Annotated in this window: 217 protein-coding genes and 1 other RNA gene (2 of these 218 running past the window's edge); 107 read left to right on the top strand and 111 right to left on the bottom strand. The window is 63.9% G+C overall.

The features are described from left to right. The 3 genes in view from BTHE68_RS09425 to BTHE68_RS09435 are tightly spaced (each overlapping or abutting the next) and all read left to right on the top strand, a layout consistent with a single transcriptional unit that may run on beyond the window. A protein-coding gene (locus tag BTHE68_RS09425) for a M48 family metallopeptidase (RefSeq protein ID WP_162066099.1) crosses the window boundary here: on the top strand, positions 1-392 show its 3' end. It extends 877 nt beyond the left edge of the window; 392 of the gene's 1,269 nt are visible here — the last part of the coding sequence; its start codon lies beyond the left edge, outside the window; the stop codon is at positions 390-392. Next, complete coding sequence (gene rsgA, locus BTHE68_RS09430) at positions 389-1,297, top strand: ribosome small subunit-dependent GTPase A (protein WP_162066100.1); 909 nt, start codon at positions 389-391, stop codon at positions 1,295-1,297. Before BTHE68_RS09425 ends, rsgA begins: the two co-directional genes overlap by 4 nt. Continuing rightward, positions 1,294-1,617, top strand: coding sequence for a putative signal transducing protein (locus BTHE68_RS09435; RefSeq protein ID WP_162066101.1), 324 nt, complete (start codon positions 1,294-1,296; stop codon positions 1,615-1,617). Before rsgA ends, BTHE68_RS09435 begins: the two co-directional genes overlap by 4 nt. A 4-nt stretch (positions 1,618-1,621) precedes the next feature. Here the strand turns inward: BTHE68_RS09435 and BTHE68_RS09440 are convergent, their stop codons facing one another. The 6 genes from BTHE68_RS09440 to rpsP all read right to left on the bottom strand — a co-directional run bounded on the left by BTHE68_RS09440 (position 1,622) and on the right by rpsP (position 5,816). Next, positions 1,622-2,560 carry a CobD/CbiB family protein gene (locus BTHE68_RS09440; protein ID WP_162066102.1) on the bottom strand — a complete coding sequence of 313 codons (939 nt, stop codon included), beginning with the start codon at positions 2,558-2,560 and terminating at the stop codon, positions 1,622-1,624. 120 nt (positions 2,561-2,680) lie between these two features. Next, on the bottom strand, positions 2,681-3,340 hold the full coding sequence (locus BTHE68_RS09445; RefSeq protein WP_162066103.1) for a CoA pyrophosphatase: 660 nt from the start codon (positions 3,338-3,340) through the stop codon (positions 2,681-2,683). A 145-nt stretch (positions 3,341-3,485) separates the two neighbouring features. Continuing rightward, on the bottom strand, positions 3,486-3,872 hold the full coding sequence (gene rplS / locus BTHE68_RS09450) for a 50S ribosomal protein L19 (RefSeq protein WP_061178750.1): 387 nt from the start codon (positions 3,870-3,872) through the stop codon (positions 3,486-3,488). 125 nt (positions 3,873-3,997) lie between these two features. Beyond that, on the bottom strand, positions 3,998-4,768 hold the full coding sequence (trmD, locus tag BTHE68_RS09455; protein ID WP_162066104.1) for a tRNA (guanosine(37)-N1)-methyltransferase TrmD: 771 nt from the start codon (positions 4,766-4,768) through the stop codon (positions 3,998-4,000). A gap of 25 nt (positions 4,769-4,793) precedes the next feature. After that, positions 4,794-5,510 carry a ribosome maturation factor RimM gene (gene rimM, locus BTHE68_RS09460; protein ID WP_162066105.1) on the bottom strand — a complete coding sequence of 239 codons (717 nt, stop codon included), beginning with the start codon at positions 5,508-5,510 and terminating at the stop codon, positions 4,794-4,796. 51 nt (positions 5,511-5,561) lie between these two features. Next, complete coding sequence (rpsP, locus tag BTHE68_RS09465) at positions 5,562-5,816, bottom strand: 30S ribosomal protein S16 (protein ID WP_008342343.1); 255 nt, start codon at positions 5,814-5,816, stop codon at positions 5,562-5,564. 257 nt (positions 5,817-6,073) lie between these two features. Here rpsP and BTHE68_RS09470 point away from each other — a divergent pair, with 257 nt between their 5' ends. Then, positions 6,074-6,577, top strand: coding sequence for a stage II sporulation protein M (locus BTHE68_RS09470; protein ID WP_162066106.1), 504 nt, complete (start codon positions 6,074-6,076; stop codon positions 6,575-6,577). A 4-nt stretch (positions 6,578-6,581) separates the two neighbouring features. Here BTHE68_RS09470 and BTHE68_RS09475 read toward each other — a convergent pair whose 3' ends face one another. Both BTHE68_RS09475 and BTHE68_RS09480 read right to left on the bottom strand, forming a co-directional pair. Next, positions 6,582-7,709, bottom strand: coding sequence for a PA0069 family radical SAM protein (locus tag BTHE68_RS09475; protein ID WP_162066107.1), 1,128 nt, complete (start codon positions 7,707-7,709; stop codon positions 6,582-6,584). Between the two features lie 68 nt (positions 7,710-7,777). Continuing rightward, a complete protein-coding gene (locus BTHE68_RS09480) occupies positions 7,778-8,266 on the bottom strand; it encodes an Lrp/AsnC ligand binding domain-containing protein (RefSeq protein ID WP_061178805.1) in 489 nt (162 codons plus the stop codon). 153 nt (positions 8,267-8,419) lie between these two features. Between BTHE68_RS09480 and BTHE68_RS09485 the strand changes: the two genes are divergently transcribed. Continuing rightward, positions 8,420-9,712 carry a D-amino acid dehydrogenase gene (locus tag BTHE68_RS09485; protein ID WP_162066108.1) on the top strand — a complete coding sequence of 431 codons (1,293 nt, stop codon included), beginning with the start codon at positions 8,420-8,422 and terminating at the stop codon, positions 9,710-9,712. A 50-nt stretch (positions 9,713-9,762) separates the two neighbouring features. On the opposite strand, the gene BTHE68_RS09490 is transcribed toward BTHE68_RS09485, so the two are convergent. The 7 genes from BTHE68_RS09490 to BTHE68_RS09520 all read right to left on the bottom strand — a co-directional run bounded on the left by BTHE68_RS09490 (position 9,763) and on the right by BTHE68_RS09520 (position 17,123). Further along, on the bottom strand, positions 9,763-11,553 hold the full coding sequence (locus BTHE68_RS09490) for an acyl-CoA dehydrogenase (protein WP_162066109.1): 1,791 nt from the start codon (positions 11,551-11,553) through the stop codon (positions 9,763-9,765). A 107-nt stretch (positions 11,554-11,660) separates the two neighbouring features. Beyond that, positions 11,661-12,596 (bottom strand): electron transfer flavoprotein subunit alpha/FixB family protein, encoded by a 936-nt coding sequence (locus BTHE68_RS09495; RefSeq protein ID WP_162066110.1) that lies wholly within the window; start codon positions 12,594-12,596, stop codon positions 11,661-11,663. Positions 12,597-12,618: 22 nt separating this feature from the next. Next, a complete protein-coding gene (locus BTHE68_RS09500) occupies positions 12,619-13,368 on the bottom strand; it encodes an electron transfer flavoprotein subunit beta/FixA family protein (protein WP_061179375.1) in 750 nt (249 codons plus the stop codon). A 176-nt stretch (positions 13,369-13,544) separates the two neighbouring features. Further along, complete coding sequence (locus BTHE68_RS09505; RefSeq protein ID WP_162066111.1) at positions 13,545-14,339, bottom strand: MetQ/NlpA family ABC transporter substrate-binding protein; 795 nt, start codon at positions 14,337-14,339, stop codon at positions 13,545-13,547. Between the two features lie 14 nt (positions 14,340-14,353). Further along, positions 14,354-15,007 carry a methionine ABC transporter permease gene (locus BTHE68_RS09510; protein WP_162066112.1) on the bottom strand — a complete coding sequence of 218 codons (654 nt, stop codon included), beginning with the start codon at positions 15,005-15,007 and terminating at the stop codon, positions 14,354-14,356. After that, positions 14,997-16,031 (bottom strand): methionine ABC transporter ATP-binding protein, encoded by a 1,035-nt coding sequence (locus BTHE68_RS09515; protein WP_162066113.1) that lies wholly within the window; start codon positions 16,029-16,031, stop codon positions 14,997-14,999. Before BTHE68_RS09515 ends, BTHE68_RS09510 begins: the two co-directional genes overlap by 11 nt. 168 nt (positions 16,032-16,199) lie before the next feature. Beyond that, entirely contained in the window at positions 16,200-17,123 is a 924-nt protein-coding gene (locus tag BTHE68_RS09520) for a histone deacetylase family protein (RefSeq protein ID WP_162066114.1), read from the bottom strand. Positions 17,124-17,413: 290 nt separating this feature from the next. On the opposite strand from BTHE68_RS09520, the gene mltB reads away from it, so the two are divergent. Beyond that, positions 17,414-18,586, top strand: coding sequence for a lytic murein transglycosylase B (gene mltB / locus BTHE68_RS09525; RefSeq protein ID WP_162066115.1), 1,173 nt, complete (start codon positions 17,414-17,416; stop codon positions 18,584-18,586). 75 nt (positions 18,587-18,661) lie between these two features. On the opposite strand, the gene cysM is transcribed toward mltB, so the two are convergent. The 16 genes from cysM to gyrA form a co-directional block, all read right to left on the bottom strand. Beyond that, positions 18,662-19,564 carry a cysteine synthase CysM gene (cysM, locus tag BTHE68_RS09530; RefSeq protein ID WP_162066116.1) on the bottom strand — a complete coding sequence of 301 codons (903 nt, stop codon included), beginning with the start codon at positions 19,562-19,564 and terminating at the stop codon, positions 18,662-18,664. A gap of 253 nt (positions 19,565-19,817) precedes the next feature. Then, the gene (locus tag BTHE68_RS09535) at positions 19,818-20,189 is read right to left on the bottom strand and encodes a ComEA family DNA-binding protein (RefSeq protein WP_162066117.1); all 372 of its coding nucleotides are present in this window, start codon (positions 20,187-20,189) and stop codon (positions 19,818-19,820) included. A 75-nt stretch (positions 20,190-20,264) separates the two neighbouring features. Then, on the bottom strand, positions 20,265-21,257 hold the full coding sequence (rfaD, locus tag BTHE68_RS09540; RefSeq protein ID WP_162066118.1) for an ADP-glyceromanno-heptose 6-epimerase: 993 nt from the start codon (positions 21,255-21,257) through the stop codon (positions 20,265-20,267). Between the two features lie 19 nt (positions 21,258-21,276). Next, positions 21,277-22,251 (bottom strand): D-glycero-beta-D-manno-heptose-7-phosphate kinase, encoded by a 975-nt coding sequence (gene rfaE1, locus BTHE68_RS09545; protein ID WP_162066119.1) that lies wholly within the window; start codon positions 22,249-22,251, stop codon positions 21,277-21,279. Beyond that, a complete protein-coding gene (locus BTHE68_RS09550) occupies positions 22,217-23,620 on the bottom strand; it encodes a UDP-glucose dehydrogenase family protein (protein WP_162066120.1) in 1,404 nt (467 codons plus the stop codon). Before BTHE68_RS09550 ends, rfaE1 begins: the two co-directional genes overlap by 35 nt. An 84-nt stretch (positions 23,621-23,704) precedes the next feature. Continuing rightward, the gene (gene lapB, locus BTHE68_RS09555) at positions 23,705-24,880 is read right to left on the bottom strand and encodes a lipopolysaccharide assembly protein LapB (RefSeq protein ID WP_162066121.1); all 1,176 of its coding nucleotides are present in this window, start codon (positions 24,878-24,880) and stop codon (positions 23,705-23,707) included. A 42-nt stretch (positions 24,881-24,922) separates the two neighbouring features. After that, the gene (locus BTHE68_RS09560) at positions 24,923-25,216 is read right to left on the bottom strand and encodes a LapA family protein (RefSeq protein ID WP_061179517.1); all 294 of its coding nucleotides are present in this window, start codon (positions 25,214-25,216) and stop codon (positions 24,923-24,925) included. 289 nt (positions 25,217-25,505) lie between these two features. Beyond that, a complete protein-coding gene (locus BTHE68_RS09565; RefSeq protein ID WP_061179516.1) occupies positions 25,506-25,835 on the bottom strand; it encodes an integration host factor subunit beta in 330 nt (109 codons plus the stop codon). Between the two features lie 22 nt (positions 25,836-25,857). Then, the gene (gene rpsA / locus BTHE68_RS09570) at positions 25,858-27,588 is read right to left on the bottom strand and encodes a 30S ribosomal protein S1 (RefSeq protein ID WP_174258034.1); all 1,731 of its coding nucleotides are present in this window, start codon (positions 27,586-27,588) and stop codon (positions 25,858-25,860) included. Between the two features lie 103 nt (positions 27,589-27,691). Next, positions 27,692-28,372: a (d)CMP kinase gene (gene cmk, locus BTHE68_RS09575; RefSeq protein ID WP_162066123.1), complete on the bottom strand. Its 681-nt coding sequence runs from the start codon at positions 28,370-28,372 to the stop codon at positions 27,692-27,694. Between the two features lie 76 nt (positions 28,373-28,448). After that, positions 28,449-29,753, bottom strand: coding sequence for a 3-phosphoshikimate 1-carboxyvinyltransferase (gene aroA, locus BTHE68_RS36585; RefSeq protein ID WP_174258003.1), 1,305 nt, complete (start codon positions 29,751-29,753; stop codon positions 28,449-28,451). Between the two features lie 45 nt (positions 29,754-29,798). Then, entirely contained in the window at positions 29,799-30,725 is a 927-nt protein-coding gene (locus BTHE68_RS36590) for a prephenate dehydrogenase (RefSeq protein WP_174258004.1), read from the bottom strand. Positions 30,726-30,800: 75 nt separating this feature from the next. Next, positions 30,801-31,883: a prephenate dehydratase gene (gene pheA / locus BTHE68_RS09585; protein WP_162066124.1), complete on the bottom strand. Its 1,083-nt coding sequence runs from the start codon at positions 31,881-31,883 to the stop codon at positions 30,801-30,803. Between the two features lie 39 nt (positions 31,884-31,922). Then, positions 31,923-33,005, bottom strand: coding sequence for a 3-phosphoserine/phosphohydroxythreonine transaminase (gene serC / locus BTHE68_RS09590; RefSeq protein ID WP_162066125.1), 1,083 nt, complete (start codon positions 33,003-33,005; stop codon positions 31,923-31,925). Positions 33,006-33,200: 195 nt separating this feature from the next. Further along, positions 33,201-33,812 (bottom strand): DUF2059 domain-containing protein, encoded by a 612-nt coding sequence (locus BTHE68_RS09595; protein WP_162066847.1) that lies wholly within the window; start codon positions 33,810-33,812, stop codon positions 33,201-33,203. 145 nt (positions 33,813-33,957) lie between these two features. After that, positions 33,958-36,603 carry a DNA gyrase subunit A gene (gene gyrA / locus BTHE68_RS09600; RefSeq protein WP_162066126.1) on the bottom strand — a complete coding sequence of 882 codons (2,646 nt, stop codon included), beginning with the start codon at positions 36,601-36,603 and terminating at the stop codon, positions 33,958-33,960. A gap of 688 nt (positions 36,604-37,291) precedes the next feature. Here gyrA and ompA point away from each other — a divergent pair. The 4 genes from ompA (at position 37,292) to ssrA (ending at position 40,058) form a co-directional block, all read left to right on the top strand. Next, positions 37,292-37,954: an outer membrane protein OmpA gene (ompA, locus tag BTHE68_RS09605; RefSeq protein WP_044041477.1), complete on the top strand. Its 663-nt coding sequence runs from the start codon at positions 37,292-37,294 to the stop codon at positions 37,952-37,954. A gap of 192 nt (positions 37,955-38,146) precedes the next feature. Beyond that, positions 38,147-38,845 (top strand): bifunctional 2-polyprenyl-6-hydroxyphenol methylase/3-demethylubiquinol 3-O-methyltransferase UbiG, encoded by a 699-nt coding sequence (ubiG, locus tag BTHE68_RS09610; RefSeq protein ID WP_162066127.1) that lies wholly within the window; start codon positions 38,147-38,149, stop codon positions 38,843-38,845. 4 nt (positions 38,846-38,849) lie between these two features. Beyond that, positions 38,850-39,614, top strand: a complete 765-nt coding sequence (gene gph, locus BTHE68_RS09615) for a phosphoglycolate phosphatase (protein WP_162066128.1) — start codon at positions 38,850-38,852, stop codon at positions 39,612-39,614. Positions 39,615-39,700: 86 nt separating this feature from the next. After that, positions 39,701-40,058, top strand: a transfer-messenger RNA (tmRNA) gene (ssrA, locus tag BTHE68_RS09620). Positions 40,059-40,316: 258 nt separating this feature from the next. Here ssrA and BTHE68_RS09625 read toward each other — a convergent pair. Beyond that, positions 40,317-40,586, bottom strand: a complete 270-nt coding sequence (locus BTHE68_RS09625) for a hypothetical protein (RefSeq protein ID WP_162066129.1) — start codon at positions 40,584-40,586, stop codon at positions 40,317-40,319. Positions 40,587-40,731: 145 nt separating this feature from the next. Continuing rightward, entirely contained in the window at positions 40,732-41,802 is a 1,071-nt protein-coding gene (locus tag BTHE68_RS09630; protein ID WP_162066130.1) for a substrate-binding domain-containing protein, read from the bottom strand. A 128-nt stretch (positions 41,803-41,930) separates the two neighbouring features. On the opposite strand from BTHE68_RS09630, the gene BTHE68_RS09635 reads away from it, so the two are divergent. Genes BTHE68_RS09635 through BTHE68_RS09650 form a run of 4 tightly spaced genes read left to right on the top strand, consistent with a single transcriptional unit; the run spans position 41,931 to position 47,147 of the window. After that, entirely contained in the window at positions 41,931-42,419 is a 489-nt protein-coding gene (locus BTHE68_RS09635; protein ID WP_162066131.1) for an NAD(P)H-dependent oxidoreductase subunit E, read from the top strand. After that, positions 42,416-43,972, top strand: coding sequence for a formate dehydrogenase beta subunit (locus tag BTHE68_RS09640; protein ID WP_162066132.1), 1,557 nt, complete (start codon positions 42,416-42,418; stop codon positions 43,970-43,972). Before BTHE68_RS09635 ends, BTHE68_RS09640 begins: the two co-directional genes overlap by 4 nt. A 10-nt stretch (positions 43,973-43,982) precedes the next feature. Beyond that, complete coding sequence (gene fdhF, locus BTHE68_RS09645; protein ID WP_162066133.1) at positions 43,983-46,898, top strand: formate dehydrogenase subunit alpha; 2,916 nt, start codon at positions 43,983-43,985, stop codon at positions 46,896-46,898. A gap of 3 nt (positions 46,899-46,901) precedes the next feature. Beyond that, positions 46,902-47,147: a formate dehydrogenase subunit delta gene (locus BTHE68_RS09650; protein WP_162066134.1), complete on the top strand. Its 246-nt coding sequence runs from the start codon at positions 46,902-46,904 to the stop codon at positions 47,145-47,147. Positions 47,148-47,181: 34 nt separating this feature from the next. On the opposite strand, the gene BTHE68_RS09655 is transcribed toward BTHE68_RS09650, so the two are convergent. From BTHE68_RS09655 to BTHE68_RS09665, 3 genes are all read right to left on the bottom strand, one after another. Next, positions 47,182-48,945 carry an FAD-dependent monooxygenase gene (locus tag BTHE68_RS09655; RefSeq protein ID WP_162066135.1) on the bottom strand — a complete coding sequence of 588 codons (1,764 nt, stop codon included), beginning with the start codon at positions 48,943-48,945 and terminating at the stop codon, positions 47,182-47,184. A 69-nt stretch (positions 48,946-49,014) separates the two neighbouring features. Continuing rightward, on the bottom strand, positions 49,015-49,989 hold the full coding sequence (locus BTHE68_RS09660) for a cation diffusion facilitator family transporter (RefSeq protein WP_162066136.1): 975 nt from the start codon (positions 49,987-49,989) through the stop codon (positions 49,015-49,017). 24 nt (positions 49,990-50,013) lie between these two features. Then, positions 50,014-50,358, bottom strand: a complete 345-nt coding sequence (locus BTHE68_RS09665; RefSeq protein ID WP_061179498.1) for an ArsR/SmtB family transcription factor — start codon at positions 50,356-50,358, stop codon at positions 50,014-50,016. Between the two features lie 136 nt (positions 50,359-50,494). Here BTHE68_RS09665 and BTHE68_RS09670 point away from each other — a divergent pair, with 136 nt between their 5' ends. Next, complete coding sequence (locus BTHE68_RS09670; RefSeq protein ID WP_174258005.1) at positions 50,495-52,354, top strand: tetratricopeptide repeat protein; 1,860 nt, start codon at positions 50,495-50,497, stop codon at positions 52,352-52,354. A 51-nt stretch (positions 52,355-52,405) separates the two neighbouring features. Here the strand turns inward: BTHE68_RS09670 and BTHE68_RS09675 are convergent, their stop codons facing one another. Then, the gene (locus BTHE68_RS09675) at positions 52,406-53,701 is read right to left on the bottom strand and encodes an MFS transporter (protein ID WP_162066138.1); all 1,296 of its coding nucleotides are present in this window, start codon (positions 53,699-53,701) and stop codon (positions 52,406-52,408) included. A gap of 118 nt (positions 53,702-53,819) precedes the next feature. On the opposite strand from BTHE68_RS09675, the gene BTHE68_RS09680 reads away from it, so the two are divergent. The 3 genes from BTHE68_RS09680 (at position 53,820) to BTHE68_RS09690 (ending at position 56,367) form a co-directional block, all read left to right on the top strand. Continuing rightward, on the top strand, positions 53,820-54,398 hold the full coding sequence (locus tag BTHE68_RS09680; RefSeq protein ID WP_232077871.1) for a GNAT family N-acetyltransferase: 579 nt from the start codon (positions 53,820-53,822) through the stop codon (positions 54,396-54,398). 183 nt (positions 54,399-54,581) lie between these two features. Then, on the top strand, positions 54,582-55,613 hold the full coding sequence (locus tag BTHE68_RS09685) for a hypothetical protein (protein ID WP_162066139.1): 1,032 nt from the start codon (positions 54,582-54,584) through the stop codon (positions 55,611-55,613). Positions 55,614-55,665: 52 nt separating this feature from the next. Beyond that, the gene (locus BTHE68_RS09690) at positions 55,666-56,367 is read left to right on the top strand and encodes a DUF2968 domain-containing protein (RefSeq protein WP_162066140.1); all 702 of its coding nucleotides are present in this window, start codon (positions 55,666-55,668) and stop codon (positions 56,365-56,367) included. 79 nt (positions 56,368-56,446) lie between these two features. On the opposite strand, the gene BTHE68_RS09695 is transcribed toward BTHE68_RS09690, so the two are convergent. The 5 genes from BTHE68_RS09695 to BTHE68_RS09715 form a co-directional block, all read right to left on the bottom strand. Then, entirely contained in the window at positions 56,447-57,874 is a 1,428-nt protein-coding gene (locus BTHE68_RS09695; protein WP_162066141.1) for a gamma-glutamyl-gamma-aminobutyrate hydrolase family protein, read from the bottom strand. Positions 57,875-58,001: 127 nt separating this feature from the next. After that, on the bottom strand, positions 58,002-59,759 hold the full coding sequence (locus BTHE68_RS09700) for a cation:proton antiporter (protein WP_162066142.1): 1,758 nt from the start codon (positions 59,757-59,759) through the stop codon (positions 58,002-58,004). A gap of 200 nt (positions 59,760-59,959) precedes the next feature. Continuing rightward, entirely contained in the window at positions 59,960-60,298 is a 339-nt protein-coding gene (gene glnK / locus BTHE68_RS09705) for a P-II family nitrogen regulator (RefSeq protein ID WP_061179489.1), read from the bottom strand. 140 nt (positions 60,299-60,438) lie between these two features. Then, positions 60,439-62,493 carry an NAD(+) synthase gene (locus tag BTHE68_RS09710; protein WP_162066849.1) on the bottom strand — a complete coding sequence of 685 codons (2,055 nt, stop codon included), beginning with the start codon at positions 62,491-62,493 and terminating at the stop codon, positions 60,439-60,441. Between the two features lie 80 nt (positions 62,494-62,573). Then, positions 62,574-63,716: a GNAT family N-acetyltransferase gene (locus BTHE68_RS09715; protein ID WP_162066143.1), complete on the bottom strand. Its 1,143-nt coding sequence runs from the start codon at positions 63,714-63,716 to the stop codon at positions 62,574-62,576. 161 nt (positions 63,717-63,877) lie between these two features. On the opposite strand from BTHE68_RS09715, the gene BTHE68_RS09720 reads away from it, so the two are divergent. After that, the gene (locus tag BTHE68_RS09720) at positions 63,878-64,252 is read left to right on the top strand and encodes a GIY-YIG nuclease family protein (protein WP_162066144.1); all 375 of its coding nucleotides are present in this window, start codon (positions 63,878-63,880) and stop codon (positions 64,250-64,252) included. On the opposite strand, the gene ppa is transcribed toward BTHE68_RS09720, so the two are convergent. Continuing rightward, entirely contained in the window at positions 64,221-64,748 is a 528-nt protein-coding gene (gene ppa / locus BTHE68_RS09725) for an inorganic diphosphatase (protein WP_162066145.1), read from the bottom strand. The two genes, BTHE68_RS09720 and ppa, sit on opposite strands and share 32 nt — an antisense overlap. A 218-nt stretch (positions 64,749-64,966) precedes the next feature. Here ppa and BTHE68_RS09730 point away from each other — a divergent pair, with 218 nt between their 5' ends. From BTHE68_RS09730 to ureG, 19 genes are all read left to right on the top strand, one after another. Then, positions 64,967-66,406, top strand: a complete 1,440-nt coding sequence (locus BTHE68_RS09730) for an aldehyde dehydrogenase family protein (protein ID WP_162066146.1) — start codon at positions 64,967-64,969, stop codon at positions 66,404-66,406. Between the two features lie 15 nt (positions 66,407-66,421). After that, positions 66,422-67,198 carry an SDR family oxidoreductase gene (locus BTHE68_RS09735; RefSeq protein ID WP_162066147.1) on the top strand — a complete coding sequence of 259 codons (777 nt, stop codon included), beginning with the start codon at positions 66,422-66,424 and terminating at the stop codon, positions 67,196-67,198. Positions 67,199-67,376: 178 nt separating this feature from the next. Beyond that, on the top strand, positions 67,377-68,693 hold the full coding sequence (locus BTHE68_RS09740; protein WP_162066148.1) for an MFS transporter: 1,317 nt from the start codon (positions 67,377-67,379) through the stop codon (positions 68,691-68,693). A 315-nt stretch (positions 68,694-69,008) separates the two neighbouring features. Continuing rightward, positions 69,009-70,316 (top strand): urea ABC transporter substrate-binding protein, encoded by a 1,308-nt coding sequence (gene urtA, locus BTHE68_RS09745; protein ID WP_162066149.1) that lies wholly within the window; start codon positions 69,009-69,011, stop codon positions 70,314-70,316. A gap of 81 nt (positions 70,317-70,397) precedes the next feature. Then, entirely contained in the window at positions 70,398-72,002 is a 1,605-nt protein-coding gene (urtB, locus tag BTHE68_RS09750; RefSeq protein WP_162066150.1) for an urea ABC transporter permease subunit UrtB, read from the top strand. 3 nt (positions 72,003-72,005) lie between these two features. After that, complete coding sequence (gene urtC, locus BTHE68_RS09755) at positions 72,006-73,199, top strand: urea ABC transporter permease subunit UrtC (RefSeq protein ID WP_162066151.1); 1,194 nt, start codon at positions 72,006-72,008, stop codon at positions 73,197-73,199. A gap of 35 nt (positions 73,200-73,234) precedes the next feature. Beyond that, positions 73,235-74,065 carry an urea ABC transporter ATP-binding protein UrtD gene (gene urtD / locus BTHE68_RS09760; protein WP_162066850.1) on the top strand — a complete coding sequence of 277 codons (831 nt, stop codon included), beginning with the start codon at positions 73,235-73,237 and terminating at the stop codon, positions 74,063-74,065. Positions 74,066-74,740: 675 nt separating this feature from the next. Then, positions 74,741-75,433 (top strand): urea ABC transporter ATP-binding subunit UrtE, encoded by a 693-nt coding sequence (gene urtE / locus BTHE68_RS09765; protein WP_162066152.1) that lies wholly within the window; start codon positions 74,741-74,743, stop codon positions 75,431-75,433. A 29-nt stretch (positions 75,434-75,462) separates the two neighbouring features. Beyond that, on the top strand, positions 75,463-76,323 hold the full coding sequence (locus tag BTHE68_RS09770) for an urease accessory protein UreD (RefSeq protein ID WP_162066153.1): 861 nt from the start codon (positions 75,463-75,465) through the stop codon (positions 76,321-76,323). Positions 76,324-76,495: 172 nt separating this feature from the next. Continuing rightward, a complete protein-coding gene (locus BTHE68_RS09775; RefSeq protein ID WP_162066154.1) occupies positions 76,496-77,284 on the top strand; it encodes a transporter substrate-binding domain-containing protein in 789 nt (262 codons plus the stop codon). A gap of 18 nt (positions 77,285-77,302) precedes the next feature. Then, positions 77,303-77,980 (top strand): amino acid ABC transporter permease, encoded by a 678-nt coding sequence (locus BTHE68_RS09780; RefSeq protein ID WP_162066155.1) that lies wholly within the window; start codon positions 77,303-77,305, stop codon positions 77,978-77,980. After that, on the top strand, positions 77,977-78,627 hold the full coding sequence (locus BTHE68_RS09785; RefSeq protein WP_162066156.1) for an amino acid ABC transporter permease: 651 nt from the start codon (positions 77,977-77,979) through the stop codon (positions 78,625-78,627). The genes BTHE68_RS09780 and BTHE68_RS09785 overlap by 4 nt, the downstream gene beginning before the upstream one ends. Then, complete coding sequence (locus tag BTHE68_RS09790; protein ID WP_162066157.1) at positions 78,614-79,333, top strand: amino acid ABC transporter ATP-binding protein; 720 nt, start codon at positions 78,614-78,616, stop codon at positions 79,331-79,333. The genes BTHE68_RS09785 and BTHE68_RS09790 overlap by 14 nt, the downstream gene beginning before the upstream one ends. Positions 79,334-79,408: 75 nt before the next feature. After that, the gene (locus BTHE68_RS09795) at positions 79,409-79,711 is read left to right on the top strand and encodes an urease subunit gamma (protein WP_008342482.1); all 303 of its coding nucleotides are present in this window, start codon (positions 79,409-79,411) and stop codon (positions 79,709-79,711) included. Between the two features lie 4 nt (positions 79,712-79,715). Continuing rightward, the gene (locus BTHE68_RS09800; protein WP_061176620.1) at positions 79,716-80,021 is read left to right on the top strand and encodes an urease subunit beta; all 306 of its coding nucleotides are present in this window, start codon (positions 79,716-79,718) and stop codon (positions 80,019-80,021) included. A gap of 15 nt (positions 80,022-80,036) precedes the next feature. Further along, positions 80,037-81,743 carry an urease subunit alpha gene (ureC, locus tag BTHE68_RS09805; RefSeq protein ID WP_162066158.1) on the top strand — a complete coding sequence of 569 codons (1,707 nt, stop codon included), beginning with the start codon at positions 80,037-80,039 and terminating at the stop codon, positions 81,741-81,743. 6 nt (positions 81,744-81,749) lie between these two features. After that, a complete protein-coding gene (ureE, locus tag BTHE68_RS09810) occupies positions 81,750-82,358 on the top strand; it encodes an urease accessory protein UreE (RefSeq protein ID WP_162066159.1) in 609 nt (202 codons plus the stop codon). After that, entirely contained in the window at positions 82,345-83,025 is a 681-nt protein-coding gene (locus BTHE68_RS09815; protein ID WP_162066160.1) for an urease accessory protein UreF, read from the top strand. Before ureE ends, BTHE68_RS09815 begins: the two co-directional genes overlap by 14 nt. 11 nt (positions 83,026-83,036) lie before the next feature. Next, positions 83,037-83,687, top strand: a complete 651-nt coding sequence (gene ureG, locus BTHE68_RS09820) for an urease accessory protein UreG (RefSeq protein WP_162066161.1) — start codon at positions 83,037-83,039, stop codon at positions 83,685-83,687. A gap of 9 nt (positions 83,688-83,696) precedes the next feature. Here ureG and waaA read toward each other — a convergent pair whose 3' ends face one another. From waaA to BTHE68_RS09840, 4 genes are all read right to left on the bottom strand, one after another. After that, on the bottom strand, positions 83,697-85,016 hold the full coding sequence (gene waaA / locus BTHE68_RS09825) for a lipid IV(A) 3-deoxy-D-manno-octulosonic acid transferase (protein ID WP_162066162.1): 1,320 nt from the start codon (positions 85,014-85,016) through the stop codon (positions 83,697-83,699). A gap of 32 nt (positions 85,017-85,048) precedes the next feature. Continuing rightward, positions 85,049-85,933 (bottom strand): Kdo hydroxylase KdoO, encoded by an 885-nt coding sequence (kdoO, locus tag BTHE68_RS09830; RefSeq protein ID WP_162066163.1) that lies wholly within the window; start codon positions 85,931-85,933, stop codon positions 85,049-85,051. Positions 85,934-85,985: 52 nt separating this feature from the next. Next, positions 85,986-86,927 carry a lipopolysaccharide heptosyltransferase I gene (gene waaC, locus BTHE68_RS09835; RefSeq protein WP_353622648.1) on the bottom strand — a complete coding sequence of 314 codons (942 nt, stop codon included), beginning with the start codon at positions 86,925-86,927 and terminating at the stop codon, positions 85,986-85,988. A gap of 191 nt (positions 86,928-87,118) precedes the next feature. Beyond that, entirely contained in the window at positions 87,119-88,519 is a 1,401-nt protein-coding gene (locus BTHE68_RS09840) for a phosphomannomutase/phosphoglucomutase (RefSeq protein WP_162066165.1), read from the bottom strand. Between the two features lie 457 nt (positions 88,520-88,976). Between BTHE68_RS09840 and BTHE68_RS09845 the strand changes: the two genes are divergently transcribed. From BTHE68_RS09845 to BTHE68_RS09865, 5 genes are all read left to right on the top strand, one after another. Continuing rightward, entirely contained in the window at positions 88,977-90,239 is a 1,263-nt protein-coding gene (locus BTHE68_RS09845) for an oligosaccharide flippase family protein (RefSeq protein WP_162066166.1), read from the top strand. Next, positions 90,236-91,042, top strand: coding sequence for a glycosyltransferase (locus BTHE68_RS09850; protein WP_162066167.1), 807 nt, complete (start codon positions 90,236-90,238; stop codon positions 91,040-91,042). The genes BTHE68_RS09845 and BTHE68_RS09850 overlap by 4 nt, the downstream gene beginning before the upstream one ends. Positions 91,043-91,070: 28 nt before the next feature. Beyond that, on the top strand, positions 91,071-92,210 hold the full coding sequence (locus BTHE68_RS09855; protein WP_162066168.1) for a glycosyltransferase family 4 protein: 1,140 nt from the start codon (positions 91,071-91,073) through the stop codon (positions 92,208-92,210). Positions 92,211-92,234: 24 nt separating this feature from the next. Continuing rightward, positions 92,235-93,281 (top strand): UDP-glucose 4-epimerase GalE, encoded by a 1,047-nt coding sequence (gene galE / locus BTHE68_RS09860; protein ID WP_162066851.1) that lies wholly within the window; start codon positions 92,235-92,237, stop codon positions 93,279-93,281. A 68-nt stretch (positions 93,282-93,349) separates the two neighbouring features. After that, positions 93,350-94,459 (top strand): MraY family glycosyltransferase, encoded by a 1,110-nt coding sequence (locus BTHE68_RS09865; RefSeq protein WP_162066169.1) that lies wholly within the window; start codon positions 93,350-93,352, stop codon positions 94,457-94,459. Between the two features lie 62 nt (positions 94,460-94,521). Here the strand turns inward: BTHE68_RS09865 and BTHE68_RS09870 are convergent, their stop codons facing one another. From BTHE68_RS09870 to BTHE68_RS09880, 3 genes are read right to left on the bottom strand one after another with little or no spacing between them, the layout of a single operon-like run. Next, the gene (locus BTHE68_RS09870) at positions 94,522-95,217 is read right to left on the bottom strand and encodes a dienelactone hydrolase family protein (RefSeq protein ID WP_162066170.1); all 696 of its coding nucleotides are present in this window, start codon (positions 95,215-95,217) and stop codon (positions 94,522-94,524) included. A gap of 35 nt (positions 95,218-95,252) precedes the next feature. Further along, a complete protein-coding gene (locus BTHE68_RS09875; RefSeq protein ID WP_162066171.1) occupies positions 95,253-95,717 on the bottom strand; it encodes a hypothetical protein in 465 nt (154 codons plus the stop codon). Beyond that, positions 95,714-96,181, bottom strand: coding sequence for an ImmA/IrrE family metallo-endopeptidase (locus tag BTHE68_RS09880; protein WP_162066172.1), 468 nt, complete (start codon positions 96,179-96,181; stop codon positions 95,714-95,716). The genes BTHE68_RS09875 and BTHE68_RS09880 overlap by 4 nt, the downstream gene beginning before the upstream one ends. Before the next feature lie 649 nt (positions 96,182-96,830). Here BTHE68_RS09880 and BTHE68_RS09885 point away from each other — a divergent pair. Beyond that, a complete protein-coding gene (locus tag BTHE68_RS09885; protein WP_232077872.1) occupies positions 96,831-98,153 on the top strand; it encodes a hypothetical protein in 1,323 nt (440 codons plus the stop codon). Here BTHE68_RS09885 and BTHE68_RS09890 read toward each other — a convergent pair. After that, entirely contained in the window at positions 98,147-98,605 is a 459-nt protein-coding gene (locus BTHE68_RS09890; RefSeq protein ID WP_162066173.1) for a hypothetical protein, read from the bottom strand. The genes BTHE68_RS09885 and BTHE68_RS09890 overlap by 7 nt on opposite strands. 203 nt (positions 98,606-98,808) lie before the next feature. Between BTHE68_RS09890 and BTHE68_RS09895 the strand changes: the two genes are divergently transcribed. Then, positions 98,809-99,114, top strand: coding sequence for a hypothetical protein (locus BTHE68_RS09895; RefSeq protein ID WP_162066174.1), 306 nt, complete (start codon positions 98,809-98,811; stop codon positions 99,112-99,114). Positions 99,115-99,148: 34 nt separating this feature from the next. Here the strand turns inward: BTHE68_RS09895 and BTHE68_RS09900 are convergent, their stop codons facing one another. The 5 genes from BTHE68_RS09900 to BTHE68_RS09920 all read right to left on the bottom strand — a co-directional run bounded on the left by BTHE68_RS09900 (position 99,149) and on the right by BTHE68_RS09920 (position 106,856). Next, on the bottom strand, positions 99,149-101,389 hold the full coding sequence (locus BTHE68_RS09900; RefSeq protein WP_162066175.1) for a polysaccharide biosynthesis tyrosine autokinase: 2,241 nt from the start codon (positions 101,387-101,389) through the stop codon (positions 99,149-99,151). 73 nt (positions 101,390-101,462) lie between these two features. Next, the gene (locus BTHE68_RS09905) at positions 101,463-102,617 is read right to left on the bottom strand and encodes a polysaccharide biosynthesis/export family protein (protein WP_162066176.1); all 1,155 of its coding nucleotides are present in this window, start codon (positions 102,615-102,617) and stop codon (positions 101,463-101,465) included. Positions 102,618-102,667: 50 nt separating this feature from the next. After that, the gene (locus tag BTHE68_RS09910) at positions 102,668-104,044 is read right to left on the bottom strand and encodes an undecaprenyl-phosphate glucose phosphotransferase (RefSeq protein WP_162066177.1); all 1,377 of its coding nucleotides are present in this window, start codon (positions 104,042-104,044) and stop codon (positions 102,668-102,670) included. A 137-nt stretch (positions 104,045-104,181) separates the two neighbouring features. Beyond that, on the bottom strand, positions 104,182-105,714 hold the full coding sequence (locus BTHE68_RS09915; RefSeq protein WP_162066178.1) for a mannose-1-phosphate guanylyltransferase/mannose-6-phosphate isomerase: 1,533 nt from the start codon (positions 105,712-105,714) through the stop codon (positions 104,182-104,184). Positions 105,715-105,857: 143 nt separating this feature from the next. Beyond that, entirely contained in the window at positions 105,858-106,856 is a 999-nt protein-coding gene (locus BTHE68_RS09920; RefSeq protein WP_162066179.1) for a GlxA family transcriptional regulator, read from the bottom strand. A 139-nt stretch (positions 106,857-106,995) separates the two neighbouring features. Here BTHE68_RS09920 and BTHE68_RS09925 point away from each other — a divergent pair, with 139 nt between their 5' ends. The 5 genes from BTHE68_RS09925 (at position 106,996) to BTHE68_RS09945 (ending at position 111,469) form a co-directional block, all read left to right on the top strand. Beyond that, on the top strand, positions 106,996-107,304 hold the full coding sequence (locus BTHE68_RS09925; protein ID WP_162066180.1) for a hypothetical protein: 309 nt from the start codon (positions 106,996-106,998) through the stop codon (positions 107,302-107,304). 678 nt (positions 107,305-107,982) lie between these two features. After that, complete coding sequence (locus tag BTHE68_RS09930) at positions 107,983-108,435, top strand: GDP-mannose mannosyl hydrolase (RefSeq protein WP_162066181.1); 453 nt, start codon at positions 107,983-107,985, stop codon at positions 108,433-108,435. A 309-nt stretch (positions 108,436-108,744) separates the two neighbouring features. Further along, the gene (locus BTHE68_RS09935; RefSeq protein ID WP_162066182.1) at positions 108,745-109,815 is read left to right on the top strand and encodes a GlxA family transcriptional regulator; all 1,071 of its coding nucleotides are present in this window, start codon (positions 108,745-108,747) and stop codon (positions 109,813-109,815) included. Positions 109,816-109,857: 42 nt separating this feature from the next. Next, positions 109,858-110,445: a phosphatase PAP2 family protein gene (locus tag BTHE68_RS09940; protein WP_162066183.1), complete on the top strand. Its 588-nt coding sequence runs from the start codon at positions 109,858-109,860 to the stop codon at positions 110,443-110,445. A 106-nt stretch (positions 110,446-110,551) separates the two neighbouring features. After that, positions 110,552-111,469, top strand: coding sequence for a LysR family transcriptional regulator (locus BTHE68_RS09945; protein WP_162066184.1), 918 nt, complete (start codon positions 110,552-110,554; stop codon positions 111,467-111,469). On the opposite strand, the gene BTHE68_RS09950 is transcribed toward BTHE68_RS09945, so the two are convergent. The 5 genes from BTHE68_RS09950 to BTHE68_RS09970 all read right to left on the bottom strand — a co-directional run bounded on the left by BTHE68_RS09950 (position 111,466) and on the right by BTHE68_RS09970 (position 117,426). Then, positions 111,466-112,497: a glycosyltransferase family 9 protein gene (locus BTHE68_RS09950; protein WP_162066185.1), complete on the bottom strand. Its 1,032-nt coding sequence runs from the start codon at positions 112,495-112,497 to the stop codon at positions 111,466-111,468. The genes BTHE68_RS09945 and BTHE68_RS09950 overlap by 4 nt on opposite strands. Before the next feature lie 15 nt (positions 112,498-112,512). Further along, a complete protein-coding gene (locus BTHE68_RS09955) occupies positions 112,513-114,408 on the bottom strand; it encodes a polysaccharide biosynthesis protein (RefSeq protein ID WP_162066186.1) in 1,896 nt (631 codons plus the stop codon). 11 nt (positions 114,409-114,419) lie between these two features. Further along, a complete protein-coding gene (locus tag BTHE68_RS09960) occupies positions 114,420-115,445 on the bottom strand; it encodes an MraY family glycosyltransferase (protein ID WP_162066187.1) in 1,026 nt (341 codons plus the stop codon). A 188-nt stretch (positions 115,446-115,633) separates the two neighbouring features. Continuing rightward, entirely contained in the window at positions 115,634-116,602 is a 969-nt protein-coding gene (locus BTHE68_RS09965) for an NAD-dependent epimerase/dehydratase family protein (protein WP_162066188.1), read from the bottom strand. Beyond that, the gene (locus BTHE68_RS09970) at positions 116,599-117,426 is read right to left on the bottom strand and encodes a glycosyltransferase family 2 protein (RefSeq protein WP_162066189.1); all 828 of its coding nucleotides are present in this window, start codon (positions 117,424-117,426) and stop codon (positions 116,599-116,601) included. The genes BTHE68_RS09965 and BTHE68_RS09970 overlap by 4 nt, the downstream gene beginning before the upstream one ends. 252 nt (positions 117,427-117,678) lie before the next feature. Between BTHE68_RS09970 and BTHE68_RS09975 the strand changes: the two genes are divergently transcribed. Genes BTHE68_RS09975 through BTHE68_RS09985 form a run of 3 tightly spaced genes read left to right on the top strand, consistent with a single transcriptional unit; the run spans position 117,679 to position 121,157 of the window. Continuing rightward, on the top strand, positions 117,679-119,100 hold the full coding sequence (locus BTHE68_RS09975) for a UbiA family prenyltransferase (protein ID WP_162066190.1): 1,422 nt from the start codon (positions 117,679-117,681) through the stop codon (positions 119,098-119,100). 3 nt (positions 119,101-119,103) lie between these two features. Further along, complete coding sequence (locus BTHE68_RS09980; protein ID WP_162066191.1) at positions 119,104-120,420, top strand: FAD-binding oxidoreductase; 1,317 nt, start codon at positions 119,104-119,106, stop codon at positions 120,418-120,420. Continuing rightward, positions 120,417-121,157 (top strand): SDR family oxidoreductase, encoded by a 741-nt coding sequence (locus BTHE68_RS09985; RefSeq protein ID WP_162066192.1) that lies wholly within the window; start codon positions 120,417-120,419, stop codon positions 121,155-121,157. Before BTHE68_RS09980 ends, BTHE68_RS09985 begins: the two co-directional genes overlap by 4 nt. Position 121,158: 1 nt before the next feature. Here the strand turns inward: BTHE68_RS09985 and BTHE68_RS09990 are convergent, their stop codons facing one another. Next, positions 121,159-121,557 (bottom strand): GtrA family protein, encoded by a 399-nt coding sequence (locus BTHE68_RS09990; RefSeq protein ID WP_162066193.1) that lies wholly within the window; start codon positions 121,555-121,557, stop codon positions 121,159-121,161. Positions 121,558-121,815: 258 nt separating this feature from the next. Here BTHE68_RS09990 and BTHE68_RS09995 point away from each other — a divergent pair, with 258 nt between their 5' ends. The 13 genes from BTHE68_RS09995 to BTHE68_RS10055 all read left to right on the top strand — a co-directional run bounded on the left by BTHE68_RS09995 (position 121,816) and on the right by BTHE68_RS10055 (position 138,116). Then, positions 121,816-122,856 carry a hypothetical protein gene (locus tag BTHE68_RS09995; RefSeq protein ID WP_162066194.1) on the top strand — a complete coding sequence of 347 codons (1,041 nt, stop codon included), beginning with the start codon at positions 121,816-121,818 and terminating at the stop codon, positions 122,854-122,856. A gap of 236 nt (positions 122,857-123,092) precedes the next feature. After that, positions 123,093-125,273 (top strand): glycosyltransferase family protein, encoded by a 2,181-nt coding sequence (locus tag BTHE68_RS10000; RefSeq protein WP_197919658.1) that lies wholly within the window; start codon positions 123,093-123,095, stop codon positions 125,271-125,273. 66 nt (positions 125,274-125,339) lie between these two features. Continuing rightward, positions 125,340-126,290 (top strand): glycosyltransferase family 2 protein, encoded by a 951-nt coding sequence (locus BTHE68_RS10005; protein ID WP_162066195.1) that lies wholly within the window; start codon positions 125,340-125,342, stop codon positions 126,288-126,290. Between the two features lies 1 nt (position 126,291). Next, positions 126,292-126,696, top strand: coding sequence for a GtrA family protein (locus tag BTHE68_RS10010; protein ID WP_162066853.1), 405 nt, complete (start codon positions 126,292-126,294; stop codon positions 126,694-126,696). A 156-nt stretch (positions 126,697-126,852) separates the two neighbouring features. Then, positions 126,853-127,695 (top strand): glycosyltransferase family 2 protein, encoded by an 843-nt coding sequence (locus tag BTHE68_RS10015; protein WP_162066196.1) that lies wholly within the window; start codon positions 126,853-126,855, stop codon positions 127,693-127,695. Beyond that, complete coding sequence (locus BTHE68_RS10020) at positions 127,682-128,596, top strand: lysylphosphatidylglycerol synthase domain-containing protein (protein WP_162066197.1); 915 nt, start codon at positions 127,682-127,684, stop codon at positions 128,594-128,596. The genes BTHE68_RS10015 and BTHE68_RS10020 overlap by 14 nt, the downstream gene beginning before the upstream one ends. Continuing rightward, positions 128,593-130,068: an aminoglycoside phosphotransferase family protein gene (locus tag BTHE68_RS10025; protein ID WP_162066198.1), complete on the top strand. Its 1,476-nt coding sequence runs from the start codon at positions 128,593-128,595 to the stop codon at positions 130,066-130,068. Before BTHE68_RS10020 ends, BTHE68_RS10025 begins: the two co-directional genes overlap by 4 nt. 10 nt (positions 130,069-130,078) lie before the next feature. After that, the gene (locus BTHE68_RS10030) at positions 130,079-130,477 is read left to right on the top strand and encodes an HAD family hydrolase (RefSeq protein ID WP_197919659.1); all 399 of its coding nucleotides are present in this window, start codon (positions 130,079-130,081) and stop codon (positions 130,475-130,477) included. A 2-nt stretch (positions 130,478-130,479) separates the two neighbouring features. Next, positions 130,480-131,217, top strand: coding sequence for a glycosyltransferase family 2 protein (locus BTHE68_RS10035; RefSeq protein ID WP_162066199.1), 738 nt, complete (start codon positions 130,480-130,482; stop codon positions 131,215-131,217). Between the two features lie 42 nt (positions 131,218-131,259). Beyond that, on the top strand, positions 131,260-134,193 hold the full coding sequence (locus BTHE68_RS10040) for a hypothetical protein (RefSeq protein ID WP_162066200.1): 2,934 nt from the start codon (positions 131,260-131,262) through the stop codon (positions 134,191-134,193). A gap of 1 nt (position 134,194) precedes the next feature. Further along, the gene (locus tag BTHE68_RS10045; protein WP_162066201.1) at positions 134,195-134,569 is read left to right on the top strand and encodes a GtrA family protein; all 375 of its coding nucleotides are present in this window, start codon (positions 134,195-134,197) and stop codon (positions 134,567-134,569) included. 297 nt (positions 134,570-134,866) lie between these two features. Continuing rightward, entirely contained in the window at positions 134,867-136,111 is a 1,245-nt protein-coding gene (locus BTHE68_RS10050) for a methyltransferase domain-containing protein (protein ID WP_162066202.1), read from the top strand. A gap of 4 nt (positions 136,112-136,115) precedes the next feature. Continuing rightward, a complete protein-coding gene (locus tag BTHE68_RS10055) occupies positions 136,116-138,116 on the top strand; it encodes a glycosyltransferase (protein WP_162066203.1) in 2,001 nt (666 codons plus the stop codon). 61 nt (positions 138,117-138,177) lie between these two features. On the opposite strand, the gene BTHE68_RS10060 is transcribed toward BTHE68_RS10055, so the two are convergent. The 3 genes from BTHE68_RS10060 to BTHE68_RS10070 form a co-directional block, all read right to left on the bottom strand. Beyond that, positions 138,178-140,361, bottom strand: coding sequence for a glycosyltransferase (locus BTHE68_RS10060; protein WP_162066204.1), 2,184 nt, complete (start codon positions 140,359-140,361; stop codon positions 138,178-138,180). Between the two features lie 11 nt (positions 140,362-140,372). Beyond that, on the bottom strand, positions 140,373-142,427 hold the full coding sequence (locus BTHE68_RS10065; protein WP_162066205.1) for a methyltransferase domain-containing protein: 2,055 nt from the start codon (positions 142,425-142,427) through the stop codon (positions 140,373-140,375). Positions 142,428-142,516: 89 nt separating this feature from the next. Then, positions 142,517-144,403, bottom strand: a complete 1,887-nt coding sequence (locus BTHE68_RS10070; protein WP_232077873.1) for a glycosyltransferase — start codon at positions 144,401-144,403, stop codon at positions 142,517-142,519. 18 nt (positions 144,404-144,421) lie between these two features. Here BTHE68_RS10070 and BTHE68_RS36820 point away from each other — a divergent pair, with 18 nt between their 5' ends. Continuing rightward, positions 144,422-144,727: a hypothetical protein gene (locus BTHE68_RS36820; RefSeq protein WP_232077874.1), complete on the top strand. Its 306-nt coding sequence runs from the start codon at positions 144,422-144,424 to the stop codon at positions 144,725-144,727. 19 nt (positions 144,728-144,746) lie between these two features. On the opposite strand, the gene BTHE68_RS10075 is transcribed toward BTHE68_RS36820, so the two are convergent. Next, complete coding sequence (locus BTHE68_RS10075) at positions 144,747-145,460, bottom strand: ABC transporter ATP-binding protein (protein WP_162066207.1); 714 nt, start codon at positions 145,458-145,460, stop codon at positions 144,747-144,749. A gap of 3 nt (positions 145,461-145,463) precedes the next feature. Further along, on the bottom strand, positions 145,464-146,537 hold the full coding sequence (locus BTHE68_RS10080) for an ABC transporter permease (protein ID WP_232077875.1): 1,074 nt from the start codon (positions 146,535-146,537) through the stop codon (positions 145,464-145,466). Positions 146,538-146,692: 155 nt separating this feature from the next. Here BTHE68_RS10080 and BTHE68_RS10085 point away from each other — a divergent pair, with 155 nt between their 5' ends. Then, positions 146,693-148,867, top strand: coding sequence for a glycosyltransferase (locus BTHE68_RS10085; RefSeq protein ID WP_502710557.1), 2,175 nt, complete (start codon positions 146,693-146,695; stop codon positions 148,865-148,867). 16 nt (positions 148,868-148,883) lie between these two features. Here BTHE68_RS10085 and BTHE68_RS10090 read toward each other — a convergent pair whose 3' ends face one another. From BTHE68_RS10090 to rfbB, 5 genes are read right to left on the bottom strand one after another with little or no spacing between them, the layout of a single operon-like run. Continuing rightward, positions 148,884-149,798: a glycosyltransferase family 2 protein gene (locus BTHE68_RS10090; protein ID WP_162066208.1), complete on the bottom strand. Its 915-nt coding sequence runs from the start codon at positions 149,796-149,798 to the stop codon at positions 148,884-148,886. A gap of 2 nt (positions 149,799-149,800) precedes the next feature. Next, a complete protein-coding gene (rfbD, locus tag BTHE68_RS10095) occupies positions 149,801-150,700 on the bottom strand; it encodes a dTDP-4-dehydrorhamnose reductase (protein ID WP_162066209.1) in 900 nt (299 codons plus the stop codon). A 14-nt stretch (positions 150,701-150,714) separates the two neighbouring features. After that, positions 150,715-151,266: a dTDP-4-dehydrorhamnose 3,5-epimerase gene (rfbC, locus tag BTHE68_RS10100; protein WP_162066210.1), complete on the bottom strand. Its 552-nt coding sequence runs from the start codon at positions 151,264-151,266 to the stop codon at positions 150,715-150,717. Continuing rightward, on the bottom strand, positions 151,251-152,144 hold the full coding sequence (gene rfbA / locus BTHE68_RS10105; RefSeq protein WP_162066211.1) for a glucose-1-phosphate thymidylyltransferase RfbA: 894 nt from the start codon (positions 152,142-152,144) through the stop codon (positions 151,251-151,253). The genes rfbC and rfbA overlap by 16 nt, the downstream gene beginning before the upstream one ends. Positions 152,145-152,154: 10 nt before the next feature. Further along, entirely contained in the window at positions 152,155-153,216 is a 1,062-nt protein-coding gene (rfbB, locus tag BTHE68_RS10110) for a dTDP-glucose 4,6-dehydratase (protein ID WP_162066212.1), read from the bottom strand. Between the two features lie 343 nt (positions 153,217-153,559). On the opposite strand from rfbB, the gene BTHE68_RS10115 reads away from it, so the two are divergent. Then, positions 153,560-154,414 carry a symmetrical bis(5'-nucleosyl)-tetraphosphatase gene (locus BTHE68_RS10115; protein WP_162066213.1) on the top strand — a complete coding sequence of 285 codons (855 nt, stop codon included), beginning with the start codon at positions 153,560-153,562 and terminating at the stop codon, positions 154,412-154,414. Here BTHE68_RS10115 and BTHE68_RS10120 read toward each other — a convergent pair. From BTHE68_RS10120 to BTHE68_RS10145, 6 genes are read right to left on the bottom strand one after another with little or no spacing between them, the layout of a single operon-like run. Then, the gene (locus tag BTHE68_RS10120; protein WP_162066214.1) at positions 154,383-155,189 is read right to left on the bottom strand and encodes a lysophospholipid acyltransferase family protein; all 807 of its coding nucleotides are present in this window, start codon (positions 155,187-155,189) and stop codon (positions 154,383-154,385) included. The genes BTHE68_RS10115 and BTHE68_RS10120 overlap by 32 nt on opposite strands. A 2-nt stretch (positions 155,190-155,191) precedes the next feature. Next, positions 155,192-156,469 carry a dihydroorotase gene (locus BTHE68_RS10125; protein WP_162066215.1) on the bottom strand — a complete coding sequence of 426 codons (1,278 nt, stop codon included), beginning with the start codon at positions 156,467-156,469 and terminating at the stop codon, positions 155,192-155,194. A 10-nt stretch (positions 156,470-156,479) separates the two neighbouring features. Beyond that, positions 156,480-157,505, bottom strand: a complete 1,026-nt coding sequence (locus BTHE68_RS10130) for an aspartate carbamoyltransferase catalytic subunit (RefSeq protein ID WP_162066216.1) — start codon at positions 157,503-157,505, stop codon at positions 156,480-156,482. Positions 157,506-157,559: 54 nt separating this feature from the next. Continuing rightward, positions 157,560-158,075 carry a bifunctional pyr operon transcriptional regulator/uracil phosphoribosyltransferase PyrR gene (gene pyrR / locus BTHE68_RS10135; protein ID WP_061176671.1) on the bottom strand — a complete coding sequence of 172 codons (516 nt, stop codon included), beginning with the start codon at positions 158,073-158,075 and terminating at the stop codon, positions 157,560-157,562. Further along, entirely contained in the window at positions 158,062-158,508 is a 447-nt protein-coding gene (ruvX, locus tag BTHE68_RS10140; RefSeq protein ID WP_162066217.1) for a Holliday junction resolvase RuvX, read from the bottom strand. Before ruvX ends, pyrR begins: the two co-directional genes overlap by 14 nt. Next, a complete protein-coding gene (locus BTHE68_RS10145) occupies positions 158,505-159,083 on the bottom strand; it encodes a YqgE/AlgH family protein (RefSeq protein ID WP_061176673.1) in 579 nt (192 codons plus the stop codon). The genes ruvX and BTHE68_RS10145 overlap by 4 nt, the downstream gene beginning before the upstream one ends. Before the next feature lie 30 nt (positions 159,084-159,113). Between BTHE68_RS10145 and BTHE68_RS10150 the strand changes: the two genes are divergently transcribed. After that, positions 159,114-160,604, top strand: a complete 1,491-nt coding sequence (locus tag BTHE68_RS10150) for a cryptochrome/photolyase family protein (protein WP_162066218.1) — start codon at positions 159,114-159,116, stop codon at positions 160,602-160,604. On the opposite strand, the gene BTHE68_RS10155 is transcribed toward BTHE68_RS10150, so the two are convergent. Together BTHE68_RS10155 and BTHE68_RS10160 are read right to left on the bottom strand one after the other, a co-directional pair. Continuing rightward, positions 160,601-161,995: a hypothetical protein gene (locus tag BTHE68_RS10155; protein WP_162066219.1), complete on the bottom strand. Its 1,395-nt coding sequence runs from the start codon at positions 161,993-161,995 to the stop codon at positions 160,601-160,603. The two genes, BTHE68_RS10150 and BTHE68_RS10155, sit on opposite strands and share 4 nt — an antisense overlap. 357 nt (positions 161,996-162,352) lie before the next feature. Continuing rightward, entirely contained in the window at positions 162,353-162,523 is a 171-nt protein-coding gene (locus BTHE68_RS10160) for a rubredoxin (RefSeq protein WP_025527884.1), read from the bottom strand. A gap of 311 nt (positions 162,524-162,834) precedes the next feature. On the opposite strand from BTHE68_RS10160, the gene thiD reads away from it, so the two are divergent. Genes thiD through BTHE68_RS10175 form a run of 3 tightly spaced genes read left to right on the top strand, consistent with a single transcriptional unit; the run spans position 162,835 to position 164,968 of the window. Beyond that, positions 162,835-163,710: a bifunctional hydroxymethylpyrimidine kinase/phosphomethylpyrimidine kinase gene (gene thiD, locus BTHE68_RS10165; protein ID WP_162066857.1), complete on the top strand. Its 876-nt coding sequence runs from the start codon at positions 162,835-162,837 to the stop codon at positions 163,708-163,710. A gap of 27 nt (positions 163,711-163,737) precedes the next feature. Continuing rightward, positions 163,738-164,517, top strand: a complete 780-nt coding sequence (locus BTHE68_RS10170) for a DUF72 domain-containing protein (RefSeq protein WP_162066220.1) — start codon at positions 163,738-163,740, stop codon at positions 164,515-164,517. Between the two features lie 28 nt (positions 164,518-164,545). Then, the gene (locus tag BTHE68_RS10175) at positions 164,546-164,968 is read left to right on the top strand and encodes a hypothetical protein (RefSeq protein WP_502710583.1); all 423 of its coding nucleotides are present in this window, start codon (positions 164,546-164,548) and stop codon (positions 164,966-164,968) included. 100 nt (positions 164,969-165,068) lie between these two features. Here BTHE68_RS10175 and groL read toward each other — a convergent pair whose 3' ends face one another. Beyond that, positions 165,069-166,709 carry a chaperonin GroEL gene (gene groL, locus BTHE68_RS10180; protein WP_162066222.1) on the bottom strand — a complete coding sequence of 547 codons (1,641 nt, stop codon included), beginning with the start codon at positions 166,707-166,709 and terminating at the stop codon, positions 165,069-165,071. 99 nt (positions 166,710-166,808) lie between these two features. Further along, positions 166,809-167,099: a co-chaperone GroES gene (locus tag BTHE68_RS10185; protein WP_035500852.1), complete on the bottom strand. Its 291-nt coding sequence runs from the start codon at positions 167,097-167,099 to the stop codon at positions 166,809-166,811. 372 nt (positions 167,100-167,471) lie between these two features. Here BTHE68_RS10185 and BTHE68_RS10190 point away from each other — a divergent pair, with 372 nt between their 5' ends. Further along, a complete protein-coding gene (locus tag BTHE68_RS10190) occupies positions 167,472-167,777 on the top strand; it encodes a DUF4148 domain-containing protein (RefSeq protein WP_162066223.1) in 306 nt (101 codons plus the stop codon). Between the two features lie 202 nt (positions 167,778-167,979). Then, entirely contained in the window at positions 167,980-168,735 is a 756-nt protein-coding gene (locus tag BTHE68_RS10195; protein WP_061176681.1) for a DUF2242 domain-containing protein, read from the top strand. 13 nt (positions 168,736-168,748) lie between these two features. Here BTHE68_RS10195 and BTHE68_RS10200 read toward each other — a convergent pair whose 3' ends face one another. Both BTHE68_RS10200 and BTHE68_RS10205 read right to left on the bottom strand, forming a co-directional pair. Further along, entirely contained in the window at positions 168,749-170,893 is a 2,145-nt protein-coding gene (locus BTHE68_RS10200; protein WP_286202775.1) for a D-(-)-3-hydroxybutyrate oligomer hydrolase, read from the bottom strand. 208 nt (positions 170,894-171,101) lie between these two features. After that, positions 171,102-171,473, bottom strand: a complete 372-nt coding sequence (locus tag BTHE68_RS10205) for a BON domain-containing protein (protein ID WP_162066224.1) — start codon at positions 171,471-171,473, stop codon at positions 171,102-171,104. Positions 171,474-172,090: 617 nt separating this feature from the next. On the opposite strand from BTHE68_RS10205, the gene BTHE68_RS10210 reads away from it, so the two are divergent. From BTHE68_RS10210 to BTHE68_RS10225, 4 genes are all read left to right on the top strand, one after another. Next, positions 172,091-173,566 carry a TAXI family TRAP transporter solute-binding subunit gene (locus BTHE68_RS10210; RefSeq protein WP_162066225.1) on the top strand — a complete coding sequence of 492 codons (1,476 nt, stop codon included), beginning with the start codon at positions 172,091-172,093 and terminating at the stop codon, positions 173,564-173,566. 142 nt (positions 173,567-173,708) lie between these two features. After that, positions 173,709-174,368: a 2-hydroxychromene-2-carboxylate isomerase gene (locus BTHE68_RS10215; protein WP_162066226.1), complete on the top strand. Its 660-nt coding sequence runs from the start codon at positions 173,709-173,711 to the stop codon at positions 174,366-174,368. A gap of 137 nt (positions 174,369-174,505) precedes the next feature. Beyond that, positions 174,506-175,489, top strand: a complete 984-nt coding sequence (locus tag BTHE68_RS10220) for a LysR family transcriptional regulator (RefSeq protein ID WP_162066227.1) — start codon at positions 174,506-174,508, stop codon at positions 175,487-175,489. 60 nt (positions 175,490-175,549) lie between these two features. Next, positions 175,550-176,473 (top strand): AraC family transcriptional regulator, encoded by a 924-nt coding sequence (locus BTHE68_RS10225; RefSeq protein WP_162066228.1) that lies wholly within the window; start codon positions 175,550-175,552, stop codon positions 176,471-176,473. An 11-nt stretch (positions 176,474-176,484) separates the two neighbouring features. Here BTHE68_RS10225 and xdhC read toward each other — a convergent pair whose 3' ends face one another. Genes xdhC through xdhA form a run of 3 tightly spaced genes read right to left on the bottom strand, consistent with a single transcriptional unit; the run spans position 176,485 to position 180,887 of the window. Next, entirely contained in the window at positions 176,485-176,991 is a 507-nt protein-coding gene (gene xdhC, locus BTHE68_RS10230) for a xanthine dehydrogenase accessory protein XdhC (RefSeq protein ID WP_162066229.1), read from the bottom strand. Next, positions 176,988-179,351 (bottom strand): xanthine dehydrogenase molybdopterin binding subunit, encoded by a 2,364-nt coding sequence (gene xdhB / locus BTHE68_RS10235; RefSeq protein ID WP_162066230.1) that lies wholly within the window; start codon positions 179,349-179,351, stop codon positions 176,988-176,990. Before xdhB ends, xdhC begins: the two co-directional genes overlap by 4 nt. A 12-nt stretch (positions 179,352-179,363) precedes the next feature. Beyond that, complete coding sequence (xdhA, locus tag BTHE68_RS10240; RefSeq protein ID WP_162066859.1) at positions 179,364-180,887, bottom strand: xanthine dehydrogenase small subunit; 1,524 nt, start codon at positions 180,885-180,887, stop codon at positions 179,364-179,366. 352 nt (positions 180,888-181,239) lie between these two features. Here xdhA and BTHE68_RS10245 point away from each other — a divergent pair, with 352 nt between their 5' ends. The 4 genes from BTHE68_RS10245 (at position 181,240) to BTHE68_RS10260 (ending at position 186,252) form a co-directional block, all read left to right on the top strand. Continuing rightward, positions 181,240-182,454, top strand: a complete 1,215-nt coding sequence (locus BTHE68_RS10245; protein WP_162066231.1) for an MFS transporter — start codon at positions 181,240-181,242, stop codon at positions 182,452-182,454. Between the two features lie 99 nt (positions 182,455-182,553). Beyond that, complete coding sequence (locus BTHE68_RS10250; protein WP_162066232.1) at positions 182,554-183,300, top strand: GntR family transcriptional regulator; 747 nt, start codon at positions 182,554-182,556, stop codon at positions 183,298-183,300. A 10-nt stretch (positions 183,301-183,310) separates the two neighbouring features. After that, positions 183,311-184,744, top strand: a complete 1,434-nt coding sequence (gene mdtD / locus BTHE68_RS10255; RefSeq protein ID WP_061176692.1) for a multidrug transporter subunit MdtD — start codon at positions 183,311-183,313, stop codon at positions 184,742-184,744. Positions 184,745-184,980: 236 nt separating this feature from the next. Beyond that, entirely contained in the window at positions 184,981-186,252 is a 1,272-nt protein-coding gene (locus BTHE68_RS10260; RefSeq protein ID WP_162066233.1) for an EAL domain-containing protein, read from the top strand. A 6-nt stretch (positions 186,253-186,258) separates the two neighbouring features. Here BTHE68_RS10260 and BTHE68_RS36595 read toward each other — a convergent pair whose 3' ends face one another. From BTHE68_RS36595 to xseA, 3 genes are all read right to left on the bottom strand, one after another. Beyond that, positions 186,259-186,411, bottom strand: a complete 153-nt coding sequence (locus BTHE68_RS36595) for a hypothetical protein (protein ID WP_174258006.1) — start codon at positions 186,409-186,411, stop codon at positions 186,259-186,261. Positions 186,412-186,534: 123 nt separating this feature from the next. Then, on the bottom strand, positions 186,535-187,116 hold the full coding sequence (gene sodB / locus BTHE68_RS10265; RefSeq protein ID WP_061176694.1) for a superoxide dismutase [Fe]: 582 nt from the start codon (positions 187,114-187,116) through the stop codon (positions 186,535-186,537). Between the two features lie 210 nt (positions 187,117-187,326). Then, positions 187,327-188,694: an exodeoxyribonuclease VII large subunit gene (gene xseA / locus BTHE68_RS10270; RefSeq protein WP_162066234.1), complete on the bottom strand. Its 1,368-nt coding sequence runs from the start codon at positions 188,692-188,694 to the stop codon at positions 187,327-187,329. Positions 188,695-189,123: 429 nt separating this feature from the next. Between xseA and lpxK the strand changes: the two genes are divergently transcribed. From lpxK to BTHE68_RS10295, 5 genes are all read left to right on the top strand, one after another. Continuing rightward, complete coding sequence (gene lpxK / locus BTHE68_RS10275; protein ID WP_162066235.1) at positions 189,124-190,140, top strand: tetraacyldisaccharide 4'-kinase; 1,017 nt, start codon at positions 189,124-189,126, stop codon at positions 190,138-190,140. Then, a complete protein-coding gene (locus tag BTHE68_RS10280; RefSeq protein ID WP_061135290.1) occupies positions 190,121-190,327 on the top strand; it encodes a Trm112 family protein in 207 nt (68 codons plus the stop codon). The genes lpxK and BTHE68_RS10280 overlap by 20 nt, the downstream gene beginning before the upstream one ends. An 11-nt stretch (positions 190,328-190,338) precedes the next feature. After that, positions 190,339-191,130, top strand: a complete 792-nt coding sequence (gene kdsB, locus BTHE68_RS10285; protein ID WP_162066236.1) for a 3-deoxy-manno-octulosonate cytidylyltransferase — start codon at positions 190,339-190,341, stop codon at positions 191,128-191,130. Positions 191,131-191,415: 285 nt separating this feature from the next. Further along, the gene (gene adk / locus BTHE68_RS10290) at positions 191,416-192,081 is read left to right on the top strand and encodes an adenylate kinase (RefSeq protein WP_162066237.1); all 666 of its coding nucleotides are present in this window, start codon (positions 191,416-191,418) and stop codon (positions 192,079-192,081) included. 198 nt (positions 192,082-192,279) lie between these two features. Then, positions 192,280-193,038, top strand: a complete 759-nt coding sequence (locus BTHE68_RS10295) for a 3-hydroxyacyl-CoA dehydrogenase (protein WP_162066238.1) — start codon at positions 192,280-192,282, stop codon at positions 193,036-193,038. A 26-nt stretch (positions 193,039-193,064) separates the two neighbouring features. On the opposite strand, the gene BTHE68_RS10300 is transcribed toward BTHE68_RS10295, so the two are convergent. Both BTHE68_RS10300 and murJ read right to left on the bottom strand, forming a co-directional pair. Then, the gene (locus tag BTHE68_RS10300) at positions 193,065-193,910 is read right to left on the bottom strand and encodes a SirB1 family protein (RefSeq protein WP_162066239.1); all 846 of its coding nucleotides are present in this window, start codon (positions 193,908-193,910) and stop codon (positions 193,065-193,067) included. After that, positions 193,910-195,460: a murein biosynthesis integral membrane protein MurJ gene (gene murJ / locus BTHE68_RS10305; protein WP_162066240.1), complete on the bottom strand. Its 1,551-nt coding sequence runs from the start codon at positions 195,458-195,460 to the stop codon at positions 193,910-193,912. The genes BTHE68_RS10300 and murJ overlap by 1 nt, the downstream gene beginning before the upstream one ends. A 389-nt stretch (positions 195,461-195,849) precedes the next feature. On the opposite strand from murJ, the gene rpsT reads away from it, so the two are divergent. Then, positions 195,850-196,128 carry a 30S ribosomal protein S20 gene (rpsT, locus tag BTHE68_RS10310; protein WP_162066241.1) on the top strand — a complete coding sequence of 93 codons (279 nt, stop codon included), beginning with the start codon at positions 195,850-195,852 and terminating at the stop codon, positions 196,126-196,128. Positions 196,129-196,285: 157 nt separating this feature from the next. Here the strand turns inward: rpsT and BTHE68_RS10315 are convergent, their stop codons facing one another. Beyond that, complete coding sequence (locus BTHE68_RS10315; protein ID WP_162066242.1) at positions 196,286-196,621, bottom strand: DUF3579 domain-containing protein; 336 nt, start codon at positions 196,619-196,621, stop codon at positions 196,286-196,288. 528 nt (positions 196,622-197,149) lie between these two features. Here BTHE68_RS10315 and argF point away from each other — a divergent pair. After that, positions 197,150-198,079, top strand: a complete 930-nt coding sequence (gene argF / locus BTHE68_RS10320) for an ornithine carbamoyltransferase (RefSeq protein WP_162066243.1) — start codon at positions 197,150-197,152, stop codon at positions 198,077-198,079. Between the two features lie 151 nt (positions 198,080-198,230). After that, the gene (locus BTHE68_RS10325) at positions 198,231-199,460 is read left to right on the top strand and encodes an argininosuccinate synthase (protein WP_162066244.1); all 1,230 of its coding nucleotides are present in this window, start codon (positions 198,231-198,233) and stop codon (positions 199,458-199,460) included. Between the two features lie 69 nt (positions 199,461-199,529). On the opposite strand, the gene murB is transcribed toward BTHE68_RS10325, so the two are convergent. Continuing rightward, complete coding sequence (gene murB / locus BTHE68_RS10330) at positions 199,530-200,546, bottom strand: UDP-N-acetylmuramate dehydrogenase (protein WP_162066245.1); 1,017 nt, start codon at positions 200,544-200,546, stop codon at positions 199,530-199,532. Positions 200,547-200,645: 99 nt separating this feature from the next. Here murB and BTHE68_RS10335 point away from each other — a divergent pair, with 99 nt between their 5' ends. Next, positions 200,646-201,131, top strand: a complete 486-nt coding sequence (locus BTHE68_RS10335; protein WP_014192189.1) for a YajQ family cyclic di-GMP-binding protein — start codon at positions 200,646-200,648, stop codon at positions 201,129-201,131. Between the two features lie 60 nt (positions 201,132-201,191). Here the strand turns inward: BTHE68_RS10335 and plsY are convergent, their stop codons facing one another. From plsY to queG, 5 genes are all read right to left on the bottom strand, one after another. Then, positions 201,192-201,827, bottom strand: coding sequence for a glycerol-3-phosphate 1-O-acyltransferase PlsY (plsY, locus tag BTHE68_RS10340; protein WP_162066246.1), 636 nt, complete (start codon positions 201,825-201,827; stop codon positions 201,192-201,194). 36 nt (positions 201,828-201,863) lie between these two features. Further along, a complete protein-coding gene (gene ybaK / locus BTHE68_RS10345; RefSeq protein ID WP_162066247.1) occupies positions 201,864-202,355 on the bottom strand; it encodes a Cys-tRNA(Pro) deacylase in 492 nt (163 codons plus the stop codon). A gap of 76 nt (positions 202,356-202,431) precedes the next feature. Further along, entirely contained in the window at positions 202,432-203,361 is a 930-nt protein-coding gene (xerD, locus tag BTHE68_RS10350) for a site-specific tyrosine recombinase XerD (protein ID WP_162066248.1), read from the bottom strand. Next, positions 203,358-203,840 carry a methylated-DNA--[protein]-cysteine S-methyltransferase gene (locus BTHE68_RS10355; RefSeq protein WP_162066249.1) on the bottom strand — a complete coding sequence of 161 codons (483 nt, stop codon included), beginning with the start codon at positions 203,838-203,840 and terminating at the stop codon, positions 203,358-203,360. The genes xerD and BTHE68_RS10355 overlap by 4 nt, the downstream gene beginning before the upstream one ends. After that, complete coding sequence (gene queG, locus BTHE68_RS10360; protein WP_162066250.1) at positions 203,837-205,069, bottom strand: tRNA epoxyqueuosine(34) reductase QueG; 1,233 nt, start codon at positions 205,067-205,069, stop codon at positions 203,837-203,839. Before queG ends, BTHE68_RS10355 begins: the two co-directional genes overlap by 4 nt. Positions 205,070-205,087: 18 nt before the next feature. Here queG and tsaE point away from each other — a divergent pair, with 18 nt between their 5' ends. Beyond that, positions 205,088-205,675 carry a tRNA (adenosine(37)-N6)-threonylcarbamoyltransferase complex ATPase subunit type 1 TsaE gene (tsaE, locus tag BTHE68_RS10365; RefSeq protein ID WP_162066251.1) on the top strand — a complete coding sequence of 196 codons (588 nt, stop codon included), beginning with the start codon at positions 205,088-205,090 and terminating at the stop codon, positions 205,673-205,675. After that, complete coding sequence (locus BTHE68_RS10370; RefSeq protein ID WP_162066252.1) at positions 205,657-207,180, top strand: N-acetylmuramoyl-L-alanine amidase; 1,524 nt, start codon at positions 205,657-205,659, stop codon at positions 207,178-207,180. Before tsaE ends, BTHE68_RS10370 begins: the two co-directional genes overlap by 19 nt. 22 nt (positions 207,181-207,202) lie before the next feature. On the opposite strand, the gene BTHE68_RS10375 is transcribed toward BTHE68_RS10370, so the two are convergent. Together BTHE68_RS10375 and BTHE68_RS10380 are read right to left on the bottom strand one after the other, a co-directional pair. Further along, on the bottom strand, positions 207,203-208,084 hold the full coding sequence (locus BTHE68_RS10375) for an EamA family transporter (RefSeq protein WP_162066253.1): 882 nt from the start codon (positions 208,082-208,084) through the stop codon (positions 207,203-207,205). A 169-nt stretch (positions 208,085-208,253) separates the two neighbouring features. Next, positions 208,254-208,514 (bottom strand): hypothetical protein, encoded by a 261-nt coding sequence (locus BTHE68_RS10380; RefSeq protein WP_162066254.1) that lies wholly within the window; start codon positions 208,512-208,514, stop codon positions 208,254-208,256. Between the two features lie 177 nt (positions 208,515-208,691). On the opposite strand from BTHE68_RS10380, the gene BTHE68_RS10385 reads away from it, so the two are divergent. Together BTHE68_RS10385 and trxA are read left to right on the top strand one after the other, a co-directional pair. Then, on the top strand, positions 208,692-209,591 hold the full coding sequence (locus BTHE68_RS10385; RefSeq protein ID WP_162066255.1) for a pirin family protein: 900 nt from the start codon (positions 208,692-208,694) through the stop codon (positions 209,589-209,591). A 79-nt stretch (positions 209,592-209,670) separates the two neighbouring features. Then, positions 209,671-210,519 (top strand): thioredoxin, encoded by an 849-nt coding sequence (trxA, locus tag BTHE68_RS10390; protein ID WP_162066256.1) that lies wholly within the window; start codon positions 209,671-209,673, stop codon positions 210,517-210,519. A gap of 28 nt (positions 210,520-210,547) precedes the next feature. Here the strand turns inward: trxA and BTHE68_RS10395 are convergent, their stop codons facing one another. After that, positions 210,548-211,402, bottom strand: coding sequence for a tRNA threonylcarbamoyladenosine dehydratase (locus BTHE68_RS10395; protein WP_162066257.1), 855 nt, complete (start codon positions 211,400-211,402; stop codon positions 210,548-210,550). A 286-nt stretch (positions 211,403-211,688) separates the two neighbouring features. On the opposite strand from BTHE68_RS10395, the gene pdxH reads away from it, so the two are divergent. The 3 genes from pdxH to BTHE68_RS10410 all read left to right on the top strand — a co-directional run bounded on the left by pdxH (position 211,689) and on the right by BTHE68_RS10410 (position 214,694). Further along, a complete protein-coding gene (gene pdxH / locus BTHE68_RS10400) occupies positions 211,689-212,330 on the top strand; it encodes a pyridoxamine 5'-phosphate oxidase (RefSeq protein WP_162066258.1) in 642 nt (213 codons plus the stop codon). Positions 212,331-212,400: 70 nt separating this feature from the next. Further along, complete coding sequence (locus tag BTHE68_RS10405; RefSeq protein WP_162066259.1) at positions 212,401-213,615, top strand: class I SAM-dependent methyltransferase; 1,215 nt, start codon at positions 212,401-212,403, stop codon at positions 213,613-213,615. After that, positions 213,579-214,694 carry a DUF72 domain-containing protein gene (locus BTHE68_RS10410; RefSeq protein ID WP_502710558.1) on the top strand — a complete coding sequence of 372 codons (1,116 nt, stop codon included), beginning with the start codon at positions 213,579-213,581 and terminating at the stop codon, positions 214,692-214,694. Before BTHE68_RS10405 ends, BTHE68_RS10410 begins: the two co-directional genes overlap by 37 nt. Positions 214,695-214,701: 7 nt before the next feature. Here BTHE68_RS10410 and msrA read toward each other — a convergent pair whose 3' ends face one another. Beyond that, the gene (msrA, locus tag BTHE68_RS10415; protein WP_162066260.1) at positions 214,702-215,253 is read right to left on the bottom strand and encodes a peptide-methionine (S)-S-oxide reductase MsrA; all 552 of its coding nucleotides are present in this window, start codon (positions 215,251-215,253) and stop codon (positions 214,702-214,704) included. Between the two features lie 319 nt (positions 215,254-215,572). Between msrA and BTHE68_RS10420 the strand changes: the two genes are divergently transcribed. Next, positions 215,573-216,085, top strand: coding sequence for a flavin reductase family protein (locus tag BTHE68_RS10420; RefSeq protein ID WP_162066261.1), 513 nt, complete (start codon positions 215,573-215,575; stop codon positions 216,083-216,085). A 3-nt stretch (positions 216,086-216,088) separates the two neighbouring features. Here BTHE68_RS10420 and BTHE68_RS10425 read toward each other — a convergent pair whose 3' ends face one another. Continuing rightward, the gene (locus BTHE68_RS10425; protein ID WP_162066262.1) at positions 216,089-216,592 is read right to left on the bottom strand and encodes an Lrp/AsnC family transcriptional regulator; all 504 of its coding nucleotides are present in this window, start codon (positions 216,590-216,592) and stop codon (positions 216,089-216,091) included. A 134-nt stretch (positions 216,593-216,726) separates the two neighbouring features. Here BTHE68_RS10425 and kynB point away from each other — a divergent pair, with 134 nt between their 5' ends. Genes kynB through kynA form a run of 3 tightly spaced genes read left to right on the top strand, consistent with a single transcriptional unit; the run spans position 216,727 to position 219,517 of the window. Beyond that, a complete protein-coding gene (gene kynB, locus BTHE68_RS10430) occupies positions 216,727-217,353 on the top strand; it encodes an arylformamidase (protein WP_162066263.1) in 627 nt (208 codons plus the stop codon). A 26-nt stretch (positions 217,354-217,379) separates the two neighbouring features. Then, on the top strand, positions 217,380-218,630 hold the full coding sequence (gene kynU, locus BTHE68_RS10435) for a kynureninase (protein ID WP_162066264.1): 1,251 nt from the start codon (positions 217,380-217,382) through the stop codon (positions 218,628-218,630). An 11-nt stretch (positions 218,631-218,641) separates the two neighbouring features. Continuing rightward, the gene (kynA, locus tag BTHE68_RS10440) at positions 218,642-219,517 is read left to right on the top strand and encodes a tryptophan 2,3-dioxygenase (RefSeq protein WP_162066265.1); all 876 of its coding nucleotides are present in this window, start codon (positions 218,642-218,644) and stop codon (positions 219,515-219,517) included. A gap of 4 nt (positions 219,518-219,521) precedes the next feature. Here the strand turns inward: kynA and BTHE68_RS10445 are convergent, their stop codons facing one another. Then, positions 219,522-220,322 (bottom strand): IclR family transcriptional regulator, encoded by an 801-nt coding sequence (locus BTHE68_RS10445; protein WP_162066266.1) that lies wholly within the window; start codon positions 220,320-220,322, stop codon positions 219,522-219,524. Positions 220,323-220,445: 123 nt separating this feature from the next. Between BTHE68_RS10445 and BTHE68_RS10450 the strand changes: the two genes are divergently transcribed. The 4 genes from BTHE68_RS10450 (at position 220,446) to BTHE68_RS10465 (ending at position 223,273) form a co-directional block, all read left to right on the top strand. Continuing rightward, entirely contained in the window at positions 220,446-221,636 is a 1,191-nt protein-coding gene (locus BTHE68_RS10450; protein ID WP_162066267.1) for an acyl-CoA dehydrogenase, read from the top strand. A 265-nt stretch (positions 221,637-221,901) separates the two neighbouring features. After that, complete coding sequence (locus tag BTHE68_RS10455) at positions 221,902-222,204, top strand: ElaB/YgaM/YqjD family protein (RefSeq protein WP_162066268.1); 303 nt, start codon at positions 221,902-221,904, stop codon at positions 222,202-222,204. Positions 222,205-222,386: 182 nt separating this feature from the next. After that, positions 222,387-222,764 (top strand): phage holin family protein, encoded by a 378-nt coding sequence (locus tag BTHE68_RS10460; RefSeq protein WP_162066269.1) that lies wholly within the window; start codon positions 222,387-222,389, stop codon positions 222,762-222,764. 20 nt (positions 222,765-222,784) lie between these two features. Next, positions 222,785-223,273, top strand: a complete 489-nt coding sequence (locus BTHE68_RS10465) for a DUF3318 domain-containing protein (RefSeq protein WP_162066270.1) — start codon at positions 222,785-222,787, stop codon at positions 223,271-223,273. An 8-nt stretch (positions 223,274-223,281) separates the two neighbouring features. Here BTHE68_RS10465 and BTHE68_RS10470 read toward each other — a convergent pair whose 3' ends face one another. The 6 genes from BTHE68_RS10470 to nrdR form a co-directional block, all read right to left on the bottom strand. Further along, a complete protein-coding gene (locus BTHE68_RS10470; RefSeq protein WP_162066271.1) occupies positions 223,282-223,734 on the bottom strand; it encodes a type IV pilin protein in 453 nt (150 codons plus the stop codon). A 9-nt stretch (positions 223,735-223,743) separates the two neighbouring features. Further along, positions 223,744-224,229, bottom strand: a complete 486-nt coding sequence (locus tag BTHE68_RS10475) for a pilus assembly PilX family protein (RefSeq protein ID WP_162066272.1) — start codon at positions 224,227-224,229, stop codon at positions 223,744-223,746. Beyond that, the gene (locus tag BTHE68_RS10480) at positions 224,229-225,014 is read right to left on the bottom strand and encodes a PilW family protein (protein WP_162066273.1); all 786 of its coding nucleotides are present in this window, start codon (positions 225,012-225,014) and stop codon (positions 224,229-224,231) included. The genes BTHE68_RS10475 and BTHE68_RS10480 overlap by 1 nt, the downstream gene beginning before the upstream one ends. Next, complete coding sequence (locus BTHE68_RS10485) at positions 225,011-225,394, bottom strand: type IV pilus modification PilV family protein (RefSeq protein WP_162066274.1); 384 nt, start codon at positions 225,392-225,394, stop codon at positions 225,011-225,013. The genes BTHE68_RS10480 and BTHE68_RS10485 overlap by 4 nt, the downstream gene beginning before the upstream one ends. Continuing rightward, positions 225,391-225,939 carry a GspH/FimT family pseudopilin gene (locus tag BTHE68_RS10490; RefSeq protein ID WP_162066275.1) on the bottom strand — a complete coding sequence of 183 codons (549 nt, stop codon included), beginning with the start codon at positions 225,937-225,939 and terminating at the stop codon, positions 225,391-225,393. The genes BTHE68_RS10485 and BTHE68_RS10490 overlap by 4 nt, the downstream gene beginning before the upstream one ends. A gap of 158 nt (positions 225,940-226,097) precedes the next feature. Next, on the bottom strand, positions 226,098-226,436 hold the 3' portion of the coding sequence (gene nrdR / locus BTHE68_RS10495; RefSeq protein ID WP_061148277.1) for a transcriptional regulator NrdR. 144 nt of this gene lie beyond the right edge of the window; 339 of the gene's 483 nt are visible here — the last part of the coding sequence; its start codon lies beyond the right edge, outside the window; its stop codon occupies positions 226,098-226,100.

Consider the following 226,436-nt stretch of genomic DNA (forward strand, 5'->3'; position numbering starts at 1 on the left):
AGCTGATGGTCGTCATGTTCGGCATCAGCCTCGCGATGCTCGCGCTGCTCGGCTGGCTCATTCAGACGACGTGGTTCTACGAGGGCCTCGGCGTGCGGCCGTCGCTCATCGGCAGCAACAACGGGCTCGCGCTCGTGCTCTTCATGCTCGTGCTGCCCGTGTTCATGTTCTTCATCACGCCGCTCGGCAGCCTGACTTCGCGCAAGAACGAGTTCGAAGCCGATGCCTTCGCCGCTAGCCAGACCGATCCGAAGGATCTCGTGAACGCGCTCGTGAAGCTCTACGAGGACAACGCATCGACGCTCACGCCCGATCCCATCTACACCGCGTTTTATTACTCGCATCCACCCGCTTCACAACGCATCGACCGCCTGATGCAGCACGCCGCATGACGCGCGGCTCGATGCGCCTCGAAGGCACGGTTATCGCGGCGCACGGACGTCACTACCTGGTCTCGCCGGCAGACGGCGGACCGATGTTCCAGTGCTTCCCGCGCGGCAAGAAAAGCGAAGTGGCGGTCGGCGATCGCGTGATCTACGAGCAGTCGTCGGCGGATCAGGGCGTGATCGTCGAGATCGGCGAACGGCGCAATCTGCTGTATCGCTCGGATCAGTTCAAGTCGAAGCTCTTTGCCGCGAATCTCGATCAACTGCTGATCGTGCTCGCGACCGAGCCGCACTTCAGTGAGGACTTGCTCGGGCGCGCGCTGATCGCAGCGGAAGCGCATGGGCTGGAGTCGCTGATCGTGCTGAACAAGATCGATGTCGAAGGCGCGCTGCCGCTTGCGCGCGAGCGTCTCGCGCCGTATCGGGCGCTTGGTTATACGGTGATCGAACTGTCCGCGAGGATGGCGCCCGGCGATGTCCATCCACAACTCGACCCCCGCCTGAAAGACCGCTCGACGATCCTGCTCGGCCAGTCGGGCATGGGCAAATCGACGCTCGTGAACCTGCTCATCCCCGATGCCGACGCGGCCACGCGCGAAATTTCATCGGCGCTCAATAGCGGCCGTCACACGACCACGTTCACGCGCCTGTACGACTTGCCAGGCGGCGGCGCGCTCATCGATTCACCGGGTTTTCAGGAGTTCGGCCTGCATCACCTGTCGGAAGGCATGCTGGAGCGTGCGTTCGCGGACTTCCGGCCGTATCTCGGCCACTGCCGCTTCTATAACTGCCATCATCTGCACGAACCGGGGTGCGCGGTGCTCGAAGCCGTCGAAGCCGGCAAGATTCGCCCCGAGCGTCACGCGCTTTACGCGCAGCTTGTCCACGAAGCGAGCCAGATCGTTCGATGAAGCGACTCACGCGCGCGCCCAATCTCATCACCGCGCAGCATTGGGTGAACGTGCTGGCGACGGCGGGCGTGCCGTGCGAGTTGCACAACCGATATCTGAATGGCGCGATGGGGGAGATTCCGGCGGATCAGTGCGCGCCGGAGATATGGATCGTCGATGACCGCGACGAAGCGCTGGCGATGCGGATGATCGAGAGCGCGAGAAAGGGACCGGACGCGAACGCCCGGCCCTGGCGATGCAGGCAGTGCGGCGAATGGCTGGAGCCGCAGTTCACCGTCTGCTGGAAGTGTCAGACGGAGCGTAATCCTCTCGACGACTGACCGATCAGGCCAGCCACACGGCGATGGTCAGCATCAGCAGAAGCAGCATCCACAGGATCACCGCGCGCCACACAAGGCCGACTGCCGATTGCAGCGTACGCGGCGTGCAATCGTCGCCGACGGGCAACGGACTCGCTTCGCCTACGGCGAGCGCCTCGACCGAAAGCGGCTCGGCGAGCGGCCCCGCCAGACGCGCGCCCAGCGCGCCGCTGCCTGCCGCGAGCAACACGCCTTCGTTCGCATCCGGCCATTGGCGCGCGTGATTGCGCCACGCGTAGATCGCATCCTCGAAATTTCCGACGATCGCAAAGCCCAGCGCGGTCAGACGCGCGGGCACCCAATCGATGACGAAAAACGCGCGCTGCGCGAACGACGAAAACTCGGCGGTGCGCTCCGGATCCGGCTTCGACCACGCGCGCGCCAGATACTCGGCGATGCGATAGAGCACCGCGCCGGCCGGTCCGACCGGAATCAGAAACCAGAAGAACACGCCGAACACATGCCGGTGCGACGCCACCACGGCATGCACGAGCGTATGCCGCACGATTTCGCTCACGGGCATGTCGAGCGTGTCCATGCCGGTCCATTCACGCAGCACTTCGCGCGCTCGCGGCACGTCGTCGTTGTTGAGCGCGAGATGGATGTCGGTGAAATAGTGGCTGAACTGCCGGAAGCCGAGCGTGAAATACACGATCACCACGTTCCAGAGAAATGCCAGAACGAAGTTGATCCGGTACAGCACGTAATAGATGAGTCCGACGGCGAGCGTCCAGGGCAGCACGACGACCAGCCACGCGACGATGCCGTGCTTCTCCTTGCCTGCATCGAAACCATGCGCGGTGGATTCCGCATGATAGTGAAGCAACGCCGAAATCGGATTGTGCGGCGATAACGCGCGCATCTGCTCAATGATGAGAGCCAGCAATACGGAGAAAAAAGTCATGCGAAGCGCCGAAACGGTCGGATTAGTTCGAGTTTCGCGTAACGATAGCACAGCGCCTGATGCCTTTAGCGCGCTGAGTATTTGCGCGAGGCGCGGCGGGCGCGCGGGCTTTTTGCGCCGTCACGCGCGAGCCGCGAGGAAGCGGTAGAAATTGCGCAACATGCCGGCCGTTGCGCCCCAGATGAAATAAGGAGCCTTTCTTTCGCCCGGAATATAGGGCATGGCAAAAAAACGACGCTCGCCCCCTTCCCAGCGAAATATGCGCACTTCGTGATTCGCCGGATTCATGAGCCATGCGAGCGGCACTTCGAAGATATCGGCGACTTCGCAGGTATCGGCTTTCAGCGTGAACGGCGGATGCACCAGCGCGACGACCGGCGTCACCTTGAATCCCGTGCCCGTCAGATATTCGGGCAGCGCGCCGATGACTTCGCAATGTTCCGCGCCCAACGCCACTTCTTCCTCCGCCTCGCGCAGCGCGGTGGCGGCGGCATCGGCGTCTTCGGGCTCGCGTCGGCCGCCCGGGAAGCTGATCTGCCCGGCGTGATCCGACAGATGATCGGCGCGCTGCGTCAGCAGCACGGTCAGGCCGCCCTCGCGCACGACGAGCGGAACCAGCACGGAGGCCACGCGCGGATCGCCGCCGATCGCCTTGATGCGCTGCTCGCGCTCTTCCTGCGTCCAGTCGAGATCCATCGCGAAACGCGCACGCAGGCCTTCCGGCGTGAGGCGCTCGGGCGGAACCGGCGGGAGTGTCTCACCCGTCGAGAAGACGGGCATCTTTTCGGGTTCGAGGATGCGGGGAGTCGAAGTCTTTCCGGTGGACACGGGTCGGGAACGGGGCTGTCGAAGACTCAATTTGAACACACCAAAGAAAAAAGCACCCGCAAGGGGTGCTTTTTCCGTACTGCGTCTGGCCAGCGACTTACTCTGCGGAAGCAGACTTGTCCTTGAACACCAGCTTTTCCTTGATTCGAGCCGACTTGCCCGAACGCTCGCGCAGGTAGTAGAGCTTCGCGCGGCGAACATCGCCACGACGCTTCACGACGATGCTCGCGAGCAGCGGCGAGTAGGTCTGGAACGTACGCTCGACGCCTTCGCCCGACGAAATCTTGCGGACGATGAAGTTCGAGTTCAGGCCACGGTTGCGCTTCGCGATGACGACGCCTTCGTAAGCCTGGACACGCTTACGCGTGCCTTCGACCACGTTCACGTTGACGACGACGGTATCGCCCGGCGCGAAGTCGGGGATGCTCTTCTCGCCCAGAACGCGTGCGATCTCTTCCTTCTCGAGTTGCTCAATCAGATTCATTTCTGACTCCTTGTGCCATCTTGCCGGAGTTGTGTGCCCTGGATGAAGGCCCCGGTAGAGGATGGGTTTGCTTCAGACGCCGATATGACTCGACGCCCCCATTTTCCCGCTCGTCCGCCCGAAATCTATGCAGATTTCGACGCGCCCTTTGCGAGTTCTGCGAGCCACGCCTCGTCGGCACGGCTCAACATCTTGCTTCCGCGCGCCCGTGCGATCAGATCGGGCCGCTTGTTGAATGTGTTGCGCAATGCTTCGCGCCTGCGCCAGGCGTCGATTTCCTTGTGATGGCCGCCGAGCAGCACATCGGGAACGCGCACGCCTTCGTACTCTTCCGGCCGCGTGTAGTGCGGACAATCGAGCAGCACGTCGACGAAACTGTCCTGAACCGCCGATTGCGCGTCGTTCAGCACGCCGGGCAACTGACGCACGACAGCGTCCATCAAGGCCATCGCGGGAAGTTCTCCGCCTGACAGAACGAAGTCGCCGAGGCTCACTTCTTCGTCCACTTCGCGGTCGATCAGGCGTTGATCGATCGCTTCGTAACGGCCGCACAGCAACACCAGTCCGGGTTCCTGCGCGAACCGCATCACGCGGTCGTGATCCAGCCGCGTGCCTTGCGGCGACATCATCACCACACGTGTGGACGCGATGCCCTGCTCGCGCTGCGCAGTCTTCGCCGCGTGAATCGCGTCTTCCAGCGGACGCGCCAGCATGACCATGCCGGGGCCGCCGCCGTACGGGCGATCATCGACGGTGCGGTAGTTGTCCGTGGTGAAATCGCGCGGATTCCACGTGCGCAGACCGAACCGCTCCTGCTTCACCGCCCGGCTGGTGATGCCCCAGTCGGTCAGCGCGCGAAACATCTCGGGAAAGAGCGTCACGACATCGAACTGCATCGCTCTCTCCGTAACGTGCCGATGTTCAATAGTCAGCGTCCCAGTCGACGACGATACGCTTCGCCGCCCGGTCCACCGTCTTTACATATACGCCGACGAACGGAATCAGCCGCTCGCCGGTGACGGCCTTGCCATCCTTGTCAGTCTCCGGATACTCGATCCGCAGGATGGAATGCGCGCCGTTGTCGATCAGATCCGCGACGCGGCCGAGGGCCACGCCCGCTTCGTTTTCGACATCCAGGCCGATCAGATCGACCCAGTAGAATTCGTCTTCGCTGTCGAGCTTCGGGAAATCACTGCGCGTGATGTTCACCGTGTGGCCCTTCAGCGCAAGCGCCGTGTCGCGGTCGTCACAGCCAGCGAAGCGCGCGACGATGGTATCGGCATGCACTTTCGACTGCAGACAGCGAACGGACTTGCTTTCGCGGCCCTTGACGAGCCACCAGCGCTTCGCGTTCAGCAGCGCGTCGCCGCCCTGCTTGCCGTTCGCATGCGGGACGACCTTGACCCAGCCTTTGAGTCCGTAGGCATCGGCGATGAAACCGACTTCGACGGCGTCTTCCGGCAAAGCCTCGACCGGCTCGATTGCGCTTTCCGGCGCGCTCGAAACGTCGACCGCCACGCGGCGCGCGCCCGGCTTACGGACGAACGCGCCAAACGTGGCGGCACCTTCATCTTGCCCCGGCTTCGGTCGGCCGACGTTTTCCGACGCGCGGCCGGATTCAGAATCGCGCACGGGCATCGGCGAACCTTTGGGCAGGCTTCGAGCGGTTGTTACAGTTACGCAGCGAGCTTAAGCAGCCGGCTGGGCTTGCTGAGCTTGCTTGACGAGGCGCTCGACGGTCGGCGACAGTTGCGCGCCAACGCCTTGCCAGTACGTCAGGCGATCCTGAGCGATGCGCAGCGATTCGCCTTTGGTCGCGACCGGGTTGTAGAAACCCACGCGCTCGATGAAGCGGCCGTCACGGCGGCTACGCGAGTCAGTTGCAACGATGTTGTAGAACGGGCGCTTCTTCGAGCCGCCACGAGCCAAGCGGATGATGACCATGCTGAAATCCTTGAAAACCGGGGGTTCGGAACAACGAGAACAGGCGATTATAGCTGGAATCAGAAGCTCGAACAAACACTTAACGCTTTTTTTGGATTCGGCGCGCGGTTCGGTGCCGATTCGCTGCGCTTGCCGATACCGGAAATCACGCCGATGCGGCAACGTGGCATTGGTGACGTGGCTGCTCGTCGGCGTAAAATGGCAGACCTGCGTCGGCCTCAAGCGCCGCTCGCCTCTTTCCACCACCGCTTTCGCTGATGACCTCCTCGTCCGTCGCCACGCAATCCGGCCCGAAGCCAGCCGGCAAGCCGGTCCCGCCTTACTTCCGCTCGAAAACGCTGACCGCCGCACTCGCGTTTCTGTTCGGCTCCATCGGCCTGCACCGCTTCTATCTGTATGGAATGCGCGACAAGTATGGCTGGGCGCATATCGTCGGCATCGTGCTGGGCGCGTTCGGTTATCTGATGCTCGCGCAATCGGAGCGCACGTCCCTGCTCGGCTGGGTGCTGGTTTTCCCGGGCGCGATCTCGCTGCTCGCCGCGTTTCTTTCGGCCCTCGTCTACGGTCTGCGTCCGGACGCGAAGTGGGACGCGCAGTTCAACGCGCACACCGGCCGCGAAAGCCGCTCCGGCTGGACGGTCATCTTCGTCGTGATCTTTTCGCTGCTGTTCGGCGCGTTTCTGCTGATGACCGGTCTCGCGCTCACGTTCCAGACGTATTTCGAGAGTCAGGTCGAAGCGGCGAAAACCCTGTCGCAATAAAACGTCAGAACAGATCGAGCTGCAGGCTGGACGGTCCCGCCGCTCGCTTCGCGGGCCGCTGAAACTCTGACATGTCGAGAATGCCGCGCTGCCTCGCGTTCAGACCGAGGCGCTTCGTCGCCTTCTGAAAGCGCTGCTTGAGCATGTCGGCCCACAGGCCCTCGCCTTTCATGCGCGTCGAAAAATTCGAGTCGTAATCCTTGCCGCCGCGCATGTCGCGCACACGGCTCATCACGCGATCCGCGCGATCGGGGAAATGCGCGGCCAGCCAATCCTTGAACAGCGGCGCGACTTCCCAAGGCAGGCGCAGCACGATGTAGCTCGCGCTCGTCGCGCCCGCCTCCGCGCACGCTTCCAGCACACGCTCCATGTCCGGCTCCGTCACGAACGGAATGACCGGCGCGATGCTCACGCCCACCGGAATGCCCGCCTCGGCGAGCGTGCGGATGGTGCGCAGGCGTCGCGAAGGCGTGGCCGCGCGTGGCTCCAGCGTGCGCGCGATATCGGCGTCGAGCGTCGTGACGGTGATCGCCGCCATGACCTGGCCGCGCTCGGCCATCGGCGCCAGCAGGTCGATATCGCGTTCGATCAGCGAACTCTTCGTGATCGCCGCAAACGGATGGCCGCAGTCGTGCAGCACCTGGATCACACGCCGCGTGAGTTGCAGATCGCGCTCGACCGGCTGATAGGCGTCCGTGTTGACGCCGAGCGCGATCGGCTCGGGTTCGTAATTCGGCTTCGCCAGCTCGCGCGCGAGCAATTCGGGCGCGTTGATCTTCGCGTAAATACGGCTTTCGAAATCGAGTCCCGGCGAGAGCCCGAGATAGCTGTGCGTCGGACGCGCGAAGCAATAGATGCAGCCGTGTTCGCAGCCGCGGTAGGGATTCAGTGAAACGGAGAACGGAATGTCCGGCGAACTGTTGCGCGTGAGAATGCTTTTCGCGCGCTCTTCGAAAATCTGCGTGCGCAACGGCGGCGTGCCTTCGTCCTCGGGAGCGGCGGCATGCAGCCAGCCGTCGTCGACGCGTTCGCGCTCGTCTTTCTCATAGCGCCCCTGGATATTCGTGACCGCGCCGCGCCCCTTCAGCGGAGCGGGCGGCGCGACGGGATATTCACGATCGGGCGATGACATTTGCGACAAAATCCAACGATTGATACTGTATAAATATACAGTATCGTCGCATCGCCGCAAGCGGAAAATCACGTCTCGACGAGAATCTTGAGCGTCTCCTTGATCTCCTCCATCACCACGTAACTCTTCGACTGCACCGCGCCCGGCAATTGCAGCAGGATGTCCCCGAGCAGCTTGCGATAATCCGCCATTTCGCCGATGCGCGCCTTGATCAGATAGTCGAAGTCGCCCGAGACGAGGTGACACTCGAGCACTTCCGGGATCTTCTGCACTTCGCGCCGGAATTGCTCGAACATGTTGCCGCTCTTGTGATCGAGCGTGATCTCGACGAATACGAGCAGCGCAGCGCCCAACTCAGTCGGGTTCACGCGCGCGTAGTAACCCATGATGACGCCATCACGCTCCATGCGTTTCACCCGCTCGATGCACGGCGTAACTGACAGCCCGACCCGCTCGGCCAGGTCCTTCATCGCAACGCGGCCGTCCTCCTGAAGAATGTTCAGAATCTTGTGGTCGAGCTTGTCGAGCGTGCGGACCGGATTTCGCTGTGTTCGCATGGGTTTTTCCTGAAAATCGATCAAATACAATAACTAAAACTGCCTCGAACTCCATACCATAGTCGATAACACTATACGAGCTTCAGTTTGCCGCGTCGATCACCTTAACGTACGCGCATTCAGAAGTTTTCATCGAATCTGGATGGAGATCACATGCGAATCGTTATTCTCGGAAGCGGCGTCGTCGGCGTGACCAGCGCGTATTACCTCGCTCGCGCCGGCCACGAAGTCACGGTCATCGACCGCGAAGCGGGCCCCGCCCTCGAAACGAGTTTCGCCAATGCAGGACAGATCTCCCCGGGCTATGCATCGCCGTGGGCCGCGCCGGGCGTTCCGCTCAAGGCCGTGAAGTGGATGTTCGAAAAGCACGCGCCGCTCGCCATCCGCCTCGACGGCACGATGAACCAGCTGCAATGGATGTGGCAGATGCTGCGCAACTGCACGCAGGACCGCTATACGGTGAACAAGGGCCGCATGGTCCGTCTCGCCGAGTACAGCCGCGACTGCCTGCAGGCCCTGCGCGCCGACACCGGCATCCATTACGAAGGCCGCACGGGCGGCACGCTGCAACTGTTCCGCACGCAACAGCAATTCGATGGCGCGGGCAAGGATATCGCCGTGCTCAAGGACGCCAACGTCCCGTTCGAACTGCTCACCGCCGATGAACTCAAGAAGGCCGAGCCCGCGCTCGCTGCCGTGTCGCACAAGCTGACGGGCGGCCTGCGTCTGCCGAACGATGAAACCGGCGACTGCCAGATGTTCACCACGCGCCTCGCCGCGATGGCCGAAGCGCTCGGCGTCAAGTTCCGCTACAACACGCCAATCGACGCGCTCGCCGTCAGCAACGGCCGCATCGCCGGTGTGCAGTGCGGCAAGGAGCTGGTGACGGCGGATTCGTACGTCGTCGCGCTGGGCTCGTATTCGCCGAAGCTGCTCGGCGATCTCGTGAAGATTCCGGTTTATCCGCTGAAGGGCTATTCGATCACCGCGCCTATCGTCGATGCGAACCGCGCGCCGGTCTCGACCGTGCTCGACGAAACCTACAAGATCGCGATCACGCGCTTCGACGATCGCATCCGCGTGGGCGGCATGGCGGAAATCGTCGGTTACGACAGGAAGCTGAAGCAGGCTCGCCGCGAGACGCTCGAAATGTGCGTGAACGATCTGTTCCCCGGCGGCGGCGATACCGCGAGCGCCAAGTTCTGGACCGGCCTGCGTCCGATGACGCCGGACGGCACGCCGATCGTCGGCCGCACTCGCGTGCCGAACCTGTTCCTGAACACCGGCCACGGCACGCTCGGCTGGACGATGTCGTGTGGCTCCGGCCAGTTGCTGGCGGATCTGATGTCGGGCAAGCAGCCCGCGATCCGCTCGGACGATCTGTCGGTGCATCGCTACACTGGCGATGTCGGCGTGGCGACGCGTCCGGGATACGCGAACGCGTGATGACTTCTATCGCTTGAACGACAAAGGCGCCGCGAGGCGCCTTTGTTCTTTTAGAACTGATCTTCGCTCAACGCGAGCACGCCTTCCTTGCCGTTCGCGCTGACGATCGACGCCTCGATCCCCGGCGCCTGAGACAGAATGTGTTCCGCGAAGAACTGCGCCGTCGCGATTTTCGCAACATGGAAACGCTCATCTTCCGCGCGTTTGGCGTGCGCGACGAGCATCGCGCGCGCCATCTGCCAACCCGAGAACACGATGCCCGCGAGCCGCAGATACGGCACGCTGCCCGCGAACACCGCGTTCGGATCGCTCCTGAACTTCGCGACGATGAATTCGATCGCGCGCGCCAGCGACAGGCTTCCTGCGCTCAAATGCCGATGCATCGACTTGAACGGCTGACCGTCCACATCGGCGAGCGCGGCGATGGTCTGGTCGACCTGCGCGAGCAGCGCCTGCGCCGCCGCGCCGCCATCGCGCACGGTCTTGCGGCCGATCAGGTCGTTCGCCTGGATCGCTGTCGTGCCCTCGTAGATCGGCAGGATGCGCGCATCGCGATAATGCTGCGCCGCGCCCGTCTCCTCGATGAAGCCCATGCCGCCGTGCACCTGCACGCCGAGACTCGCGACATCGACGGACATCTCCGTGCTGAAGCCCTTCACGATCGGCACGAGGTATTCGTAGATTGTCTGATGGCTCTTGCGCGCATCCGCGTCCGCATGGCCGTGCGCGAAGTCGCTGTGCGCCGCCGCGACATACGCGAGCGCGCGAGCGCCTTCGGTGTAGGCGCGCATCGTGGAGAGCATGCGGCGCACGTCGGGATGATGGATGATCGTGACCGGCTCCTTCGCGCTGCCGTCGACGGGGCGGCTCTGCACGCGCTCTTTCGCATACGCGACCGCTTGCTGATACGCACGCTCGGCAATCGCGACGCCCTGCATGCCCACGGCGAAGCGCGCCGCGTTCATCATGATGAACATGTATTCGAGCCCGCGATTCTCCTCGCCGATCAGATAGCCGATCGCGCCGCCATGATCGCCGTATTGCAGCACGGCCGTCGGGCTCGCCTTGATGCCGAGCTTGTGCTCGATCGACACGCAGTGCACGTCGTTGCGCGCGCCGAGCGAGCCGTCGTCGTTGACGAGGAACTTTGGCACGAGAAAGAGCGAGATGCCCTTGACGCCTTCGGGCGCGTCAGGCGTGCGCGCGAGCACGAGATGCACGATGTTCTTCGCCATGTCGTGCTCGCCGTACGTGATGAAAATCTTCGTGCCGAACACTTTGTAGCTGCCATCGCCCTGCGGCTCGGCGCGCGTGCGTACGAGCGCGAGATCGGAGCCGGCCTGCGGCTCGGTGAGGTTCATCGTGCCGGTCCACTCGCCGGAAATGAACTTCGGGAGATAGCGCGCCTTCTGCGCGTCGCTGCCGGCGGTGAGGAGCGCCTCGATCGCGCCGTCGGTGAGCAACGGACACAATGCGAAGGAGAGATTCGCCGCGTTGAGCGCTTCGATGCATGGCGTCGCGATGAGTTTCGGCAAGCCCTGACCGCCGAAGTCCGCCGGATGCACGACGCCTTGCCAGCCGCCTTCCGCGAACTGACGGAACGCGTCCTTGAAGCCGGGCGTCGTCGTGACTTCGCCGTTCGCCCACGCGCTCGGATTGCGGTCGCCCGCCACATTCAGCGGCGCGATCACTTCGCCGCAAAAGCGCGCGGCTTCCTCGACGACGGCCTGCGCCGTATCGAAGCCCGCGTCCTCATAACCGGGCAGCGCGGCGATGCTGTCGATATCCGCCAGTTCCTTCACCACGAACAGCATGTCCTTGACCGGGGCGCTGTAGCTCATCGTCCTGTCTCCTCCCTTTTCAGATATTCCGGTGCAAAAAAAGGGCGCAACATCTGTCGCGCCCTTTCTTGTTGTTTGTGGCGAGTGTTCGACTCACACGGCCCGGTTCAACCGAGCTCTTTCACCAGTTCCGGCACGACCGCGAACAGATCGCCGACAAGACCGTAATCCGCGACGCTGAAGATCGGCGCTTCGGGATCCTTGTTGATCGCGACGATGACCTTCGAATCCTTCATGCCCGCCAGATGCTGGATCGCGCCCGAGATGCCGACCGCCACGTACAGTTGCGGCGCGACGATCTTGCCGGTTTGACCGACTTGATAGTCGTTCGGAACGTAACCCGCATCGACCGCCGCACGCGATGCGCCCAGCGCTGCGTTGAGCTTGTCCGCGAGCGGTTCCAGCGTCTTCGTATAGTTCTCGCCGCTGCCCAGACCGCGACCGCCCGACACGATGATGTGCGCGCTCGTCAGTTCCGGACGATCGAGCTTCGTCACTTCGCGGCTCACGAACTGCGAGAGGCCCGCGTCGGCGGCGGCTTCGATCTTTTCGACCGATGCGCTGCCGCCTTCCGCTGCGACCGGATCGAAACCCGTCGAGCGAACCGTAATCACCTTGATCGGATCGCTCGATTGAACCGTCGCGATCGCGTTGCCGGCATAGATCGGGCGCTCGAAGGTGTCGGCGCTATCGACGGCGGTGATGTCGCTGATTTGCGCGACATCGAGATGCGCCGCGATACGCGGCGCGATGTTCTTACCGTAAGCCGTCGCCGGCGCGAGAATGTGCGAGTAATCCTTCGCGATGTTCAGCACCGTCGCATCGATGTTTTCCGCGAGGCCTTCGGCGAGTTGGGGCGCATCGGCGAGCAGCACTTTGCTCACGCCTGCGATCTTCGCTGCCGCATCCGCCGCGCCTTGCGCGTTCGAACCCGCGACCAGCACGTGCACATCGCCGCCGATTTTCGCCGCCGCTGCCACCGTGTTCAGCGTCGATGCCTTGATCGATGCGTTGTCGTGTTCCGCAATTACCAGAATCGTCATGTTGTCTCCGCGTGTGTGGCGATCAAAGCACCTTGGCTTCGGTCTTGAGCTTCTCGACCAGCGTCTTCACGTCCGGCACCGTGATGCCCGCGCTGCGCTTCGGCGGCTCGACCACTTTCAGCGTCTTCAGACGCGGCGCGACATCGACGCCCAGATCGGCGGGCTTCACCGTCGTCAAAGGCTTCTTCTTCGCCTTCATGATGTTCGGCAACGTCACGTAGCGCGGCTCGTTCAGGCGCAGGTCCGTCGTCACGACTGCGGGCAGCTTCAGCGACAGCGTTTCCGCGCCGCCATCGACTTCACGCGATACCGTCGCTTTGCCATCCGCGACCACGACCTTCGATGCGAACGTCGCCTGCGGCAGACCCGCCAGCGCCGCCAGCATCTGGCCGGTCTGATTCGAATCGTCGTCGATGGCCTGCTTGCCAAGGATGACCAGTTCCGGCTTCTCCTGATCGACCAATGCCTTCAGGATCTTCGCCACCGCCAGCGGCTGCAGTTCATCGGCGGATTCGACGAGAATCGCGCGATCCGCGCCGATGGCCAGCGCCGTGCGCAACGTCTCCTGACATTGCGTCACGCCGCACGATACGGCGATCACTTCCGTCGCAACACCTGCTTCCCTCAGACGCACCGCCTCTTCCACGGCGATTTCGTCGAACGGGTTCATCGACATCTTCACGTTGGCGATATCGACACCCGTGTTGTCCGACTTGACTCGGACCTTCACGTTGTAGTCGACCACGCGCTTGACTGGCACCAGAATTTTCATGCACACGCTCCAAAGTTACGATTACGTCAACCCAGCGTCATTATACGAGTGACGCGTCGGCTAGCCCCTCCGCAATCGGGTGGGATGGGTCGTCGTGCAATAGGAATGCGACCATTTTTAACGAACGGTCGTTCTATTTATATCCGCACAAACCCGAGTCCCGCCGCTGAAAACGATTACCAGGCCGTAATCACCGCTCCCGCGTATTTGCCCTCGACGAACTGCTTCACCTCCGGCGAGTGATACGCCGCGATCAGTTTGGCGACCCAAGGCTTGTCCTTGTCGGCCGCGCGGATTGCAATGATGTTCACGTACGGGCCGCGCGGATCCTCGATCGCGATCGCGTCCGACTTCGGCTTCAGGCCCGCTTCCATCGCGAAATTGGTGTTGATGGCGGCGACGTCGACGTCGTCGAGCGAGCGCGGAATCTGCGCGGCGTCGAGTTCGACGATCTTCAGCTTCTTCGGGTTCTCGACGATATCGAGCGGCGTCGCCTTGAGCCCCGCATCCGCGCGCAACTTGATGAGGCCTTGCTTCTGCAACAGCAGCAGCGCGCGGCCGCCGTTGGTCGGATCGTTCGGCACCGCGACGCGCGCGCCGTTGCCGAGCGACGCCAGCGACTTCAGCTTCTTCGAGTAGATGCCCATCGGGAACGTCACCGTATCGGCGACCTTGACGAGCTTGTAGCCGCGATCCTTCACCTGCGCGTCGAGATACGGCAGATGCTGGTAGCTGTTCGCATCGAGATCGCCGGCGGCGAGCGCGGCGTTCGGCTGGACGTAATCCGAGAACTCGACGACCGTGATCTTGAGACCGTTCTTCGCGGCGACCTGCTTCACCACGTCCATGATCTGCGCGTGCGGGCCGCCCGTCACGCCCATCTTGATTGAGTCCTCGGCGTGCGCGACGCCGTTGAACATCGTTGCGGAGAGGAGCGCGGCAGCGAATTTGAGTATGAATCGACGTTGCATGATTTATCGAGTGGTTATTTATGGCTGAGACGACGAACGAGCCAGTCGCCGAATGACTGCACGACCTGCACGAACACAATCAGGATCACGACGACCGTGAGCATCACTTCGGGCAGAAAGCGCTGATAGCCGTAGCGGATGCCGAGATCGCCGAGGCCGCCGCCGCCGATCGCGCCTGCCATCGCCGAATAGCCGACGAGCGACACGAAGGTGATCGTCAGGCCCGCGACGACGCCCGGCAGCGATTCCGGCAGCAGCACCTTGAAGACGATCTGGCGGGTGGTCGCACCCATCGCCTGCGCGGCTTCGATCAGACCGCGATCCACTTCGCGCAGCGCGGTTTCGACGAGCCGCGCGATGAACGGCGCGGCGGCGATGGTCAGCGGCACGACCGCGGCCGCGGTGCCGATCGACGAGCCGACGACGAGCCGCGTGAACGGAATCACCGCGACGAGCAGGATGATGAACGGCGTCGAGCGCACCGCATTGACGATGCCGCCGAGCACGCGATTCACGCCGATGTTCTGCAACACGCCGTCGCGATCGGTGAGATACAGCAGCACGCCGAGCGGCAGGCCAACGGCCGCGCCGACCAGACCCGAGATGCCGACCATGATCAGCGTTTCCCAGAACGACTGCACGAACATGTCGAACATTTCACTCAACATGGGACAACTCCTCCACAACGACGCCTTGCGAACGCAAATACTCGATCGCCTCGGCGATCTTCACCGGCTGGCCGCCCGCGAGCACCGCGAGCGAACCGAACGCCTGCCCCTGGATCTCGTCGATCTGACCGTGCAGGATGTTGAAATCGAGTTCGTAGCGGCGAATCGTCTCCGAGAGAATCGGCTGATCGACGCCCGAGCCCGTGAACGCGAGCCGCAGCAGATGGCCGCTGCCGGTCTTCAGACGCTCGATGACGCGCGCCTTCAACGCGGGCGGCAACTCGTGCGCGATCACGTCGCCGATCAGCGCGCGCGTGACTTCGTGATGCGGCTGCATGAAGACATCGACGACCTTGCCCTCTTCCACCACGCGGCCCGCGTCGAGCACCGCGACGCGATCGCAGACCTGCTTGATGACTTCCATCTGATGCGTGATCAGCACGATCGTGAGTCCGAGCTCGCGATTGATCTTGCGCAGCAGATCGAGAATCGCGCGGGTGGTTTCGGGATCGAGCGCGGACGTGGCTTCGTCGGAGAGCAGCACGGTCGGCTTGCTCGCGAGCGCCCGCGCGATGCCCACGCGCTGCTTCTGCCCGCCGCTGATCTGCGCGGGATATTTGTCCTTGTGCGTCGTCAGGCCGACGAGATCGAGCAGGGGCAGAACGGCCGCCTCGATCTCCGCGCGCTTCTTGCCGGCGAGTTCGAGCGGCAGCGCGACGTTGTCGAACACCGTGCGCGAGCTCAGCAGATTGAAATGCTGAAAGATCATGCCGATATCGCGGCGAGCGGCGCGCAGATCGTCCTTGCCGAGCGTCATGAGATCGCGCCCGTCGACGATCACGTTGCCTTCGCTTGGGCGCGTGAGCAGATTGATCGTGCGTACCAGCGTGCTCTTGCCCGCGCCGCTGCGCCCGATGATGCCGAACACTTCGCCGGCGGGAATCGTCAGATTGACGTTGTGCAGCGCTTCGACCCAGCCGCGCGGGCCGGCGAATCGCTGCGAGAGGTTGCGTATTTCGATCATGGAAAATGCAAACGGCGGAAGGCTCGCCGGGCGAAATGCACCCCGCGCAGCCGGCCGCCGCTCGTTCGTAGCCGTGTAGTACTGTGGTTCGCGATTTTACAGGAGGCTTTACATTCCGTTTAATAATGAATTCAGATCGGCTAATAACGTTGAGATATTTACCGATGCTCAGATCTCGGCCAGCACACGCAAATGCGCAACCACACTGCGCCCAAGCGCCGACAAGTTATATCCACCTTCGAGACAACTCACAATGCGCCCTTGCGCGTGACGCTTCGCCACCGCGCGAACCTGCTCGGTGATCCACGCATAGTCGTCCTCGACGAGACCCATGTTCGCCATGTCGTCTTCGCGATGCGCGTCGAATCCGGCCGAAATGAAGATCATCTGCGGCTTGAATTCCTCGAGCCGCGGCAGCCACATCATGTCGACGACCTCGCGCACCTGCATGCCCTTGGTGCGCGCCGGCAGCGGCACGTTGACCATGTTCGACGCGTGATTCCCAGCGCCGCTGAACGGATAGAACGGATGCTGGAAGAAACTGCACATCAGCACGCGCGAGTCGCCGGAAAACGCGGCCTCGGTGCCGTTGCCGTGATGAACGTCGAAATCGACGATCGCGACGCGTTGCAGGCCGTGCACGTCGAGCGCATGACGCGCGGCAATCGCGACGTTGTTGAAGAGGCAGAAGCCCATCGCGCGCGCGGGCTCCGCGTGATGGCCCGGCGGGCGCACGCTGCAAAACGCGTTGTCATAACGCCCTTCGATGACGGCATCGGTCGCAGCGATCGCCGCGCCCGCCGCGCGTAATGCGGCGCGATAGGACTCGGGGCACATCGACGTATCGGGATCGAGCTCGCTTCGACCCGATTCGGGCGTGCGGCTCTTGATGTAGTCGATATGCGCCTGCGTATGCACGCGCGCGAGGTCGGTTTCCTCGGCGAGCGGCGCTTCCTCGCGCTCGATGAGCGCATCGATCCGGCTCGCGATCAGCTGATCTTCGATCGCCTGCAAGCGCGCCGGGCATTCGGGATGCCATTGACCGTTGTCGTGCCGGAGGCAGTCGGGGTGGGAGTAAAAGCCGGTGGCCATGATGTCTCGCAATGCCGCTTTCGTCGGCTCTCGTCTCGTGTTTTTTCGTCATACGCGACCACGCGTCGCGCGTTTGACGTTAAGTTACCACACCGTTCGGCGTGGCCGCCCTCGCCCCGGCACGCGGGCAGTATGGGCGCGAGGCGTCGGTTATACTGCCCCGACGCCTTGCCGGCCGAGCGGTTGCGCGTTGCGTTCTGTTGAGAATCGTTGCAGATCGTTTCGGATCGATTCAACTTCCGGCGTTTCGTGCATCCGGCATCGCCCCAACCGCCCCAACCACGCACACTATGACTTTCCAGTTTGCTCCGTTCGACCTCACGGCCTGCTTCAAGCCGGCAAAGCGCGCACTCTTCGCCTCCCTCGTCTGCGCGCTCGGCGTTCTCTCCGGCAACAGTGTCTTTGCGCAGTCGCAGCAGCCGCAGGCCGCGACGCCGCAAGGACAGGTGTTCGAAGAAGAGATCGTGCCGCAGCGCTACGCGAACAACCCGAATGTCGAAGCGTTCATCAACGACATGGTCGCGCGCTACGATTTCGATTCGTCCGCGCTGCACGACCTGTTCGCCCGCGTGAGCTATTCGGCGACGGCGGCGAAACTCGTTCTGCCATCGCCCACGCCGCAGGCCAAGAACTGGCGCGCATATCAATCGCGCTTCATCGAGCCGGTGCGAATCAACGCGGGCGTGAAGTTCTGGCGCGCGAATCAGGCCACGCTGCAGCGCGCTTCCGAGCAATTCGGCGTGCCGCCGGAGGTGATCGTCGGGATCATCGGCGTGGAGACGATCTACGGGAAGTACATGGGCAACTTCCGCGCGCTCGACGCGCTGACCACGCTCACCTTCGATTACCCGAACACGCCGAATCGCGCCGAGCGCATGGCGACCTTCCGCAAGAACCTGGAAGACCTGCTCGTGTGGACGCGCGATGCGCAGATCGATCCGACCACCGTGCTCGGTTCGTACACCGGCGCGATCGGCATCCCGCAGTTTCTGCCCAGCAGCATCGTGCAATACGCGGTCGATTACGACGGCAACAGCCGCATCGATCTGCGCACGAGCCCCGCGGACGCCATCGGCAGCGTGGCGAACTATCTGAAGCAGAACGGCTGGGAGCCGGGCCGTCCGGTCGTGTGGCGGATCGCCGGCGACGTCGGCAGCCAGGGCATCGCGCAGGCCGCCGCCGATGGCGCGCCGGAGCCGAAGTGGTCGCTCGCGCAATTGACGAAGGCCGGCATGCTGCTCAACGAGCCGGGACTGAACGTCGAGGCTCAGGCAGCGACGCCGCTCACCGTCGTCGATCTGCCGACGCCCGGCCGCACGACCGAATACACGCTCGGGCTGAAGAACTTCTATGTGCTCACGCGCTACAACCGCAGCTTCTTCTATGCGCTCGCGGTGTATCAACTCGGCGAGGCCGTGAAGGCGCGCATGATCGCGGGCGATACCGGTACGAATCCGCAGTGACGTTTTTGCTGGCTCTGAAAAAGTAAAACCCCGGCATGCCGGGGTTTTTTCATTGCGCGGGCAAAGGTCGCGGCATCACGCCGGAAACACGCCCGTCGACAGATAACGATCGCCGCGATCGCAGACGATGAACACGATCGTCGCGTTCTCCACCTGACGCGCGATGCGCAGCGCGACTTCGCACGCGCCGCCCGACGAGATGCCCGCGAAAATACCTTCGACCGATGCGAGGCGCCGCGCCATCGCCTCGGACGCCGCCTGACTCACGTTCTCCACGCGGTCGACCCGGCTGCGATCGAAGATTTTCGGCAGATACGCTTCCGGCCACTTGCGGATGCCCGGAATGCGCGAGCCCTCTTCCGGCTGCGCACCAATGATTTCGATCTTCTGGTCCTGCTCTTTCAGGTATTTCGACACGCCCATGATCGTGCCGGTCGTGCCCATCGACGAGACGAAGTGCGTGAGGCGCCCTTCGGTCTGACGCCACAGTTCGGGGCCGGTGCCTTCGTAATGCGCGAGCGGATTGTCGGGATTCGCGAACTGGTCGAGGATGATCCCCTTGCCATCGCGCTGCATCTGATCGGCGAGATCGCGTGCGTACTCCATGCCGCCCGTCACCGGCGTCAGCACGATCTCCGCGCCATACGCGGCCATGCTCTGACGGCGCTCGACCGAGAGATCTTCGGGCATCAGCAGCACCATCTTGTAGCCGCGCATCGCGGCTGCCATCGCGAGCGCGATGCCGGTATTGCCGCTCGTCGCTTCGATCAGCGTGTCGCCCGGCTTGATGCGGCCGCGCTCTTCAGCTTTCCTGATCATCGACAAAGCCGGACGGTCCTTCACCGAACCCGCCGGATTGTTGCCTTCCAGCTTGCCCAGCACGACGTTGTTGCGGCTGCGGATTTCGTCGTCCACGATGCGGACGAGCTGCACGAGCGGCGTATTGCCGATCGTGTCTTCGATAGTCATGTAAGCCATATGCGGAGCGGATTCGATTCCCGCGGCAGGACGCGCCCGCCGCGGGATTTTTGATATGAGAATGCTTCGATTGTAGCCCAGCGGTCCCGTCGACGCCGGCGCACCCCTGATGCGCGGATGGAATGCCGCGCGCGGCCGCGCCTGCACATGCAAAAAGCCCCGCAGGCAAACGTCCGCGGGGGAGCCCAACACTTCCGAAGGCTGAAGGAGATCGTTGACACGCCGGGCACGCCGGCGCGCCTTGGCGTCGCCCTTATTTCTTCACGACGACGGGTTTGGACGACGCGGACGCCGAAACCTGCGTCGCGACCGCCGGGTTCGCAGCGCCGGGCGGTGCTGCGGCGGCGGTCTTGGCGGCAGCACCGATCGTCAGCCCTTCCGCTTCGAGACGTTGAACGGTCTTGCCGCCCATGCCTTTCACGCGCGTGCTGAGATCGCTGGCGTCCTTGAAGGGGCCATGCGCCTGACGTTCGTCGAGAATGGCTTTCGCCTTGGCCGGACCGATGCCCTTCACGCCGCGCAGCGCATCGGAGTTGGCGGTGTTGACGTCGACGGCCGCGAACGCGCTACCGATGGAAAAGATGAGCGCGAATGCGGCGATCGACGAGAGTGCTTGCTTGAACATGACTGAGTCTCCGTGAGGAACCGGCTGGCAACGGCGCCAACCGTGAGACCCAGTTTAGAGAGACTCGAAACGCGTTTATAGCTGGCCGAATAGCCAACGCACGTAGCGATCGACGCCTTCCTGAACCGTCAGAAACGGTGCGTCGTAACCCGCCGCGCGCAGGCGCGACTGGTCCGCCTGCGTGAAGCATTGATACTTGCCGCGCAGTGCATCGGGGAACGGAATGTACTCGATGAGCCCGCGCTGCACGAGTTCCGCAAGCGAGAGCGCCGCTTCGCCGTCGAGCGCGCGCAGCGAATTCACCACCGTCGACGCGATATCGTTGAACGGCTGGGCGCGTCCGGTGCCGAGATTGAAGATGCCCGACTTCTCCGGATGATCGAAGAAGAACAGGTTGACCCTCACCACATCTTCGACCGAGATGAAATCGCGCGTCTGCTCGCCCGCGGCATAGCCGTTGTATTCACCGAAGAGCTTGACCTTGCCCTCCGAGCGGAACTGGTTGAAGTTATGGAACGCGACCGACGCCATGCGGCCCTTGTGCGTCTCGCGCGGGCCGTACACGTTGAAGTAGCGAAAGCCGACGATCTGGCTCTGCGCCTTCGGCAACACCTGACGCACGATCTGATCGAACAGGAACTTCGAATAGCCGTAGACGTTGAGCGGCTTCTCGACCTCGCGTTCCTCGACGAAACGGCTCGACCCGCCGTACGTAGCCGCCGACGATGCGTAGAGGAACTGCGCGCCCTGTGCGAGGCACGCGTCCATCACGTCGCGGCTGTAGCGGAAATTGTTGTCCATCATGTAGCGGCCGTCGGTTTCCATCGTGTCCGAACAGGCGCCTTCATGGAACACCGCGCGCACTTTGCCGAAATCGCCGCGCGTGAAGCGCTCGACGAACTCGGTCTTGTCGAGGTAATCGTCGATCTCGCAATCGACGAGATTCTTGAACTTGTCGGCGCGCGTGAGGTTGTCCACCGCGATCACGCGTTGCTCGCCGCGCTCGTTGAGCGCCTTGACGATATTGCTGCCGATGAACCCGGCAGCACCGGTAACGATGATGGTCATGGCGAAGTGTCAGGTAAGGTCAGGCGAAGAGTTCGTTGTAGTCGACGGTCGCCGTGCCGAGCTTGCCCACGACGATGCCCGCCGCGCGATTCGCATAGACGATCGAGTCGACGAGCGGCACACCCGCGCCCAGCATGGTCGCGACCGTTGCGATGACGGTGTCGCCCGCGCCCGAGACATCATACACTTCGCGTGCTTCGGCCGAGGTATGCAGCACCTGGTTCTCGGTGAAGAGCGTCATGCCTTCTTCGGAGCGCGTGAGCAGCAGCGCAGAGATATCGAGTTCGGCGCGCAGCTTCGTCACGCGCTCGTGCAGGTCTTCCTCCGACTTCCACTGACCGACCACTTCGCGCAGTTCGGCGCGATTCGGCGTGATGAGCGTGGCGCCGCGATAGCGATCCCAGTCATCGCCTTTCGGGTCGACGAGCACGGGTTTTCCGGCGCGCTTCGCGTCGGCGATCATCTGCGTGACGTGCGTGAGGCCGCCCTTCGCGTAGTCGGACATGAGGATCACGTCGTGCTGCGGCAGCAGTTCCGCGAAGCGCGCAAGACACGCGTGCAGGACTTCGTGATTCGGCGTGTTCTCGAAATCGACGCGCAGCAGTTGCTGCTGGCGCGAAAGCACGCGCAGCTTGATGGTCGTGAGCAGTTCGGGATCGCGTTCGAGATGCCCCGCGACCTTGCTCTCGCCGAGCAACTCGACGATGCGCTCGCCCGGCTCGTCGTGACCGACGACACAGAGCAAGCCCGCCTGCGCGCCGAGCGCCGCCGCGTTGCGCGCGACGTTCGCAGCGCCTCCGAGCCGGTCTTCCTTCTTCTGCACGTGCACCACCGGCACGGGTGCTTCCGGCGAGATGCGGTTGACGTCGCCGAACCAGTAGCGGTCGAGCATCACGTCGCCGACCACCAGCACGCGCGCGGCCGAGATGCGCGCGCGCGGCACGACGGGAATATCGGCGTTAGCTGCGGCTGCCGTTGCGGTCGAGTTCGACATGGGGACGTCCTATCGCGTAATAGTCGATGCCCATTTCGGCCATCGCTTCCGGTTCATACAGATTGCGGCCATCGAAGATCACCGGCGTCTTCAGCGCGCTCTTCAAGTGCCAGAAATCGGGGCTCTTGAATTCCTTCCATTCGGTCACGATGACGAGCGCGTCTGCGCCCGTCAGCGCGTCCTGCTGCGTCTTCACGAAGTGCAGACGCTTGATGTCCTCGGGTCGATCCGCGAGATCGAGGGCGAACACGCGCTCGGCTTCGTCACGCGCGACGGGATCGTAACCGTGCACCGTGGCGCCGCGCTGCAAGAGCGCCTCGATGATGCGCCGGCTCGACGCCTCGCGCATGTCGTCGGTGTTGGGCTTGAACGCGAGGCCCCACACGGCGAACGTGCGCCCGCGCAGGTCTTCGCCCATGCGCCTGACGATCTTGTTGACGAGCACATCCTTCTGGTCGTGATTGACCGCCTCGACCGCTTCGAGAACGCGGAGCGTGTGGCCGTTTTCGCGCGCGGTCTGCGCGAGCGCCTGCACGTCCTTCGGGAAGCACGAGCCGCCGTAACCGCAGCCCGCGTACAGGAAGTGATAGCCGATGCGCGGGTCCGAGCCGATGCCCCGCCGCACCGATTCGATATCGGCGCCGACGGTGTCCGCCAGATTCGACAGATCGTTCATGAACGAGATGCGCGTCGCGAGCATTGCGTTGGCGGCGTACTTCGTGAATTCGGCGGAGCGCACGTCCATGTAGAGCGTGCGCTCGTGATTGCGGTTGAAGGGCACGTAGAGCCGCTTCATCTTCTCGCGCGCGAGATTGCCTGCGTCGTCGTCGTCGATGCCGATCACGATGCGATCTGGCCGCATGAAGTCGTCGACCGCCGCGCCTTCCTTCAGGAACTCCGGATTCGACACGACCGAGAAGCCATGCTTCGCCGAGCCTTCGAGCCCACGCGCTTTCAGCTCTTCGTCGACGACCTTCTTCACCTGCAGCGCCGTGCCGACCGGCACCGTCGACTTGTCGACGATCACCTTGAAGCCGTTCGAGTATTTGCCGATATTGCGCGCGGCGGCGAGCACGTATTGCAGGTCGGCGGAACCGTCTTCGTCGGGCGGCGTGCCCACCGCGATGAACTGGATGTCGCCATGCTCGACGCTCGCTTTGACATCCGTGGAAAACTGGATGCGGCCCGCCGCGCGCGTGCGCTTCAGCATTTCCTGAAGGCCCGGCTCGTGGATCGGCACGCCGCCGTTGTTGAGAATTTCGATCTTGCGCGGATCCACATCCACGCAAAACACGTCATTGCCGATTTCGGCAAGGCACGCGCCGGTCACAAGACCGACGTAACCCGTGCCGACGATGGTCACTTTCATACGCTTTCCGGTGGTTTCTGAAATGCCGGTGGCGGAAGCGGCGCGTTCGAGCGCCGCCTGATTTCATGCTTGCCGCGCGCGGGTTCAGACCGAGCTGGTGATCGGCTCGACGCGCCGCGGCGCGTACGTTTCCCAGCCGCTGCAGCCGGGACATTGCCAATAGAATAGTCGCGCGCGGAAGCCGCAAGTTTGACACGTATAACGCGGCAGGTTCTTGGTGCGCTGTTTCACGAGATTACGCATCAGTTCGAGCTCGCCGCGACGCGGCTCGTCGGCGGTCGCTTCCTGGGCTTCGAGCAGACGCGTCATGCCGGCCAGATTCGGCGCGCTTTCCATCTGCTTGCGCGCGAGCGCATGCGCCGCGTCCAGGCCGCGCAACTCCTGCACGTGCTTGTACGCGACATCGAGCAGATCGTTCGACGGATAGCGGGTCGCGTAATCGATCAGCAGATCCACGCCCTCATCCTTGCGTCCGAGCGCGCCGTACGCCTTCATCAGCTTTTCGGCGACGAGCGGCAGATACGCTTCATTCTGCGCCTCGACACGCTTCCAGTGCGTGATCGCGGTGTCGACGTTGCCCGCGGCCGCCTCGACGTCGCCGGCGAGAATCGTCGCGCGCACGTTGTCCGGGTTCGATGCCAGCGCGAGCTTCAGTTCGGCGCGCGCGCCTTCGGGATTCTTGCGCTGCAACGCTTCTTGCGCGAGCTCACAATGGAAATGCGCGATCTCCATATGCAGCGACGGCGCGCCCATCTTTTCGATTTGCTCGGCCGTCGTGATGGACTTCGGCCAGTCTTTCTCGATCTCGTAGATGGTGAGCAAGGCGCGCTGCGCGCCGAGCGAATACTCGCCCGCTTCGAGTGAACGGAACGTCTCCTCGGCGCGATCGAGCAGGCCCGCCTTCAGGAAGTCCTGTCCGAGTTCATAGAGCGCGTGATCGCGCTCGGCGACCGGCAAGTCGGCGCGGCTCAGGAGATTCTGATGCACGCGGATCGCGCGGTCGGTTTCGCCGCGCCGGCGGAACAGATTTCCGAGCGCGAAATGCAGTTCGATGGTTTCCGGATCGAGTTTGGCGACTTCGATGAACGCATCGATCGCCTTGTCGTGTTGTTCGTTCAGCAGAAAATTCAGGCCGCGAAAGTACGAGCGCGGCAGGTTCGCATTCTCGGACAGCAGAGTTTTCAGGTCATAGCGGGACGCGATCCACCCCAGCGCGAAGGCGATGGGGATGACGAGTAGCCACCAGAAGTCTAGATCCATGCGATTTGTCGTTGAATGTTAGGTGTCTGCTTTCGCTCGATATCAGATGAGCGGCGGCATCGGCGGTTCTTCCTTTACCACCGGCGTCTCGCGCGCGACGCGCAGTTCGCGCTTCAGCCGTCCGTTTTCCATCCGCAGACGTATCATCGCGGGCACGCCGGACAACAGCCCCGCCAGCAATCCCACGACGAAAAACGCGAGACCGATCAGGATCAGCGGCGCGGTCCAGGCATAGCCTGCAAGGAAGTTCAGCGTCGCGGTCTGGGTGTTGGCGAGCGCCAGCACCAGCAGCAGCACGAAAATCAGAACGCGGATCAGCCAGACGAGGAATCTCATGTAGGGTCTCGCAAGAGCGGTTGCATCAGACGGCCCTTCCGTTGCGGCCGGGCCTGCGCGGTTGAACACCCAGGTCAAAGTGACCGGTATTGTAATTGATGCTTCCGGGCACAGGCAGCCGCCGGCGCTCCGCGTGGATTTTCAGCAAACAACGCACCCGTTGCGCCAGCGCTGCGAGCATGAAACGCCGCATATGAAAAAAGCACCCCGAAGGGTGCTTTCCTGGTCGATTGCCTCGTGGGCGAACGTCGCGAACTGAAGAATGCCTTCAGCCGGGAATGCGCGCCGATCAGAGATCGTCCGCATCATCGTCATTCGACATCTTCAGCGGCTCTCCCGCACGGCCATCTACGCGTTCGCGCAACTCCTTGCCCGGCTTGAAGTGGGGCACGAATTTCTCCGGTACCAGCACCTTCTCACCCGACTTGGGATTGCGCCCGACGCGCGACGGACGACGGTTGAGCCCGAAGCTGCCGAAGCCGCGAATCTCGATGCGGTGACCGTTGGCCAAAGCCTCCGACATCGCATCGAGCATCGTCTTCACCGCGAAATCCGCATCCTTGAGGACAAGTTGCGGAAATCGCGACGCCAACTGGGCGACCAATTCCGATTTGGTCATACTTCAGCTTGCCGTTGAGGGCTTAGCTGTTCTGGCCGTCGAGCTTGGCCTTGAGCAGCGCGCCGAGGTTGGTCGTGCCGGTCGCGGCGGCGTTCGTGTCGCCCTGCAGGCTGCGCATGGCTTCCTGCTGTTCGGCCGAATCCTTCGCCTTGATCGAAAGGTTGATGCCACGCGACTTGCGATCGATGTTGATGATCATCGCGTTGACCTTGTCGCCTTCCTTCAGCACGTTGCGCGCATCTTCCACGCGGTCTTGCGCGATTTCCGAAGCACGCAGGTAGCCTTCGACTTCGCCGGACAGCGTGATGACCGCACCCTTCGGGTCGACCGACTTCACGACGCCGTCAACGATGGCGCCCTTGTCGTTGATCGCGACGAAGTTGTTGAACGGATCGCCTTCGAGCTGCTTGATGCCGAGCGAGATGCGCTCCTTGTCGACGTCGATGCCCAGAACCACGGCTTCGACTTCGTCGCCCTTCTTGTACTTGCGCACGGCTTCTTCGCCGGTTTCCGACCACGACAGGTCCGACAGGTGAACCAGACCGTCGATGCCGCCAGGCAGACCGATGAACACGCCGAAGTCGGTGATCGACTTGATGGCGCCGCTGATCTTGTCGCCCTTCTTGAAGTTGCGGCTGAAGTCATCCCACGGATTCGGCTTGCACTGCTTCATGCCGAGGGAGATACGGCGGCGGTCTTCGTCGATTTCGAGAACCATGACTTCGACTTCGTCACCGAGCTGAACGACCTTCGACGGCGCAACGTTCTTGTTGGTCCAGTCCATTTCCGACACGTGAACCAGGCCTTCGATGCCCGATTCCACTTCGACGAATGCGCCGTAGTCGGTGATGTTCGTGACCTTGCCGAACAGGCGCGTGCCCGACGGGTAACGACGCGAGATGCCTTCCCACGGATCGTCGCCGAGTTGCTTGATGCCGAGCGAGACGCGGTTCTTCTCTTGGTCGAACTTGAGAATCTTGGCGGTGACTTCCTGGCCAACCGACAGCACTTCCGACGGGTGACGCACGCGACGCCATGCGATGTCGGTGATGTGCAGCAGGCCGTCGATGCCGCCGAGGTCCACGAACGCGCCGTAGTCGGTGATGTTCTTGACCACGCCTTCGACGATCGCGCCTTCCTTCAGCGTCTCGAGCAGCTTCGCGCGCTCTTCGCCTTGGGTGGCTTCGATCACCGCGCGGCGCGACAGCACCACGTTGTTACGCTTGCGGTCGAGCTTGATGACGCGGAATTCGAGCGTCTTGCCTTCGTACGGCGTCGTGTCCTTGACCGGACGCGTGTCGACGAGCGAACCCGGCAGGAACGCGCGGATGCCGTTGACCATCACGGTCATGCCGCCCTTGACCTTGCCGGTGATCGTGCCGGTCACGAGCTCGTTGTTGTCGAGCGCCTTTTCCAGCGACAGCCACGAAGCGAGGCGCTTCGCCTTGTCGCGCGACAGGATGGTGTCGCCATAGCCGTTTTCCAGCGCGTCGATCGCGACGGAAACGAAGTCGCCCGCCTGCACTTCCACTTCACCCGCGTCGTTCAGGAATTCTTCGAGCGGAATATAGGCTTCGGACTTGAGACCAGCGTTGACGACCACGAAGTTGTGGTCGACACGCACGACTTCGGCGGAGATCACTTCGCCGGCGCGCATGTCCTGCTTGGTCAGCGACTCTTCGAACAGAGCCGCAAAGGATTCGGTATTCGGGGTGGAGGTTTGCAGGTCGGACATAAAAATCGATATTTGCACAGCCATTCGCGCGGTGGTCCCCAATGGACCGGTGAAGCGCAACGCCGTACGGGGTTAAAGGGTTTAACACACGCTCCATCTGCCGACGGAGCACCTTGCTCTATTACACGCGAACCGCGCTGTACCAGCCGATGATCTGTTCGACCGCTTGATCGATCGACAAACCGGAGGTGTCCAGCGTCTTCGCGTCCGCTGCGGGCTTGAGCGGCGCGGTGCTCCGGTTCATGTCCCGGTCGTCGCGCGCACGCAAATCTCGCAGCAAGTCATCCATATTAGCAGAAAAACCTTTTTGCATCAATTGCTTATACCGTCTCGCCGCGCGCGCCTCGGCGCTCGCCGTCAGAAATACCTTCAGCGTGGCGTCGGGAAAGATGACGGTGCCCATGTCGCGGCCGTCGGCGACGAGGCCGGGGCGCTTGCGAAACGCCCGCTGACGCGCGACCAACGCCTGGCGCACCGCGGGATGCACGGCGATCGCGGAGGCGCGGTTGCCGACCTTTTCCTGCCGGATTTCGCCCGAAACGTCCACGCCGTCGAGTTGCGCGCAACCTTCGCGGAACGTGATGTGGAGCGCTTCGATCAGTTTTGCAAGGCCGGGAGCGTCGTCTTTCTCCACTTCGTAGCGAAGGCTGGCGAGCGCCGCGAGCCGGTAGAGCGCGCCGCTGTCGAGCAGGTGAAAGCCGAGCGTCGCCGCGACGATGGCCGCGACCGTGCCCTTGCCCGAAGCCGTCGGCCCATCGATCGTGATCACGGGAGTGGGGTCGAATGGACGGGTCGGTTTCATCGAGTCTGGCCGTTCCGGCCCGTTGATTCTGTCATTGAAGTCTATGAAATCGCGCTTCACGCTAGCACCGCTGTAGTTACGCCCTGACGAGCGTCGCGAACCGATCGAAATAATCGGGGAAAGTCTTGTTCACGCACTTCGGATCGTTGATGCGAACCGGCACGCCGCCCAGACTGACGAGCGAAAAACACATCGCCATGCGGTGGTCGTCGTAAGTGTCGATCGCGGCATCCGGCGTGAGTTTCGCAGGCGGCGTCACGACGAGATAGTCCGCGCCCTCTTCCACCGTCGCGCCGACCTTGCGCAGTTCGGTCGCCATCGCGGCGATGCGGTCGGTTTCCTTCACGCGCCAGCTCGCGATATTGCGCAGCGTGGTCGTGCCGCTCGCGAAGAGCGCGGCCACGGCGATGGTCATCGCGGCGTCGGGGATCAGATTGAAGTCCATGTCGATGGGCGCGAGCCTGCCGTCGTCCGACTCGACGCCGCGCACTTCGATCCAGTCCTCGCCCATCATGACGTTCGCGCCCATGCGATTGAGCGCGTCGGCGAAACCGACATCGCCCTGGATGCTCGCGCGCCCGACGCCTTCCACGCGCACCGGCCCGTGACCGATCGCGCCCGCCGCCAGAAAATACGACGCCGACGACGCGTCGCCTTCGACCATGATCGCGCCCGGCGACCGGTAGCCTGCGCCGGCGGGAATCGTGAAGCGCGCCCAGCCATCGCGCTCGACGGTCACGCCGAAACGCGCCATCAGGCGAATCGTGATGTCGATGTACGGCTTCGAGATGAGTTCGCCTTCGATCTCGATCGTAACGGGACCGCTGCGGCCCTCGACGACCGGCAGGCTCATCAGGAGCGCGGTCAGAAACTGGCTCGACACATCGCCGCGCACGCGAATCGGCTTGTCGATCGCGATCTTCGCAGCGTGAATCTTCAGCGGCGGAAAACCGTCGTTGAGCTCGTAATCGATCGCAGCGCCGATCTGCCGCAAGCCGTCGACGAGATCGCCGATCGGCCGCTCATGCATGCGCGGCACGCCATGCACGCGATATTCGCCGCCGTTCACCGCGAGCGCCGCGGTCAGCGGACGCACCGCCGTGCCCGCATTGCCCAGAAACAGTTCAGCCGCTTTCGACGGAAACGCGCCGCCCGTCCCGCCGACGATCAGGCGCTCGCCCTCCTCCCGCACCGCGACGCCGAGCGTCTTGAGGGCGGCGATCATCACACGGGTGTCGTCGGAATCGAGCAGATTCGTGATGGCCGTTTCGCCGCTCGCGAGCGCCGCGAGCAGCAACACGCGGTTCGAAATGCTCTTCGAGCCGGGCAAGCGCACCGTGCCGGACGCGCGAGAGAAAGGTCCGAGATCCAGATGTTCCATAGTGTTTCCTTGGGTCACAGCTTGGGTTGCAGCTTGGGGCACAGCTTATTTCGCGGCGACGTCGTTGGAGGGCTTGATGCCGCCGCTCTCCTGCCACTCTTTGCGCGCGACGCGCGAGCGCGCGAACGCGGCTTCGAGCGCAGCGCCGTCCGATGCGTCGATCGCCGCGCGAAAGCGTGCGAGCACGGCAGTGTAATCGTCGAGTTCGGCGAGCAGCGCGGCGCGGTTCGCGAGACAGATATCGCGCCACATTTCCGGGCTCGACGCCGCGATGCGCGTGAAATCGCGGAAACCGCCCGCCGCGAACGAGAATTTCAGCTCGGCGTCGGGCGTAGCGAGAATCTGGTCGACGAGCGCGAACGACAGCACATGCGGCAGATGGCTCACCGACGCGAACACGCGATCGTGCTGCGCCTCGCTCATCTGACGCACGCACGCGCCGGTCGCGCGCCACATCGACGCGACGCGCTCGACGTCGTCGGCTGCGTTTTCGGGCAGCGGACAGAGCACGACATTGCGATCGACATAAAGATCGGGCAGCGCCGCATCGACGCCGCTCGACTCGCGCCCGGCGATCGGATGCCCCGGCACGAACTGGGCGACACGCGCGCCCAGGGTTCGCTTCGCCGCCGCGACGACATCGGTTTTCGTGCTGCCGGCGTCCGTGACGATGGTCCGCGCGCCGAGCAACGGCGCGATGCGCGCGAGCAGCGGCTCGGTCTGCGCGACGGGCGCGGCGAGCAGCACGATATCGGCGTCGCGCAGCGCGTTCGACAGCGCGAGGTCGTCGTCGAGCGCGGCGGCTTCGTCGATCACGCCGAGTTCCAGCGCCCGCGCGACCGACTTCACGGAACGGCCCACGCCCACGACTCGGCCTGCGAGCCCGGCGCGTTCACGCAACGCGCGCGCGAGCGATCCGCCGATCAGGCCGACGCCGAAAATAACCAGTTTGTTGAAAGAGAACGCAGCCACGGGACATCGATAAAAACGCGTCGTCCGACGCAGGAAACCGGACCGCCGCTAACGCGCGGCGGCGACGAGGGAAGCTCAGCGGGCTCGCGGATACGAACCCAGAATCTTCAGGAACGCGGCCTTGCGCCCGAGCTCTTCCAGCGCGGCGGCGACGGCCGGGTTGTCGCGATGGCCTTCGATGTCGATATAGAAGTAGTACTCCCACGTGCCCGAGCGCGCGGGACGCGATTCGAAGCGCGTCATCGAGACGCCGTGTTTCGCGAGCGGCTCCAGCAGCTTGAACACGGCGCCCGCCTCGTTCGACACCGACACGATGAGCGAGGTCTGATCGTGGCCGCTCGAATCGGTGGGCTGCTTGCCGACGATCACGAAGCGCGTGCGATTGTGCGGATCGTCCTGAATCATCGAGAACACGACGCCGAGGCCGTAATGCGTGGCCGCGCGGTCGCCGGCGATGGCCGCGACAGTCGGATCGCTCACCGCGATGCGTGCGGCTTCCGCATTGCTCGACACCGCCTGACGCTCCAGATGCGGCGCGTTCGCGGTGAGCCAGCGCTGGCACTGCGCGAGCGCCTGCGGATGCGCGCACACGCGCGTTACGCCATCGAGCGTGCCGGACGCGGTCAGCAGATTATGATGAATCGGCAACGCGAGTTCGCCGCCGATCAGAAGCGAGGTCTGCAGCAACAGATCCAGCGTGCGCGACACCGCGCCTTCCGCCGAATTCTCGACCGGCACGACGCCGTACTGCGCCGCGCCCGCTTCAACGGCGCGAAACACTTCGTCGATCGACGGGCACGGCACGCCCTGAATCGAATGCCCGAAGTATTCGAACATCGCCTGTTCGCTGTAGGTGCCAACCGGCCCGAGAAACGCGGCGCTGATGGTCTGTTCGAGCGCGCGGCTCGCGGCCATGATCTCGCGCCAGATCGAAGCGATGTGCTCGTCGGCGAGCGGCCCGTCGCTCATGTCCTGCAGACGCGCGATGACCTGCATCTCGCGCTCGGGGCGAAACACCGGCGCGTTGAAATGCTTCTTCACTTCGCCGACTTCGAGCGCGACGGAAGCGCGCTGATTCAACAGCGCGATGAGTTGTGCGTCGAGCACGTCGATGCGTTCACGCAGCGGTTTGAGTCTTGAATTGAGATCGTCGTCCATGCGGTGCTTGAGCGATTGCGGTTAAAGGAGCGAACGCACTTAGGCGCTCGTCCGCTCGAATTCCTTCATGTAGTCGACGAGCGCCTTGACGCCCTCGATCGGCACCGCGTTGTAGATCGATGCCCGCATGCCGCCGACGGACTTGTGGCCCTTCAGTTGCAACAGGCCGCGCGCCTTCGCGCCGGCCAGGAAATCGGTGTTGCGCGATTCGTCGGCAAGGAAGAACGGCACGTTCATGCGCGAACGGTTCTGGCGCTCGACCTTGTTGACGTAGAAATCGCTGGAATCGATGGTGTCGTAGAGCAGCGTGGCCTTTTCCACGTTGCGCGCCTCGATCGCTTCCAGGCCGCCCTGCTGCTTCAGCCATTTGAAGACGAGCCCGGCGATGTAGATCGCGTAGGTGGGCGGCGTGTTGTACATCGAGTTGTTTTCCGCGACGGTCTTCCATTCGAACGCCGACGGACAAATGGGCAGCGCGCGATCGAGCAGGTCTTCGCGCACGATCACGACGGTCACGCCCGCCATGCCGATGTTCTTCTGCGCACCGCCGAAGAGCACGCCGTACTTGGCGATATCCATCGGGCGCGACAGGATGTGCGAGGACGCATCCGCGACGAGCGGAATGTCGCCGAGGTCGGGAATCTCGAAGGCCTCGACGCCATCGATGGTTTCGTTGCTGCACAGATGCACGTAGGCCGGATCGTCCGACAGCTTCCATTCGCTGAAGGCCGGCACGCGCGTGAAGCCCGCTTCGGTCTTGCCGTTGGCCGCGAGATGCGGCGTGCCGTACTTCTGCGCTTCCTTGAACGATTTCGTCGACCAGGAACCGGTCACGACGAAGTCGGCGGTTCGCTTCTTGCCGAGCAGGTTCATCGGGACGATGGCGTTCTCGCCGATGCCCCCGCCCTGCAGAAAGAGAATCCGATGCGATGCGGGCACCTTCAGCAACTCGCGCAAATCGGTCAGCGCCGCCTCGTGAATCGACATGAACTCGGCGCCGCGGTGGCTCATTTCCATCACGCTCATACCGCTGCCTTGCCAGTCGAGCATTTCGTCGGCTGCCTGTTTCAGGACTTCTTCTGGCATGGCGGCTGGGCCGGCGGAGAAATTGAACACGCGCATCTGGGGATCCCGGAGTTCCGAAGGGTCAGGCGCGATCGAACGGCGGATGAAACGAAGACCGCGTTTTCGCGCCCGAAAAAAGAAATGGCTGCTTGCGCTCGCGCGCAAACAGCCATTATCGCACTGTCCTGAAAACCCGCCAATGCACGGGGCGGTGAGCCCCATCAGCGGATTTGCGTCAGGACCTCGCCGTGCTTACTTGCCCGGCTTGACGCTCGCCACTTCCGAGTCGGCTTGCGTGCGCGTCGCCTTGATGGCTTGCGGCATGTACTTCTGCATCAGGCCGTTCACGACGTCGCGGCCAACCTGGTCCTGAACCTGGATGAACTTGCGGCCGGTCGTGCTCTTGTAGAAGTTGGTCAGATCCTTGATTTCGTCGGTCGAGTAGTACTTTGCGTACGCGTCGTACTGAGCCTGCATCGCATCCTTGCGGAATGCGTCGGTCGCGAAAACCTGGCCAGCGGAATCAACCAGCTTCGGCACTGCATTCTTTTGCAGCGACGGAACGGCGGCCTGCTTCTGCTTGTCGTTCAGCGTCTTGTTCTCGGACAGTGCGTCCGAGAGGATCGCCGGCACGAGTTGCTTCGACTGCATCTGCGCGCTGTTACCGATCGCACCGACCAGCTTCTGCGCGTCGATCGCGTCGAGCAGATCCTTGATCGCGGCTTGCTTGGCCGGATCAACCGGGGCTGCTGCGGCCGGCGCCGGCGCCGACTGTGCGGGCGCCTGGTTCTGAAGCGACTGTGCCATCGCGAAAGTCGGTACGAAAGCGGCCAGCAACATCCACTGCTTGAAACGTCCTTGCATCATTACTCCCTGTAAAAAATATCCAGTTCAGCACTGGCGACGAGCTTTTGCACGTTGTCCGACACCGGCAACGAACTCACGTCGCGCAGCTTAACCAATCCGAGCTTTCAAAAGCGACAACGAGAGCCTTACGACACAAAAAATATCAGGCGTTCTCTCCGCCTTCGCCATTTTCCGCGTCGCCGGTGTTGCCAGCAGCATCGTCCGGACCCGAATCGCCTTCGAGTTCGGCCTCGGCTTCCGCCTCGGCAATATGCTGCAGTCCCGACAACTTCGTTCCCTCGTCAAGGCTGATGAGTGTAACACCTTGGGTTGCACGGCCCATTTCGCGGATTTCCGAAACACGCGTGCGGATCAGCACGCCCGCGGTCGTGATCAGCATGATCTCGCTCTCGGGCTCGACGAGCGTCGCAGCGACGACACGGCCGTTACGTTCCGAGGTCTGGATCGCGATCATGCCCTTCGTGCCGCGACCATGGCGCGTGTACTCGTTGATCGGCGTGCGCTTGCCGTAACCGTTCTCGGTCGCCGTGAGCACCGACTGGTTCTCGCCGCCCGCGACCAGCATCGCGATGACCTGCTGCCCGTCTTCCAGCTGCATGCCACGCACGCCGCGTGCCTCGCGGCCCATCGCGCGCACGTCGTTCTCGTCGAAACGCACGGCCTTGCCGGCGTCCGAGAACAGCATGACGTCGTGCTCGCCGTCGGTGATCGCGGCGCCGATGAGGTAATCGCCCTCATCCAGACCGACCGCGATGATGCCCTTTTTCATCGGACGGCTGAACGCTTCGAGTGGCGTCTTCTTGACGGTGCCGAGCGCGGTCGTCATGAACACGTACTTGTCCGCCGAGAATTCCTTGATCGGCAGAACGACGTTGATCTTCTCGCCATCCTGCAGCGGGAACATGTTGACGATCGGACGGCCGCGCGAATTGCGCGAGCCCTGCGGCACTTCGTACACCTTGACCCAGTAGACGCGGCCGCGGTTCGAGAAGCACAGCATGTGATCGTGCGTGTTCGCGATGAAGAGCGTGTCGATCCAGTCGTCTTCCTTCATCTGCGTGGCCTGCTTGCCGCGCCCGCCGCGCTTCTGCGCGCGATACTCGGAAAGCGGCTGCGACTTCACGTAACCCGAGTGCGACATGGTCACGACCATTTCCTGCGGCGTGATCAGGTCTTCGGTGTTGAGTTCCGTCGCGTTCATCTCGATGCGTGAGCGACGCTCGTCGCCGAACTCGGCGCGAATCTGGCCCAGCTCCTCGACGATGATCTGGCGGATACGCTCCGGCCGCGCGAGGATGTCGAGCAGATCGGCGATCTGCGCCATCACCTCGCGATACTCGCTCGTGATCTTGTCCTGCTCGAGGCCGGTCAGGCGTTGCAGGCGCATCTGCAGGATTTCTTGCGACTGGACGTCCGACAGCTTGTACAGCCCGTCTTCCTGGAGACCGTAAGCGGGATTCAGCCCTTCCGGACGATAGGCTGCGCGCCCGCCCGATGCCTCGGATTCGGTGCGCGTCAGCATTTCGCGCACGAGCGACGAATCCCACGGACGCGCCATCAGCTCCTGCTTGGCGATGGGCGGCGTCGGCGCGGCCTTGATGATCGCGATGAATTCGTCGATGTTCGCGAGCGCGACGGCGAGGCCTTCGAGCACGTGCCCGCGATCGCGCGCCTTGCGCAATTCATAGACCGTGCGCCGCGTCAGCACTTCCCGTCGATGCGACAGGAAGCACTCGATCATTTCCTTCAGGTTCAGCAGCTTCGGCTGGCCGTCGACGAGCGCGACCATGTTCATGCCGAAGGTGTCCTGAAGCTGCGTCTGCTTGTACAGATTGTTCAGGATGACTTCCGGCACTTCGCCGCGCTTCAGCTCGATCACGACGCGCATGCCGCTCTTGTCGGATTCGTCGCGGATGTCGGAGATGCCCTCGATCTTCTTCTCGTTGACGAGTTCGGCGATGCGCTCGAGCAGCGTGCGCTTGTTCACCTGATACGGAATCTCGTCGACGATGATCGCCATGCGCTGGCCGCGATCGATCTCTTCGAAGTGCGTGGCCGCGCGCATCACGACGCGCCCGCGCCCCGTGCGATAGCCGTCGCGCACGCCCGCGACGCCGTAGATGATGCCGGCGGTCGGGAAATCCGGCGCGGGCACGATCTCGATGAGTTCGTCGACGGTGGCTTCGGGCGTGTTCAGCAGATGCAGGCAGGCGTCGACGATCTCGCGCAAATTGTGCGGCGGGATGTTGGTCGCCATGCCGACCGCGATACCGGCCGAGCCGTTGATCAGCAGATTGGGGATGCGGGCCGGAAGAACGAGCGGCTCGTTCTCACTGCCGTCGTAGTTCGGACCGAAGTCGACGGTTTCCTTGTCGATGTCGGCCAGCAACTCGTGGCCGATCTTCGCCATGCGAATTTCGGTGTAGCGCATGGCCGCGGCGTTGTCGCCGTCGACCGAACCGAAGTTGCCCTGGCCGTCGACCAGCATGTAGCGCAGCGAAAATGGCTGCGCCATGCGAACGATCGTCTCGTAGACGGACGCGTCGCCGTGAGGATGGTATTTACCGATGACGTCGCCGACGATACGCGCGGACTTCTTGTACGCGCGATTCCAGTCGTTGTTCAGCTCGTGCATCGAGTAGAGCGCCCGACGATGCACCGGCTTCAGGCCATCGCGGACATCGGGAAGCGCGCGCCCGACGATCACGCTCATCGCGTAATCGAGATACGAACGGCGCATTTCCTCCTCGAGGGAGATTGGCAGAGTCTCTTTGGCGAATTGATCCATTATCCGTGTCTTGTACTTTGCAGCGGCGACACGGCAGCGCGCGCGGCGAATTCGCGACCCGCCAGCCGCGCGACGAGCCGGCGTGGCGCGTAGCCGACGTACGCTGCGCGCCGCGTATGCAGCGCATGCCTTTTATGCGCTGCGAACGCAGCACATCAGGAGATTCTACCATGCGCGATATTCGCGCCCGAACGCGCACTGTATACATACAGTTGTATGTCGGTCGGGACACCGGCATGTGCGCGCCGACTTCGCAATGCGCAACGCCGTACCAATTACTTACAAAAACCGGGGAACGAATTCAGTCATTTCGTCACGCGGGCGGGCTATCATGCCGCCTCGTCGTTTTGCCAGACGCATGAGTACCCGCGATAAAAATACGCAGGAAATCGCTTTCGGGCACGCAATGTGCGCGCGTTTCGCGCCTTCCGCGGCCTCGACCGTCTCCTGTCCCCTTCTTGTTGCGCATGCACCACATAAGGTTGCGGGCGTACCGGGGTCGGGGATATTTTTATCGTCGCAAGGGAACGATATGGCAAAATGCCAACGCACAAACTTAGACACTGCTCGAAGTCTATACAGCGCGTTTTGTTCCGTAGGGAATGTTATACTTCGAGCAATGTATGACTTGTCTTCGTCTACAGGCTCGCAGTAAACCTGCGGTAATCTCAATTTCGAGAGGAGAAATATGAATAAACTTTCAAAGCTCGCGTTCATTGCAGCTACCGCAGTTATGGCTGCATCGGCCTCGGCACAGTCCGTGCCGGCCTCGCGACAAGCCGTGAACGATAACTGGGTGAACGGTACGGGCGAGTATGTGTGGATGAACGGCACGAACGAACTGTGCTGGCGCGACGCATTCTGGACCCCGGCTACGGCAAACGCGAAGTGCGATGGCGCGCTGGTCGCGCAAGCACCGACGCCGCCGGCACCGGTCGCTCCGCCGCCCCCGGTCATCCAGAGCCAGAAGGTCACCTATCAGGCTGACGCGCTGTTCGACTTCGACAAGGCAGTTTTGAAGCCGGCCGGTAAGGAAAAGCTTGACGATCTCGCATCGAAGATCGGCGCGCTGAACCTCGAAGTCGTCGTTGCGACGGGTTACACCGACCGCATCGGTTCGGACAAGTACAACGACCGTCTGTCGCTGCGCCGTGCGCAAGCTGTGAAGGCTTACCTGGTCAGCAAGGGCATCGAAGCCAACCGTATCTACACGGAAGGCAAGGGCAAGCGCGACCCGGTCACGAAGGGTACCTGCCAACAGAAGAACCGCAAGCAACTCATCGCCTGCCTCGCACCGGATCGTCGCGTGGAAGTCGAAGTTGTGGGCACGACCCGTCAGCCGCAGCAGTAATCGCGAGTTGGATTGCCGCAGATCAAACCCCCGCTTCGGCGGGGGTTTTTTTATGCCCGAAGCTTTTGGGGCATTCGTTTAATGAATCATCATTTCGGGTAGGCTTCAGCTATTGCCCTTTTTGCCCGCCCATTGCAGCGCCTATATACTCGGTTCTAATCGATTCACGACTCAAACAAGGCATTTCCGAACATGACCAACGTCGATCCCCACGAACTACAAAAATTCAGCGAGCTCGCGCATCGCTGGTGGGACCCGAACGCCGAGTTCAAACCGCTGCATGAACTGAACCCGGTACGGCTCGACTGGATCGACGCGCATGCGCGTTTAAGCGCCAAGCGCGTGCTCGACATCGGCTGCGGCGGCGGCATTCTGTCCGAATCGATGGCCACGCGCGGCGCGAACGTGAAGGGCATCGATCTGTCATCGAGCGCGCTCGGCGTGGCCGATCTGCATAGTCTCGAGAGCGGTGTCGAAGTCGCGTATGAAGAGATTTCGGCGGAGGCGCTCGCCGCGCGCGAGCCCGGTTCCTACGACGTCGTCACCTGCATGGAGATGCTGGAGCACGTGCCGAATCCGGCAGGCACCGTCGCGGCATGCGCCGCGCTCGTGAAGCCCGGCGGCTGGGTGTTCTTTTCCACGCTGAACCGCAACGCGAAGGCCTATCTGTTCGCCGTGATCGGCGCCGAATACATCGCGCGCATGCTGCCGCGCGGCACGCACGATTATTCGCGTTTCATCAAGCCGTCGGAGCTCGCCACGTTCGCGCGCGCCGCCTCGCTGCTGCCCGTCGACATCAAGGGCGTTACCTATCGGCCGATCTCCAGGCACTTCGGCCTGTCGAACGATTCCAGCATCAACTACATGATGGCTTGCCGCCGCGAAGCCTGACGCCATGATCAACGACGATCCCCTGTCCACGGGTACCATCGACACCAAGCCTCTTCCGGAAGAGACCACTCCCCTGCCCCAGCGCCTCGCCGAAGGCGACGGTCTCGGGTTGTGCCAGGCCGTGCTGTTCGACCTCGACGGCACCATCGCCGATACCGCGCCCGATCTCGTCGCCGCGGTGAACAAGATGCGGCACGACCGTGGCCTCGAAATGCGTCCTCTCGAAACGTTGCGGCCGTATGCGTCGGCGGGCGCGCGCGGGCTGCTCGGCGGGGCGTTCGAGATCGGGCCGGAGCATCACGACTTCGCGTCGATGCGCGATGAATTCCTCGCCAACTACGAGGCCGATCTCTGCATCGAAACCACGCTCTTTCCGGGCATCAGCGAGATTCTCGATCAGCTCGATGCGCGCGGCGTGCGCTGGGGCATCGTGACGAACAAGGTGACGCGTTTCGCCGCGCCGCTCGTCGGCTTGCTGGGGCTCGACACGCGCGCCGGGTGCCTCGTCTGCGGCGACACCACGCCGCATTCGAAGCCTCATCCTGCGCCGCTCCTGCACGCGGCCGAGTTGCTGGATGTCGCGCCCGAACGCATCGTCTATGTCGGCGATGATCTGCGCGACGTGCAAGCCGGCTTCGCGGCGGGCATGATCACCGTGGCAGCCGCCTACGGCTATTGCGGCGACGACATTCCGCCGCGCCGCTGGCATGCGAATCACGTGGTCGATTCGCCTGAAGAGTTGCAGAACCTGCTGCGCGACATCGCGTGAGTTGCGCGCGAGCGGCACACGTAATGCCTTGAAAACCGCGCCGTTCGCCTCAGATGACTTTTCGTGGGATAATTTCCGTTCTGCTTGGGGGCGACCTGGTTTCGACAGGGGTTGTGAAGCGGTCAGGGCATACCGAGGACCCGTCACCTCGTTAATCAATGGGAAAAACGTAACTGCAAACGACGATACGTTCGCACTGGCAGCCTAAGGGCCGCCGTCCTCTCACTAATTCGCTGACGGGTTAGGGTAGCAATGCCACGAGAGGTCATATACGTCAGATAAGCTTTTGCGGCGTCACGACGCCAAAGTCGAAAATTTAGTGAATCGCCTTAACGCAGCGTGTTCGTCCGCGTCGTTGGGGCTAAATCAAATGACAGAACTAAGTATGTAGAACTGTTCGTAGAGCGCTTCTGGACGCGGGTTCGATTCCCGCCGCCTCCACCAAAAATACCCCCCGGTTAAAACCCGCGATTGCGCAAGCATCGCGGGTTTTTTCTTTGGCGCGCGACAGACGAAAAAAAGCCCCGCGCGAGGCGGGGCAAACATCCTTGAGAGACGTAGCGAGGACAGAGACCACCTCCACTACGCCCGAGAGAATAGGCTTCCGAAGCCATGGTTCGTATCGGACCGGTCCTAATGCTGCTGCCGTGTGTCAATTATCAACCGTTCGGCGCGCGGGCGACGGCGATCCCGCGAGCGCACTTAGTTCGCGCCGTCTTTCGGACACTTCAGATTGCAGCCGTTCGGATCGCCGTTGTCACCGCGTCGGCGCATGGCGGACTTTCCGTTCTGATACTTCTCAGAAGGCGCGGAGGCCGCGAACTGCATCTGCGGATGCTGGTTGAAGCGGAATTCGTCCTGCAGCACCCCGCCCGGAATGCCCGGTGAATTCTGGGCAAAGGCGACGGGAATCAGGTACATCGCGCCGGCGACGAGCGCGGCGGAAGAACAAGCGAGCAACGAGAGTTTCATGGCGGTATATCGCGCGAACAGAACGCGCTCAGAGCAGTGAAAGTCGACAGCAAACCGTTAGGTTAACCCAATTCGCCGCCGATGACAGTTTTACCTCCGTCATGCTGTCTTACCGCGCGTTTCCGGTTTTCCGCACGCGCTCACTTCAGCCACGCAATCCTTCGTCGATATCGACGAGCGAGCCGCAGCGCGCCGGATCATAGCCTTCGAGATGAGCGACGCTTTCCGTGAAGCCTTCGCTGCGCAGAATGCGCAATACGGAGGCTAGACGCGCCTCGTCGAGCCGCGCGCGCTCGCACGCGAAGAAATAATCCTCGTCGATGATCGGAATGAAATCGAGCGCGAAATGCTGTGCGGCCGGCTGCACGCCGAAGCCGAGATCGGCCATGCCGCTCGCGACGAACGCGGCGATCGCCGAATGCGTGAGTTCCGTGGTCGCATAGCCGTTGATCTGGTCCGGATCGACACCTACACGCCGCAACGACAGATCGAGCAGCATCCGCGTACCTGAGCCCGGCTGGCGGTTGACGAAACGCACGTCGCTGCGCGCGAGATCGCGCAAACCGGAGATCTGCTTCGGATTGCCCTTCGGCAGAAAAAGCCCTTGTGTACGCCGCGTGAGCCGGATCAACTGATGTTTGTTCTGGTCCAGAAAAGGCCGATAGATATCCGCGCACGTCGAACGGAATTCGCCGATCGGCAAATGGAAGCCAGCCAGTTCGCATTCGCCGCGCGCGAGCGCGCTCACGGCTTCGGCGCTCTCGCGATACTTGATGTCGACCGGCACGCGCTGATCGCCGAGCGCGCGCACGAGCGTGGCGACCGCATAGCCGTGCGACGCGTGAATCCGCACTTGCGTCACGCCGCCCGCGAGGCGCCGGTTCAACTCCATCGCGACTTCGTTCGCCACCGCCTGCAACGGTGCTTCGAGCCGGTCGCCGCAGACGCGCTGCGCGCGCAGCACCGACTCGCCCAGCTCCGAGAGCACGGAGCCGCGCCCGCGCGATTTGGTGATGAGCGCGCCGCCGAGACGCGCCTCGATTTCGCGCAACAGACCCCACGCGTGCCGGTAGGACAAACCCTTAGCGCTCGCGGCATTCGCGATGCTGCCCGTCTGTGCGACCAGCTGCAAAAGCGGCACAACCGCGCTGAGACTGGTTTCCCGGCCGTCGGCGTCTCGCAGAACCAGTTCGGCACGGCATTCGACGTCCACCATATGCACTCCTTCTTCCTATTGCCAAGATATATCACGACGCCTATTGTTCTTTTACAGGCTCGGCACCCGTAATTATATCGACTCAAATATGTACCAACAAAACATATGCCGAGTGTTGGAGGAGCCCCATGACACATCCGCAGCTTTCCGCCGCTGCATCCGCTGAACTCGTGCGTCGCCACGCCGTACAAGGTGCGACGTTGATGACCATTCTTCACGCCATCCAGGACGAAGTCGGCTACGTGCCCGAGACGGCCATCGCGCCGCTGGGACAGGCGCTGTCGCTGTCGCGCGCCGAAGTGCACGGCGTGATCACGTACTATCACCACTTCCGTTCCGCGCCGCCCGCGCGCGTGACCGTGCAGGTTTGCCGCGCGGAAGCGTGCCGCAGCATGGGCGTGGAAGCGCTGAAGGATCACATCGAAGGGCACACCGGCTGCCGCTTCGACAGCGGTCATGCCGAGGACACCGAGCTCGAATCGGTGTATTGCCTCGGCCAGTGCGCGCTGTCGCCGTCGATGATGATCAACGGCGAATTGCACGCGAAGGTCACGCCGGCGAAGTTCGACCGCCTGTACGCCGCGGCGCAAACGAAAGTCGCGGAGGTGACGGCATGACGCGCATCTACGTTCCCATCGATTCCGCCGCGCTCGCGCTCGGCGCGGAATCCGTCGCGCAAGCCATCGCGAGCGAAGCGCAAAAGCGCGGCCTCGACGTGCAACTCGTGCGCAACGGCTCGCGCGGCCTCTTCTATCTCGAACCGCTCGTCGAAGTGGAAACGCCCAACGGTCGCATCGGCTATGCGAACGTCGAAGCCGAAGACGTCGCCGCGCTCTTCGACGCCGGCTTTCACGAAGGCGCAGCGCACGAAAAGAACGTCGGCGTGGTCGACGAAATACCGTATCTCAAGAACCAGCAGCGTCTGACGTTCGCGCGCATCGGCATCACGGACCCGCTTTCGATCGACGATTACACCGCGCTCGGCGGCCTGCAGGGATTGCGCAACGTGCTCGACATGAACGGCGACGCCGTCTGCCAGGCGCTGCTCGATTCCGGCCTGCGCGGACGCGGCGGCGCGGCGTTCCCCGCCGGCATCAAGTGGAAGACGGTGCGCGGCGCGTACGCGGATCAGAAGTACATCGTCTGCAACGCGGACGAAGGCGACTCCGGCACGTTCTCCGACCGCCTCGTGATGGAAAGCGATCCGTACATGCTGATCGAAGGCATGATCATCGCGGGCGTGGCGGTGGGCGCGACCGAAGGCTACATCTATGTGCGCAGCGAGTATCCGCATTCGATCGATACGCTGAACCGCGCGATCGAAAAGGCGCGCGACGCCGGCTGGCTCGGCGCGAGCGTGCTCGGCACGTCGCACGCGTTCGAGCTGTATGTGGCGAAGGGCGCGGGCGCGTATGTGTGCGGCGAGGAAACGGCGCTGCTCGAATCGCTCGAAGGCAAGCGCGGCATCGTGCGCGCGAAGCCGCCGGTGCCGGCGCTCACCGGCCTGTACGGAAAGCCGACCGTCATCAACAACGTCATCACGCTCGCGACCGTGCCGATCATCTTCGCGAAGGGCGCGGCGTTCTATCGCGACTTCGGCATGGGCCGTTCGCGCGGCACGCTGCCCTTCCAGATCGCGGGCAATGTGAAGCAAGGCGGACTTGTCGAACTCGCGTTCGGCGTGACGCTGCGCGAGCTGCTCTACACCTACGGCGACGGCACCGCGACCGGACGCCCCGCACGCGCGGTACAGGTGGGCGGCCCGCTCGGCACATATCTGCCGGAAAGCCAGTGGGACATTCCGCTCGACTACGAGGAATACGCGAAGGTCGGCGCGGTGGTCGGTCACGGCGGATTGGTGGTTCACGACGACACCTCGAATCTCGCCGAACTCGCGCAATACGCGATGCACTTCTGCGCGCTCGAATCGTGCGGCAAGTGCACGCCGTGCCGCATTGGCTCGACGCGCGGCGAGGAAGTCATCGCGAAGATCCGTGAGGGCGATACGTCGGTGAAGCAGATCACGCTGTTGCGCGAGCTGTGCGACACGATGGTGTCCGGCTCGCTCTGCGCGATGGGAGGCATGACGCCGTTCCCGGTGATGTCCGCGCTCGATCACTTCCCCGAGGACTTCGGGCTGCCCCGCACGCCCGCACAGAAAGCGGCATAAGGAGACAACAATGTCCAATACCAACAACGGCTGCGGCTCCGGCAATTGCGCGTGCAAGAGCGCGGCATCGGTGCAGCGCCGCGATCCGTTCGACGATACCGATTACGGCACGCCGCTGCGTCATGCCGATATCGACGTGACGCTCGAAATCGACGGTCAGTCCGTCACCGTGCCCGCGGGCACGTCGGTGATGCGCGCGTCGATCGAAGCGGGCGTCAACGTGCCCAAGCTCTGCGCCACCGACTCGCTCGAACCGTGGGGTTCGTGCCGTCTGTGTCTCGTCGAGATCGAAGGCAAGCGCGGCTATCCCGCGTCGTGCACGACGCCCGTAGAAGCGGGCATGAAGGTCCGCACGCAGAGCGACAAGCTGCAATCGCTTCGCAAGAACGTGATGGAGCTTTATATCTCCGATCACCCGCTCGACTGTCTCACCTGCCCCGCCAACGGCGATTGCGAACTGCAGGACATGGCGGGCGTCGTCGGCTTGCGCGAAGTGCGTTATGGCTATGAAGGCGCGAACCATCTGAAGGACAAGAAAGACGAGTCGAATCCGTACTTCACTTACGATCCGTCGAAGTGCATCGTCTGCAATCGATGCGTGCGCGCGTGCGAAGAGACGCAAGGCACGTTCGCCCTGACCATCGCGGGACGTGGTTTCGAATCGCGCGTCGCGGCGAGCGAGAACGTGCCGTTCATGGAATCGGAATGCGTGTCGTGCGGCGCGTGCGTTGCCGCATGCCCGACCGCGACGCTGCAGGAAAAGACCGTCATCATGCTCGGTCAGGCCGAGCATTCGGCGATCACGACGTGCGCGTATTGCGGCGTCGGCTGCTCGCTCAAGGCGGAGATGAAGGGCAATACCGTCGTACGCATGACGCCGAACAAGAACGGCCAGGCGAACGAAGGTCACGCATGCGTGAAGGGCCGCTTCGCGTGGGGCTACGCGACGCACAAGGACCGCATCAAGAAGCCGATGATCCGCGCGAAGATCACCGATCCGTGGCGCGAAGTGTCGTGGGAAGAAGCGCTCAACTATGCGGCGAGCGAATTCCGCCGCATCCAGGACAAGTACGGGCGCGATTCGATCGGCGGCATCACGTCGTCGCGCTGCACGAACGAAGAGACGTATCTCGTGCAGAAGCTCGTGCGCGCCGCGTTCGGCAACAACAACGTCGATACCTGCGCGCGCGTGTGCCACTCGCCGACGGGCTACGGCCTGAAGACGACGCTCGGCGAATCGGCGGGCACGCAGACGTTCGCGTCGGTCGAGCAATCGGATGTGATCATCGTGATGGGCGCGAATCCGACCGACGGCCACCCCGTGTTCGGCTCGCGCCTCAAGCGCCGCATTCGCGAAGGCGCGAAGCTGATCGTGATCGATCCGCGCCGCATCGATATCGTCGATACGCCGCACGTGAAGGCGCAGTATCACCTGCAACTGCGGCCCGGCACGAACGTCGCGATGGTCAACTCGCTCGCGCATGTGATCGTCACGGAAGGCTTGCTGAAGGAAGACTTCATCGCCGAACGCTGCGAAGAGCGTGCCTTCGGCCAGTGGCGTGATTTCGTCGCGAAGGAAGAGAACTCGCCCGAAGCGATGGAAGCCATCACCGGCGTGCCCGCGCAACAGGTCCGCGAAGCCGCGCGCATCTACGCGCTCGGGGGCAATGGCGCGATCTACTACGGCCTCGGCGTGACCGAGCACGCGCAAGGCTCGACCACCGTCATGGGCATCGCGAATCTCGCGATGGCGACGGGCAACATCGGCCGCGAAGGCGTCGGCGTGAATCCGCTGCGCGGGCAGAACAACGTGCAAGGTTCGTGCGACATGGGCTCGTTCCCGCACGAGTTGCCGGGTTATCGGCATATCAGCGATGCGGCCACGCGCGCGCTCTTCGAGGAAGCGTGGGACGTGAAGCTTCAGCCGGAGCCGGGCCTGCGCATCCCGAACATGTTCGATGCCGCGATGCACGGCACCTTCATGGGCCTCTATTGCCAGGGCGAGGACATCGTCCAGTCGGACCCGAACACGCAGCACGTCGCGGATGCGCTGTCGTCGATGGAATGCATCGTCGTGCAGGACATCTTCCTGAACGAAACGGCGAAGTACGCGCACGTTCTGCTGCCCGGCTCGACCTTCCTCGAAAAGGACGGCACCTTCACCAACGCCGAGCGCCGCATCTCGCGCGTGCGCAAGGTGATGCCGCCGCTCCCGGGCTACTCCGACTGGGAAGTGACGATCAAGCTCTCGCGTGCGCTCGGCTACGAGATGAACTACGCGAACCCGTCCGAGATCATGGACGAGATCGCGCGTCTCACGCCGACGTTCCACGGCGTCTCGTATGAACGCCTCGACGAACTCGGCAGCATCCAGTGGCCGTGCAACGAGAAGGCGCCGGACGGCACGCCGACGATGCATATCGACGAATTCGTGCGCGGCAAGGGACGCTTCGTCATCACGAAGTTCATCGCGACGCCGGAGAAGGTCACGCGCAAGTTTCCGCTGCTGCTCACGACCGGGCGCATCCTGTCGCAATACAACGTCGGCGCGCAGACGCGGCGTACCGAGAACTCGCAATGGCACGACGAGGACCGTCTGGAGATTCATCCGGTGGACGCGGAGGATCGCGGCATCAGGGAAGACGACTGGGTCGGCATCGAGTCGCGCGCGGGGCAGACTGTGTTGCGCGCAAAGATCTCGGAGCGCATGCAGCCGGGCGTCGTCTATACGACGTTCCACTTCCCGGAATCGGGCGCGAACGTCATCACGACGGACTCCTCCGACTGGGCGACCAACTGCCCGGAGTACAAGGTGACGGCAGTGCAGGTGATGCCGGTGGAACAGCCGTCGCAATGGCAGAAGGAGTACTCGCGCTTCAATACGCAGCAGCTCGAGCTGATGAACATGGCCACTTCAGGGAAATAGCAAATGGATGTCGATAACCTGATCGAGATGGCGAACCGCATCGGCGAATTCTTCGATTCGATGCCGGACCGTGCCGAAGCCGTCGACAGCATCGCGGAGCATATCCGGCGCTTCTGGGAGCCGCGCATGCGGCTCGCGATTCTCGGCGCGCTCGACGACCCGCAAGCGAGCGCCACGATGGAGCCGATCGTGCTGGAGGCGCTCAAGCTGCACAAGGCGGATTTGATGCCGAAGACAGCTACCGCCTGAACCCGCTCAAAGCCCTGCACCGCAGGGCTTTTTTTCAATCTTCGCGATACTCGCGTTCCGCTTTGCGTTCCGCACTCGTGTCCTGCGCGCCGAACCACGTTTCGCAATGGCGCAGCAGGCCATGCACGTCCGATGGCGCGCGCCCGCGCGCGGCGATGTATCCATCCGGACGCACGAGATAGAACGCGGGCCGCGTGCGGCCGTAGTTGTCCGTCAGCGAATTCGCGCCCTCGCCATGCGTATCGGTGATGCGCCAGACGCGCACCGCGTTCGGCATGATGTTATCGAGCGCTTTCACGAAGCCATCGAGATCCGGATCGCGCATCGCGTGCGCCACGGTGATGGTCGCGGGCGCGAGCGCGATATCGTCCTCGCCGGAGGGATTCACGAGCAGAAAGAGCGAAAAGCAGCCGGGGTCGTGCAGATCGTAGAGACAGCCGACGCCCGGCACGCGTCCGAGCGGTCCGTCCACGACATGCACACGTGCATCGGGCGCACGCTCGCCCGCGCGCGGGCCGCCATCGAGCAGACGCTCCAGCGTGAGCGGACTCTTGCGATAGTTGATCGACAGCTCGCTCACCGTGCGCCGCATCGCGTCGCGCAACGGGCCGATCGCCGCGAGCGCGGGCATCACGTGCTCGCGCATCAGTTTCATCGGGCCGTGCTCGGCGCCGGCCATCTGCGTGAGCATGCTGGACTGACGCAGCACGTCGCGCTCGATCGGATGCCGCTCCGTGTGATAGCTGTCGAGCAGCCGCTCGGGCGCGCCGCCCGCCAGCATGCGCGCGATCTTCCAGCCGAGATTGAACGCTTCCTGAATGCCGGTGTTCATGCCCTGCGCGCCGGCCGGACTATGCACGTGCGCCGAATCGCCCGCGAGGAACACGCGTTCCACGCGCAGCCTGTCGACCATGCGGCTGTTCAAATGAAAGTACGACGACCATGTCAGGTTCGACAGCGCGACCTTGTGATGCACGCGCCGCTCGACCAGCGCACGGCATTCGTCGAGCGTCGGGCCAGTCTTCCCGTCCGCCGCGTTGGCCGCGTTCACTGCGTTCACTGCATTCACCGCGCTCGCAAGCGGCGCGGGCAGATCGGCGATCAGGCGGGCGCGGTCGCCGCCCATCGGAAAGAGCGCGGCGAGCCCTTCGCCGGAAGCGAAGATATGGAACTCGTCGTCGGGCCAGTCGGAGTCCGCTTGCAGATCCGCGAGCAGATAGGTTTGATCGAAGGTCTTGCCATCGAAGCCGATGCCGAGCCGATGCCGCACGAAGCTGTGCGCGCCGTCGGCGGCGATCAGATAAGAAGGCCGCAACAGTTCATCGCGTCCGTTCGGATGACGCAGCGTCGCCTGCAAGCCCGCTGAACCTTGCGAGAAATCGACCACTTCGACACCACGCTCCACCATGACGCGATGACCCGCGAGATGCTCGGCGAGCAGGCGTTCGGTCTGCGATTGTTCGAGAAAGAGCAGATACGGATAACGCGTCTGCAGGGGATCGAAGTCGAGGCGCGCGAGGCGCTGGCCATTGGAATAGAGATTCGCGACGCGCGCGCGATGGCCGAGTTCGAGAAACGGTTTGACGACACGATGCTGCTCGAAAAGCTCCAGCGTGCGGGCCTGAATGCCGATCGCGCGTGAATGCGGCGACGGCTCGCGCGCACGGTCGACGAGCCTGACCGGAATGTGCGCACGCGCGAGGCTCATCGCGGCGGCGAGGCCCGTCGGACCGGCGCCGACGATCAGAACGGGCGCCACGTCCAGCTTGTCGTTCGGATTCAGCTTTGGCGCAAACATGCGGTCCTCCCTGAAACGTCACGATGCCTAGTGTACGCCCGCGCCTCCCGCTTTCGGCACGCCGGAACCTCAGTGGGCGTGCCCGCGCTCGTTGAGCACGCACGCCTGACACGATTCGCCGAACTCCACCTGCACGGTCGCGTGATGCATCGAATACTCGCCGCGCAGCGTCTTCACGACGTCCTGCACGAACGCATCGCCGGGATGGCCTTGCGGCATCACGAGATGCACGGTGAGCGCGTTTTCGGTCGTCGAAAGCGCCCAGACGTGCAGGTCGTGCACGTCGCGTACGCCGGGAAGCTGCTGCAGATACCGCTCGATACGCGACAGGTCGACGGAAGGCGGCACCGCGGCCATCGCGAGGCGCATCGCGTCGCGCCCGAGTCCCCAGGTGCCGTAGACGATCACCGACACGACGATCAGGCTCATCAGCGGATCGAGCCAGCTCGCGCCCGTGAACAGGATGATGAGACCGCTCACCGCGACGGCCGCGGAGATCGCGGCATCGGCGGCCATGTGCAGGAACGCGCCGCGCACGTTGAGGTCGTCCTTGCTGCCGCGCATGAAGAGCCACGCGGAAAAACCGTTCACGACCATGCCGAGCGTCGCGACGATGAACACGTCGAGCCCCGCGACCGGCGCCGGATTGATGAGCCGCTGGATCGCTTCGAGGACGATCGCGCCGCACGCGAACAGCAGCAGCGCGGCATTGGCGAGCGACGCGAGAATCGACGAACTGCCGAGACCGAACGTATAGCGTGCGCTCGGCTGACGCCTGCCGAGCCACACGGCGGCCCACGCGAGCAGCAGGCCGAGCACGTCGGAGAGATTGTGGCCGGCATCGGCGAGCAGCGCGGTCGAATGCGCGAGAAAGCCGTAGATCGCCTGCACGACCACGATCACCACGTTCAGGGCGACCGCGAGCGCGAACGTGCGGCCCTGCCCCGCCTGCGGCGCGTGATGGTGATGATGGCCGTGCCCGTGCTCGTGGCCGTGCGCGTGCCCGTCGTGATGTTCGTGTTCTTCGTGTTGATGCGTGCTCATGGCGTGCTCATCGTTCGGTGCGTTTCATTCGATATCGCTGGCGTCGGCCTGCGGCTCCGCGATGTGCTCCAGCAACTCCCCCAGCATCGCGCTGATGTGGCGGTCGGCGGCCACGTAGAAGACCTGTTTGCCCTGGCGTTCGGCCCGCACGATGCGCGCCGCGCGCAACAGACGCAAGTGATGGCTCACGAGCGACGCCGACAGCCCGAGCAACTCCGCGATCGCCCCGACCGCGCGCCTCTGCTCGACGCACGCGAGGACGATGCGCAAGCGCGTCGGGTCGCCTAGCAGGCGGAACAGGTCGGCGAGCGGCACGACGCGGTCATCGGAGGTGATCGGGCTGGCGGCGGGAGGCGAATCGGCAGACACGGATATCGACAACGTATGAATAGCTGTTCAGATGTTAAGTGCCATCGCCGCAACATGTCAATCGCGCTTTCCGGAGCGGCGGCGCGGGTGTGGGAAAATGCGGGGTTTGCTTTTTCCCGGCCAGAAGTTTCCCGTCATGGACACCGTATTCGCCCGCGGTTTCGCGGCCCATCGTGACGGCCGCCTGACCGACGCGGAGCGCGACTATCAGGCCGCGCTCGCCGCCGAACCCGAACACGTCGACGCCCTTCACTACCTCGGCGTGCTGCGCCATCAGCAAGGCCAGCACGCGGAGGCGGCCGAACTCGTGCGTCGCGCCGTCGACCTGCGTCCGAGCGATGCCGGTCTGCAGCTCAATCTCGGCAACGCGTTGAAGGCGCTTGGCCGCCTCGACGACGCGATCGAACGGTTTCGTAACGCGCTCACGCTCGCGCCGGGTTTCCCGCTCGCGCAGTACAACCTCGGCAACGCCTACACGGCGGCCGGCCGCCACGAAGACGCCGCCGATGCGTTCGAAAAGGCGCTGCGCCTGCAGCCCAACGATCCCGCCGCGTGGAACAACTTCGGCAATGCGCTCTCCGGGCTGCGCCGCTTCAAGGACGCCGCGCACGCGTTCAAGCGCGCGCTCGCGCTGCGCCCGCGCCATGCCGGCGCGCACAACAATCTCGGCATGGCGCTCAACGCGCTCGGCGACACGCTCGGCGCCATCGCGCACTTTCGCGCGGCGCTGGACGTCGAGCCGAATTACGTCGCCGCGCATTTCAATCTCGGCAATCTGCTCGACGCGAACGGCCATCCCGATGACGCGCTGCCCGTGCTGCAAAAGGCGGTCGCGTTGCAGCCGCACTTCGCGCCGGGCTATTTCGGGCTCGGTCACGCGCTCGCGAAGCTCGGCCGTCACGATCAGGCCGTGCTCCACTTCGAGCGTGCGGTCGGACTCGATCCGAAATACGGCGTCGCGTGGCTGTGTCTCGGCAACACGCATCTGGCGCTCGGGGCGCATCGCGCGGCGCTGCGCGCGTTCGAGATGGCGTTGCGCATCGATCCTTCGATGCCCGCCGCGCATCTGAACCGCGCCCTCGCGCTGCTCGCGACCGGCGATTACGCGCGCGGTCTCGCCGGCTACGAATGGCGTCTGCAGACGCCCGGCAGCGAACCCGCGCCGTCCTTGCCGCGCTGGCAAGGCGAAGCGATGCCGGGCCGCACGCTGCTCGTACGCGCCGAGCAGGGTTTCGGCGATACCTTGCAGTTCGCGCGCTTCGTGCCGTTCGCGGCGAAGCTCGTCGGCAAGCTGGTGCTGGAAGTGCAACCCGCGCTCGTGCCGCTGCTCGCGCCCGCCGCGCATGCCGCACGCGTCGAGCTGAAAAGCAAATCGGATGGCACGGCGGTGGCCGCCGACGCGTTCTGCCCGCTTCTCAGCCTGCCGCTCGCGCTCGGCATGACTTCGCCCGATTCGATTCCGGCGCGCGCGCCCTATCTCGTCGTGCCCGCCGATTACCGGCGCAAGTGGCGCGGGTCGATCGGCGGCCAGGAGCGGCGCAAGATCGGCATCACGTGGTCGGGACGGATGCAGCCGGGCGAGACGCGTTCGGTGCCGGTTTCCGAACTCGCCCCGCTCTTCGCGCTCGGCGGCATCGACTGGATCGTGCTCCAGCCGTTCCTCACCGGACGCGAGCGCGACGTGTTACGCGCGCATCCGAACACGAAATCGATCCATCTGCTGGAAGGACGCCTCGAAAACTTCGCGGATACCGGCGCGATCGTCGATCGCCTGGACGCCGTGGTGTCGGTGGATACGTCCGTCGCGCACCTCGCGGGCGCGCTCGGCAAGCCGGTCTGGGTGATGCTGCCATTCGCCGCCGACTGGCGCTGGGGCGTCGTGTCGAACGACAGCGCGTGGTATCCGGATGCACGTCTCGTGCGGCAGCGCGCGCCGGGGCAATGGCGGGAAGTGATCGAGGAAACGGCGGCGGCGCTGGCTGCGGTTCCGGCGTAAAAAATCCCTCGCTTTTCCGGCGAGGGATTTTTTCTGGGACGCCCGCTTCCGTCAGGCCGTCTTGTACTGATTGCGCGCCTCGGGCGAGCGATACAGCACGAGCGTCGCGATCAGGCCGCAGATCGCGGCGAGGCCCATCCACAGACCCGGCGCGGCCTTGTTGCCGGTCGCATGGATCAGATACGTGGAGATCGCCGGCGTGAAACCACCGATCGTCGTTGCAAGGCTGTAGGCCATCGAGAAACCGGTCGTGCGCGTTTCGACCGGCATGACCTCCGTCAGCGCGACCACCATCGCGCCGTTATAGCTGCCGTACAGGAACGACAGCCACAGTTCGCACATCAAGAGACGCAGGAACGACGGGTCCGCAACCAGCCATTGCACCACCGGATACGACGTCAGAATGGTGAGAATCGTGAACACGAGCAGCACCGGACGCCGCCCGACGCGATCCGACAGCGCGCCCATCAGCGGCAGCCAGACCAGATTCGAGATGCCGACGCATACCGTCACGACGAGCGCATCGACGGCGGAGAGCTTCAGGACTTCCTTGCCGAAGGTCGGCGTGTACGCGGTGATCATGTAGAACGACACCGTCGTCATGATGACCATGCCCATGCCGGCGAGCACGATGGCCCAGTTCTGCGCGATTGAGCGCGCGATCTCGCCCATGCCCGGACGATGCTTCCTTGCGAGAAACTCGTCGGTTTCGCGCAGCGACCGGCGGATGATGAAGAGAAACGGCACGATGAGACAGCCGATCAGGAACGGCACGCGCCAGCCCCAGGCCGTCATCTGCTCGGGCGGCAGCAGGCGGTTCATGATCACGCCGATCAGCGCCGCGAACACCACGGCGACCTGCTGGCTGCCGGACTGCCACGAACAATAGAAACCCTTATTCCCCTTGGTGGCGATCTCGGACAGATACACCGACACCCCGCCCAGTTCGACGCCGGCCGAGAAGCCTTGCAGCAGCCGCCCGCCCAGCACGATGATCGGCGCCAGCGCACCGATGGTCGCATAGCCCGGCACGAGCGCGACGCACGCGGTGCCGACCGCCATCAGCCCGAGCGTGAGGATCAGGCCCTTGCGCCGGCCATGATGGTCGATGTACGCGCCGAGCACGATGGCGCCGACCGGCCGCATCAGAAAGCCCGCGCCGAAGACGGACAGCGCGAGCATCAGCGAGGCGAATTCGTTGCCGCTCGGAAAGTAGGTCTTGGCAATCGCCGAGGCATAGTAGCCGTAGACCATGAAGTCGTACATTTCAAGGAAGTTTCCGCTGACGACGCGAAAGACCGACTTGAACTTGGATTCGTTGGCTGGTGTGACGTGGGTCGTGGACATGACTTTCCCGGAATCGGTGAACGCACTCGCGATGCGCTCGATTTTAACGCCTCCCCGCCCGCGCCTGCACACAACTTCGTTTAATTTCGCCTAAATCAACATTAAAATACGGTTACATATGCCCAACTTTAAGCTGACATCCGAACAGAAACTGGACGCGAAAATTTCGCTGCGCGCGGCGACATCGGCCGATACGGCGCTCATTGCGTCGATGCACACGCGCAGCTGGGCATCGGCGTATCGCGGCATCCTGCCGGACAGCTACCTCGATCGCGATCTGCAGGCCGAACGCGCGGCTCACTGGGAGGCGCGCATAAAGGAAGTCGAGGCCGGCGCGGCCAGCGTGTTCATCGCGGAGCATGAGGGCGATGCCGTCGGCTTCATCTGTGTCGTGGAGCCGGACGAGACGGGGAGCGTGCTCGTCGACAACCTTCATGCGCTGCCCGGGCGTCGCGGTCTCGGCACGGGCACCGTGATGCTCGACGAAGCGGCGCGCTGGGCCCGCGGGCGCGGTGCGCGGCAGTTGCATCTCTACGTGCTCGAGCAGAACGCGGCGGCGATTGGCTTCTACGAGTCGCGCGGCTGGAAACGGGCCGCGCGCGAAGCGGACCATATGGCGGGCATCGATCTCTTTTCACTGCGTTACGTGTTTCCGCTCGACCAGGAACAAGCACAAGAACACCAGATCGGTCAATAAGCATTCCTGTCAAAAATAGACAATAGGAATCTTCTGGTCGTCGCGCGCTTAACCGTTTCGTATCATCGCGGGTCGAATTTCCGACTATCCTCGCGCCGACCCGCGGTGCTGTCTTCTGCGGCCACGAAGGTCCGGGCGGGCTGTTTCGTTGTCCGCGCCCGGGCGCACGCATGTGGAATCTTCATGACCGAACCCTTGATCGTAGTGGAAGGCAATCTGCGTCTGCCGACGCTGCGCGCACTGACGGACCCGTTGTTGAACTTCGGTTTCGAGTGGTCGCCCATACGTTCGCGCCCGGCTCAATCGCAGTTCGAATATGCGCTGTTCGCGGCGCGCCTCGATACCGCGTACGTGCCCGCGCTCGCCCTGTCCGACCGGCGTTCGCCCTATCGTCCCGCGAGTCTGTGGGCGGTTTTCGCACGGGATCATCTGCCCCCCGCGATGCTGAGCCTGCTAGCGGTTCCGCAGACCACCACCCACGCCGACGACTTCCGCGCCGAACCGATTCATCTGGAGGTCGGCGCGCCGGCGGCCGCCCGCAGGCATGGCTTCAGCAAGCCGGTCGCCACCGCCATCGCTGCTGCGTGCGGCGTGCTCATCGTATGGTTGCTGTTCGGGCTTGGACCGGGCTCGACACGCAACACGCGCCCCGCGTCCGCCGAAAATATCGGGACGCGCGCTCATCCGGATGCTGTCGCGCCCGCACCAGCCCCGACGACGCTCCCCGCCGCCGCGTCCACGCCGAGCGCGCTTGCGAAGGTCGAAGCGACACCGGACTTGCCGGCACCGCCAGCCGCCACGATTGCGAGCACGAAACTCCGCGCCAGCAAAGCGACCGATTCAGGGGCGATACGACTCGAATCCGTGCTTGGCGCGACGGCGCCGAAGAAATCGGCCCGGCGTCCGGTCGCCGTGGCCGCAGTCGGCGACCGGAAGCCCGAGGGGCACATCAGGACCGTCCACGTTCCGCGAGCGAAGCCCGCGCCAGCTCACGCCCACACGGCGGTCGAGCGCATCGAGCGCTTCGAACACGTCGCGAGGCACGAGGTCATGCCGCATGCGCGCGCGACATCGGTCCAGGCACAGACGAGACGGACATCGAAAGCCGCTACGTCGATGGACCCGACCGCGCTCTATCAGATGCTCCAGCATTCACCGACCCTCGACAGCAACGCGGGCCCGTCCGGCCACGCTGCCGAGAACGGAGCGCGCTAAGCAGCGCATCACGCACCGACAGCCGATCAACCCTTCCGGCCACGACGCCAACATGAAGCAACTACGTTATCTCCATTACGCGACTCTCACGCTCGCCTTGTCCCTGTGCGGCATCCTTGCGCCACTCGCGAGCACGTTCGCGGCTCCCGAGGCGGCCAAGGTGGCCGAAAAGGCAGTTCAGCCAGCGGCCGCGCCCGAGGATCTGTCCGACCTGAACGCCGATTCCAACGCACCGCGCGTCGAAGGCAATATCGCCGAATTGCAGAATCTCGTCCAGGCGGGAAGCCTCACGGAATTGCGCGCGACGCGCAACGGCAGCTACGGCGCGAAGCTCTTCTTCCTCACATCGGAGATGCTGTACTACGTCGCGCTCTCGCAGGACGAACGCTGGTGGCGCGTCGTGAAGACGCAGGACGCGGCCCGCGCGGAATCGATCTACGCGCAGTTCGCGCGCAAGAGCTTCGATCTCGCCGATGGTGAAATCAGCCGCACGCAACTGCAGGCGCAGAAGGCGCTGCTCGAACGCGTGATCGCGAAATCGGCGGATCGGGCGAACCGCCTTACCGCCGACCTCGCGCTCGCGCAGCAGCAGGATTCGCAAGTGACGCAGCGTCAGCAGCAGCTTCAGGCGGAGTCGGCCGTATTGCAGACGGACAAGCTCGAAGCCGAACGCAAGCTGCGCGCGCTGCAGTTGCAGGTCGAACAGCTTCAGAAGCAGACGGAAGCCGGACTCGCGCCGGTGACCTCGCGCTGATTCATCCGCACACACGCGACAAACACGAAGGCCCGCTCGAATCGAGCGGGCCTTCGTCGTTTGCAGTCTGCCGAAAAAACTAGAACCGCGTCTCGCGCGCGACGCGCAGGAACGTGTCGAGCAGCGGCGTGCAGTCGAGCAGTTCCGCGCCGCCCGCGCGATGAAACTCCGGGTGCCACTGCACGCCGACCACGAACGGCGACTTCCGGTACCGCACCGCCTCGATGATCCCGTCCGACGCCGACACCGCCTCGATGTTCAGATCGCGCCCGAGCGTCTTCACCGCCTGATGGTGGATCGAATTGACGATCGCCTCGCGCTGGTTCGGGAACATGTTGACGAGCGTGGAGCCATCGGGGAAGCGGATCGAGTGGCGATGCTGGTCGTATTTCTCATTGACGTGGATGCCGGCGGTCGGCACATCGGTGGCGATGTCGCCGTAGAGCGTGCCGCCGAACGCCACGTTGATCAGCTGACAGCCACGGCACACGCCGAGCACGGGCTTGCCCGACTCGACGAACTCGTGGAGCAGCTCCAGCTCGTACATATCGCGCACGCGGTCGCCCGGCCATTCCGGACGCGTCGTTCTCTCCTCGTAGGACTGCGGAGAAACGTCGGCGCCGCCTTGCAGAAGAAGGCCGTCGAGATGCTTCGCGTAGTCGCGCAGACGGATATTGCTCGGATGGAGCATGCCCTGATGACCGACCGTCGGAATCATGAAGACGAGCACATCGCGCGACATGACCCAGTGCGCGATCGATTCCTCGAGATATTGCAGCGTCTTGCCGCGCAGCCCTTTCGCTCCCGGTTCGGGGTGAAAGATGCGCGCCGACACGCCGATGCGCAACGTGCGCTGCGTGATGCGCTGCCCCGCGCGATCGAAGATCTGACGCGCGCGCGCCGCGACGATGCGCCCGAACACCGACCACGCCGAGTCGGACTGCTTGAGATACGCGGGCTGGGCCGGCGCGGCCGCCTGTTCGGGCGGCGGCGCGACCGGCGGATTGAGCTTGCCGAAATCCGGCGCGTCGGAAAAGGCCGGCGGCATGCCGACGGCGGGCGGCGGAACGGTGCGGCCAGTCGGAGAATCGGTCGCGGCGGATTGCGAATTGGCCGTGCTCGCGGCTTCCGCTTCGGTCGCGGCTTCGAGATTTTCGGCGAGACTCGCTTTGGTGTTGGCCGATGCGCGCTGCTTGTCGCGCACCGAGGCTTCCTGCGCGGCGGTCGCACTCGCCGCCGATGCGCGCGCTTCGCGGGCCGCCTGCTGGGCGTCGTCGCGACGCGCCTGGGCCGTGTCGACCGGCTCCACGTTCGATGCGCTCGAAGGCGCGTCCGTCGATGCCCGTTCGGTCGCGCTCGCCTTGGGGCCGGGCGCCGAGGCCGCCGCCGCCGCTGCGGGCGGCGCGGTGGGATTCGCGCCCGATGGTCCGTCTGCCGCCTGGGAATCGGCGCCGCTTCGGCGTGCGTCGGTGTTGCTTGCGTCGTTGGACGTTTTGTTATCGCTCATTCCGGATTCAGGCGCGCGAGCGCCATAGGAGAATGGACCAACCCCGATTATCCGCCTCCGACCCGCGCGGGGGCAAACCACCACACATTTGGTCACATTATCGCGGGAACCCGTCGCACGATTCCATTCAATGGTCGCGCGGCTCCTCGAAGGTTTCGCGCAACGCGATCTGCATCGTCGCGTGGATTTTCACGCACCAGCGCCATAGCACCGTCAGCAGCAGCGCCGCGCAGAGCAGCACGCCGATCATCAGGCCGAACGGCGGCAGGATCGCGCCCGACAGCGCCGCGACCAGCAGAAAGACGCCGAACATCGCGACGATCGGAATCAGCCCGGAAATCGCCGAGCGGATCGCGCTCGTGAAGCGCCCCGCTTTCGCGGGCTGCACGCTCACTTCGGCGAGCAGCAGCGCGAGCGAGTCGAGCTTGCGATAGACCGCGACCAGAAACGGCAACGCGACGACGAGCGCCGCGCCCCACAACACGACGCGTCGCGCGTTGTCGGTGTCGAGCCAGCGCGCGAGATAGCCCGACGCGAACGGCGCGGCATACGATGCGCCGAGGAAAATCGCCGCCACGAGCGCGAGATTCACCGCGATCTGCAGCACGATGCGCCGCGTCATCGAGAACAGCGTCGGGCCGCCGGACGCGGGCGTCAGGCTCGCGAGCCATTGCGAATACAGCCCGAAGGTATGCACGAGCGGCGCGGGCATCGCGCGCGCAAGGCGCGCCGTGAGCGGATCGGCGGCGCGGATCAGATACGGCGTGAAGAGCGTCGTGAGCGCGGAGACGGCCACCGCGATCGGATACAGAAAGCTGCTCGTGACCTTCAGCGACAAACCCAGCGACGCGATGATGAACGAGAACTCGCCGATCTGCGAGACGCTCATGCCGACGCGCATCGACGTGCGCCCGTCCTTGCCCGCGAGAAAGGTGCCGAGCCCGCACGACACGATCTTGCCGAGCACGACCGCGATCGTGATGACCGCGATCGGCCACGCATAGTCGACGAGCACCGTCGGATTCAGCAACAGACCGATGGTGACGAAGAAGATCGCCGAGAACATGTCGCGCACCGGCGCGATCAGATGCTCGATGCGCGCGAGATGCTTCGACTCCGCCATGATCGCGCCGATCAGGAATGCGCCGAGCGCGATCGAATAGTCGAGCTTCACGACGAGCAGGCAGAAGCCGAAACAAAAGCCGAGCACCGTGACGAGCAGCATCTCGTCGCTCTTGGCTCGCGCGACATAATTGAGCGCGCGCGGCACGGTGAGAATGCCGATCACCAGCGACACCGTCATGAAGAGCAGCAGCTTGCCGAGCGTGACGACCGCGACGCCCGCGCTCACCGAGCCCGTCTGCGCGATGCCGGACAGCAGCACGAGCATGGCGATCGCGAGAATGTCCTCGACGATCAGAATGCCGAACACGATCTGCGCGAAATGCTCGCCCTTCATGCCCAGCTCGGAGAGCGCCTTCACGATGATCGTCGTCGACGAGATCGCGAGCATCGCGCCGAGAAAGAGCGAGTCCATCGCGTTCCAGCCGAACCAGCGCCCGATCTCGTAGCCGACCCAGATCATCAGCACGATTTCCGAGAGCGCCGCGACGAACGCCGTCGCGCCGACCTTGAACAGCTTGCGCAGGCTGAATTCGAGCCCGAGCGAGAACATCAGGAAAACGACGCCCAATTCGCCGAGGGTCTGGATCGTCGCTTCGTCGTGGATCAGATTGAACGGCGGCGTGTACGGCCCGATGATCACTCCCGCCGCGATATAGCCGAGCACGACCGGCTGCCGCAGGCGATGAAACAGCACCGTCACGAGACCCGCGATGGCCATGATCACTGCCAGATCCTGGATGAAGCCGATCGCGTGATGCATCAAACAGTTCCTTACAAAGATATAACCGGAATTCGATGTTACCGCACGGATGGCGCATTCCTGCGCTCAGGCAACAAATACGGGCGAAAAAAATCGGGGACGATGACGCGCCTCGCGCTGGTGCATGCGCGCGCGGGAAAGACGGAGAAAGAAAGGCCCGCGCGAATGGCGGGCCGGAGTCAGGCGAAGTGACGCAGCGCTCAGACCGCCGCTTCGTTTTCCTCGCCGGTGCGGATGCGGATCACGCGCTCGACATCGGCGACGAAGATCTTGCCGTCGCCGATCTTGCCGGTGCGCGCGGCGCCGATGATCGCGTCGATGACCTGATCGGTTTGATCGTTCGCGACGACGACTTCGATCTTCACCTTCGGCAGGAAGTCGACGACATACTCTGCACCACGATAAAGCTCAGTGTGCCCCTTTTGGCGGCCAAAGCCCTTCACTTCAGTGACCGTGAGACCGGTGAGGCCCACTTCCGCGAGCGCTTCGCGAACTTCGTCGAGCTTGAACGGTTTGATGACGGCGGTGATGCGTTTCATGGCGTGCCTCGCGTAAATATCGATTCAAGGGATTCGAGAAAAGGTCGTGTCCCGCGCGGGACAGATGTTTTCGATTCTAGCCGCGTTTCATCGAGCAAGCGTCCGCTATGTGCACGAGATGACCGGATAAACGCGCGATATCACTCGTTCGCGGGGACGCGTTCGAGATCCGCGAGCCACACCGTCGCCTGTCCGTCGCTCGGCGCGCGCCAGTCGCCGCGCGGAGAAAGCGAGCCGCCCGAGCCGACCTTCGGCGCGTTCGGTATGCATGAGCGCTTGAACTGGCTCGTGCGAAAGAATCGATCCAGAAAGATCCGCAGATTCTTGCGGATCTCGCCGAGGTCGTACTGATTCCGCGTAACCGTCGGGCCTTCCGGCCACGCGCCCGCATCGCGATCGCGCCACGCATGCAGCGCGAGAAACGCGACCTTGGATGGTGCAAAGCCGAAGCGCAGGGTGTAGTACAGATTGAAGTCCTGCAATTCGTATGGGCCGATGACGCTCTCCGTCTTCTGCTCCACCACGCCGCTCGTCTTGCCGGGAATGAGTTCCGGGCTGATATCGGTGCTCAGGATGTTTTCGAGCACATCGGTGCCGTTGCCGCCGATCTGCCCCGACTCCGCGACCCAGCGAACCAGATGCGTGATCAAGGTCTTCGGCACGCTCGCGTTGACGTTGTAGTGCGACATGTGATCGCCTACTCCGTAGGTGCACCAACCAAGTGCCAGCTCGCTCAGATCGCCCGTGCCGATGACGATCGCGTTATTGAAATTCGCCAGCCGGAACAGATGGCTCGTGCGCTCGCCGGCCTGAACGTTCTCGTAGGTAATGTCGTATTGCTCGGCGCCGGTGCTGTGCGGATGGCCGATGTCGGAGAGCATCTGCACGCAGCTCGGCCGGATGTCGATCTCGCTCGCCGTGCAGCCGACGACCTCCATCAGCTCGCGCGCCTGCCTGAGCGTGCGGTCGCTGGTCGCGAAAGCCGGCATCGTGTACGCGAGGATGTTCGAGCGCGGCAGGCCGAGACGGTCCATCGCTTTCGCGCACACGAGCAGTGCATGCGTCGAGTCGAGCCCGCCCGATATGCCGATGACGACCTTCGACATACCCGACGATTGCAGCCGTTGCAAGAGCGCCTGCACCTGAATGTTGTAGACCTCGTTGCAGCGTTCGTCGCGGCGCGCGGCGTCGGCAGGCACGTAAGGGAAGCGCGCGACGCGACGTTCGAGCGGCAGCTTTCCCTCGGCCGGAATCGCGAGCGGGAACGCGATCACGTCGAACTGCGCGACTTCTTCCGCGTGCCGATGCGTCGAGCGGCCGAAGGTGGTTTGCCGCATGCGCTCGCGCGAGAGCCGTTCGAGATCGATATCGGCGTAAATGAGGTGCGAACGATCCGAGAACCGCGCGGACTCCGCGAGCAGTTCGCCGTTTTCGTAGATGAGGCCCTGCCCGTCCCAGGCGAGGTCCGTGGACGACTCGCCATTGCCCGCCGACGTGTACAGATACGCCGCGACACATCGCGCGGACTGCTGCCCGACGAGCTGATGCCGATACGCCGACTTGCCGACGACGATATTCGACGCCGACAGATTCACGAGCACGGTCGCGCCCGCGAGCGCCGCGAACGACGACGGGGGAATAGGCACCCACACGTCCTCGCAGATTTCGACGTGGAAGCGAAAGAGCGGCAAATCCTCGATCTGGAACAGCAGCGACGCGCCGAACGGCACGTCCTGACCGCAGAGCCTTACGGTGTTCGTGACGGCGGCATCGGCGGGGCTGAACTGGCGCGCCTCGTAGAACTCGCCATAGTTCGGCAGATAGCTCTTCGGCACGACGCCGCGAATGAATCCTCCGGCGATCACGATCGCGCAGTTGAAGAGCTTGTGCTCGGCCCGGACCGGCGCGCCAACGATCATCGCGATATTCAGCCGCTTCGACGCGTCCAGAATGCCTTGCAGCGCCTCTTCGCAGGCGTCGAGCAAGGCTCGCTGATGAAACAGGTCGTCGCACGTATAGGCGGACACGCCAAGTTCGGGAAACGCGACGAGCACCGCTCCGTGCGCCGCGGCCTCGTTCGCCAGTTCGATCGTCTGCGCCGCGTTGAATGCGGGATCGGCCACCTTGCACGACGGCACGCCGACCGCGACGCGCGCGAAGTCGTGGCTGTAAAGATTGAAGAAGTTTCTGCTCATGGTCGACATGGATGTGCGCGCGTTTGCGGCGAAAGCGATGCGATTGAAACCGTGCGAAAAGCCCTGAGGATTATCGCACTTCAGCCTTTCTTCCTGAACGGCGTATGCGCTTCGAGTTCCACGATATGCTGATCCATCGCCTCGGTTTCGGCATCGAGAAATTCGGCGATCGCGTGCGCGAAACGCTGATCCGCGATCCAGTGCGCGGACCATGTGGGCGTCGGCAGAAGTCCGCGCGACATCTTGTGCACGCCCTGCGCGCCGCCCTCGAAACGCGCGAGTCCATGCTCGATGCAATACGCGATGCCCTGCATATAGCACGTCTCGAAGTGCAGCCCCGAGATGAACTCGCGCGTGCCCCAGTAACGCCCGTACATCGTGTCGCCGCCGATCATGTTGAGCGCGCACGCGAGGCGCTCGCCGTCGGCTTCGGCGATCACGAGCAGCATGCTGTCGGGCGCATCGGCGTGAACTCGGCCGAAGAATTCGCGCGACAGATACGGCGCATTCCAGTGCTCGCGATACGTGTTGTCGTAGCAGTCGTAGAAGAAATCGAGCGCGCCCTGATCGATCTGCGCGCCGCGCAGCCACGTATACGTGACGCCCGCGTCCTTCACGCGCCGCCGGTCCTGCTTAACCTTCTTGCGCTTGTCGTGACTCATGGTCGCGAGAAAGGCGTCGAAACTTTCGTAGCCCTCGCCGGGCAGATTCTCCCAATGAAACTGCACGCCTTCGCGCAGCATGTAGCCCGCGTCCGTCAGCGCCTCGACATCCTGCGCGTGCGGAAACAGCACATGCAGCGAAGAGAGTTCCAGCCTTCGCGTCAGTTCGATCGCGCCGCGCGCGAGCAGCACGCGATCTTCATGATGCGCGGCGATGAGGCGCGGACCCGTCACCGGCGAGAACGGCACGGCGGACAGCGCCTTCGGGTAATAGCGCACGCCGTGGCGCTCGAAGGCGTCGGCCCATGCGTGATCGAACACGTACTCGCCGCGCGAATGCGACTTCAGATACAACGGCATCGCGCCGGCGAACTCGCCGCCGCGCTTCAATATCAGATGATGCGCGCGCCAGCCAGTGCGCTTCACCGCGCACTCCGTCTCCTGCAATGCCGACAGAAACGCATGACGCACAAACGGGTTATCGCCGGCGAGCCGGTTCCAGTCTTCGGCTGGAATCTCGGTGAGCGCATCGACCACATGAATTTCGACTTCGCGATTCAACAGGCTACCTCGCTGAAATATCGATGAGCGCATGCGATGCAATGCGCGCGCCCGAAAGCGGCTATTCTCGCGCAACTCGCAACGGCACGCCGAAGCGCCCAAAAGCGCCCCAACGCGGTGCTTTCAGCGATAATGCGCGGCAACTCACCTCTTACCCGCCGATGCCCTGGTTCCTCTACCTCATCGAATGCGCCGACGGCAGCCTCTACACCGGCATCGCGACGGACGTCGAAGCGCGCTTCTCCGCGCACGCGAGCGGCAAGGGCGCGCGCTATACGCGCGCGAAAAAGCCTTTGCGCGTGCTGGCGTCGTTCGAACTGGAGGGGAAATCGGCGGCGTTGCGCGCCGAGTATCGCGTGAAGCGTCTGAGCGCGCCGCAGAAACGCGCGCTGATCGCGGGAGAGCGATCGATCGAATCGGTGTTGCCCCGGACCGAGGCAAGCGAAGCGCAGGACAACGCCGCCGCGCTGCGAGCAACGCGACGGCGCCTGGTAGTGGCGCGAATTACTTCTTGTAGTTCGCGGCGCCTTCCGTGATTTCCTTGTGCGCGGCCTCGATGCCCGTCCAGCCCTCGACCTTCACCCACTTGCCCTTTTCGAGCGACTTGTAGTTCTCGAAGAAGTGCTTGATCTGGTCCTTCAGGTATTCGGGCACGTCGTCGATCGACTTGAGGTTCGCCGTCATCGGGCAAATCTTGTCGTGCGGCACGGCGACGAGCTTCGCGTCGACGCCCGATTCATCCGTCATCTGCAGCATGCCGAGCGCGCGCGCGCGCACGACCGAGCCGGCCAGCAGCGGGAACGGCGTGATGACGAGCACGTCGACCGGGTCGCCGTCGCCCGACAGCGTCTGCGGAATGAAGCCGTAGTTGGCCGGATAGCGCATGCCGGTGCCGATGAAGCGGTCGACCACGAGCAGGCCCATGTCCTTGTCCGCTTCGTATTTGACCGGATCGCTCTGCGCGGGAATCTCGATGATGACGTTGAAATCCTGCGGGAGGTCTCGGCCGGAAGGTACGTTGTTGAAGCTCATGAGCGCTCTCTGGAGAAGTTGAGTCGGAGATGGAATCGCACGGGCGGACGATACGCTGGAGAACCGCCGCGGCGCGCGCGCGTGAAGGCGCGTGACTGCGTCATTATAGCCAAACGCGTTTGCCCGCCCGCCACCGCCGGCGCGCGCCGGGCGTTGGCGCGATAATCGAAAGCGGCATCGGTTTCCGGCAACAGAGCACCCGATTTCAGGAGACGTGCATGGAAGACGCGAAGCATTTCATCAACAACCGCTGGATCGCGCCATCGGGCGGCGAGACGATTCCGGTGGTCGATCCCTCCGACGGCCAGATCTTCGCGCAGATCGCGCGCGGTACGGCGGGCGATGTCGACCGCGCGGTCGCCGCCGCGCGCGCCGCCTTCGAAGGCGACTGGGGCGCGCTGAGCGCAGCCGAACGCGGACGCATCCTCGCGCGCCTGTCGATGCTGATCGCCGCGTGCCACGAGGACATCGCGCAGGTCGAAGCGCGCGACACCGGCAAGCCGCTCAAGCAGGCGCGCGCCGACGTAACCGGCATCGCGCGCTATTTCGAGTTCTACGCGGGCGCCGCCGACAAACTCCACGGCGAAACCCTGCCCTATCAAACCGGCTTCACGGTGCTCACGATCCGCGAGCCGCACGGCGTCACGGGACACATCGTGCCGTGGAACTATCCGCTGCAGATTTTCGGGCGCAGCGTCGGCGCTGCGCTCGCGACCGGCAACGCATGCGTCGTGAAACCGGCGGAGGACGCGTGCCTGTCGCTGCTGCGCGTCGCCGAACTGGCGGCGGAAGCCGGCCTGCCCGATGGCGCGCTCAACATCGTCACCGGCTACGGGCACGAAGCGGGCGCGGCGCTCGCGCGGCACGCGGGCATCGATCACATCTCGTTTACCGGCTCGCCCGCGACCGGCGCGGCCGTCACCAAGATGGCCGCCGACAACCACGTGCCCGTCACGCTCGAACTCGGCGGCAAGTCGCCGCAGATCGTGTTCGCCGATGCCGATCTCGACGCCGCACTGCCCGTGCTCGTCGCCGCGATCGTGCAGAACGCCGGGCAGACGTGCTCGGCGGGCAGCCGCGTGCTGATCGAGCGCGCGGCGTACGAGCCTTTGCTGGACCGGCTCGCGCAGGCGTTCGCGGCGCTCAGGGTCGGCCCGAGCAAGCTCGATCTCGACTGCGGCCCGCTCATCAGCGCGAAGCAGCAGCAGCGCGTGTGGGACTTCCTGTCCGATGCGCAGCACGACGGCATCCCGATGGCCGCGCACGGCGAAGTCGTCGGCGATGCGCCGGAGGCCGGCTTCTATCAGGCGCCCACGTTGCTGCGCGACGTCCCGCCGACGCACCGCCTCGCGCGCGAGGAAGTGTTCGGCCCGGTGCTCGCCGCAATGCCCTTCGACGGCGAAGCCGACGCGCTCCGGCTCGCCAACGGCACCGACTACGGGCTGGTCGCGGGCATCTGGACCCGCGACGGCGCGCGGCAGATGCGCCTCGCGCGGCGCGTGCGCTCGGGACAGGTGTTCATCAACAACTACGGCGCGGGCGGCGGCATCGAATTGCCGTTCGGCGGCGTGAAACATTCGGGACACGGGCGCGAGAAAGGCTTCGAGGCGCTATACGGCTTCACGACGCTGAAGACGATCGCCATCAAACACGGCTAAATAACGGAGACAGGCATGCGACTGCAAGGCAAAACCGTGATCGTGACGGGCGGCGGCTCGGGCTTCGGCGAAGGCATCGCGAAGACGTTTGCGCGCGAAGGCGCGAACGTCGTCGTCAACGATCTCAACGGCCCGGCGGCCGAGCGCGTGGCGAGCGAAATCGCGCTCGCGTCGTCGCCGGAAGTGAAGCACGGCCGCGCGATCGCCGTGGCAGGCGACGTCACCAAGCGCGCCGACTGGCAAACGCTCTTCGATGCGGCCATCCAGGACTTCGGCAGCGTGCAGGTCGTCGTCAACAATGCGGGCACGACGCACCGTAACAAACCCGTGCTCGACGTGACCGAGGCCGAATTCGACCGCGTCTACGCGGTGAACGTGAAGAGCATCTACTGGAGCGTCGAGCAGTTCGTGCCGTATTTTCGCGAGCAAGGCGGCGGCGCGTTCATCAACATTGCATCGACGGCGGGCGTGCGGCCGCGTCCGGGACTCGTCTGGTACAACGGCAGCAAGGCGGCGGTGATCATCGCGAGCAAGGCGCTCGCGGTCGAGCTGGGCGTGGATCGTATCCGCGTGAACTGCATCAATCCGGTGATGGGCGAAACCGCCCTGCTCACCGAATTCATGGGCATGGACGACACGCCCGAAAACCGCCGCAAATTCCTCGCGACGATTCCGCTCGGCCGCCTTTCGACGCCGCAGGATGTCGCCAACGCCGCGCTCTATCTCGCCTCCGACGATGCCGAGTTCATCACCGGCGTCGCGCTCGAAGTGGACGGCGGGCGCTGCGTCTGAGCGATGCCGGCGCACGCCGCGCGACGAATGCGGCGTGCGCTTAAACATCGGTGCTTTCCCTAGCCATAACAGGCGTTTGGCGTCGATGCCGAAGGGCTAGAATCCTTACGCGTCTGTAATCGCGAGCGGGCCCATCCGCCGGACGCCGTGTGCAAAAAAACCAGAGGAGACGAGCAACATGGCCAGCACCGCCAATCCCATGCCCCGCCCCGGCGCGGGCGCACCATCGGCCTTCGAGGAGGCCACTTATCGCAAGGTCGCGTGGCGGCTCTCGCCGCTTCTTTTGATCTGCTACATCGTTGCGTATCTGGACCGGGTGAATGTCGGGTTCGCCAAGCTGCAGATGGCCGCGGACCTGCAACTGTCGGACGCCGTGTATGGCTTCGGCGCGGGCATTTTCTTTTTCGGCTACTTCATCTTCGAGATACCGAGCAACATCATCCTGCATCGCGTGGGTGCGCGCGTGTGGATCGCGCGCATCATGATCTCGTGGGGCATCATCTCCGCGCTCACGATGTTCGTCACCACGCCGACGATGTTCTACGTGATGCGCTTTCTGCTCGGCGCCGCGGAAGCGGGCTTTTTCCCCGGCATCATTCTGTATCTGACGTACTGGTTTCCGGCGCGCCGGCGCGGGCGCATGACGACGCTCTTCATGACCGCGATCGCGCTGTCGGGTCTGATCGGCGGGCCGGTGTCGGGCTGGATCATGAAGAGCTTCGACGGCGTGCATGGCTGGCACGGCTGGCAATGGCTGCTGTTGCTGGAGGGCATTCCTTCGGTGATCGTCGGTCTGGTCGTGCTGGCGATGCTCGATGACCGCATTTCGCGGGCGAAGTGGCTCACGCAGGAAGAGCGCGAACTGCTCGAACGCAACATCGCGACGGATAACGTCGCGAAGGAAGACATGCCGCTCGGCAAGATCCTGTCGAGCCCGAAGGTGTGGCTGATGAGCCTCATCTACTTCTCGTTCGTGATGGGGCTGTACGGCGTGAGCTTCTGGCTGCCGACGATCATCAAGTCGATGGGCGTGTCCGACGCCTTGCAGGTCGGCCTGCTGTCGGCGATTCCGTATGGCGCGGCGGTGATCGGCATGCTGTACGCGGCGCGCAGCGCGGATCGCAGCGGCGAGCGGCGCTGGCATATTGCGATTCCGGCGTTCATCGGATCGATCGGGCTGGTGTTGTCGGTGGTGTGGTCGTCGAATACGACGCTCGCGATGGTCGGGCTCACGCTTGCCACTACGGGGATTCTCACCACGCTGCCGCTGTTCTGGAGTCTGCCGACGGCGTTTCTCGCCGGCACCGGCGCGGCGGCCGGGATCGCCATGATCAATTCGCTTGGGAATCTTGCGGGGTTTCTGAGTCCTTATCTCGTCGGGTGGCTCAAGCAGGCTACCGGGTCTAACGCCAGTGGCATGTACATGCTTGCGGGCTTCCTGGTGCTCGGTGCACTGCTTGCGCTTAGCGTGCCGGCGCGGATGGTGAATCGTTAAGGCGTTCTGCATCACCGCTTTGGTTCGCGTCGCGCGTCGACAAAAAACGCGAGCGAACCAAAGCAAGGCACACTTCACCCGTTACGGTCGCGACAAAATAAATAGAAGCACACGCGCACCGCAACGATGCACGCCACTTCGCGCTTGCACCAAAACCCCGCCGCGAAGCGAATATCTGCCTCAGTAAAAATTCCCCCAGACAGGCATCAAACCCGCGCCATTCGGGCATTTCACCCCCATTGGCATAACCCTTGCAGAACGATGCGAGCAATCGTCATTGCTCAAACAAACACATCGGCAAGGGGAACACTCATCATGAAACGACGCAGTCTGCTGAAGTTCGGCTCCATGTCGGGCGCACTCGCCCTCGCGGGTCAGCTCCCGATCACGAAAGCGCAAGCCGCCGATACGGGTCCGATCAAGGTCGGCATCCTGCACTCGCTGTCGGGCACGATGGCGATCTCCGAGACGTCGCTGAAAGACACGGCGCTCATGACCATCGCCGATATCAACAAGAGCGGCGGCGTGATGGGCCGACAACTCCAGCCCGTGGTCGTCGATCCGGCCTCGAACTGGCCGCTCTTCGCCGAGAAAGCGCGCCAGCTTCTCACGCAGGACAAGTGCGCGGTCGTGTTCGGCTGCTGGACGTCCGTCTCGCGCAAGTCGGTGCTGCCGGTCTTCGAAGAACTCAACGGCCTGCTGTTCTACCCCGTGCAATACGAAGGCGAAGAGATGTCGCGCAACGTGTTCTACACGGGCGCCGCGCCGAATCAGCAGGCGATCCCCGCCGTCGAATATCTGATGGGACCGGAAGGCGGCAGCGCCAAGCGCTTCTTCCTGCTCGGCACCGACTACGTGTACCCGCGCACGACCAACAAGATCCTGCGCGCATTCCTCCACTCCAAGGGCGTCAAGGATGCGGACATTCAAGAGGTCTACACACCATTCGGACATAGCGACTATCAAACCATCGTCGCGAACATCAAGACCTTTGCCCAAGGGGGAAAGACGACTGTCATCTCTACGATCAACGGCGATTCCAACGTACCGTTCTACAAGGAACTCGGCAACCAGGGCCTGAAGGCGACCGACGTGCCCGTCGTCGCGTTCTCGGTCGGTGAGGAAGAGCTGCGCGGCATCGATACCAAGCCGCTCGTCGGCCACCTCGCCGCATGGAACTACTTCATGTCGGTGAAGAACACCAACAACTCGAAGTTCGAGAAGGAATTCTTCGAGTACGTGAAGGCGCAGAACCTGCCGGGCGGCGACAAGCGCGTCACCAACGATCCGATGGAAGCGACCTTCGTCGGCATCCATATGTGGAAGCAGGCCGTCGAAAAGGCCAAGAGCGCCGATGTCGACAAGGTCCGCACCGCGATGATCGGCCAGACCTTCGCCGCGCCCTCGGGATTCACGCTGTCGATGGACGGCAACCACCATCTGCACAAGCCGGTGATGATCGGTGAAATTCGCGGCGACGGGCAGTTCAACGTCGTGTGGAAGACCAAGACCGCGGTGCGCGCGCAACCGTGGAGCCCGTATATCGCGGGCAATCAGGGCAAGCCGGATATCGTCAGCTCCATTCCCGCGTTCCTGCGCCGTCAGCGCGTGCAGCTCGCGTGATCCAGTGATGGTTTGAAGCAGTGAGGCCGCGCGCTCGTTCGTGATTCGCGCGGCCGTCCATGTCTCATCAGAAAGGCCATCATGACCGGTTCCTTGATGCGGGTCCTGCTCGCGCTCCTCATCGCGATTGCGCCATTCAGCGCCCGCGCGCTCACCAACGACGATCTCGCGCCGCTCGCCGGCGACGACTTCGACGCCAAATCCGCCGCCATCGACAAGCTCATCGCGAACGCCGACGCGCCTTCGGTCGCCGTGCTCACCGCGTTGTCCGATGGCTCGCTCGTCGCGACCGACAACGGCCACGTCTACATCCAGGCCGACGACGTCAACAAGGACCCGCTCACCGGCAAGACCGTCGAAGCGCCGGATGCGCAGCAGATCACGCTCTCCAACACCCTGCGCTCGAAAGTCGCGGGCGCGTTGTCGGGCTTGCAGCTCGCTTCCGCCGATACCGCGAAACGCCGCGACGCGATCACAGCGCTCCTGAAGAATCCGGACGCAGCGATGAAGCCGATGATCGACCGCGCCCGCGCCATCGAAAAGGATCCCGACCTGAAGAAGCGCCTCGACACGCTCTGGGCGATGACCGCGCTGCACGATCCCGACGTCGGCAAGCGCCTCGAAGCTGCGCAACTCGTGGCCGCGCGGCATGACCTCGACATGTACGAGCTGCTACGCCCGATCGTCGCGAAGAAAGCCGATGGCACCTTCAACGAGCCCGACGAGCGCGTGCGCAATGCGGCGCAGGAAGGTCTATACGCGCTCGATTCGATTCAACGCCGCAGCGAAATCTTCGGCACGCTGTTCGCGGGCCTGTCGCTGGGCAGCGTGCTGTTGCTCGCGGCGCTCGGCCTCGCGATCACGTATGGCCTGATCGGCGTCATCAACATGGCGCACGGCGAATTCCTGATGATCGGCGCGTACGCGACGTATGTCGTGCAGAACCTCGTGCAGCACTACGCGCCCGGCGCGTTCAACTGGTATCCGTTGTTCGCGGTGCCCGCATCGTTCATCGCGGCGGCGCTGGTCGGCATCGTGCTGGAAAGACTCGTGCTGAAGCATCTCTATGGACGTCCGCTCGAAACGCTGCTGACGACCTTCGGCATCAGCCTCATCCTCATTCAGGCGACGCGCACGCTGTTCGGCGCGCAGAACGTGCAGGTGACGAATCCTTCGTGGATGAGCGGCGGCGTCGCGGTGATGCAGAACCTGATCCTGCCGTACAACCGTCTGACGATCCTCGCGTTCTCGGTCGCGGTCGTGCTGATCGCGTGGGCCGTGCTCACCAAGACGCGTCTGGGCCTCTTCGTGCGCGCGGTGACGCAGAACCGCCGCATGGCAGCGTGCGTCGGCGTGAAGACCGCGCGTGTCGATTCGTATGCGTTCGCGTTCGGCGCGGGCATCGCGGGACTCGGCGGCTGCGCGCTCTCGCAGATCGGCAACGTCGGACCGGATCTCGGCCAGAGCTACATCATCGATTCGTTCATGGCGGTGGTGCTCGGCGGCGTCGGTCAGCTCGCGGGCACGGTGATCGGCGGCTTCGGGCTCGGGCTCGTCAGCAAGGCGGTCGAGCCGTTCTGGGGCGCGGTGCTCGCGAAGATCGCGGTGCTCGTGCTCATCGTGTTGTTCATCCAGAAGCGGCCGCAGGGCATGTTCGCCCTGAAGGGCCGCAGCGCGGAGGCCTGAGCCATGACCGCCTCGACCAATATCGGCGCGAATCTCGACGTCGCGCCGCAACCCGATGCAGCCGCCGCGCGCGCGGGCTTCGCGCTCGGCCTTCCGCCGCGCGCAGCGCTCCTGCCGCGCAACGGCTGGCTCGCGCTGATCGCGCTCATCATCGCGATGGGCATCTTCGTGCCGGTCAGCGCGCTCGTGCTGCCGGAGACGAGCACGTTCCATCTGTCGGCCTACGCGATGACGCTGACGGCCAAGCTCATGTGCTACGCGATCGGCGCGCTCGCGCTCGATCTCGTGTGGGGCTACTGCGGCATCCTGAGCCTCGGCCACGCGCTCTTCTTCGCGCTCGGCGGCTACGCGATGGGCATGTACCTGATGCGCTCGATCGGCCGCGAGGGCGTGTACAAGAGCGACCTGCCCGACTTCATGGTGTTTCTCGACTGGCACAAGCTGCCGTGGTACTGGGAAGGCACCGAGCATCTCTGGTATGCGTTGCTGCTCGTCGTGCTCGTGCCCGGCGTGCTCGCGTGGGTGTTCGGCTTCTTCACGTTCCGCTCGCGCGTGAAGGGCGTGTATCTGTCGATCATCACGCAGGCGATGACCTTCGCCGCGATGCTGCTTTTCTATCGCAACGAGACCGGCTTCGGCGGCAACAACGGCTTCACGGACTTCAAGCGCATCGCGGGCTTCGCCGTCACGCATCCGGGCACGCGCACCGCGTTGTTCCTGATCACCTTCGCCGTGCTCGTGCTTGCGTTTCTCGCGGCGCGCTGGATCGTCACGTCGAAACTCGGGCGCGTCGTGACCGGCGTGCGCGATGGCGAAGCGCGTCTGATGTTCCTCGGTTACAGCCCGCTCGCATACAAGCTTTTCATCTGGACCGTGTCGGCGGTGCTGTGCGGCATCGCGGGCGCGCTGTATGTGCCGCAGGTGGGCATCATCAATCCGAACGAGATGTCGCCGGCGAACTCGATCGAAATGGCGATCTGGGTCGCGGTCGGCGGACGCGGCACGTTGATCGGTCCGATCATCGGCGCCTTCGCGGTGAACGGCGCGAAGAGCTTTTTCACGGCGTATTTCGCGGAGTACTGGCTGTTCTTCCTCGGCCTCATCTTTACGCTCGTGCCCTTGCTGTTGCCCAACGGCATCATGGGTCTGATCGAACTCGCGCGCCGCAAAAAGACCGCAGGAGACGCAGCAGAATGACCGCACATAACGCACTGATCGTCGATCTGCCGCCGATGCCACCGCTCGACGAGCGCATCGGCCTGAACAGCGTCGCGGGCCTGGGGCATGTGCTCGCGCCCGGCGAGATCGACATATCGCACGGCACGATTCTCTATCTCGAAGACGTGACCGTGAGCTTCGACGGCTTTCGCGCGTTGAACAAGCTGACGCTCTCCATCGACGTGGGCGAATTGCGCTGCGTGATCGGCCCGAACGGCGCGGGCAAGACCACCATGATGGATGTCATCACGGGCAAGACGCGGCCCGATGCGGGCAAGGTCTTTCTCGGGCAGACGCTCGATCTCGCGCGCATGTCGGAGCCGGTGATCGCGCGCACGGGCATCGGTCGCAAGTTTCAGAAGCCGACCGTGTTCGAGAATCATCCTGTGTGGGAGAACCTCGAACTCGCGATGAAGACCGACAAGCGGTGGTTCGCGTCGTTGCGTGCGCGGCTGGATGGGCAGGCGCAGGCGCGCATCGAAGAGACACTGGAGCTGATTCGCCTGCAGCATCAGGCGACGCGGCTTGCGGGCGAGCTTTCGCATGGGCAGAAGCAGCGGCTCGAGATCGGCATGTTGCTGATGCAGCAGCCTTCCCTTCTGCTTCTCGATGAACCCGCCGCCGGGATGACCGATCAGGAAACCATGGAGTTGGCGGAGCTTTTGAACAAGCTCAGGGGTTCGTGTTCGATGATGGTCGTCGAGCATGATATGGAGTTTGTTGCCGCGCTTGCTGGTGTGAATGGGAAGGTTACTGTGATGGCCGAAGGGAGTGTTCTTGCTGAAGGCTCGTTGGATGACGTCAAACGGGACGAGGCCGTTATTGAGTCTTATCTTGGGCGTTGATGGTTTTTTTTTGGGCTTTCATGGAATCCTGATTTCGTGTCGGTCTATTAGCACTGCCCCTGTGCGGGGCGGCAGTCACTTTCTTTGCTGCTGCAAAGAAAGTAACCAAAGAAAGCAGCTCGACACGCCCGCGGTCACACGCAATTTGGCCACTATTCTCGTCGTTCGTGGCCTCTGTAGCGAGTGCCCTCGTAGGCCTAACCGGGCGTGGACCGCGCACGGTCTGACTAGCCAGTTGTTTAAGCGCGCTGGTTCAGCACGAAATGGCTTCGGCACAGCGCTATGCGCTGCCGTCGGGTATGCAAGGGAAACCGACGAGAAATGAGAAACGCAGAAACACACGCAGACCCGATTGACCGGTCGGCCGCGAAGCGGGCTGGAGCCCTTTCGTGCTGAACCAGTCTGTTCCGTGGTGCGATGTGGCAGACCGTGCGCGGTCCAAGCCGGATGTGGCCTATGAGGGCACTCGCTACTGAGCCCACCGCATCTGGCAAGCATGGCCAAACTGCGTGTGACCGCGGGCCGTGCCCTAGCTGCTTTCTTTGGTTACTTTCTTTGCAGCAGCAAAGAAAGTGACCCCCGCCCCGGGGAGGGGCAGTGCCAATAGACCGACACGAAATCAGGCAATCCATAGAAGCCCAAGCGCAATCGAACAACCCAAGCAGAGAAAAGCACATGCTGGAAGTCGAAAACCTGAACCAATACTACGGCGGCAGCCACATCCTCCGCGATGTGAAAATGACCGTCCCCGACGGCACGCTAACCGTGCTCCTCGGGCGCAACGGCGTCGGCAAAACGACGCTCCTGCGCTGCCTGATGGGCGTCGTCCCAACCAAAAGCGGCACCATCAACTGGCGCGGCAACAAGATCTCGTCGATGCCCACTCACGCGCGCGTCGCGAGCGGCCTCGCCTATGTCCCGCAAGGACGCGACATCTTCGGCCGTCTCACCGTGGAAGAAAACCTGCTGGTCGGCGCGGCGAGCCGCAAGTCGCCATCAAAAATCCCCGACCACATCTACGCGCTCTTCCCGGTCCTCAAGGACATGAAAAACCGCCGCGGCGGCGATCTCTCCGGCGGTCAGCAGCAGCAACTGGCCATCGGCCGCGCGTTGATGAGCGAGCCGCAACTGCTCATCCTCGATGAGCCGACCGAAGGCATCCAGCCCTCGATCATCCGCGACATCGGCCGCACGTTACGACAGCTCGTCGATGAAATGGGCATGACGGTGCTGCTCGTCGAGCAGTATTACGACTTCGCCCGCGAGCTCGCCGACCGCTACTGGGTCATGAGCCGCGGTGAAATCGTCGCGGGCGGCACCGGCGCGGAAATGGACGCTCATGGAGTGCGCGAGCTGATCGCCGTATGATGCAGGCTCAGCTCTGAAACGCACCGCTCATGCTCCACGAATCCCATGCAACGCTGGTCGATCCGAACATCTGGCGCGGCTCGCTCGAACTCGGCTACGCGCGTCAGCACGGCCGCACGGTCTGCGTTCATCGCAAGCATGAAGGCCCCTTGCGATTGCAACGGCCGCTCTATCCCGAAGGCGATATCTGTCATTCGGTGATCGTGCATCCACCGGGCGGCGTGGCGGGCGGCGATCGCCTGTTCATCGACGTCCGCCTGCAAGAGCACACGCACGCCGTCATCGCGACGCCCGGCGCGACCAAGTGGTACAAGGCCAACGGCAAGCTCGCGACGCAGCGCATCGACATCGGTCTCGCGGCGCACGCAAAGCTCGACTGGCTGCCGCAAAACAATATCGTGTTCGAATCGTCGAACGTCGAGCTCGAATTCGATCTCACGCTCGATGAAGGCGCGAGCGCCATCGGCTGGGACGCGATGCTGCTCGGCCGCGCCGCCGCCGGCGAAAAGTGGACGCAAGGGCATATCAAGGCGACCTCGCGTATCGCGCGCCGCGACGGCGCGACGCTCTGGTTCGAGCGCACCCTGCTCGATGCAGCCGATCCGCTACGCGATGGCGCGCAAGGGCTCGCGGGCTTCCCCGCCTACGGCGCGCTCTGGGCGATCGGCCCCGCTTGCGACGATGCGCTCGCCGAAGCCCTCACCGCGCAACTGCCCTTCGACGATGAACTGCGCGCGGGCGCATCGTGCGTCGCGCCGGGCGTGCTGATCGTGCGCGCAATCAGCCGCTCGATGGAGCCGCTGCAACGCGCGCTCACCGATTGCTGGACGCAACTGCGCCCGCTCGTGCATGGCGTCGACGCGCGGCCGCTGCGGTTGTGGACTACCTAGTACGCACCAGCGCGGCGCATCCGGCTGCACATCGGTTGTGCGTGTCGATCCGCGCGGAACCGGCAAACGCAGACGGCACAACGGGGAAGCATCGATGGCACGACTCTCGCTTTAAGCCTCGGCTCAAGAGCCGCGCCTTCCAACGCGGCCGCTCAAGACCGAAGGATCATCGATGCTCACTACGTTCTCCCGCGCGCGACGCACCGCACTCGTCGCGCTGCTGCTTTCTCTCGCGCCCTTCGCCGCGCACGCCGACGCGCTCGACACCATCGCGAAGAACGGCACGCTGCGCGTGGCCGTGCCCGAGGACTATCCGCCCTTCGGCTCGGTCGGCGCGGACATGAAGCCGCAAGGCTACGACGTCGACATGGCCGCGCTGCTCGCGAAGTCGATGAACGTGAAGCTCGAACTCGTGCCCGTCAACAGCGCGAACCGCATTCCGTATCTCACGACCAACAAGGTCGATCTCGTGATCTCGTCGCTCGGCAAGACGCCGGAACGCGAGAAGGTGCTCGATTTCTCGACGCCATATGCGCCCTACTTTCAGGGCGTGTTCGGCCCCGCCGACATCAAGGTGAGCAATCCCGCCGATCTCACCGGCAAGACCGTCGGCGCGACGCGTGGCGCGCTCGAAGAAATCGCGCTGTCGCAGATGGCGCCGAACGCGACCATCAAGCGCTTCGAGGACAACAACGCGACCATCTCCGCGTTTCTCTCGGGACAGGTGCAACTGATCGCGGCGGGCAATATCGTCGCGGCGGCGATCCTCGCGAAGAATCCGCCGCGCCGCCCGGAAGCGAAGTTCATCATCAAGGATTCGCCGTGCTTCGTCGGCATGAACAAGAACGAGCCGCGCCTGATGGCCAAGGTCGATGACACCATCGCGCAGGCGAAGAAGGACGGCACGCTCAACACGATGTCGAAGAAGTGGTTCAGTCAGCCGCTGCCCGCGAGCCTTTGATCGAGAGCACGGCATCGTATGGCCTATGAACTCCACTTCGCGGATCTCGCACAATACGCCGGCATGTTCGCGAGCGGCGCAGCGACGACGCTTGCACTGACCGCCGTCGCGACGACGCTCGGCGTAACGGTCGGCGTGCTCGGCGCAGCGGCGCGCGGCAGCCGGCATGCATGGGCGAGCGCGATCGTCGGCGGCTATGTCGAGGCGGTCCGCAACACGCCGTTCATCGTGCAACTGTTCTTCGTGTTCTTCGGCCTGCCCGCGCTCGGCATTCACCTGAGCGAATACGTCGCGGCCATTCTCGCGATGACGCTGAATCTCGGCGCGTATTCGGTCGAGATCATCCGCGCGGGCATCGGCGCGGTACCGAAGGGACATCACGAAGCGGCGGCCTCGCTTGCGATGTCGCGCGGCGAGACGTTTCGCCATGTCGTGCTGCCGCAGGCGCTCGCGAAGGTGTTTCCCGCGCTCACCAGCCAGATCGTCATCACGATGCTCGGTTCGGCGGTCGTATCGCAGATCTCGGTGCCGGACCTCACCTATGCCGCGAGCTATATCCAGTCACGCAACTTCCGCGCGTTCGAGACGTTCTTCTTCATCACGGCCGCGTATCTCGCGATGGCGCTCGTACTGCGCACCGCGTTGAACGCCGTGGGCAAGCGCTTCCTGATGAACAACCGGAGCGGTGCGCGATGATCGAATTCACCCTCGCGCAGATCTTCGAGAACCTGTTGCTCGCGGCGCGCTGGACCGTCGTATTGTCGATCGTGTCGTTCGTGCTGGGCGGCGTCGTCGGCTTTGCGCTGCTCGTGATGCGCGTGTCGAAATCGCATGTGCTGCGCACGCTCGTCAAAGGCTATATCCAGATCTTTCAGGGCACGCCTTTGCTGATGCAACTGTTCCTCGTGTTCTTCGGTTTGCCCCTGCTCGGCATCGATGTATCGCCCTGGCTCGCCGCGACGGTCGGTCTCACGCTCTTCACCAGCGCCTATCTCGCGGAGATCTGGCGCGGCGCGGTCGAAGCGGTGCCGAAGGGACAGTGGGAAGCGTCGTCGTCGCTGGCGATGAGTTACTTCGAGCAGTTACGGCACGTGATCCTGCCGCAGGCGACGCGCATCGCGGTCGGTCCGACGGTCGGCTTCGCGGTGCAGGCGGTGAAGGACACGGCGCTCGTATCGATCATCGGCTTCACCGAACTCACGAAGGCCGGCACGATGATTTCGAATGCAACGTTCCGGCCGTTCCTCGTGTATGGCCTCGTCGCCGTCATCTACTTCCTGCTTTGCTATCCATTGACGCGTTATGCACGCACGCTCGAAAGGAAATGGAATGCCGCTCGTTGAAACACGCAATCTTCAAAAGCAGTTCGGCGCGAATCAGGTGCTGAAGGGAATCGATTTTTCGGTCGAGCGCGGCCAGGTCGTGTCGATCATCGGACGCAGCGGCTCGGGCAAGAGCACGTTGCTGCGCACGTTGAACGGACTGGAAAGCATCGACGAAGGCTCGATCGAAATCGACGGCGAACATGTCGATGCGCGTCATGCGGACTTGCGCGCGCTGCGCCTCAAGGTCGGCATGGTGTTTCAGCAGTACAACCTATTTCCGCATCTCACCGCCGGCGAGAACGTGATGCTCGCGCAGACCGTCGTCAGGAAGATCCACAAGGCGAAGGCGCGCGCGACCGCGCATACGGTGCTGGAGCGCGTCGGTCTCGGCGACAAGTTCGACGCGTATCCCGATCAGCTTTCCGGCGGACAGCAGCAACGCGTGGCGATCGCGCGCGCACTGGCGATGAAGCCGACCGTATTGCTCTGCGACGAGATCACGTCGGCGCTCGATCCCGAACTCGTCGGCGAAGTGCTCGCGGTCGTCGAAGACCTCGCGCGCGATGGCATGACGCTCATCATGGTCACGCACGAAATGCGCTTCGCGCGCCGCGTGAGCGACAAGGTCGTGTTCATGCATCAGGGACGCGTGTGGGAATCGGGCGCGCCGGAAGCGATTTTCGAGCGGCCATCGACCGTCGAACTGCAGCGCTTCATCCAGTGAAATGCAAGCTCGCCGAAAGCCCATCCGATGCTAGCATTGCAAGGCCCGAAACGCCTTTCTCCGTAAAAGAAGCTCATGAAACTCACGCCCAGAGAAAAGGACAAGCTGCTGATCTTCACAGCGGCATTGCTCGCCGAACGCCGCCGTGCGCGCGGCCTCAAGCTCAATCATCCGGAAGCCGTCGCGTTCATATCGGCGGCATTGATGGAAGCGGCGCGCGACGGCAAGACCGTCGCCGAAGTCATGCACTACGGCACCACGCTCCTCACGCGCGACGATGTGATGGAAGGCGTGCCCGAGATGATCCCCGACATCCAGATCGAAGCGACCTTCCCCGATGGCACGAAGCTCGTGACGGTTCATCATCCGATCCCTTAAGAACATGATCCCCGGCGAATATTTCATCGACGATGGCGAGCACGAACTCAACGCGGGACGCGAGACCGTGACGGTCGTCGTCGCGAATCATGGCGACCGGCCCGTGCAGGTCGGCTCGCACTTCCATTTCTACGAAGTCAACGCGGCGCTCAAGTTCGAGCGCGAGACGGCGCGCGGCTTTCGCCTGAACATCGCGGCGGGCACTGCCGTGCGCTTCGAGCCGGGACAGGAACGCACGGTCGAACTCGTCGCGCTCGCGGGCGACCGGCGCGTCTATGGCTTCAATGGCCTCGTGATGGGCCCACTCTGACCAGGAAATGAAAACATGACGCTACGCATCGGCCGCCGCGCTTATGCGGAAATGTTCGGCCCGACCACCGGCGACCGCGTGCGCCTCGCCGACACGGACCTCATCATCGAAGTCGAGCGCGATTTCACCACCTACGGCGAAGAAGTGAAGTTCGGCGGCGGCAAGGTGATTCGCGACGGCATGGGCCAGTCGCAGCGCGCCGCCGCCGATGTGGTCGATACCGTCGTGACCAACGCGCTGATCCTCGATCACTGGGGCATCGTGAAGGCCGATATCGGCATCAAGGGCGGCCGCATCTTCGCGATCGGCAAGGCGGGCAATCCGGACATTCAGCCGAACGTGAACATCGCGATCGGCGCGGCGACGGAAGTGATCGCGGGCGAAGGCATGATCGTCACGGCGGGCGGCGTCGACACGCACATCCACTTCATCAGCCCGCAGCAGATCGACGAAGCGCTCGCGAGCGGCGTCACGACGATGCTCGGCGGCGGCACCGGCCCCGCGACAGGCACCAACGCGACGACCTGCACGCCGGGACCGTGGCACATGGAACGCATGCTGCAGGCCGCCGATGGCTGGCCGGTCAATCTCGGCTTTCTCGGCAAGGGCAACGCGAGCTTGCCGGAGCCTTTGATCGAGCAGGTGAAGGCGGGCGCGATCGGGCTTAAGCTGCACGAGGACTGGGGCACGACGCCCGCCGCGATCGACAATTGCCTCTCCGTCGCCGACGACACCGACACGCAAGTCGCCATCCACACCGACACGCTCAACGAAGCGGGCTTCGTCGAGACGACCATCGCCGCATTCAAGGGCCGCACGATCCACACGTATCACACCGAAGGCGCGGGCGGCGGTCATGCGCCGGACATCATCAAGGTGGCGGGCGAATCGAACGTGCTGCCCTCTTCCACCAATCCGACGCGTCCCTACACCATCAATACGCTCGACGAGCATCTCGACATGCTGATGGTGTGCCATCACCTCGATCCGTCGATTGCGGAAGACATCGCGTTTGCGGAGTCGCGCATTCGCCGCGAGACGATCGCGGCGGAAGAAATCCTGCACGATCTCGGCGCCTTGTCGATGCTGTCCTCCGATTCGCAGGCGATGGGCCGCGTCGGCGAAGTCATCATCCGCACGTGGCAGACGGCGCACAAGATGAAGGTGCAACGCGGCGCGCTGGCCGAGGACAACTCGCGCAACGACAACTTTCGCGCGAAGCGTTATGTCGCGAAGTACACGATCAATCCGGCGATCACGCATGGCATCGCGCATGAAGTCGGTTCGATCGAGCCGGGCAAGTGGGCCGATATCGTGTTCTGGGAGCCGGCGTTCTTCGGCGTGAAGCCCGCGATGATCGTCAAGGGCGGCATGATCGCGGCCGCGCAGATGGGCGACCCGAACGCCTCGATTCCGACGCCGCAGCCGGTGCATTACCGCGAGATGTTCGCCACGCGCGGCGGCGCGCTCGGCAAGACGTCGCTGACGTTCGTGTCGCAGCTGGCGGCGGAATCGCGCATCGCGGATCGTTATGGATTGAAAAAGCAGATCGTCGCGGTGAAGAACTGCCGCAATGTGACGAAGGCCGACATGATTCACAATGCATGGCAGCCGTCCATCAGCGTCGATCCGCAGACCTACCAGGTGATCGCCGATGGACAATTGCTCACCTGCGATCCCGCCACCGTTCTGCCGATGGCGCAGCGCTATTTTCTGTTCTGAGTGCCCATGCGTACCATCGACAAACGTCTGACCGCCAAGCTCGCGCCCGTGCTCGTGAAGCGCGCGCCCACCCTGACCCTGCCGTTCGATGCGCGCGGCAAGAGCCGTCTCGCCGCCACGCTCGACAACGGCGAGGAAGTGGCCCTCGTGATGCCGCGCGGCACCGTGCTCGCTGACGGCGACATGCTCGTCGCGGATGACGGCGGCTTCGTACGCGTGGTCGCGGCGGCGGAGGACGTGCTCGTCGTGCGCGCGCCGAGCGTGCGGCTTCTGACACGCGCTGCGTATCATCTCGGCAACCGGCATACGCCGGTGGAAGTCGGCGCGGACTATCTGAAGCTCGAAGCCGATCCCGTGCTCGAAGACATGCTGAAGCGCCTCTCCGTGCTCGTCGCGCATGAGTCGCAGCCGTTCCAGCCCGAGACGGGCGCGTATGGCGGCGGCCACAAGCACGGCCACGACGAGACCTTCAGCGAGGACTACGCGCTCGCGCAGAAGGTCTTCGACGAGCATCACGGGCATGATCATTCGCACGACCACGATCATTCGTCGTGCAGGCATGACCATAGTCACGACCACGATCATAATCATCATCACGGCCATGCACATCGCTGAGCTGACGGCGCTGCTGCATCTCGCGTCGCCGGCGTTGCCGATCGGCGCGTTCAGCTATTCGCAAGGCCTCGAAGCGGCGATCGAGCACGGTCTGATCCACGACGGCGACAGTGCGCGCGACTGGATCGCGAGCGGCTTGAACAACGTGCTCGCGCGCGGCGAATTGCCGTTGCTCGCGCATCAGATCGGGCACTGGCGTTCGCACGATGCAGCCGCTTTGCTCCACGCGAACGATGAATACATCGCGAGCCGCGAATCGGCGGAACTCAGACGCGAAACCGAGCAAATGGGCTGGTCGCTCGCGCAACTGTGTGCATCGCTCGAATGGGGCGACGCGGCACGCCGCGCGACGCTCGCCGCGATCAAGCCGATCGCGCAACCGACCGCCTTCGCATTCGCCGCGTTCGCGCACGACGCGGCACCCGAAGCCGCGCTCGCAGCGTATGCGTTCAGCTGGGTCGAGAATCAGGCGGCCGCCGCGCTCAAGGCCGTGCCGCTCGGCCAGCTCGCGGGGCAGCGCATCATCGTCGCGTTGCGTGAGCCGATCGAAGCCGCCGTGCGCCGCGCGCTCGATACATCGCCCGAACAGATCAATACTTTCGCGCCGCAACTCGGCATTTTGTCGGCGCGGCATGAATCGCAATACTCGCGGCTTTTCCGCTCTTGAGACGATATTCCATGAACGCTCCCGCTTATTCTTCCGCCGCTCGCCGAACCAAGAAACTGCCGCCGCTGCGCGTGGGCGTGGGCGGGCCGGTCGGTTCCGGCAAGACCACGCTGCTCGAGATGCTCTGCAAGGCGATGCGCGAGAAATACGATCTCGTCGCCATCACCAACGATATCTATACGAAGGAAGATCAGCGCCTGCTGACCGTCGCGGGTGCGCTGCCGGCCGAGCGCATCATGGGCGTCGAAACGGGCGGCTGCCCGCATACGGCGATCCGCGAGGATGCGTCGATCAATCTCGAAGCCGTGGATCGCATGGTGTCGAAGTTTCCGGATGCGGATATCGTGTTCATCGAATCGGGCGGCGATAACCTCGCGGCGACCTTCAGCCCCGAGTTGTCCGACCTGACGATTTACGTGATCGATGTCGCGGGCGGCGAGAAGATTCCGCGCAAGGGCGGGCCGGGGATCACGAAGTCGGATCTGCTCGTGATCAACAAGACGGATCTCGCGCCTTATGTCGGCGCGAATCTCGATGTGATGGCAAGCGATGCGAAGAAGATGCGCGGGGAAAGGCCGTTCGTGATGTGCAATCTGAAGGCGCTCGAAGGGCTGGAGGCGGTGGTTGGGTTTATTGAGAAGAAGGGGTTGCTCGTCGCGTGACGGACGCGCTTATTTCCCCGCCTCCCCCTCTTCCAGCAACGCCCCCAGCACACTCACCGTACGCTCCGTCGCGCCGCGGTGCCGCGCCGCGAATGCCGACGCCGCCGCGCTCATCGCCAGCCGCCGGGCGCGGTCGCCGAAAATCTCGCGCAGGCCGCGCGCGAGATCCTGCGGGTCCTGCACGCGCAGCGCGGCGCCCGCCGCGATCGCGTCGTTGGTCGCCTGCGTGAAATTGAACGTGTGCGGCCCGATCAGCACCGGCACGCCCGCCGCGCACGCCTCGATCAGATTCTGCCCGCCGAGCGGCAACAGACTTCCGCCGATGAACGCGAGATCCGCCGCCGCGTAATACGCGCCGAGCTCGCCCATCGAATCGCCGAGCAGCACCTGCACGCTCGCCGGCAACGGTTCCGGCACATCCGCGCCCGATCCCGCCGCGACGGGCTTCGGCGCCCACAGCGAGCGCCGCGCGCTCGTCAGCCCCAGGCTCGAAATCAGCGCGGACACTTCATCGAAACGCTGCGGATGACGCGGCACCAGAATCAGCAGCGCATTCGGCACGTTCAGCGCCGCGAACGCGCGCAGCACCAGCGTCTCTTCACCCTCGCGCGTGCTGGCCGCCACCCACACCGGCCGATCGCCGATCGCCGCGCGCCACGCCTGACCGCGCGCGACGAGTTCGGGCGGAGCGGTCATGTCGAATTTGAGATTGCCGAGCACCGCCACGTTGCGCGCGCCGAGCGCGGTGAGTCGTTCGGCGTCGGACGGCGTCTGCGCGAGCACGCGCGAAAAGCCGCCGAACACTTCGCGCACGGCGCGCCCGAACTTCGCCGCGCGCCGGTACGAACGCTCGGACATGCGTGCATTCGTCAGCACGAGCGGCACGTCGGCGCGCTTGCATTCGTCGATGAGCGTCGGCCAGACCTCCGTCTCCATCACGATGCCGAGCGACGGCCGCCACGCGCGCAGAAAGCGCCGCACGAGCACCGGCAGATCGTAGGGGAGATAGCTGCGCAGCACGCGATCGCCGAACAGTTCGACGCCCGTCGCGCGGCCGCTCGGCGTCATGTGCGTGAGCAGCACGCGCGCCTCGGGATGCGCCTTCAGCAAGGCGTCGATGAGCGGTTGCGCCGCGCGCGTCTCGCCGACCGATACCGCGTGCACCCAGATGAGCGGCGCGAGATCGTCGGCGCGGCGCGGGGCAACCCGCCCAAAGCGCTCGCCGATATGCTCGCGGTAACCGCGCTCCTTGCGCGAGCGCATATAGAGCCGCAGCACCGCGAGCGGCGCGACGATCCACCAGAGCGCCCGGTAGACACGTCTGAGCATCGTCGCCGATGCGCCTGGAGAAGCCGCGCCGCTCAAACGAGCGCCCGGCCCTTCAGGCGCTCGAGAATGCCGAGCGGCGCGCACTCGGGACGCGCCATCGCCTTGACGGGCAAAAAGAAGGTCTGCTCCATCATGAACTGGCCGGACATCACCGCGTGCGAAGTGTGATCGGAGAAGCAGACCCACACCGAGCCGGGCGGAAACGGCATCGTCTCCTGCGGCGAAGTCTTCTGATAGTCGAGATCGGCCTTCATTGCGTCATGCAGATGCAGCATCAGATGGTCGTACTCGCTGCGCGGCGATTTCGTGACATGCAGCAGATTCATGAGCCACGCGGAGCCGGGCATCTGCGCCTTGATGCCGGGAAGGAAGCGCTGCGCCATGTCCTCGAACGGTTCGCCCACGCGCCAGACGCGCGGCGCGCCTTTCGGGTTGATGTTCGTGAACACGCGCAGGATGCGCTCGCCGTAGTTCGGCCGCGACGGGAAGGCATCGACGTGCAGGCGGCTGTCGTCCTTGCGCCAGGAAGTCTCGCGCGTTTCGACCTGATGCAGCCGAAGACTCGTGGGCGCGGCCCGCAGCGTGCCGTCGTACTCGGGAAAGAGCCCGTCGACGAGCGAGCGCGCATGATCCTGATAACGCTTGATGAGCGAGCGCACCGCCGATTGCATCACGTTGTCGCCGAGCACGCCGGCAAGCGCGCCGCCGTTGGGCGCGAGGCTGATGTTCTTGCGCTTCGGGTCCGCGATCTGCGGATCGAGCAGCGCGACTTCGCCGCCTTCGATCGGAAACCGCAGATTGGGGAAATACAGCACCTTGCCGTTTTCGACGCCGGCAAGGAGCGTCTCGCGCGGCACGGACAAATTCTTGCCCTGCCAATCGCCCGACGCGACTTCGATGATTTGAGATTCCGTCATTGTGTCTACGACCTTGAGTTGTCCGCGCACGGCGCCGCGCACGATGGACACGCTACAGCAGGCCGAAGCCCGCGAGCGCGGTCTTGACTTCGGAGAGCGTCGGATGCCGGCTCGCGTCGCCGAGATTGACCACCTGCGGCGACCAGTAGCCGCCGGTGCGCCATGCGGTCGAGAAATTGTACAACTCGACGGTCGGACGCTTCAGCGCCGCGGCAATATGCACCAAGCCCGTATCGACGCCGACGGTCGCAGCAGCCCCGTCGATCAGTCCGACGACCGCGGGCAGCGACATCTTCGGCGGCACGATCGCGGCTGCGCCGAACTCCTTCGCGAGTTTTTCGCTCGTTTCGCGTTCGGCGTCGCTGCCCCACGGCAGCACGATCGATGCACCGCGCGTCACGAGCGCCTGTCCGAGTTCGATCCACGCGGCTTCGGGCCATTGCTTGTCGGCGCGCGAGGTGGCGTGCACGAACACGACATACGGCACCGGCAGGTTCAGCCCGAGCTCGGAGACGGCGAGCGTCGCGCGTCGTGTGTCGAGGCCGAAGTCGATGTCGTCGGTCATCTGCGGCTTCGGCAGATCGAGCGCCGCCGCCACCAGTTGCCGCGTGCGCTCGACCACATGCGTGCGCGGCTCGATCGGCACGCGCCGGTCGTAGAAGAAGCGCACGGGCCATTCGTAACCCGCGCCGTCCGTCCGGTTGCCGAGGCCGACGAGCGGCCCGCGCGCCCAGCTCGCGACCCACGCGGTCTTGATGAGCCCCTGGCAGTCGATCACGAGATCGTATTTCTCGGCGGCGAGTTCGCGTTTGAACTTGCCGATCTCCCGCCAGTTCGCGGGCGATGTGAACGCGCGTCGCCAGCGCCTGAGCGAAAACGGAATCGCGCGGCGCACGCCGTGAACCAGTTCGACGAGACTCGCGAAGCTTTCCTCGACGAGCCAGTCGATCTGCGCATCGGGATAGCGGCGGCGGATGTCGGCGATGGCCGGCATGTTGTGGACGACGTCGCCGAGCGACGACACGCGGACGATCAGGATCTTTTGCACGCTGAGATGGGGAGGCGCGGACTGCGCGGCGGAAGTGAGCGGGAAAACGGGGATTTTAGCGCGGCGCACGCGTCACATAAGCAAAAAACGGCACGGTCGCAAAACCGTGCCGCTTTATCATCCACTGCGCAAGCCGTTCAGAACGGCAACTTCGCGTCCGGCTTCTCCGCCATGATCACCCGGCGAAAATCTTCCTGAATGCGCTTGAGCGCCGCGTCGCTATCCGCCTCGAAGCGCATCACGACGACCGGCGTCGTATTCGACGAGCGCGCCAGCCCGAACCCATCGGGGTATTCCACGCGCAAACCGTCGATCGTCAGCACATCGTCCGCGCCGGTGAACTTCGCGTTCTGTTGCAGCTTCGCGATCAGCGCGAAGTTTTCGCCCTCTTCCAGCTTCAACTGCAACTCGGGCGTCGACAGCGAATTCGGCAGATCGTTGAGCAGCTTGCTCGGGTCCGCCACGCGCGAGAGGATTTCCAGCATGCGCGCGCCGGTGTACAGGCCATCGTCGAAGCCATACCAGCGATCCTTGAAGAACACGTGGCCGCTCATCTCGCCCGCGAGCGGCGCGCCCGTCTCGCGCAGCTTCGCCTTCACGAGCGAATGGCCGGTCTTCCACATCACAGGCTCGCCGCCCTGCTCGCGCACCCACTTCGCCAGATTGCGCGTGCACTTCACGTCATAAATGATCTGGCCGCCCTTGTTTCGCGACAGCACTTCCTGCGCGAACAGCATCAACTGGCGATCCGGATAGATGACCTGCCCGTCCTTGGTCACGACGCCGAGACGATCACCGTCGCCATCGAATGCGAAGCCGACTTCGGCATCCGTTTCCTTGAGCGCCTTGATCACGTCCTGCAGATTTTCAGGATGCGCCGGGTCCGGGTGATGGTTCGGGAAGGTGCCGTCTATTTCCGTGAACAGTTCGACCAGCTCGCAGCCGAGCGCCTTGAACAGCTTCGGCGCAAGCCCGCCCGCGACGCCGTTGCCCGTGTCGACGACGATCTTCATCGGGCGCACCGGCTTCACGTCCGACACGATGCGGTCGAGATACATCTGCGATACGTCGAACTCGGTGTACGAGCCCTCGCCCGTCGTGAAGTCGCTGTCGACGATGCGCTTGTACAAGCCCTGAATCTGTTCGCCGTAGATCGCCGCGCCGCGCAGCACCATCTTGAAGCCGTTGTAGTCGGGCGGATTGTGGCTGCCCGTCACGACCATGCACGAATCCACGCGCCGCTCGCCAGAAGGCAACGGCAGCGGCACGCTCGCCGCGAAGTAGCCGACCGGCGTGGGCACCATGCCGACATCGACGACATCGACACCCGCCGCGCGCAAGCCCTCGGCGAGCGCGCCGACGAGCTCGGGACCCGACAGACGCCCGTCGCGCGCGACCACGACCGAGTCGCCGCCCTGCTTTTTGATCTCGCTGCCGAAGGCCTGGCCGATGCTCTTCGCAACGTCCTTGTCGACCGTCTTGCCGACGATACCGCGAATGTCGTAGGCCTTGAAGATGGATTGGGATACTTGGCTCATGAGATGGCTACCTCTTCTCTATTAATTGATGGATTCTCGGCGATGCAGCCATGAGGGCGTGCAGGTCGTGACGGTTGACGCACCGCTGCAGCGGGAACGCGCGAACGACTGCCAGATGACGTATCGAATTCTGCCTATGCGTCTGATAAATCAACACGAAAGATACATTTGGATGCATTGGATGCAGAACCGGAGCGGCGGGCGGCGAGTGTGCTGCGTGATCGCACTTATAATCGCTGTCTTTCGGCGCTCTCGGGATTGCCGCGCGCCGGAACAAACCCAGTTCAAGCCTGCGCGTTCATTCTAATCCAATGCTCAAACGCTCTTTCGCCTCGATGCCTTCGAATGAGGCGCGTCCGCGCGCAAACACACAAAAGTTGACGGATGACGCCCATTTTTCAAGTCATCAGGTTTCGGTAGCACGCCGCGTGCCCATTTGCGCGGCGGGACTGACCGAATGAAGGCGCTGACGCGCTCCGGCAATCCGGACGTCGCCCGCGCGCTCGCCAATGTCGTGTGGCTCGGGTTCGAGCGGCTCACGCAGATCGCCGTCGCCATCGTCATTTCGGGCCTGCTCGCGCGCTATCTCGGCCCCGATGACTTCGGCAAATGGCAATACGCGAACACGCTTTTGCTCGTGATCGCGCCGATCACCTGGGTGTGCGGCGCGGAGATTCTCGTGCCGACGATCGTCAACCGCCCGCCCGCCGAAACCGGCGCGGTGCTCGGCAGCGCGTTCGTGCTGCGCATGGGCGTCTCGGTCGTCGCGCTCGCGCTCACCTGGACGTGGATCGCGGCGGGCGGCACCGATCCGATGGTCGGGCTGATGCTCACCGGTCTCGCCGTCACGCTGCTGTTTCGCGAGCCGTTCATCGGCGTCGTGAATTCGTGGCTGCAAAGTCTCACGTATAGCAAGCCGCAACTCATCGCGAGCATGGCCGCCGCCATCGTCAAGGCGGCGCTCGTGTTCGCGCTGGTGCGCGCAGCGGCCGCGGCGCCGGGCTTCGGCTGGCTCTGGGCGCTCGAAGCCGTGGCGATCAGCGCCGCGCTCGTCGTGTACTACATGCGCCGTCACGGCGGCAAGCTCGGCTGGCGTGTCGATCGCGCGCTGTTCCGGCATTTCGCGAGCGCAGGCACGGTGTTCTGGCTCGGGCTCATCTGCATGTATCTGTTCCTGAAGCTCGACCGGCTGATGCTCGCGCATCGCGTATCGTTCGCCGAACTCGGGCTGTACTCCGCCGCGCAGCAGTTGAACGAGAACTGGATCGCGCTCGCGCTGATGCTCTCGCAGACCATCGCGCCGGCGTTCATCTATCGCGTGCAGGAAACCGCGCGCCTCAGACGCAACCTCGTGCGCCTGTTCGCGATGACCGCCGCGCTGATGATCGCGGGCGCCGCCGTCCTCGACGCGCTCGCGGGCTTCATCATCGCGCGCGTGTTCGGGCCGAACTATGCCGGCGCCGCCGATATCTTCCGCTGGGCCGTGTGGCTTTCCGTGCCGGCGGGCATCGAGGCGATCGGCAATCTCGTCGTGCTGAAATATCAGGCGAAGTACGTGCTGTTGTCGAAATGGCTGCTCGCGCTCGCGGTCGCGTTCGCGGTGAACTGGTTCGCGATTCGCCGCTTCGAAGGTTACGGCGCGCTGCTCGGTCTCGCGGCGGGTTATGTCGCGGCGGCGTCGGTGAACTTCTACTACATTCGCTTCCGGCTGCGCGCATGAACGATCTCTCCGATGTGACCGTCCTGATGCCCGCATTCAACGGCCAGGCCGAGGTCGAACGCACGCTCGCGTCGTTCAGCGAAACATCGACGGTCGATGTCCTGATCGTCGACGATGGCAGCACGCCACCGATCGCAGCTCCAGTCATCGACGGCATGCGGATCGCAATTCTGCGGATGCCGCAAAACGGCGGCATCGAGCGCGCGCTCGAAGCGGGCGTCGCAGCGCTCGCGGCGCGCGGCGTAAACTATGCGGCGCGCATCGACGCAGGCGATCTCGCCACGCCAGGCCGTCTCGCGAAACAGCGCGCGTATCTGGACGCGCATCCGCGAGTGGCCGTGCTGGGCATGTGGACGCACGTCGTGTCGACCAGCGGCGCGCCGCTCTTCGACCTCACGCCGCCGACCGAGCCCGCCGCGATCCGCCGCATGATGCTCGCGCGCACGTGCTTCACGCATCCGTCGCTGATGCTGCGTGTCGACGCCGTGATCGAGGCAGGAAACTATCGCGCGCAGTACCGCGCCGCCGAGGATCTCGATCTGATCCTGCGGCTGCTCCAGCGGCATGACGGCGCGAATCTGCCGGAGTTCGGCCTCTTCTACGAACTGAACGAAAGCGGCATCAGCGCGACGAAGCGGCGCGCGCAGGTGATCTCGACGCTGCGGCTGCAACTGCGCTACCTGCGCGTGTCGAATCCGCTCGACTGGCTCGGCGTGACGAAGAGCATCGCGCATCTGGTGTTGCCGTATCGCGCGCTGCGCGGCCTGAAGGCGCGGTTTCTGAAAAGCACTTCTTCCGCGTGACATTTCCAATGTTTGAGCGCTCTTCCGGATGACGAAAGAAAAGTCGAGTCTTCGCATCGCCCTCGTGTGCAACACGGCGTGGGCGATCTACACCTACCGGCGCGGCGTGCTGCGCATGCTGGCCGCGCGCGGCGCGCAAGTGACGATCATCGCGCCGCGCGACCGCACCTTCGAGCCGCTCACGGAGATGGGCTGCCGCTGCGTCGAACTGCCGGTGGCGTCGAAGGGAACGGACCCGCGTCAGGATCTGAAGACGCTCGCCGCGCTGTATCGCGAATATCGCGCGACGCGTCCGCATATCGTGTTTCACTACACGATCAAACCGAACATCTACGGGTCGCTGGCCGCGATGCTCGCGCGCGTGCCGTCGATCGCGGTCACGACCGGTCTCGGCTACGTCTTCATTCAGAAGAGCCGCACGGCGCAGGTCGCCAAGCGGCTGTACCGTTTCGCGTTCCGCTTTCCGCGCGAAGTGTGGTTTCTGAATCGCGACGATCACGACGCGTTCCTGCACGAGAATCTGCTCGCGCATCCGGATCGCGCGCGGCGTCTGCATGGCGAAGGCGTCGATCTCGATGAATTCGCGTTTCAGCCGCTGCCCGCGCGCGAGGATTTCGTGTTCATCCTGATCGGCCGGCTGTTGTGGGATAAAGGCGTCGCGGAATATGTCGAAGCCGCGCGCCGCATTCGCGCGAAATTTCCGCACGCGCGTTTCCAGTTGCTCGGGCCGGTCGGCGTCGACAATCCGAGCGCGATCAGCCGCACGGACGTGCAGAAGTGGGAAGCGGAGAATATCGTCGAATATCTGGGCGAAGCGAACGACGTGCGCCCGCTCGTGGCCGCGGCCGATTGCGTCGTGCTGCCGTCGTATCGTGAAGGCGTGCCGCGCACGCTGATGGAAGCGTCGGCTATGGGCCGGCCGATCGTCGCCACCGATGTGCCCGGCTGCCGCGAGGTCGTCGAGCACGGCGTGAACGGCCTGCTCTGCGAGGTGAAGAACGCCGACAGCCTGACGCAGGCGCTCGAACGCATGCTGACGCTCTCCCACGACGAACGTGAAGCGATGGCGCAGCGCGGACGCGCAAAAGTCACCAGCGAATTCGACGAAAAAAACGTCGTCGAACGCTACAAGGGCACAATACATGCCATTACCGGCATTTCACTCTGATTCGAGTTTTCTGGAGAACGCATGATGAATGGCAATCAGTCGCCGAACACGGGTGCGAAAGGCACGATTCTCGTCACGGGCGGCGCGGGCTTCATCGGTTCGCATACGTGCGTGGAACTGCTCGGCGCGGGTTATGGCGTCGTCGTCATCGACAATCTCGTCAACAGCCGCGCTGAAGCGCTGAAGCGCGTCGAGCGCATCGCGGGAAAAAGCGTCGCGTTCTACGATGCCGATGCGCGCGACGAAGCCGCGCTCGGTCGCATCTTCGATGCGCACGAGATCACTGGCGCGATTCACTTCGCCGCGCTGAAGGCCGTGGGCGAATCGGTCGCGAAGCCGGTCGAGTACTACAGCAACAATATCGGCAGCCTGCTCGCCGTGCTCAACGTGATGAAGGCGCGCAACGTGCGCAACTTCGTGTTCAGTTCGTCCGCGACGGTCTACGGCGTGCCGCAAAGCGTGCCGATCGACGAATCGTTTCCGCTCTCGGCGACCAATCCTTATGGCCAGTCGAAACTCATCGCCGAGCAGATTCTGCGCGACCTCGAAATCTCCGATCCGTCGTGGCGCATCGCGACGCTGCGCTATTTCAATCCGGTGGGCGCGCATGAGAGCGGCCTGATCGGCGAGGATCCGGCGGGCATTCCGAACAACCTGATGCCGTATGTCGCGCAGGTGGCGGTCGGCAAGCTGGAACGCCTGCGCGTGTTCGGCAGCGACTACGATACGCACGACGGCACCGGCGTGCGCGATTACATCCACGTTGTGGATCTGGCGCGCGGGCATATCGCGGCGATCGACGCGCTGAAGACGCTCGACCGCAGCTTCGTCGTGAATCTCGGCACGGGCCAGGGCTATAGCGTGCTCGATGTCGTGAAGGCGTTCGAAGCGGCGTCGGGCAAACAGGTGCCGTACGAACTCGTGCCGCGCCGTCCGGGCGACATCGCCGCCTGTTACGCCGATCCGGCCGCCGCCGCGAAGCTGATCGGCTGGCGCGCGGAGCACGGCATCGAACGCATGTGCGCGGACCACTGGCGCTGGCAGTCGCAGAATCCGCAAGGGTTCGCGTAAAGTCTCGCTGCGGCCCGCACCGGCGTTTTCGACGATGCGGGCCTGCTTTCCCCAACCGGTTCTATTTCATGCTTAGTTTCGCGCTTGCTTTTCTGATCTCGCTGCTCGTGACCTTGTTGATCGTGCGCTTCGCACACCTTCAGGAGGGCGTGCTCGGCGACACCGATCTCGCCGGCGTGCAGAAGTTTCACGCGCGGCCGGTGCCGCGCATCGGCGGCGTCGGCATCCTGTGCGGGCTGACGGCATCGGCCGTGCAATTGCGATGGGGCTATCCGGCGGTGTCGGGCGGGATTCTCGGCATCGTCGCATGCGGGCTGCCGGCGTTTCTCTCCGGGCTCATCGAAGACCTGACCAAGCGCGTCTCACCGCTTGCCCGCCTCATCTGCACGATGGCCGCGGCGGGCCTCGCCTACGCGTTCCTGAATATCGCGGTCACGCGCATCAGCGTGCCGCCGCTCGATTTCCTGCTGTCCTACGCGATCATTTCGTGCGCGGTGACGGTGCTCGCCGTCGCGGCGCTCGCGAACGCGGTGAATATCATCGATGGCTTCAACGGCCTCGCGTCGATGGTCAGCTTCATGATGTTCGCCTCGCTCGCCTACGTGGCGTTCCAGGTGCACGATCCGGTCGTGCTGTCCGGCTCGCTCATCATGATGGGCGCGGTGATGGGCTTCTTCATCTGGAACTTCCCCGCCGGCCTGATCTTTCTCGGCGATGGCGGCGCGTACTTCGTCGGCTTCATGCTGGGCGAACTCTCGATCATGCTCGTGATGCGCAACCGCGATGTTTCCGCGTGGTATCCGGTCTTGCTCTTCATGTACCCGATCTTCGAGACGTGCTTCTCGATCTACCGGAAGAAGTTCATTCGCGGCATCTCGCCGGGCATTCCGGACGGCGTGCATCTGCACATGCTCGTCTACAAGCGTCTGATGCGCTGGGCCGTGGGCGCGAAGAACGCGCACGAACTCACGCGGCGCAATTCGCTCACGTCGCCGTATCTGTGGCTGCTGTGCCTGGTCGCGGTGATTCCCGCGACGCTCTTTTGGCGGCACACGGTGCATCTGTTCTGCTTTGTCGTCGTGTTCGCGGCGACGTATGTGTGGCTCTACATGAGCATCGTGCGCTTCAAGGCGCCGCGCTGGCTGGTGTTCCGCCGGCCGCACACCGCGAAGAAATGAGCTGTCTTGTCGCGCGATGAACGCCGCCCCGCTCCGGGCGGCGTTTTCGTTTGCGGCCTTGCTTACTTCAGATGCTTGCTGAAGAAGTCGGCAGTGCGGCCGTTGGCGAGCTTCGCGGCGGCCGCATCGTAATGCGCGCCCTGGTTGCGCGCGAACGCGTGATGGCAGCCCGGATAGGTGAACGCCTCGACGTTCGCATGCCCTTTCGCCGCCGCGAGCACGCGATTGCGCGCGTCGGCGGGAATGAACTCGTCTTCTTCGGCGAGATGCAGCATGAGCGGAACCTTGATCTTCGGCAATTCGGCGAGGTATTGATCGGTGCCGCCGCCGTAGTAGGAGACCGAGACGTCCACATCGGTGCGCGCGGCGCTCAGGAACGACAACAGGCCGCCGAGACAGAACCCAACCGAACCAATCTTGCCCTCCACCTGCGATAGCCCGCGCGCGAAGCCGATGGTCGCCGCGATGTCCTCCACGCCCGTGTTCACGTCGAACGCGTTGTAGTACTTCAGCGCCTGCTGCCATTCGGCTTCGGTGCGGTCGGTGAGCTCGACGTTCGGCTCGAGCCGCCAGAACAGGTCGGGACATAGCGCGACGTAGCCTTGACGCGCGTATTCGTCACAGGTTTCGCGCATGTCGGCGTTGATGCCGAAGATTTCCTGGATCACGACCACGGCAGGCGCGGGCGTTTGCGCGGGGTACGCGACGTAGGCGTCGAAATTGCCGTCGGGGGTGGAGATGCTGAGCATGTCGGACATGGGGGTCTCCTGGGTGAGAGTGAGATTGCCTGAAGTCATGTGGTGGGTCTGGATCGGCCAACGTACTGCTTGAGCAGGTCGGCCAGTTCCTTTACCAGAGTCTGCCAGATTGTGAGACTGTCTTTGTTGTCTTCCTTGTCGCCAGTCTCCCGGAAGACGAGGCGAACGAGGGGCAGCAACGCCACCGCGACAAGCGAAGCGATGACGACGAGCGGCATGAGCAACAGGATCGCCTGAGGCTGATCGGCCCGAAGCGACTCGCTGAACACGCGCAAGCCGAACGAGCGAACCCACAGCGCGAACATGGCCACCAACGTCACGATCAGGCCAACCATTCCGAAGAAAGCATAGTTCCGGAATTTGCGAAACTGCCGTCGGTCGGCAATATATTCTTCGACCAGAGACAACCGCTTGACCGACCATTCATCATCGGACAATCTGGCTTTACGAGCGGACAATTCAGCGCGCGGGCTCTTCTCCTTTGGTGGGTCAGTATTCATGGCGCCCAACCTAGTCTCTTGAGCTTGTGTTCCAGAGCAATTTCGGTGACTCCGAACATTTCTCTCAACGTCTCGAAGCTGCCGATATTCCTTTTCTCGATAAGTATTTCGACGGCAAAACCGGGGATCAACAACTCGAGGGCAAATATGTTGGCTTGCCTCTCGATCGCATCGAGTTGCACCGTTGCGAACTCATCAGCCGTATCGACGAACCAGTCGCCATGATCCAGCATGAAGTGCCCCAATTCATGAGCGATGGTAAAGCGCTGACGCATCTCCGGCTCATTCGGGTTCGTGTAGATATGCGGCCGTCCATCCACGAATTCGAAGCGCCCGAAAGCGTCACCCAGATCGGGATCGTGCTCGACCGTCACTTGCGCGGCACGCGCGATGACGGCCGGATCGACCGGTAGAAACCCATCCCAGTACTCTGAAAGCATGTACCGCGCAGCCATTGTCGGCATGATGATTGTTCTCCATCAGCAATTCATTGCTCGCAACAGACGTTTCGTTATCCTGTGCGTTATCGCGATGAAGCATATCATCGGCCTTCAGGCGTCTCCATGCCCCTATTCCGAATGGCTAATGCTGAGGAAAAGTGGCGCGCGCCGAAGCAAGCCGGCACGCACGCAGGCCGACGCGGCGATGATCGCGAGTCCCCGGATGAAATCGAATTCGATCGATCGATCGGGTCCTTGCATGCATGTCGTGCCGAACAGGCCCGTGCCGTTCCCTTCTGCGAGGGTCGCTCGTTCTCGTATGGCTCGCCCGGCCAAAGCCGCGCGTCCTCGTGGGCCTGCTAACCCGCCAGGCGCGGGTGACCTCGTACCGGCACGCGCACGCACATCGCGCTTATTGAGTGGTCTCACGCCGGAACAAGCCGCTTCCGGCGATTCAATCTTCGGTCGGGAAATCCGCGACGGTCCGCCAGAATCCCGTATTTTACGGACACACCTCCGACCCACGCACCTGCGCCGCAAGAAACGTGCTGCGGCACACATGTGCATCCGTCGTTTCGCGCCGAAGCCTAGTCGCGAGACGCCGCCGTCACGGCGCGCGCGGAGGGCCGCTGATATATTCGATCGCAAAAATACGGGGATTTCCGGGGACGTCATGCGCAACAAGTTCGCCGTCGTCTGGATCTGGCTTTGTCTGCTTCCGCTCGCGTTCGACTTCCGTGGCGCGGGGCCTTACAGCAAAGTCGTCGAGATACTGCTCACCGTGGCTTCGATGGCCGCGGCCTGCGCGATCCTGCTGATCGCGCCACGCTTCGCACGACGCTCGCGCCTGCGCACGCTCGTCACCGCGCTCCTTTTGCTGACGCTCATCGGCAGCGTCGCCACGCAATGGCTGCAAGGCAACGACCCGGGCAACTATCTGCGCGTGATCCTGCCGTTCCTGCTGATGCTGCTCGGGTTTTTCGTGGGCGGCCGTCCGTGGGAGCCGCAGCGTCTCGAGCAGATGGAACGCGCGATGGTCTGGTCGATCATCGCGTCGCTCGTGTTCGGCTACGGTGTCGGCATCGCGGCGGGCGGCGGGATCGAGAACGTCGGCGCGATAAGCGTCCCGGTCACGTTCCTCTACCTGCAAGGGCTGCTGCTGCATGAATTCGTCTTCGCGAAACGCATCACGACATTCGCCGTGCTGCTGTTTCTCGCGACGATCGTCATCGAGCTCGTCAGCATGACGCGCAGCGTGCTCGTCGGCACCGTGCTGCTGCTCGCTTATGCGACGTGGCTCGCCGCGCCGTCGATCAGGCCGTTCTTCACCCGGGGCCTGCGCGCGGTCATGATCCTGACGCTGCTCGGCGCGACGGCTGCTGCATCGTCGGCGCTGTTCCCGGCCGTCGCCGAGCATTGGGTGCAGCGCGTGCCGTTCGCGCAGGACGCGCGAATCGTCCGCGATCCGGCCACCATCACGCGTCTTGCGGAGATGAAGGACCAGTACGAGCAGACGACATCATCGGCGCTTTCGATGACCGTGGGCATGGGCTACGGCCACGACTACGCGCTCCGGAAATGGACGGCCGGCCACGACTTCTGGGTCTATCAGTTCTTCGCGGGCGGCCTGTTGTTCGGTCTCGCGCTGCCGATCGCGCTCCTGTGGGCGCTCTGGCGCGGCTCGATGGCGTACCGCGCGTGGCGGCATCGCGCGCCCGACGCGCCCGGCCTGCCGGTGCTCGGACGTGCGCTCTTCGTGCTCGCGGCGCTGCCGGCGACATCGATCGGCGGCAATCCGCTGGGCGACCGTTTCTCGGGACTCGTGTTCGGCGTCGCGCTTGGGCTGGTCGTCGCGTCGTATGCGCGCATCTCGCACGCGATGCGCCTGCGCGCCGCCGAAGCAGCCGGAAGACCCACGCAGCACACAACGGCCTTTTATGACATGCCGCAAGACGCGTCGCTGCCCACGCAATCGATAGTGCCCCTGCGTCACTGAGCGGGCATATGCGCCCTGAGGTACGGAGCGAAACCGTTCTGCACGGCGATGATCTTCGTCGCGCAGTCGTCGAAGTCGGAGCCTCGCGCGCGTTCATCGCCAAACATGCCCTTGCATTGCGCGAAGAGCGAGATGGTCGCGCCGTTGCCGCTGGCGATGCGCGTCGCCGAAAACACCGGCTTGCCGGAACCCGAAGGCACGTCCGTTTCGATGGCGGCATCGTCGGCGCGCGTCAGGCGTTCCTTCGAATTCTGCTCGACGTAGGTCTTCGCGAGCTTCCACGCCGCATCGCACTGCGCGGCGTCGCGGCATGCGATGGTCGCATTGCGTTGCGCCGTATCGAGCGACTGCTGCGAGAGCAGGAACGTGCGTTCCTTCTGCTGTTCTTTCTCGGCGGACGAGCAGGCGGTGAGGACGATCGAGGCGACGGCGAGAGCGATGAGCTTTTTCACGGGCGGACAGCCAAAAAACCAGGTCGGACTGCGATTATAACGACGCCCGCTTTCGCCGCGCCGAAAGCGCCACCGCGGCGCGCGCCCGCCCGCGTGAAATGGCCGCTTGCGCATGGCTTTTGGCGTCGATCGGCGGCGGCGCGCAATATCCTGTTTTCATGCATGCGCGCCGACGCATCGAACAACAACACCCGGAGGAGATCATGAAGCACGCGCTACGCACGGCCCTGTTGTCGCTGGCGATGACCGCTCTCGCGCCCACGGCCGCGCACGCAGGCGATGTCGCCGACGCATCGCCGACGGACAGGCTGCTCGCGCAACAGAACGGTTATGTGGGAAATCCTGCGGGAGGCGCGCGGCTGCGCCCGAGTGCGCCCAAGGCGGACGCCAAATCGATGATGACGCCCAAGAGCGCGGCCGCGACGCTCTATCCGGCGCCGCCGGGCCTGAAGGCTCCTGCGGCGAACAACCCGGCACGCGCGCGCGACATCTACAAGTCGCCGTATTGAGCATCCGGGCCTTGACGCCCGGATGCCAGGGCTTTCATTCCGCGATACTTTCGTAGCCGTAATATCCGGCGTAGGTACTGCCCATCAGCACCTTCGACTGCGGCACATCGGTGAGCAGCACGCCTTTCATCTGCACGCCGCCGTTATGCAGACGCTTCATCGTCTCGCCGATCTCCTGCACCTGATTCTTGCCGTGCCGCACGACCAGCAGGCTCGTGCCCGCGTGTCTGCCGATCACGGTCGCGTCCGTCACGGCGAGCACCGGCGGCGTATCGATGACGACCAGGTCGTAGTACTGCTTCAGCTCGGCGAGGATTTCACCCAGCCGGTCGCTCGCCAGCAGCTCCGAGGGATGCGACGGCAGCGAGCCCTTGGTGATGAGGTCGACGCCCGGCAGCACGTCGTGCAGGATCGTGCTCCTTACGTCGGCGCCCATCAAAACGTCCGAGAGGCCGGGTGAATGGCGCACGCCGAAGTGCGAGTGGATATCGCCCCGGCGCATGTCGCCGTCGATCAGCAGCACGCGCTTGCGCGTCGAAGCGACCAGCGTCGCGAGGTTCGCCGAGAGGAACGACTTGCCCGCTTCCGGCCGCGAGCCCGTCATCATCACGACGTTGTTGCGCGCATCGCCGAGTTGCAGTTGCAGCGACGTGCGCAGGCTGCGGATGCCTTCGACCGCCGCATCCTCCGGCGCCTGCGCGGCGAGCACGTGCAGACCTTCGCGCCGCATGCCGACCTGGCGTTGCAGGCGAAGCTGCTGCGTGCTGCGCGGCACGATCGCGAAAACACGCGTGCCCAGTTGCCGTTCGATGTCTTCCGGACGCTCGACGCCGCCATAGAGCGCCTTGCGGATAAACGCGACGATAACGCCGAGCACGAGGCCGATGGCCGCCGAGATCAGGATCACGAGCATGCGCCTCGGGCGCACGGGATCGTCGGCGGCCTGCGCGAGATCGACGATACGCACGTTGCCGACCTGTCCCGCCTTCGCGATGCGCAGTTGCTGCGCGCTGGCAAGCAGGTTCGTGTACAGCTCGGTGTTCACGCGCACGTCGCGCATATAGCGCAGCGCGATCTGCTCGGTATCGGGCAGCGTCGACACGTTCTTGCCGAGGCGCGTCTGCGCGGCGGTGAGCGCGGCGATCTGCGCGTCGAGCGCCTGCACCGACGGATGATTCGCCGTGAAGCGCAGCGACAGTTCCGCGCGCTGTTGCTGCAGGTCCGTGAGCTTGGTCCGGTTATCGACGACCTGCTGCAGCAAGAGTCGGCTTTCCTCGGTGAGATCGACCGTGCCCTGTTTGTTGCGGAACGCGTTGTAGCGCTGCTCGGACTCGTCGAGCTGCTTTTTCACGAGCGGCAATTGCTGATCGAGGAACGCGAGCGTGTGCTCCGATTCGGCCGAACGTTTCGCGGCATCCTGCTGCACGTAGCGGTTCACGATACTGTTGACGATCTGGGCGATTTCCTTCGCATTACTACCTTCCAGCGATACGCCGATGATGCCGGATTGCGCTGCCGTCTCCGCCACGGCGAGTCGTTGCTGAAGACGGTCGATGGTCGTGAGCGTCGAGAAGCGCTGCAACTCGAACTGCACGCCGGGATGACCGACGAGCCTGTCGACCTTGAGCGTCACCGGACCGTGCGGCGTCATGCCCGACACCTGCTCGCCGACGCGGCCCGAAAGAATCGCGACGCCTTCGGGATCGTTCACCACGTAAGCGCCGTGAACGCCCGCGACGAGCGTGAATTTTTTCTCGTAGAGATCCTTCGGCGTTTCGAACAGCGGCACCGCGATCTGCTCGCCGCCCCACGCGAAGCGCGACAGATAGCCCGGCGGAACCGGAATGTCGAACTTCGCGAGCGCGTTGCCGATCAACCCGCCCACGACGGGAAAGCCGCGGGGAGCCGCACCGATGTCGAGATGCAGTTGCCGCACCGTGTCGTCGATGACCATACGCGAGCGCAGCAGCTCGATCTGCGCGGCGGTCGCGGACTTCGCATCGGACATCTGCGGAAGCGCCGGAGCCGTGTTCGCGTTGGCGTTGAGATTGAGGTTTGTGCTGGTGTTCTTGCTGCCGTCGTCCACCTGGATCAGCGCGTCCGCCTTGTAGACCGGCGTCGCAGTGTAGGCGTAGGCAGTGCCGAGCGCGATCACGGCAAGCATCACGACCGTGACGAGCTTCCAGTTGCGCATCACCGCTGCCAGATAGTCGGACAGCCGCAACTCGTCGCCCGTCGATACGTCCGCGTATCGTGAATCAAAGTTCATCGCCATGATCTCGCTCGCTTGCTTTTTTTAAGTCGAACAATGATTTTCCGGCGCGCCCCCGCGCGCGCCGGTCAGACGCTTACTTCGTCAGCACGGCCGCCGTCAGACCGGCGTTGATCGCCGGCAGGAGCAGGTTCAGGACGCGCGAGAAGCGCACCAGGCCGTTGTTGTCCACGTAGACGACGTCATGCGGCTGCAGCTCGAAGTTGTTCGCGAGCAGCATCGACACCGGCGAACGCGCGTCGAGGTGATACACCTCGGGCTGGTCCGTCGCGCCGTTGCGGATCACGTACACCTCGCGCGGATCCGACGTTTCAGCATTGAAGCTGCCCGCCTGCGACACCGCGTCCGAGAGCGAGAGCCTGCCGCTGCGCATCGGAATGACCGTCGCCGGGCGGGTCACTTCACCCATCACGTAGACGCCGTTTTCGTCGCGCGAATCGACGCGCAGCGCATCGCCCGGCTTCAGCATGATGTCCGAAGGACTGCGGCCCTTCGCGGTCATGCCGGCCATGTTGATCTTGTACGTGACGCCATCGCGGATCAGCGTGACGCGGCTCTGGTCCGCCGTCGGCGCGAAGCCGCCCGCGCGGCCGACCGCCTCGGTGAGCGTCATCGGAATGTCGTTGATCTGCTGCGCGCCCGGCGTGCGTACGTCGCCGTCGATATACACCTGCGCCGCACGGAACGAATTGACGCGCACCGTCACCTGCGGCTTCACGAAGACCTTCGACAGCTCCGCATACAGCTCGCGCTGCACCTGCGTCTCGGTCTTGCCGACGACGTGCAGCGGCTTGTTCACGTACGGAAACTGGATGTTGCCGTCCGCATCGACGACGAAGCCAGGCGCGGCATCGGCGGTGCGCGCCTGAGCCAGCGGCTGGCCCAGCGCCGCGACGAGCTCGGGGTGATCCCAGACCGTGATCTGCAGCACGTCGCCGATGCCAAGCTTGTACGGTCCCGGCTTGCCGTAGAGCGACGCGTTCGGATCGGGCGCGGTGGAAGGCTGCACGGTGCGCATCTTCTTCACGAGCGCGGCATCGATCTGCGTGATCGGAATGTTGGTCGTGCTCGCCGGATCGCCCTGGTCGTTCGACGTCTCGACGAGCGCGGCCGGCTTTTCCATGTGCATGCCCGGTGCGAGCCCGCAGCCGGTCAGGATCACGGAGATGGAAGCTGCCGCAGCCAGGCTCGTGAGGCGGAAGATACGCGACACGTTGGTATTGGCGGCCATGGAGGTGGTGCCTGGTTGTTGTTGGTTATGCATGATGGTCGTCCCCTGCTTCAGTAAGCGTTGGTGTGGCGTAGTCCCTTGAAGATCGTTGCGGCGATGATTCTCATATCGAGTCCGAACGACCAGTTACCCAGGTAGTACAAATCGTGAGCGACGCGTCCTTCCATCTTTTCGATCCGATCCGTTTCTCCACGAAAACCGTTGACCTGGGCCCAGCCGGTGATGCCTGGCTTGATCCGGTAACGATGGATATACCCCGATACGACCTTCTGATACAGGTCGTCATGTTCGAGCGCGTGTGGACGCGGGCCCACGACTGACATGTCGCCGCGCAGAACGTTGAAGAACTGCGGCAGCTCATCGAGGCTGGTGCGGCGCAGGAACGCTCCGACACGGGTCACGCGCGGGTCGCCGCGCGTGGCCTGGCGGAGCACTCCGGCCTGTTCCGTGTGCATGCGCATCGAACGGAACTTGTAGATGGTGAAGACGCGGCCGTCCGCGCCCTTGCGGCGTTGCCTGAAAAGCACGGGCCCGCGTGAAGTCAGCTTGATCGCGAGCGCGATGCAGATCAGCAACGGCGCGACGGCGATGATCGCGCCGAGCGCGAACGCGCGGTCGAAGAGTTCCTTTTGCAGCTGCGCCGACGGCGACATCGGCGACGCGACCAGATTGATCGCGGGCTGGCCGAGCAGGTCCGTCACGCCGCTTTCGAAGAGCGCGAGACTGCGCACATCGGGGATGAAGCGCACGTTGACGAGATCGTCGCGGAATTCGTTCACGAAGCGCAGGATCGTGCGCTCCTCGGAAAGCGGCAGCGCGAGCCACACTTCGTGCACGTTCTGCGCGCGCACGAAGCTCACGAAGGCATCGAAATTGTCGTAGACCGGCACGCGCGTGTTGAGCCGTTTGCCGGGCGCGGCGTTGAAGGCCACACTCGCGCGAAAGCCGGTGTCCTGCGAGCGCTCGATCTTGCGCAGTATCAGATCACAATGCCTGCCGCAGCCGATCACGGCCACTTCCTGCAGGTTCATGCCGGCGTTGCGCATGCGCGCGAGGATCACATGCGTGATGAGACGCCCGGCGATCATGAGGCCGCCGGACATCGCGGTCCAGTAGGCGAACCAGAGCCGCGACACATAGTCGAGACGATGCAGGGAAAACATCAGCGCCAGCGCGCAGCCTTGTACGACGAGCCAGCCGAGCGACACCTGACAGGCAAGCTGGAGCTTGCTGCGGCCGCGCCACGACTGGTAGACGCCGAAGCCAGGAAAAAGCGCGAGCGAAAACGCCGCCGCGAATGCGACGAACGCCATCGAATAGGTGTGAGCCTCGATGTACTCGAACCTGATTTGCGACGCTACCGCCGCGCCGCCGACGATCATCAAGACGTCGAACAGGCGCGCGAGCAATCCCTGTAAATCGCGCATGTTTTCTCCCCGAACGCAATCAGCCCTTTACCGCCCCGCCTGTCTCCTCCTCGCGTGCGCCCGTCTTCTCGCTTTGCAAGCCGATGCAGACAAGTCTCTCTCGCTCTGCCTCTTGATACCGCGTCCTGCTTCACACTTCAGTTGCATCGGCCATAGTTGTCGTCGAAACGCACGATGTCGTCTTCGCCGAGATAGCTGCCCGACTGCACTTCGATGATCTCGAGCGGCACCTTGCCCGGGTTCTCCAGGCGATGCCGCACGCCGAGCGGAATGAACGTCGATTCGTTCTCGCTCAACAGGAACTGTTCTTCGCCACGCGTGACGAGCGCCGTGCCGCACACGACGACCCAATGCTCCGCGCGATGGTGATGCATCTGCAGCGACAGCTTCGAGCCCGGCGACACCACGATGCGCTTCACCTGGAAACGCTCGCCGTGCTCGATCGAATCGTAGAAACCCCACGGCCGGCGCACCTTGCGATGCGCGTCGGCTTCGGGCGCATGCTGCTCGCGGATGCGCGCAACCAGCCCCTTGATGTCCTGCACGCGCGAACGGTCCGCCACGAGCACCGCGTCATCCGTCTCCACGACGATCACGTTGGTCGTGCCCACGCACGCGACGAGCCGCCCGCCCTCGGAGCGCGCATAGCTCGACGTCGCGCCTTCGAACACGACGCGCCCGCTTGCGACGTTGCCGGATTCGTCCTTGTCCATCGCGTCCCAGACGGCGTCCCACGAGCCGAGATCCGACCAGCCCGCGACGAGCGGCACGACCACGCCGTCGCACGGCTTGCTCGGCGTGCCGATGTGCTCCATCACGGCATAGTCGATCGAATCGGACGGTGCGCGGCCGAACTGCGCGGCCTGCGGACGGAAGAACTTGCCGTCGGCCTCGCCTTCCTTCGCTGCGGCCGTGCAGGCCGCGAGCATGTCGGCGTTGAGCTGGCCGAGCGCCGCGAGCCACACGCTCGCGCGCACCACGAAGATGCCGCTGTTCCACCAGTACGTGCCGGCCGCGACGTATTGCGCGGCGAGTTCGGCCGCCGGTTTCTCGACGAAGCGGTCGATGGTGTGCGCGCCGTCATCGAGCGCCGCGCCCAGGCGGATATAGCCGAAGCCGGTGTCGGGGCGCGTCGGCGGAATGCCGAGCGTCGCGATCACGCCGCGCTCCGCGTGCTCCGCCGCAATCGAGATCGCGCGATGCAGCGCGGGAATATCGGCGATGGAGTGATCGGCGGGCATCGCGACCATGATCGCGTCCGCGCCGTTCTTCACCGCGGCGAGCGCCGCGAGCGTGAGCGCAGGCGCGGTGTCGCGCCGCGCCGGCTCGACGATGATGTGCGCGTCGACGCCGCTCTCGCGCATCTGCTCCTCGGTGGTGAAACGATGCTCCTCGCCACATACGATGATCGGTTCGCCGTCGACCTTGAAGTCGCCCGCGAAATCTTTCAGTCGCGAAACAGTAGCCTGCAACAGCGAATCACGACCGACGACGCCGATCAACTGCTTTGGGAATTGTTCACGCGACATCGGCCACAGGCGGGTGCCCGAGCCGCCGGCGAGAATGACCGGGACGAGGCGTCGGCAAGGCCCGGCCATCACGGCCGGGCCCGCCTCCACACCTGCCGCTCCCTGCGCCACTCCACCTTCCGTGCGTGCTTCATTCGTCATAAAGGACTCCTGCCTGCATGTTCATCCGAACGGCGTGAACCGTCCGGGAATGATTAAGTGCCGAACCGATGAGGTCCGGCCAAATGTCCGACGCTTTACGCCATAGTTGGCGTGTCAGCGACCCGCGTCACACTTCGCGCGTTTCAGCCGTTCGCTTCGCGCCTGCTCTGCATCCGGTATTCCGTCGGCGAGATCAGAAGGCGCTTGCGGAAGATCTTGGCGAGCCTGTCGCCGTTGCCCATGCCGCTTCTGCGCGCGATCTTGTCGACCGGCAGCTCCGAATCCGTCAGCAGCGCGCAGGTCACGGCAAGACGCGCCTGCAGCAAATAATCGGATGGCGTGATGCCCATCTCGATCTTGAAGCGGCGCAAAAAGTTGCGCTCGCTCATCGCGGCCACCTGCGCCGCATCGACGACCGAAATCGGCCGTTCACAGTTGTCCTGCAACCAGCGCGCCGCCGCGCGGATCTTGTCGCCCGCCGACGCCGCGCCGCTGTCGCCGAGAATCGACACCAGCTTCGCGGCGGAACCCGGCATCAGGCGCTCGGCCACGCTACGCGACACGTCGATGCCCAGATCGCGCTTGACGATGATGAGCGCGCCCTTCATCGATTCGTAGCGGTCGCCCGCATCGCCCTGCTGCTCCTCGCGCACGAGGTGAATCATCGCGTTGCCGTAGCGCTGCGATTCCTGCGCGTGACCGATGCCGGCGGCGTCGAGCACCTTGCGGCCCTCGGAGATGGCCCGCACAACGGTCGTCTTCGACTGCACGCGGCGCAGCCATTCGATGATGCGATCGTCCTTCGCGGCGTCGTCGGCGCCACGGCCGCCCGCGACGAACAGCGCGTCGAAGCCGCCGTAGTGACGCGCGTCGAGCCCGTCGGTCCACACGCGCACCGACGACGAGCACGCCACATTGCCGCCCTCGACCGACAGGAAGCGCACGTCATACGTGCAATCCGGCCGTGACTTCGCAGACGACAACTCGTTCGCCATGTGAAAGACCTCCGCGACGATCCCCGCGCCCAGCAGGGAAAAACCGTCGAACAGCAAGATTGCGATGCGGCGGACCTCGGCCTGCGAGGCTCTCGTCGCGGGTGGTGTCCAACCCGTGACTGCGGGTTCTACATTGGCGTAAGGCATGGTCATCCTCTGCAGCTTTGTTTCCTGGAGTGCGCGGAAGAGTTTCTCGGCCATTGCGGCGCATCAATGGACTATCCCGAACTTCGCCGGGTTGCCGTGACCGATTGGAACGAAGTGATGGCGGATTCGATCCGCTGGCTTGAATAATAAGCAGACAATGTTTTTTGTGCTCTGGAATTTCGCGTTTGAACGACAGAATCTGTTCCGCTGTGAGGGTGACCGCACATTGGTATGCCTTTTCCAAATCGCAACGACGCGCATTTTTCAGTGGATGAAAAATACGATTGGTTTTGTCATACAAAGTGTGGCTGCAGGCGTTAGCGCATTTCGTCCCGCAAGCCGCCGGATCGGACAGCCGGATGGCCGCAACGCCATGATACACGGCCCTGCGCGGTTCTCCGGGCAGCGCATCGGCCCGGTAGGATCATTGAAATTGATGCAAAAATGAAACATCGATCCGAGGCTGCGCAGTAACTCGAATCAAGGAAATCGGAAAATTTTGGATTTACCGTTACATTTACAAACGCTGGCTAATTAACATCTGATTCGCCTATTTAATAGCTCTGCTGAACTGCCTTTCGATTAACGACGATTTTCAATTAATCGAACGCAAGGTCGAAAGTCGATTTTGAACCGCCCTGCGCGATTTTTATTCAACGACATAATGCGGTGTTTTCATATGAATTACGTTGCTGCGGCGCAATACATGCCGGCTGGCGGCGACGCCGCGCGCACGCGGACCCGGCGCGCGGCCACTTCCATCTCCGCCTCATATATTTGCGGCGGCGCACGCCGCGACGCCGCTTTTTGAATGACCGAATGTCTGGCCACGTAATCATCGGGCGAATGGTTTTAAATTCGCGCGAACCGTCGACGTCCGCGCCTGCGGGATTTAGTGCGGCGGCGGCAGCGCGGCATCGGTCAAGTTTGCTGCCTCGATGTGCCGCGTGACTCGCGTGGCGGCATCCGTCGGATGTTTCAGTTGTGAGAATCGATGCGGATTCGAACATGGCCGACCTGCCCGATCGATCCGACAAAACATCCCGGCGCGTGCCCGCGCGCACGGTCGCGCAGCAGCGCGGGCGTCATCGTGTGCGCTTGAGCGCGCGACAGACACGGAGCGAAGATGCTGAGCAACACGGATTTTCTGACGGTGGTTCGGCTGACGCCGCTCGTGGCGATCGATCTGATCGTCACCGACGGCAAGCGGCGCATTCTCGTGGGCCGTCGCCGCAACCGTCCTGCGCAGGGCACCTGGTTCGTGCCGGGCGGGCGCATCGTCAAGGATGAAACGCTCGACGCCGCATTCAGGCGCATCGTGCACAACGAACTGGGCGTCGCGAGCGCGGAGCGTTCGGCCACGCGCTTCTTCGGCGTGTACGAGCATCTCTACGACGACAACTTCGCGGGCGCGTCGGACATCGGCACGCACTACATCGTGCTCGCTTACGCGATGACCTTGAGCGGCACCGTGCCGATCGGACGTTTCGATCAACACAGCGAATATCTCTGGCTTGGCGCCGACGATCTGCTCGCACGCGACGACGTGCACGAGAACACCAAGGCCTACTTCCGCTGATCCCGCAAACGCGCGCGCTGAAAGGACAAACGGCGCACATTGCTGCGCGCCGCCCGCCCCTTCCGCCAAGAAACCTGCTGTGCCGCGACCGTCCGGTTTCATCAGACGTCACGGATGATGCGAGCATATTCCCCGCGTATCGAGATCATCTGCCAACAGTTCGTCAATTTCGGACTTGCGACCCGGGGACTGTTGGCCGCCGCGTATAGTGCGAGCCATGTAACCCACTTTCCCGTACTTTCGTTCCTTATGGATGGGACCGGGACACGCCGCCGACATGCCGGCTCCGGTCCGCACAGGGAGACGTCGATGGTGTATGCCAATGGCTCGGGCAGGCTTCAGGTCGTGCGCGGCGTCGCGCACGACACGCCGCCCGCCGATATGGCCAGCGCGGCGAAGCGGATCGGCATTCTGATCTTCGAGGACTTTTCGCTCGTCGAAGTCAGTTCGATCTCCGAGGTGTTCTCGCTCGCCAATCAGGTTCGCCTGCCCGCGGATGCCGCCGGGCGCTCGGCGGCGCCCAACTATTCGCTCTTGTTCCTGTCGAGCGAGGGCGGCAGCGTGGCGAGCAGCTGCTCGATGCGCATCTGGACCGAGAGCCTCGAAACGCGCTGGATGAACGAGTGCGATGCGCTCTTCATCGCGGGCGGCGTGGGCGCGCGGCATGCGCGCAACGACGCGGCGTTGCGAAAGCGTCTCGGCCGCGTCGCGCCGAAGATTCCGTTCATCAAGGCGATCGGCGAAGGCGCGCATATTCTCGCCGCGGCCAGTCTCTCCGTGCAGAACCGCTCGCTCGATTTCACTGCGGAGTCCGCGGATCGCGCGCACTCGCCCGCGCTGACATCCACGTTGACGAACCCGCTTTTCATCGCCGAGCAGACGCTCACGCTCGACGATCCGAAAGGGCCAATCGCGGCGGCGCTGTCCATCGTCAAGCGCGATCACGGCGCGACGGTCGCGCGGGAAGTGTCGGAGCGTTCGATTCCCGGCGCGTGGCAGAAGCTCGCCACCGTGCTCGACGATACCGACAGCGGCGGCGTGCGCCAGAAGATCGAGACCGCCGCGCGCTGGATTCGCGAAAACTACGTGCGGCCGATTTCCATCACGGATGCGGCGCGCGTCGCCGCGATGAGCGAGCGCAATTTCCTGCGCCGCTTCAAGGCGCAGATCGGGCTGACGCCGTCGGAATATCTGCTGCGCGCCCGGCTCGATGCGAGCTGCATGCTGCTCGCCGCAACCGATCTGCCCGTCGACAAGATCGCGCGGCGTTGCGGCGCGGGCAGCGGCGACGGCCTCGCGAAAATCTTCCGCAAACGGCTCTCGATTTCGCCGACCGAATACCGGCTGGCGGGCCGTCGAAAACAGGGCGACAGCTCATAGGCGGGTTCGACGGGCCCGCGAGATTACCTATAACGGACACGCATGGAATCAAGGGTACTCTGGATCCTTTCGAATCTCGGCGACGCGGCCTTTTTGCTCCCGCTCGCACTCGTCTGCGCGCTTTGGTTGCGCTCGGTCGACCTGCGCCTCGCGTTGCGCTGGGCGGTGCTGCTCGCAATCGGCATGGGCTTCGTCGGTCTCTCGAAGATTCTCTACGCCGGTTGCGGCGTCGAAATAACGGCGATTCAGCTGCGCATGATCAGCGGTCACACGATGCTCGCCGCGTCGATCTACACGGTCGCTGGCGGGCTGCTGTTCGGCGGTTTCGGCGGCGGATGGTATCGGCTGGGCGCGGCGGGCGGGCTTGCGCTCGCGGCGGCGATCGGCGCGAGCCGCATCATGCAGGACGCCCACGCGCCGGCCGAAGTCGTCGCGGGCTGGGTGCTCGGCGCGGCCATCGCCGGCCTGTTCCTCGCGCGCGTCTTCGACCAGCCGCGCAAGATGCCGCGCGCGCTCGCCGCGGGCGTCGGGCTGCTGGCGGTTTCATCGATCGCGTACGGCCATCACGCGCCGTTTCAGCGCATGATCGAACATTACTCGGGGTGGCTCTGCCAGGGATTGGGGTTCTGAAAAGGCGCGGGCGCGGGCGAACCCAAGTATGATCGTCGCTTGAAAAAGCTGGCTGATTCTTCGCGCGCGCCGTTCGGGGCGCGCGATTACGTTCCGGACCCCGAGCATGGACCGCTTTCTTGCAATGAAAGTCTTCGCGCGGGTCGTCGAGGCGGGCAGTTTCTCCAAAGCCGCCGACGCCCTGCGCCTGCCTCCCGCCAGCGTCTCGCGCACGCTGCAGGCGCTCGAAGCCCATCTGGGCGCGCGCCTGATCAATCGCACGACGCGCAGCATCAGCATCACGGAAGACGGCGAGGCCTATTACGAGCGCTGCGTGCGCGTGCTGGGCGAAGTGGACGACATGGAAGCGTCGCTTTCGCATTCGAAGCTGAGTCCGAAGGGCAACGTGAAAGTCAGCCTGCCGCAGGTGATGGCGAAGAACACGATCATTCCCGCGCTGCCGGAATTCTTCGCGGCGTATCCGGATATCGGCGTCGAGCTGCTGCTTACGGACCGGCAGGTCGATCTCGTCGAGGAAGCGGTCGATTGCGTCGTGCGCGTGGGCGCGGTCGGCGATGTCGGGCTGGTCGCGAAGCGTATCGGCGCGTATACGCAGATCACGTGCGCCGCGCCGGGCTATATCGAGAAGCATGGCGAGCCGGCTTCGCTGGAGGATCTCGAACAGCATCTCGCCGTCGGGTATGTGCTGAACAACTCGGGGCGCGTGCGCAACTGGGAATTCGTCGTCGATGGAGAGACGCGCACCGTCGCGATGAAGCACAAGATCGCCGTGAACGACGGTGATTCGTATATCGCGGCGGGGGTCACGGGACTCGGGCTGATTCAGAGTTCCAGCTACACGCTCGCGCCGCTCATCAAGAGCGGCGCGCTCCGGGAGGTGCTCAGCGACTATCCGTCGTATCCGCGGGTGGTGTCGGTGCTGTATGCGGCCAATCGCCATCAGCCTCGGCGTGTGCGCGTGTTCATCGACTGGGTTGCGGAGCTGTATGCGCGGTTGCCGACGTTTCAGGTCAGCAGGAGTTAGGCTTTCACACTGCGCGCGAACGGCATCGCGCACCAGTCGTAATCGCGATACGCGCACTCGACCGCATGAAGATCCGCCGGCCGCGCGCTAGCGTGAACCCCGTACAAATGCGGCAGCGCCATCTCGACCGCAACACAGTTCACATAATCACGCGCACGCATAAGCGCAGGAATCGTCGTGAAGAACGCCGTAGTCGGCACGCCAAAGCCCGCCGCGACATGCAGCGCCGCCGTGTCCGCCGTCACCAGATAGCGTGCGCGACCGACCCACGCGAGGAAATCGCCAGTATCGACAGAAAGCGACGCGATGTCGCGATACCGCGGATGATCGACCGCGCCGAACCCCATCACCGGCAGGCCGGTCTCATCCGCGAGCCGCGCCACGATACCCGCACGCGCCGACGCCGGAATACTGCGCACCGGCGTGCTGGCGTCGGGACAGAAAAGCGCGTAAGGCTCGCGCGCGGGCGTAGGCAAAGGCAAATCTGCAAGCCAGTGATTGCGTTTGTCGTCGGCATCGATGGTCTGCGGCGCGACGCCCAGCGCCCACAGAAAGAAATCGATCATCGGCATCGAGGCGAAGCGCGGCCAGAAAAGCTGATTGCCGATATCGATCTTCAGCTCATCGACCGGCAGGCGCGCGAGCGGCACGGGCAAGTCGACGATATCGCCACAACGCGGCGCCGCGAGTTCGTAAAGACGCTGCACATAGCGCGGCGCGCGCGCCGGACGGTAGATCGTGAACGCGAGATGCGGATGCAGCCGCTTGATCGCGAAGAGCGCCGAAAGCCCGATGATCGAATCCCCGAGCGTGACGCCGAATGCGTTGACGAGATGAACGCGGCTCGCGCGCGCATAGTCCGCATCGAAAGGCGCGCGGCCCGCGTTCAGGATATCGGCGGGCAGCGAGGAAAAACCGGCGGCATCGGCATGCGTGACTTCGAGATCGTACGGCGCGACGATCTCGCCGCTCTGCGACAACAGTGAGCCCGCGTGGGTCAGCGCATGAACTTCGTCGAGCGTCGTCATGCGTGACCGCCCGCGTCAGCCCGCCGCGCCGCGCTCGGCCGCCACCTTCGCGACCTGCACGCTCTGCAGCACGGGCATCGTCGTCGTCTGATACTCCGGCACCCAGCGGCGCAGATCGCGGCGCACTTCTTCATCGGACAGCACGCGATGCTGCATGAGCCACGGCAACAGTTCGTCGATGAAATGATCCGGCACGCCCCGCGCCTGCGCGATGCGCAGCTTCGGATGCGGCGTGCGCGTAGTGGTTTCGTCGTCGGCGAGCAGTTCCTCGTAGAGCTTTTCGCCCGGACGCAACCCCGTGAACACGATGCGGATCTGCTCTTCCGAGAACCCGTAGAGCCGAATCAGATCGCGCGCGAGATCGACGATCTTCACGGGCTGGCCCATGTCGAGAATGAAGATTTCGCCGCCGCGCCCCATGCTCGACGCCTGCAACACGAGCTGCGCGGCCTCGGGAATCGTCATGAAGAAGCGCGTGATCTCCGGATGCGTGACCGTGACCGGCCCGCCCTTCGCGATCTGCTGCTGGAACTTCGGAATCACGCTGCCCGCGCTGCCGAGCACGTTGCCGAAACGCACCGTCTCGAACTGCGTGCGCGGCGCGGATTGCTGCAGCGCCTGACACGCCATCTCCGCGAGACGCTTGCTCGCGCCCATCACGTTGGTCGGATTGACGGCCTTGTCGGTGGAAATCAGGACGAAGTGGCGCACGCCGTGGCGGATCGCCGCGCGCGCGACGCGCAGCGTGCCGAGCACGTTGTTGCGCACCGCCTGCCATGCGTTCTGCTCTTCCATCAGCGGCACGTGCTTGTAAGCCGCGGCGTGGAAGACGATATGCGGCGTGAAGCGCGCCATCGTCTGATCGAGCAGGAGCGAATCTTTAGCATCGCCAACGACCGGAATCACCGAGCACTCGGGAAAGCGCTCGTGCAGTTCCTCGATGAGACGGTACATCGCGTATTCGGAGAGGTCGTACGCGACCAGTTGCGCCGGCGCGAAGCGCAGAATCTGCCGGCACAGCTCCGAGCCGATCGAACCGCCCGCGCCCGTCACCATCACGACGCGCCCGTGCAGCAACTGCTCGACGTGCGGCATGTCGATCTTCACCGGCTCGCGGCCGAGCAGGTCTTCGAGGTCGATCTGCCGCACGCGCGACAGGAAGTTCTGCCCCTGCGTGAGCGGCGAGAGCGCGGGCAGCACCATCACCTTGACGCCCGCGCGCACGCACAGCGTGGCGACACGCCGCTGCTCCTCGACCGACGCCGACGGAATCGCGATGATCACGTAGTCGACCTTCAGTTGCTCCGCGATGCGCGGCAGATCGCCGAACGAGCCGAGCACCTTGTGCGCGAGCACTTCGCGGCCCTGCTTGCCGGGATCGTCGTCGAGCATGCCGACGAGGCGCCATTCGCTCGAGCGCGCCAGTTCACGCGCGAGCATCGCGCCCGCCGTGCCCGCGCCGAGCACGATCACGGGCTTGCCCTGCCCCACGAGCCCGCCGTACAGATAGAACTCCTTGGCCGCGCGATACAGCGCGCGCGCGCCGCCCATCGCGAGGAACAGCAGCAGCGGCGAAACGATGAGCACCGAGCGCGGGATGATGGGTATCGGCTGCGACATCACCGCGCCCACCATCACGACGAGCGCGCCGACGATGATCGACTTTGAAATACGCATCAGGTCGGGCAGGCTCGCGAACACCCACATGCCGCGATAAAGACCGAAGACGCGAAAGACGATGGCGTAGACCGGCAGCACCCAGACGAGCGCGGCGAGCGCGCCTTCGCGGAAGTCGTGCGGCACGGCGCCATTGAAGCGGATTACGTACGCGGCAATCCAGGACCCGGCCACGGCGACCAGATCGAAGAGGAATGCGCCCGCCGATAGCCATGATGCTTTTATTCGATTCATCAGCCGGCCCCTCAAGTTTGTTCGGAATGGCGCGTCGCATGACGCCGCCAACGCGCATCGACGGCCGCGCCCGCTGCCACAACCACGACGGCCCAGCCTGTCACTGCCGCCCACTGCCCCGCGAACGAAAACCGCAGTGCCCAGTTGGCAAGCATTATGCCCGCCAACATGAGTGCATACCATGCGAGCGCGGTTCGCGCGTGTCCGACGCCCGAGCGCACCATGCGCTGATAGTAATGCTCCCGATGCGCCTGCCAGAATTTTTCGCCGCGCGCGAGACGCCGCAACAGGGTGACCGACGCATCCGCGATGAACGGTGAAAACACGACCGCCGGGAACCAGACCGGCCACGCGCCTCGCTGCCAGCCCCAAAACCCAAGCGCGCCGGCGAGAAAACCCAACGGAATAGACCCGGCGTCGCCCAGAAAAATCCGGGCCGGATGGAAATTGAGGGTCAGGAATCCGGCCGCGGCGGCGGCGATCGCCGCGCTCGCGAGACCCAGATCGGCATGCGGCGCGGGCCCGGCGAGCGCGGCGAGCGCGTAGCCGCCGAAACCGAACAGCGCCATGCCGCCGGCGAGCCCGTCGGAGCCGTCCATGAAGTTGTAGAGATTGACGAGCCACAACATCAGAAAGCCGACCAGCGCGAGCGCCCACCACGGCACGTCCGCCGGATGCGCGACGATGACGAGCGCGACCGCGACCATATGCGCCGCAAAGCGCACGCGCGCGGGCAGCCCGCGGCGGTCGTCGATCTGCGACACGGCCGCCAGAAAGACCGCGCACGCGGCAACGAGCCACATCGACGGTGCGGCGAGCACGAGCGCGATCACGGCGACCGGTACGACGCCCCAGCCGCCGACGCGCGGCGTCGGCCGCTCGTGCAGCGAGCGCTCGTTGGGGATGTCGGTGGCGAGACGCCACGCGAGGCCAGTGCCAAGCAGCGTCCGAAGGATCAGCGCGCACGCGGCGAACGCCAGTACCACGACCGCCGTCGCGGTCAGCAGCGGCGAAGCTTCAAAATACGAAAGCAGCATGCAATGTCATCGAGTTGTCGAAACGAGGCCCTATCGTCCTGGCAATTCTTTTCTCGGGAAAACCCCGAAGGATACGCGAACATTCGCCGGGTTTAGTTTTAAATATCTGACGAATAAGGAAAATCGCGCTGACAGAACCTGTCAGAAGTCTTGCAATGCCGATGTCGAAACAGCGCGTATTTTAACTTTTACCGGTGGCTGTTTCGAAACCATGCGGCGGTGGCGGCGAGCCCTTCGTCGAGCGATTGCGGCGCCTGCCAGCCGAGCGCGTCGCGGATGCGCTGCGAATCGACCCGCAGGCTTCCGGTCAGGCGATCGATCTGCGCCGTCTTGCCGGTGACACGCGCGACGCCGCGCAGCCATCCCGCCGGCACCGGCACGAGCCGCGCCGGCTTGCCGAGATGCTCGCCGAGCTTGCGCGCGAGTTCCGCCACGCTTGGATCGTAGCCGTCGGTGACATGGAACAGGCGGCCCGCTGCGGCCGAATTCAGCGCGCATTCGATCGTCGCGCTCGCGAGATTGTCGACGGAAACGAGACTGCGCCGCGCATCGATCGCGCCGAGCGGGAGCGGCACGCCGCGTGCGATCGCCCGCATCATCGCCAGAAAATTGGCGCGCACGCCCGGGCCATAGACGAGCGGCGGCCGCACGACCGCGATTTCGAGCCCCGTCCGGCTGCCGAATTCGAGCAACTTTAACTCGGCTTCGGCCTTCGAGACACCGTAGGCATCGGGCGGGTTGCGTGCGTCGTCTTCCGTGAAAGGCCGGCCCGGATCGCGCTCGCCGAGCGCCTTGATGCTGCTCATCAGGACGAAACGCGTGGCGCCCGCGCGCCGCGCGGCGTCGGCGGCGGCGAGCGTGCCCTCGACGTTGGTCGCGCGATAGGCGTCGAGCACCGCCTGCGCCTGCGATTTTGCGTCGGCCATCACGTGCACGCGCGCGGCGAGATGGATCACCGCGTCGCAACCCGCGAACGCGTCCGGCGCGAGAGTGTCGAGGCTGTCGATCGCGCGTGCGTCGACGCCCGGCTCGCATCGCGCGTCGCGCCGCACGAGCCCCGTCACGGCGATGCCGCGCGCGAGCAAGGCACGGCTCACTGCGCGGCCGACGAAGCCGTTGGCGCCGGTGATCGCGATGCGTCGGCCGGAATCGCTCATAGCCACTTCCAGCCGAAGCGGCTGAAGAACCGGTACGCGGACGTGACGAAGAGTTTGATATGCGTCGAGCCCTTCTTCGCCGCGCCGCCGCCGTGATGCAGGATACGCACCGTCGGCACATACGCGATGCGCGCGACGCGACGCGTGCGCAGGCTCAGGTCGTAGTCCTCGAAATAGAGGAAATAGCGCGGGTCGAAGCCGCCGAGCGACGTGAGCACATCGGTGCGAAAAAGCATGAAGCAGCCGCTCACGATCGGCGGATCCCACACGATATCGGTTTCGCCGATGACATCGCGCATCTCGTAGCGCGCGAGCCGCCGCGCGAACGGCTTGCGCAGCGCGGACGGCAGGAAGCCGCGCACGAAGAGGTCGAACACGGACGGATAGCGGCGGCAGAGAAACTGCTGACGGCCATCGTCGCCGCCGATCCACGGCGCGAGCAGGCCCGTCTGCGGCGAATCGCGCAGGAAGGCGAGCGCGCGGCGCAGGCCGTCGGCATTGAGCTCGACATCCGGGTTCAGGATCAGATGGAAGCGGCTCTGCGCGCGTTCAATCGCGAGATTGTGGCCGCGGCCATAGCCGACATTGCCGTGTCCCTTCAGCACGACGGTGTCGAATTCGGCATCAGAGGTCGCTGGCAGGTCGGCAAGCTCGCCGGGATTGCCGTTGTCGATCAGATACAGGCACGGGCGCCCGGCGACGTCGTGCAGTTGCGCGAGTGCGGTTTCGAGCGTTTCGACGGTGCGTGCGAGCAATGCGGCGTCGGGCCGGTAGACGACGATCGAAATGCTGAGCGTGATGGCGGGCTGTGGGTTGGTGTTCATCGGACCAGGGGGGTGTCCGCGCCACGAGAGGAAAACGGACCGCATCGACGGATGGAAAACGCCAAGATTGTCCTCAATGTCGGGGGATTCGGCAACCGCGGGGTATCAGAAGCGGAGCGTGGCGGAACCAACTGAACATTGTGCTAAATTCCGCCAGCAACTGGAGTATTCTGCCGCGCCCGCGACGAACCTGTCCCTTCTGGTTCAGGCTGGACGCGCTGTGGGCTTAACCGATCTCCTATCGTGCATTGTATGAACAAGCCCATCGTCGTCGATCTGGACGGCACGTTGATCCACTCCGACATCCTCGTCGAGAGCGGATTCGCTTTTCTGAGATGGTTCCCGCAGAAGTTCTACAAGCCGCTGCAATGGCTGTCGAGCGGCGGCAAGCCCGCGCTGAAATCGCGGCTCGCAGAGCATGTGAGCATCGACGTCACGACGCTTCCCTACAACTCGCAGGTGCTCAACTGGTTGCGCGACATGCGCGCCGCCGGCCGCACGATCGCGCTCGCAACCGCGAGCCATGAGTCGTTCGCGCAGCGGATCGCGGAACATCTCGGCATCTTCGATCGCGTGTTCGCCACCGACGAGCACGTCAATCTTTCTTCGCATCGCAAGCGTGACCGGCTCGTCGCCGAGTATGGCGAGAAGGGTTTCGACTATGTGGGCAATTCGCACGACGACATTGCCGTCTGGGCCGCCGCCGACCGCGCCTACGTTGTCAATCCGCACAGGGGCGTGGTGCGCGCGGCATCGAAACACGACAACATCGCGGAAGTCTTCGAAGACCGCCCGCCGACGCTCAAGGTCTGGGCGAAGTCGCTGCGCCTGCATCAGTGGCTCAAGAACGTGCTGGTGTTCGTTCCGTTGCTCGCGGGCCATCAACTGGATTCGCCCACGGCGATCGGGCTCGCCGTGCTCGCATTCCTGGCGTTCGGGCTGTGCGCGTCGAGCGTCTATCTGCTCAACGACCTGCTCGATCTGCAGGACGACCGCCAGCATCCGGTCAAGCGCAAGCGCCCGCTCGCCGCAGGCACGATGTCGCTCGCCTGGGGCGTGGCGCTGTGCCCCGTCCTGCTCACCGCTGCCTTCGCGATCTCTTTGAGCTTCCTGTCGTGGAGATTCAACGCGGCCCTTTTCGGCTATTACGCGCTGACGCTCGCCTATTCGCTCGCGCTCAAGCGCCAGGTGATGATCGATGTGGTCGTGCTCGCCGCGCTGTACACGACGCGCATCATCGCCGGGGCGGCGGCGATCTACGTCCCGCTGACGTTCTGGCTGCTGGCCTTCTCGATGTTCGCCTTCCTCAGTCTCGCGCTCGTCAAGCGGTACACCGAACTCCACGCGATGCAGAAGGCCGGACGCGACGATGTACGAGGACGCGGCTATCTGGCGAGCGATCTGGCCATCGTGTCGTCGCTCGGCACGTCGTCGGGCTACATCTCGGTGATGGTGCTCGCGCTGTACATTCAGGACGAGCACACCACCATGCTCTACCGGCATCCGCGCTTCATCTGGATGGTTTGTCCGCTGATGCTCTACTGGTTCAGCCGGACGTGGGTCATTACGCATCGCGGCGGAATGAACGACGACCCCATCGTATTCGCCGCGCGCGATCGCGTGAGCCTGCTGGTCGCCGCGCTGTGCGCCTTCGCGTTCTGGCTTGCAACCTGACCGATGAGCGAACTGCTTTCCTGGGGCCGCTACCCTCGTCTGCCGCAGACCGCGCACGCCGCGTACTGGCGCGACGAAGCGCAGGCTCGATGGCGCGACGTGCAGACCGCGCACGGCACGACGCTCGCCTTCGGCAATGGCCGCAGCTACGGCGACGTATGCCTCGCGAGTTCGAACCACGTCTTCCAGACGCTCGCGCTCGATCGCATCATCTGCGCCGACTGGACGCGCGGCGTCGTGCGCGCCGAACCGGGCATCACCTTCGAGCAGATTCTCGCGCTCGCGGTGCCGCGCGGCTGGATGCTGCCGGTCACGCCGGGCACCAAGTACGTGACGCTCGGCGGTGCCATCGCCAACGACGTACACGGCAAGAATCATCATGTGCGCGGCACCTTCGGGCGGCACGTCCGCGCGTTCGGCCTCGCGCGCAGCGACGACTCGCTGATCGAGTGCTCACCGGAAACGAACCCAGGGCTCTTCAACGCGACGATCGGCGGGCTCGGCCTCACCGGCCTCATCCTGTGGGCCGAATTCTCGTTGATGCCGATCCGAACGAGCCTCATCGATGTGACGAGCATCCGCTTCGGCAAGCTCGACGAGTTCTTCGATCTGTCGGAGACGTACGACCCGACGCATGAGTACTGCGTCGCCTGGATCGATTGCGCGAGCCGCGGGCCCGCGCTCGGGCGCGGCATCTTCATGGCGGGCGATCACGCGATCCACGGCTCGCTCGATGTCGTGGAACCACGCAAGCGCCGCGTGCCGTTCACGCCGCCCGTCTCGCTCATCAACGGCGTCACGCTGCGCGCGTTCAACGAGCTGTATTACCGGCGTCAGCGCAAGCCCATCGAGATCTCGCGCGTCGGTTACGACGGCTATTTTTATCCGCTCGACAGCCTGCTCGAATGGAACCGGATCTACGGACCGCCGGGCTTTCAGCAGTATCAGTGCGTCGTGCCGGCGGCGAGCGCGCGTGACGCGGTGCGCGCGATGCTCGAGCGCATTTCATCGAGCGGCACGGGTTCGTTTCTCGCGGTGCTCAAGCGTTGCGGCGACATTCCGTCGCCCGGATTGCTGTCGTTTCCGATGGAAGGCACATCGCTCGCGCTCGACTTCCCGCAACACGAGATGCGCAACGGCCAGCTCTTCAAGGCGCTCGATGCGATCGTGCGCGACGCGGGCGGACGCATCTATCCGGCCAAGGACGCGCACATGTCGGGCGAAGATTTCCGCGCCGCCTATCCTCAATGGCAGCAGCTCGAGTCGCTTCGCGATCCGGCCATGCTGTCGCATTTCTGGAAAAGAATGACCGCCTTATGAAGAACATCGTCATCGTGGGCGCCACGTCCGCCATTGCCATCGCGTGCGCGCGCGAATGGGCCGCCAAAGGCGCGCGCTTCTTTCTCGTCGCGCGCAATCAGGAACGCATGGAACAGGTCGCCGCCGATCTGACCGCGCGCGGGGCGGCCTTCGCTGCGGTGCATCGGCTCGACATCGACAGCCTCGACGATCACGCCGCAATGCTCGCCGACTGCGCCGCGCACATGGATGCGATCGATATCGTGCTGGTCGCATCGGGCACGCTGCCGGATCAGGCGGCCTGTCAAAGCGATGCCGCCGTCGCGGTGCGCGAGTTTCACACCAACGCGCTCTCGCTGATCGCGCTGCTCACGCCGGTCGCCAACCGGCTCGAAGCGCAGCGTCATGGCGTGCTCGCGGTCATTTCATCGGTGGCGGGGGATCGCGGGCGTCCGTCGAATTATCTGTACGGCAGCGCGAAGGCCGCGTTGCAGGCGTTTCTGGAAGGCTTGCGCGCGCGGCTCTTCAAGGTCGGCGTGCATGTCGTCGATATCAAGCCGGGCTTCGTCGCCACGCCGATGACAGCGGGACTGCCGCTGCCCGGACCGCTCGTCGCGACGCCTGAGAAGGTCGCGAAGGATATCGTGCGCGGTATCGAAAGGAAGAAGGACGTGCTTTATACGCCGTGGTTCTGGTGGGGGATCATGTTCATCATCCGCAACGTGCCGCGCTTCGTGTTCAAACGGGTTTCGCTGTAGATCAGGCAAAGGTGCGAAAGACGTAGCGCTTGTCGAGCCGGTACTTGATCACGTAACCGATCGCCAGACCGATGCACGCGCCGATGTAGCGCGCTTCAGCCGTTCCGAAGATATGGTTGAAGCCGAATTCGACGCCCCAGAAAATCGCCGTGGTGACGAGGCCCATGGTCACGTAGAGCGTGAACATGGTCGCGTCGTGGCGCGCGTTGTCGGCCTTGAAGCGGAAGATCCATTTCTTGTCGAGCACGTATTTCACGACGAGACCGACGCCCGTGCCGATGAATACCGACAACACGATGTGCCACGGGCCGGTGTAGATGCGCGTGGTGAGATCCTGCGCGCCGATGTTGGCGAGGGTGGCGATGGCGGCGAAGAAGGTGTAGAGGAGGCCGAGTTGCATGTATCCGGAATCGGAGGAGTGATCGAAAGCTTTATAATTGCACGCATCCAGAGCGCGAGCGGCGCTAACTTGCACTAACTAGCGCGATAGTGGAACCGGTCGCGCCTCATGCATATTGATACGCGTTCCTGATATACCTGAAGGCATTCGCGAGAATTCCGCGCCAGGAGCCTGCGAACTTACACCCTCAAGCAGTAGCAACAACCGGTAACGATTATTTTGAATATCTTGATGTCGGCGTTCACGAGCCGCTGCTTGATGAACTGGCTGCCGATCGCCAGCAAGATCCGGGCGGAGGGTGGCACGTGCGATTTCCTCCTGTTCCCCCGTCTTTCGGACCCGGATCACACCGGCCTCTATGGCAGCGATATCCAGTCGCATGCCGTCTTGACCGCGCCCATCAATTCGACTTTCGAATTATGCGAGACGACGGAAGCCGAATGCATCGCCGCCATTCAGCGCTGCGTCAGGCAGAAGCATTATGACGGCGTCCTCATGACGACCTGTCATCTCGGGCCGGAGTTGAAACTGCGCAAATGGGTGCAGGCCGTGTCGCCGAAAACGCGGTTTATCGGGCTTCAGCATGGGTTCGTGCAGTTGTGGTCGCATTACGAAGCGCGGTTCGAGTCGTACGACTATCTGGGTGTTTTCGGAGAAGCGTTCACGACTCGTCTCTCTCCCGAGTTCCAGGACCGGGCAGTGGCGCTTTCGCTTCCCATCCTCGATTCCTACAGCGCCGACGCGCGGCCCGAGGAAGAAAGCATACTGTTCGCGCTGCAAAGAGACATTCCCCCCGATGAACTCCGGCAACTGTCCCAGGACATCGAAGCATCGTCCGGCAAGAAGATCATTCTGCGCGTTCATCCGGAACACGTCTCGCACTATGATGTGCTTCGGCCGATCTTCGAGTTCTCGGATCCTGCCGAACCGCTTTCCCGCGCGCTCGAGCGCACTTCGGCAGTGATCACGTCAGGCAGCACGCTTGCGCTTGCGTCGCTTTCGATGAATCGACCCACGGCAATCCTGCGTCACCTGGGCGGTGAAGAGTATGAACCGTTTGGCATAGTCGCCGAGGGGATGACGGCTTCCTCGATATTGCAGGCTTTGGATCGATATCGGGAAGCTTCGTTCCGGGTCCGGCTCGACGGCATACTGGAACGTTACACGGGTCGTCCGGGACGACGCGTCGATGATGCCTATGAGACGCTGCAAGCGCTGCTCGTGCCGCCGAAGCGCGATGCAACGGGCGCAGCGAACAGGTTCAGCGGCTGGCTTCGACGCGTCCTTGGCGGGGCCTGACGCCTGAGAGCGCCCCGCGCTCGCAGGACGTCCGCGCAACCCGTGGGCGCCAGGCTCACGCCTGTCGGTTGCGACGCCCGGTTGCCGTATGATTCCGGATCTTTCGAGTTCCCCCTTCCGCGCTTATGCACCCTGCCATCAAGGACCGCCCCCTTCCGACATCAACTATCCGGTCACCGGGCGTCTGGCCTTGTCTCGTGCTTCTGCTACTGGCGCCCATTCTCGTCAAGGCGCCCTTGCTCATCGGCGCGCTGATTGCGGATCCCGCACTGCTCTACGCCGGCCTGCACAGCCACTTGCATGCGGGTCCACTGACGGGCTATCCGCCCTACCCAACTATCGATCCGAATATCGCCTTCACCAGCCACGCGCTTGGACGGCGGGCCGCGCTCAATCTTTTCGACGGGCAATCGCTGTGGTGGAATCACTTCGAAGGTGTCGGCGTGCCGCTCGCCGGGGAGGTGCAGTCCGCGGCGCTGTTTCCATTGACCTGGCTGCTCATCCTTCGCGACGGACAGTTGTATATGCACATCGCGCTGCAGGTCATCGCCGGCTGGTCGACATGGGCGCTGCTGCGTCGCATCGGATGCACACCGCTCGCCGCGACGGCCGCCGCGCTTGTCTTCGAATTCAACGGCACCTTCGCCTGGCTCGCCAACGCGGTCGTCAATCCGATCCCGTTCCTGCCGCTCACCCTGCTGGGTATCGAGGTCTTGTGGGATCGTGTGGCAACCCGGCGCAAAGGCGGCGCGGCGTGGCTGATCATCGGACTGGCGGCGTCGCTGTATGCCGGATTTCCTGAGGTTGCGTATCTGGACGGCCTGCTCGTCCTCGTCTGGGCGCTGGTCCGCACGGCGTCGCTGTCGCGCGATCTTCGCCTCGCCTTCTGGGTGCGTATCTGCGTCGGCGGCCTGGCGGCCCTTGCTCTGGCGGCGCCCGCGCTGGTTCCCTTCTTCGACTTTCTTCCGCTCGCGAATACCGGCGGCCACGGAGACGGATTCGCATCCGCGCACCTCAGCCCGAGCTATGCGCTGGCACTGCTCTCCCCTTATGCGTTCGGCAGCATTTTTCAGCAAGCGCCGTTCGCGGACTTCTGGGGCTCAGTCGGCGGCTACGCGGGTTACGTTCTAATGGCGCTCGCGCTGTGCGGCGTAAGAGGGCCGACGCATCGCGGCTTGCGTCTCGCGCTCGCGCTCTGGACGGCAGTGTGTTTGGCGCTGACCTACGGAATGCCGGGCGTGAGCGTGCTGCTGCATATCGTTCCCGGCCTCAAGCTCGCGGCTTTCTACCGCTATCTGCCGCCTTCCTGGGAATTCAGCATGTGCGCGCTGGCCGCGTTCGCGCTGACCGATCTCGCAACGGCCCCGAGCGCGCGCCGGCTCACGGTCATGACCGTGCTCGTCGGGCTGGCTTGCGCTCTCGGCGCCTGGACGACGGCTCACGCGGGCTTGCACCCTGTCGGCCGCATCCCCCATATCGCCTGGATCGTGACCGCGGCGTTTGCGGCGGCGCTGTTTGCAATCACATGGCGATGGAGACCGGGGGCTTCGCGCATACGCGTGCTGGCAGGTCTGCTCGCGTTTGAAGCCGTGTTGTACTTTCTGATACCGGTCCTGAGTTATCCGTCGCGCGGCACGATCGAACTCGGCGGCGTCCGCTACCTCCAACAGAATCTGGGCTTTCAGCGGTTCGCCACGCTCGGGCCGGTGCAACCGAACTACGGGTCGTACTTCGGCATTGCATCGGTCAACCATAATGATTTGCCGATTCCGAAGGCATGGACCGACTATGTCGCGGCCCATCTGGACGGCAACGCCCCGCCCATTCTCTTTACCGGTGTTTCACGCAACGATCCGGCCGGTCCGAGTGCAGCCGACAGCCTCGTAGCGAACCTCGAAGCCTACCGTCGAATCGGCACACGCTATGTGCTCGCGCCGAAGGATTTCGAGGGAACGCCAGGCTCGGCCGGGTTCATGCAACATACTCGTGATCCCGATGCCAAAATCGCGCAGGTCTTTGCCGACGACCGCATGCGAATCTTCGAGATTGCCGATCCCGCGCCGTATCTCTCCGCCCCCGGCTGTACCTTGTCGATCAAGGACCGCGACACGCTCGACGCACGCTGCGACAAGCCCTCGACGCTCGTCCGTCTCGAGCTTGCGATGAAAGGCTGGAGCGCCCGCGTGAACGGCGAGCCACGAAGCATCGAGACGACCGGAGAGATCTTCCAGAGCGTCGCACTGCCGCAGGGTGAATCGACGGTTCGTTTCGTGTTCACTCCGCCATTCATCAACTGGGCGTGGCTTGCGTTCACCTTCGGTTTGCTGGTGCTTGCGGGCGATTTGCTGCGTGGACGTTCGAGATCCGCTGGAAACCGCGCCGCGAGTGGCGAGGGCGCGACGCGGGGCATGCGTTAACATTACGCAACATTCACTTTCCTTCGCACGCCGGCGCGTGCCCGGATTCAGCACGTGACTTCATTCATGGCCGAAATATCGCAGCTACGCATTGCCGTCGTCGTACCGTGCTACAACGAGGCAGCAACGATCGCGCACGTCGTCCGCGATTTCCGGTTGCATCTGCCGTCGGCCGAAATCTACGCGTTCAACAATAATTCCACCGACGACACGGGCGCGGCCGCGCGCGCCGCCGGCGCTCAGGTGATAGACGTGCCCTTGCAGGGCAAGGGCAACGTGGTGCGACGCATGTTCGCGGACGTGGAAGCCGATGTCTACGTGATGGTCGACGGCGACGCGACCTACGATGCCGCCGCCGCACCGAAGCTGATCGACGCGCTCGTCGAAAACCGCCTCGACATGGTCGTGGGCTCGCGTCTGAGTGATGAAGAAACGGCATATCGGCTCGGACACCGCTTCGGCAACATCTTGCTCACACAGTGCGCCGCAACGATTTTCGGCCGGACTTTCAAGGACATGTTGTCGGGCTATCGCGTCTTTTCGCGGCGCTACGCGAAGACCTTCCCTGCTCACTCAGCCGGTTTCGAGATCGAGACCGAACTCGCCGTCCATGCGCTCAGCATGCGAATGCCGGTGGTCGAAATCGAAACGGATTACAAGGCTCGCCCGGAAGGCTCCGAAAGCAAACTGAATACATATCGCGACGGATTCCGGATCCTGCTCACCATTCTCAAGCTGTTCAAGGCGGAAAAGCCCCTCGCCTTTTTTTCGGTGGGCTTTACGGTTTGCGTGGCGCTGTCGGTGCTGTTTGCGATTCCTGTCTTCGAGACCTATGTCGAGACCGGACTGGTTCCAAGGATTCCGACCGTGATCCTCAGCAGCGGCTTGATGCTGACCGGCGCGATTCTTCTCATCTGCGGACTGGTGCTCGATACCGTCACGCGAGGGCGCAACGAACTCAAGCGCCTCGCTTATCTCGCCATTCCGGCCACGAAAGCGGGAGGGCGCGTTGAGTAACGTGCAACGCGAGTTCCTGCGTTTCGCCTTTGCCGGCGTCGTCGGCTTCGTTGTCGATGCCGGGGTGCTGTACGCCGCGCTTTCCCTCGGATGCGGACCTTATCTCGGGCGCGTGATCTCTTTTCTCTGCGCCGCTTTTGTGACCTGGCAGATCAATCGCCGTATTACCTTTGCCCGGAGGGCTACGATTTCGCCATGGCGGGAATGGTGGGAGTATCTCTTTGCGATGTCGTTCGGAGGCGCATGCAATTACGCCACCTATGCGCTGGCCGTCTCGATCCTGCCCCGCTCGCCCGCCGCGCCGGCGCTCGCGGTTGCCGCGGGTTCCATCGCGGGGATGTTCGTCAATTTCCTCTCGGCGAAGCTCTGGGTGTTCCGTCACGCGCGGTCGAAGTCCCGTCAGTGACAGCACGTTTCGCAGGCGCCGTCTGAATCCGTTTCCCGAAGGTTCGGGTCAGACCGATGGGTTAGAATGCGGCACATAATCCGCTAGACGCCCGTCAGAGCATGTCCGTCATGGCCTGCAGCGGTGCTCAGCACCTTTCCCGAGAAATCCAGCAAGATGGGCACTACACCGAACCGTGAAGGCATTCTCGTCTTCATTCCCGCATATAACTGCGCGCGTCAGATCGGCCGCACGCTCCTGCAGCTCAAGGGATGCGAGGCGCATTTCCGTGAAGTGATCGTCGTCGATAATCGAAGCACCGACGACACGGTCAAGTCCGCGATTTCTGCCGCGGCGCAACTGGACTTGCCGGTTCGCGTCATGCAGAACTGGGACAACCTCGGTCTGGGCGGCTCGCACAAGAGCGCGTTCGCCTATGCCGCGCGTGAGGGATTCGATTATCTAGTGGTCCTTCACGGTGACGATCAGGGCAGCATACGCGATCTGCTGCCTCATATCGAGCGAGGCGAACATCGCACGGTCGACTGCCTCCTCGGCGCCCGCTTCATGCCCGGCTCGCGGCTCGAAGGCTATTCCGCGTTCCGTACGTTCGGCAACGAGGTATTCAATCTGCTGTTTTCGGCGGCCAGCGGCAAGCGCCTCTATGACCTGGGCTCGGGTCTCAACATGTATCGCGTCGATGCCGTCAGGAATCTGCGTTACCAAGGTTTCGCGGACAACCTTACGTTCAACTACTACATGATCCTGGCGACCGTCTGGCGCCGCTGGAAGATCCGCTTCTTTCCAATCAGCTGGCGCGAGGACGATCAGGTGTCCAATGTCAAACTGACACGCCAGTCGCTCCAGGTTCTGAAACTGCTGACGACGTTCGTGTTCCGGCGTCGTGATTTCCTCGACGGGCAGCACACCACCCGCTCTCCCGACGACTACCGGTTCGATACCGTGTACGACAGCACGCTCTCGACGCAGCCATCGGGGCAGCCTGATGTCCCTCGTTAATCGAAAGCGCCTGTTGTTTTGGGGCTTCGGTGTATCAGCGGTCCTGTTCGTCGGCTCGCTCGCGCTCTGGCTCCCGCTCGGCTGGTCTCGCACGGGCTTCCCTCCAGCCAGCGCCCTGATCTGGCCGATCGTCCTGTATGCGATGGCGCACGGCGCCCGCATGCTGCGACTCGGCCTGCTTCTTGGCAGCATTCGGTTGCGCAAGCTGCTGGGGCTCTACCTCTATACGGCCGCCTGCTCGGCAGTGATTCCGTTCAAGCTCGGCGAACTGGTGCGGGTCAATGAGTTTGCCTGGCAGCAGTCGGGAAGCATCGCGCGCGGTGTCGTGATCGTCTGGGTCGAGCGCGTATTCGACATGGTCGCGCTCGGCGCCATGATCCTCGTCATCCTGACACGCACCGACGTGGAAGTGGCACCGATCGCCCCCGTTCTCTGGCTGAGCACGGCATTCGTGCTGGCCACGCTGTGCTTCTTCTTCGTGTTGCCGGAACAACTGGCCACGTTGAATCTGCACGTGATCCGAACCTATCGCGACGAAAAAGCCGTTCGCATCCTCAGGGTTCTCGAGACGATCAACGATCTGTCCCAACTGGCAAGGCCTCTGCTTAGCGGCCGCATGTTGACGCTCGCCTTCGTCACGCTGTTCATCTGGTGTTTCGAACTTCTCGCCCTGGGGCTGCTCACGCGGGATCTGAATAGCTGGAGTCCGCTCCTCAGACTCGTCAGCCAGTTCGCCGACATCATCATCCATCGGCCGGCGCACGCGGCGTCGAACGACGCGCTGGTCTCTGTTTTCGATCAGTGGAAGATTCAGATTCTGTGTGTTCCCGGAATCATCGCATTGATCCTGTTTCGCAAATGGCGACGCGCCCCATCTCAGCCTGAAGGATTGACGAGGTGAAGAAGATACTGATCTACGACAACACTCAGCCGCCGCCGAGTGACGTCTGCAACCTGCTGGGTATCGAACGATTCTCGGATGTGTACTACCGCAAGCGCTCGCTGGACCGCTGGATCTCCGACCTCGCCGGGCAGGCGGGTCTGACGTTCGTCGATCTGGAATCGCTGATGCATGCCGACTCGCTGGCGAAACCGCCGCTTTCCGGCCCCGGCAGACAGACGATCATCTATATTCCCGCCTGGATCGCATTCGGCTGCGCGGAGAAGGAGGCGGCGCTCTTTCTCCAGAAACTCAGCCTGACGCGCAACAACCTGCGGGTGGCGAACGACGCCAACCAGTTCGATCCCTATGCACCCCATATGATGGTGCTCGTGGACGATCTGGCTCAGTCGTTCCTGCGGGCCGTCGCATCCGGGGAGTCGGCCGAGTCGTTCTTCCGGGAAGCTGGCGAGCAGTTGCAGCCCGTGCCCGATCACGCCAGCATGATCGACTTGCGCGATCCGCTTCGCTTCACGGATTACCTGACCAGCAACTTCGACGCGCGCTTTTTCAATTCCGTTCAGACGGTCAACGAATTCGTCCTGCTGAAGCGGTCGACCGACGCCGCCAAGTTGAAGCGCGAACACGACTTCTATCATCTTCTGCCCGCGTCGATGCAGATGTTCTTCGTGCAGCCCTACGATTTCACGCGGGAAGCGCAAGGCGCGAGCTACAAGATGGAGCGTCTGTTCGTTCCTGACATGGCGCTGCAATGGATCCACGGCTCGCTCAACAGGATCCATCTCGAGCGCTTCCTCGATAAAGTGCTCTTCTTCGTGCGATCGCGACCGGCCAGGCCGGTGCCGCGCGACATCGCCGAACGTACGCGCGACGAAGCGTACCGGTCGAAGCTGCTCGCGCGTCTGGAGCAACTCGAAGCGCTGCCTGCCTATGCATCGATCGAGCCTTATGCACGCGCGACGTTCGGCGGGGTTCACTCCCTGCTGGACCGGTATCTGAAGTTGCTCGACAAGTCGCAACCTGCGGAAATCGAGAAAAGCCTGTGCATCGGGCACGGCGATCTGTGCTTCTCGAACATTCTGTACAGCAAGACGACCGGCCTCATGCGTTTCATCGACGCGCGAGGCGCGGAAACCGAAGATGAGCTGTATGTCAATCCTTACTATGACATCGCCAAGCTGTCGCATTCGGTGGTCGGCAACTACGACTTCATCAACTATGGGCTCTTTCGCCTGGACATCGACAGCGATCTGAAGGTGCGCCTGCACATCGATGCGAAGCCTCAGCCGTGGGCCACCGGAATGTTCCGGCAGAAGCTCACCGAGAGCGGCTTCGATCCGGAGCTGACGCGCCTCTACGAGGCGTCGTTGTTCATCAGCATGGCTCCGCTGCACATCGACGTTCCGAAGAAGGTGATCGCTTTTCTCGTGAACGCGGCAGACATACTCGACGAACTCGAACGCAAATTCTGAGGAGGCTCAGGTGCTGGTCAAGCAAAAATGCATTGTGATGGACATCGACGGCACGTTGTGTCCCAAGAAACTTCCGGACGAATCGTATGCCGATCTGCTGCCGATACCGGAAATGATGGAGCAGCTCGCACGCTATCGCGAACAGGGCTTCTACGTGATCCTGTTCACGGCGCGCAACATGAATACCTACGACGGCAACATCGGCCGCATCGTCGCGAACACGGGCAAGCTGTTGATGGAATGGCTCGACAGGCATCAAGTCCCCTATGACGAACTGCATCTCGGCAAGCCCTGGCCGGGACGCGGCGGTTTCTATGTCGACGACAAGGCCATTCGTCCCGACGAATTCCTCAAGCTCTCCTACAGCGAGATTCTCAAACTTGTCGGCGAAGAGCCGGGCGGAGAATGACGATGGTGAACGTGATCATCACGATGGGCGGCCTCGGCAAGCGTTTTCGGGATGCCGGCTACACCGTGCCGAAGTATCAGATCGAGGCGCATGGCAAGACGCTCTTCACATGGTCGATGCTGAGTCTCTCGAGTTTCATCGAGCAAAGGGCGCGGTTCATTTTCATCGTTCGTGAAGAAGACGGCGCGCGAGCGTTCATCGAGAGCGAAGCGGCACGGCTCGGCATTGCCGACCGTCAGGTGCTCGAGATCGGCTATCTCACCGACGGACAGGCAACGACCGCGACACTCGCGCGCGATCTCATCGCCGATCCGTCGCAACCGATGCTCGTGTACAACATCGACACGTTCGTGCATCCGTCGGCGCTGCCGGCAGATGCCACGCGCGGCGACGGCTGGGTGCCGTGCTTCCCGGGCAAGGGTGACGGCTGGAGCTTCGCCGCGGCCGAGCCGGACGGGCGCATCACGGAACTGCGAGAAAAAGTACGCATCTCGCCTCATGCAACGATCGGCCTGTACTGGTTCTCGTCGTTTTCGCTTTATAACGATGCGTACGAGCGCTACTACCGTGACAGCAGCCGCATGGAAAAGGGCGAGAAATACATCGCCCCGCTCTATAACGAGCTCATCTCCGCCGGCCGCCCAGTCTATCTGCATGAAGTGCCGGAAGGCGCCGTCTATCCGCTGGGCACGCCTGCGGAAGTCGAACGATTCCTGCAAAACGCGCCGCCCTCGCTCTGATGCGTCGTATCTGCCTCAAGCCTTTTCGCCCGAGTTCGTTACGTGACATCTGACTCCGTCCGTCTGCGCGCTGCCCGCCCGATCCTGACTTCCGGGCTTGCAGGCTTGTGCGCCGCGCTTCTGACGGCTCTCGTCGTCGCGTTGTTCCTGCGCGCGCATGCCCTGCCTCGTGTGGCCTGGCTCACGACGCCGGTCGCGCTCGCGGCGGGCGTGTCGGTGGCGCTGTTCGTGCGCCGTGGGTGGCGATCGGTACGCATAGTGGATCTGGCGGCACTCGTCATCGGTACGGCATGCGTCGCGGCCCTCGTTCCGCCGGTAGCGCAGCACTATCCGAAGGTCAGTGTCTCGGCGACGGGACAGAAGAATCCGGCATCGGCTTCGTCGGAAGTCTGGGTCGGACTCGAGTCCGGTGCGCAATCGTTCGACGGTCACTGGTCGGGCGCGGGCGATGCCTGGGAGCCGCGCGGTCAACGCTATGTTTCCTATCGCAACCAGCCGGCGACACTCACGTGGGACGGCGCCTGGGGCGAAGGCGCAAGACTCGAGCTGGGACGACACTCGTGGTCCGGCATCGCGCGGGTGGACATCGGCGGGAAAGAGCAGACGCTCGATCTCTATGCGACAGTCGCGAGCACATTGACCATCCCGCTGCCACGACCTTCGCTCTCGTGGAAGGACAAGGCCCTCTGGGTCGGGTTCGCGGCGGCCGCCATGCTGGCTGTCTCGGTGTTCGGCCACCTCCTCAGGGCGTTGCCGGTCGTCTGGTCGGGTAGTCTCGCCATCGCATTTCTGATGTCCTGCATCACGCTCTTTGTGGTGCACGAGCGGTCCTACGCGGGCGATTTCGACGTCGTTGCATTCGATTCGAACGCACCGGTGACGACAGTAGAACTGGACGCGGGGCAAGGTTTCGCTCCCGAGTTGAATTACCCGTTGAAACCGAGCACGCCGAGCCGCTTCGAGACCGCAGCGTCGCCTGATGCCGCGTGGCGGATCGAGGCGACGGACAGCACGCTGATCGGCATTCCGTTGGCCTCGAGCCAGCCGAACGGGCCAGAGACCGGCAACGACCGTGTGCAGCCTGTGTCGGTCGGCCGCACGTCGATCTACACGCTCGAAGGCAGCAAAAATCCGACGCTCGCGGTAGTCGGACCGGACTCGCAGAAGCACGCCATCGCAATACCGCAGTCGGGATCGGACAAGATTTTCGTGCTCGTCGAGCGCGATGCAACGAGCTTGCGTGTCGCCGTGAGTCGTTCGTTCGGTTCGCTGGCCATCGGCTCGGACTTCTCCGGCGATGTGACGAAAGTACGTATTCTGGCCGACAACGGCCGCGCCGCCGGCAAGCTCTTCCGCATTTCCTTCGACGCGCCATTTCAGGCGTTCGAACTTCAGCCCGCCGGCAACGATACCTATGCGGTCACGTCCATCCGTCGACCCGATAGCCGCATGTTCGTGGCGATCAAACTGCTGGCCGCCGCGGAGACCTTCCTTCTCGTCATGCTGATTCCGGTTGCGGTCTGGACCTGTAGGTCGCTGGCGCAACTGGCGAAAAGCGGAAGACCGGTCAGCGTCATCATCGGAACCGTTGGCATCGTCGGCTGGATGGGGGTTGCGGCGCTTATCACCTGGCCAGGCGTAGTCGGATGGGACGGCACGATGCCCTACGTCGTCTTCGACGCGGGAGCCTACGACACATGGTATGGCATCGGGTATCCGCTGCTGGTCGGCGGACTTCTGTTGCTGGAAGGACCGAGGCTCGTCACGGCAACGGGTGTCGCGGGAACGATGCTTCTGCTGCTGGTCACTCTCACGATCGGGCTCGGCGCCACGCGCCGGGGAATTCGCGCGCTGATCGTCACGCTTTGCGTCGCGTGGCTGCCGCTGACGATCATCCCGTTTGCCAGCGCCGTGCATTTGCGTGACGCGATGAATGGTCTGGTCATGGCGAGCTTCGCCGTGTGCGTGTTCGTGATGCTGATGAAGTGGAGCGGCTGGTCCGCGAGCCAGCGTAGCGTCATCGTTGCGGCGCTCGTTTGCAATGGCCTGGTTGCAGCACTGCTTCGGGTCGACAATATTCCGACGCTCGGCATCTGGTTCGCCGGTGCATGTCTGCTTCTGAGCGGCAGCCGTGCGCGTCGCGTCGCCATGGTCGCGATCGCCGCAGTGGCGTGGCTGTCGATCACCCCATTGGCCGAACGCGCGTTGTTTCCTGATCGGGCCGCACTGAGCGCGGCAAAGCGCATGTACGGCACCACGGCGCTCGTGAATCCGGTGACCGGCATGCTGAAGATCGGGCAGAACCAGTTGTCGGCAAGCACTTCAGCACAAACGCGCGAGGTACTGGATCGGCTGATCGACGTGGATTTTTCTCTGGCGCACTGGTCGCCCTACGAAATCGTCTACTGGCATCAAACCCATACGGAACGAGCGCCGCCGACAGACGCGGACGTACGGGATCTGCAGAAGACGTACGTGCGGCTGGCGCTGGAAAATCCCGTCCTGTTCATCAAGATCCGGCTGGCGACGTTCGCCTCCAATCTCGGCTTCAGCGGGTCGGTTGACGGTCTGCGGATGCCGTCCAACTCGTTCGAATTTCAGTCTTTCTATGATCAGCTGACCGATCCGGGCGGCTCGATGAAGAAATTCCAGTGGCTTTACAGCTTCGCTCCCGAAGGCCATCACTGGATCGACAGTCTCCGGTCCCTGCGTCACTGGACGGCGACGGTCGCGACTCACATTCCGCAATTGATCGTCTGCCTCGTCGCGCTCGCATGGTTCCGGCGCTATCCGCCCTGCGCGGTACTCGCGGCGGGAACCATCGCGCGCGTGTGCGTGTTCTTCCTGTTCGCGCCCGCTTCCGTGTTCCTTTACCTCTACGATCTGCAACTGATTGGATTCTGCCTGCCATTTCTGATGGCGGGTTGGACACCTCAGCCGGGATCTCCTGCTACCCGCCTTTCTGGAGACGCCTAGCATGCTCATGCGTTTCGGAGTCGTATCCGGTCTCGGATGGCTCATCGACTTCTGCCTGTTCGTCACGCTGACCGCTTTCAAGTCGCCGGTCTGGCTCGCCAATACAGTGAGTGCGACCGCCGCGGTTCTGTTCGTATTTTTTGTGTCGGTGCGGCGGATCTTCGAATACCAGGGTCACTATCTGCTCGGGAAACTGGTGCGCTACATCGTGTATCAGGCGATCGCGATTCTGACTGCTTCCGTCATCATCGACTTGCTGACTCATCATCTGGGCCTGGCACCGATCGTCTCCAAGATCATCGTCACGCCCCTGACCTTCTACTGCAACTTTCAATTCATGTCGTTCATTACGACTGGCCGGCTGAGGCTGCGCTAGACATGCACGACTGAACACGCACCTTTAGAGATAGACCGAGGCACCCGATCGAACGACTCGCGTTGTTTGAGCAAAGCGCCCTCTATATTTTGAGATAATCGACGCGCCCGATCGAACGACTCCCGTTGTTTGAGCAAGGCGCCCCCATATTTTGAGATAGCCGGGGCGCCCAATGGAACACTCGCAATGTTTGAGCAAAGGCGCCTCTATATTTTGAGTTAGCCGAGGCGCCTGATGGAACGATTCGCATTGTTTGAGGAAAGTGCTCCTTATATTTTGAGATAACTGAGACACCCGATGGAACGACTCGCATTGTTTGAGGAAAGCGCTCCCTATAGCGCAATCGAAGCATCCATTCACATGGCGCGCTATCTCTCGGCCAGAGATGCGTGCAAGGGTCAGGATGTGCTCGACATCGCCTGCGGGGAAGGGTACGGATCGTGGCTCATGCGCCACTGGGGCGCTACCTCCGTGCTGGGTATCGATGTTTCCGAAGATGCGGTGCGGCGTGCGCAGGTGCGTTTCAAGGATCCCGCAGTCACTTATCGCGCGGCGCCCGCGGAAAACCTTCAGGAAATCGTGGGCGACAAGAGGTTCGGATTGATCGTCTCACTGGAAACCATCGAGCATCTGAACGATCCGAGGGCGTTCCTGCAAAATCTCAAGGCGGTTGCGGCGCCCGGCGCGACGATCATCGTCTCGGCGCCCAACGATCACTGGTACTTCAAGGACGGCGGCACGAATCCGTATCACCTGCACCGGTTCACGCGCGCGGAATTCCAGCAACTCGCCGAAGACGTGCTCGGACCGGCCACTTCGTGGCATTTGGGGACGCTTGCCGTCGGTTTCGGCATGTTCGATGAAGCCGGCCAAGCGAAGCGCGCACGCAGCAACGACACCCAGGATCGCATGCTCGAGTATGTCGATCTAGCGCCCGGCATTTTCGTACCGATGCAGGACGATGTCGCTCCCGTGCCAGAAGAGACGTCCTACTACGTCGGCGTGTGGGGGCCGGCGAAGATCGGACCCGCGCTGTTCGCGGGCTATCCGGTATCGATGGATATCGGCAGGCAGGAGCTCTTTCCGGGCGACGCACTGTGGGGCACGCGGATCAGCGCGGAGCGCACGCGCGCAGCCGTCGCCGCCAACTTTCAGAAGAGCCTGGAAGAAGTCCAGAAAAGCCTGGAAGTAGCCGAGAACAATCGTGCGCAACTTCAGACGCTGCTTGAAACCGCCGAGCAGTCGAGAAGCGCGATCGAGGCGCAACTGCACTTCTGCGAACACGAGAACGAAGCGCTACTGGTCGGGGTGCGCGCGGCGAAGGCCGAGAACCAGCTCGTCTGGGAGGCGATCGCACGCCACGAAGACCAGAACCGCATCCTGCAGGAGGCGCTGCGCAACCAGCAGGATGCGCTGAACGACGCCAATCAGCGACTGGCCGCGGTCCCCTGGCGCATCGTCCGGATCTGGTTCGCGATTCGCCGACGCGTGCCGAAGCCCATCCTTCGTTTCATCGGCGCGTTGCTTGCGAGGAGGCGTTGATACGATGAACACCACTTCAGCGCTGGAACTAGAACTCGAAACGCGTGCGTATCTCGGCCATCGTCTGCATGAGTTTCTGGCGGCCGATTCTGGAAAGCCCGACGGCGCCAATATCGGCGACAACGGGCTGCATCTCACCATCGCCATGTGCATCGACGGGGACAGCGCGCCGGCGCTTGCGCTCTGTCACTCGATCGCACAGCATCTGCCCCACTTCGCGGGCAAGGTGCTGATCATGGTCAACGGCGCAGACGCAGCCAGGTTCGATTCCCTGAAGCAGTTTCGGAACGAGTCCGGCCTCAAGTTGCGGCTGGAGTTCACGGGTGCGAAAGCGAACGCGTCCGCATGCCGGAACCGGATGGCGAGCTTCGCGGAAACGAGCTGGATCATGTTCGCCGAGACCGGCCTGAGGTTCACGCGCGACATGCTGAGAGATGCGCAGCGCGATATCGCGAGCCTCGGATGTCACTTTCTCGCGATGTCGGCCGCCAGCCAGAGCGCCATTAATGGAACCACGGGCATCGGCTATCTGGTGCCCCGGATCGCGCCCGGACGGCTCGAAATCTCGCGTGAGATGCTGCTTTCGACGAGACCGCACACACATGGCGGCGGGTACCTCATCACCTTGCTTGCGGGTCCGGCGGTATTCCTGAAGGTTGCGTCCCTGCAGGCGCTGGGCGGATACGACGAAGCGCTCGCGGAAGGGCTGGACGAAACCGACTTTTCCCTGCGAATCTTCGAGGACGGCCGGAAAATAGGCATGAGCGATGCGCCGGGACTGACGCTCGCTCCTGCGCAAACGCGCCCTGCCGTACCCGATGCCGAAGTTCTACGAGCTTCCACGGATCATTTCAATCGCAAGCACCATCTGCGCGCGCCCTGGGTCGAGCCGGCTCCGCCGGCGCCGCAAGCCGCCGTCGTCGCTGTCGCGCCGCCCATGGCGGGAACGATCGCAACGACGCGGCCGCGCATCGCGCTCATGGTCGACACGGGAACCTGGGCGCTCGCCAACATCGCGCGTCAGATCATGCGATACACCTCGGACGAGTTCGACTTCGACATGATCACGCTCAAGGACATCGGCAATCCCGTGCTGGTACTCGAGATGACACGAGGGCACGATCTGGTGCACATGTTCTGGCGCGAGCCGCTGCATCATCTCGACAAGGACTGGGGACGTCCGTACGTCGAACGTTTGTGTGGAGGCTGGAAGCCCTTTGTCGAGCGGCTCATCGCTCCGCGCCCGGTCACGTTCACGGTGTTCGATCACCTGTTCCTCACTCAGGAGGAGACGCTTGCGCGTGGGCCCATGTACCACCTGGCAAACGGATACACGGTCAGCTCGGATATCCTCAAGCGCATCTACGAGAACATTCCTCACTACCCGAAGCCGCAAGGCGAAACGCCGGATGGCGTCGATCTGACGCGTTTCAGCCCGTCGAATCTCGGACGCTTTGCAAGCGGCAACACGCGGGAACTGCGGATCGGCTGGTCCGGCAACAGTGCCTGGGGAGCCGCCGGGACAGGCGGCGAGCGGCTGGATCCGAAAGGATTCCATACCATTCTCAAGCCCGCGCTGGAGATGCTGCGCGCCAAGGGCCTTAAGGTCAGCGAGCATTTCGCCGACCGGCAGGTGCGGCACATTCCGCACAGTCAGATGCCGGCCTACTACAATTCGCTGGACGTCCTGATCTGCTGTTCAGAAGCCGAGGGCACGCCGAATCCGGTTCTCGAAGCGATGGCCTGCGGCGTTCCGGTCATATCGACGAACGTAGGAATCGTGTCGGAGGCGCTCGGACCTCGTCAACGAGAGTTCATCCTGAAAGAGCGGTCGTCCGAATGCCTCGCCGAAGCGATCGAGAAGCTCATCGTCGACCGGCATCGCTTGCAGGAACTGTCCGCCGAAAATCTGGAGAGCATCAAAAGCTGGGACTGGAGCGTTCGAACGCAGGCTTATCGCAAGTTTTTCCGCGAAACCCTTCAACGCGTCAAAGCGCATCGTTGAGGCGTCTGCCGGACCGGCGCGATATGCGCTCTGTCCGGCTGGCTGTCGCCTTCGAACGCTGTTACCCCCGAAGGCGCCGCTTCACCGCGCGCGCCACTCTCGCGCCCGCCGTCAACGCGGACAACGCCCACGGCGCGACGCGCTTCAACTTCTCGTGGAACCGCACCGCGACGAACACCGCACGGCTTCGTTCGAAGTAGTCGAGTCGCGCGCGCGCCGCATCGAGCTCTTCTCGCAATGCCGCCGCATCCGCGCCGGCCGCTACGCCGCCCTCGATCACATAGAGCGGCAGACGTGAATGTCCCAGCGTGAGCGACTTGTTGCGCAAAAGATCGTGATACAGCGTGCGATGCCGGGCCAGCCGCTCTGGCGAATGGAACATCGATTCGCTGCGCCGGCGATAAAAGAAGTGGATGCCATTCGTTACGATGAAGCGCTTGCCCGCCATCACGGCGCGCATATAGAAGTCCCAGTCTTCGTACGCCTCGAGCTCGTCGCGGTATCTCAATTCACGCAGCACCCGCGTCCGGCTGATGCACGTCGCGGTCGAGAAGCGATTCTCGATCGTGCCGGCAGCGCGAGCCTCGCCGTAGAAGACTGCGTAATCCGCGAAGGCGACTTGCTGACCGATCTGCCCTTCCTCCGCATCGTGAAAGAAACCGGTCTGCGGCACGACGAAATCATACTCAGGCTGGTTCTCCAGCGCCCGCACCGCCAGCTCGATGAAGCCAGGGCCGATGAGATCGTCCGCATCGAGCGTCAGCACGTATTCGCCGCGGACATGCGCCAGCGCTGCGTTTCGCGTCGCCGCAAGACCGAGGTTCATGGGATTGCGCACGATGTGCAGGCGTTCATGCACGCCCTCGAGACGCTCGATCGTGAGCTGGCTGAAGCTATCCGTGGAACAGTCGTCGACGACGATGATCTCGACATTCGAATACGTCGACGCGAGGACCGAGTCGACCGTCCGGAGCAGATAGTCGCCCAGGTTGAAATGAGGGACGAGCACGGAAACAAGCGGCTGCGTCGCTTTATCCGCTTGCGAGCCCGGGTCGCTGCTGTCGCCAAGGGTCCACGGCGCCGGCGTCGAAGGAATCTGCACCACAGTCCGTGCACCGCCCTTCACCGCGCGCGCGAGTGCCGCAGCAAGGCTTGCTGCGCTGCCGTCGAACTTGAGGCAATTGACGTTGTCGATCCACGGCGAGTTCTCGCCGAACGCGGGATTCGATCCATTAAGGACACACACCGCGCCAGAGAGCGAAGCCTCGTAAGCCGACAGGCAGAACGATTCGAACGACGACGCCGTGACGCAGACCGAGCGCGAAACGATAGCGTGCCGCTCGGTCGCGCTCAGATCGTTCAGGAAACTGAAGCGATCCTTCAGGTCGTCCGGAATCATGCGCTTGATGCGCGCGAGGAATTGCGGGTCTGTCGCGTGCGCGGCAAGAACGATCGAGCCTCGGTAGTCCGGCGTCGCGCCGAGAAAGCCGCAACATCCGCGCACGAAGAGTTCCGGCCGTTTGAGATGCTGGATCTTCGACGAAAAAACAATGTTCACATCGAGCGAAGGTTCGATGGATCGCGTGGCGACCGTGCCCGTATCGAGCAACACGGGCGATGCATGGAAGCACAGGCGCGGTGACCATTGTTCGTCGGAGAACGCGAAGAAGGTCTGAATTGCCTTGGCGACTTCCGGCAGTTGCGCCACGATCAGATCGCAATCGGCCAGCGCCTTGCGTTCGAGATCGAACACGACCAGGGCTTGCTTGTCCGCCGGCCGGTTGTCGACGTCCGCCAGAAGACTATCCGCCGTATGCAGGCGAACCGCGAGCACCGTGTCCTGAAACGCCGATCCGAGCAGCTTCTCCTGGATGCTCGCAAAGCCGAGACCGCCCCAGTCGTGAAACTCGACGTAATCGAGATGCCCGACTTCATCGACGAGCCGGCGCAGGCCCTGCATCGCCCTCACGGAAAGCCAGTGCCATTCGGAATCCGTGAATGCCCACTCGGGTGGATAGCTCGTTCCGTCACGATCGGACAAGCTGTAGATCTGCCGCGATGCGACGACCAGCCGTACCTTCGGATAGAGCATCGCGAACGAGCTTGTGTCGATATCATCGCCGACCCAGACGACGGCCGTGCCAGCCAGTTCTTCTTCGGTCGACACCGACAGCATGTTTGCGATGGAACGCCCGATGCCGCCATGCGTGAAGGGATACAGTTCCTTGGTAACGAATACTCTCATGGGCGTCGGCTTCAGATTTCGAGAAATTCCAGATATCGCTGACGCGACAACTCGAGCAAGGCGTTTTTGTAATCGGACATGATCCCGTCGAGCGTGTGCGTCTCGACGCTCAGCAGTCTTTCGATGCACCGGCTGATGTCTTCGACACTCATCGGATTGTCGACCGACGTCAGACGCACGTATTCGTGATCCTCGAGTCCGTCAAGGAACAGCGGACCGCGCACACACGGCGTGCCGACCGACATGGCTTCGAGATCGACCATCGGATGGCAGTCGATCGTCGTGACGTTCAGCACGAGGTCCATCGACGCCATCATCTCGAGCATGCCGGTGTGATCGCGATAAGCCACCTTTGTCAGCTTCGGCGCCAGCCATTTCGGCAAGTCGAAGTCCTTCGCGACGACATGGATCCTGCCGATTCGGTCGACGCACTGCGCCGCCAGCACATTGGTCGCGAGGTTCTTGCGCAAGTCGTTCCACGAAGGCGCGAGCGCGTGACAGTCCTCGCGTCGCGGCGAGCGGCGTGCAACCGTGCGGTTCGAAAACAGCGGCGGCATGTTGACGAGTTGCGGTGCGAAGTTTCGCTCTCCGACGATGGGCCCGAGACCCCGCCGTATCGCGCTGAAACGCCGGACCTTGCCTTCCCGCGCCATCTGGACGGCGCGGTGGGCGAAGCGGCGCTCGTCCTCCCAGACCCATTGGGTCGTCGTGCCGTGCCACACGAGGTATTGCGCATCGAAGCCGACTCGCGCAAGCGCGAGCGACAGCGCGTACATCGGGTCCGAGATGCCGTGCAGCACGAGCTTGCGAATGTCATGCTGCCGAAACAGCGCCACGATGCGTTCGATATCGGCAACCGGAATGCCTTGAGCCGACGGAATCGAGAGCTTCCAGCCGGGCAAAGCGCCGACGGCCGAGCGCATGCCCACCCAATCCTGATGGAACACGTGGCAGACCTGAGCGAAGCGCGAATCCGGATTGGCATAGATTGTGTCGCGCGCGGCTTGCCACTCGAAGGACCGCTCGGGAGGAAACGCGCGCGTGAAACTCTTCTGAGCGAGATCATCGCCCGCTTGCGGGACCACGTGAATGGCCTGCGACTGGGCATGCACCTGCGCGAGCGTCTGCTGAATATGCGCGCGCAATTGCTGAACGCTCCTGAGCGTATCGCGCTCGGCGCTTATCTCATCGATGGCGCGTTGCCGCTCGCCGAGCGCTCGCCCCTGCTGCTCGATGAGGCGCGCCTGCATGTCATGCGCTTCGGCGACATCGTGCAGACGTGCCTCGGCTTCGGCGGCATCGCGATGTTCCAGTTCGCCCTGGAGTCCCTTCAACGCCACCTGCAAGCGCGGAATGCTTGCAAGCAGGCGCTCTTGGTCGCCGAGCGGACGCGCCGCGCCGTCGCCTTCGATGAGCGTCACCGCGCGCTGCGCGCCGCGCACGGTCCGCACGAGATAGATGTCATGATCCGGAATGCGTCCGCGGATGACATCGACGTCGTACTCCCTCGCGAGATCGCCGGCGTAATCGTGCAGCCAACATCCGCCGTGCCAGTTGTTCTCCTTGAGTTCGAACGGCACGAGCTGATTCTCGATCAGCAGAAGGTATCCGTCCGGGCGAAGCAGCGAAGCCATCTCGGACAAGACCCGCGCGGCCGCTTCGCGCGGATTGTGGATCAGCACGGACACCGTGAACACGATATCGAAGCGGCGGTCCGCAAACGCCTCTCGCGGACTCGGCGCCACGCGCACACGGCTGGCGACCGGCTCCAGACTCGCGGGCGGAGCATCGAGCAGTTCCTTCACCATCGTGACGGAGAAATCGTAGCCGTAGTAGACGACGAACGGGCAGTCGGCGAGCACGCGCGCCATGCGTCCGAATCCGCAGCCGACGTCCAGCACTTCGACCGGCCTGCCGAGACGCTCGCTGCATTGCTTCAGATGCGCAACAAGCCAGGCTTCCTGCTCGCGATAGTTCGTGTTGCCTTGTTCGCTACGCCACTCTTGCTGACGCCGATAGGCTTCACCGTCCTGGCTCTGCCAGTAGTCCTCGTTCTTGCGTGACATACCGATAATCCTGATGCGGAGCGCACCTGCTTGCCGAAGGTTGCGCGCTCTCTGTGTTCCCGGGCAAAGCGGCTTTTGAGTTACCTGTGTTACGCTCCGCGGCGAGTCGCCCGCATCGTGCGAGCGGCATTGACCAGCCGTTTCAAAGGCGCGTAAAGCCAGTCCGGAAGGCGATCCAGTTGCGCGCGCGCCGCAAGCGCTGCCTGCACGAACGCACTGTTGTCATAGCTCGCGAGCCGTGCCCGCAAATGATCCACGGACTCGCCATGTCCGATGCCGCTCACGGCGCCTTCCAGCACGAACAACGGGAGTCGATTGTCGCCGATCTTCAGCTCCTTCCCGTGTAAAACATCGTGATAAAACAAACGCATGCGCTGCAATGCCGACTCACTGTGGATCATGGAGTCTTGTCGCCGGCGATAGTGAAAATGCACAGCGTTGGTCACGATGAACCGATGGCGCGCCATCACGGCGCGCACGTACAGTTCCCAATCCTCGTACGCGTGCAATGATTCGTTGTATTGCAGCGAGCGCAGAAGCGCTGTGCGCGCCATCAGCGTCGCGGTCGAAAAACGGTTGATGAAGAGTCCCGACGCGCGCGCTTCGCCGACGAAGGTCATATAGCGCGGCTGCGCGTCGCCTCCCGGGCGATCGTCGAAATAGGCCGTCTGGGGCACCACGAAGGAGAAGTCCGGATTACGCTGCAATGCCCTCGCCGCGATGCCTATGAAACGACGCTCGATGAGATCGTCCGCATCCAGCGTCAAAGCGTATTCTCCCCGCGCATGCGACACCGCGACGTTGCGCGCACTCGCCAGTCCGACGTTGTGCTCTAGTTTCACGACGCGTACGCGAGAATCACCGCTCGACTGCCATTGCGCAATGACGTCGATGCTCGCCGGGTCGGTCGAAGCATCGTCCACGATCACGACTTCCAGCCGATCATGGTCCGAGTCCAACGCACTCCTGACAGTATCATTCAGATACGCGCCGAGGTTGTAATGCGGAATGAGCACGCTGACCAAAGGCGCGGCGACCGGGCCGCGCTGCGTGTTCGCGCGAGCGGCCGTAGACGTCGACTCCCAGGAGGGCGGCGAGGACGGGCCGGCAGAAACGGGCTGAAGGGCCTGCTCCATCGAGAAAGCGCGTGTCAACGCGCGGCTCAGCCCGCTCGCGCCGCCATCGAACTTCACACAATTCACCGCATCGATCCATGCGGACTCCCGCGAAAACGCCGGATTGGATTCATTTACGATGCAGAGCGCACCCGACATGGAGGCTTCGAACGCAGCGAGGCAAAACGATTCGAACGAGCCTGGAAATACGCATACCGAACCGGCAATGAGCCTCGCGCGCTGCTCGGGCGTTGCATCCTGAATAAAACTGAACCGATCGGCGAGATCGGGCGGCACGAGGCGCTTGACCACGTCGAGATAGTCGACGTCCTGAGCGATCGCGGCCAGCACGATCCTCCCCGCATAGGCGGGGTTGGCCTTCAGAAACTCGCAGCATCCGCGAACGAAAACGTCGGGGCGCTTGATGCGCTGAATCTTCGACGAGAAGACGATCGGGGTTGCCGACTGCGCAACGACCGACGCCAGGGCCGGCGCACCGTGCTCGAGCCTCACCGGCGGCGGATCGATGCGCAGGCGCGGCAGCCACTCGGAATCGGGGAAATCGAAGAAGCGCTGCATCCAGCGCGCGGTGGCGGGGACTTGGCCGATCAGCAGATCGCAGTCCGCAAGCGCCTTGCGTTCGAGGTCATAGAGGATCAGCGAGGCCTGATCGACAGGCTTGGACTCCGTCGCGCTCAGTACGCTGTCGGAGGTATGCAGCCTGACAGCCAGGGTCGTATCCTGGAACGCGAGGCCGAGCCGCTTCTCCTGCAACGATGCGAACGCCACGGCGCCCCAGTCGGAAAACTCGACATAGTCCAGCGGGCCGTGCTCGTTGGCCAGCCGCTTGAGCGCCTGCATCGCGCGAACCGATTCGGCATGCAGCGGATGCGTGGAAAACTGGTCCGCGGGCGGATAGTGGAATCCGTCCGTATCCGACTCGACATACGACGACGGCGACGCATCGATCAGCACGGTCCCGGGATACCGCTCGCGAAAACCGGTCTCGCCGAGCGGCTGCCCAAGGTACACCACTGCGAATTCGTGACCGCCCCGCACGCCGGCATGCGTGTCGAGCAGATTCGCGATGGCGCGGCCGATCCCGCCAGCGGTAAACGGATAAAGCTCGCGGGTGACGAACACCTTCAGGCCGGCCATGCGCGCTCCGATCTATTTCTGTCGTGATTGAGGGCCGGTCAGCCGCTCAGACCCGCCGCACATCCTTCACCGTGCCATGCTCCAGCTCGACGATCACGTTGCACAGATCCTGGATGATCTGCGCATTGTGAGACGCCAGCACGAGGATGTCGGCCTTCCCGACGAACTCCTGCATATGCTTTTCGGCCTTCTGAATGAACGAGGCATCGCCCACGCTCAGCCACTCGTCCATGAGCAGGATATCGGCATGCACGCTCGTGACGATCGCAAACGCGAGCCGCAGCACCATGCCGCTCGAATAGGTGCGAACCGGCATATTCAGATAGTCGCCGAGCTCGGAAAAGTCGGCGATGGCAGGCGTGAGCCGCGTCATCTCCGCCTTCGACGCGCCGAGAATGAGTCCGCGCAGGACGATGTTCTCGTATCCGGTGGCTTCGTAGTCGAGGCCGAGCGTCAGGTCGAGCAGGCTCGTCACGCGTCCTTCGCAGAAAAACGAGCCGGCACTCGGTTCATAAATGCCTGCGAGCAGGCGCAGAAGCGTCGTCTTGCCCGCGCCGTTATGACCGACGAGACCCAGGCGATCCCCTGCCCTGACGTCTAGGCTCACGTCGCGCAGCGCCTCGACGACCGTTAGCTTTCGGCTATCGGCCGCGATGCGGCCACCGGTGGCCTTCGAGAGCATCATCTGTTTGAGCGACCGATTGCCCGCGCCGTAGACTGGCAAATTCAGACTGCAGTTTTCGAGTTTGAGAAACGCCATGACCTAGATCCAGAACGCGATGCGAGAACGGAAGCGGATGAACAGCGGAATCGCGATCACGTAAAGAATCAGCGTCGTGACGCCGGCGCCGATATAAACGTGCGGATTGAGCCCCTCGCCGTACAGTGGCGCGCGCACGAGCTGGACGAACATGTAGAGCGGGTTCCAGTCGGCCACATAAGCCCGGTGACCGAGCGCGCTCGGCTTCCAGAAGATCGGCGTCAGGAAGAAGGTCAGCTGCACGACGCTGCCGATGATCGGCTGCATATCGCGAAAACGCGCGCAGAAGATGCCAAAAATGATGTTGAGCGGCACGGCGGCGATCACGATGATGAGCAAGCCGGGAATCGCCATCAGCCATTCGACGCGTGGAGCGAGCTTGAGGAAGAGCATCACCGGCAAGTACGCCAGAATGTTGTGGCCGAAGAACAGTATGTTCCGGTACACCGTGCGGAAAACGTGCAAGGTCATCGGCAGGCGCACCGACCTCACGATGCTGTCCGAACCGATGAAGACGATACAGCCGTCGAGAATGAGCGTCGAAATGAGGCCCCAGGTGATGATGCCGAGGGCGAGGTAAGGGACGAATTCTTCCGTGCTGATATTGAGGAGCGCGCCGTAGAGCGGGCCCATACCGGCGATCGTCACGATCATCGTCAGCGTGATCCAGAACGGACCGAGCACGGAGCGCCGGTAGCGCTGGCGGATATCCTGCCAGGCTAGCGTCGACCAGACCGGGTAAGAGCGAATGCCATCGAGCACATCGCGGGCAGCGAGGACAGCTCTCGTCTCGCCGCCTCGTACCGAAATTCTTGGTTGCATCGTGTAATTTGAACCTTTTGATTCCAGATAGTGATCAGCGGTGGGCCTAGGCGGCCGCTGCGCCGGGCGGCGGTTCTGCTCGCGAGCGGAACCGTACCGAACCGTTTGGAACGCGGCCTGCGCCGCTTGACCGGGCCGCCCCAGGGCAGGGCTATTCCGAATATCGAGGCAGTATTGTAATGGTCGCGCCCCGAAGTTCCAACGTGCGCCCGGAGACGCAAGCCGCCCGAAAGGCCGCTCGCGCTGACGGAACAATCAGACCGCCCGTCCATCGGCAGGTTCATCCCGTTACTTTTGGATGCATCTGTTGCAGGCACCGCCCCCGGCGGACCGGGCGCGCCGGTCCGATATAATCCGGAATCGGTTTTCCACCGCACCGGCCTCTCAACCACGGCCTCCCGACATCCTGAATGACGCTACAGCCCCCCCGCGACGTACCGCCGTCCCCGGAAAATACCGACGAAACCGCGCAGGAGCGTGATTCCCGCTTCGCCTCGGATGCCGGGCGCATCGCGGTGCTCGAAGCGACGGTTGCCGACCTCCAGCGCCAGCTGGCCTCGTCAGGGCGCGCGGATTCGGCCAGCGACGATCAGCAGCAAACCATCGCGTTACTCGAAGCCGAACTGACCGCGCTGCGCACCTCGATGTCCTGGCGCGTCACAGCGCCGCTGCGCGCCGCGTCGGTGCGGGCGCAACAGGCGAACAGGTCGTTCGAATCGGCTGCGCGCGCCATTCGGATGCGTGGCGGTCTGCGCTCGGCGCTCGCGCATTACTACGCGATCTGGCGCAAGGAAGGCTTCGACGGCATCGTGCGGCGCGGACGCCGCATCCTGGCGAGCGAGCAGTTCGAGGATAGCCCCGAAGCCTACGCGCGCTGGATCGCGCAGCACGACACGATCGACGACGCGAAACGCGAAATCCTCCGCGCACAGGCGCACGCGCTGCCAAGGCAGCCGCTGATTTCCGTCCTCGTTCCGACCTACAACAGCGACATTGCGCTTCTGCGCGCGATGATCGAATCGGTGCAGGCGCAGGTGTATCCGCACTGGGAGCTGTGCATCGCCGACGACGCATCGCCGCATCCCGAGGTGGTCGCGACGCTGCGGGAATGCGCCGCGCGCGATGCGCGCATCAAGATCGCGTTGCGCGTGCAGAACGGCCACATTTCGGAGGCGAGCAACAGCGCGCTCGCGCTTGCGACGGGCGAGTTCGTCGCCCTGCTCGATCACGACGACATCCTGCCCGAACACGCGCTCCATCAGGTCGCCGTGTCCATCAACGCGAGTCCCCACGCACGCCTCTTTTATAGCGACGAGGACAAACTCACGCCCGAGGGCCAGCGCAGCGCTCCGTACTTCAAGAGCGACTGGAACCCGGAACTGTTCCTCGTACAGAATCTGTTCTCCCATCTCGGCGTCTACGAAACCGCGCTCGTGCGGCAGGCCGGCGGCTTTCGCAAGGGCTTCGAAGGCAGTCAGGATCACGATCTGGCGCTGCGCTGCATCGAGATCGCCGGGCACGATGCCGTCCATCACATTCCGCACGTGCTCTATCACTGGCGCATCGTGCCGGGCAGCACGGCAGGCGCCGGCACGGAAAAGCCCTATGCGCTCACGGCCGGCATCCGTGCAATCGAGGAGCATCTGGCGCGCGCCGGCGTGCGCGCGACGGTCGGCCAGCTCGCGAGCGATATCGGCATCCTGCGCGTGCGCTATGCGCCGCCTTCGCCCGCGGCGCTCGTTTCCATCGTCATTCCGACGCGCGACGGCGTCGACTTGCTGCGGCAGTGCATCGAGAGCGTTTTCGCCAAGAGCACGTATCCGAGCTTCGAGATCATCGTGGTCGACAACGGCAGCGTGAAACCCGAGACGCTTGCCTATTTCGATACCCTGCGCGCGCGGCCGAACGTGCGCGTGGTTCGCGACGACCGCCCGTTCAACTTTTCCGCGCTCAACAACGCAGCCGTCGCGCTCGCCCAGGGCGAATTCGTCTGCCTGCTGAACAACGACATCGAAGTGATCACGCCCGACTGGCTCGAAGAACTCGTGTCGATTGCCGCGCAGCCGGGCAACGGCGCGGTCGGCGCGTGTCTCTGGTATCCCAACGATACCTTGCAGCACGGCGGCGTCGTGCTGGGCCTGGGCGGCATCGCGGGGCATATGCACTACAAGATGCGGCGCGGCACCTTCGGATATTTCGGGCGCGCGGTCGCCATGCAGAATCTCTCCGTCGTGACGGCAGCCTGCCTCGTGATCCGCAAGTCGATTTACGAGGAAGTCGGCGGCCTCGACGAGCAATTCGCCGTCGCCTTCAACGATGTCGATTTCTGCATCCGCGTGCGCGAAGCGGGGTATCGCAATGTGTGGACGCCGCACGCGGAGCTCTATCATCACGAATCGGCGACGCGTGGCTCGGACATGGCGCCGGAGAAATTCCAGCGCTTCCAGCGCGAAGTGCGCCTGATGGAAAGCCGTTGGGGCGACACCCTGATGCGCGATCCCGCCTACAACCCGAATCTGTCGCTCGACACCTCGAAGCACCCGTTTGCGCTCGCCGACGCGCCGCGCATCGGACAATTCGACTGAGCGAGCCCGGGCGCGTTCAGGCCAGCGGGCCGAGGCGCCCGATCAGCCCATGCCACAAGCCGCGTAGCGACATCTTCACGTGCGTTCGGCCATCGGGGACGAAGCACGCGTAGATCACGAGGCGCACAGGCAGCTTGATCAGCTCCGTGGATTTCCACGTGCATGGCACATAGCCGCGCTTGAGCAGCGTGACAGCGTTCCGGAACAGGTAGTAGTGCCGCACGGGACTGTGCATCGGATAATTTCGCCCGAATGCACGGACCGGCTCTTCGCCGAGTTCGTGCGTCATGCTGATCCAGGGCACGCCCAGCACGCGAAAACCCCGCGATTTCGCACGAATGCACCACTCGGTATCGACGAAATCGATGAAAAGCGCATCGTCCATCGGGCCGATCTCGCGCCAGCACGCGAGATTCACGCAGGAACCGGAGCTGATCAGAAAGTCCACATCGAGCGGCACGTCGCCCGCCGGCATCACGCGCTGGAGCTTGAAGTATCCGAAACGCACGAACGGCGCAAGCCCGCGCAGACGTGCATCTTCATACGCCGGCCCGACGAGCGCCACCCGCTCGCGACGCGCGATGCACGCGCGCATCACGTTCGCCAGCCCGCCGATGAGATCGCGCGTCGATTCGCTGTCCTGGTCGAACAGCATGGCGAGCTCGAAGCCGTCCGCGATCAGCCGCTCGATGCCCTGATTGAGCGCCGTGGCGATGCCGACATTCGCATAGTTCGGCAGATACACGATGGAAGGGTCGAGCGACGCCCTGATGCGTTCGCTTTCCTCACGCGCGGGCGTGTTGTCGACGACGACGCATCGGCACCAGCGCGCAAGCCGGTTCGCCCTGTCGATGCAACTCGAATCGGGGTTGTAGAAGACGACAACGGCGCCGAGCCGATCGAGGCTCGCTTCGTCTGCCCGATGCGGCATGTTCAGCGCGATGCCAGGCACAGCGCGAGCGCTTCGCGCCAGTCCGGCGCGACCAGGCCGAACACGCGGGCCAGCTTCGCGCCGTCAAGCCGCGAGTTCAACGGGCGGCGTGCGGGCGTCGGATACTCCGACGACGGAATCGGAATCACACGCGGCGCACGCTCGAGCTGCGCATCGGCAAAGATCGCCTCCGCGAAACCGGCCCACGAGGTCGAACCGCCCGACGTGAGATGGTAGATGCCGCTCTTTTCGCGTGCCCAATCCGCCAGACCCGCTTCGTTCGCGACACCTTGCGCGATGACCGATGCGGTCAGCGTGGCGATCGTCGCCGACCAGGTCGGTGCGCCAACTTGATCGGCAACGACGCGAAGTTCGTCGCGCTCGCGCGCGAGCTTGAGCATCGTCAGAAGAAAGTTGCGGCCGCGCAGACCATAAACCCAGCTCGTCCGGAACACCAGATGCGATGCGCCCGAAGCGGCGATCGCCTGCTCGCCCTCGAGCTTGGTCGCACCGTAGGCGTTTTGCGGGTCGGTCGCGTCGTCTTCGCGAAAGGCATGCGTTCCCGCGCCGTCGAACACGTAATCGGTCGAATAATGCACGAGCAAGGCATCGAGGCGCTTCGCTTCTTCGGCGAGGACCGCGGGCGCATGCACGTTGATCGCGCGCGCGGCGGCGCCATCGCTTTCGGCCTGATCGACCGCCGTGTACGCGGCGGGATTCACGATCACGTCCGGCTTGAGCGACTGAAGGCACGCGCGGATACTGGCCGGATCGGCGAGATCGAGCGCGGTACGATCCAGCGCGACGATGCGGCCGAGTCCTTGCAGCGAACGCCGCAATTCGAAGCCCACCTGCCCATTCACACCCGTGACGAGAATCGTGCGTTGCGCACGCCCGGTCATGACTTTCTCTGCATTCAAGCGAACACCTCGGCTTCCGACAAGCGCTTGCCCGCCGCATCCTTTGCCGCGAGCATCGGCTCGAAATCGATCGGCCATTCGATGCCGATTTCTGGATCGTTCCACACGATGCTGCGCTCGTGTTCCTGGTACCAGTAATCGGTAGTCTTGTAGAGAAACTGCGCGGACTCGGACAACACGACGAAACCATGCGCGAAACCCGGCGGCACCCACAATTGCCGATGATTCTCCTCCGACAGATTCACGCCCACCCACTTGCCGAAGTTCGGCGAGCTCCTGCGGATATCCACGGCGACATCGAACACTTCACCCTCCACCACGCGCACGAGTTTGCCCTGCGCGTGCTGGATCTGATAATGCAGCCCGCGCAACACGCCCTTCGCCGAACGGGAATGATTGTCCTGCACGAACTCGACGCCGCTTTCCACGTGCTCCGCGAACTCGCGCGCGTTGAAGCTCTCGTAGAAGAAACCGCGCGCATCGCCGAACACCTTCGGCTCGATGATCTTGATTTCGGGCAGTGCCGTAGCGGTTACTTGGATAGCCATGCCACCTGGTCCTTCGGAAGATTGAGCAAATATTGACCGTAAGCGTTCTTCGAGAGCGGCTTCGCCAGCTCGAGCAACTGCTCCTCACCGATCCACTTCCTGCGATACGCGATTTCCTCGGGACACGCCACCACCAACCCTTGCCGCTTCTGCAATGTCGCGATGAACGTCGCAGCTTCGATAAGCGAATCGTGCGTGCCCGTGTCGAGCCACGCATAGCCGCGCCCCATGATCTCGACGTCCAGCTTCTTCAGCCCGAGATAGCGCGAGTTCACATCGGTGATTTCGAGTTCGCCGCGCGCCGATGGCTTGATGTCCGCCGCGATGTCGCACACCTGATTGTCGTAGAAATACAGCCCCGTCACCGCGTAATTGGAGCGCGGCTTCGCGGGCTTCTCTTCGATCGACAGCGCGCGAAACTCGCGATCGAACTCGACCACGCCATAGCGCTCGGGATCGTGCACATGATAGGCGAACACCGTCGCGCCATCGGTGCGTGCGCTGGCCGCTTCAAGCTGTTTCGCGAGATCGTGACCGTAGAAGATGTTGTCGCCGAGAATCAGCGCCGACGGGTCATTGCCAACGAACTCGCGCCCGATGATGAACGCCTGCGCGAGCCCGTCCGGCGACGGCTGTACCGCGTACTGAATATTCATGCCCCACTGGCTGCCGTCACCGAGCATCGACTCGAAGCGCGGCGTGTCCTGCGGCGTCGAGATCACGAGCACGTCACGAATGCCCGCGATCATCAGCGTCGACAGCGGGTAGTAGATCATCGGTTTGTCGTAGACCGGCAGCAGTTGTTTCGACACCGCGTGCGTGATCGGATACAGCCGCGTGCCGGAACCGCCGGCCAGAATGATGCCTTTGCGCGCCATGGTCAGCCCCTCACGCGCGCTGCGCGTAGTTCGTCTCGACCCATTTCCGGTATTCGCCGGAAGCCACTTCGTCCGCCCACGCCTGATTGTCCAGATACCATTGAACCGTCTTCGCGAGACCGGTCTCGAACGTTTCCGCCGGTTTCCAGCCAAGCTCGCGTTCGAGCTTGCGCGCATCGATCGCATAGCGCCGATCATGGCCCGGGCGATCCTTCACATAGGTGATCTGATCGCGATACGATCCGCTCGACTTCGGCTTCGCCTTGTCCAGCAAGTCGCACAGCGTGTGCACGACCTCGAGGTTCTTCTTCTCGTTCCAGCCGCCGACGTTGTAGGTCTCGCCCGGCATGCCGCGCGCGAGCACCTCGCGGATCGCAGAGCAGTGGTCGCCCACGTACAGCCAGTCGCGCACGTTCTGGCCATCGCCGTAAACCGGCAGTGGCTTGCCCGCGAGCGCGTTCGCGATCATCAGCGGAATCAGCTTCTCGGGGAACTGGTACGGGCCGTAGTTGTTCGAGCAGTTGGTCGTCACGACCGGCAGGCCGTAAGTATGGTGATACGCGCGCACCAGATGGTCGGAGCCGGCCTTCGTCGCCGAATAAGGACTGTTCGGCGCGTAAGGCGTGGTTTCTGAGAATTGCGGGTCCGTGGCAGAGAGCGAACCGAACACTTCGTCCGTCGACACATGCAGGAAGCGGAACGCCTGCTTCTCGTCCTCGGGCAGCTTGCACCAGTACATCCGCGCGGCTTCGAGCAGCGTGAACGTGCCGACTACGTTCGTCTGCACGAAATCGGCCGGGCCGTGGATCGAACGGTCGACATGGCTTTCCGCTGCGAAATGCAGGATGGCGCGCGGCTTGTGCTTCGCGAGCAGCGCATCGATGGCGGCCCGATCGCAGATGTCGGCGCGCTCGAATACGTGGCGGGCGTCGTTCTTGAGCGACTTGAGCGTACCCAGATTTCCTGCGTACGTCAGTTTGTCGACGTTCAGAACGGGCTCATCCGAGCCATTGAGCCAGTCCAGTACAAAATTGGCGCCGATGAAACCGGCGCCGCCCGTCACGAGAATCATGGAGTCTCTTCCTTCGTTGCCGCCGGCTCATTCATCAGAATAAGCGCAAGCCCGAATATGTGGAACAAATTGCGTGAAAAACCAAACTGCAGCATGTATCACTGCATCTGCGCCCGACACGTTGCATAACGGCCGGCACAGGACAACTGTGAATTATAAAGCCGGCCGATCCAAAAACTACCTACCTAACAACTTGATACAGCGAGCATTTCGCGGTTGCGCCCCGTTGCAAGTGTAACGGCGGCAGCACTCGACATTTCTTATGACCAGACAGTATTCACCGTCTGTTTCATAATGCCCGATTACTCTCATTCCGAGCCGGTTTCGCGGCTTGTCATTTTGTATGACCGACGCTTTGACCTCCAGCATCGACGCCTCCATCGCTCCGCTCGTCTTCGGCGATCTCCAGGGCTGCTGCGATCCGTTCCAGCGTCTGCTGAAGAAGGCCGCACCCTCGCCCGGCACGCCGCTCTGGTTTGCGGGTGACCTCATCAACCGGGGCCCGAAATCATTGGAGACGCTGCGCGCGATCATCGCGCTCGGCTCGCGCGCGACCGTCGTGCTCGGCAATCACGACCTGAACCTGCTTTCTGTCGCCGCTGGCCTGCGCAAGCCGAAAAAGGGCGACACGCTCGATGAAATCCTCGCAGCGCCCGACGCCGCCGATCTCATCGAATGGGTCCGCCACAAACCGGTCGCGCATTTCGAGAGCGGCATCCTGATGGTTCACGCGGGCGTGCTGCCGCAATGGGACGCGACGATGACGATGGAACTCGCGCACGAGCTCGAACAGGCATTGCGCGCCCCGAACTGGAAGGAGACGCTCGCAACGCTCTACGGCAACGAGCCGCACCGCTGGGAAGATACGCTCACGGGCGCGGATCGCCTGCGCGTGATCTACAACGCGCTGACGCGCATCCGCTTCTGCACGCCTGAAGGCGCGATGGAGTTCGCCAACAATGGCGGCCCCGATGCCGCGCCGCCCGGTTACATGCCGTGGTTCGACGCGCCGGAACGCCGCACGCGGGACGTGACGATCGTGTTCGGCCACTGGGCCGCGCTCGGCCTCATGATCCGCGATGACGTGCTGTGTCTCGATTCAGGCTGCGTGTGGGGCAACAAGCTGTCGGCGGTGCGTATGACCGCCGATCCCGCGCAGCGCATTCTCACGCAGGTGAGCTGCTCGATGAAGAAGTAGCAACCGCTTCGGCGACGTGCGCGCCGCTGGCGACCGCTGGCGCAACGCGCATGCGCTGAAGCGCCGCGTCGACAGAAGCCTCCGCCTCGCTCGCGAGCAATCGCCGGTCGGCGCCCGGCGCCAGCGGATTGCACACGTACAGATGCGCGGTGAGCGACCCCGCGCTCAGCAGCGCATTCAGCGAGTCGTTGAGCGACATATCGCCGATATACGCGGGCGCGGTCGACTGCCGTCCCTGTGCATCTTCGTACATCAGGCAGATCGGCTGCACCGGACACGACGCCGACACCGCCGCCTGAAACATGTTCGCGTGAAACGGCAGGAGCGACTGACCATCGGTGGTCGTGCCTTCGGGGAATACGCACATCATCTCGCCCGCGAGCAACCGGTTCGCAAGCTCATGCATGATGCGCTTCGCGTCGCTGCGCTTCTCGCGCTGCACGAACACCGTGCCCAGTTGATGCGCGAGCCAGCCGACGACCGGCCACTTGCGGATCTCGGCCTTCGACACGAACGGCGTCGGACGCCATGCGTTGATCACGTAGATATCGATCCACGAGATGTGGTTGCCGACGACGAGCACGCCCGCATCGAGCCGCGCTTCGTCGTTGTGGACGACGAGCTTCATGCCCGCGAGCCGCAGCATCTCGAGCGACCACACGCGGTTCAGCTCGGCGCGCTCGCTCGCGGACACGCGCGGAAAGCGCCTTGCGACGATCCACATGCCGTACAGCAAGTGGATGGTGAGCCGCAGCTTGCGCAGCACGAAGCGCATGTTCAGCGACTCTCGTAAGCGACGTGTCCGCCAACGACCGTCGCACGCACGCGCGCCGGCAGTTCGTAGCCGAGAAACGGCGTGTTGCGGCCCTGGCTCTTCAGCTTTTGCGGATCGACGCGCCATTCGCCTGCCGCATCGAACACGCACAGATCGGCGAGCGCGCCCGTCGCGATGCGGCCCGCGGGCAGCTTGAGCACATCGGCGGGGGCGCACGTGATACGCGCGAGCGCCTTCGCGAGCGGCACGTTCGCCTCGCGCGCCCACTTCACCGTGAGCGACAGCAGCAGTTCCAGGCCGGTCGCGCCCGGCGTCGCTTCGGCGAAGGGCAGCAGTTTTTCGTCGTCGTCGAGCGGCGTGTGATCGGAGCAGATCGCGTCGATGGTGCCGTCCGCCAGCCCCGCGCGGATCGCGTCGCGGTCGCGCTGCGAGCGCAGCGGCGGATCGAGGCGGAATTGCGAATCGAAATAGCCGATATCGATATCCGTCAGATGCACATGATTGATCGTCACGTCGCACGACACGGCGAGACCTTCGGCCTTCGCCGCGCGCACCAGTTCGACGCCCACCGCCGACGACAGATGCGACAGATGCACGCGCGCGCCCGTCACGCGCATCAGTTCGAAGATGGTATGCAGCGCGATGGTTTCCGCCGCCACCGGCACGCCCGACAGCCCGAGCCGCGACGCCACCGCGCCGCTCGCCGCCACGCCGCCCTTCGACATGAACGCGTCCTGCGGCCGCAGCCAGACGGTGTAGCCGTAGGTGGTCGCGTATTGCAGCGCGCGCTGCAAGGTGCGCGTATCGACGATGGGGTTATCCGCCTGCGAAAAGCCGATGCAGCCCGCCTCGGTCAGCTCGACCATCTCGGTGATGGCCTCCCCCTTGAGTCCCATGGTCAGCGCGCCGAGCGGATACACATGCGCCAGATGCAGCTTCTGCGCGCGGAACTTGAGCATCTCAACGAGGCCCGGCTCGTCGAGCGTCGGATCGGTGTCGGGCGGGCACACGAGGCTCGTCACGCCGCCCGCCATCGCGGCGGCCATTTCGGATTCGAGCGTCGCCTTGTGCTCGAAGCCCGGCTCGCGCAGCCGCGCGGACAAATCGACGAAACCCGGCGCGATATGCAGCCCGGACGCGTCGATGACCTTCGCCGCGTTGAAATCCGCGGGCGCCGCGCCGATGCCGACGATCCGCCCTGCCGCGATGAATACGTCCTTGCGTTCTTCCGTGCCCGCGATCGGGTCGATGATCGTGCCGTTTTGAATCTGGATCTTCATGTCGTCTTCTTCAGTCGCTGTTGCCGGCCACGATGCCCATCACCGCCATACGCACGGCGATGCCGAAGGTCACCTGATTCAGGATCACCGACTGCGGACCGTCGGCCACCTGCGAATCGATTTCCACGCCACGGTTCATCGGGCCCGGATGCATCACGATCGCATCGGGCGCGGCGAGCGCGAGACGCTCGGGCGTCAGGCCCCAGCTCTTGAAATACTCCTGCGCGGAAGGCAGCAGCGCGCCGCTCATGCGCTCGTTCTGCAAGCGCAGCATGATGATCACGTCGACGCCCTTCAGGCCTTCGTCGAGATTGTGATAGACGTGCACGCCCATCTGGTCGAGGTTGCCCGGCAACAGCGTGCGCGGCCCGATCGCGCGCACTTCCGGCACGCCGAGCGTGGTCAGCGCGTGAATGTCCGAGCGCGCGACGCGCGAATGCAGGATGTCGCCGACGATCGCCACGCGCAGCTTCGTGAAGTCGCGCTTGTAATGGCGGATCGTGTACATGTCGAGCAGGCCTTGCGTCGGATGCGCGTGCCGGCCATCGCCCGCATTGATCACGTGCACGTGCGGCGCGCAGTGCTCGGCGATCAGATACGGCGCGCCGCTCGATGCGTGACGCACGACGAACATGTCGGCGTGCATTGCGGAGAGGTTGTTGATCGTGTCGAGCAGCGATTCGCCCTTGCTCGTCGACGACGCGTTGATGTTCAGGTTCAGCACGTCCGCCGACAGGCGCTTGGCCGCGATCTCGAAGGTGGTGCGCGTGCGCGTCGAGTTTTCGAAGAAGAGGTTGAACACCGACTTGCCGCGCAACAGCGGCACCTTCTTCACTTCGCGGTCGGTCACGCTCACGAACTGTTCGGCGGTATCGAGAATATGCGTGACGATGGCGCGCGGCAGCCCTTCGATGGTCAGCAAGTGCTTCAGCTCGCCGTTCTTCGTGAGTTGCGGATTGCCTTTGAGAAAGCCGTACCGGAATTTATCCGATGCGGGCGCGCTCGGATCGGCAGCGCTCTGAGGGGCGGTGTTCATGATGTTCCCGGATGTTTCTTTGGAAAGAAGCGCAAAGCAGCCGCAATGTGCGCGTCAGTGCGCGCGCGGCTCGGTCGTGAAGGCGAGGGTGTGGTCGTCGCGGCGCGCGAGCACGAGATCCTCGTTCGCGGGCATTTCGACCGCGCCGCCGGTGAAGCGCGCTGCGATCGGCATTTCGCGCCCGCCGCGATCCGCGAGCACCGCGAGATCGATCGACGCCGGGCGGCCGTAGTCGTACAGCTCGTTGATCGCCGCGCGCACGGTGCGGCCCGTCGAGAGCACGTCGTCGATCAGGATGATGCGGCGGCCGTTCACGTCGAAGGGCAGTTCGGTCGGGCGCGCCTGGCTGTGCAGGCCCTTCTTCGCGTAGTCGTCGCGATGCAGCGCCACGTTCACCACGCCGAAGTGCGGCGCGTTCAGATCCTTCGCGAGCCGCTCGGCGAGCCACACGCCGCCGCTGTAGATGCCCGCCAGCACGGCGCCATCCGGCGCGGCAAGCGATGGTCCGTACGCGGCGCGAATCTGGTCGACGAGCGCGCGATACAGCGCCTCGGCGTCAATGGAACTCATGATCGTCGGCAAGTCCGTCGAGATATTGTTGAAGGATGACGCGGGCGGCTTCGGCGTCGATTTCGTCGAAGCGGCCGCGCGCGTTCGCACGCACGCCGCGGGAGCGCAAATCGGCTTTGGCGTCGACGGACGAGTAGCGCTCGTCCACCCATTGCACGGGCACGTTGAAACGGCCGTTCAGCTGATTGCCGAAGCGCTTCGCGAGCGCGCTCATTTCATGGGGCGTGCCGTCGGGATGCATCGGCATGCCGACCACCACGGTGTCGGGTTTCCACTCATCGAGCAGTTTGCCCACTTCGACGAAGCGATATTCGCGATTGCGGTTTTCCAGCGTGGCGAGCGCACGTGCGTTCTTCGTGAGCGTATTGCCGACGGCGACACCAATGCGTTTCTCGCCGTAATCGAATGCCAGCAGCGTGGCTTCGCGGCTCATGCGTGCCCTGCTTCGCCGGACAACATCGAGCGCGACACGCCGAGCAGCGACAGCGCCGCTTCGAGGCGGTCTTCGGCGGGCACGTCGAAGATGATGCGCGGATCGGCTTCCACCGTGAGCCAGCCGTTCTTCGCGAGTTCGTCTTCGAGCTGGCCCGCGCCCCAGCCGGCGTGACCCAGCGTGAGCAGAAAGCGCTCGGGGCCCTTGCCGCTCGCGACTGCCTCGAGCACGTCCTTCGAGGTGGTCATCGCGAGGCCGCCGGGCACGCTCATCGACGAGCTGTACGGCTCGCCCTCGCCCGCTTCGTGCAGCACGAAGCCGCGCTCGGTCTGCACCGGACCGCCGAAGTACACGGGCAAATGGACGAGCGGCTCGATCTCGAGCTTGAGATCGATGCGATTGAATAGCGACTGGAGATCGATGTCGGTCGGCCGATTGATGACGAGGCCGAGCGCGCCCTTCTCGGTGTGATCGCAAAGATAGACCACCGTTCCTGAAAACGTCGGATCCACCATGCTCGGCATGGCGATCAGGAACTGATTCGTCAAATTGATGCGATCGGAAGTCTTGGACATAATTCAGAATTTTAACAAAGGCGCTGCGAGATGGCCGACTTTGATGTGGGTCTGGTGTGGTTTCGGCGGGACCTTCGCGCGGCAGACAATGCTGCACTCTATCACGCGCTTACGCGGTGCCGTCGGGTGCTGTGCGCCTTCGTTTTCGATCGCGAGATTCTCTCGCCGCTCGATAAAAATGACCGCCGCGTGCCGTTCATCCATGCGAGCGTCGTCGAGCTGGATCGCACGCTGCGCGACGCGTGCGGCGCGCTGATCGTGCGGCACGGTCATCCGGTTCACGATATTCCGGCGCTCGCGCGGGAATGCGGCGCGAACGCCGTGTTCGCCAATCGGGATTACGAGCCGGCGGCCAAAGCGCGCGACGAAGCCGTCGCGGGCAAGCTCGTGAGCTTGGACATCGCGTTTTTCACGTTCAGGGATCAGGCTGTCTTCGATCATGACGATGTGATGACAGGCGCGGACAAGCCTTATACCGTCTTCACGCCGTACAAGCGCAAATGGCTCCAGACGCTCACGCCGGACGCGCTGAAGCCGTACGCATCCGAAGATCACCTGGACGCGCTCGCGAAACCGCCTGCGGGCGTGAAGCACGCGATGCCGTCGCTCGCCGCGCTCGGTTTTGCCGATGCCCACGGCCCCGCGTTTGCGGCGGGCGCGAGCGGCGCGTACGAACTCTTCGACGATTTCCGCGACCGCATGACCGATTACGGCCGCACGCGCGATTTCCCCGCGCTGAAGGGCCCGAGCTATCTCGGCGTGCATCTGCGGCACGGCACGATGTCGATCCGCGCGCTCGCCCGCACCGCGCACGACACGCAGCGCCACGGCGACAAGGGCGCGGAGACCTGGCTCGGCGAGCTGATCTGGCGGGAGTTCTATTTCTCCGTGCTGCACCATTTTCCGCACGTCGGCATGGCCGGAGATCATCGCGCCTTCAAGCCGGAGTACGACCGCATCCGCTGGGAGACCGGCCACGCGGCCGACGCGAACTTCGCCGCGTGGTGCGCGGGGCAAACGGGCTATCCGCTCGTCGATGCGGCGATGCGGCAGATCAACGCGTCCGGCTACATGCACAACCGGCTGCGCATGGTCGTGGCGAGTTTTCTGACGAAGGATCTCGGCATCGACTGGCGGCGCGGCGAGGCCTATTTCGAAGCGCTCCTGAACGACTTCGAGCTGTCGAACAACAACGGCGGCTGGCAATGGGCCGCGTCGAGCGGTTGCGACGCGCAGCCGTACTTCCGTATCTTCAATCCGGTCACGCAGTCGCGAAAATTCGATTCGGCCGGGAAGTTCATCCGGCATTACGTGCCGGAGATCGCGGGTTTGTCCGATCGCGATATTCACGCGCCGTGGCTCGCGAAACCGGACGCGCTCAAGGCCGCGAAAATCGCGCTTGGCGCGGAATATCCGCAACCGGTCGTCGATCATGACGCCGCCAGAAAGCGCACCCTCGCGCGGTATGACGTCGTGCGCAAGCCCGGCGCGAAGCACGCCGCGCCGCCCGAGGACGATTAACGCGTGACCGGCGCCGGCTTTTCGATCATCGCGGTGAGCGCGACAATCGATCCGCGTCCTTCGGAAGGCGCAATGCCGGCCGCCGCCTGATGCAGCATCGAGCGCAGCATTTGCGCGGAGCGTTCGGGCACGGTGGCGTCGATGCCGCGCGTCGCGCCCTCCGCGCCGTCGGCGTGCGGTTCGCCGTGATGCGCGACGCGCCGCCACGCGAGACCGAGCGTGTCCGCGAGCAGCGCGACGTGCCCGAGCCCCAGCGCGCACGCTGCCGCCCCGAGCCGGTGCGACGCATTCGCGGCGGACAGCGCCGCCGCTTCGTCGACCATGCCGGTTTCGTTCGCCTGCGTGCCACGCTCGACCAGCGCGTCGATCGACGTTTCCGCGCTCTGCAGAAAGTCTTCGTAGGCAGCCGCGTTCACGCGCAGTACGCCGAGGTCGCGCGTTGCGGCGTCGCGCGAGGCTTCTTCGCCCGCCTGCGCCGCGCCCTCTTCCCACGCCGCTTCCGATGCCTGCGTTGCCGCGACATGCCACGCCACGGTCAGGCCGTAGTCGCGCAGCACGTCGACGTGCTCGGCATCTTCGGAGGTCGCGCCGTACAGCGCGAAATCGCGCCACAAAAGCGCAAGTGTTGCGCGCACCAGCGAGCGCGGCGCGTACGTCAGCGCATGCGCCTGATCGGCCAGCACGAGGTTGAAGCGCGCGTAGAGGCGTTTCGCATCGGCGATGTGGTCGAGTTCGCCGCCGTTGCGCTGCGCGCGTTCACGCAGCGCCCGCACCGTCGAAGACGCGAGCCGCCAGAAGTCGTAGGGATCGGCGCCGCGAAGTTCGTCGAGACAGGTGTCGAGGCGTGCGAAGGCATCGGCGGATTCCTCGGCCGGGCCGCGCAGGAGCTTGAGCAGCGTTTCCTCGTAATGCGCCCGCACGCGCGCGAGCCGCTCGGGCGCGATGCCGCGCAGCGTCGCCGGCGCAATGGCGCGGCCCGCGAGCGCGAGGTCGTCGTAGGAAACCGGCGCGACGCGCGTGTGCGCCGCCAGCAGCGCATGCAAGCCGCGATAGTGTTCGAAAAGCGCCGTCGAGCACGAGAGTTCGCGCAAGTTGCGGCGCTCGACCGCCGCGCGAAAGGCCGCGAGCGCATCGGCGACGCGCGCATGACTTGCCTCCGACTCCTCGCCGAGCGGCGCGACCAGCGCGAGCGCCTCGGCGAAGCGCTGCGCGGGCAGCCATCCCGCCGAATGCAGCGCGGCGATGGCGCGTTTCAACGCGGCTCCGGTCTCACCCTGGCGCTGGAACGCGTGCAGCGCGTCGGTCAACGCCATTTCAGCAAGTCGCACCGATCCGCCGCGCGGATTGGGCAGAGCTTCGAACGGAACGGGCAGATCGGGACGAGAAGTCATAACAGGCGCTCACAAACCGGTTCGCGGGCGCGGCGATCGAAAGCCACCGTCGCACGCGGTTGAAATGCATCATCGACAGGCGGGTGACGGAGATCGCCGCGCGCCTTTCAAGCGTATGCCTTAACGGGCCGGTGCGGAAATCGAACGTACGCACCAAGGCATTTCGCACCTCGTTCGCCAACACCACGCGACGCCGGAGCCGCCGCAACAAACTCGCCTTACGCTGCAAAATCTGACCAATCGGGCACGCCGCACGGCAACTGCCCATGCGCGTTCCCGCCTCGCCGCAGCCGAACGCAGTCCGCAAAAAACGCGCGCCGCATGACGCGAGTCATGCGGCGCGGCAGAACGACAAGATCAGATCTGAACCATCTCGAAATCTTCCTTGCGGGCTCCGCATTCGGGACAGGTCCAGTTGATGGGGACGTCCTCCCAGCGCGTGCCCGGCGCGATGCCTTCTTCTGGCAATCCCGCCTCCTCGTCGTAGATCCAGCCGCAGATCAGGCACATCCAGCTTCTGTATTCCATACTTATGCCGCGTCGATTGGTCGGTTGAAATTAGGACATGATGGTACCGTGTTGCCGTGTCGATGCCTAGCAAGCTGCCCACCCGGGTGGTGTGCATCGTGACATCGGTCGAGACGGCCGTCCCGGCGAGCCCGCAACCCCAAGGCTAGCGCGCCGGAAAAAAGTGCGCAAAGAGAACTGGCGGGCGACATTAGGCCGCATAATCAGACATGACTGAGCGGGTCTTCGCTCGCGCGCCCGAAAGCGCGGACGAGTTCGCTCCGAGCCGATCGTTCACTCAAGCATCCAATATCATAATGTCCGCTTTTGCCATGACCGGCGACTCCCCACCGATCGTACTCACCTTCGGCCTTTCCGATCCCACGGGCGGATCGGGCGTGCAAGCCGACCTTCTGACGCTCGCGAGCATGGGCTGCCACGGCGTGACCGTGCTCACCGGCTACGCGGTGCGCGACTCCGCCACCTGCGACGAAGTCACCGGGCTCGATCCGGACGTCGTCGCCACCCAGGCGCGCATGTTGCTGGAGGACATGCCGGTCGCCGCCTTCAAGATCGGCGCGGCGACGCGCGCGGAGCTCGTGTCCGCCATCGCCGAAGTCGTCTCCGACTACGACGACGTGCCGCTGATCCTCGCGCCCGATTTCACGCTCGACGACGAACACGTGCTGTCCGCCGACGAGCTTCGCGAATCGCTTGCCGATCTGCTCGTGCCGCAGACCACCATGCTGATTGCCGATCACGCCACGCTATTGCAGCTCGCGCAGCCCGACAGCGACGCCGAATCGCCGACGCTGGATTCCGCCATTTCCCACATCCTGGCGCAAGGCTGCGAGTACGTGCTGGCGATGGAAACCGGCACGCATCGTCACGTCAATACGCTCTACAGCGAGGAAGGACAAGTCCGGCAGGATACGTGGGAGCGCAGCGTGCAACGCATCATGGGCCTGACCGATACGCTCGGTTCGGCTATCGCCGCGCTGCTCGCGAATGGTCAGGAACCCGCCGAAGCCGCGCGCGAAGCGCAGGAGTACGTGTTCCAGGCCGCCCGCGCCGCGTTCCGGCCGGGCATGGGCGCCTATTTGCCGGACCGTTTTTTCTGGGCGCGTTCGAACGACACGGAGGAAGACGGCGAGGCCTCCGCGCTGCCCGACGATCCGCCGGGTCTGCCCGGAGAAGCCCGACACTAAAGCCGACGACGGAGGCGACGCGAGCGCATGCCATACCGACTGCCCCATCTGCACAAGCCCGGCCCGCAAGGCGCGATCCGCATCGGCTGCGCGGGCTGGGGTCTATCCAGCGCCGTCTCCGCGAGCTTTCCCCACGAAGGCACCCATCTCGAACGCTACTCACACGTGCTGACGTGCGTCGAGATCAACTCCAGCTTCTACAAACCACATCGCGAACAGACTTATGCGCATTGGGCGGAAAGCGTGCCCGACTCGTTCCGCTTTTCGGTGAAGCTGCCGAAGGCGATCACGCACGACGCGCGCCTCGTCGATACCGAGGCGCTGCTCGACGAATTCCTTCAGACAGCCGGACAACTCGGCGACAAGCTAGGCTGCTGGCTCGTGCAACTGCCGCCGAGCCTGACCTTCGATCACGACATCGCGGAAGCCTTCTTCAAGGCGCTGCGCGAGCGCACGAAAGTGCCGGTGGCATGCGAGGCGCGCGAGCCCGGCTGGTTCACGGCGCACGCGGCGGCGCTGTTGAAGGCGCATCACATCGCCTATGTGGACGCCGACCCGATTCCCGACGAATGCGAAATCAGGCATCGCGCGGACACGTCGCTCGTCTATGTGCGGCTGCACGGCGCGACCGAACTCTACAAGTCTTCCTACGATTACACCTATCTCGACGATCTCGCCCGCACCTTGCACACGCGCGCGAAGAAGACGGCCGAAGTCTGGTGCATTTTCGACAACACAGCCGATGGCAATGCGCAGCCCAACGCGCTGCATCTGATGGAGCGGCTGCGGATTCATCACAAAGTCTGACGTTCTCGCTGGAGATCATCCGATGCATATGCCGGCAGGATTCGCTCGTCCGCTCGCGGCAACGCTCGCCGCGTTGCTGCTCTCATTCGCGTTGCCCGCTCACGCGCAGAATGCCGCGCCGCCGCCCGGCGCCACACCCGCCGGCGACGGTACCTTCCTGCTGACGATCTTCCTCAAGCATGACGAGTCGAAGACATTGCCGCAGATCAATCAGCAACTGAAGGAGCAAGGGTACTTCAAGCAGTTCCCGCCGCCGGGCGTCGAAGTGGTGTCGTGGTACGTGATGATGGGCATCGGTCAGGTGGTGACGCTGCGCGTGCCCGCGGACCGCCTGCGCGAAGTGAACCGCGCGATCGAGAGCACCGCGTGGGGCGGGTACCGCACGGAGTTCTATCCGACCTATGACTACAAGGCCGCCGCGCAGAAGTTGCGCGAAGAAATGAACAAATAGCCTTTGTATGGACGAAAAAAATCCCGCATTGCTGCGGGATTTTTTCGCACGGCGCGAGCTTCTTTCGAAGCCCGCGCAATGTAATCGGGCCGAAGCCGAATTACATGTCCATGCCCATGCCGCCCATGCCGCCGGGCATGCCGCCAGCCATCGGAGCATCTTCCTTCGGCAGTTCGGCAACGGCTGCGTCGGTCGTCAGCAGCAGGCCTGCCACCGATGCCGCGTTTTGCAGCGCGGTGCGCGTGACCTTCGTCGGGTCGACGACGCCAGCTTCAACCAGGTCGCCGTACTCGCCGGTCGCCGCGTTGTAGCCGTAGTTGCCTTGACCAGCCGCAACAGCCGCCACCACGACAGAGGCTTCTTCGCCGCCGTTCGTGACGATCTGGCGCAGCGGCTCTTCCATCGCACGCAGGACGATGCGGATGCCCGCGTCCTGGTCCGAGTTCGCGCCCTTCACGCCTTCGACAGCCTTGCGAGCGCGGATCAGCGCAACGCCGCCGCCAGCCACGATGCCTTCTTCAACGGCAGCACGGGTTGCGTGCAGCGCGTCTTCGACACGTGCCTTCTTTTCCTTCATTTCGACTTCGGTCGCAGCGCCGACCTTGATCACCGCAACGCCGCCAGCCAGCTTGGCCACGCGCTCTTGCAGCTTTTCACGGTCGTAGTCCGACGTCGCTTCTTCGATCTGCTTGCGCACTTGCTTCACGCGCGCTTCGATGTTCACGGCTTCGCCGGCGCCATCGATGATCGTCGTGTTTTCCTTGCCCACTTCGATGCGCTTCGCCTGGCCCAGCTCAGCCAGCGTCGCCTTTTCGAGCGTCAGGCCGGTTTCTTCCGCAACCACTTGACCGCCGGTCAGGATCGCGATGTCTTCCAGCATGGCCTTGCGACGGTCGCCGAAGCCCGGAGCCTTGACAGCAACCGTCTTCAGGATGCCGCGGATGTTGTTGACGACCAGCGTTGCGAGCGCTTCGCCTTCGACGTCTTCAGCGATGATCAGCAGCGGACGGCCAGCCTTCGCGACTTGTTCCAGCACCGGGAGAAGGTCACGGATGTTGGAAACCTTCTTGTCGTGCAGCAGCACGAACGGGTTTTCCAGCACGGCGACTTGCTTGTCCGGGTTGTTGATGAAGTACGGCGACAGGTAACCGCGGTCGAACTGCATGCCTTCCACGACGTCCAGCTCGTCTTCCAGCGACTTGCCGTCTTCGACGGTGATCACGCCTTCCTTGCCGACCTTGTCCATCGCTTCAGCGATGCGATCGCCGATCGACGTGTCGCTGTTCGCCGAGATCGAGCCGACTTGCGCGATTTCCTTGTTGGTCGTGCAGGGCTTGCTGATCTTGCGCAGTTCTTCGATTGCTGCGGCCACGGCCTTGTCGATGCCGCGCTTCAGGTCCATCGGGTTCATGCCCGACGCGACGTACTTCATGCCTTCGCGAACGATCGATTGCGCCAGAACGGTAGCGGTCGTGGTGCCGTCACCTGCGTTGTCGCTGGTCTTGGAAGCCACTTCCTTGACCATTTGCGCGCCCATGTTCTGGAGCTTGTCCTTCAGTTCGATTTCCTTCGCGACCGAGACACCGTCCTTGGTGACCGTCGGGCCGCCGAACGAACGCTCGAGCACGACGTTGCGGCCCTTCGGACCCAGCGTGACCTTGACCGCGTTGGCCAGGATGTTCACGCCTTCGACCATCTTGGCGCGTGCGGTATCGCCAAAAGTGACTTCTTTAGCTGCCATATCCAAACTCCTTGATTCGATTCGGTTTGCTGGCTTCGCCCAAGCGCGCCCGAACGGGGCTGCGGCTCGATGGCGAAGCCGAACGTGCAGGAAGGATGCTTACTTGACCAGAACGGCCATGATGTCTTCTTCGCGCATGACGAGCAGTTCCTGCCCGTCGACCTTGACGGTCTGGCCAGCGTACTTGCCGAACAGAACGCGGTCGCCCACCTTCACGTCGAGGGCGTTCTGCACGCCCTTGTCATCGCGCTTGCCCGGGCCGATGGCCAGGACTTCGCCTTGATCCGGCTTTTCTGCCGCGGCTTCCGGGATCACGATGCCCGATGCGGTCTTGGTTTCCTGGTCCAGACGCTTGACGATGACGCGATCGTGCAAAGGACGAAGGTTCATACACACTCCTCTCTTGATTGAGACTGAAAACGCGGGAAAACCCATCCGTTGAGAACGATCTCGCCGGACGGCAATCTTGTTAGCACTCTCGTGCAGTGAGTGCTAATTATATGGACCGAGTTTGACAATTTCAAGGAGGGGGATGAGCGGGGAATCCCGTAGGACGGCGCGCGGACATGCTGGCGCATCCCTAAGACCAATGAATACAGTGCTTTCGATTGAAGCGATTAATGTCGAATCGCAAAAAGTGATTTGGTCAGATCAGGGTTTTTACCGATACGTCGCCGGCCTACACTGCCTCTCAACGACGAAGCAGTGGAAAGACACTTCACCACCGGCAACGTTCCCCAAATCAGCATTCGGAGGCTCATCATGTTCAAGTCCATCGTTCCCGCCATCGCCATCGCTGCCGTTCTGGCGGTTCCCGGTTTCGCGCAGGCGCGCGAAGACGGCCCGGTCACCCGCGCGCAAGTGCGCGCCGAGCTGGTTCAACTCGAGCGCGCGGGCTACAACCCCGTCAGCAGCGAAGTCGACTATCCCGCCGACATCCAGGCCGCAGAAGCGCGCGTCGCGGCTCAGGGCGTCGCCGCCAGTTCATTCGGTGGCGCGGGCGAAGGTGCGTCGGCATCGGGCAAGGCCAGCAATGCCGTCAACGCGATCGACTTCAATCGCCCGTAAGCGATTCGTCGACCGAGAGCGAAGCCCGGCCAGGCGCCGGGCTTTGCGCTTTTCGAAACGATGAATTGACCCGCCCGACGCCTTTCATCACGCTGTAAACCACGGATTCGACGATGTTTTCAGACTGCGCTTTTTCATCGGTCAGTCCGGCGGCACTACAATTTGTGTCTGCCGTTGACACAAATTTCGGATCCACCGCCTCATGCCCATGCCGTCGCCGCGCCTCGTTTTCGCCTCTCTCGGACTGATCGCCCTCGCCGCCTGCGGAGGGCGCAACGCGGTCGCGCCGAGCTATCAGCAGGAATTGTTCAGCACCGGCGCAAGCCCGTTCGCGCACAACTTCGACGCCACCGTGAACGAAACCTGCGAAGCCGCGCGCCGCGCGCTGCTGTCGCAAGGATTTCTCACGACGATGGGCCAGCCCGACACCGTCGATGCCACCAAGAACTTCCAGCCGAGCGCCGAAACGCACGTCGCGGTGTCCTTTCATGTGGTCTGCACGCCCGGCGAGAACGCGACGAACCAGAGCATCGCGTATGTGAACGCCGTGCAGGACGGCTACGCGCTCAAGAAAAGCGATACATCGGCGAGCGTTGGTTTGAGCGTGCTCGGCTCGCTCTCGCTGCCGATCCGCTCGAACAGCGACGCAATGGTCAAGATTTCCAGCGAAACCGTGCCGGCGGGCAAGTTCTACGACCGTTTTTTCAATCTGATGGGCCATTACCTGAACACGGTGCCGCGCAGCGCGCCCGTCGCCGCCGATGAAGTGAAGAGCAAGCCGCTCGCGCCGTCGCTCATCGTCAACTCGCCGGAACTCACGCCGACGCCGATCGTCGTGCAGACGCCCGCCGCCGCGACCGCGATTCAGGCGTCGGATGCGGTCGCGGCGGGCGCGTCGGCGGCGGAGGCGGCAGCGGCCGCAGCGCCATCGGCGCCACGCACCACCGCCACGCAATGACTCACACCGTCGGTCAGTTCGGCACGTTGACGGCGCCGCCCGTCACCGTGATCGCATTCGCACCCGGATCGGTTGCGATCGGCGGCAGGTTCGATACCGAAAGCGCCGGCGCCGAGCCCGCCGTGCCGCCCCGCGCGACCGTGCGTACCACCTGCGAAGGCGGCAGCGGCGCGTTGCTCTTCAGGTGATTCCACATCAGGTTCAGCGCCTGAATGTTGTAGTAGTGGACCGGGATGAAGCGCGTGTCGAAGCCGGCCACGCTGAGGAACGCGTCGAAATGCTGACCGTTCGTGATCTCATAGAGCGAAAGCTGGCTCTTGCTTCCTTCCGCGACGCGATTCGCGCCGAGATACGGGCGCGACGCGTGATTGATCGGCACGAGCGCATCCGCGCGGCCCTGCACGATGATCGCGGGCTTGCCGCGCAGGTTCGCGTTCACGCGGATCGCGTTCACGCTGCCCATCATCGTCGCATTGCCGTCGGTCCATAGCGAGCGCAGGCACGCCGCGCCCGCGTAGCTCGCGTCGGGCGTCGCGAAGCGATGATCCGCCGCGCCCGTATTCCCCGCGTTGTAGACGAGGTTGATGCCGTTGGTCGGCGGCACGCCGTTGCCGTTGCCAAAGAGCGTCGGCATCGGCGAGATGATCGGCGTGACGCCCGCTGCCCCCGTCGCCGCGTTGGTCGTGCCGAAGCTGAAATTGCACAGGTTGTCGAGCACGCTCGCCTTCATGTAGGCGTCGGCATAAGTGACGGCCACCGCCGGCACCGCTTGCGAATCCCACATCGGCGCCTGGAGCGTGTCCGAGTCGGTCTGGTAGCCCGCCTGATGCAACTTGTTCAGCGCGTCGGTCGCCTGCGTGACGGTGCTACCGCTCGCGATGAACCCGTTGACAGCGAGCGTCGCGCAGCGCGCCGTGCGGATCGCGTTGGTGGTCGCCACGGGCAGCGCCGTCAGATAAGGCGCACCGGCCGCGGCGGGCGCGAGCGCCGCGCACGGTTGCAGCAGATTGGCGAGCGTCATGTAATCCGCGAGCGGCCGCCCGAACGAGCCGACCGGCACGCCGCCCTGCCGCACCGAAACCTGCGACGGCAAGTTCAGGTTGATCTGCGGCTCGCCGACGACCACCGCCGTGATCCAGCCATCGGTATCCTGCTCGGCCGCCGCCAGCGACGCGCCGCCGCCGTTGCTCACCGATGCCGCGATCGTCGTGATGCTGCCTGTGTTGTAGCGCACCTGATGCGTCGAACCGCTGACCGGGCCGAACATGTCGTTGAGCGCCCAGTACGCGAACTGGATCGCCTGCAAGGTGTTCTTGCCCCAGTCCTTTTCCGGGTTTTGCTGCGAATGCGCGTGCTTGTACGCGTAACGATTCGGGAATGCCGAATTGAACGACGACAGCGCCGATGCGTCGACGTTCGCCTTGAATATCGCCTTGGTCCCGGCGATATTCGCGTTGGCAAGCGTGCCGTCGATCATCGTGACGAGATTGGTCGCGAGTTCGTGGCCGCCGTTGCCGCTGCCCTTGTCGGTGTAGGCAACCGCACAGCCGCGCTTCAGGCCCCACTCGCCCGCGGCCGAGATCGCGCCGTAGACGCCACGCGATCCCGACGACGTCGCGGTGACAATGCACGGCTGATCCGGGTTGAAGCTCGCCGGAATCTGCACGAGCAGGCTGACGTTCTGCGTGCCGCTGCCATCGTCGGCGTAAGCGATGTATTCCTTGCCCGCGATCTTGCCCTCGCCGAGCGTGTCGTTGCCGTTCAGATCGACGTTCGGGCCCCAGAACCGGCCGTAGCCGCCGTTCGCCGTCATATCGACGAGCGCACGATAGTTCGAGTAGATGGCGAGGCGCCGCAATTCCGCCGCCGTCGGCGCTGCCGGATTGGCGATGCCCGGTGCGCTCGCCGACGCGAGGCCCGTCTTGCCGAGACCGGCGGTCAGCAGGTCGTCGGAGGTGCCGTCGTAGGTCTGGGTGTTGACCGAGCCGGAGACGAAGCTCGGCAAAGTGTTCGTCGGCTGCCCGCTGCTGTTGTCGTCATCGCCGCCGTGGCATGCGGCGAGCGTCGCTGCCGCGAGCACCGCGAACGCGCCGAGCGCGGCCGCGCGCGGCACGTTCTGCAAAGCCTGCGATCTCTGGAAACGCGCGATTCTTTTCATTGTCAGTCTCCGCCATCCGTTTCGATTGAGTGGAGCAACCCGCGACGTGCGTCCACAGCACAAGTATCGCGCTGTATAAGGTCAGCGAAAAGTCGCGGCGAATGCGCCAAACGACAACGGGCTCCGGCGGGAATGCCGGAGCCCGTTCAAAGTCCCGCGGGCGAAGCAGGTGGCGTCGTGCGATGCCGCCTGCTGCCTGAGACTCGTGTTATTGCCCGCCGCCTTGCACGCCGAGCGTGATCTTGTTGCTCACGGACTTCACGCCCGTCACGCCCTTGGCGATTTCTTCCGCTTGGGCGATCTGGCCGCCTTCCGGCACCGTGCCCGTCAGCACGACCGCGCCGCTACGCGCGCGCACATAGACGTGCGACACGTCGAAGCCCTGCGCTTTCGACAACGCGCGGCGCACGTCGTAGCCGAGCTTGCGGTCGGTCTTCTTCGTTGCCGATTTCTGGGCTTTGGCCGTTGCCGCCGAATCCGTACTGGTGGCCGCCGCGTCGCTCGATTGGGCATAGGCGCTCGAAGCCACGGCCACGCACACCACCACGCCCAGCGCTTTCAACAGATCGACTGCTTTCATGATTTCTCCTTTTGTTTCGCTTGTTGACTTCGCACAGTTGCTACTTCGCTCGTTTTGCACTTCAAAAACGGGCCGCAGTCCCAGCGGCTGGGCTACGACATCGAGCGGCTGCCCGTGACCATGCGCTCGCCCGGCCGCCGATGGGCGACGAAGCATGGCGATGGCAAGCCGGCTGATGCGGCTCACGGTGCTGCGAGAGACTGGCGAAAGAAACCAAACCGCGGCCGGTTGGTCGGGCGGCAAAACCCGTCGGCTCGAATATGTCCTGCCGCATGGCGCATGCTCGGCGCGGCTCACGAGCCCATATTCCGGGCTGCGGCGCGCGAGGGCCATGTAGTGCGGCGGCGAACGTCAATTTAGCCCAGCGCGGCCATAAGCGCAAAGCATTTAACGACGCGGCAATCAACGAAGCCGCGCATAAGCAACAGCGCCGGCAACGGTCGCCCGCGCCCACACACGCCTGTCACACTCGGCGCGCGATGGGTGCGCGGGTGGTGCGATTAGCGATCTCGGGTACCATCGACGCCATGCCGGCCGCCCGGACGCGTTCATGGCGCTGCCCGCGCAACGCGATCGGGTAAGCTCCAGCGCACCAAGATTCACGATTTCCCTACGAGATGACCCATCCATCAGGAAGCAATCCGGGCGACGATCCGGACGTCCCGCCCAAACGCAAGCCGCAGCAGAGGATCGTCGCGCGCTTCGTTGCGATCTCCTGGCGCGATCTCGCGCTCACCATCGGCCCGATCCTGCTCGTCTGCGCGGCCGCGCTCTATCTCGCCGTGCGGCTGATCCAGCCCGCGCCGCCGAGCACGCTGACCATCGCGGCGGGTCCGAAAGGCAGTTCCTTCTGGAACGCCGCGCAGAAGTACAAGACGATTCTCGCGCGCAACCGCGTGACGCTCGACGTGCTGGAAACGCAAGGCTCGCTCGACAACCTGACGCGCCTCGAAGATCCGAAATCGAATGTCGATGTCGGCTTCGTGCAGGGCGGCCTGTCGCAGCCCGGCGCAATGCACGACACGCTGGAATCGCTCGGCAGCGTGTCGTACGTGCCGCTCGCGGTGTTTTACCGGGGCGCGGCGGTGGTGAACCGGCTGTCGGAACTGAAAGGCAAGCGGCTCGCGATCGGCGCGGAAGGCAGCGGCTCGCGCGTGCTCGCGCTGAGTCTCCTGAAGGCGAACGGCATCGAGCCGGGCGGCGACACGCAACTGCTGCCCCTCGCCGGCGACGAGGCCGCGAAGGCGCTCGAAGCCGGCCAGGTCGATGCGGTCTTCCTGGCAGGCGATTCCGCCCAGCCGCCGACCATGGCGAAACTGCTGCGCACGCCGGGCATCCGTTTCATGGATTTCGCCCAGGCCGACGCCTACGCGCGCCGTTTCCCGTACCTGACGGAGATCGAACTGCCGATGGGCGCGTTCGATTTCGCCCGCAACCTGCCGCCGCACCCGGTTCACATGATCGCGCCGACGGCCGAACTGGTCGCGCGCGACAGCCTTCACCCGGCGCTGTCCGATCTGCTGATCGAAGCGGCGCGCGAGGTGCACGGCCGCGCCAATCTGATGCAGCGGGCGAACGAGTTTCCGGCGCCGCTCGCGCACGAATTTCGCATCAGCGACAACGCCGAGCGCTATTACAAGTCGGGCAAGAGCTTCCTTTACCGGACGCTGCCGTTCTGGGTCGCGAGTCTCGCGGATCGCGTGCTGGTGCTGCTGGTGCCGCTGATCGTGGTGCTGATTCCGGGCTTGCGGCTGGTGCCGGGGCTGTACCGGTGGCGCGTGAAATCGCGCATCTACCGATGGTATGGCGCGCTCATTGCGATAGAACGCGAAGCGATCAGCGGCCCGGACACCGCGCAGCGCGATGCCCTGCTCGATCGCATCGACGCCATCGAGACGGCTGTGAATCGCATGAAGATGCCGCTCTCGTTCGCGGACCAGTTTTACGTGCTGCGCGAGCACATCGGCTTCGTGCGGGAACGTCTGGCGCACGTGCCGGTGGCGCCGCGCGACGAAACCCGCGCGCCGGGCGAGGCGTCGCCGGATACATCGCGTGTCGTATCGCGGGCAGACACGGAACAAGGCAGCACGTAATATCTATTTGAGGAACGCGAATAACGGATGCGATACGTCGCGCAACGCGTCCGCCATGCAGGACACGACCGAAAAACGAACAACAGATCAGGCCCACGCGCTCGCCGCGCGTGAAAAGCCACGGAAAACAGGGAGAAGGAACATGAGTGCCCCGCATTCGACCAGTGGTGGTCGGCCGTACTTTTTCTTCGACTTCATTTCGCCGTTTTCGTACTTGCTGCTGGAACAGCACGAAAAATGGCCGGAAATGCCGTTCGAACTCGTGCCGGTCCAGCTGATGAAGCTGCTCGACCGATGGGGCCAGCCGCACGCCGCGACGATTCCGTCCAAGCGCGTCTTCACGTACCGGCACGCGCTCTTTCGCGCGGAGCAACTTGGCATTCCGTTCAGGATGCCGCCCGCGCATCCGTTCGATCCGAGCAAGGCGCTGAGGCTCGCCGTGCTGGCCGATGGTGAAATCTCCCGCGTGCGGGAAATCTTCCGCTACATCTGGCGCGAGGGACGCGATCCCGCGACACCGGAAGGCTTTCGCGCGCTGTGCGAGCGCGTCGGCATGCCGGACGCGCAAACGCGCATCGAGGACGAGGACATCAAGGCGAAACTGCGCGACAACAACGACCGCGCCGTCGAGATGGGCGTGTTCGGCGTGCCCACCTTCGTCGTCAACGATCAGATCTTCTGGGGCGAGGACACGCTGCCGATGGTGCTCTACGTCGCGCGTTCGCCGAACTGGCTCGATGGCACTGAGGTGAAGCGCATCAGCGCGCTGCCGATCGCACCGCGCGACGCGGATTTCGGCTGATGGCGGACCGGCCGGACGGCGCGCCTATGCCATGCATAGCGCGCTCGCTATGGCGTCAAAATTGGATAAGCGTTTAACTTAGGGCTACGGTGCGCGAGTTCGCGCCGCGCGCCCTGATTTCAACCGCTTTACAGGCCATGAACGATCCCGCCGACTCACTCGATATCTGGCTCATCCGCGTGCTGCGCACTTTGTTGCTGGAGCGCAGCGTCACGCAGACCGCGCAGCGGCTGAACCAGACGCAGCCGGCGATCAGCACCGCACTGCGCCGCCTGCGCGAGATCCTGAACGACCCGATTCTCGTGCGCGGCAAACAGGGCATGGTGCCGACCGAATACGGCGAGTCGCTGCTCGCGCCGGCGCAGCGGGCATTGCGCGAAGTCGAGTTCGTCGCAACGCCGCACGGCGATTTCGATGCCGCCAGTTCACGCCGCACCTTCCGCATCGCCGCACCCGATTATCTGAACGATTTCTTCATGCCGACGCTCGTCGCCGCCTTTCGCGACGCCGCGCCGAACGCGCGTCTGGAGATCGAATCGCTGAACCCGATGCGCGATCACGAGCGCATGCTCGACGAAGGCGAGATCGACCTGATGGTCGCCAACTGGACGAAGCCCGAGCCGCGCTTCGAACGCCAGGACCTGTTCTCCGATGTATTCGTCTGCCTGATGCGCGCGAACCATCCGCTCGCGCGCGAGCCGCTGACCGTCGACCGCTACGCGCTCGCCGCCCATCTCGCGCCGACGCCCTACAGCGGCGGCCGGCGTCATCCGATCGATGTCGGCCTGGCGCGCGCGGGTGTCAGGCGGCGCATCGTCACGACGATTCCCTACTTCGGGCTCGTGCCGCAGGTACTGCTGCAGTCGGACCTCATCTTCACCGCGCCGCGCCGTTTCGCGCTGCACTACGCGGCAATGCTGCCGCTCGCGGTGCTGGACTCGCCGGTGCCGTTTCCGCGCATAAAGTGCTATCAGCTTTCGCTGCCGCAGCCGGATCAGCCGACGGATGTCGCGTGGCTGCGCACGCTGATGTCGAGTGTGTCGGATTCGCTGACGCGCAAGAAGACCGTCGCGGACTTTTCGGGTGACGCGACCGCCGAACTGGGCGAAGTCACGAAGTAGCGCGCGGGTGGCGGGACTTCGGTACTATCCGGAACGACACCCTCGGCCCGCCCCGCTCACATGGATGCTCTCGACAAACTGATTCAGCTTGCGAGCCTTTCCGGCGCGCTCGATCTCCGCTGCCTGCTGAGCGGCCCGCTGGAACTCGATCATGCGCCCGCGCCCGCTGGCGAAGCGGTGTATCACGTCGTCCTCGATGGCGCGTGCACGGTGCTTCGAAAAGGTCAGGCACCGCGGGAGTTGCGCGCTGGCGACATCTTCTTTCTGCCGCGCGGAGACGCGCACGTGCTGAGCATTCAGCCGCGTGAATCGGACGCGACGACGGCGACTGAGATGGAGACCAGCCACAACGGCGCGGTCACGGTGGAAACCAATTGCGGCGGAAAGCCACCCGGCGTGGATCTGCTGTGCGGACGCTTTCTCTACGCGCCGCGCGCGTTATTGATCGACGTGCTGCCGGATGTCGTGCATGTGTCGTTCACGAACGCGTCGGCGCCCTATCTGCCGCCGCTTGTCCAGACGATGCGCCGCGAGGCGGAGGAAGCGCGGCTCGGTGCGCCATCGATCGTCACGGCGCTGTCCACCGCGCTTTTCACTATGGTCCTGCGCGCGTGGCTCGCCGAGCAGCCGTCTCTGGCGGGCGTGCTGGGCCTGCTTGCGAACCGGCGGCTGGGCGCGTCGATCATCGCGATGCTGGAGCGGCCCGCCGAGCCGTGGACGCTGGAAATGCTGGCCAAGGAAGCGGCGATGTCGCGCGCGACCTTCATGCGCGCGTTCTCCGCGCATTCGGACAGCTCGCCGCTGGCCTTGCTGAGCCATGTACGCATGCAGCTCGCAAGCACGATGCTCACGCATACGAAGAAGAGCATCGCGGATGTCGCGGCGGATGTGGGGTATCAGTCGGAGGCCGCGTTTTCGAAGCGGTTCAAGGAGCTGTATGGGGTGGCGCCGGGGCGCTTCAGGCAGGCCAACGGCCTTTCCTGAAGCGTAGCCGCTCAGGCGGCGAGGCGGGCGGCCCTGACCGCCGACATCCCCAGCCGCGCCGTCATCTCCCTCACCCGCAACAACTGCGCCGTCACCGCCAGCGCGATCGACCACGGCGCTTTATCGACGATGCCTTCCACGCCGATCGGACACGTGATCTCCGGCAACCGGTCCGCCGCCACGCCCCGTTCCACCAGCCGCCGCTCGAACTTCACGCGCTTGGTTTTCGAGCCGATCAGCCCGAAGTACGCGAAGTCATCGCGCCGCATGATGCGCTGCGTGAGCGAGAAGTCGAGCGAATGATCGTGCGTCATCACGATGAAATACGCGCCCGCCGGCGCTTCGTCGACGATCGCATCGGGCAGATCGGTGGCTTCGATCTGCACGTTGGCCGGGACTTCGTCGGGGAACATTTCGTCGCGCGCATCGACCCATTGCACGACGCACGGCAGCGTGCCCAGCACTTTCACGAGCGCGTGGCCGACGTGCCCCGCGCCGAACAGGACGACGTGCATCATGACCGTGCGCTCCTCACCGCGTTCACCGCCCTCAGGATCTCTTCAGCCGTCGCCGGCGCGTTCAAAGGCGGATTCACCTTGTGATCGCCCACCGCGGACACGGCGTCGCGGATCGCGAAGAACACCGAGAACGGCAGCAGCAGCGGCGGCTCGCCCACCGCCTTCGAGCGATGGATGCTGTCCTCCGTATTGCGGTTCTTGAACAGATCGACGCGGAAATCGGGAGGCATGTCGTTCGTCGTCGGAATCTTGTAGGTGGACGGCGCGTGCGTCATCAGCTTGCCCTTTTCGTTCCACCAGAGTTCTTCCGTCGTGAGCCAGCCCATGCCCTGCACGAACGCGCCTTCGACCTGACCTTTATCGAGCGCCGGATTCAGCGACGCGCCCACGTCATGCAGCGCATCCGCGCGCAGCACGCGCATTTCGCCGGTCAGCGTGTCGATCACCACCTCCGACACCGCTGCGCCATACGAGTAGTAGAAGAACGGACGGCCCTGCATCGTCGCCTGATCCCAGTAGAGCTTGGGCGTCGCGTAGAAGCCGTCGGACCACAACTGCACGCGCGCGAGATACGCCTTCTGCACGACTTCGCCGAACGGAATCGCATCGTCGCCGACGATCACGCGATCGTTCGCGAAGCGCACCTGCTCAGGCGTCACGCTGCCGCCGCCGAACTTCTCCGCGGCGAACTTCGCGAGCCGCTCGCGCAACTGGCGCGCGGCGTCCTGCGCGGCCTTGCCGTTCAGATCGGTTCCCGTCGATGCCGCCGTCGCCGAAGTATTGGCGACCTTGCTCGTATCGGTGGCCGTCACGCGCACGCGCTCGAAGTGCACGCCGAGTTCATGCGCGACCACTTGCGCGACCTTCGTGTTCAGGCCCTGGCCCATCTCGGTGCCGCCGTGATTCACGAGCATCGAGCCATCGGTGTAGATGTGGACCAGCGCGCCCGCCTGATTGAAGTGCGTCACGTTGAACGCGATGCCGAACTTCACCGGCGTGAGCGCGAGACCCTTCTTCAGGATTTCATTGTTCGCATTGAATTCGTTGATCGCCGCGCGGCGGCGACGGTAATCGCTCGTCTCCTCGAGTTCGGCGATCAGTTCGTGAATGACGTTGTCCTCGACCGTCTGGCCATAAGGCGTCTTGTTGTTTTCCGTCTTGCCGTAAAGATTCGCGCGGCGCACGTCGAGCGAGTCGCGGCCGACCGAACGCGCGACGTTGTCCATGATGTACTCGATCGCGAACGCGCCCTGCGGCCCGCCGAAGCCGCGAAACGCGGTGTTCGACTGCGTGTTCGTCTTGCCGCAATAGCCTTCGATCTTCACGTCCGACAACCAGTAGGCGTTGTCGAAGTGGCAGACGGCGCGCGTCATCACCGGTCCCGACAGATCGGCGGAGAAGCCGCAGCGCGAGGTCATGTCGACGGCGACGCCATCGATCTTGCCGTCGTCGTCGTAGCCCACTTCGAACTCGTACACGAAGTCGTGGCGCTTGCCGGTGATCATCATGTCGTCGTCGCGGTCCGGACGCAGCTTCACCGGGCACAGCAGTTTCCACGCGGCGAGCGCCGCGCAGCACGCGAAAATGCCCGACTGCGATTCCTTGCCGCCGAATCCGCCGCCCATGCGGCGGCATTCCACGAGCACGTTATGCGAATGCACGTTGAGAACATGTGCGACGAGATGCTGCATTTCCGTCGGGTGCTGCGTCGAGCAGTAGACGTGCATGCCATCGTCGTCCTTCGGCACGGCGTAGGCGATCTGGCCTTCGAGATAGAACTGTTCCTGGCCGCCGAGCTTCATCGCGCCGCGCTCGTGATGCGAGGCTTTCGCCATGCGCCCTTCGGCGTCGCCGCGCGACAGCTTCAGCGGATTCAGCACGTACGATTCGGCCTTGCGCGCATCCTCCGGCGTCAGCACCGGCACGAGGTCTTCGAACTCGATGGTCGCGCGGCGCGCGGCAAGGCGCGCCGTATCGTGCGACGTCGCGACGACGATGAACATCGGCTGACCGACGAACTGCACGATGCCCTGCGCGAGCACCGGATCGTCGTGGATGATCGGGCCGCAGTCGTTCACGCCGGGAATGTCCTCGGCGGTGAAGACGGCCACGACGCCCGGCGTCGCGCGCACGGCGTCGAAGTTCATCGACACGATCTTCGCGTGCGCCTTCGGGCTCGTGCCGAGCGCGGCGTGCAGCGTGCCCGCGACGACCGGGATGTCATCGGTGTAGCTCGCGCGTCCGCTCACGTGCAGATGCGCGGATTCATGCGGACGCGATACGTGGACCTGCCTGAACGCGTCGATTTCGTTCGCGAGCGACTGGGCTTCGGCGAGAAAGGCTTCGGCTTGCTGATTCATGTTGTTGTCCCCTTACTTCGCTTCGACCAGTTCGATTGCACGCACATCCAGCTTCGATTTATCCAGCGGATTCTGCGCACGCGTCTCCAGCCAGAAGCGATACAGCAGGCTCTTCGCCGTGTCGAGCCGATAGTCGCTGCTCGCGCGCATGTCGGTGAGCGGCTGGTAGTCCTTGCCCAATGCGATCATCGCGGCCTGGGCGGTGGCTTCGTGCCAGTGAGCGTCCGTCAGAACGGCTTCGGCATGCGCTGCGCGTTTCGGCGTCGCAGCCATTCCGCCGTAGACGAGACGCGGCTCGCGGATCGTGTCGCCATCGGCGATGAACGAGTACGCGGCGTACACGGCGGAAATGTCGGAGTCGAAGCGCTTCGACAGCTTGTACGCACGGAACTGGAGATTCGCGCGCTTGCCCGAGCGCGTCGGCACGCGAATGGCGGCGACGAACTCGTTCGCGTGCATGTCCTTCTTCTGGTACGCGATGTACAGGTCTTCGAGCGGCATCTCGCGCGTGCCGTCGACGCTTTGCAGCACGACGCGCGCATTCAGCGCGATGAGGCCGGGCATCGAATCGCCGATCGGCGAGCCGTTCGCGACGTTGCCGCCGAGCGTGCCCGCATTGCGGATCGGCAGCGACGCGAAGCGCAGGCGCGTCTCTTCCAGTTCGGGATAGATCTTCACGATTTCCGCGTACGCGCGATCCACCGACACGCCCGCGCCGATCTCGATCCACTCGTCCGTCGTCTCGACGTGTTTGAACGCTTCGATCTGCCCGATATAGACGATGTCGCCCAGATCGCGCAGTTGCTTGGTGACCCACAGACCGACGTCGGTGCTGCCCGCGAGAATGCGCACGTTCGGATTCTTGTCCTTGATCGCGGCGAGCGCCTCGGCGGTGCGCGGCGCGTCGAACTGGCGGCCGGCGTGTTCGTAGTGGAACGTGTCGTCGCGCCGGATGCCGTCGAGCGTGCGCGCGAGCGCCGGCACGTTGACGGGCGCGAGCGGCGCGTGATCGAACATCTGCTCGGCCGCCTCGATGATCGGCCGATAACCCGTGCAGCGGCACAGATTGCCCGTCAGCGCGTCGCTGATTTCCTGGCGCGACGGTTTCGTTTTTTCGCAGGCGCCCGCGCAGCCCGTCGTCGCATGGCCGTGCTTTTCGTAGAGCGCGAACATCGACATCGCGAAACCCGGCGTGCAGAAGCCGCACTGCGAGCCATGGCAATCGACCAGCGCCTGCTGCACCGGATGCAGCGTGCCGTCCGGCTGGCGCAGGTCTTCGACGGTGAAGAGCGCGCGGCCATCGAGCGTCGGCAGGAACTGCACGCACGCGTTCACGGCCTTGAACGCGACGCCGCCCGCGCCGTCCGGCTCGCCGATGACGACCGTGCACGCGCCGCAGTCGCCTTCCGCGCAGCCTTCCTTGGTGCCGGTGCAGCGCGCGTCTTCGCGCAGATATTGCAGGACGGTGCGCGTCGTCGACGCGCCGCTGACTTCCTGAATCGCGTTGCGATGATAGAAGCGGATCGGCTGGTTTATCGGCTGGCTCATGGATGTGTCTCGGGGCTCTTCGATGCTTTTCTGCTGGTTGCGCGGGATGCGCAGCCGGTGGCATTCGCGACTTCGGGGGACTTTTTAAGACTAATCCTGTCGCTTCGATGGTTGGAAAGCTATCACCGCCAAAATCGACAACCCATAGGCGGCATTGCATGAACGACATATTCATCGCTCGATATGTGCGCCGAGCCTTATCCAGAAAGGCTTTCGACGCTGCCGTCCGATCGTTCGGACAGGCGATTTGTCCTAGCTGGTTACAAAACGAGTGCGACGTTGCGCCGCAACATATGGGAGAATCACGTCTTCGCGCCGAATTCAACCCCGCAATTTCCCTATGTCCTCCGAGCCTCGCAACGAGCCGCAAAGCGATTTCGCAATCACCCTGCGGATTCTGCCGGTCGTGCTGTACACGTTTCTCTGCTACCTGACGATCGGCATTCCGCTGGCGGTGCTGCCGGGCTTCGTGCATACGGATCTCGGCTACGGCTCGGTGATGGCGGGCGCGGCGATCAGCGTTCAATATTTCGCGACGCTTCTGTCGCGGCCGCTCGCCGGACGCACCGCCGACACGCTCGGCCCCAAGAAAACCGTGCTCTACGGTCTCGCGGCGTGCGCGGTGAGCGGCGTGCTGCTGCTGTGCTCGGCGCTCGCCGCGCAATGGCATGGGGTGAGTCTCGTGCTGCTGGTGATCGCGCGGCTCGTGCTGGGCTTCGGCGAAAGCTGGGTCGGCACGGGATCGATCACGTGGGGTATCGGGCGCGTCGGCGTGACCAGCAACGCGAAGGTGATTTCGTGGAACGGCATCGCGACGTACGGCGCGCTCGCGATCGGCGCGCCGCTCGGCGTCGCGATCGATCATGCGCTGGGATTCGCGTCGCTCGGGCTGATCGTCATCGCGCTGGGCGGGTTCGGTTACTGGCTCGCGACTCGCATGGCGAGCGTGCCGGTCGTGCATGGCGAGCGGCTTTCGTATCGCAGCGTGTTCTTTCGCGTGCTGCCGCATGGGCTCGGGCTCGCGCTCGGGTCGGCAGGGTTCGGCTCCATTGCGACCTTCATCACGCTCTACTATGCCGCGCACAGCTGGCCGAATGCGGCGCTCTCGCTCACTGTGTTCGGCACGATGTTCATCGGCGCGCGGCTGCTGTTCGCCAATACGATCAAGGCGTACGGCGGGTTTCGCGTGGCGATCGTATCGTTTGCTTTCGAATGCGGCGGCTTGTTGATGCTTTGGCTTGCGGCTGAGCCTACGTTCGCGCTTGCGGGCGCGGCGTTGACGGGGTTTGGGTTCGCGCTGGTGTTTCCGGCGCTGGGCGTCGAGGCGGTCGGGCTCGTGCCGCCGGCGAGCCGTGGTGCCGCGCTTTCCGCGTATTCCGTGTTTCTCGATTTGTCGCTCGGGCTGACCGGGCCGCTCGCGGGGTACGTCGCGGGTGAGTTCGGGTATGGGTCGGTGTTTCTGTTTGCCGCGCTGGCGGCGGCCGCGGCGGTGGCGTTGTCGGTTGCGCTTTATATGCGCGCGGGACGTGGGGTGGGTGGGCCGGCTACAGTTTGATGCGCAGGGCCGCGAACCTCTCCAAGTTAAGGAACAAGACGCCCCTTCGTCCTCAAGGTTTGTCTTAAAATCCCCGCTTGGCCCATTAGCGTCCGCTTTATGAACCCGACCTCGGAAGACCGCTGGTGCGACCTGCGCCCGGACCCGGACAGCGACACTCCGCTCTATCTTCAACTCGCCCGCAAGCTCGCCAACGCCATCCACGACAATCGCTGGAACGCGGGCGAAGCGCTGCCTTCCGAGCGCGTGCTGTCGGAGGCGCTCGGCGTCTCGCGGATCACGTCCAGAAAAGCGATCGCGCTGCTCGTCGAGCAAGGGCTGATTCGCCGCGAGCAAGGCGCGGGCAGCTTCATCACGCCGCGTTACGAAGATCCCCTCTCGCGTCTGTCGAGCTTTTCCGAGATGCTGCGGCGGCGCGGCTTCAAGCCCAGCTCCAAATGGCTCTCGCGCACCATCGAGCCGGCCAATCGCGATGAAGTCATCCAGCTCGGCCTCTCGCCCGCCGCCACCGTCACGCGCCTGAAACGGCTGCGGCTCGCCGACGACATCGTGATGGCCGTCGAGAACTCCACTTTCCCCGCGTCGTGCATCCCCGATCCGCAGACCATCGGCGATTCGCTCTACAGCTATCTCGATGCGCGCGGGCTCTCCATCGTGCGCGCGCTGCAGCACTTCCGCGCGGTGAACGCGAGCGCGGAAATCGCGCAGCAAATGGGCATCGCGCCACACGACGCGCTCCTGCTCATCACGCGCGTCGGCTACACGGCCGATCAGCGCGCCATCGAGCTTACCGATACCTACTGCCGCAACGACTACTACGACTTCGTCGCCGAGCTGCGAAAGTGATCCCCGCCCAATGACCGACACCGCCACAGCGCAGCCTTCCGACCGATCGCTCTCCATCATGCTGTGGCTCGTCGCCACGGGCTTCTTCATGCAGACGCTCGATTCGACGATCGTCAATACCGCGCTCCCCGCGATGGCCAGGAGCCTCGGCGAAGCGCCGCTGCGCATGCAGGGCGTCGTGATCGCCTACTCGCTCACGATGGCGATGATGATCCCCTTCTCCGGCTGGCTCGCGGACAAGCTCGGCACGAAACGCGTGTTCTTCAGCGCGATTCTCGTGTTCACGATTGGCTCGCTGTTGTGCGCGAAAGCGCAGTCGTTGCAGGCGCTCGTCGCGTATCGGGTCGTGCAGGGCGTGGGCGGCGCGATGCTGCTGCCGGTCGGACGCCTCGCCGTGCTGCGCGTGTTTCCGGCGGAACGGTATCTCTCGGCGCTCGCATTCGTCGCGATTCCGGGGCTGATCGGCCCGCTCATCGGTCCGACGCTCGGCGGCTGGCTCGTGCAGATCGCGTCGTGGCACTGGATCTTTCTCATCAACGTGCCGGTGGGCGTGATCGGCTGCATCGCGACGAATCTGTACATGCCCGACAGCCGCAATCCGGCCACCGCGCCCTTCGATCTCGCGGGCTATCTGCTGCTCGCCGTCGGCATGGTCGCGCTGACGATTTCGCTCGACGGCCTCGCCGATCTCGGTCTGCAGCACGCGATCGTGATCGTGCTGCTGGTGCTCTCGTTCGGCTGCTTCGTCGCCTACGGCCTGCACGCGACGCGCGCCGCCCAGCCGATCTTCTCGCTCGATCTCTTCAAGATCCATACCTTCAGCGTCGGTCTGCTCGGCAATCTGTTCGCGCGTATCGGCAGCGGCGCGATGCCGTATCTGATTCCGCTGCTCCTGCAAGTGAGCCTCGGCTACACGGCGTTTCAGGCCGGCATGATGATGCTGCCCGTCGCGGCCGCCGGCATGGCGTCGAAGCGCCTCGTCACGCGCCTCATCGAAAAGCACGGCTACCGGCGCGTGCTGGTCGTGAACACGGTGCTCGTCGGGCTGATGATGGCGAGCTTCGCGCTCGCGAGCGCGCATCAGCCGCTGTGGCTGCGGCTCGTGCAACTGGCCGTGTTCGGCGCCGTCAATTCGATGCAGTTCACCGCGATGAACACGCTCACGCTGAAAGACCTCGGCACCGGCGGCGCGAGCAGCGGCAACAGCCTCTTTTCGCTCGTGCAGATGCTGTCGATGAGCCTCGGCGTGACCGTCGCGGGCGCGATTCTCTCGACCTTCACGGGACTGCTGCCGCAGGTGACGGAATCGAATTCGCTGCCCGCGTTCCACGCGACGTTCCTGTGCGTGGGCGTCATCACGGCGGCGACGGCGTGGATCTTCGGTCAGCTCGCGCCGGAAGTGCGTGCGGCGCGCAGAAAGCCGGACCCATCGGAATCGAACTGACGCGGGTCGAAGCGCGATTCACGCACCGCGCCGGTGCCCGCGCGCACGGTTGCGCGGCGCGCGCTCCCGCGCGTGCGGCATGACGCGTCGAATCCACACACGAATAAGCGTGCCGCGCGCTTTCATTCCGCCGCCGAGCCGCTTGTATATTGAATTTGCACGCTTTTTGCTCGAACGGTCGGAAGCCGATCCGGTAAACTATCTCGATAAAGTCACTTGCCCTGCGCCTCGACACCATGAGCATGGTTGATCTCGACCCTCCCCGCTTTCAGCCGCCGCGCCCCATCGCGGGCGACGACGGTTCGCGTCGCACCGTGCTGTACGGCGAATTCACCGTTTTCAGCGTGTTCCAGCCGGTGTTTTCCGTGTCGCACCGGCGCGCGATCGGCTATCACGCGTCCTTGCGCGCCCGCGACGACACGCATCGCCACGTGCCGTCGCACGAAGTGTTCACGCAAGCGGCGCGGCGCGGCGATCTGCTCGAACTCGGCCGGCTCGCCGAATCGCTGCATCTGGGCAACTTCAATGCGTTCGACAGCCACGATGAATGGCTCTTTCTGAGCCTGCATCCCGCCGCGCTGATGGATACGAGCTACGGCGACGCGCTGCTCGCTTCGCTGAAGGACATCGGCCTGCCGCCGCAGCGTGTCGTGCTCGAAGTGCCCGAGCAGGCGGGCGGCGAGACGACGCGCTTCGCCGAGATCATCGATTCGATGCGCAAGTCGGGCTTCCTGATCGCGCTGGACGGCTTCGGCGTGAAGCATTCGAACATCGATCGCGTGTGGCATCTGCGGCCCGATATCGTCACGCTCGATCGCTGCATCCTGCAACAGGCGACCGAGCATTCGCATATCGAGCGCGTGCTGCCGCGTCTCGTGTCGTTGCTGCACGAGTCCGGCCAGCTCGTCCTGATGGGCGGCCTCGCGACCGAACGCGACGCGCTGATCGCGCTGGAATGCAACGTCGATTTCGTGCAGGGCGCGTACTTCGCGCAGCCGAGCGTCGATGCGGTGCACAGCGAGGTCGCGACGGGCGTGATGGACGCGTTGTCGGCGGCGTCGCGAGAACGCGTCGCGGCGCGCGAGCGGGCGCAGGCCACGCGTCTCGAACCGTACGTGACGGGGCTCGAACGGGCATCGGTCAAGCTGATGGAAGGCGAGGCGCTCGTCGTCGCGACGAGCGAGCTGCTGCAACTCGCCGACACCGCGCGCTGCTTCCTGCTCGATCAGGCCGGGCGGCAGATCGGCGACAACGTCGTGCCGGTGGTGCGAACGTCGCAGCGCGCGAAGCGTTTCAGTCCGCTGCTGCATTCGGAGGGCGCGAGCTGGGAGCGCCGGCCGTATTTCATCGAAGCGCTGCGCGCGCCGGGGCGCGTGCATCTGACGGCGCCGTATCTCTCGATCAACGAGGCGCACCTTTGCGTGACGGCGTCGATCGCCGCGCAGACGCCTTTTGGCCTGCAGGTGCTGTGCGTCGATATCAACTGGGAAGGCGCGAAGCGGCGGTAGCTTCTGTTACGCGCCGGGGTTGGAATCCGGTCGCAACAGATCGAATCCCGCCAGCGCGATCACGCCGGACAGCGCGATCAGCGCGGCCGAGTGACGACCGAAGTAGAGCAGCGCGGCGGCTGACCAGGCCGCGAGGCAGAGGGCCAGGAAGCGTTTCATGACGGTAATGCGGCGCGATTCAAAGCGCCATTCTAGATCGGGTATCGAAGTGGCGCAGCATCGGCCAGGACGCAAAAAAGCCCTCCGCAGAGGGCTTTTTACAATCGTGCGAAGCGCCGGAACTTACGCGCCGAAATTCTTCGCCGCGAAATCCCAGTTCACGATGTTCCAGTAAGCCTCGATGAACTTCGGACGCGCATTGCGATAGTCGATGTAATACGCATGCTCCCACACATCGATGGTCAGCAGCGCCTTCGAATCCGTCGTGAGCGGCGTGGCGGCGTTGCTCGTCGACACGATATCGACCGTGCCGTCGGTCTTCTTCACGAGCCACGTCCAGCCCGAACCGAACGTGCCGGTCGCGACCTTGGCGAATTCTTCCTTGAACTTGTCGTAGGAACCGTACTTGGCGTTGATCGCGTCAGCCAGCGCGCCGGTGGGCGCACCGCCGCCCTTCGGCGACAGGCTGTTCCAGAAGAACGTGTGATTCCAGACTTGCGCCGAGTTGTTGAACACGCCACCCGAGGACTTCTTCACGATTTCTTCGAGCGACAGGTTCTCGAATTCGGTGCCGGGAATCAGTTTGTTCAGGTTCGTCACATAGGTCTGGTGGTGCTTGCCATAGTGATACTCGAGCGTTTCTTCCGACATGTGCGGAGCGAGCGCGTTCTTGTCGAACGGCAGCGGCGGGAGCGTATGTTCCATGATTCAGCTTCCTTTCTATGTGGTTTGTGGGGGATGGTGAGGCGTGAGGCAGTGGAGCAATGGATTGTAGGCGAGTTGGGATAACCCAGCAAACCGTGTGCCCTTTATGAGAAAAATTGCTTTCCATATGCTTCGCACGGCGTAAAAAGTGCTTTGACGAGCAACTACAGGCACGTCAAATGTACGCCGATTCGACGCGTCGCGCCGGGCTCAGAATTCGTCTGACAGACGCGCCTGGACATCGGCGAGCAGGACATCGGCGGAACCTTCCGCGAGATGAACGGTGAGCGCGCGCTTCGGCTTCAACGCATGCGGCGCGCGCACGGCGCGGCCCGTTTGGGCGTCGATCAGCGCGGCATAGCCGCGTTCCAGTGTGCGCTGCGGGCTCAGCACCTGCAAGCGCGCCGCCAGTTCCGACACGCACGCTTTCTCCCGTTCCGCGCGACGCTCGTGCGCGCCGCCGAGGCGCTGCGCGAGCCGCAGCACATGCTCACGCTCGACAGCCACGTCCGGGCGCTTGCGCTGCCAGCGATAGTGCACCAGCGCGAAATGCGCGCGCGCATCGCGCACCGGACGCGCGCCCGCCGCGGCGAGTCGGCCCGCCACTTGCCGCAGATGCGCGCGCTGCCGGGCGAGCCGCTCGGCGGGACTCACGAGCCTGCGCGCGAGCCAGTCGAGTTGTTGCGCGCGCCGCTCCATCATCCGGCCGAAGCCACGCGCGAGCGCCGCATGACGATGATCGAGCTCGCGCAACAGCAGCACGCGCTGCGGACTGACGAGTTCGGCGGCGGCGGTCGGCGTCGGCGCGCGCACGTCGGCGGCGAAATCCGCGATGGTGAAATCCGTTTCGTGTCCGACGCCACTCACCACCGGCAACGCGCTCCCGGCAATCGCGCGGGCGAGCACTTCCTCGTTGAAGGCCCACAGGTCTTCGATCGACCCGCCGCCGCGGCACACAATCAGCACATCGACTTCGCGCCGCGCGTTGGCGGCTTCGACCATCGCCGCGAGCTTCGCGCCGACGCCCGCGCCCTGCACCGGCGCCGGATACACGACGACCGGCACGTGCGGCGCGCGGCGCGCGAGCGTCGTCAGCACGTCGCGCAGCGCGGCCGCCTGCAGCGACGTCACGATGCCGATGCCGCGCGGATGCGTCGGCAACGCGCGCTTTCTTTCGGCGGCGAACAGCCCTTCGCTTTCGAGCTGCGCCTTCAGCCGCAGGAACGCTTCGTAAAGCCGGCCCTGCCCCGTGCGCCGCACCGCTTCGACGTTCAATTGCAATTCGCCGCGCGGCTCGTACATCGTGACGAGCGCGCGCACCTCGATCCGGTCGCCTTCGCGCGGCGTGAACTCGGCGTATTGCGCGCGGCCCCGGAACATCACGCAGCGCATCTGCGCGTTCGCGTCCTTGATCGAAAAGTACCAATGGCCGCTCGCCGCGCGCGTGAAGTTCGACACCTCGCCCGACACCCAGACGAGCGGAAACGACTGCTCGAGCATCGAGCTGATCGCGCGATTGAGCACGGAAACGGGGATGACGGCGTCGCCGCTTTGCGACGGCAGGGAATCGGGAGTCATGGCAGGACAGGAAAAAACTTGGCGCGGCGGCCGCTGAGCCGGTGGACGAACGTCGCTGGACGAGGTACGCAAGTGTAACAAGTGTCCACACAGAAAGACTTACCGCCGTGTGCGGCGCGGCATCGCCAGAGGCCCGTGAGTTCGTTCTATGCGATTGAATTTGCAGCGTTTTATTTTTATGAACACTGTAAGCTCCGGAGCAACTCTTTCCTGACGCGCTTCGACGGTTCGCGGGCCGCAAGTTCTTCACAGAGTTATCCACAGGCGCGCCGATCGTGTGGACAAGCGTCATCGCACGCGCCGGCGACTGGCGCGCACGGCCCGCGCGCGCTAGAGTGCCGGGTTCCAGCATCGCCGGACAGTCCGTCCAACGTCGACCGATACTCAAGGAGCTGCCGTTGCGCGTCACGCCGTATCCGAAGGCCGCCCATGTCTGATTTCAAGCCGCCGATCGAGAACTTCCTTGCCCGCGAATGGCGTCGCCGCGGTCCCGTCGCGTGGGCGCTGACGCCCTTCGCGTGCCTCTTCGGCGCGATCGCCGCGACCCGCCGCGCCTTCTACGAGCTGGGCTGGTTCAAGCGCATCGATGTCGGCGTGCCGGTGGTCGTCGTGGGCAACGTGACCGTCGGCGGAACGGGCAAGACGCCGACCGTCATCGCGCTCGTCGAAGCGCTGCGCGGCGCCGGTTTTCAGCCGGGCGTCGTCTCGCGCGGCTACGGCGCGAAAGTCACGAAGCCCACAAGCGTCACGCCGACTTCGGCCGCCGCGCAGGTCGGCGACGAACCGCTCCTGATCGCGCGCCGCACGCACGCGCCTGTGTTCGTCTGCCCGGATCGCGTCGCGGCGGCGAAAGCGCTGCTCGACGCGCATCCGAACGTCGATGTCCTCGTCTCCGACGACGGCCTGCAGCACTATCGCCTCGCGCGCACGTGCGAGCTCGTCGTGTTCGATGCCCGCCTCGGCGGCAACGGCTTCCTGTTGCCGGCCGGACCGTTGCGCGAACCGATGTCGCGCCGCCGGGACGCGACGCTCATCAACAGTCCGTACGACCGCACGCTGCCGCCGTGGCCGGATACCTTCGCGCTCGAACTCGAATCCGGCGATGCGTGGCTGCTCGACGACCCGCACCAGCGTCGCCCGCTCGATCAGTTCGTCGGCGAAAAAGTGATCGCGGCGGCGGGCATCGGATCGCCCGAGCGCTTCTTCGCGACGCTGCGCGCGGCGGGCATCGCGCCCGCGACGCGCGCATTTCCCGATCACTATTCGTATCGCGAGAATCCGTTCGCGGGCGTCGAAGCCGATGCGATCCTGATCACCGAAAAGGATGCAGTAAAATTCGGAGCCTGGCGCGATGCACGCATCTGGGTCGTTCCGGTGCAAGCCGTGCTGAGACCGCGCCTCATCGCTCTTGTTGTGGAGAAACTCCGTGGACGCACGTCTGCTTGAAATCCTCGTTTGCCCGATCTGCAAAGGCCCGCTCAGTTACGATCGCGCGGCGCAGGAACTCGTCTGCAGCGCGGACAAGCTCGCCTACCCGATCCGCGACGGCATTCCCGTGATGCTCGTCGACGAAGCGCGCCAGACCGTCGAGGGCACGCCCGTCGAGCCGATCAAACCGGCCGGCGATGCCTGAGCGCGGCTGACATGTCCGTACCGTTCATCGCGGTCATTCCGGCGCGCCTCGCTTCCACGCGCCTGCCGAACAAGCCGCTCGCCGATATCGGCGGCAAGCCGATGGTCGTGCGCGTCGCCGAGCGCGCGCGCGAGTCCGGCGCGAGCCAGGTGCTCGTCGCGACCGATTCCGACCGCGTGGTCGAAGCGGCGCGCGATCACGGCATCGAAGTGATGCTGACGCGTTCCGATCACCCCACCGGCACCGACCGCCTCGCCGAAGTGGCCACGCGTCTGAACTGGGCCGACGACGCGATCGTCGTCAACGTGCAGGGCGACGAGCCGCTCATCGATCCGCAACTCGTGCGCGATGTCGCCGATCACCTCGCGACGCATCCCGAGTGCTCGATCGCCACGGCCGCGCATCCGATCCACGATCCGGCCGACGTCTTCAATCCGAACGTGGTGAAGGTCGTGCTCGATGCGAAAAGCGTCGCGCTCTACTTCTCGCGCGCGCCGATTCCCTGGTCGCGCGATCTCTGGCAGCCGCACTGGCCGGACGTTGCCGCGCTCGGGCAATTGCCCGCCGTGCCGGAGAACCTGCTGCGTCACATCGGGCTCTATGCCTATCGCGCGAAGTTCCTGCGCGACTTCCCGACGCTCGCGCAAGCGCCGATCGAGGCCGCCGAAGCGCTGGAGCAACTGCGCGCGCTGTGGCACGGCGAGCGCATCGCGGTGCGCGTGACGCACGATGCGCCGCCGCCCGGCGTCGACACTCTCGCCGATCTCGAGCGCGTGCAGGCGCTCTTCCCCAAAGCGGACTGAAAGCCGCGGCGCAACCGGTGTAAACCCCGCCAGAGCCCCAATCGGCGGGGTTTGTGGCGGTTTCTATGCGCGTTATTACGGTCGCGATCGTAAAGAGCCGTGGCATAATCAAGCGATTGCGCGAGCCTTCCGGTCAGCGCCGCTCAACGTCGCGCCGCTGTCCGCAGGTGCCCGCCGTCTCCTTTCGGCTGCGCGCCCTGTCGTCGACGCCGCACGAGCCAGGCTACCGGATGTCAAATCAGCCTCGCGGCTGCAGCGGTTTATAGACGATTCGGAGAGATCACCATGCGTTTGATCCTGTTGGGCGCACCCGGTGCGGGCAAGGGCACCCAGGCAAACTTCATCAAGGAGAGATTCGGCATTCCGCAGATTTCGACCGGCGACATGCTGCGCGCAGCCGTCAAGGCAGGCTCGCCGCTCGGCGTCGAGGCGAAGCGCTACATGGACGCGGGCGAGCTGGTGCCGGATTCGCTCATCATCAATCTCGTGAAGGAACGTCTGCAGGCGGACGACTGCAAGAACGGCTATCTGTTCGACGGCTTCCCGCGCACGCTGCCGCAAGCCGAGGCCATGAAGGACGCGGGCGTCGCGATCGACTACGTGCTGGAGATCGACGTTCCCTTCGACGAGATCATCACGCGCATGAGCGGCCGTCGCGTGCATGCGGCATCGGGTCGCACGTATCACGTCAAGTTCAATCCGCCGAAGGTCGACATGACCGACGACGTCACCGGCGAGCCGCTGATCCAGCGCGACGACGACAAGGAAGAGACCGTGAAGAAGCGTCTCGAAGTGTATGTCGCGCAGACCAAGCCGCTGATCGCGTACTACAACGACTGGGCGCAGAGCGGCGACGCACCGAACGGTTTGAAGGCGCCGGCGTATCGCAAGATCGCGGGCACCGGCAGCGTCGATGAAATCCGCACGCGTGTGTTCGACGCGCTGAAGTAAAGCGCGCTTTCGCCCGGCGTTCGATGAAACCCGCTCTCGCTGAGCGGGTTTTTTTACGCCTGTGAATCCGCATGACCGATGTGCGATTTTGCCGTCACCGGCTTCGCTACAATCGACGCGTTTCCCACGAGGAAGGACATCGGCGCGAGCGGCTTTACCCTGCCCTCACGCGCACGAATCACATAAAGGAGAAGAAGCATGGAGATGCAAGGCAATGTTGTTCTGATCACCGGCGGCGCATCGGGCCTCGGCGAGGCGACTGCGCGGCTCATCGCGGCGCAAGGCGGCAAGGTCGTGATCGCCGACATGAACGACACAGCGGGCGAAGCGCTCGCGAAGGAACTGTCCGGTGCGTTCGTCAAATGCGATGTGAGTCAGGAAAGCGACGGCCAGCGCGCTGTCGATGCCGCCTTGACGCTCGGCACGCTGCGCGGGCTAGTGAACTGCGCGGGCATCGCGCCGGCGGCGAAGACGGTCGGACGCGACGGGCCGCATGCGCTCGATCTGTTTTCGAAGGTGATTTCGGTGAATCTCATCGGCACCTTCAACATGATCCGGCTCGCGGCCAGCGTGATGTCGAAGAACGAAGCGAACGATGCGGGCGAGCGCGGCGTGATCGTGAACACGGCGTCGGTCGCAGCCTACGATGGGCAGATGGGCCAGGCGGCCTATGCGGCGTCGAAGAGCGGCGTCGCGGGCATGACGCTGCCGGTCGCGCGTGATCTGAGCAAGAGCGGCATCCGCGTGATGACGATCGCACCGGGCCTGTTCGAAACGCCGATGCTGCTCGGCATGCCGAAGGAAGTGCAGGACGCGCTCGGCGCGATGGTGCCGTTCCCGCCGCGCCTCGGCAAGCCCAATGAATACGCGATGCTCGTCAAGCAGATCTTCGATAACCCGATGCTCAACGGCGAAGTGATCCGTCTCGACGGCGCGATCCGCATGCAGCCGAAATAACGCTTATTGCGACGACGGCGGCTCGTTCAGTCGCCGTCGTGCTGCGTGCGCTGCCGCAACTCGTGCAGCTCGGTTTCGACGACCGTCGCGTCCTCGGCGTCCGGACGGAGCTCGATGTAACGCTGCAAATCCTCCAGCGCCGGACGCAGATAATCGAGCCGCGCATACGCGAAGCCGCGATCGCGCACTTCCTCGATGCTGTTCGGCAGCGCGATCACGAGCCGCTGCTGAACCGCGAGCAGACGCTGCCAGCGCTCCGTCTGCAAGTAGATGCCCTTCAGGTTGCGCAACATGCGCGCGACGATCTCGCGCCGCGTCGCGGGCTGCAACAGCACCCGCAACGCGCTGCCGATCGATTCGCCGACGCGCTGCACATACGGCTCCAGCATCTCGACCATCTGCGCTTCGGAGAGCGTCTGGCCGGTGGTCGGATCGAGCATCAGATCCTGGCCGGGCGTCGCGACGCGCAACAGGAAATGCCCCGGAAACGACACGCCGCGCGCCGGCACGCCGAGCTGTTCGGCCATTTCCAGATAGATCACGGCAAGCGAGATCGGAATGCCGCGCCGACGCCGCAGCACGACGTTCAGATGGCTGTTGTCCGGATCGTAGTAATCGTTGAGATTGCTGGAGAAGCCCAGCTCGCGGAAGAAGTAACGATTGAGCGCATCGACTTTCTGCTTCACGTCCGCGTCGTCGGGCATGCGGCGGCGGGCGCGCACGACGAGCTCGTCGATCTCGGCGAGCGCCGCCTGCATGTCGACATCGGGATAGGCGTCCTGCGCGAGCGACAAGGCCGCTTCCGTGAGCGGAAGGCTCTCGTCGTCCGCCATCAGTGAAGTGAAGTAATCGAGGATACGCGTCGTCGTCATCAAAGCGTGCGTCTCTTGAAATAGGCGTATTTGAAGCCCATCGCGGACAGAATACCGAAATATAGCGCGGCAAACACGACGAGGCTCGCACCGAGCAGCGCCACGCGCAGCAACGGCGTCGCGCGCATGGCGATCCAGTCGAAGTTGATCGCAACCCAGTGCATCGTGCCCGCAAGAATCAGGCACGCGCCCACCAGTTGCGCGAAAAAGCGCAGCCAGCCCGGCGACGGCCGATAGATTCCGCGACGGCGCAGGCCCAGGAACAGCAGCCCCGCGTTGGCGAGCGCGCCGAGGCCGATCGACAGCGTCAGACCGGCGTGCGAGAAGATCGGCACGAAGACGTAGTTGCTCACCTGCGTCATGACGAGCACGAACACGGCGATCTTCACCGGCGTCTTGATGTCCTGTTTCGCGTAGAAGCCCGGCGCGAGAATCTTGATGAGGATGAGCCCGATCAGCCCGATGCCGTAGGCCGACAGCGCGCGGCCGACCATCACGACGGAATGGTTGTCGAACTTGCCGTAGTGAAAGAGCGTCGCGGTGAGCGGCTGGGCGAAGAAGAAGAGCGCGATCGCACTAGGCGCGGCCAGCAGGAACGTGATGCGCAGGCCCCAGTCGAGCAGCGCGGAGTATTCGTCGTTGTCGGCGTCGACGTGCGCTTTCGAGAGGCTCGGCAAGAGGATCGTGCCAAGTGCCGCGCCCAGCAGCGCGGTGGGGAACTCCATCAGCCGGTCGGCGTAGTTGATCCACGACACCGCGCCCGCCCCGATATTCGACGCGATATTCGTGTTGATGATGAGGCTCAGTTGCCCGACAGAAACCGCAAAGGTCGCGGGCACCATCTTCAGCAGCACGCGCTTCACGCCCGGATGCGCGAGCGCGCGCCGGAAGTTCAGGCCGATCTTCGGCACCATGTCGATCTTCTTCAGCCCCGGCAACTGCACGAGCAGTTGCAGGATGCCGCCCGCGATCACCGCATAGGCGAGCGCGTAGACCGGCACCTTCAAGTGGGGCGCGACGAACACCGCCGCGAAGATGAACGCCACGTTCAGCAGCACCGGCGCGAACGCGGGCAGCGAAAACTGCTTGTACGTGTTGAGCACACCGGAGGCGAGCGTCGTCATCGAGATGAAGATGATGTACGGGAACATGATGCGCGTCATCTCGACGGCAAAGCCGTACGCAGCGCCTTCGTGCGAAAGACCCGACGCCACCGCGTACACCACCCAGCTCGCGCCCAGCATGCCGGCGATCGAGAGCACGACCAGGCACCAGGTCAGCACGGTCGACATTGCGTCGACGAGCGCCTTGGTCGGATCGTGACCCTTGCTGTTCTTGAACTCGGCGAGGATCGGCACGAACGCCTGCGCAAACGCGCCTTCCGCGGACAGCCGCCGCAGCAGGTTGGGAATCCGGAACGCGACGTAGAACGCGTCGGTATAGATACTGGCGCCAAAGGCTCGGGCGATCAGCGTTTCGCGGATCAGGCCGGTCACGCGGGACAGCAGCGTGAATCCGCTGACCGTCAGGAGGGCTCGGAATAGATTCATGGGGCGCTTATTATACGGGGCGCCCGCAACCCGCCTACCAGACTCGGCTTATTGCTGGCGGGCAATAGCGCAAGATTGACCGATCGCATCGATCGGGCTTGCGTGAGGGCGGCGGACCGGCCCGATCCACGTCGCGCTTGTCACGTCTCATATTCCGTTGCTATAATCGCGGGTTTCGAAGCTCCAAAATTGTTTGGATTGAGCAGCTTCACGTCTTTTCCGGCTCTGGCCGGCGATGTTACAGAGGTTCTCGGGCAATCGTTCCCGGGATTTCAGATCAAAGGCAGCGCGCACCGATCACCGCTTCCGGCCCCCGGCTGGACAGCCAAGTGAAGCCCGCTCCGGACAAGTGACAGCAGAATCAGCTGAAACAGGAAAAAGGAACCGTCATGGCAAATACCGCACAAGCTCGCAAGCGCGCCCGTCAGGCCGCCAAGGCCAACTCGCACAACTCGGCGCTGCGCTCGAAGTTCCGCACGGCCATCAAGGCAGTTCGCAAGGCTATCGAAGCCGGCGATCAGACCAAGGCCGCCGAAGTGTTCAAGTCGTCGATCAAGACGATGGACATCATCGCGGACAAGAAGATCATCCACAAGAACAAGGCCGCTCGTCACAAGAGCCGCTTGGCTGCAGCCATCAAGGGCCTGCAAGCCCCCGCTGCCCACTAATTCCGGCCCGCTTCCGGCGGGCGCTCTCCGGTTTTCGCGAGTTTCGCGAGGTTTCACAATCGGTGCGTTCGTCGAAGCAGCTTCCTGTTTCCGCTGCGCAGTAACGAAAAAGCCCGCTTCGGCGGGCTTTTTTGCGTCTGGGCCTGGTGTTACCGCCTCAACCCTGCTGCTGGGTCTGCGTGCCGTGATGCGGCGGCAGCTCGCACGCCTCGGTCACGAGGAGATCGTTGTCCTTCGCGAAGTTGAGCACGAAATCGAAGGCCATCGGCTCGATGTCGCGCAGGCGCGAATCGACGATCACGACCTTGATGTCGCCGATCATGGTCGGACGCACGTAGATGGAATATTGCAGGCGGGCGTTCGGCCCTTTCGCCTTGGGCCCGAAACTCGACATCACGCCGCACAGGCGTTCGGACCAGTCGCTCGGCCGAAACTTCCTTCCGCTCTTGGTGATGCCTTGTATGAAGTATTCGGTAGAGGATGATTCAGCCATGTAGCAATACCTTTTGACGGCCGGTGACGCGCACCGGGACGCACATGCCTGACACAGGGAACCGCAAGGGCCGGCGCGCGAAAAGCGCCGGGCGGTCTTCGCGGGACGCGATTCTCTGGGAACCGGCCGCGCCCGCGACAGGAATGGCGGACTCGACAGCACTGGGCAAGCCACCGCGGAATCGGAACGCGCGAAATCACGCCGACCGGATTCTTGCGAACCCTTCGCCGCAGAGCGCGTGAAACGGTGCTGAGTGTTGCAGAACTGTTGAAACGAGCGACCGCAATTATACATTAGCGGCCCCCTCTTGCGCAGCGCACACGGACATCGTGCGCGTCCATCGGGGATTTGCCGAAGCTGTCGGCCGTGCTGGCGCGGCCCACAGAGCCCTTTCTGCCAGCCTCGTCAAACATCGCAAAATCCTTTATGCTCAAATGCGATACCACCCACGACGGCGGCGCCGTCCGGCCCTGACCCGGCGCGCATTAGCGCGGCGAAGGCCGGTTCGAAGCCGCCGCTTGCGTTTTCATGACCGCCAAGAAAATTCGCCACTATCTTCAGTTCAAGGATTTTTCGCTCGACGACTACGAGTACGTGCTCGAACGCGCGCGCATCCTGAAGCGCAAGTTCAAGAACTACGAGACCTATCATCCGCTGCACGACCGCACGCTCGCGATGATCTTCGAGAAGAGTTCGACGCGCACGCGCCTCTCGTTCGAAGCGGGCATCTTCCAGCTCGGCGGCCACGCGGTGTTCATGAACACGCGCGACACGCAGCTCGGACGCGGCGAGCCGATCGAAGATTCGGCGCAGGTCATCTCGCGCATGGTCGACATCATCATGATCCGTACGTTCGGTCAGGACATCATCAAGCGCTTCGCGGAAAGCTCGCGCGTGCCGGTGATCAACGGCCTGACGAACGAATATCACCCGTGTCAGGTGCTCGCGGACATCTTCACGTTCTACGAGCATCGCGGGCCGATTCACGGCAAGACGGTCGCGTGGGTCGGCGACGCGAACAATATGTTCTACACGTGGATCGAGGCCGCGCAGATCCTCGGCTTCAAGTTGCGCCTCTCGACGCCGCTCGGCTACAAGCTCGATCCCGCGCTGGTTTCCGAGGACAGCAAACCATTCTACGAAGAGTTCGACGATCCGAACGACGCCTGCACGGGCGCCGATCTCGTCACCACGGACGTCTGGACCAGCATGGGTTACGAAGCCGAAAACGAAGCGCGCATGAAGGCGTTCGCGGACTATTGCGTCGACGCCGAGATGATGGCGCGCGCGAATCCCGATGCGCTTTTCATGCACTGCCTGCCCGCGCATCGCGGCGAGGAAGTGAGCGCGGACGTGATCGACGGTCCGCAAAGTGTCGTCTGGGACGAGGCGGAAAACCGTCTGCATGTCCAGAAGGCGCTGATGGAGTATCTCCTGCTCGGCAAACTGAATCACTGAGTCATCCCGGCCGCGCGTCCCAAATTTACGGAAGCGCGGCTTTTTAATGTCAAAATAGCGTTTTTTCCGCGCTCTTCATGCCCGTCGCGCGCCCGGCGGACGCGAAGCGGCGCACAACCGCCGCACCGGCTTTTCAGCACACGAGTTCACCATGAGCGATATCAAGAAAGTCGTGCTCGCCTATTCGGGCGGTCTCGACACCTCCGTCATCCTGAAATGGTTGCAGGACAACTACGACGCCGAAGTCGTGACCTTCACGGCCGACATCGGCCAGGGCGAAGAACTGGAGCCTGCGCGCAAGAAGGCGCTGCAGCTCGGCATCAAGCAGGACAACATCTTCATCGAAGATCTGCGTGAAGAGTTCGTCCGCGATTTCGTGTTCCCGATGTTCCGCGCGAACACCATCTACGAAGGCGAGTATCTGCTCGGCACGTCGATCGCGCGTCCGCTGATCGCGAAACGCCAGATCGAGATCGCGCGCGCGACCGGCGCGCAGGCCGTCTCGCACGGCGCGACCGGCAAGGGCAACGATCAGGTCCGTTTCGAACTCGGCTATTACTCGCTCGAACCGGGCATCAAGGTGATCGCGCCGTGGCGCGAATGGGACCTTCTCTCGCGCGAGAAGCTGCTCGCGTACGCGGAAAAGGCCGGCATTCCGATCGAAATGAAGCACAAGCAAGGCGGCGCGCCCTACTCGATGGACGCGAACCTGCTGCACATCTCGTTCGAAGGCCGCCATCTGGAAGACCCGAAGGCCGAAGCCGAAGCCGACATGTGGCGCTGGACCGTGTCGCCGGAAGAGGCGCCGGATCAGCCGGAATATATCGATATCGAATTCGAGAAGGGCGACCCGGTCGCGCTGAACGGCAAGCGCCTGTCGCCCGCCGACATGCTGACCGAGCTGAACCGTCTCGGCGGCAAGCACGGCATCGGCCGTCTGGATCTGGTCGAGAACCGCTACGTCGGCATGAAGTCGCGCGGCTGCTATGAAACGCCGGGCGGCACGATCATGCTGAAGGCGCATCGCGGCATCGAGTCGATCACGCTCGACCGCGAAGTGGCGCACCTGAAGGACGATCTGATGCCGCGTTACGCATCGCTGATCTACAACGGCTACTGGTGGAGCCCGGAGCGCCGCGCGCTGCAGGTGCTGATCGACCACACGCAGGAGAAGGTCAACGGCTGGACGCGCGTGAAGCTCTACAAGGGCAGCGTTTCGGTCGTCGCGCGCGATTCGAAGGAAACGCTGTTCGACAAGACCATCGCGACGTTCGACGACGACGGCGGCGCCTACGATCAGGCCGACGCCGGCGGCTTCATCAAGCTGAACGCGCTGCGCATGCGTATCGCCGAGAACGCGCGCCGCAAGCGCGGAGCGTAATCTCCCGCGTCAGAAACGAAAAAACCCGCCGGACTTTGGTTCGGCGGGTTTTTTTCTGCGCGTCGGGAATCAGAGGCAGACCGGTTCCATCTCCAGCTCGACGCCGAAGCGCGCCAGCACATCGCGCCTGATGGCTTCGGCCAGTTCGAGCACTTGCGCGCCCGTCGCGCCGCCGCGATTCACGAGCACGAGCGCTTGCCGGTCATGCACCGCCGCGCCGCCGATGCTGCGCCCTTTCCAGCCGCATCGGTCGATCAGCCAGCCCGCCGCGAGCTTCGCTTGCCCATCTGCCTGTGGATACGAGACGACGCCGGGTTCGCGCGCTTTCAACGTCTCGAACGCCGCCGCGTTCACCACCGGATTCTTGAAGAAACTGCCGGCATTGCCGAGCACGGTCCAGTCGGGCAGCTTGGCGCGCCGCACCGCGACGACCGCATCGAAAATGGCCTGCGCATCCGGTTTCGCGGCGCCTTCGAGCGCGCGCGCGACATCGGCGTATTCGGCGCGCGGCGTCCACGCCTTCGGCAGCCGGAACACCACCGACGTGATCATGAAGCGCCCGCGCCCTGCCCGCTTGAAAAAGCTGTCGCGATAACCGAACGCGCAGGCGGCGCGATCGAAGTCCACGCGTTCGCCGGTCGCGAGTTCGACCGCGCTGAGCCGCTCGAAGCGCTCGCCCATTTCGAGCCCGTATGCGCCGATGTTCTGAATTGGCGCCGCGCCGACCGTGCCCGGAATCAGCGCGAGGTTTTCGAGACCCGGCATGCCCTGTGCGAGTGTCCAGGCGACGAATTCGTGCCAGTTCTCGCCCGCGCCGGCTTCGACGAGCCATGCATCGCCGGTCTCGCCGATCACGCGTTTCCCGCCAATGGCGACGATCAGCGCGACGCCGTCGAAATCGCGCGTCAGCACGATATTGCTGCCGCCGCCGAGCACGAGTTGCCGCATCTTCGCGATGCGCGCATCGGTGGCGAGCGCGACGGCAGCATCGACGGAATCGATGCGCAGGGCGTGACGCGCGCGCACGTCGAAACCGAACGTGTTGTGCGTGAGCAGGGCGTAATCAGAGAGAAGCTGGAGCGACATGAGCGAGGCGCGTCGGTAGAATGACGACAGGTCCGTGATTATAGCGATTGCGCGAGCCGCGCCCGACGCGCGCTCGCCTCAATGAAGGAGAATGACAAGATGCCATCGTTTGACGTCGTCAGCGAAGCAAACATGATCGAAGTGAAGAACGCGATCGAGCAGTCGAACAAGGAAATTTCCACGCGCTTCGACTTCAAGGGTTCGGATTCACGTGTCGAGCAGAAGGAGCGCGAACTCACGCTCTACGCCGACGACGATTTCAAGCTCGGCCAGGTGAAGGACGTTCTGCTGAACAAGCTGGCCAAGCGCAGCGTCGATGTGCGTTTTCTCGACTACGGCAAGCAGGAGAAAATCGGCGGCGACAAGCTGAAGCAGGTCGTCACGGTGAAGAAAGGCGTGTCGGGCGATCTGGCGAAGAAGATCGTCAAGATCGTGAAGGACAGCAAGATCAAGGTGCAGGCGAGCATTCAGGGCGACGCGGTGCGCGTGCAAGGCACCAAGCGCGACGACCTGCAAAGCGCGATTGCGCTGCTGAAGAAGGAAGTCACGGATACGCCGCTCGACTTCAACAACTTCCGCGACTGATTCGCTGCCGCTTCAAAAGCAAAAAAGCCGTTCCGGTTTGTCTCGGAACGGCTTTCTGGTTTATTCGGCCGCCTGCGCCGCCTTTTTCTTCTCGCCGATGCGGCTTTCCTGCCCGGCCAGCAACTTCGAGATATTGGCGCGATGCCGCCAGATGAGCAGCAGGCTCATCGCCAGCACGGCGAGCGAGATGCGGCTCGGCCCGAACAGAAAAACCTGAAAGAACGGCGCGAACACAGCCGCGACGAGCGCCGCCAGCGACGAATAGCGGAAGAAGAACGCGATGATGACCCACGTGAGCAGCGTCGCGATTCCGAGCGCCGGATGGATCGCGAGCAGCACGCCCGCCGCCGTCGCGACGCCCTTGCCGCCCTGGAACCTGAAGAAGACCGGATACAAATGCCCGAGGAACACGGCAATCGCAGCGAGCGCGGTGGCCGTGTTGATGTCCGCCGGACTCCATCCGAAACTCGCGCCGAAATGAACGACGACCCACACGGGCAGCCAGCCCTTGAACGCATCACCAATCAGCGTGAGGATCGCGGCCTTTTTGTTGCCTGTGCGCAGCACGTTGGTCGCGCCGGGATTGCCCGAGCCGTACGAGCGAGGATCGGCGAGGCCCATCGCGTGACTCACGACGACGGCGAATGAAATCGAGCCGATCAGATAGGACACGACGGCGACGATCAGAAAGATCATGATGTTTTTGCGGTGGTAGCGGGAGCGGAACGCATTCTAATCGACGCTCGCGCACTGCACGGGCTTTGCGTCGAGCAGTTGCGTCAGAACGGACGGTTTCAGGCTGACGAGATAGCCGCGCCGCCCGCCGTTCAGATAAATCAGGTCGAGATCGAGAATGCTCGATTCGACGTACACCGGCATCGCCTTCTTCGTGCCGAACGGCGAGGTTCCGCCCACGAGGAAGCCCGAGTGCCGGTTCGCCACTTCGGGCTTGCACGGCTCGATGCGTTTCGCGCCCGTCTGCCGTGCGAGGTTCTTGGTGGACACGGTGCGATCGCCGTGCATGAGGACGATCAGCGGCTTCGCGTGCTCGTCCTCCATCACGAGCGTCTTGACGACGCGATGCTCGTCCACGCCGAGCTGACGCGCGGATTCTTCCGTGCCGCCGTGCTCGACATAATCGTAAGGATGTTCGCCGAACGCCACCTTGTGACGGCGCAGGAACTGCGTCGCGGGCGTTTCGGATACGTGTTTGGCTTTCGACATGGACGCATTGTAACGAGTGCGCGCGCGTGAGAGGCCGTGGCACGATCGTTCGCGAATGAAGCGCTACGTCACGTTTTCACCCGCGCGGATGATGCTCGCGATGCAGCTTGTGCAGACGCTCGCGCGCGACGTGCGTATAGATCTGCGTCGTCGAGATGTCCGAGTGCCCGAGCAGCAATTGCACGACGCGCAGGTCCGCGCCGTGATTGAGCAGATGCGTCGCGAACGCGTGACGCAGCGTGTGCGGCGAGAGCGGCGCATGCACGCCGCCCTTCAGCGCATGGCGCTTGATGATGTTCCAGAATTGCTGGCGCGTCATGCCTTCGCCGCGCGTGGTGACGAAAAGCGCATCGGCGGAACGTGCGCCGAGCAGCGCCGGGCGCGCTTCGCGCAGATAGCGTTCGAGCCACGCGTGCGCCGTCTCGCCGAACGGAATCAGGCGCTCTTTCGAGCCTTTGCCCATCACGCGCACGACGCCGTCGTTGAGGCCCACTTCGACCGTCTTGAGCGTGACCAGCTCGGTGACGCGCAGGCCGCTCGCGTACATCAGTTCGAGCATCGTGCGGTCGCGCAAGCCGAGCGGCGTCTCGATGTCGGGCGCGCCGAGCAGCGCTTCGACCTGCGTTTCGTTGAGCGTCGACGGAAAACGCGGCGGCTGCCGCGCCGAACGCAGCTTCAGCGTCGGATCGGCGATGGTGCGGTGTTCGCGCAAGGCCCACGCGTAGTAACGTCGAAACACGGACAGGCGCCGGTTCGCCGAGGTCGCCTTGTCGCCGCGGCGCGCGGCCATGTAGCCGTTCATGTCGGCCTCGACGGCGAAATCGATCGACGCGCCGCGCGTCTTGCCGAGCCATTCCGCAAAGAGCTTGAGATCGCGCCGGTACGCTTCGAGCGAGTTTTTCGCGAGCCCGTGTTCGAGCCAGAGCGCATCGCAGAAGAGATCGATCGAGTCGTGGCTCGCGGTGAGTTCCGGCGTTTGTATTGCTTCAGTCGTTGCGCTCGTCATGCGATCGATACACCTTCATGCGCCAGCAGCCAGCGCTTCACATTGCGATAAAAACCGTCGCCGGGATGATGCGCGAAGCCGCCGATCCCGCCCGATGCCACTACCCGGTGGCACGGTATCACGATCGGCAGCGGATTGGAGCCGCACGCCTGCCCGACCGCGCGCGGCACGCTGCCGATCTCGCGCGCAAGCTGCCCGTAGGTCCAGACGTGCCCCGCTGCGATGCCTGAAATGCCCCGCCACACGCGCTGCTGAAACGCGGTGCCGCGGATCGCGAGCGGCAGGTCGAAGCGCATCGACGGCGTGTCGAAGTAACGGCGGATCTGCGCGGCGGCGACACGGGCGAGCGGCGTGTGCGGCTCGATGCTGTCGACATCATCGGGTAGATAAACGATCTCGCGCACCGCTTGCGCATCGGCGCGAATGCCGACTTTGCCGAACGGCGCGTCGATCACGGCATCGAACGATATGGTCTTCATGATTGCTCCAGCGCCCATCGAACGTGTTCGCGGACGAGTTCGGACGAGTCATCTTCACGCGCGCGCAACGCGTCGACGATAGCCTCGCGTTCGCCTGCATCGAGCGCGGAGGAACGCAACGCATTGCCCATCCCGACCGCAATATTGCGCAGCCATCGCTCATGCCCGATGCGCCGGATCGCGCTGCCCTGCATGCGGGTGTCGAAATCGTCGGCGCTCCATGCGAACAGTTCGACCAGCGTCGCGCGATCGAGCCCATGCCGCACGTCGAAATCCGCGACGGGCGCGGCCTGCGCGAACTTGTTCCACGGACAGACGAGCTGGCAATCGTCGCAGCCATACACGCGATTGCCGATCAGCGGACGCAGCTCTTCGGGAATGCTGCCGTGCAGTTCGATCGTCAGATACGAGATGCAGCGCCGGGCATCGACGCGATACGGCGCGACGATCGCACCGGTCGGACATGCGCCGATACAGCGCGTGCACTGCCCGCAATGCGCGCCGTCCTGCTCGGGATCCGGATCGACAGGCAGCGGGACATCGACGAAGATTTCGCCGAGAAAGAACAGCGATCCGGCATCGCGATCGAGCAGCAGCGTGTGCTTGCCGCGCCAGCCGTTGCCCGCCTTCTGCGCGAGCGCGACTTCCAGCACCGGCGCGGAATCCGTGAACGCGCGATGCCCGAACGGCCCGATCTCGCTTTCGATGCGTTCCGCCAGTTGCTGCAGACGATTGCGCATGACCTTGTGATAATCGCGGCCGCGCGCATAGATGGAGACCATCGCCTGCGATGGCTTCGCAAGCCGCGACCACTCGATCGCGCGCCAGTCGTTCTTCTGACCATCGGCTGTCGCGACACTTTCATCGCCCTGTTTCGCGAGCGTGCGCGCCGGCAGATAGGCCATGCGCGCGGTGATGACACGTCGCGTCCCGGCCACAAGCTCGGCCGGTCTTGCGCGTTTCATCCCATGTTTGGCCATATAATCCATTTCGCCGTGATAGCCTGCTTCCAGCCAGTCATTCAGGCCTTTCTCGGCATCCGTCAGGTCGATATCACTGATGCCGACGGCACCAAACCCTAACTCGCGCCCCCACGCCTTGATGCGTTGCGCGAGCTCCGCCAGCGCGTTTTCATCGAATTCGATGACGCGAGACTCTGAGACGGACTCAGCGGCGGCGTCGCTGGACGCGGTCGTGATTTCAACGGAATGTTCCGGCAATCGGTTCATCACGACATTTTACGAGCAATGCCCGAAAGCCCCGTACGAACGACGCAAGACCTTCCTTCCGCGCTTCTCGAACGCCGCTTCGAGTTGCGCGACGAAGCGGCGACGCTCGCTTTCGGAGAGCGCTTCGCGCGCGCCATCGACGCCACGCGCATCCACGCATCGCAATCTTCTTCTGAACGATTTCACGGTCTTCAGGTCCAGTTGATCGGAGATCTGGGCGCGGGCAAGACCACGCTCGTGCGCGCCACGCTGCGCGCGCTCGGCCACGTCGGCCGCGTGAAGAGTCCGACTTACACGCTCGTCGAGCCATACTCGCTCGTCATCGAAAGCGGGCCGCTCGACGTTTATCACTTCGATCTCTATCGCTTCGCCGATCCGGCCGAATGGGCCGATGCCGGCTTTCGCGAATATTTCGATGCGGGCGCGCTGTGCCTCGTCGAGTGGCCGCAACAGGCGGGCGGCCTGCTCGGCGTGCCTGATCTCGTGTTTCAGTTGTCCCTGCCGGACCAGTTCACCCAGGAAGCACATTCGAACGAAGAAGAAGGCCGCGTACTGAGCGCGCGGGCGTTTAGCGAAACAGGAAAGTCATGTCTCGAAAGATGTTGATCAAGCCATTTCATTCGATCGAAGCGGGCGCCAGCGCGCCGCACAACTGGCGCCGCCGCCAGGTGCTGCGCGCGGGCGCCTCCACGCTCGTGCTCGCGCTCGTCGCACCGAAGCTCGCGCATGCGAGCAGTGTGCTTGGCGTGCGCGTGTGGCCCGCGCGCGATTACACCCGCGTGACGATCGAATCGGACCAGCCGCTGCAGAACGCGAACCAGTTGTTGCAGGGACCGGACCGGCTCGTCGTCGATCTTTCCGGCATCGATCTCGATCAGGCGCTGCGCGATCTCGTCTCGAAGATCACGCCGAACGATCCGCAGATTCAGGCGGTGCGCATCGGGCAGTATCAGCCGCATGTGGTGCGCATGGTCTTCGACCTGAAGGGCTCGGTGAAGCCGCAGGTTTTCACGTTGGGTCCGATCGGCAGCTACAAGTACCGCCTCGTGTTCGACCTGTACCCGGCGGTCGCGCCCGATCCGCTGATGGAACTGCTCGCGCAGACCGAGCGCAAGCAGGAGGCGCTCGACCGCGCCAATCCGAATCCGTCGACGCCGCCGCCCGCGACGCTCTCGGGACCTGCGACCGCGCAGAAGCCGACCACGCCCGATTCCACCGACGACTTTTTCCAGAAGTACGCGCAAAGCGACGCGCCGGTCGAGATCGCGCCATCCGTTCCGACGACGCCGAAGCCCGCCGCGAAACCGCGCGTGCCGTCCGCGCCGCCGGTCATCGCGAAGAAGGACGACGACGACGCCGATCAATACACCTTCTCCACGCCCAAGCAAGGCGCCGGCACGACGCGCCTGCTCACCGTCGCGATCGATCCGGGTCACGGCGGCGAGGACCCCGGCGCGATCGGCGGCCAGGGTACGTACGAGAAGCACATCGCGCTCGACATCGCGAAGAAGCTGCGCGCGAAGATCGACGCCCAGGCCAACATGCGCGCGATGATGACCCGCGACGCCGACTTCTTCGTGCCGCTCAACGTGCGCGTGCAGAAGGCGCAGCGCGTGTCGGCGGACCTCTTCGTATCGATTCACGCGGATGCGTTCACTTCGCCCGATGCGCGCGGCTCGTCGGTGTTCGCGTTGTCCGAGCACGGCGCGTCGAGCGCGGCCGCGCGCTGGATGGCGAACAAGGAGAACGCGTCGGATCAGGTCGGCGGCATCAACGTGAAATCGCAGGACGCGAGCGTGAACCGCGCGCTCTTCGATATGTCGACGACCGCGCAGATCCGCGATTCGATGCGCTACGGCAGCTTCGTGCTGAACGAGATCGGCGGCATCAACAAGCTGCACAAGGGCTCGGTCGAGCAGGCGGGCTTCGCCGTGCTCAAGGCGCCGGACATTCCGTCGATTCTGGTCGAGACCGCGTTCATCAGCAATCCGGACGAGGAAGCGCGCCTGAACGACGACGCCTATCGCGACAAGATGGCCAACGCGATCATGAAGGGCATCAAGCGTTACTTCGCGGCGAATCCGCCGCTCGCGAAGGGCCGCATGACGTAAAAAAGCGCGTGAGCGGTGTTGTTCAGCGCGTCGTCGGCAGGATGCGCTGCATGAAACGCGCGCCGAACACGTTCACCGCGAGTCCCGCCATCACGAGCGCCGCGCCCGCGATCTGCGCGGCGCTCAGTCCCTCGCCGAGAAACACCGCCGCCGACGCGAGCCCGATCACCGGGACCAACAGCGAAAAGGGCGCGACGGTTCCCGCCGGATAGCGCGCGAGCAATTTCCCCCACAGGCTGTAACCGACGATCGTCGCGACGAACGAGAGATAAAGAATCGCGAATACGGAAACGAGCGGGATGGACGCAAGACTCGCTTCGATGCGCGCCGGGCCTTCGAAGATCAGCGAGAGCGCGAGGAACGGCAGCGGTGGAATCAGGCTGCCCCATACGACGAGCGACAGCAGATCGACCTTGCCCATGCGCTTGGTCACGACATTGCCGAGCGCCCACATCGCGGAAGCGGCGAGCGTGAAGAGAAAGCCGGTGACGGTCATCGCCTGGCCGCCGCGCATGCCGATCAGCGCGAGCCCGGCCGCCGCGATCACGAGTCCGGCAAGATTCGCCGCGCGGATACGCTCGCCGAGAAACATCGACGCGAAGATGAGCGTGAAGAACGCCTGCGCCTGCAACACGAGCGACGCCAGTCCTGCGGGCATCCCCACATACATGCCGTAGAAGAGCAGCGCGAATTGGCCGAGGGAAATGGTGAGGCCGTAAGCGAACAGCCAGCGCAGCGGAATTTGCGGGCGCTTGACGAACAGCGCCGGCACGGCGGCGAGCGCGAAGCGCAGCGCGCCGAGCAGCATCGGCGGCACGCCATGCAGTCCCAGTTTGATGACGACGAAATTCACGCCCCACGCGAGAATGACGATCGATGCAATCAGCAAGTCCTTTGGCGTCATCGCCCTTCCCCTTCTTTCGTGCGCGTTGATGGCGAATCGGAAAGTGTAGCGGAGGGCCGCGCGCCGTCGCTTGTCAAATCCTGCGCGGCATGACGAAACACGCGAAAAGCGCCCGCGTCACCGCAAGGCGGCGCGGGCGCTTCGGTCCAGGAAAGCCAGGAAAGCGCGCTTACTTGCTCTGGCCCGACTCGGCCGCCGCGTTGTTGCCGGTTTCCACGTCCGGCGTCTTCTTGCCCGACGAAGGTTGCGCGGTATGCTTCCTCGGCTTCTTGTGCTTCATCGTGCCGGCCGAATTGTCGGTGGTGGCGGCGGCATCGTTGCTCATCGCCCCCGACGAATTGCCCGACGATGTCTGCGCGAATGCGCCCGTCGCGGCGGTGGCGGTGAAAAGGCCCGCGGTGATGGCCATCAACAGCTTGTTCTTGCTCATGTTCAGACTCCCGATGCTGGTTGCGAAGATTGTGCGAAGCCGCGCGAAGTCGCATGCACGCGGCGACGTAAAAGACGAGGAACCCGGTGGCAGGCCTGCGCAGCGCGGCATCGGCCGGTAGAATCGACGGAACCACGCGCGCCATTCCGGCGCCCGATCCTTCCTGCGAAATCCGCCATGCCATCGACGATCCGCGCACTCCTCAAGCCTCACCAACACGACGTCGGCGGCCTCATGGTGCGGCGAGTCTTGCCCGCGCTCGCGGCGCGCACCGTCGGACCCTTCATCTTTTTCGACCATATCGGTCCCGCAACGCTCGTGCCCGGCAAGGGACTCGACGTGCGCCCGCATCCGCATATCGGGCTCGCGACAGTCACGTATCTGTTCGACGGCGCGATCATGCATCGCGACAGCGTCGGCTCGGTGCAGAAGATCGTGCCCGGCGACGTCAACTGGATGACCGCGGGCCGCGGCATCGTCCATTCGGAGCGCACGCCGGACGAAGAGCGCGCCGCCGGTCAGTCGATGCACGGCATCCAGACGTGGGTCGCGCTGCCGGTGGCGAGCGAGGAGATCGAGCCTGCGTTCGAGCATCACGCGGCTGCCGCCTTGCCGCAGATCGAACGCGACGGCGTGACCCTGCGCGTGATCGCGGGCACGGCGTTCGGTGCGCAGGCGCCCACGCGCACGTTTTCGCCGACGCTCTATGTCGCCGCGCAGTTCGCCGCCGCGAGCGAGATCACGCTCGATACCGAACACGAGGAGCGCGGCGTCTATCTGGTGAGCGGCGATCTGTCCATCGACGGCGAAGCGCTGCCCGAACAGCAGATGGCCGTGCTGACGCCGGGCGCGGACGTGACATTGCGCAGCGCGAATGGCGCCGTCGCGATGCTGCTCGGCGGCGCGCCGCTCGACGGTCCGCGCTTCATCGAGTGGAACTTCGTGTCGAGCTCGCGGGAGAAGATCGACGCCGCAAAAACCGCATGGAGCGAGCAGCGCATGGGACACGTGCCCGGCGAGACCGAGTTCATCCCGCTGCCGCCGCAGCGCCGCGAAAATCGCGCACCCGACGCGTGAGGCGTGCGTGAGCGCTTGAGAGTCGCGCGGATCGTCCCCATATAGATGGGATCGACCGCAAGCATTAGGAGAAAACGCAATGGATACGACCCTCGCCACCTTCGAGAACGATGTCATCAACGCGTCGATGCTCGCGCCGGTTCTGGTCGATTTCTGGGCCCCGTGGTGTGGCCCGTGCAAGACGCTCGGACCGATGCTCGAAAGGCTCGAAGCCGAGGCAGCCGGCAAGTGGAAGCTAGTGAAGGTGAACGTCGACGAGAATCAGGAACTCGCGGCGCACTTCCAGGTGCGCAGCATTCCGCATGTGATCGCGTTCGCGGATGGCCGTCCGATCGACCAGTTCATCGGCGTGCTGCCCGAAGGCGAATTGCGCGCGTTTCTCGACCGTCTCGTGCCCGATGGCGCCGAAGCCGAGCGCAGCGCCGCGCACAGCGCATGGGCTGCGGGCGACCGCAAGAAAGCCATCGACACGATCAAGGCCGCGCTCGCGCTCGATCCCGGCTACGACGACGCGCGCCTCGACCTGATCGAGTGGCTGATCGCGGAGCGCCGCATCGACGACGCGAAGGAAGAGGACAAGCTGCTGTCGCCCAAGACGACGCAGGGCATCGACGCGCGCTACAACGCGCTGAAAACCGAACTCGATGCCGCCGATGCCGCCGCCGATCTGCCGCCCGCCGACGCGCTGATCGACGCGGTGAACGCGAATCCCGACGATCTCGACGCGCGTTTCGCGCTCGCCAATCGCCTGATCGCGGGCCGGGACTATGCGGGCGCGCTGGAAAACCTGCTCGCGATCGTCGTGCGCGACCGCGCCTTCATGGATGACGTCGGCCGCAAGACGATGCTTTCCGTGTTCGAGCTTGCCGCGAATCAGCCGGATCTCGTGTCACAGTGGCGGCGCAAGCTGAGCGCGGCGATCAACTGATCGACGCGTTTGAGCAAAACGGCCAGTTCTATGAAGAACTGGCCGCGCGTTTCGCCAGTTCGCGCAACACATGGGCGGCCGCCGCGAAACCGAAGCTCGCCGTCACGCACACGCTCGATCCGAAACCCGCGCAATTGAGCCCGACCGGACCTGAATGACCCGCGCCCGTTTCCAGATGCTCGGCGCCTTCGCTGATATCGCATGCGGGCGCGTCGGGATAGATCAACGGCTCGTCGGAATACACCGCGCTCACCTTGAAGCGCGCCTTCGGGCCGCGCGGAAAGCCGTGCAGCTTGCGCAACTGGCCGCGCACCTTCGACAACAGCGGGTCCTGAATCGTCAGCGCCAGATCGTCGATGCGGATACGCGTCGGGTCCAGTTGCCCGCCCGCCCCGCCGACGGTGATGAGCGCCTGCTTGCGCGCCACGCACCACGCGATGAGCGCGGTTTTCGTGCGCACGCTGTCGATCGCATCGACGACGTAATCGAAGCCACCGCCGAGCGTGGCGTCGAAGTTGCCGGGCTCGACGAAATCCTCGATTTGCCCGACCACGCACGCCGGATCGATCAGCTTGATGCGCTCGGCCATCGCGGTGACTTTCGCCTTGCCGTAGTTGCCGTCGAGCGCATGAATCTGGCGGTTCGTATTGCTTTCGGCGACATTATCGAGATCGATCAGCGTCAGCTTGCCGACAGCGCTGCGCGCGAGCGCTTCGGCCACCCACGAGCCCACGCCGCCGATGCCAATCACCGCGACATGCGCTTTTTCGAACGCGTCGAGCGCGGGCGCGCCGTACAGACGCGCGATGCCGCCGAAGCGGCGCGCGCGATCGGCGATGTCTTCGGCGGAGGGCGTGACAGCGGTGTCGGATGAAGCGTTCATGTCGTGTGGATGGATGAAGCCGGGTCGGTTGAAAGCAAACTAAAAGCCATCGAAATGCTGCGTTCGTTGTGCGGCGTCAATCAAGGCTTACGGACGGCTGTCGGGTTTGAAAACTTGAGTGTCCGATCATGCAAAATTCGATCGAATTGCGTATTCTGCCTTATCGAAACCCCGGACGTGATAGCCGTGAGCGCCGCACCCGCCGGCACGCAACAGGTCCAGGGGTAATCAGGGCAATATCGTTTCACCTTGGCTATACTGACCCGATTGTAGCGTTTGCATAAAAATGACGACCCTCGCTGACCTTCGCAAAAACTATTCGCGCGGCGCGCTCGACGCCGCGGACGTCGATCCGGACCCGGTACGCCAATTCCAGACCTGGTTCGCTCAGGCGCTCGATGCCAAGTTGCCCGAACCGAACGCCATGACCCTCGCGACCGTCGATGCAGAGGGCCGTCCGTCCGCCCGCATCGTGCTGATCAAAGGCGTCGACGAGCGTGGCTTTGTTTTTTTTACCAATTACGATAGCCGCAAAGGCCGCGAACTTCTTGCCAATCCCGCGGCGAGCCTGCTGTTCCACTGGATCGAACTCGAGCGACAGGTGCGTATCGAGGGCCGCGTCGAAAAGACGAGCGATGAGGAGAGCGACGCGTATTACGCATCGCGTCCGCTCGGCTCGCGCATCGGCGCATGGGCGTCCGACCAGAGCCAGCCGCTCGAAAGCCGCGAAGCGCTGGAAGCGCGCGAGCGCGAGATGGTCGCGAAATACGGCGACGCGCCGCCGCGCCCGCCGCACTGGGGCGGTTATCGCCTCGTGCCGGATGCCATCGAATTCTGGCAGGGACGCCCGTCGCGCTTGCACGATCGCATTGTCTATACGCGTGGTGACGCGGGCGCGCCGTGGCGCATCGCGAGACTCGCGCCGTAGAAGCGGCAAGCAGCACGAACATGGAGGCGCGAAGCCTTCTCTTGATTTCATCTAGCGCGGAGAAACAAGCATGTTCTGGGAGAAGAAGCTGACGCAGTGGGTGGAGGAAGTGCGCGACCGGGCCAATCTGCCCGCGCGGCTCGTGCTGTGGGATGGCCAGCAGCACGATTTCGGCCAGTTCGCGGCGCCTCGGGTGACGCTGCACGTGAAGAGCGCGACCGCGCTGCCCTATCTGCTCGAACCGAGTCTCGACAACCTCGGTGAAGCTTACGTGAAGGGCAAGATCGACATCGAGGGCAAGCTCTCCGACATCATCAACATCGGCTATTCGCTGGCGAAGAGCACGGTGACGAGCGCAAGCAAGCTCGCCCGCGTGCGGCGTTACTTCAATCATTCGAAGACGTCGGACCGGAGAGCCATTCAGTACCACTACGATGTGTCGAACGAGTTCTATCAGCTCTGGCTCGACAGGAACATGGTGTACTCCTGCGCGTATTTCGAGAACGGCGACGAAGACATCGACACCGCGCAGTTGAAGAAGATCGACCACATCCTCACGAAGATCCAGTTGCAGCCGGGGCACACGCTGCTCGATATCGGCTGCGGCTGGGGCGCGCTCGTGATTCGCGCGGCGCAGAAGTTCGGCGCGAAGTGCGTGGGCGTCACGCTCTCCGAAAACCAGTTCAGGCTCGCGACCGAGCGCGTGAAGGCGGCGGGTCTGGAAGACAGAATCGAAATCCGGCTGCAGGATTATCGCGACATTCCGGGGCAGTTCGATCGCATCACGAGCGTCGGCATGTTCGAGCATGTCGGGCGCAAGAATTTGCCGGACTACTTCGCTAAGATCCGCGATCTGCTCGTCGATGACGGCATCGCGATGAATCACGGCATCACGTCGTCGGATGCCGACAGCGGCGAGACTTCGCTCGGCGGCGGCGAGTTCATCGACAAATACGTGTTTCCGGACGGCGAGCTGCCGCATATCGGCCTCGCGCTCGAAAGCATGCAGCGCGGCGGACTGGAAGCGCTCGATGTCGAAAGCCTGCGGCGGCACTACGCGCACACGCTCGACATCTGGGCCGACCGTTTCGAGGAACACGCCGAGGAAGCGAAGAAGCTCGTCGACGATGAGCACTTCCGCATCTGGCGCCTGTATCTCGCGGGCTGCGCGTATGCGTTCGAGAACGACGACGTGTCGATCTATCAGGTGGTCTGCCGCAAGGCCGGGCGCAGTGCGACGACGCTGCCGTGGTCGCGGCGGTATATCTACGAGAAGGCGCTCTGAACCACGATTCGCCCCCTCTCGACACGGACGAGCCGGAAGATCAGTTCGATCTCTTCGGCGAGTCCGCGCCCGTTCTGGCGGAACCGCCCAAGCCGCCGAAGCAACCCAGGCCGCGCGGCATCCTGCCCGCGCCCTTGCAGCCCGAACTCGAAGCCATCGCGCAGCGCTTGCCGGAGGCAATCCATCTCGGCACGTCGACATGGTCGTTTCCGGGCTGGCGCGGCATCGTCTACGGCGACGAGTACTCCAACACGAAGCTTTCCCGCGACGGTCTCACCGCCTACGGCGCGCATCCGCTTCTGAGAAGCGTGTCGATCGACCGCTCGTTCTACGCGCCGCTATCGCTTGCCGAATATGCGCGCTATGCATCGCAGGTGCCCGCGCATTTCCGCTTCATCGTGAAGGCGCCCGCCTCCGTCACCGATGCCTTCATTCGCGGCGAGCGCGGCACGCCGGACGCGCAGAACCCCGCGTTCCTGAATGCGCAGATCGCCATCGACGAGTTCGTGACGCCGTGCATCGGCGGGCTCGGCGCGAAAGCGGGCGCGCTCGTGTTCCAGTTCTCGCCGCTGCCCGATGCAATGGTGGTCGAGCCGGCGAGTTTCATCGACCGGCTGTCGGCGTTCATGAACGCGCTGCCGCCGCTCGAGGGCGAGTCGTGTTACGCGGTGGAGATTCGCGACGCCGTGATGCTCACGCCGCGCTTCATCCGCGCACTGCGCGACGCGAATGTGCGCTATTGCATCGGCGTGCATGCGCGCATGCCGGACGTGCGCCGTCAGGCGAAGGCGCTCGCGTTGCTGGATGAAGAAAAAATGGGCCCGCTGATCGTGCGCTGGAGTCTGCACAGCGGCTTTCGCTACGAGCAGGCAAAGGCGAAGTACGAACCGTTCGACAAGATCGTCGATGAAGACCGCGACACGCGCGAGGCGCTCGCCGAACTGGCCGCGCGCTATGCGATTGCGGGCCAGCCGGTCGTGATCGCGGCGAACAACAAGGCGGAAGGTTCCGCGCCGCTCACGTGCTTCGAACTCGCGCGCGGCATCGCGGAAGAAATCGAGCGCGCGCGAGACAGCTAGAAACGCCTTACGCCTTCAGCCGATGCACGAACTTCTTGCGGAACTTCGCGACCTTCGGCCCGACGACCGCCGCGCAATACCCCTGATTCGGATGCTGCGCGAAATAGTTCTGGTGATACGCCTCGGCAGGGTAGTAGTCGTCGGCGAGCGGTACGACTTGCGTGACGATCTTGCCGCCGTAGACATCCTCGCGCTGCAACTCGTCGATCACTTCGAGCGCAATCTTGCGCTGCTCGTCCGAATGCGTGAACACGGCCGATCGATACTGCGTACCGACGTCGTTGCCCTGCCGGTTGAGCTGGGTCGGATCGTGCGTCGCGAAGAAAATCTCCAGAACCTCGCGATAGCCGATGACGGACGGATCGAACACGACCTTCACGACTTCTGCGTGACCGGTTTCGCCGTCGCAAACCTGCTCATAGGACGGGTTCACCACCTTGCCGCCCGCATAGCCCGATTCGACCGACTCCACACCCTGCACCGCGAGAAACACGGCTTCTGTACACCAGAAACATCCACCGCCGAGCGTCGCGGTCTCAAGTCTCGCCTGTTCGGTCATGTGCAACTCCTCATCAAGTGCATGCGGCCATGCCGCGGATCACGCATATGGATGCGCCCGCGCGTTTCTTCAATCTCGCGGGCGAGATGAATCGAGCTTACTGGGTTTGGCCGCGCCGCGCAGAAAGCCCCGGCGGAAGGAAACTTGCCGCCCGAATACGGTGATTTGGCGGCTACCGGCTGCCGATTCCGATAGAATCGAAGCAAATCTCCAGTTTTTACATGACTTCTGAAAAGGTCCTTCCGACTGAAGCGCGACGCGCGGCCGGCTCGGTAGCACACGACACATTCGACCGCCCATTTGCCTGCTCATCTGCCAAATGACACGCGCCAAGACCCCGAATTTCGATCCGACCGCGTTTCGCGCCGCGCTCGGCCAGTTTGCGACCGGCGTCACGGTCATCACGACGCGCACCGAATCCGGCCAGTTGGTCGGCATCACCGCGAGTTCGTTCAACTCGGTATCGCTCAATCCGCCGCTCGTGCTGTGGAGCCTCGCGACGAAATCCGCGTCGATGCCGGTATTTCGCGCCAACAGCCACTATGTGGTGAACGTGCTCGCGGCGTCGCAGCTCGACCTGTGCCGGCGTTTCGCGACCGTCAAGGGCGACCGCTTCGCGGGCGTCTCACACGCGGCCGGCGACACCGGCATGCCCGTACTCGACGGCGCGCTCGCGTGGTTCGAATGCCACAACCGCAGCCGCTATGACGAGGGCGATCACGTGATCTTCGTCGGCGAAGTGGAACGCTGCGGCGTGCGCGAAGACGTGACGCAAGTCTCGCCGCTCGTCTTCCACGCGGGCGGCTTCCATACCTTGGGACCGCTGGAATAACGCTCAGGGCGTGTGCGCGCGCCCCGGCTGCTCGATCAGCGCGACCGGCACGCCGGCGTCGTCCTTCATCGTCTGAAGCACGATGTTCGAGCGGATGTCGATCACGCCGGGCGCCTTGTAGAGCTTCGAAAGAATGAAGTCGGAGTAATGCTTGAGGTTGTGCGCGAGCACCCGCAGCACGTAATGCGTGTCGCCGGTGACGACGAACGCGCCGACCACTTCCGGCCATTCGCGCACGGCGGCGGCGAACTTCTCGTGCCAGTTTTCCTGGTCGTTGCGCATCGAGACGTGGACGAACGCCTCCAGTTCGATGCCGAGGCGCTCGCGGTCCAGGCACGCGCGATAGCTCGCGATCACCCCTTCCTCTTCGAGCAGCCTCATGCGGCGCAGACACGCCGACGGCGAAAGCGCAATGCGCTCCGCCAGGTCCAGGTTGCTGATCCGTCCATCTTCCTGCAGTACCGCCAGAATTCGGCAATCCGTTGCATCGAGCGTGAAGCCGGTCATTTTTGAGTCCCCTGTGCCCGTTTCATCGAATTATGTTCTAAGCGCGCCACTTTTGGGTGGTTATTTTGCAAGCACCTTTCGAGATAACGCGACTATGATTTGACGCATCTTCACAATTTCTGCTAGAGCGCGTCATGACGCTTCTGGATATTTCCCCGCCGATCGATACTGCGACTCCCGTGTGGCCCGGCGACACACCGGTCGGCATCGAGCGCGTGTGGCGCATGGAGGCGGGCTCGCCCGTCAACGTCGCGCGACTCACGCTCTCCCCGCACACCGGCGCCCACGCCGACGCCCCGCTCCACTACGACGAACACGGCAAACCGATCGGCGAAGTCGCGCTCGATACGTACATCGGCGCCTGCCGGGTCGTGCACTGCATCGGTGCTTCGCCGCTCGTGACACCCGAGCACATCGCCGGGCGTCTCGACGACATCCCGGCGCGCGTTCTCTTTCGCACTTATGCGACCTCGCCGCTCGACGCGTGGGACAGCGCCTTCACCGCCGTCGCGCCGCAAACCATCGACTTGCTGGCCGAAAAAGGCGTGAAGCTGATCGGCATCGATACGCCTTCGCTCGATCCGCAGGACTCGAAGACGATGGATGCCCACAAGCGCATCCGCGCGCACGGCATGGCGATCCTCGAAGGCCTCGTGCTCGACGCCGTCGCGCCCGGCGATTACGAACTGATCGCCCTGCCGCTCAAATTCTCGACGCTCGATGCGAGCCCGGTTCGCGCCGTCCTGCGTCCGCTTTCCTGATGATCTTCAAATATATGGACTTTTCGATGAAACATCGTGACGAAGCCGTGGCACTCGACCGCGACGATCCGCTCGCCAGCCTGCGCGACCAGTTCGCGCTCGCCGACAACGTGATCTATCTCGACGGCAATTCGCTCGGCGTACCGCCCAAGGCGTCCGCCGCGCGCGCCGCCGAGGTGATCGCCGCCGAATGGGGCGAAGGCCTGATCCGCAGCTGGAACACGGCCGGCTGGTTCGCGCTGCCGAAACGGCTCGGCAACAAGCTTGGCCCTCTCATCGGCGCGGGCACGGACGAAGTCGTCGTCACGGACACGATTTCCGCCAATCTCTTCAAGATTCTCTCGGCCGCGCTCAAGCTCGCGAACGAGCGCGATCCGAAGCGGCGCGTGATCGTTTCCGAACGTTCGAACTTTCCGACCGATCTCTATATCGCGCAGGGTTTGATCGAGCAACTCGATCGTGGCTACGAGTTGCGCCTCGTTGACGATCCGTCGGAACTGCCCGCCGCGATCGACGAACACACCGCGATCGCGATGATCACGCACGTCAACTACCGCACCGGCTACATGCACGACATGGCCGCGCTCACGGAAACGATTCATCGCGCGGGCGCGCTCGCCGTCTGGGATCTGGCGCATTCGGCGGGCGCGGTGCCTGTCGATCTGAACGGCGTCGGCGCGGACTACGCGGTGGGTTGCACGTACAAGTATCTGAACGGCGGACCGGGCTCGCCCGCGTTCGTGTGGGTGCCGAAACGTCATCAAAACGCGTTCTCGCAGCCGCTTTCCGGCTGGTGGGGACACAGGAAGCCGTTCGAGATGGACCCGGTGTATCGTCCGGACGACGGCATCGGCCGCTTTCTCTGCGGCACGCAGCCGATCGTCTCGATGTCGCTCGTCGAATGCGGGCTCGACGTGTTCCTGCAAACCGACATGCAGACGCTGCGCCGCAAGTCGCTCGCCTTGAGCGATCTGTTCATCAGGCTGGTCGAGGAACGCTGCGGCGAATTTCCGCTCTCGCTCGCGACGCCGCGCGAGCACGCGCAACGCGGCTCGCAGGCGAGCTTCGCGCATCCGAACGGCTACGAGGTCATGCAGGCGCTGATCGCGCGTGGCGTGATCGGCGATTATCGCGAGCCGCACATTCTGCGCTTCGGTTTCACGCCGCTGTATACGCGTTTCGCCGATGTGTGGGACGCCGTCGAAATCCTGCGCGACGTGCTCGCGACCGAAAGCTGGCGCGCGCCCGAGTTCGCCGAGCGCGCATCGGTGACCTGAGGACGACGATCATGAACGAAACCAAAGGCTGTCCCTTCGGCCACGGCGCCGTGGAACCCGCAGAGGAAAAAGGCTGGCACGACGCCAAGCTCGATTTCTCCGATTCGATGAGCTACGGCGACTATCTCGGCCTCGATTCGATTCTCAACGCGCAGCATCCGCTCTCGCCGGATCACAACGAGATGCTGTTCATCGTGCAGCATCAGACGAGCGAGCTATGGATGAAGCTCGCGCTCTACGAATTGCGCGCGGCGCTCGCGGCGGTGCATCGCGATGAACTGCCGCCCGCGTTCAAGATGCTCGCGCGCGTGTCGCGCATCTTCGAGCAACTGGTGCAGGCGTGGAACGTACTCGCGACGATGACGCCCTCCGAATACACCGCGATGCGCCCGTATCTCGGCCAGTCGTCGGGGTTTCAGTCGCATCAGTATCGGCAGATCGAGTTCATGCTCGGCAACAAGAACGAGCAAATGCTCAAGCCGCATGAGCATCGGCCGGAGGTTCTCGGACAGGTGCGCGAGACGCTCGAAGCGCCCTCTTTCTACGACGAAGTGATCCGCCTGCTCGCGCGGCGCGGCTTCGAGATCGATCCGGCGCGCCTGAATCGCGACTGGTCGCAGCCGACGACGCACGATCCGTCCGTCGAGGCGGCGTGGCTCGCGGTGTACCGCGATCCGTCGCATCACTGGGATCTGTACGAGATGGCCGAAGAGCTCGTCGATCTGGAAGACGCGTTCCGGCAATGGCGCTTCCGCCATGTGACCACGGTGGAGCGCATCATCGGCTTCAAGGGCGGCACGGGCGGGACGGCGGGCGCGTCCTATCTGCGCAAGATGCTGGATGTCGTGCTGTTTCCGGAACTCTGGCACGTCCGCACGGTGCTCTGAAGCTTCAGGCGAGACGCGCGGCCAGCGCCTTCAGCTTCGGGCCGATCGTCTCGCGGAAATACGCCTCGCCCATCGACGACGCCGGTCCGCTGCTCGACAACACGAGCCAGCGCCCGTTGCGCAGATCGCGGAACGGCGCGGCAATGGCGTTGACGTCGTCGTGCCATGCGCGAAACGAATAGCAGCAGCCGTCGCGCGCGAAATCATCGATCGCGCGGCGGGCGGCGTCGACGTTCGCCTCGCCTTCGCTCTTCCCGAGTTCGTCGAGCAGCGCCTCGCGCGCCGCCGGTTCCTGCACGGCGAGATACGCGCGGCCCATCGAACTCGTGAGCATCGACAGGCGCGAGCCGGGCGCAAGGCCGAGCGTCAGCGCAGTCTCGCTGCGGATGGTTTCCAGATAGATCATGTCGAGCCCGTCGCGGCAGCCGAGCGAGACCGCCGCGCCGATCTCCCGCGCGAGCGCGCGCATGTGCGGACGCGCGAGTTCCAGCGTGTCCGCGCCCGCGAGCAACGTGAAGCCGAGCGACAGCACGCCCGTGTCGAGCGCGTACTTGCCCGCGGGGTCGTCGAAGCGCAGATAACCGAGGGTCGTCAGCGTGTAGGCGAGCCGGTTGACCGTCGCCTTCGGCAAACCCGTGCGCTCGACGAAATCGCGATTGCCCAGCAACGTCTCGCCGGGCCGGAACGCGCGCAGCAAATCGAGCCCGCGCGCGAGCGCGACGACGAACTTGCGCTCGTCGATATCCTCGGACGACACATTGCGCGATGAAATCGACGCTGAATTTCGGTTGGAATCGGTCGGCATCGGATGCTAAACTCGGATTTGATTTGCAAAACATTGTTTCGCTTAGCGGAACTCATGTCAAGCGCCTCGCGCGCCGGCCGTTAGCGTGCCCCGGCGCTTTTCGATGAATTCAGGAGACTGCACATGGCCGACGCCGCCCGTTTCAACTGGGAAGATCCGCTCTTGCTGGATCAGCAACTGACCGAAGACGAACGCATGGTGCGCGACGCAGCGCACGCCTACGCGCAGGACAAGCTGCAGCCGCGCGTGACGCAGGCGTTTCGCGAGGAAAAAACCGATCCGGCGATCTTCCGCGAAATGGGCGAACTGGGTCTGCTCGGACCGACGATTCCCGAACAGTACGGCGGTCCGGGTCTCAACTACGTGTGCTACGGCCTGATCGCGCGCGAGGTCGAACGTGTGGATTCGGGCTATCGCTCGATGATGTCGGTGCAATCGTCGCTCGTGATGGTGCCGATCAACACCTTCGGCAGCGACGCGCAAAAGGAAAAATATCTGCCGAAGCTCGCGCGCGGCGAGTGGATCGGCTGCTTCGGCCTGACCGAGCCGAACGCCGGCTCCGATCCGGCCAGCATGACGACGCGCGCGAAGAAAGTGCAGAACGGCTATTCGCTGTCCGGCACGAAGATGTGGATTTCGAATTCGCCTATCGCGGACGTTTTCGTCGTCTGGGCGAAGCTGGAGGAAGACGGCCGCGACGAGATTCGCGGTTTCATTCTCGAGAAAGGCTGGAAGGGTCTGTCCGCGCCGGCGATTCACGGCAAGGTCGGCTTGCGCGCGTCGATCACCGGCGAAATCGTGATGGACGAAGTCTTCGTCCCCGAAGAGAACCTGCTGCCGAACGTGCGCGGGCTCAAAGGTCCGTTCACCTGCCTGAATTCGGCGCGCTACGGCATTTCGTGGGGCGCGCTCGGCGCGGCCGAAGCGTGCTGGCACACGGCGCGGCAATACACGCTCGACCGCAAGCAGTTCGGCCGGCCGCTCGCGGCGAACCAGTTGATCCAGAAGAAACTCGCCGACATGCAGACCGAAATCACGCTCGGCCTGCAAGGCGTGCTGCGCCTCGGCCGCATGAAGGACGAAGGCACGGCGGCTGTCGAGATCACGTCGATCATGAAGCGCAATTCGTGCGGCAAGGCGCTCGATATCGCCCGGCTCGCGCGCGACATGCTCGGCGGCAACGGCATCTCCGATGAATTCGGCGTCGCGCGTCACCTCGTCAATCTCGAAGTGGTGAATACGTACGAAGGCACGCACGACATTCACGCGCTGATTCTCGGCCGTGCACAGACGGGCATTCAGGCGTTTTTCTGACAAGCTTCATTCACAATCGGGGAGGGCCGGCGCGGTGTGCGTCGGCCCTTTTGCTTTGCGCCGGGCATGGAGTTTGTAACTTTCGATACGCGACTGAAACTTTTACGGGTCAGATCGTATCCATTCCAGACGATGTCGATGTATTGACGAGCACGAGGCAACTGGAACGGAATCTGCGTCAATCTGCGCGGCAGGACGTACGCCTCCTCGTCAGCGATCCCATCTTTGGTTACGATGCGCGTAGCCTTACCGATTGGAGCCTTTAATGTCAGAAATCAACAAGGAGCGATTCATGTCGGATATCAAAACCGTACTCGCTGACGCCGAAGATCTCTTGAAGCAAGCGGCTACCGCCACCGGTGAACGCGCTTCCGAATTGCGCGAGTCGGCGCTCACCCGTCTGAAGCAAGCGAAGGAAAAAGCCGCCGACGCGCAGGTCGTCGTGATCGAGCGCGGCAAGAAGGCCGCGCGCGCCACGGACGACTACGTGCATGAACATCCGTGGGCGTCCATCGGCATCGCGGCGGGTCTCGGCATGGTCATCGGCCTGTTGATCAATCGCAGGTAACAGCCGGCTTCCAACCCTCATGGCCCGCAGATTGCTAATCTGCTCTCTGTCGCGGTTCCCGCTGAATTGAACCGCGAGCGCCTTGCCCGGGCGCGCGGCTCGACACTCGCGCCGGCCGGCCGCCTCGTGCGCCGACCGGAACCATAAAAAAGCGGCACCAACGCGCTTCTCGCATTCAAGCCATGACGACAGAACGGCCACAGCAATCGTCCCCCGGACCATTGCGACGAATCCTGAGCTCCGCCTTCGCCATCTTCGAGACGCGCCTTGAACTCATCGGCATCGAGCTTCAGGAGGAAAAGGAGCGCCTCATCGGCGTGCTTTTCCTCGGGCTCGCCGCCATGATGCTCGCGATGATGGCGCTCATCTCGCTGACGGTGCTCATCGCCATTTTCTTCTGGGACTCGTATCGCTGGCAGGCGCTCGGCGGCATTACCGCGCTGTATGCGCTGATCGCGATTGCATGCGGCCTGCGCGCGCGCAGCAGCTTGCGCGACGCGCCGAACATGTTCGACGACACGCTCGCCGAGTTCCGCAAAGACCGCGACACGTTCCGCTGATCCCGCGCCCATACCAAGCCATGAGCCAAAACGACGATACCTTCAGGTCGCCGAAGCGCGACAAGATGCAGAAACTGCGCACGCCGCACATGCGCGCGCTGCGCAAGGAACTGCTGATCGCCCGTGCGGATGTCGAGCGCATGGAGTTGCGGCAAGCAACCTACGATTTGCGCTCGTCCGTCACGCACTTCAGTTTTCTGCGCTTTCTGATGCCGGGCGGCGGCTCGCGCCGCTGGGGCAAGCGCCGCACGTCGGCGGGCGGCATCCTCGGCTCGCTGCTCGGCTCGGGCAACGTGGGACTGCTGCTCAAGCAGTATCCGATCATCGGTTCGCTCGCCTCGCTCGTGCTCACCAAGCCGGTGCGAACGAAGCTGCTGCACGGCGCGAAGCCCGTGCTCAAATGGGGCGGCCTCGCGCTCGCCGGATGGGAAGGCTGGCGTATCTATCAGCAGATGAAGACCGCCGCGCCCGAAACGCCCAGTGACGCTGCAGATCCGACCGTGTTCTGACATCGGCATCAGCCCTTTGCCGCCCAGCACGCCGCCGACTGTGCCGCATCGAGCGGATTGGTCGCGCCGGGCATGTGATTCCAGCGCAGTCCGGTGGCGTCGATGACGAAGACGCCGCAGCCGTCGTCCTGCATCGGCCCCGTCGCGAGGGGCACGGCTTCGATCGCATAGCCGCCGTTCGCCGACGATTCCGGCAGCACGGCGACGCGATACACCGGCGCGCCGCTCGAAGGCGCCTGATCGAGCCCTGTGTTCAGCGCGATGGCGTCGCCGCTTTCCGATGTCTGCGCGAGCCGCGCCGTTTCGACGAACTGGACGGCCCGCATCAACGCCGACGCGGCATCGACCCGATGCGCCTTCGCCACATGCGTCCGATACGCGGGCACGGCGAAACTCGCGATGATCGCCGCGACAGCCAGCGCGATCATCAATTCCAGCAGGCTGAAGCCTCTCTCTTTCATATCGATCCTTCAGAACGGCCGGGCGACGACGCGCCGCCAGTGGTATGTGCTCGCGCCATCGGCGACCTCGATCCGAAGCTGTAGCCAGGCTTCGGAGTCCGGCGTGGCACCGAAACCGCGCGCGGTGATCAGATAGGACGCGCCTGTCCATGCTTCGATCAGGCACTGCGGCGCGCGGCGCGCGTACGGCCAGGATGCGAACGGCGCAATGGCAGCGGCGGAAGGTCCTTCGAACGATGTCTTCAGGCGCCATCGCGACGGTTCATCGTTCGGCGACGGGCTGGTCGCAGGCAACGCGAACGCCAGCATCCGGCTGCATCGGATGAGCGCGCTGTCGGCTGCATGGAAGGCCTGCACGCGCTCGCGCGTCGCGACGCTCGTGCGTGCCGTCACGAGCGATGTCTGGAGCCAGGCGCTCGCGGTAACCAGCATCATCGCGGCGAGAATCAGGACGATCGGCAACGTGGCGCCGCGTGAGCGTGAACGGGGCTTCATCACGCGTCTCCAGAAGCGCTCGCCGACGCATTGCGGATCGCGACGCGCCGCCAAAATGTCTGGCGCGCGCGGCCATCGTCGGCGAACGCGGGCGCGCCGCTGCAATCGACGTAGTTCGTTCGGCGCTTCGTCTGCGTGGCGAAACCGCGCACGAGCACGCAGATATCGGCGGCGTAGGCATCGCGCCAGCGCTCGCGCGCGATGGCCGACGCGTCCAGCGCCGCTGGCGAGCCCGTCAGCCAGTACGTCACCCGAAGCCGTTCGATTCCTTCAACGATGGGTTGCGCCTGCCTGCCGCCGCCCTCACAGTAAAGCTCGGGTTCGCCGGAGGAACTGCTGGGCTTCGCATAGAAGCGGTTCGTGACGAACGCATCGGCGACGGTCTGGCCGATGCAATCCGTCGGCACGCCGCCGGTCGATGCCCATGTGGACACGACATCGGCGGAATAGCGAAGCTGCACGCCGTCCGAACGACTCGCGAGCGCTTCGCACGAGGCAGCCGTTTCCGCGCCGACGACGCGGCCTTGCGCGCAGCCGAATATCGCTGCGTCCACGTTGGGACCGAGGTTCGACGCGAATCCGGCCATCTGGATCTGCTGGCCGAGCATGTCGAGCGCGATCGACCCGGCGTCGTGCATGCGCGCGGCGTCGGTGGCGCGCTCGAACGCGGCGCGCTGCGCCCGATAAAGCGCCAGCGACGCGCTCACGATCGACATGCCGAGCGCGAGCGCGATCGTCATTTCCAGCAGCGTATGGCCGCGCGATGCGAGAAGGCGTGGAGTCATCGCGCGAACGCCACCGAAATGCACGACGTGAGCGGCCTGGCGAGCGGTTCGGGACACGGATCGGAGCGGTCGTCCACGCGCCAGCTCACCGTCGCGACGCGCACTCCGTCGGCGCGATCGAACACCGAGACGTCGCCTGCGGGCAGCATCGACGACGCCCTCGCCTGCCATTGCGACACGATCGCCGCGCGGTCCGCATCGCTACGCACGCCCTCCGCGACCGAATCCGCGATGAGCGCCGCGCGTTCCCGCAGCAGCGCTGCCCGCTCGCCGCGCGCCAGCGCGCTCTGCACCGCGACCACGCCGAGCGCCGTCACGGCCGTGAGAGCCACCGCGATCATCACTTCGATCAGCGAGTCACCGCATTGCGCGCGCTTCATGCCGACGCTCCGCAACCGCCCTGCGTCATGCGCGCGCGCCCGCCGGCAGCGAGGCGGATGCATCGGCGCGACGCGGAATTCGCGGCGGAATCGGCGCCGCGCGCAGCGAAGTCGAAGCTGCGGAAGCCGCCGATCACCTGCCCGTCGGGCGGCGTGAATGAAAGCTCCGTCGATGTTCCCGCAATCGAGATCGATGTCATCGGCGGCTGCATGCGCAGAAGTGTCGATGTGCCGTCGCGATCGACGAACAAGCCCCAGCCGCACGACCAGTCGGTGACGCCGCCATCGCAGCTGCGCCCCGCCGCGAGGCAGCGACGTGACGCATCGATTCGGCAAAGCGTCACACGCGCCCCGCGCCGCACGGCTTCCGCACGCGCGAGCGACAGCGTGGAAAAAAGTGCGCGCGCTCGCGCATCGACCTGATCGCGCGTCTGCCACGCGACGAACGACGGCGCGGCGAAGGTCGCGAGTATCGCCATGATGGCGAGCACCACGCACAGTTCGACGAGCGTGAATCCCTGATTCGAAGCACGGGCCATCTGCATTCCTTATCGATCGAGTTGAATCCAGGGACTCAATCTATCGGGAAGGCATGCGCGCCGCCATTAGCCGAATGGCCGAGTGTGCACGCGGGTCGCGGCCCGGCAAACTGCGCGAGCGAACTGCGATGAATCAGACTTGGGAGAAAAGAATGCGGGAAAGATCAGCGCTTGCGCGAACTCGATTTCTTCGGCGCGGCACGCCGGAATTCATCGATCACGTCTTCGAATTCGGAGACGTCCTCGAAACGCTTGTAGACGGAAGCGAAACGCACGTACGCGATGGTGTCGAGCTGGCGCAGCTCGTTCATGACGAGCTCGCCGAGGCGCTCGCTCTGCACTTCGCGCTCTCCGCTACCGAGCAACTGATATTCGATGCGGGACGCGGCGGCATCGATCGCATCGGCTGCGACCGGGCGCTTTCTCAGCGCGAGCTGCATGCTCGCGACGATCTTGCGTCGATCGAACTCGGTGCGGCTGCCGTCTTTCTTGACGACGGCCGG

It is taken from the genome of Burkholderia sp. THE68, assembly GCF_009938265.1.
Lineage (GTDB): Bacteria > Pseudomonadota > Gammaproteobacteria > Burkholderiales > Burkholderiaceae > Caballeronia.

Excerpts from the sequence above, each read along its gene's own strand:
- rsgA (WP_162066100.1), top strand. The coding sequence starts at position 389 with ATGACGCGCGGCTCGATGCGCCTCGAAGGCACGGTTATCGCGGCGCAC.
- BTHE68_RS09435 (WP_162066101.1), top strand. The coding sequence starts at position 1,294 with ATGAAGCGACTCACGCGCGCGCCCAATCTCATCACCGCGCAGCATTGG.
- BTHE68_RS09440 (WP_162066102.1), bottom strand. The coding sequence starts at position 2,560 with ATGACTTTTTTCTCCGTATTGCTGGCTCTCATCATTGAGCAGATGCGC.
- BTHE68_RS09445 (WP_162066103.1), bottom strand. The coding sequence starts at position 3,340 with ATGCCCGTCTTCTCGACGGGTGAGACACTCCCGCCGGTTCCGCCCGAG.
- rplS (WP_061178750.1), bottom strand. The coding sequence starts at position 3,872 with ATGAATCTGATTGAGCAACTCGAGAAGGAAGAGATCGCACGCGTTCTG.
- trmD (WP_162066104.1), bottom strand. The coding sequence starts at position 4,768 with ATGCAGTTCGATGTCGTGACGCTCTTTCCCGAGATGTTTCGCGCGCTG.
- rimM (WP_162066105.1), bottom strand. The coding sequence starts at position 5,510 with ATGCCCGTGCGCGATTCTGAATCCGGCCGCGCGTCGGAAAACGTCGGC.
- rpsP (WP_008342343.1), bottom strand. The coding sequence starts at position 5,816 with ATGGTCATCATCCGCTTGGCTCGTGGCGGCTCGAAGAAGCGCCCGTTC.
- BTHE68_RS09470 (WP_162066106.1), top strand. The coding sequence starts at position 6,074 with ATGACCTCCTCGTCCGTCGCCACGCAATCCGGCCCGAAGCCAGCCGGC.
- BTHE68_RS09475 (WP_162066107.1), bottom strand. The coding sequence starts at position 7,709 with ATGTCATCGCCCGATCGTGAATATCCCGTCGCGCCGCCCGCTCCGCTG.
- BTHE68_RS09480 (WP_061178805.1), bottom strand. The coding sequence starts at position 8,266 with ATGCGAACACAGCGAAATCCGGTCCGCACGCTCGACAAGCTCGACCAC.
- BTHE68_RS09485 (WP_162066108.1), top strand. The coding sequence starts at position 8,420 with ATGCGAATCGTTATTCTCGGAAGCGGCGTCGTCGGCGTGACCAGCGCG.
- BTHE68_RS09490 (WP_162066109.1), bottom strand. The coding sequence starts at position 11,553 with ATGAGCTACAGCGCCCCGGTCAAGGACATGCTGTTCGTGGTGAAGGAA.
- BTHE68_RS09495 (WP_162066110.1), bottom strand. The coding sequence starts at position 12,596 with ATGACGATTCTGGTAATTGCGGAACACGACAACGCATCGATCAAGGCA.
- BTHE68_RS09500 (WP_061179375.1), bottom strand. The coding sequence starts at position 13,368 with ATGAAAATTCTGGTGCCAGTCAAGCGCGTGGTCGACTACAACGTGAAG.
- BTHE68_RS09505 (WP_162066111.1), bottom strand. The coding sequence starts at position 14,339 with ATGCAACGTCGATTCATACTCAAATTCGCTGCCGCGCTCCTCTCCGCA.
- BTHE68_RS09510 (WP_162066112.1), bottom strand. The coding sequence starts at position 15,007 with ATGTTGAGTGAAATGTTCGACATGTTCGTGCAGTCGTTCTGGGAAACG.
- BTHE68_RS09515 (WP_162066113.1), bottom strand. The coding sequence starts at position 16,031 with ATGATCGAAATACGCAACCTCTCGCAGCGATTCGCCGGCCCGCGCGGC.
- BTHE68_RS09520 (WP_162066114.1), bottom strand. The coding sequence starts at position 17,123 with ATGGCCACCGGCTTTTACTCCCACCCCGACTGCCTCCGGCACGACAAC.
- mltB (WP_162066115.1), top strand. The coding sequence starts at position 17,414 with ATGACTTTCCAGTTTGCTCCGTTCGACCTCACGGCCTGCTTCAAGCCG.
- cysM (WP_162066116.1), bottom strand. The coding sequence starts at position 19,564 with ATGGCTTACATGACTATCGAAGACACGATCGGCAATACGCCGCTCGTG.
- BTHE68_RS09535 (WP_162066117.1), bottom strand. The coding sequence starts at position 20,189 with ATGTTCAAGCAAGCACTCTCGTCGATCGCCGCATTCGCGCTCATCTTT.
- rfaD (WP_162066118.1), bottom strand. The coding sequence starts at position 21,257 with ATGACCATCATCGTTACCGGTGCTGCCGGGTTCATCGGCAGCAATATC.
- rfaE1 (WP_162066119.1), bottom strand. The coding sequence starts at position 22,251 with ATGTCGAACTCGACCGCAACGGCAGCCGCAGCTAACGCCGATATTCCC.
- BTHE68_RS09550 (WP_162066120.1), bottom strand. The coding sequence starts at position 23,620 with ATGAAAGTGACCATCGTCGGCACGGGTTACGTCGGTCTTGTGACCGGC.
- lapB (WP_162066121.1), bottom strand. The coding sequence starts at position 24,880 with ATGGATCTAGACTTCTGGTGGCTACTCGTCATCCCCATCGCCTTCGCG.
- BTHE68_RS09560 (WP_061179517.1), bottom strand. The coding sequence starts at position 25,216 with ATGAGATTCCTCGTCTGGCTGATCCGCGTTCTGATTTTCGTGCTGCTG.
- BTHE68_RS09565 (WP_061179516.1), bottom strand. The coding sequence starts at position 25,835 with ATGACCAAATCGGAATTGGTCGCCCAGTTGGCGTCGCGATTTCCGCAA.
- cmk (WP_162066123.1), bottom strand. The coding sequence starts at position 28,372 with ATGAAACCGACCCGTCCATTCGACCCCACTCCCGTGATCACGATCGAT.
- aroA (WP_174258003.1), bottom strand. The coding sequence starts at position 29,753 with ATGGAACATCTGGATCTCGGACCTTTCTCTCGCGCGTCCGGCACGGTG.
- pheA (WP_162066124.1), bottom strand. The coding sequence starts at position 31,883 with ATGGACGACGATCTCAATTCAAGACTCAAACCGCTGCGTGAACGCATC.
- serC (WP_162066125.1), bottom strand. The coding sequence starts at position 33,005 with ATGCGCGTGTTCAATTTCTCCGCCGGCCCAGCCGCCATGCCAGAAGAA.
- BTHE68_RS09595 (WP_162066847.1), bottom strand. The coding sequence starts at position 33,812 with ATGCAAGGACGTTTCAAGCAGTGGATGTTGCTGGCCGCTTTCGTACCG.
- gyrA (WP_162066126.1), bottom strand. The coding sequence starts at position 36,603 with ATGGATCAATTCGCCAAAGAGACTCTGCCAATCTCCCTCGAGGAGGAA.
- ompA (WP_044041477.1), top strand. The coding sequence starts at position 37,292 with ATGAATAAACTTTCAAAGCTCGCGTTCATTGCAGCTACCGCAGTTATG.
- ubiG (WP_162066127.1), top strand. The coding sequence starts at position 38,147 with ATGACCAACGTCGATCCCCACGAACTACAAAAATTCAGCGAGCTCGCG.
- gph (WP_162066128.1), top strand. The coding sequence starts at position 38,850 with ATGATCAACGACGATCCCCTGTCCACGGGTACCATCGACACCAAGCCT.
- BTHE68_RS09625 (WP_162066129.1), bottom strand. The coding sequence starts at position 40,586 with ATGAAACTCTCGTTGCTCGCTTGTTCTTCCGCCGCGCTCGTCGCCGGC.
- BTHE68_RS09630 (WP_162066130.1), bottom strand. The coding sequence starts at position 41,802 with ATGGTGGACGTCGAATGCCGTGCCGAACTGGTTCTGCGAGACGCCGAC.
- BTHE68_RS09635 (WP_162066131.1), top strand. The coding sequence starts at position 41,931 with ATGACACATCCGCAGCTTTCCGCCGCTGCATCCGCTGAACTCGTGCGT.
- BTHE68_RS09640 (WP_162066132.1), top strand. The coding sequence starts at position 42,416 with ATGACGCGCATCTACGTTCCCATCGATTCCGCCGCGCTCGCGCTCGGC.
- fdhF (WP_162066133.1), top strand. The coding sequence starts at position 43,983 with ATGTCCAATACCAACAACGGCTGCGGCTCCGGCAATTGCGCGTGCAAG.
- BTHE68_RS09650 (WP_162066134.1), top strand. The coding sequence starts at position 46,902 with ATGGATGTCGATAACCTGATCGAGATGGCGAACCGCATCGGCGAATTC.
- BTHE68_RS09655 (WP_162066135.1), bottom strand. The coding sequence starts at position 48,945 with ATGTTTGCGCCAAAGCTGAATCCGAACGACAAGCTGGACGTGGCGCCC.
- BTHE68_RS09660 (WP_162066136.1), bottom strand. The coding sequence starts at position 49,989 with ATGAGCACGCATCAACACGAAGAACACGAACATCACGACGGGCACGCG.
- BTHE68_RS09670 (WP_174258005.1), top strand. The coding sequence starts at position 50,495 with ATGGACACCGTATTCGCCCGCGGTTTCGCGGCCCATCGTGACGGCCGC.
- BTHE68_RS09675 (WP_162066138.1), bottom strand. The coding sequence starts at position 53,701 with ATGTCCACGACCCACGTCACACCAGCCAACGAATCCAAGTTCAAGTCG.
- BTHE68_RS09680 (WP_232077871.1), top strand. The coding sequence starts at position 53,820 with ATGCCCAACTTTAAGCTGACATCCGAACAGAAACTGGACGCGAAAATT.
- BTHE68_RS09685 (WP_162066139.1), top strand. The coding sequence starts at position 54,582 with ATGACCGAACCCTTGATCGTAGTGGAAGGCAATCTGCGTCTGCCGACG.
- BTHE68_RS09690 (WP_162066140.1), top strand. The coding sequence starts at position 55,666 with ATGAAGCAACTACGTTATCTCCATTACGCGACTCTCACGCTCGCCTTG.
- BTHE68_RS09695 (WP_162066141.1), bottom strand. The coding sequence starts at position 57,874 with ATGAGCGATAACAAAACGTCCAACGACGCAAGCAACACCGACGCACGC.
- BTHE68_RS09700 (WP_162066142.1), bottom strand. The coding sequence starts at position 59,759 with ATGCATCACGCGATCGGCTTCATCCAGGATCTGGCAGTGATCATGGCC.
- glnK (WP_061179489.1), bottom strand. The coding sequence starts at position 60,298 with ATGAAACGCATCACCGCCGTCATCAAACCGTTCAAGCTCGACGAAGTT.
- BTHE68_RS09710 (WP_162066849.1), bottom strand. The coding sequence starts at position 62,493 with ATGAGCAGAAACTTCTTCAATCTTTACAGCCACGACTTCGCGCGCGTC.
- BTHE68_RS09720 (WP_162066144.1), top strand. The coding sequence starts at position 63,878 with ATGCCCTGGTTCCTCTACCTCATCGAATGCGCCGACGGCAGCCTCTAC.
- ppa (WP_162066145.1), bottom strand. The coding sequence starts at position 64,748 with ATGAGCTTCAACAACGTACCTTCCGGCCGAGACCTCCCGCAGGATTTC.
- BTHE68_RS09730 (WP_162066146.1), top strand. The coding sequence starts at position 64,967 with ATGGAAGACGCGAAGCATTTCATCAACAACCGCTGGATCGCGCCATCG.
- BTHE68_RS09735 (WP_162066147.1), top strand. The coding sequence starts at position 66,422 with ATGCGACTGCAAGGCAAAACCGTGATCGTGACGGGCGGCGGCTCGGGC.
- BTHE68_RS09740 (WP_162066148.1), top strand. The coding sequence starts at position 67,377 with ATGGCCAGCACCGCCAATCCCATGCCCCGCCCCGGCGCGGGCGCACCA.
- urtA (WP_162066149.1), top strand. The coding sequence starts at position 69,009 with ATGAAACGACGCAGTCTGCTGAAGTTCGGCTCCATGTCGGGCGCACTC.
- urtB (WP_162066150.1), top strand. The coding sequence starts at position 70,398 with ATGACCGGTTCCTTGATGCGGGTCCTGCTCGCGCTCCTCATCGCGATT.
- urtC (WP_162066151.1), top strand. The coding sequence starts at position 72,006 with ATGACCGCCTCGACCAATATCGGCGCGAATCTCGACGTCGCGCCGCAA.
- urtD (WP_162066850.1), top strand. The coding sequence starts at position 73,235 with ATGCCACCGCTCGACGAGCGCATCGGCCTGAACAGCGTCGCGGGCCTG.
- urtE (WP_162066152.1), top strand. The coding sequence starts at position 74,741 with ATGCTGGAAGTCGAAAACCTGAACCAATACTACGGCGGCAGCCACATC.
- BTHE68_RS09770 (WP_162066153.1), top strand. The coding sequence starts at position 75,463 with ATGCTCCACGAATCCCATGCAACGCTGGTCGATCCGAACATCTGGCGC.
- BTHE68_RS09775 (WP_162066154.1), top strand. The coding sequence starts at position 76,496 with ATGCTCACTACGTTCTCCCGCGCGCGACGCACCGCACTCGTCGCGCTG.
- BTHE68_RS09780 (WP_162066155.1), top strand. The coding sequence starts at position 77,303 with ATGGCCTATGAACTCCACTTCGCGGATCTCGCACAATACGCCGGCATG.
- BTHE68_RS09785 (WP_162066156.1), top strand. The coding sequence starts at position 77,977 with ATGATCGAATTCACCCTCGCGCAGATCTTCGAGAACCTGTTGCTCGCG.
- BTHE68_RS09790 (WP_162066157.1), top strand. The coding sequence starts at position 78,614 with ATGCCGCTCGTTGAAACACGCAATCTTCAAAAGCAGTTCGGCGCGAAT.
- BTHE68_RS09795 (WP_008342482.1), top strand. The coding sequence starts at position 79,409 with ATGAAACTCACGCCCAGAGAAAAGGACAAGCTGCTGATCTTCACAGCG.
- BTHE68_RS09800 (WP_061176620.1), top strand. The coding sequence starts at position 79,716 with ATGATCCCCGGCGAATATTTCATCGACGATGGCGAGCACGAACTCAAC.
- ureC (WP_162066158.1), top strand. The coding sequence starts at position 80,037 with ATGACGCTACGCATCGGCCGCCGCGCTTATGCGGAAATGTTCGGCCCG.
- ureE (WP_162066159.1), top strand. The coding sequence starts at position 81,750 with ATGCGTACCATCGACAAACGTCTGACCGCCAAGCTCGCGCCCGTGCTC.
- BTHE68_RS09815 (WP_162066160.1), top strand. The coding sequence starts at position 82,345 with ATGCACATCGCTGAGCTGACGGCGCTGCTGCATCTCGCGTCGCCGGCG.
- ureG (WP_162066161.1), top strand. The coding sequence starts at position 83,037 with ATGAACGCTCCCGCTTATTCTTCCGCCGCTCGCCGAACCAAGAAACTG.
- waaA (WP_162066162.1), bottom strand. The coding sequence starts at position 85,016 with ATGCTCAGACGTGTCTACCGGGCGCTCTGGTGGATCGTCGCGCCGCTC.
- kdoO (WP_162066163.1), bottom strand. The coding sequence starts at position 85,933 with ATGACGGAATCTCAAATCATCGAAGTCGCGTCGGGCGATTGGCAGGGC.
- waaC (WP_353622648.1), bottom strand. The coding sequence starts at position 86,927 with ATGCCGGCCATCGCCGACATCCGCCGCCGCTATCCCGATGCGCAGATC.
- BTHE68_RS09840 (WP_162066165.1), bottom strand. The coding sequence starts at position 88,519 with ATGAGCCAAGTATCCCAATCCATCTTCAAGGCCTACGACATTCGCGGT.
- BTHE68_RS09845 (WP_162066166.1), top strand. The coding sequence starts at position 88,977 with ATGAAGGCGCTGACGCGCTCCGGCAATCCGGACGTCGCCCGCGCGCTC.
- BTHE68_RS09850 (WP_162066167.1), top strand. The coding sequence starts at position 90,236 with ATGAACGATCTCTCCGATGTGACCGTCCTGATGCCCGCATTCAACGGC.
- BTHE68_RS09855 (WP_162066168.1), top strand. The coding sequence starts at position 91,071 with ATGACGAAAGAAAAGTCGAGTCTTCGCATCGCCCTCGTGTGCAACACG.
- galE (WP_162066851.1), top strand. The coding sequence starts at position 92,235 with ATGAATGGCAATCAGTCGCCGAACACGGGTGCGAAAGGCACGATTCTC.
- BTHE68_RS09865 (WP_162066169.1), top strand. The coding sequence starts at position 93,350 with ATGCTTAGTTTCGCGCTTGCTTTTCTGATCTCGCTGCTCGTGACCTTG.
- BTHE68_RS09870 (WP_162066170.1), bottom strand. The coding sequence starts at position 95,217 with ATGTCCGACATGCTCAGCATCTCCACCCCCGACGGCAATTTCGACGCC.
- BTHE68_RS09875 (WP_162066171.1), bottom strand. The coding sequence starts at position 95,717 with ATGAATACTGACCCACCAAAGGAGAAGAGCCCGCGCGCTGAATTGTCC.
- BTHE68_RS09880 (WP_162066172.1), bottom strand. The coding sequence starts at position 96,181 with ATGCCGACAATGGCTGCGCGGTACATGCTTTCAGAGTACTGGGATGGG.
- BTHE68_RS09885 (WP_232077872.1), top strand. The coding sequence starts at position 96,831 with ATGCGCAACAAGTTCGCCGTCGTCTGGATCTGGCTTTGTCTGCTTCCG.
- BTHE68_RS09895 (WP_162066174.1), top strand. The coding sequence starts at position 98,809 with ATGAAGCACGCGCTACGCACGGCCCTGTTGTCGCTGGCGATGACCGCT.
- BTHE68_RS09900 (WP_162066175.1), bottom strand. The coding sequence starts at position 101,389 with ATGGCGATGAACTTTGATTCACGATACGCGGACGTATCGACGGGCGAC.
- BTHE68_RS09905 (WP_162066176.1), bottom strand. The coding sequence starts at position 102,617 with ATGGCCGCCAATACCAACGTGTCGCGTATCTTCCGCCTCACGAGCCTG.
- BTHE68_RS09910 (WP_162066177.1), bottom strand. The coding sequence starts at position 104,044 with ATGCGCGATTTACAGGGATTGCTCGCGCGCCTGTTCGACGTCTTGATG.
- BTHE68_RS09915 (WP_162066178.1), bottom strand. The coding sequence starts at position 105,714 with ATGACGAATGAAGCACGCACGGAAGGTGGAGTGGCGCAGGGAGCGGCA.
- BTHE68_RS09920 (WP_162066179.1), bottom strand. The coding sequence starts at position 106,856 with ATGCCTTACGCCAATGTAGAACCCGCAGTCACGGGTTGGACACCACCC.
- BTHE68_RS09930 (WP_162066181.1), top strand. The coding sequence starts at position 107,983 with ATGCTGAGCAACACGGATTTTCTGACGGTGGTTCGGCTGACGCCGCTC.
- BTHE68_RS09935 (WP_162066182.1), top strand. The coding sequence starts at position 108,745 with ATGGTGTATGCCAATGGCTCGGGCAGGCTTCAGGTCGTGCGCGGCGTC.
- BTHE68_RS09940 (WP_162066183.1), top strand. The coding sequence starts at position 109,858 with ATGGAATCAAGGGTACTCTGGATCCTTTCGAATCTCGGCGACGCGGCC.
- BTHE68_RS09945 (WP_162066184.1), top strand. The coding sequence starts at position 110,552 with ATGGACCGCTTTCTTGCAATGAAAGTCTTCGCGCGGGTCGTCGAGGCG.
- BTHE68_RS09950 (WP_162066185.1), bottom strand. The coding sequence starts at position 112,497 with ATGACGACGCTCGACGAAGTTCATGCGCTGACCCACGCGGGCTCACTG.
- BTHE68_RS09955 (WP_162066186.1), bottom strand. The coding sequence starts at position 114,408 with ATGAATCGAATAAAAGCATCATGGCTATCGGCGGGCGCATTCCTCTTC.
- BTHE68_RS09960 (WP_162066187.1), bottom strand. The coding sequence starts at position 115,445 with ATGCTGCTTTCGTATTTTGAAGCTTCGCCGCTGCTGACCGCGACGGCG.
- BTHE68_RS09965 (WP_162066188.1), bottom strand. The coding sequence starts at position 116,602 with ATGAGCGATTCCGGCCGACGCATCGCGATCACCGGCGCCAACGGCTTC.
- BTHE68_RS09970 (WP_162066189.1), bottom strand. The coding sequence starts at position 117,426 with ATGAACACCAACCCACAGCCCGCCATCACGCTCAGCATTTCGATCGTC.
- BTHE68_RS09975 (WP_162066190.1), top strand. The coding sequence starts at position 117,679 with ATGAACAAGCCCATCGTCGTCGATCTGGACGGCACGTTGATCCACTCC.
- BTHE68_RS09980 (WP_162066191.1), top strand. The coding sequence starts at position 119,104 with ATGAGCGAACTGCTTTCCTGGGGCCGCTACCCTCGTCTGCCGCAGACC.
- BTHE68_RS09985 (WP_162066192.1), top strand. The coding sequence starts at position 120,417 with ATGAAGAACATCGTCATCGTGGGCGCCACGTCCGCCATTGCCATCGCG.
- BTHE68_RS09990 (WP_162066193.1), bottom strand. The coding sequence starts at position 121,557 with ATGCAACTCGGCCTCCTCTACACCTTCTTCGCCGCCATCGCCACCCTC.
- BTHE68_RS09995 (WP_162066194.1), top strand. The coding sequence starts at position 121,816 with ATGAACTGGCTGCCGATCGCCAGCAAGATCCGGGCGGAGGGTGGCACG.
- BTHE68_RS10005 (WP_162066195.1), top strand. The coding sequence starts at position 125,340 with ATGGCCGAAATATCGCAGCTACGCATTGCCGTCGTCGTACCGTGCTAC.
- BTHE68_RS10015 (WP_162066196.1), top strand. The coding sequence starts at position 126,853 with ATGGGCACTACACCGAACCGTGAAGGCATTCTCGTCTTCATTCCCGCA.
- BTHE68_RS10020 (WP_162066197.1), top strand. The coding sequence starts at position 127,682 with ATGTCCCTCGTTAATCGAAAGCGCCTGTTGTTTTGGGGCTTCGGTGTA.
- BTHE68_RS10035 (WP_162066199.1), top strand. The coding sequence starts at position 130,480 with ATGGTGAACGTGATCATCACGATGGGCGGCCTCGGCAAGCGTTTTCGG.
- BTHE68_RS10045 (WP_162066201.1), top strand. The coding sequence starts at position 134,195 with ATGCTCATGCGTTTCGGAGTCGTATCCGGTCTCGGATGGCTCATCGAC.
- BTHE68_RS10050 (WP_162066202.1), top strand. The coding sequence starts at position 134,867 with ATGGAACGACTCGCATTGTTTGAGGAAAGCGCTCCCTATAGCGCAATC.
- BTHE68_RS10055 (WP_162066203.1), top strand. The coding sequence starts at position 136,116 with ATGAACACCACTTCAGCGCTGGAACTAGAACTCGAAACGCGTGCGTAT.
- BTHE68_RS10060 (WP_162066204.1), bottom strand. The coding sequence starts at position 140,361 with ATGAGAGTATTCGTTACCAAGGAACTGTATCCCTTCACGCATGGCGGC.
- BTHE68_RS10065 (WP_162066205.1), bottom strand. The coding sequence starts at position 142,427 with ATGTCACGCAAGAACGAGGACTACTGGCAGAGCCAGGACGGTGAAGCC.
- BTHE68_RS10070 (WP_232077873.1), bottom strand. The coding sequence starts at position 144,403 with ATGCAGGCGCTCAAGCGGCTGGCCAACGAGCACGGCCCGCTGGACTAT.
- BTHE68_RS36820 (WP_232077874.1), top strand. The coding sequence starts at position 144,422 with ATGCAGCGGATGCGTGGAAAACTGGTCCGCGGGCGGATAGTGGAATCC.
- BTHE68_RS10075 (WP_162066207.1), bottom strand. The coding sequence starts at position 145,460 with ATGGCGTTTCTCAAACTCGAAAACTGCAGTCTGAATTTGCCAGTCTAC.
- BTHE68_RS10085 (WP_502710557.1), top strand. The coding sequence starts at position 146,693 with ATGACGCTACAGCCCCCCCGCGACGTACCGCCGTCCCCGGAAAATACC.
- BTHE68_RS10090 (WP_162066208.1), bottom strand. The coding sequence starts at position 149,798 with ATGCCGCATCGGGCAGACGAAGCGAGCCTCGATCGGCTCGGCGCCGTT.
- rfbD (WP_162066209.1), bottom strand. The coding sequence starts at position 150,700 with ATGACCGGGCGTGCGCAACGCACGATTCTCGTCACGGGTGTGAATGGG.
- rfbC (WP_162066210.1), bottom strand. The coding sequence starts at position 151,266 with ATGGCTATCCAAGTAACCGCTACGGCACTGCCCGAAATCAAGATCATC.
- rfbA (WP_162066211.1), bottom strand. The coding sequence starts at position 152,144 with ATGGCGCGCAAAGGCATCATTCTGGCCGGCGGTTCCGGCACGCGGCTG.
- rfbB (WP_162066212.1), bottom strand. The coding sequence starts at position 153,216 with ATGATTCTCGTGACGGGCGGCGCCGGTTTCATCGGCGCCAATTTTGTA.
- BTHE68_RS10115 (WP_162066213.1), top strand. The coding sequence starts at position 153,560 with ATGACCGACGCTTTGACCTCCAGCATCGACGCCTCCATCGCTCCGCTC.
- BTHE68_RS10120 (WP_162066214.1), bottom strand. The coding sequence starts at position 155,189 with ATGCGCTTCGTGCTGCGCAAGCTGCGGCTCACCATCCACTTGCTGTAC.
- BTHE68_RS10125 (WP_162066215.1), bottom strand. The coding sequence starts at position 156,469 with ATGAAGATCCAGATTCAAAACGGCACGATCATCGACCCGATCGCGGGC.
- BTHE68_RS10130 (WP_162066216.1), bottom strand. The coding sequence starts at position 157,505 with ATGAACACCGCCCCTCAGAGCGCTGCCGATCCGAGCGCGCCCGCATCG.
- pyrR (WP_061176671.1), bottom strand. The coding sequence starts at position 158,075 with ATGAGTTCCATTGACGCCGAGGCGCTGTATCGCGCGCTCGTCGACCAG.
- ruvX (WP_162066217.1), bottom strand. The coding sequence starts at position 158,508 with ATGAGCCGCGAAGCCACGCTGCTGGCATTCGATTACGGCGAGAAACGC.
- BTHE68_RS10145 (WP_061176673.1), bottom strand. The coding sequence starts at position 159,083 with ATGTCCAAGACTTCCGATCGCATCAATTTGACGAATCAGTTCCTGATC.
- BTHE68_RS10150 (WP_162066218.1), top strand. The coding sequence starts at position 159,114 with ATGGCCGACTTTGATGTGGGTCTGGTGTGGTTTCGGCGGGACCTTCGC.
- BTHE68_RS10155 (WP_162066219.1), bottom strand. The coding sequence starts at position 161,995 with ATGACTTCTCGTCCCGATCTGCCCGTTCCGTTCGAAGCTCTGCCCAAT.
- BTHE68_RS10160 (WP_025527884.1), bottom strand. The coding sequence starts at position 162,523 with ATGGAATACAGAAGCTGGATGTGCCTGATCTGCGGCTGGATCTACGAC.
- thiD (WP_162066857.1), top strand. The coding sequence starts at position 162,835 with ATGACCGGCGACTCCCCACCGATCGTACTCACCTTCGGCCTTTCCGAT.
- BTHE68_RS10170 (WP_162066220.1), top strand. The coding sequence starts at position 163,738 with ATGCCATACCGACTGCCCCATCTGCACAAGCCCGGCCCGCAAGGCGCG.
- BTHE68_RS10175 (WP_502710583.1), top strand. The coding sequence starts at position 164,546 with ATGCCGGCAGGATTCGCTCGTCCGCTCGCGGCAACGCTCGCCGCGTTG.
- groL (WP_162066222.1), bottom strand. The coding sequence starts at position 166,709 with ATGGCAGCTAAAGAAGTCACTTTTGGCGATACCGCACGCGCCAAGATG.
- BTHE68_RS10185 (WP_035500852.1), bottom strand. The coding sequence starts at position 167,099 with ATGAACCTTCGTCCTTTGCACGATCGCGTCATCGTCAAGCGTCTGGAC.
- BTHE68_RS10190 (WP_162066223.1), top strand. The coding sequence starts at position 167,472 with ATGTTCAAGTCCATCGTTCCCGCCATCGCCATCGCTGCCGTTCTGGCG.
- BTHE68_RS10195 (WP_061176681.1), top strand. The coding sequence starts at position 167,980 with ATGCCCATGCCGTCGCCGCGCCTCGTTTTCGCCTCTCTCGGACTGATC.
- BTHE68_RS10200 (WP_286202775.1), bottom strand. The coding sequence starts at position 170,893 with ATGAAAAGAATCGCGCGTTTCCAGAGATCGCAGGCTTTGCAGAACGTG.
- BTHE68_RS10205 (WP_162066224.1), bottom strand. The coding sequence starts at position 171,473 with ATGAAAGCAGTCGATCTGTTGAAAGCGCTGGGCGTGGTGGTGTGCGTG.
- BTHE68_RS10210 (WP_162066225.1), top strand. The coding sequence starts at position 172,091 with ATGACCCATCCATCAGGAAGCAATCCGGGCGACGATCCGGACGTCCCG.
- BTHE68_RS10215 (WP_162066226.1), top strand. The coding sequence starts at position 173,709 with ATGAGTGCCCCGCATTCGACCAGTGGTGGTCGGCCGTACTTTTTCTTC.
- BTHE68_RS10220 (WP_162066227.1), top strand. The coding sequence starts at position 174,506 with ATGAACGATCCCGCCGACTCACTCGATATCTGGCTCATCCGCGTGCTG.
- BTHE68_RS10225 (WP_162066228.1), top strand. The coding sequence starts at position 175,550 with ATGGATGCTCTCGACAAACTGATTCAGCTTGCGAGCCTTTCCGGCGCG.
- xdhC (WP_162066229.1), bottom strand. The coding sequence starts at position 176,991 with ATGATGCACGTCGTCCTGTTCGGCGCGGGGCACGTCGGCCACGCGCTC.
- xdhB (WP_162066230.1), bottom strand. The coding sequence starts at position 179,351 with ATGAATCAGCAAGCCGAAGCCTTTCTCGCCGAAGCCCAGTCGCTCGCG.
- BTHE68_RS10245 (WP_162066231.1), top strand. The coding sequence starts at position 181,240 with ATGTCCTCCGAGCCTCGCAACGAGCCGCAAAGCGATTTCGCAATCACC.
- BTHE68_RS10250 (WP_162066232.1), top strand. The coding sequence starts at position 182,554 with ATGAACCCGACCTCGGAAGACCGCTGGTGCGACCTGCGCCCGGACCCG.
- mdtD (WP_061176692.1), top strand. The coding sequence starts at position 183,311 with ATGACCGACACCGCCACAGCGCAGCCTTCCGACCGATCGCTCTCCATC.
- BTHE68_RS10260 (WP_162066233.1), top strand. The coding sequence starts at position 184,981 with ATGAGCATGGTTGATCTCGACCCTCCCCGCTTTCAGCCGCCGCGCCCC.
- BTHE68_RS36595 (WP_174258006.1), bottom strand. The coding sequence starts at position 186,411 with ATGAAACGCTTCCTGGCCCTCTGCCTCGCGGCCTGGTCAGCCGCCGCG.
- sodB (WP_061176694.1), bottom strand. The coding sequence starts at position 187,116 with ATGGAACATACGCTCCCGCCGCTGCCGTTCGACAAGAACGCGCTCGCT.
- xseA (WP_162066234.1), bottom strand. The coding sequence starts at position 188,694 with ATGACTCCCGATTCCCTGCCGTCGCAAAGCGGCGACGCCGTCATCCCC.
- lpxK (WP_162066235.1), top strand. The coding sequence starts at position 189,124 with ATGTCTGATTTCAAGCCGCCGATCGAGAACTTCCTTGCCCGCGAATGG.
- kdsB (WP_162066236.1), top strand. The coding sequence starts at position 190,339 with ATGTCCGTACCGTTCATCGCGGTCATTCCGGCGCGCCTCGCTTCCACG.
- adk (WP_162066237.1), top strand. The coding sequence starts at position 191,416 with ATGCGTTTGATCCTGTTGGGCGCACCCGGTGCGGGCAAGGGCACCCAG.
- BTHE68_RS10295 (WP_162066238.1), top strand. The coding sequence starts at position 192,280 with ATGGAGATGCAAGGCAATGTTGTTCTGATCACCGGCGGCGCATCGGGC.
- BTHE68_RS10300 (WP_162066239.1), bottom strand. The coding sequence starts at position 193,910 with ATGACGACGACGCGTATCCTCGATTACTTCACTTCACTGATGGCGGAC.
- murJ (WP_162066240.1), bottom strand. The coding sequence starts at position 195,460 with ATGAATCTATTCCGAGCCCTCCTGACGGTCAGCGGATTCACGCTGCTG.
- rpsT (WP_162066241.1), top strand. The coding sequence starts at position 195,850 with ATGGCAAATACCGCACAAGCTCGCAAGCGCGCCCGTCAGGCCGCCAAG.
- BTHE68_RS10315 (WP_162066242.1), bottom strand. The coding sequence starts at position 196,621 with ATGGCTGAATCATCCTCTACCGAATACTTCATACAAGGCATCACCAAG.
- argF (WP_162066243.1), top strand. The coding sequence starts at position 197,150 with ATGACCGCCAAGAAAATTCGCCACTATCTTCAGTTCAAGGATTTTTCG.
- BTHE68_RS10325 (WP_162066244.1), top strand. The coding sequence starts at position 198,231 with ATGAGCGATATCAAGAAAGTCGTGCTCGCCTATTCGGGCGGTCTCGAC.
- murB (WP_162066245.1), bottom strand. The coding sequence starts at position 200,546 with ATGTCGCTCCAGCTTCTCTCTGATTACGCCCTGCTCACGCACAACACG.
- BTHE68_RS10335 (WP_014192189.1), top strand. The coding sequence starts at position 200,646 with ATGCCATCGTTTGACGTCGTCAGCGAAGCAAACATGATCGAAGTGAAG.
- plsY (WP_162066246.1), bottom strand. The coding sequence starts at position 201,827 with ATGATCTTTCTGATCGTCGCCGTCGTGTCCTATCTGATCGGCTCGATT.
- ybaK (WP_162066247.1), bottom strand. The coding sequence starts at position 202,355 with ATGTCGAAAGCCAAACACGTATCCGAAACGCCCGCGACGCAGTTCCTG.
- xerD (WP_162066248.1), bottom strand. The coding sequence starts at position 203,361 with ATGACGAGCGCAACGACTGAAGCAATACAAACGCCGGAACTCACCGCG.
- BTHE68_RS10355 (WP_162066249.1), bottom strand. The coding sequence starts at position 203,840 with ATGAAGACCATATCGTTCGATGCCGTGATCGACGCGCCGTTCGGCAAA.
- queG (WP_162066250.1), bottom strand. The coding sequence starts at position 205,069 with ATGAACCGATTGCCGGAACATTCCGTTGAAATCACGACCGCGTCCAGC.
- tsaE (WP_162066251.1), top strand. The coding sequence starts at position 205,088 with ATGCCCGAAAGCCCCGTACGAACGACGCAAGACCTTCCTTCCGCGCTT.
- BTHE68_RS10370 (WP_162066252.1), top strand. The coding sequence starts at position 205,657 with ATGTCTCGAAAGATGTTGATCAAGCCATTTCATTCGATCGAAGCGGGC.
- BTHE68_RS10375 (WP_162066253.1), bottom strand. The coding sequence starts at position 208,084 with ATGACGCCAAAGGACTTGCTGATTGCATCGATCGTCATTCTCGCGTGG.
- BTHE68_RS10380 (WP_162066254.1), bottom strand. The coding sequence starts at position 208,514 with ATGAGCAAGAACAAGCTGTTGATGGCCATCACCGCGGGCCTTTTCACC.
- BTHE68_RS10385 (WP_162066255.1), top strand. The coding sequence starts at position 208,692 with ATGCCATCGACGATCCGCGCACTCCTCAAGCCTCACCAACACGACGTC.
- trxA (WP_162066256.1), top strand. The coding sequence starts at position 209,671 with ATGGATACGACCCTCGCCACCTTCGAGAACGATGTCATCAACGCGTCG.
- BTHE68_RS10395 (WP_162066257.1), bottom strand. The coding sequence starts at position 211,402 with ATGAACGCTTCATCCGACACCGCTGTCACGCCCTCCGCCGAAGACATC.
- pdxH (WP_162066258.1), top strand. The coding sequence starts at position 211,689 with ATGACGACCCTCGCTGACCTTCGCAAAAACTATTCGCGCGGCGCGCTC.
- BTHE68_RS10405 (WP_162066259.1), top strand. The coding sequence starts at position 212,401 with ATGTTCTGGGAGAAGAAGCTGACGCAGTGGGTGGAGGAAGTGCGCGAC.
- msrA (WP_162066260.1), bottom strand. The coding sequence starts at position 215,253 with ATGACCGAACAGGCGAGACTTGAGACCGCGACGCTCGGCGGTGGATGT.
- BTHE68_RS10420 (WP_162066261.1), top strand. The coding sequence starts at position 215,573 with ATGACACGCGCCAAGACCCCGAATTTCGATCCGACCGCGTTTCGCGCC.
- BTHE68_RS10425 (WP_162066262.1), bottom strand. The coding sequence starts at position 216,592 with ATGACCGGCTTCACGCTCGATGCAACGGATTGCCGAATTCTGGCGGTA.
- kynB (WP_162066263.1), top strand. The coding sequence starts at position 216,727 with ATGACGCTTCTGGATATTTCCCCGCCGATCGATACTGCGACTCCCGTG.
- kynU (WP_162066264.1), top strand. The coding sequence starts at position 217,380 with ATGAAACATCGTGACGAAGCCGTGGCACTCGACCGCGACGATCCGCTC.
- kynA (WP_162066265.1), top strand. The coding sequence starts at position 218,642 with ATGAACGAAACCAAAGGCTGTCCCTTCGGCCACGGCGCCGTGGAACCC.
- BTHE68_RS10445 (WP_162066266.1), bottom strand. The coding sequence starts at position 220,322 with ATGCCGACCGATTCCAACCGAAATTCAGCGTCGATTTCATCGCGCAAT.
- BTHE68_RS10450 (WP_162066267.1), top strand. The coding sequence starts at position 220,446 with ATGGCCGACGCCGCCCGTTTCAACTGGGAAGATCCGCTCTTGCTGGAT.
- BTHE68_RS10455 (WP_162066268.1), top strand. The coding sequence starts at position 221,902 with ATGTCAGAAATCAACAAGGAGCGATTCATGTCGGATATCAAAACCGTA.
- BTHE68_RS10460 (WP_162066269.1), top strand. The coding sequence starts at position 222,387 with ATGACGACAGAACGGCCACAGCAATCGTCCCCCGGACCATTGCGACGA.
- BTHE68_RS10465 (WP_162066270.1), top strand. The coding sequence starts at position 222,785 with ATGAGCCAAAACGACGATACCTTCAGGTCGCCGAAGCGCGACAAGATG.
- BTHE68_RS10470 (WP_162066271.1), bottom strand. The coding sequence starts at position 223,734 with ATGAAAGAGAGAGGCTTCAGCCTGCTGGAATTGATGATCGCGCTGGCT.
- BTHE68_RS10475 (WP_162066272.1), bottom strand. The coding sequence starts at position 224,229 with ATGAAGCCCCGTTCACGCTCACGCGGCGCCACGTTGCCGATCGTCCTG.
- BTHE68_RS10480 (WP_162066273.1), bottom strand. The coding sequence starts at position 225,014 with ATGACTCCACGCCTTCTCGCATCGCGCGGCCATACGCTGCTGGAAATG.
- BTHE68_RS10485 (WP_162066274.1), bottom strand. The coding sequence starts at position 225,394 with ATGAAGCGCGCGCAATGCGGTGACTCGCTGATCGAAGTGATGATCGCG.
- BTHE68_RS10490 (WP_162066275.1), bottom strand. The coding sequence starts at position 225,939 with ATGCAGATGGCCCGTGCTTCGAATCAGGGATTCACGCTCGTCGAACTG.